The sequence below is a fragment of the Bacillus sp. 105MF genome (genome assembly GCF_000374885.1).
Classification (GTDB): domain Bacteria; phylum Bacillota; class Bacilli; order Bacillales; family Bacillaceae_G; genus Bacillus_A; species Bacillus_A pseudomycoides.
In genome coordinates this window covers 115,344-346,029 of sequence record NZ_KB895565.1, presented here as the reverse complement: position 1 = coordinate 346,029, position 230,686 = coordinate 115,344, and the positions used below count along the sequence as shown (strand labels likewise).

Sequence of the window (230,686 nt, the reverse complement as noted above, 5' to 3'; positions counted from 1 at the left end):
TGATGCATTTTCGCATCATGTCACCTTTATTGACAATAAAGGCATCATTACATTATGTAATCAATCTGCAGTAGATGATTTGGGAATATCACGGAGCGATATCATCGGCAAACCGATTCAACAGTTATTAAACCTACCTGAAGAAAAAATTAAGGCATTAGAAACATTAAGAAGCGGAAAAGAAATTTATAACGAAGAAGTGTTAGATACAAATTATGGAATTTCTAATAACCGAATTATTCGTGACTATAATGGAGAGATCTTCCGTGTGATTAGTGTCTTTCATTATTTAAATACCGAACGTGATGCTGAAAAACTTGCATTAGCGGGTCGAATTGCAGCTGGAATTGCACATGAAGTTCGTAATCCACTTACAACAGTACGCGGTTATTTACAATTTTTACAAGAAAGTGTTTCACCTTCTAATAAAGAGCTTTTTCAAAATTTACTCATTCCTGAATTAGATCGTGCCAATAGTATCATCACGAAATTTTTATCTATTTCAAAAGCACACGAATTTAAAAGAGAACCATTTCCCATCAATACTTTTTTACGTGAATATATCCAACAGCTACTAGCTAGTGAAGTATTTTTGCATAACATTTCTATTGAATATAATTTATCCTCCGATTTAGAAGACATATTAGTGAATATTGATCGACATGAGCTCGTTCAAGTTTTCCTAAACTTATTTCAAAATGCTGTGGATGCAAAAAGCGATAAACCTTTGTCCATTCAAATCACTAGTCATCGTTTGGATAATTTTGCTCGCATTACTTTCCAAGACAATGGAACTGGTATTCCTCCAGCGATTCAAGACTATATATTTGATCCATTCTTCTCTACAAAAGATGCAGGAACTGGACTCGGATTATCAGTAACAAGAAAAATCATTCAAAATCACAATGGAACTTTAAAAGTTTCTAGTAATGAAAACGGAACAACATTTATCATCTCAATTCCATTAGCACAAAAAGGGGCTGGCTTATAGCATCTCCCTAAAAATAATCAGTGGGGATGAAGCCCCACTGATATAATCAAATAAATATATTCAAAATATGCGATTTGTAAACTTTCAGCACACGTCATTAGCTCTCCGCCAATCCATTCCCCTAATCAATATGTATTATCTATTCCTCTTTCATGAGAAATGCCACAAAGCTTAATTCGTTCGATGTCTATTCCTGTTTCTTTTTTCACTTTTCTAACTGCTGTCTCTTCCTCCATTCCAAATCTAACATACATACACAATAAGGAATAACTAGATGCTATTCATCTCATCTTAAATATTTGATTTCCTTCTTTACGTTTCTTTACTTCAAATTTACTCTAGCTTAACGCTTATTTTGTATGATAGATAAAGAAGACAATGATATGAAAGAGGGATGAAAATGAACGTCTTATTGTCAATACGCTTTTGGATTTCCCTTATGTCATGTATATTTTTATGCTCAGCATTCTTTTTAACTTTAGAATATACGGCTACATCAAAAGCAGCAGAAAACAGCAATATAGCTCCATATGAGCTACTATATGCAAAACAAAATACAGTCCCTCTATCTTCTTCCTCATCTAAAGAAAAAAAAGTTATCAAAGGAATGATTATTACAAAAGCTGCTTCCCATCATGACCTGAATCAGATTGCTAAAAAAATTAAAGAACAATATAAAAATCAGAAAATCGATGAAATCACATTATCCATTCACAATAAAAATATTGGAAAATACGAAGAAGACCTACCTTATGAGCCAATTAGCAAAGGAACAATTTCCATTATTTACACTTCACAATCCCATTCCAACGTAATCATTCGTCTCAATGAACAATAATACACTTGCTAAAAATTTTTTTCCCTTCATAAAAAAAGAGACGAATATAATCATTCGCCTCTTTTTATTTTTACAAAAATGGAATCCACTCTTTTACTTTATCAATCCATTCTTTTTGTTGTTCTCTTCTCTGTTTTTCTTCTTCTTGACGCTTTTTCTCTTCTTCTTTTCTTCTCTTTTCTTCTTCAATTGTCTTTAATTGTTTCGAATAGTCAGCCTCTGATATAAGTGATAATTGAAATGCTTTTTGACTAGGGTTTTCATCAGCTTTTTTCATAATATCTCGAAACATTGTCGTTGTAATTTGACTACCACCTGGCACATAATGCTCACTGTCTGTTTTATCATATCCTATCCAAATAGCTCCCACTAAATCCGGTGTATAGCCAACAAACCAAGAATCTTTCGCTCCGCTGCTTGGACCATCCACAAGCTGAGTGGTTCCCGTTTTTCCAGCAGTATCAATATTTTTCACCTTTGCTTTTTCACCCGTTCCTTTTTCAACAACACCCTTTAATAAGTACGTCATTTTTTGAGCAACTTTCTCACTCGTTACACGGGTTTCTTTTTTATACCATTTCCCAACTGTTTCTCCCTCAGCATTCTGTATTTCCCGGATTGCATGCCCTTCAACTTGTACACCATCGTTAGCAAAAGTAGCATAAGCTTGAGCCATTACAAATGGAGAAGTTCCAGTATGCATTCCCCCTAAAGCAATAGGAAGAGTACGGTCTTCTGCTTGTAGTGGGATACCAAAACGCTCTAATGACTTCAAACCTTTTTCCAATCCAATTTGTTCTAACAACCAAACAGCTGGTACATTATAGGACTTAGCAATCGCTTCATACATTGTAACATCACCATGAAAAGCATGATCACTATTTTGGGGCGCATAATCTTTTATATTAAGCGGCTCATCTTTTAAAACATCATACACTTCATATCCTTGTTCTAATGCTGGTACATATACGGCAAAAGGTTTTAGGGTTGAACCAGGTTGCCTTTTTAATTGCGTTGCATGGTTAAATTGCAAAAATTGATACGTCCCCCTCCCGCCGACTAGTGCGGGTACACCACCAGTTTTCGGGTCCATCAAAACAACGCCCGTTTGCATAAGCTGATCAGCGTTACTCCCTTGGAAATAATTATCATTATTCACAACATCTTCTACTGCTTGTTGTTTTTTCGGATCAAGCTCTGTATAAATACGATATCCACCAGCTAAAATTTCATTTTGCGTCAATTCATATTTCTCCATTGCCTCACGTACAATATAATCCACATACTGCGAATATTTTCCTTTATACTTATCATCAACACCTCGTCGTAATGCAAGACCTGTCTCTTGCTCTTTCTTGTATTGATTTTCTGTAATATACCCTTGCTCTTTCATTAGTGCTAAAACAACATTCCGTCTTTCAATTGACTTATTAAAATTTTTATATGGTGAATAGGTTGATGGTGCCTTAATTAATCCTGCTATTGTCGCAGCTTCTGCTATTGTTAAATCTTTTACTTCTTTATTGAAATATGATTTCGCTGCTTTTTTTATCCCCCAAGCTCCTTCACCAAAATAAATTTGATTCATATACATTTCAATAATTTCATCTTTTGTATACGTACGCTCTATCTTCTTCGTCAAAAAATACTCTTTAAACTTACGTGAAAATGTACGTTCTTGTGTTAAAAATACATTTTTCGCAAGCTGTTGTGTAATTGTACTGCCACCAGCAACTACTTCTCCCGCCGTAATATTTTTTAATAGGGCACTCATAATCCCACTATAGTCAATACCATGATGGCTAAAAAACTCTTTGTCCTCTACTGCTACAACCGCTTGAATCATAATATCGGGAATATCTTTTCTTTTAATACCTTCCGCCTTGGAAGAAGATAGCTTTGCTGCCACTTCTTTATTTGCATCATAAATAAGTGTTGGCTGCGGAACAGCCTGTTTTAATGCAGATATGTCTTGAATGGAGATCATTATATTTACCGCAATAAATAGGGTAACGAAAAAACCGCCAAAAATTAATAATATATTGCGCAATTTCTTCCTCTTGTTGAACCACTCAAGCATTTTCTTGAAATGAGTGTTGTTCAATTTCATTTATTCACTTCCTTCATTTATTTACACTTTCATCAGAAAAAGGAAGAAACTCCCTCCTTTTGAATTTATTATAATAACGTAATAGTTCTTCAAGTGTAAAGTATTTCTTTCTCATTCATACTTTTTGCAAGAAAAGGACATTCTACAAGTAAGATATTCATTAGTCGTTATTAATATTATTAATGCATCAATATGTATTATGTTAAGTTTTTGTAAACTTTTCGATAAAATGTTTTAAAAACCGACAGTTTTTTGTTAGAATTGACTAGCCAATATATTTTACATATATTACTTTTCGTGGGGGTAACAATAATGGTATTTAAATCTAAAAAAGATAAATTTTCTGAAATGTTAATGAATGTTTCTGAAAATTTAAAAGAAGGCGCGCAATTTTTCGTGGAGTATAAAATTAAAAATGCTAGCGATTTAAAAGAATTTTCTATGCGCATGAAAGAATATGAGTCAAAAGGTGATTCATTTATTCATGAAATCATTATGGAGCTAAACAAAGCGTTTATTACTCCTATTGAACGTGAAGACATCCTGCAACTTGCAATGAGCATGGATGATGTACTAGACGGATTAGACCACAGTGCAGGTTTATTCGAAATGTATTCTATTACAGAGGCAGATGAATACATGATTAAATTTGTGGAGGCAATTAATCAATGTGCGATTGAAATTGCAAATTCCGTTGAACTTATGTCGAATAAGAAATTAGTGGACATTCGCACAAATGCAATTAAAATTAAGGATTACGAATCACAGTGTGATGATATTCGTCGTCACGCCATTAAACATTTATTCTCTCGTGAAAAAGATCCGATCAAGATCATTCAATTCAAAGAGATTTATGAAGAGCTAGAAGAAGTTGCTGATAGCTGTCAAAGCGTTGCAAACGTATTAGAAACAATTATTATGAAGAACGCGTAAGGAGTTTGATCATGGATACAGTCTTGATTTTAACTGTTTTAATAGTCATTTGTGCTTTAGCTTTCGACTTTATTAATGGATTCCATGACACAGCGAACGCCATTGCGACAGCTGTTTCTACCAAAGCTTTGAAGCCACGACAAGCCATTATCATGGCAGCTATTATGAACTTTTTAGGTGCAATGACATTTACAGGTGTAGCAAAAACAATTACAAAAGACATTGTTGATCCTTTTGCTTTAGAACATGGATCATATGTTATTTTAGCCGCTCTGCTTGCTGCAATTGTTTGGAACTTAATTACTTGGTACTATGGAATCCCAAGTAGTTCTTCGCATGCAATTATTGGTGCAATCGCAGGTGCTGCAATTGCTGCTGCTGGTCTAAGTGCAATTAATTTCAAAGGATTTATTAAAATTATTGAAGCTTTAATTATTTCACCAATCGTTGCATTTGTTATTGGTTTTATCGTGTATAGTATTTTTAAAGTTGTCTTTAAAAACTTTAATTTAACGAAAACGAATCAAAACTTCCGTTTATTCCAAGTGTTTACCGCAGCACTACAAGCTTATACACATGGTACAAACGATGCTCAAAAAGCAATGGGTATTATTACAATGGCATTAATGACAAATGGCCTTCATAATTCTGGAGATATTCCTTTATGGGTTCAATTCTCATGTGCTCTTGCAATGGGTCTTGGTACTTCTGTCGGTGGATGGAAAATTATTAAAACTGTTGGGGGACAAATTATGAAAATTCGTCCTGTAAACGGTGTAGCTGCTGATTTATCATCATCTCTTGTCATTTTCGGAGCAACATTTATTCATTTACCAGTTAGTACAACGCACGTTATCTCTTCTTCTATTTTAGGGGTAGGTGCTTCACATCGTGTAAAAGGTGTAAAATGGGGAACTGCAAAGCGTATGTTAATTACATGGGTGATTACACTTCCAATTTCAGCTTCATTAGCTGCTCTATTCTATTATCTATTACATTTAATTTTCTAATCAAAAGTCGTCTTCCTTATTTTTCTAGGAAGACGACTTTTTTGTGAACAATCTTATTTCTTTTCAAAAAGTGTGTATAATGAATGTTGGATTAGTTATACAGAGGAGTTGGCAATTTTGGAATATATCATGTTACTTTTCATTGGATTAATCGCAGGAACAGTCGGAAGCCTAGTAGGACTTGGCGGAGGAATTATCATCGTCCCTTTACTAATTGGACTGCATAGTTTATCACCACAACTCGCAGTTGGAACATCAATTGTGACCGTAGTTTTCACTGGTCTCTCCTCTACTCTTACTTATATGAAACATAAGCGAGTAGATTATAAAAGTGGACTTATTTTATTTATAGGGAGCGGTCCTGGAGGGATTATTGGATCGTGGGCAAATAAATTTTTGAATCAGGATTCTTTCTCTTTATATTTTGGAATTTTCCTTATTTTTGTATCTATCCTTCTCTTGTTACGTGATAAATTGAAACCTCTTTCCCTCTCAAATGCAACTGTTATTAAACGATCTTTCACGGATTCTGAAGGTAAAACCGTTTATTATCAATTCCCACCGTTTCTTTCGATTATTATCGCATTTGTAGTTGGTTTCATATCTGGATTATTTGGAATTGGTGGCGGTGTATTGCTCGTTCCAGCAATGATGCTTCTTTTTGCATTCCCTGCACAAATTGCTGTTGCAACTTCAATGTTTATTGTCTTTTTATCAGCAATTGTAAGTTCTTTGACTCATATTTCTCTTGGCAATGTAAGCTGGATTTATGCATTGATTCTTATTCCAGGCGCTTGGATTGGCGGAAAAATCGGAGCTTACATTAATACAAAATTAAGCGGTAATGCGATTATCAATTTATTGCGTATCACATTAATTATTCTTGGAACCAAACTGATTATCAGTTCTTTCCTCTAACGCGTTCTTTTTAGAATGCGTTTTTTCATACGCAGGAATACAAAAACATCCCTAAAATAAAACATAATACTGTACACACACACAACAACATCAAATTTGAAACATGTAATTTGTCCATGTTGATCACACTCCTATAGCTGGGCTGTTACCCCTATGATAGCGAAAAAAAAGACACTTTGCCTTTACAATATGCTAACAATGCAAAATCAATTATTACAAACTTTATCTATTTATTACATAAATTCGTATAATCAATCGATTCAACAAAAAAAAGATGTCATATTGACATCTTTTAGTGAAGAAGTGACCACCCCATAAAATCTTCATGGACTTGACGTGCTCGTTTATCATTTCTATCATACAATTCAGCGTAGCTATCCGTTTCTTCGTCATAAGCCATTGTATAAATAATTTGACCATCTATTTCAACTGATAGAACGACTCCACCTTTCATCTCTTCCACATGTATGACAGCATTAGCTGGAATTTTCATATCAGTCATTTTCGCATCTAACAATATACTAAACCCCCTACAGCGTATTCATTGCTAGTACTATTACACACTAAATAGTATACTACTGTAATAGCATACGTTTCGTCAATAAAATTGCTGTTTATAACAATATAAATACAAATTGAAAAACTGACATAAAACCTTTCTTTGTAAGTGAGAGAGATCATCCGACTATGCATAGAAGCAATCAGCCCCTCTTCTTGCCCCATACCAAGTGAAAGCAAAGAGAAAAACGAGTGCGGTCACATTTTGTTCTTCATAGCAACGATTTATATATTGGAAAATCAAAATGGATATATACATCACCTTTTGTATTTGTATTTGAATTTATATGTATATCACTTACAATAAACTAATAGAACTAAATAATGGGGTGCTAACATTGATTCTACATAAAGGGGATATACTATTTCGTCAAGGTGAAGAAGGACCTTTATATTTTATTAAAACTGGTCTATTAAAGGTCGTTCGGTTACAAGAAGACGGAACACCATTTTTATTTAATATTATCGTTCCTGGTGAGACAATTCCTCACCATTCTTTAATTTCACCGAAAGAATATCATGGTACAGCCATCGCTTTAATTAAGACAGAGGTCCAGCCCATTGTATGTAATACATGGTACGAAAAACTACAGGAGAATCCAGAATTATATGCTGACATCGCCATGCAACTACAAACGAAATTGCGAATGATGCAGCAACGAATCGATCAATTAACAACTGTTTCTCCAAAAGAACGTCTCCACCGTCTACAAGAGTGGTTCGCACTCTATTTAGGAGGAATTCCCATTTATGAAATATTAACACAAACAGAAATTGGACAACTTATCGGTGTACGTCGTGAAACAGTAAATCGCTTGTTACGAGAACAAACAAAAAACGAGGTAAACTAATACCTCGTTTTTTTGTTTGCCTTATGATAAGCTTGCTGCCGGTCCGAAAAATTCATAATGAATGTGTTCAGGTGAAACTCCCCATTCTACTAAAGCCGCATTAATATGCTTCATAAATGGTACCGGGCCACAGAAGTAAAATTCTGCTTCAGACGTAGGAATGATAGATTGCAGCCAATCTAAATCAATGAAACCTTCTTTATCAAAGTTTTTCATTTGTAGGTCTTGTTCTGTTGGCGAAGAGTAACAAGTGTATGCTTCTACTTGTTCATAGTCGCTCTCTACTTGCTGTACATACTCTTTCATCGCATGCACATTGCTATTTAATGCTGCGTGAATAAAATATACCTTACGATTTGAAGCTTGCTCAATTAATGTATTTAACATACTCATCATCGGCGTAATACCAACACCGCCACTGATTAACACAACCGGTAAGTTTGAATCCATATTTAATACGAAATCTCCTGCTGGTGCACTTAATGGAAGAATATCTCCTTCTTGGATGTGATCATGTAAATAATTAGATATCTTTCCATCCGGTGTCTCTGTAGCTGTTTCTCGTTTTACACTAATACGATAATAGTCTTTGCCAGAAGCATCTGATAAGCTGTATTGACGATTATGTGTATATGTTTCACCCTCTATATTTAATTGGATCGTTACATATTGACCAGGTAAGAATGAAGATAGCTTCCCTCCATCTTCTGGTTTTAAATAAAATGATGTGATTACGTCGCTCTCTATCTCTTTTTTTACAACGATAAAGTTACGGAAATCTTTCCATCCACCTTCTTTTTCCGCTGCCTCTTCATACATTCCTGCTTCGACACTAATAAATGCATCAGCAATTACACCATACGCTTCTCCCCAAGCATCTAACACTTCTTGTGGTGCTTCTGCAACCTCTTTAATTGCTTGTAGTAAACATTTCCCTACAATTGGATAGTGTTCAGCTTTAATTCCTAAACTTCTATGTTTATGAGCAATTTGTTTTACAACAGGAATAATAACTTCTAAATTATCAATATACGTTGCTGCTGCATACACTGCGCTTGCTAAAGCCTGTTGCTGTCTTCCTTTTTTCTGATTTGTATGGTTAAAAATATTTAATAATTCTGGATGTTCCGAGAACATAATTTGATAAAAGCGTGTCGTAATTTCAACACCTTTTTCTTGTAATAATGGTACTGTTGATTTTACAATTTCCATTGTTTTTTCACTTAACATTGTATCCCACTCCTCTATTTCCTTGTCTATTGTTATTGTAAACGAAGCCAAAATGGAAGGTTGTGATTTTAATCACTATAAACATGGTGTTTTTGTGAAAAATATATGAACGATTTAGATTTATCCCGCTATTTGTTACTAAACTAACGAATTAAATATACACCTTTATATTTTTCCAAAAAAGAAATAAGCTAACCAAAATTTTGGATAGCTTATTTCTTTTTTTGTAGAGCGTGTTCAATTATTAAAAATGACGTTTATTTCATCCAATTTTAGCCAAAACTAATAACGAAAGGAGGTAGATAAAAATGAGATTACAATCTTTCATGATTAGTGCCCTTTCTTTTTTAGCTTCGGCATTAATCTTTTATACAGTTGGCTATGTCTTACTATTAGATTTGTTACCAAAGCATCTCTTTATTATTCTTATTATTCTTTCTGCTCTTATGATTTCCTATCTTATTACACGAAAATCGTTAAATGAGCCGTCTACCAAAACAAAATAATAGAGTGAACCTTTTAGGTTCACTCTATTATCATTTCCTAGGAAAGTTTTTGACTATCTTTGCAAATTCATTTTTTCACCATACTCTTTTACAATTTGAATAATATTTTGAAACGTACCTACTTTTTCTTTTTTATGATTCAATACTTGTAAATCATAATGATCATAATAAGTTTCTAATGCTTTTAACTGGGAAGTTGATGCCCCCTCTATAGGTACAGTAAGATTCACTTCATATTGTTTATATCCTTCTCTAACTTTTTCTCCTACAATAGTTTCACTCATTTTCTTTCCGACTACCTGTTGCATTTTTTCAGGAAAGATCAATTGAAAATAATACTCCCCTTCTTTTTCTAAAGTTTTATATAAAGAATCCGAGATTGTATAAAATACTGTGTATTTTATTTTTTTCTCATCTGTTTTAATATGAAAAGCAGTAATTTGCATGTCCTTTTTTGTCACTTCTATTAAAGCGTTCACTTTTGTATCATCATTTTGTTGCTCAGTAGCACCTGGAAGTATAGATAAAAGTTGCTCTGTATCAGATTTTGTAAGCATATACGTCTCTTTTTCATCCTGCAGCCACCCTTGGCGAGATTCCCCTCTTAGCCATGCACGATATATTTTCTTCTTTCCGTTTTTCTCAATTTGGATTTCGTACTCTGGTTCTCCAAAACCCCCTGTTATTTGTTGTTTCTCAGCTTTATTAATAATATCTACCACTTTCTTTGCTTCTTCTTGCTTTAAAACCTTTTCAAGCTTTCCTTTTTGTATAATTGTTACTTGTATACTTTCCTGCATAGGATTCACCGTCTCTTCTACTTGTTTTTTCTCCTTTTTTTGTTCAACTTGACTACACGATGCTAATAAAAAAAATAGTAAGAAAAACATCCATTTTCTTTTCAACTTTTTCCCTCCTATCTAGAACAATAAGAAAAGCTTATTGTTCTTGAAAATGAAACAAAAACGTTATGTATGATGAAATAAGATATACTAAATACGAAGGGAGGTTTTCACATGTCCATTAATTTTCATGATGCTCATAATAAGTACACCTACGCCACGCGAAAAGCAGATTCCTCTTGGTGTGAAATGATTCAAAATATAATTGATGTAAGTGGTAAAAACATAATTGATATCGGCTGCGGTGGTGGTATTTATACGAAAGAACTGGCTCTTATGAGAGCTAGCAAAGTCATCGGCTTCGATTTCTCAAAAAAAATGTTGCAAGCGGCAACAGAAAATTGCGCTTCCGTCCCAAACATCTCATTTATTCATGGTGATGCCCACCATATGCCATTTGCTAATGAAACTTTTGATATTGTGATTTCTCGTGCTGTTATCCATCATTTACAAGACATCCCGAAATTTTTACAAGAGGCCTCACGTATCTTAAAGAAAAATGGAATGCTCATTCTTCAAGATCGTACCATTGAAGATTGTACAATTCCAGGAAGCCCAGAACATATTCGTGGGTATTTCTTCTCCATCTATCCTAAACTCATTCAAATAGAGGAAAAGCGAAGACCAAAAGCAATGCACATACAACAACTAATCGCACAAAACGGCATGTATCCACTTCCCCTTCAAACAATGTGGGAAGTGCGAAAAATCCATGATTCTATTGAAACATTATTACAAGATTTATCACCACGCACAGGCCGATCCATTTTATACGAATTAACAGACAATGAACTTTCTCAATTACTCCATCACATTCACTCTAAACTAAACAATATAGCTCCGATTATTGAACAAGATCGTTGGACTATTTGGAGTGCCACAAAATTTTAAGAAAGCCTCACATAATTTTGTGAGGCTTTCTCCTTTCATAACCTAATTTTGCAACATTCTTGATACCCTCCACTTCTAGCCTGTGCACTTCCACACTTTGGACATACTAAGTATCTGGATTGACTTGTCAACAAACTTCCTTTTTGAAAAAGTAACACTTCTGCTTGTTTAAATGACCGCGAATAATATAACCATATGAAACCACAAATTACTATAATTCCGAACAATACACCCATCGCAAGCATTTCCGTCACCTCTTTTTGGTTTGTTCTTTCCAGCAAGTGGATTGTAGTATTATTCTCTATTAATAAAAAAGATTCCTGCCTTCCTGTTCTAATTGTCATATTTCTCAAAAAATTTTTACATAACCTCTATACTTTTACGTACTTTTTACAAAAGATTCCCTTCCACTTCTCATACAATAAAGTGAAACGTCCATCAGTAAGGCTTTTCTTCATCCCTCACTGATTATCAACTCTCACCAATCGGGTCTTTTCGGGCAGTAAGTAAAAATCCACACCCTAAAATAATTTTAATTGAGGAGTGTCAATATGAACTATTTCTTATTACTCCCTTTTCTTATCAAACTAATTTTTTCTTTTCTATCCCCTTCTTCTCCACCTACCGACGTATCCGTGCAAATTCTCGGCCTCAATGATTTCCACGGCCAATTAAATACGACTTCAGCGTTGCACGATAAAGCTGTAGGGCGTGCTGATTACATATCTGCTTACATTCAATCCTACCGCGATAAAAACCCTAACACCTTACTTGTTCATACAGGAGATATGATTGGTGGGAGTCCTCCGATTTCAGCACTTTTTCATGATGAACCAACGATGGAGTTTTTAAATAATCTTCAATTTGATGTTGGTACAATAGGAAACCATGAGTTCGATAGGGGGCCCATTGCTCTGCAACAACTAATTAATGGCGAATCCGTTACACAAACAAGTTCATTTTCAGGTAGCTCCTTTCCTTATATATCCGCAAATATTGTATACAGTGAAACGAATCAACCACTCTTCCCCCCCTATATAATTAAATGGATTGATGGGATTCCAATCGCCTTCATCGGCGTTTCTACAAACGATACTCCTTTTTTAACAATGTACAACGATATGTCTTCTATTCGTTTTTTAGATGAAGCTTCTTCGATTAATCTTTATGTGTATCAACTACAAAAGAAAGGCATTCATGCATTTGTTATTCTTGCCCACCTAGGTGGTAATACGACAGAAAGTAATACAAATGGACCTTTAGCTGATTTAGCTAATCAAATAGATCCTGATGTTGATATCATTTTTGGTGGTCATACCCACTCCTATATAAATGGAAATGTGAACGGCAAATTGCTTGTTCAAGCCTACTCATACGGAAAAGCATTTTCAAACGTCACCTTTACATTAAATCGTAAAACGAAAGATATTACGAAAAAAGCTGCAACAATTGTCCCTGTCTATCAAAATGCAATTTCTCCTGATTTACACACAAGAAACTGGATAGATTCTTACGCCTCAAAAATCCAATCTAAAGTAGAGGAACAACTCGGAATAACGGACCATGAGTTAACTCGTAATCAAAATGAACACGGCCAATCAAATTTAGGAACAGTTCTCGCAATAGCCCAGCGCCAAACTATGCAGGCGGATATTGCTTTTGTAAATCCTGGGAGCATCCGGCATAATTTAAAAAAAGGAACAATTACATGGGAAGATACCTTCCTCATACAACCATTCGGCAACAAATTAATTAAAATGTATTTGTCTGGAAAAGAAATTCGAAACGTCTTGCAAGAGCAATGGAAAGAAGAAACTCGCATGCTACAAATTTCAGGGATTCGTTATAGTTGGAAAAATAACATCGTCCAAACAATTTCATTAGATGACGGAACACCATTACGCGATGATCAAATATACTCTGTAGTAGTCAATTCTTTCTTAGCAAATGGAGGAGATAAATTTTTGACATTTAAAGAGGGCAGAAATCGCTCCGAAGGCCCGACAGATCAGGAAGCTTTTGCAAATTTTATTCGTTCTATTTCTCATATAGATACACTCCCTCAAAATTTTTTACAGAAAATCTATTGACTTTATGAAAAAAACATGTAAAAATACTGTCAGAATACTTGAACAAAATTCATTGACGAGAACGAGTACGTTATATAAAGCTGTTCCCCAGAGAGTTGGCATCTTGCTGAAAGCCAACGTTCAGCTCGTAACCGAAAATCATCTCCGAGAAGTAGAACCGAAGGATGTAGTAAGTTCTTACCGGTCGTCCCCCGTTACAAGGAACACGTATCATGTTGTACGTTGCAAAGCCGCATACATATAGATGTATTTCTACGTGTATGAACTAGGGTGGTATCGCGGGTAAATATAACTCGTCCCTTTTTAAGGGGCGAGTTTTTTGTGTTCTTACGAATGAATTTTTATAAAAGGAGGAAACACAATGAACACTGTATCAAAAAAACATGTTTTTTTCACAGGTCTTATGCTATTTTCTTTATTTTTTGGAGCAGGTAATTTAATTTTCCCTCCAATGCTTGGACAAAACGCTGGTGAAAACTTCTGGCCAGCAATGCTCGGGTTTTTACTAACAGGAGTTGGCTTACCGTTATTAACTGTTATTGCAATCTCTCTTTCAGGAAATGGAATGCAACAACTTGCAAGTCATGTTCACCCTTTATTTGGAATTTCATTTACAGTAGTTGTATATATTGCAATTGGCCCTTCCATGGGAATTCCACGTGTCGCTAACGTCGCTTACGAAATGGGTGTTAGTTCTTTCTTACCAGAAACAATTCGTACTAGTAGCTTATCCTTATTTATATATACGGTCATTTTTTTCACTATCGTATTTTGGCTTAGCTTAAATCCTTCTAAACTCGTTGATCGTATCGGAAATGTGCTAACACCTATTTTACTATTCTCTATTTTCTTATTGTTTGTAAAAAGTGTTTTCACACCACTCGGAAATTCAGGTCCAGCGATGCAAGAGTATCAAGCTTCTCCTATTTTCAAAGGATTTATGGAAGGATATTTAACAATGGATACGATCTCGGCACTTGCATTTGGGATTATCGTCGTGAATGCAATTCGCTCAAAAGGTGTAGAAGATCGTAAAGCTGTTGCAATTGCAACGACAAAAGCAGGACTTATTGCAGCTACAGGGCTCGTACTCGTATATGGAGCACTTGGCTGGCTAGGTGTAACTAGTGTTTCACTTGGATATGCAAAAAATGGCGGTCAATTACTTACTGTTATTGTACAACAGTTATTCGGCCCATATGGCCTTGCCTTATTAGCGGTTATCGTTACACTGGCTTGTTTAACAACATGCGTTGGACTTGTATCAGCATGTAGCCAATATTTCTCAACATTATTTACAAAATTTTCTTACAAAGAGATAGCAGGTATCATTTGTGTATTAGGACTTCTAGTAGCAAACCTAGGCTTAACAAAAATCATTGCAATCTCTGTTCCAATTTTACTAGTTGTATATCCAATTGCTATCGTACTCGTACTATTATCATTACTCCATAAGTACTTTGGTGGTTACCGTTCTGTTTATGTTGGTGCTTTAATCGGGGCTGCAGTAATAAGTATGTTTGATGGGCTAAAGCAAGGAAATATATCTGTTACATTCATTACCTCTTACTTTGAATTCATTCCATTTTATAATGAAGGAATTGGTTGGTTATTACCAGCGATTGCTGGAGCAACAATCGGGCTTGTAGTCGCAAAATTAAAGAGCACAAAACCAATACCACTAACTGAAACTCCTTCTGAACCTAAAGTGTCTTAGTAAAAAACTCCCGATTAAGGGAGTTTTTTACACTTGATAGGAAGTATGATTGAAACTACTTATTTTATACGCTTTCGTATAATACTCAAGGTTTGTATCAACTGTTTCTACTTTCACAACATCATAGCAATCTGTTTGTTTTACTAGAAATAAATAATATTCTTCTGTCGCTTCAATTATCGCAATACAACCTGTTTCAATATCGTATTGCACCTTAAGTGCTTGCAATGCATTCACGTAGTTTCCTAACTTTTTATTTTTACCCATTTCAAATACTGTTTGAACTAACATACACAATCTCCCCCTTTATATGTACTATTTCCAATCGAATGATAACGCTTACAAACGAATGCGTCAATAACGTAAAACTTTAATCAGTGGGATTTTCTTCATCCCCCACTGATTATTAACCCTCACCAATCGGGCTTTTACGGGCAGTTTCTCCACCCCTAGCCTCTTTGCTTTCACTGAATTTTGAGGTGGAGATCTTACTGCCCGTAAATAGCGGAATAAAGGCAACTTCCACCAATGAAACAAGTCATATACAGTGGAAGCCACATTTTATTTCGTTAATTGATGTCGAAATGCATAAATAACAGCCTGTGTACGATCGCTTACATTCAACTTGTTTAATATATTACTTACATGTGTCTTTACGGTTTTTAATGCAATAAATAACTCATCCGCAATTTCTTGATTACTCTTTCCCTCTGCAATTAATAATAAGATTTCAAACTCTCGTTCTGTTAAATCTTCATGAAGTGGCTGTTCTTTCTTTTGACGCATACGGGACATCATTTTCCCAGTAACTTTCGGCTCAAGTACTGTTTCCCCATCATAAGTCGCTCGTACTGCATCTGCGATATCGCTCGCTCTTGATGTTTTTAATAAATAGCTCGTTGCACCTGCTTCAATAACAGGATATAGTTTTTCATCGTCTAAAAAACTTGTCACGACAACTATTTTTGCTTCCGGCCATTCTTGAATAATGGCACGCGTTGCCTCAACACCATCCATTTCATCCATAACAAGATCCATTAAAATAATATCTGGCTTTAATGCTAATGCTAATTCTGAACCTTTTCTTCCATTTTCAGCTTCGCCAACCACTTCGATATCCGGCTGAGTTGATAAATACGCTGATACACCCATCCGCACCATTTCATGATCATCTACAAGCAGTACTTTAATCATGCTACTCCCCCTCTCTCTCTATTATAATTGGTACTTTCACTTCAATTTGTGTACCTTTATTCGGAAAACTTAGTACCTTTAGTGTTCCACCAATTTCATGAACACGCTCTTGAATAGACCTCAGACCATATGATCCAGCTTTATTGACACCTACTTCAAACCCAACACCATCATCAATGATTTTTAAAATTGCATATTGATCGATTTGACGAAGACGAACTTCTGTTTTCTTTGCCTTCGCATGCCGTAACGTATTGGATAAAGCTTCTTGCACAATACGGAATAAATGATCTTCCACACCTTTTTTCAATTGAATTGGCTCAATCAACCATTCAATTTTCATATGCTGTTTTCTTGAAAGCTCTGTTAGTAACTCTTCTATACCTTCTGTTAATTTTTTACCTTCAAGTTGTACAGGACGTAAATGAAGCAGCAATGCTCTCATTTCTGATTGTGCATTTACAACCATATTTTCCACAAGCTGCAATTGCTTTTTTGTTGTTTCTGGAATTTGAGCTACCTGTTCATTAATAGCTGACATCATCATAGACATTGCAAAAAGCTGCTGACTCACTGAATCATGCAGTTCTCTAGCTAATCGATGCCTTTCTTGAGAAATAGCTTCTTGTCTCATCTCTTCATTCCAATGAGCTCGTTCATTCGTTACTTTTTGAAATAATCCGGCTTGTTCCTCTAATCGCTTAGCAAGCGCAATTACCTTTCTCTCTACTTCATGAAATTCATCCTCTGCAGTAAACGAAACGTCTTTTGGAAAATTACCTCGCTCTACTTCAAATAAAAAAGTATTTAAACCTTGAATACGCTGCTGCATATAGTAACCAATTGCATATCCAACAATTCCCCCAATAAGAAGACTTGTGCTCATAATGAACAAGCTAATTGGAACAGAAGCAATGGATTCTTTCCACAATAAATCGTATACATCTTCTCTACTTTTCCATACATATACAATCGTACAAATAATTGCAATACTAACAGAAGATAACATAGAGTAACGAATATACATCCATGAAATATTCTTTTGCTTTTTCATTATACTTTCCTCACTTCCGTATCGCCTACGACAAGCGAAGAAATTATTTTAATACGCCGAGGAGCTTCCCTATACTGTTCTGTTTTGAATGTAACATTTCGATTAAATCCTGTCTCTTCATGTCCTGGAAGTAATACTCTACCAACAATAACAGAATGATTTAAAGATAATTCAATATCGTACGGAACATACAAACGAATGTTACCAATAACGCCACGAATAACGATAACCGTTTCTCCTTCAGGAATCATCGCCGTCGTCAAGTCAATTTCAACATCACCGACTCCGTACTGGACATTAATATCCTCTAATTCATAAATATGATCCATCATTCTTACGTTACCTACCATCATATTTTTAAGATATGGTTCTGTACGATAGATTTGTTTTTCTTCATCTATATATCCTTTTTCCTTAATTTCTACCTGCACAGTTTTTGGCTTCTGCTGTCCTTGTATAAGCTGATAACCGATGAAAGCTAAGCAAGTAACTACAACAAGCACGAAGGCTGCTGATGAAAACAGGAAGAATAAAAAAATAAGTCCTCCGACAAATAAAAACACATTACCTCTCACATAGCGATTCTTTTTCCGATAATGTCTTCCGAACATAATCATAATAAATGCAAAAATAAGAGCACCCGGTTCAAAATGTCCGAGAATCATATCAAGAAAAAGACCAAATCCAAATATGATGAGGAGCATCCCCACTAGTTGTGATTTTGAAAATTGTTTCTTCATTTCAGCTCCCCTCCTTCTTGTCACATATAAATAGAAGAAAAAGGTATTGCTTTCCAACACCTTTTCTTCTATCACTATATCATAAGCTCGTTTTATAATGTACTACAATTATTTTGTTACTTCTTTTGTTAAGGATACTTCATCCTTTTCTTTCATTTCACGCTCAAGTTTTGCAATTTTCATATCAAATGTATCACGCTCATGATCTTCATTCATGCGAAGTTCTAAATCACGAATGTGATCTTCAATTTCTTCAAATCGTAAGAATGGGTTGTTCTCATCCATTTTATGAAGAGCTGTATTCATGCGACGGTTCGCATGAGCCATGTTTTCACGTGCCATTAATTCCATACGCTTTGCATTCATTTCTTTTAGTTTATTTTTCATTTCAGAAAGACGTCGTTCTAACTCATCGATTTGCTCCACTACACCTGCATACATTTCTTCTAGTCGAGCTACTTGCCCTTCATAATATGCTACTTCTTCTAATGCACGTTCATGCAATTGCATTTCCCCTGCTTCTTGTGCAATTATCGCCTGTTTTGATCGCTTATTTACGAAATAACGAGCCTGCTCAAGTTCACGAGCAAAATTAGATTTTAGTGTTTTATGACGCTGAATTAACTTTTCAATTTTTGTTACTTCACGCTCGCTATCGCGTAAATATTGATTTAACATAGCGATTGGATTTTTTCTTTCTTTCTCATCTAAAACATTATGAAAATCTGCTAAAATTGCATCGCGTACACGTCCGAATAAAGATTGTTTCATTATAATCTTCCTCTCTTCTACTTTATGATTTAAATTGTTTTATATTAGTTTTTCATTAACTTGTTCCACTCATCTTCAAAGTTGCTATATCGTTTAGAGCCTTCTGAAGCAGAATCAACTACTACATCTTTTTCTTTTTTCCACTCACGGTATCCATAGTATAGAACTACTAATGCTACGATACCGATTAATGCTGGGGAATGGGAAAGGGCAATTGACAAGCCGATTAAACCGACAATACCCCAAGCTAACTTTCCAAAAAATGATTGTGCTCGCACAAATGATTTATAGCTCCAGTACACAATCCCTGCTCCAATTGCGAATCCTACAATACCAGCAAGACTACCAAGAGCAATCAAAGCCAAAATACCGGCCGCGATAAACGCTAAAAATTGTTTCATCTTGTGCTTGCCTCCCTTCGATTTGATACTCTTATCTTAACTATTTTTTTGACTTTCCATAACGAGCTTAAGAACCGTTTTCGAATCAGACTTAAGACCTATCCCGGGTCAGCCCTACATTAAGATGCATATAAAGTTAAACAAAGCGTATATACGCTTCATAAAGAAAAGAGGATGCCTTATATAAGACATCCTCTTCTTTACGCTGTTTTATGATATTCTTTTTTTTCCGCTACCTTCGAAAACCGCGGAAAACCAATTAAAATGGAGACTATACCACATACTCCAACTAAAATTGGATAAAACGCATATGGTAACAGTTCAATTGGAGATAATGCGGCAAATCCTGCTGCTGTTAACATTTGTGCACCGTACGGAATTAATCCTTGTATGCAGCAAGAGAAAAGATCTAACACACTCGCTGATTTTCGTGGATCAATTTCATATTGATCGGCAATATTTTTTGCAAGCGGTCCTGTGAAAATAATAGAAATTGTGTTATTCGCTGTACACATATTCGTCATACTCACTAAACCGGCGATTCCAAACTCCGCGCCTTTTTTCGAACGAATATTACGTGTTAATATATCCATTAAATATTGAATACCACCATTATATTGAATGAGTTCAACCATTCCACCGATTAAAATTGCTAGTAATACCAACTCCATCATACCGCCAATGCCAGTCGTTACACTTTTAAAGAAACTCGCTAATGTATAACTTCCATCTATTAGGCCGATAATGCCAGATAATACAGTTCCACCTGTTAATACGATGAGCACATTCCATCCAAGCAACGCTGTAACAAGTACACCTGCGTATGGTAAAATTTTCACCCAATCAAACATATGAGCTTTAATTTCTGTATGATTCCCTAATGTAATAACTACTAATAGTACAATCGTTATAATTGCAGCTGGCAGTACAATTAAAAAGTTCGTTTTAAACTTATCTTTCATTTCTGTTCCTTGCGAACGAACAGCTGCAATTGTCGTGTCAGAAATAAATGATAGATTATCACCAAACATTGCCCCACCGACAACTGTTGCCATCGTTAACGCAATAGAAATATCTGTTTGCTGGCTAATCCCTACAGCAATTGGTGCTAACGCTGCAATAGTCCCCATCGAAGTTCCCATCGCTAGTGAAATAAAGGCCCCTATAACAAAAATCCCAGCAACGATAAACCCTTGCGGTAAAATAGATAGTGCTAAATTAACTGTAGAGTCAACTCCACCCATTCCTTTTGCTGTTTCAGAAAACGCACCAGCAAGTACAAAAATCAACACCATAATCATAATATCCGGATTACCAGCCCCTTTGGCAAACCGTTCAACTTTCACTGTAAAGCTTTCCTTACGATTCATCACTAACGCTGTTCCTACAGCTATTAAAATCGCAACAAGTATCGGCAATTTATAGAAATCACCTGTAATAATGCCAGAACCAATAAATAGCCCCAAAAATATTCCAAGCGGTAATAACGCCAAACCATTCCCTCTCGTTTGTTTCAAAATAACATCTCTCCCTATTTCTAAACCTTTTCTATTCAATAACAAAAGACCTCTTCCGAAAAGAAGAGGTCTTATAATTCTATAAGAAACACTCTCCTCATCTTTCAAGCACATGCTTGCTGGATTTGGCACAGCACTCCATCGTGAGTCCGCTGCCGAGGCATCGTAGGGCCAGTCCCTCCGCCTCTCTTTATAAGAAGGTTTCATATTTTATTTTTAATAATAATTTCTTTCCTAACTTTACTCGCTTACAAATCAAAAGTCAATTATTATTTGTATAAAAACAGTTGGTATTTTTTGATATTTATACAAAAACACGAATAAATCAGCATAAAGAAAGGAAAATAGTCATTTTAATTTTCGAATTTCTTTTTCTAAAATTGCAATCCAAGGAAGCTTTTCTTTTTCAATTTCCTCCATAAGCCATTTGGCCGTATCCCACGCTACATTATGTTCTTCTTCAGAAATATCTCCAGCTATATACGCTGCTTCTAATTCATCTTCATCCAGTAAATATACCTCACCATTAGGTAATAACACTACATCCAAATATAAATCGTCGAAATAGGGCATACCTCGCCCATCTATTCTAAATTTTTTTGCCACATCAATATAATACTGCACTAAGTTCTTCTTTTCATCGAGCATAGCTGTAATCGCGAAGTTCTTATCATTTATAAAATACTGCACCCATGTGTATCCATCATTTACAATGCAAAGTTCTTGATTATTATATTGCTTGTAACTAGGCTCTGTCACTTTGGGCGTATGCAGTATCCCTAACATTCCTTGCTCTATGATCTTCACTTCATATGTTTTCTCTATTAGCCGTTCCCAGGACGATCCATCTCCGTATTTCCGTTTCATTATTCTCTCTCCTTTACTATGCAAAAAAGCCCCCACATCTTATGTGAGGGCTTTTACGACAATTATTACGCTGCTTGTTTCTCTGAAATCTCTTTTAAATAGGCTTGTCCTTTTGCATCGTCATATTGACCTTCCCACTTAGACATAACAACAGCTGCTAAAGAGTTACCTACAACGTTAACTGCTGTACGAGCCATATCTAAAATACGGTCAATACCTGCGATAAATGCTAAACCTTCTGCTGGAATACCTACTGTACCAAGTGTCGCTAATAGTACAACGAATGATACTCCTGGTACACCGGCAATCCCTTTAGATGTAACCATTAATACAAGTAATAATGTAATTTGTTGTGTAATGGATAAATCAATACCGTACATTTGCGCTAAGAAAATTGCCGCAATCGCTTGGTATAGCGTCGATCCATCTAAGTTAAACGAGTAACCAGTTGGAATAACGAAAGATGTAATTGCTTTCGGACAACCGAATTTCTCCATTTTCTCCATCAGTTTCGGTAAAACCGTTTCTGAGCTCGCAGTAGAATACGCTAAAATCAGCTCATCTTTTAAAATTTTGAAGAATTGGAAAATATTAATCCCGAATAATTTTGCCGTAAGTCCTAATACAACTACGACGAAGAAAATCATGGATCCATAAACGACGATTACTAATTTCCCTAACGGAATTAATGAAGCTAAACCAAATGTAGAAACTGTAACACCGATTAATGCGAATACACCAAATGGTGCGAACTTCATAACTTGGTTTGTTACGTAAAACATTGCATCTGCTACGCCTTGGAAAAATTGAAGAACCGGTCGTCCTCTTTCACCAACCGCCGCAACTCCTAAACCAAATAGTACAGAGAAGAAAATAATGGCAAGCATATCGCCATCAACCAATGATTTCATAATATTCGTCGGAACGATATTTACAAATGTATCTGCAAACGAATGACTTTGCACTTGAGCTGTCGTTTCTGCATATTTAGAAATATCAGTCTTTGTTAATTGATCCATATTCACGCCTTTTCCTGGTTGAAAAATATTCGCTACCAGTAGGCCAACAACAATCGCAATCGTTGTAATAATTTCGAAGTAAATAATTGTCTTTCCGCCTAATCGACCTAGCTTTTTAACATCACCAACTCCTGCAACCCCAACAACGATGCTCGCTACGACGATTGGTACAACAATCATTTTAATTAATCGGATGAAAATATCACCAATTGGTTTTAAGTATCCTACAACTGTGCTATCGCCATAAAAAATTGCCCCAACTGCAATACCAAGCGCAAGACCTATTAAAATTTGCCATGCAAGTCCTATCCTTTTCATACTTGCTGCAACCCCCTTCTTAGATGCATTAACTCTCCCCTTCTCTCGTTCTATGAAACTAAGAAATTAAGAGTATTACATATTATTCGACAATTCACTACATTTTGTCCCTGTTAAAAATCATAAATCAAAAAATGAAATCTGACAACAAAATAAATTTGTGTGAATACAAATAATTTTCTTGACAAAAATAAAACTCATGTCAGAAAACCTAACATGAGAACGATTCCTCACTATTCACTTATAGATTTTAAAACAAAGCTTTATTGTGTAAAATGAAATCATTTTTATTCATTTTACGTGCTTCTAAAATTAAAAAATTCGATTCTTAATACTAATTTCAACTTTACAATTAGACGACAAACTCTCCTAAAATATTCTTAATTCCGACAATACTTAGCAATTTTATAAAATTTTCTTTACAGTATGATTACAACAATAGACACCCTTCTTCTTCTTATGATATATACATTCATAGGGAAAGGAGCTAGACAACAATGAAAAAATTTGCAACTTTCAGCGTTTTAGCAGCAGGAACTATTTTTGTTTCTCCGTTACTTTCACCAGTACACGCGGAAACAAATCAAGATAAATTATCTACAATTGAATCAGAATTAGAAGGACAACAAAGCGACTTACAAAATAAATCAGCAGAGAAAGAACAAATTGAAAAAGAAATACAAGAATTACAAAAAAAGATTGATGAACTAACTATTTCTATTAATAAAAATGAAGCTGATTTAAATGATACAAAGAAAGAAATTAGCAAGACTCAACAAGTCATTGCTGAGAAAAAGAAACATATTGAGCAATTACAAATCAACATAGATACACGTCAAGATGTCATTAAACAACGACTGCAATCTATGCAAGAAAAACCTCGCACAAATATCATTACGGAAGTGTTAACAAATTCAAATAACATCGCAGATCTTGTTGACAATATATATTCCGTAAGTTTGATTTTAAATAATGATACCGATATTGTAAAAAAACAAACTAGTGATCAAGAGGCTGTAACAGCAGAAAAAGAGGCTGTTGAGAAAAAGGAACAGCAATTAGAGGAATCCAAACAAAAATTAGAACATAAGCAACAAGAATTGCAAGCGAATCAACAGCAGCAACAAGCGCTCATTAACGATTTACATACGAAAGTATCCAAAGTAGATTCTGAGATTGAGGGATTAGAAGAATCGAAAAGCATTTTAGAAAATCAACGACAAGCGGTTCAAAAAGCAATTGAAGAAGAAAAACGAGCGGAAGAAGCTCGTAAAGCTGAAGAGGCACGCAAGGCAGAGGACGCAAAAAAACAATCTGCACCAACACCGCAAGATACGAACAAAGGTGGATTTATTAAGCCAGCCGCTGGTTCAAAAACTTCTGGATTCGGCGCTCGTTCCCTAGATAATCATAAAGGCATTGATATCGCAGCCGCTGGAACAGTTCCAATTATCGCCGCTGCAGACGGTGTTGTTATTCGTTCCGAATTATCATCCAGTTATGGAAATGTCGTTTACTTATCACATCGTATAAACGGAAAAACTTATACAACAGTATATGCTCATATGAGCAGCCGTTCTGTATCTAATGGACAAACTGTAAAACAAGGTCAACAATTAGGATTTATGGGAAACACCGGTCAATCTTTCGGACAACATTTACATTTTGAACTTCATATTGGCGAATGGAATGTGGGTAAAACAAATGCAGTTGATCCTTCTAGTTATATCGGATTATAAAGTGAAACTTTAATCATTATTTTTTCCTCCGCATGTGGAAATTTTGAGGCATGGGTTTTACTGGCGGATAAATAGAAGACTCGGTACATACCGAGTCTTCTATTTATCCCGAAAGCAATGGTTTTGTCCCCAAAATTATTTTTAACACTTTGTAGGCATTTTACATAAACTAAAACAAAATGCCTATTCATCTAGGGGGGATACACATGAATACAGAACAACAAGCAGAACTACAAGAAGCCCAAGAAACATATGTTGGCCGATTATTTACGCTTGGTAGTGCAATCCTATTTTTAATTGGTTCCGTTATATCAATTGCTACAGCTTATAAAACATATACTCGTTTATTAAAAACATCTGCATTACAATAAATTGAAACTTTAATCAGCGAGAGTATTACTGTCCGTGAATAGCGGGATAAAATAAAAAAGGCAGGGAATCTCCCCTCGCCTTTTTATTTTGCAAACATCTTAAATATACCAATTGCATTTAAAAATACGATTACTACTGTAATTGGAATTATATAACGTAGTAAGAAAAACCAAATGTTAAATAATGTTTTTCCCTTTGTTTCTGTAACTTCTAATTCTTTCATTAGTAAATCTTTACTCATTTTATTCGGTACAAACAATGAAATTGCTAGTACCCCTAACGGCAGCAATACATTACTTACCGTAAAGTCCACTAAGTCAAAAAATGTTTTTCCGAAAACTTTTACATCACTCATAATTCCAAATGATAGTGCAGATGGAATTCCAACCGCAAAAATTAGTAATCCAATAACAAATGATGCCGAAGGACGTTTTTTCTCATTATCTTTCGCTACAGATGCAACAACAATTTCAAGCATCGAGATTGCAGAAGTTAAGGTTGCAAAGAAGAATAAAATTAAAAACATAATAAAGAAAAATTGTCCGAATGGTATTTTCGCAAATACAGCTGGAAGAATAATGAACAATAAACCTGGTCCTTCTGTCGGTTTAACCCCTAATGCGAAAATCGCCGGGAAAATTGCTAGTCCCGCAAGCACTGTAATAAAAATCGTTAAGCTTACAATTGATGTTGCTGATTTCGCTAAATGCTCCTCTTTCTTTAAGTATGAGCTGTATGTTACCATTACCGAAGCACCTACTGTTAGTGAAAAGAAAGATTGTCCCATCGCATATAAAATCGTATCGGCTGTTAGCTTTGAAAAATCCGGTTTTAAAAAAAACTCTACACCAGCCCATGCACCATCAAGTGTAAGAGCACGAATAATAATAGCAATAAACAAAATAAATAATAGCGGCATCATATACTTACTTGCCTTTTCGATTCCTTTTTCTACACCTTTACTTACAACAAAAATAGTACAAAGCATAAAGATTAACTGAGCACCTACTGCGCTAGCAGGATTCGAAATTGTTTGTTCAAACAATTTTCCATATTCAACTGCCCCACTCCAAAAGCTTCCTGTCACACTATAATATAAATATAATAAAATCCATCCACCTACGACGCTATAAAAGGATAGTACACTAAAACAAGTGACAACACCCATACGACCAATCCATGGATATAATTTACTATTTGGTACTAACAATTTATATGCAGTAACCGCTTCTTTTTGTGTACTACGACCAATAACAAACTCTGCTAAAAGAAGAGGCATACCAATAAATAAAGTTAATAATAAGAAGACTAGAAAAAACGCTCCCCCTCCGCCATTACCTGCAACGTACGGAAACTTCCATATCGCTCCAAGTCCTACTGCGGCTCCGGCTGCTGCGAGTACAAAACCTATTTTCGATGTCCATTGCTGTGTTTCTTTCATTGTAAATTCTCCTTTTCTGAATATTTCCACTTTTCTTAATTATACACTTTCATTTCATACTCGCACACCTCCTTTAGAAAATAAAAAAGCCCCCTACACGCTACTATGCATGTAGAGGACGATATATGTAATAATACCGTGGTACCACCTCGATTGGATTAAACAATCCCACTTGTTCAGGTACAGGAAAAATTCCGATACCCTATCCTTGTAACGGCGGAACCCGGGGTGCCTACTAAATAGTTCAGCATACCTCTCGCAAGCCCATTCTGTATATTTTATCGTACCAGGCTCACACCTTATCCCAGCTCTCTGAACGCATCAAATATACGTACTCTTCTTGCTCATCGATTTCATCTATTGAAGTTACTTGTGATTATAGAGTAGATTGCTATATTTGTAAAGAGGAATTTAATTTGTTCGGCTATATAAAAGGATCTGACCGCTTCTACGCATGGCCGGATGCTCTCTTCCACCTAAAAAGAAAGGTTTATCTCAGTTTTTCAATTTATATTTTAAGCAATACGTGTATTCTATTCTACACATACTCTTTCAGCTAACTCTTGTAAAAACCATTCTCTTTTCTGCTGGTTTTGAATATACTCAAGCTTCAACACTTCTTGCAATAAAATATTCTGTTGTCTTTTTTCTAGTCGTAATTGTTTCACCTTCATCCTTACTTCATATAAGAAATCAAGATAGTCTTCATATGTCTCATCATATTTCATCGCAATATCATCCCGAATTTTTTTCGCAAGTTTTGGACTTGCACCTCCAGTAGAAACGGCAACATTGAGCATTCCTCTATGCATAGTTGCTGGAAAATGAACATTTCCACTTTCAGGATTAGTAATCACATTCACAAGCTGGTTTAATGATGCATCTTGTGCAATATGCTCATTTAATATTGCATCACTTGTAGCTGCTACTACTAAAAATGCATCTTCTAGATCACTTTTTTCATAGTCTTTTTGAAACCAGCGAATTTTCTTTGATTCTACAAGCTTCATTAAACTCTTATCTAAACCACGACTCACTACTACTATATTCGCTCCTTCTTTTAGTAAAGGCGCGATTTTATATGATGCCACTCGGCCACCACCAATGACAACAACTCGTTTATTTCTAATTCGAACTGTAAGTGGGTACACGCTCATCTCCCCTTAAAATTTCTTCCGTTTTCTGAATCAACATTTCTTGAAATACATGATTCCCCCCCAAATAAGGACATACATGTATACTCGAATAACTATAATTGCGAACCTCTCGTTCAATATGTTTCATTAACAATCCTGTAAATAGTAGGTAAGGAAGAACAACGATGTTCTCATTAGCTCGGTTTACAACTACTTTTAACTTTTCCTCAAATCGCGGCTCCGCTGCAACTAAATAACATACTTCTACCTTTCCAACTTTCTCTTCTTGTTCAAACAAAGAAGCAATATGCTTAATATCTTGTAACGTCTCAGGATCACTACTCCCCCTTGCAACAAGCAATAGGGTCACTTCATTTTCATACTCTTTAATGCCACTTCCCTTATACGCAGCCGATACGAGTGATTCCGAAACACCAAACGGATTCCCGTAAGTCATTACAATGTGAGGATATTTATTTTTCATTTTTTTTAACTCATTTGGGATATCTTCTTTCACATGCCCTGCTGCTAATAAAAAGACCGGAACAACAACAATTTCTGTTGCGCCTCTTCTTACGCAAGCAGCAAAGCCTTCTGAAATAAAAGGCTTTGCTAACTCTAAAAAACACAGCTCTTGAATAGGAGCTGATACACGATTCATACAAGAAGAAACAAAGTCTATCGCTTCCTCTTTCGCCTCTCGCAACCTACTTCCATGGCATATATATAACACAGCTTTCATTTTATAACACTCCGCTTACTGGATACGTAATGTCAGCCTGGCGTTCAAACCAATGAATTTTTTCACGAAAACGAACAACTTCTCCAATCACAATCATACTCGGATTTTGAATCCGCTCTTTTCCAGCAATCGTTACAATTGTTCCTAACGTTCCTGTAATGGTTCGCTGAGATGATGTAGTTCCCCACTCCACAATAGCAACTGGCGTATCTTCTCCTTTTCCATGTTTCAAAAGCTGTTCACATATATAAGGAAGATTGCTTACTCCCATATAAACAGCAAGCGTGTCAACACCTTTCGCTAAGTTTTCCCACTTCACTTCTTCTTCAGCCCCCTCTTTCCGATGCCCTGTCACAACAGCGAAACTTGCGCTCGCGTCCCGATGTGTAACAGGAATACCAGCATATGCTGAAGCAGCAATCCCAGCTGTAATACCAGGTACAATTTCAAACGGAATACCATGCTTTGCTAACGCTTCCGCTTCTTCACCACCTCTTCCGAATACAAATGGATCTCCACCTTTTAAACGGGTTACAATTTTTCCTTTTTTCGCATATTTAACAAGAAAAGCATGAATCGTTTCTTGTTTCATGGTGTGATAGTTTGGTAGCTTCCCACAATATATTAAGTCTGCATCTGGCTTTGCATAAGAAAGTAATTCCTTATTTACAAGACGATCATATAAAATGACATCCGCTCGTTCGATACACTTTACCCCTTTTACAGAAATTAGCTCTGGATCTCCCGGCCCCGCACCAACGATATATACTTTTCCCATCATCTCTCCTCATTTCTACTATAAGGTGAAACTTCCATCCCTATTACAAATAGAAGTTACTATATAAATCCATTTTGATTTTCCAACATATAAATCACTGCTATAAAGAACAAAAGGTGACCCGCACTCGTTTTCTCTCTTTGTTTTCACTCGACATGAGGCAAGAGGAGGAGCTGACCGCTGCTATGCATGGTCGAATGCTCTCTCCCACCTAAAAAGAAAGGTTTGATATCGGTTTTTCAATTTGTATTACACTGTCTCCTGCTCATGAATGACAAATGCTGCACCTTTTCGAATCTTCTTCTTTTCATATAGAGAGATTTCCTTCACTTCTGGAAGCGGTAAAAAATACTTCTCTAATTCTACTTCCACAAGTTTAAACGCCTGTTCTTCACTTTGCGCAACAACCACTACAGGAACAACACCATTTGCCAATACTGCTTCAAAACGATACAAATCCATATTGCTCCCTCCTAAGATGCAATCACTTCTTCTAAAATATGATTTAAGGCCCCTTGTAAATCTTCTATACCAACGCGTCCTACAAACTCATAAAATGTTTCAGCTGGCAGTTTATGTTCTTTAAAATATGTTAAAAACGATACAAGAACATTGGGAAGGTCTTCTCCATCAATCTTTCCTTTTAATTTTTGGTTATAGACACCACCATCTAATAACGTACCACCTATATAAATTTCAAATGCTTCAACAATTCCTTTTTCTTTCGTTTTCAATTTCACCCCTTGCAAACCAATGTCCGCAATTTGTCTTTGTCCACATGAATTTGGACATCCTACCATATGAATACGAACCGGAACATCTAAAGCAAGCTGTGTATCTAAATAATCTGCAATATTACGTAGTCTTTCTTTCGTTTCTACTAATGCAAGGTTACAATACTCAATACCTGTGCATGATACCGCATATCCGATGAAAGATTTTGGACTTGCAGAAATAGATTCAAATAAAGGTTCTTTTAACAGTCCTTCTATATTACCTTTCGGAACATTCGGAATAATGAAGTTTTGTGAGTTACATGTACGAATTTCACCATTTCCGTACTGTTTCGCAATTCTAGCAATTTCAAAGAACTCCTCAGAGTGTAAGCGACCAACCGGTACGTTAAAACCAACGTATGATAAATCCCCTTGTTTTTGCTTATGAACACCGTAGAAATATCCAGCATTCCATCCTTTTAAAGCATCCTTCCCCTTATCATGTAAATGTCCTGTATATTCTAATAATTTTTCTTTGAATTTTTCCGGTCCCCAATCCGCAACTAAGAATTTCAAACGTGCTAAATGTCGTTTTTCACGATATCCAAAATCACGGAAAACAGTAGCAATTGCAATCGCAACTGTTTTCACTTGCCCAGGAAGTATGAATAAATCTAGTTCTTGTGCTAAATACGGACGGGCAGATAACCCCCCGCCTACTCGTAAATGAAATCCCTCCACCGTTTTTCCATCAATCTCTTTTGTAGCCGGAATGAAGGCAGCACAGTTAATTTCAGCATTTGCTGCATTATATACGTTTGTACTGATCGACATTTTAAACTTTCGAGGTAAGTTTGAAAATTCTTCATTATGTTGAAAGAAATCATATACCTCTTTTACAATTGGTGCTGTATCAAATAGTTCATCACCATCAATACCAGCAAGGGGGTTCCCAATAATATTTCTTGTAATATCACCACAAGCTCCCGCTGATGATAATCCTACTTTTTCTAAGCGGTTAAAAACATCTGGTATTTGACCAATTTCAAGCCAATGGAATTGAATCGCCTGTCTTGTAGTAATATCAAGAACATCACGACCATACTCTTCCGCAATTGAAGCCAATACCTCCACTTGTTCATTCGTTAAAATACCAGAAGGAATATTAACGCGCATCATAAAATACCCTGCCTCTTTTGGACGTTGTAAATATAACCCCGCCCACTTAAATGAATCCCACTCTTCTTTCGGAATAGAATCAAATCCATTTTCAGCATAATACGGAATAGCTTTAAAGATTTCTAAGCCATCTTTTTCTAATTTCTTTTTCTCTGTAGCATTTAACTTTTCATTGTTTGCCCACACTTTGTCATAACTCATTTTTATTCCCCCTATATAAAGCTACGCTCTTGTAAGTAACCGATGATTTGTTCTGCACATTGTTCAATCGAATAAAGATGCGTTTCTACAACCACTTCTGCTCCAAACGGCTCTTCATATGGCGAATCAATGCCGGTAAATTGCTTAATATCGCCTTGTCTCGCTTTTTTATAGAGCCCTTTCGGATCACGTTTCTCACATTCTTCTATTGGACACTTTACAAACACTTCGAGAAATTCTTCCTTTTCAAGAATATCCCTTACTTGCTGGCGATCCACTCGAAATGGAGAAATAAATGCTGTTAATACAATTGTCCCTTGATCTACAAATAACTTCGCCACTTCACCAATACGACGAATATTTTCTGTCCGATCACTTTCGGAAAATCCTAAATCTTTATTTAAACCATGACGAATATTATCGCCATCGAGTACATAATTACCAATATTTTTTTCAAATAATTTTCGGGCAACCGCATTTGCTACTGTTGATTTTCCAGAAGCTGATAAGCCTGTGAACCAAAGGACAAAACTGTGGTGACCACTTTTCTTTCGTCTTTCCTCTTTTAAAACAGATGCTGTATGCCAAGTGATATTTGTTTCCATCCTACTCTCTCCTTATTTTGTAACGACTTCTTTTTGTAAACCACGAATTAATATTTCTATAACTTCTTTACGGCTAAATTCACTTGGTGGAATTTCTCCATTTCGCAACATTTCTCTTACTTTCGTCCCTGATAAAATAACATGTTCTTCTTTACTGTGCGGACATGTTTTTGTAGAGGCCATCGCCTCACATTTTGTACAGTAAAAACTATGTTCAAAGAAGAGTGGTGCAATCCCTAACTCCTCTACTGTAAAATTCGTAAAAATCTCTTGCGCTTCGTACGTACCGTAATAATTCCCTACCCCAGCATGATCACGTCCCACAATGAAGTGTGTACAACCAAAGTTTTTTCTAACCAGTGCGTGAAATATCGCTTCACGTGGTCCCGCATAGCGCATTGCTGCTGGAAAAACACTTAAAAAGACACGGTCACTCGGATAATAATTTTTCAAAAGCACTTCATAACTTTCCATACGTACATCAGCTGGAATATCATCTGATTTCGTTTCACCAACGAGCGGATTTAAAAATAAGCCATCTACAATTTCCAGTGCAGACTTTTGAATATATTCATGTGCACGATGAACAGGATTTCTCGTTTGAAAACCTACCACTGTTTTCCAGCCACGTTTTGCAAACTCTGCACGTGTTTCACTTGGATCTAAATGATAAGAAGCAAACGTATCATTTCCAAACCGCTTCACAAGCGTAATTGTTCCTCCAACATAAACATTTGGTCGATCATATAACTTTTTCACACCTGGATGGACAGTATCAGTCGTTTTATAAACAAGCAATGCTTCCTTGTCTTTATCCGGTGTAAAAATATCTTCTATTTGAATCACACCATATGTGGTCCTTTCTTTGACAAGACGAACCTCTTCACCAATTTTTAATTGCTTCGCCTTCTCTTCTGTTATTGGTAGTGTAATAGGTATACTCCATACATCACCACTTACTAAACGCATGTTTTCTATAACAGATTGATAATCTTTCTTCCCTAAAAATCCAGTAAGCGGGCTATAACCACCTATTGCAATAAGCTCTAAATCACTTAAAGCAATTTTGTCCAATTCAATTTCTTTTGTAATCCCCTTTATTTCATATGTTTCATCAATACGATTTACTAATATTTTGGTTTTACTCATTCCCCTGTCCGCCTCTTTCACATATATTTAAAATCAACCATGTCCTTATTGATCATGAAGGCCACATTCCGTTTTCATCTTTCCAGCCCATCGTCCATTCCTTGAATCTCCCCCCTCTCCCACAGGCAACGTACATTTTTCACACCCTATACTTGGGTAACCCATGTCGTGCAATGGATTATAAGGCAAATCATGCTTATATACGTAACGCCACACTTCCTTCCACGTCCAATGAATAAGCGGACAAATTTTAATAGATTGGAAGCGGTGATCCTGATTTATAAACCTTGTATGTTTACGCGTTTCAGATTGTTCCCTTCTTAGCCCTGATATCCACGCTCTTCCATTCGATAAAGATTCTTCAAGTGATAAAATTTTCCTTAATTTACAACAAAGATTCGGATTATGTTCCCACAAACGATCCCCATGCTTTTTTGCTTGCTCCTCAAGTGTTAGCAAGGGTTGCTTTTCAATAATTTCAAGATCCGGAAACCTTTCGCGCACCCGCTTAATTAAATCGTATGTTTCTTGAAAATGAACGTTTGTATCTAAAAATACAACTTTTGCAGATGGATTTACTTGGTTTATAAGATGTAACAACACCATCCCCTCTACACCAAAGCTACATGCGTATACAATTTCATTTTCATAATGTTTATAGGCCCACTCTAATACTTGTAACGCTCCTTTTGTTTCATCTTTCTCAAAAAAAGAAACGAAATCCTCTTTCCACGTTTCATACGTCAGCATGGTCTCCCCCCCCCTGTAACGCAAAAAGACGGTTTTAACCTAATAAAATAGATTAAAACCGCCTCTAGTTTTTCTAGTCAGCGCTTTTTACTTTAAGCGTACCTTTTCACTTTTTTCAAGCTGAATCACTTTTCCATCTTGCACAACAATTGTAATAGAACCATATTTCATATCCGCAAGCATCGTTTGAATTTTCTCAGCTACTTCGTCAAAATGTCCACGCACTCCCACGAACAGCCCCCCTTTTTATTCATAAAAAAAATCTTTTCCATTTCGAAAAGACTGTTCGGTAATATATTTACCTTATCTTTCAAAATGGATGCCATTTTGCTGGACTTAGCACCTTGCTTCTTATAAGCAGGTTGCTGAGCTTCGTAGGGCCAGTTCCCTCCGCTTCTCTTGATAAGCTTTGTATTTGTATTTTATCATAATTCTGATTTTTTTCAATCCTAGTTTTCCGATATATTTTATATTTTTAAAAAGGGGTTGCTCTATTTGAACAACTCCTTTTATCATTACACAAGCTCTTTTATACGTATGCGATCGTTCCCAATTATATTTTCATATGTTTCACGTTCAACAACAATTTGTGATGCCCCACCTTTTGCAAATACTACAGCCGGTCTGCGAATACGATTATAATTATTAGCCATAGAATATCCATATGCTCCTGTACAAGAGATCGCTAACAAATCTGCTGTAGCAACTTGCGGCAGTTCTATATCCCAAATAAGCATATCTCCACTCTCACAACACTTTCCAGCAATTGAAACAACTTCTTCAGCCTCTTCTTTCCCTCGATTTGCTAGCATCGCCTCATAACGAGCTCCATATAAAGCTGGTCTTAAATTATCTGTCATTCCCCCATCGACTGACACATATTTACGAATGCCAGGGATATCTTTTACAGCTCCTACTGTATAAATTGTTGTTCCTGCATCCCCAACAATACTACGACCTGGTTCAATCCATATTTCAGGAAGTGGATAATTATTTCTTGTAAATTGTTCTCTCACTGCATCTGTTACAGCATGCACATATGTTTCAAGGGTAAGTGGTCTATCAGCTTCCGTATAACGAATACCAAAACCTCCACCAACATTTAACACCGTTACAACATAACCAGTCTGCTCCCTTATCTCTTCTAAAAAATTATGCAATACTTCAACCGCTCGAACAAATCCTGCTGTTTCAAAAATTTGTGACCCAATATGTGAATGAATACCTAACACATTATAATTTGATTTCTCTAGCGCTATTCGAATCGCCTGCATTGCCTGACCAGCCGAAACTCCAAAACCAAATTTCGAATCATCTTGCCCTGTTGTAATATATTCATGTGTATGCGCCTCTACTCCAGGTGTAACTCGAATTAATATATTTACAATTTTTCCATACTGCTGTGCTAAGTCATGTAATATTTCCATTTCAAAGAAATTATCTACCACAAAGCAGCCAACATCTGCTTGCAGCGCCATGACAATCTCTTCTTCGGTCTTATTATTACCATGAAAATGAATGCGTGATGCAGGAAAACCAGCTTGCAAAGCAGTATACAATTCGCCCCCAGAAACAACATCTAAAGACATATTTTCTTCACGAGCTACTCGGCACATCTCCATGCACAAGAACGCTTTACTTGCATACGCTACTTGGTAAGAGAATCCACTTTCCTGGAAAGCACGATGAAACGCGCGGCATTTTTCCCGAATAGAAGCCTCATCGTATACATAAAGTGGGGTCCCATACTGTTTAGCTAGCTGCGTTGTATCGCATCCTCCAATTTCTAAGTGTCCTTGCTCATTGATTCGGCTTGTGCCGTGTAAATACATTTGAATTCCTCCCTTATTTCCTCTAAAACTCATAACCCCAATCTTCTTCTATTCATTGCAGCGCGTTTTTAGATAAAGTGAAACTTTATTCAGTGGGAGTTTCATCCCCAATGATTATTAGCCTTCACCAATCGGGCTTTTACGGGCAGTTGATCCTCCACCTAACTTCTTTGTTTTCTCAGAATGTTAAGATATGAGATCCTACTGCCCGTTAAAGCGGGGTAAACAAAAAACGCGCGGAACAATGTTCACACGCGTTTCTTATTAGGAATAATGTATCATGAAAAAATAAACGAGTTGTTATCTTCTCAAATAAGAAACCGCATCAACATCTCCAAATAGCTCTCCATAAAATAAAATCTTATGACAGTACTACATTTATTCAATGCAGTCCCAATATATGAATGACGTGGTCACTCTTATATTTCGGCAATAGTCCCTTTCAATCTATGATCACAGATTCCACTAAATCTCCCATAGCTTACTCTTTCCTATCGCGGCCTCTACCTTTGAGAGTAGATGAGGTAAGTCTATTTAATTTTCAAACATCTTATATTGGTATTAACAATACCAAACGAATAAATTATTTGTCAAACAATTTTTCACATTGTTTTTTTACAATTTAATTTCGTATCATCTGGTAAGCGCTTTATATCTATTTTTTTCACAGTCCATTCTCCCTCATCATTATTAAACGTAATTCTTATTTTTTCGAATGGCGGAAGTACTTTCCCACCTATGGCTTCATATTTCGTCACTTCAATTACCGCTTGAAATAAATATGTACCACTATACATTTTTTTCAAACTAACAATCTTCGGGCATTCATACGGTTTTTGTTTCCCATAATGCTTCTCAATCGCTACATTTATTTGCGGAAACAAAACGGAATAAAGAGCATCTTCTAATAATGGCGCATCATATTGTGCAGCAAAAACTGTAGGGGTAGAAAAGAATAAAAAACCACTACATATGAAACAAAATAACTTTTTCATCATAACCTCCGTATCAAAATGCGATATGGTTATTGTCTCCGTTTTCTCTTTTTCTAACCAATTCTTATAAAAATTATCCACAATTCTGCTTTGTTTTCGTATAATAGTACATAAAGATATACGACTGTTCGTATATTTAAAGTGAAACTTCTATCATTAGAACTACAATCACTAGAACCGTCACTTACAGTAGGAGAGGAGTATGTTATGCTACAACATTTGTTTCCAAAATTACGATTTGCACTTGTTGCAGTCGTTTTATTATGGATAAAAACATATATAGTGTACAAGCTAGCCTTCGATATTAAAATTGATAGCTTCTTTGAAGAAATGATGCTTTTGTTTAATCCAATTGCTTCATTGCTTTTATTTTTTGGTCTAGCTTTATTAGCATCAAAGTATCGAAATCGAATTATTATTGGAATCAGCTTTTTGCTGTCATTTATTTTATTTGGAAACGCGATGTTCTACGGTTTTTATAATGACTTTGTCACATTCCCTGTTTTATTCCAAACAAATAACATGGCTGATTTAGGAACCAGTATTAAAGAACTATTTACGTACAAGACATTACTTCTATTTGCGGATGCAATTATTCTAATGTTTATTTTACGTAAGTTCCCGAAATTTTGTGATAATACGCCACTATCTCGCTCTGAAAAACAAAGCTTTTTTAGTGGTATAACAGCTCTGTTAGCATTGCAAGTTATTGTTTCTGTCGTTCATAAACCGCAGTTATTTTCACACTCTTTTGATCGTCAAACCGTTGTGAAAAATCTTGGTTTATACACATATCATCTATTTGACATTACACTTCAGTCTAAATCTTCTGCAGAGCGTGTATTTGCAAGTGGAGACGGTTTTTCTGAGATTAAAAACTACGTGAATTCAAAAGATAAACAAGCTGATAAAAGTTTATTTGGAGTTGCAAAAGGAAAAAATGTCATTTTAATTTCAATGGAATCCACACAAAATTTTGTTATCAACAAAAAAATAAATGGAAAAGAAATTACTCCATTTTTAAATCAATTTATAAAAGATAGTTATTACTTCGATAACTTTTATCATCAAACTGGACAAGGAAAAACATCCGATGCCGAATTTATTGTAGAAAATTCATTATATCCATTAGACCGTGGCTCTGTATTCTTTACACATGCAAACAATGAGTACACAGCAACTCCTGAGCAGTTAAAAAAATATGGATATTATTCCGCAGTCTTCCATTCGAATGATAAAACTTTCTGGAATCGTGATGTAATGTATCCAGCACTCGGATACGATCGTTATTTTAACCTAAATGATTATACAGGAACAGAACAAATGTCTGTTGGGTGGGGACTAAAAGATAAAGAGTTCTTTGAACAATCGATCTCCAAGCTTAAATCTTTACCACAACCGTTTTATACAAAATTTATTACATTAACAAATCATTTCCCATTTCTTTTAAATCCAGAAGATCAATATATTAATGAGTATAATTCTGAGAGTGGTGTACTAAATCGTTATTTCCCAACCGTTCGCTATACAGATGAATCTCTGAAACTATTTATCAATCGATTAAAAGAAGAAGGGTTATACGATAACTCAGTTATTGTTATTTACGGAGATCATTACGGTATTTCTGAAAATCATAATGCTGCTATGGCACAATTTCTCGGTAAAGAATCCATAACTCCATTTGATTCGATGCAATTGCAACGTGTACCACTTATTATTCATGTACCTGGTCAAGAAGGAAAAGTTATTTCTAAAGTATCTGGACAAATCGATATAAAACCAACATTGCTCCATTTACTTGGTGTCAAAACAAACCAATCCATTGAGTTTGGTACCGATTTATTTGCAAAAAATGAGCATCCACTTATGATTATGCGTGATGGTAGTTTCGTAACAAACGATTATGTTTATACAAAAAATATGTGCTATAAAAAAAGCACAGGTGAATCTATTGATTTAGCAATTTGCCAGCCATATATTGAAAAATCAAAAACAGAATTAAGTTATTCTGATAAACTTATCTATGGCGATTTATTACGATTTGATCCTAACAATAAATACAAAACGGGAACAATGATAACTAAATTTGAATAACCCTAAAAGCAACCTTAAATGATAACAATTTGAGGTTGCTTATTTCTTAATTAAATTTTTACCCTTTCATAAACATGATGATCTTATCTAACAAAATCTCTCCCCAACTCAAAGCTCAGTAGAATTGAACCCCCCCCACCTTCACTTCGTTTAGAGGAGGGGGTCTTCTCGGTTAAAATGATAAAAAAGTTAGACAAGGGATAAACTACTCATGAAAGCCTGCCTTAATGAACCACATCACTGAATACGATTTCACTTGATGAAATCTTTCACAAAATGGGAATTTTTTCGTACGTGGAAAGAAATTTATGTTATGATAAAACAAGTAAACTTTCATACACTAATTAAGAATTTATTACAGAAAGCAAGGGATCAGATTTTGTATAGAGCAGCAATTCCAAACTTATTTACGCTCGGAAATTTATACAGTGGATTTTTATCAATCGGCTATGCATCTTTAGGGTATTATAAACCAGCTGCTATTTTAGTACTAATCGGGATGATGTTAGATAGTCTTGATGGTCGGGTTGCTCGTTTATTGCGTGTTGATTCACAAATGGGAAAAGAACTTGATTCACTCGCAGATGTTGTAACATTCGGTGCTGCGCCTGCAGTTCTAATGTACTACACTTCCTTTTCCAATTACGGAATTATCGGACTATACATAGCAGGCCTATTCCCTCTGTTCGGAGCATATCGCTTAGCAAGATTCAATGTAACGCCTTCCTCTACTTCTATGAAATATTTCACTGGCGTTCCTATTACTGCAGCAGGAGGACTTGTTGCCTTCTTAACATTGTTTTCACATACCATTCCAAAAATTGTCCTCATTACAGTATTTGTAACGTTTGCATTTTTAATGGTAAGCCGTATTCGCATCCCAAGTTTAAAAGATGTGCCAATTCCACGATACAGTATCATTGTTACACTATTTTTAATTGGCAGTATTTATACAATGTATAAAACAAGTTTTGGCAACATTTCAGTATTTCTATTCATTGCTATTCCACTTTATATTTTGTTTATGTTATCTCAATTTATTAGGCAAAGACCTTCTCATAAAAAACGAGCAAATAAAGAAAAATAGAAAGAACCCTTCCAGTTGGAAGGGTTCTTTCTATTTTGTAACAAATTCCTTTTGGTTTACAGGTGTTAATGGTTCTTCTCCTTCTAATACAGCTAAAATGTTACGCACTGCCATTTCAGCCATAGCGTCACGAGTTTCAAATGTTGCGTTTCCAACATGCGGAGTAAGGACAACATTTTTCAGTCCCTTTAATCTCTCTGTAATTTTCGGTTCAAACTCAAATACATCAAGAGCTGCCCCTTCAATTTCATTTGTCTCTAACGCATGAGCAAGCGCTAGTTCATTCATAATTGGACCACGTGCTGCATTTATAATATATGCTGTTTTCTTCATCATTTTAAATTGTTCTTCATTAATCATATGATGAAGACTTGGATTATACGCACAATTAATCGTAATAAAGTCTGCTGTTTGTAATAGTTCTTCTAATGTTACATATGTTGCTTCTATTTCACTTTCTGTCTCATACTTACGGTTTGGACCTGTATACATCACATTCATTCCAAATGCTTTTGCACGTTTCGCAACTGCTTTTCCAATTTCACCAAGACCGATGATTCCAATTGTTTTCCCATATACTTCTCGGCCGAGGAAAAAGAGTGGTGCCCAGCCATTAAATCCCACTGTACGACATAGTGTATCTCCTTCTGGAATTCGTCTTGCAGCCGCTAAAAGAATAGCAAATGTTAACTCTGCTGTTGCTTCTGTTGAAACTTTCGGTGTATTTGTAACTACAACTCCTTTTTCTGCTGCATACTTGTAAACAATATTATCGTAACCTGCACCATAGTTGGCAATAATTTTCAAATTTGATGCTGCATCAATCACTTCTTTTGTTACCTTTGTAGAAAGTAAACTTAACAGTGCATCTTTATCCTTAACTCGCTTTGCTAATTCTTCGGTACTGATTAACTCTTCTTTGTCATACATTTCTATTTCATGATTTTGTAATAACTGTAATCCGATTTCTGGAATATTTCCTGCTACTAATATTTTCGCCATTACTAAGCACCTCTTCTATTTAAAAATGAGAACTTCCTTACATTTTATTGTAAGAAATCTATGTCAAAAAAGCCAAGAAATTTGATTACAGTTTTGAAAATCGGCACTTTTTCTCATAAGAAAAGGGGAGATGGATATCTCCCCTTTTACTTATTGTTCTTCACTAGATTGTTTTCCCAGCTTTGCATCAATCGTTCCCTCTGCTACCGTATCACTAATTTGTTCTTGTACTACAGAATCAACTTCCTCGTTCGTTTGGGAAGTATAACTTTGATTCGTCACTTTCATACTCTGTTTATTATTTTGTTTTACCATTTAAAACCCTCCTTTATCATTCTTTCTTATTTTGAGCAAAAAGAAAGGTTTTCATCACGAAATCATGTTTTACTTTGAAACAATTACCGATTCTTCTTCAAGCAGTTGCATCTTCCTCACCCGTTTTTCAAATGTAGCAACATGAGAAATACCATGATTACGTAATGTTTTCACATTTTCTTGGACATAATTTCCTAAATCATTTGGGTAATGAGCATCTGATGAAAGAGTAATTGGCACTTTATATTTTGCCAACACTTGTAAATAAAGTGGACTTGGACACATCTCTCGAACAGGATAACGATAATATAATCCAGCATTTACTTCCGTTGCTGTATTTGTTTCTATTAATACCTTAGCAATTCTTTCGTAATGTGGAATCTGTACATTTTCATCTAATCGATAATTAAATACTTTTATATTATCAAGATGCGCTACAATATCAAACACTCTCGAACGAACGGCCTTTTCAACTGTTGTGAAAAATACATCATACAATGTACTTAGCTGATGGTTTTCGAAATATTCTTTCGTATCTGGGTTATCAAATCCCCATCCATCAATAAAATGCACAGAACCAATTACGTAATCCCAATCTCCTAATGCCAATAATTTTTGTAATTCATCTTCCCCACCCATAAAATAATCAGCTTCAATCCCTAGACGCAGTACTACTCCTCTTTTTCTCCAGCGCTCCTTTGCCTCTTGGATTGCTTTTGTAAAATCAGAAATCGATGCTACTCGCACTTGATCTAGCCATTCTTTCTGCAGACGACCGAGCTTTGACTCACTAATGTCTACATATTTCTCATAATATTCCTTCGCCTCATAAAAACGATATAAGTGATCAACAATACCAACTTCTTTTATTCCTTTTCGCAGTGCTTCTTCTAAATAGAAATCAATCCACTCTATGGTAAATGGACCCTCTTGTACTCTTTTTTGCAAGCGTTCTTGTGTTTTCATAAGCCATTCAATCGAATGCCGCTCTTCTTCTAACGGTTGATAATATTCTATTGATTGATTTATTCTCGCCAACCACCCTAGCGAATACGGCCCCTCTTCTAAATGAAGGTGATAATCCACTTTCATAGTTTCCCCCCCTTATAACGTATCAATTTCTTTACGCTCTCCTGTTTTTGAGAGCTTTCCTTGTCTCTCTTTCACTTCTTCTAACACATCTTCTAATGGAATATTTTTTGCGGCTAGTAAAACAAAGCAATGATAAATCACATCGACCATTTCTTTTATAAGTTCTTCTTTATCATCATTTTTTGCAGCGATTACCACTTCTGTACACTCTTCCCCTATTTTTTTTAAAATCTTATCTTCACCTTTTGTAAATAGATAATTTGTATATGATTCCAAAATTGGACTTTCTTTACGCTGCTCGATGGTTTCATATAAAGACTTCAGTACGTCTTCCATCCTCAGGTCCCCCTATATGATTTTATAATGAAAGCATGTTTTCTCTCCTGTATGACAAGCTGGTCCTACTTGCTTAACAATAATTACAATCGAATCTTGATCACAATCTAAATAAAGAGACTGAACATACTGCATGTGCCCAGACGTTTCTCCTTTGTTCCATAACGCTTGCCGCGAACGTGAATAAAACCATGTTTTCTTCGTTTCTAACGTTTTTTTATATGCTTCTTCATTCATATATGCTAGCATCAAAACTTCTTTTGTTTCTTCTTCTACCACAACAGCTGGCAACAATCCCTTGGAGAAATCAGGTGTCATATTCTCACCTCAATTTTCGCTTCTTGTAATTTTCGCTTCACCTCTTGCACTGTTGCCTCACCATAGTGAAAAATAGAGGCTGCTAATGCTGCATTTACCGATGTTTTTTGAAACACCTTTACAATATGCTCTGCGCTTCCACATCCTCCTGACGCAATAACTGGAATCGAAACAGCTTCTGAAATTGTTTCTGTTAAACGAATATCATAGCCATCCTTCGTCCCATCTGCATCCATACTCGTAAGTAAAATTTCACCAGCTCCTAACTGTTCTATCTGTTTTGCCCATTGTACAGCATCGATTCCCGTATCAATCCGTCCACCGTTTACATATACATTCCATTTATTTTCTTTTACTTCCCTTGCATCAATTGCGACCACAATACATTGAGAACCGAAATGTTCGGCACCTTCCTCAATTAAATTTGGATTTCGTACTGCCGCTGAGTTAAGTGAAATTTTGTCCGCGCCTGCTCTTAGCAAGGCATACATATCTTGAACAGTTGCAATCCCGCCACCTACTGTAAGCGGAATAAACACTTTCGACGCCGCTCTCTCTACAACATCTATAATTGTTTTTCTCCCCTCATGCGTCGCCGTAATATCTAAAAAAACAATTTCATCTGCACCTGCTTTATTATACAAAGCAGCTATTTCAACAGGATCACCAACATCTTGTAATCCTACAAAATTCACACCCTTTACAACGCGGCCGCCTTTCACATCTAAACATGGAATAATTCGCTTCGTTAACATATCTTTGTCACCTGCAATGCCTCTTCTAAATCAATTGTTTTTTTATATAGCGCTTTTCCAATAATAACGCCATATACATTCCTATCGTTTAACTTCTGTACATCTTGCAATGAGCATACGCCGCCCGATGCAACAATACGGATTGCCACCGCCTTCTGTAGTAATTGCAATTGCTCAAAGTTCGGACCCTCTAACGTACCGTCTTTTGCAATATCTGTAAAAATGATTGTTTGTACGCCGACACTTTCCATTTTCTTCGCAAGGTCGATATAAGAAATTTCAGATACATCTAACCAGCCTCTCGTTGCAACGTAACCGTTTTTCGCATCAATACCAACAATAATGTTTTCTCCATATAAACGAACTGCTTCTTCTAAAAAAGGACGATCATACAATGCTGCCGTTCCTAAAATGACTTTTTTCACTCCTACTGACAGTAACATTTCAACCGTTTCGAGAGAACGTATTCCTCCGCCTACTTGAACCGGAATTCGAACTGCTTTACATATATCCTCAATTACGGAAAGATTCATTGATTGACCTGCAACCGCTCCATCTAGATCAACAATGTGCAATGTTCTTGCTCCTAATTTTTCAAACAATAATGCTTGAGCAACTGGATTTTCATTCATAACTGTTTCTTTATTAAATTCTCCTTGATAAAGTCTAACACACCGTCCTTGTTTTAAATCGATAGCTGGGAAGATTTCCATGATTCTACCACTCCTTTAAAATTTCTTAACATTTGTATTCCGATATCACCGCTTTTTTCAGGGTGAAACTGTGCCCCAAATATATTTCCTTTCGCAACAATCCCTGGAATATCAATCTTATAGTCACTACTGCCACATACAATCTCACTTGGACAATCTGCATAGTAGGAATGAACGTAATACACAAATGAACCATCTTCTACTTCATTCCACAACTTAATTTCTCGTTTCTTCTTTAATCGATTCCAGCCCATATGCGGGATTTTATAAGGAACTTCCAGCTTTCGAATTAGTCCTGGCAACAAACCTAACCCTTTTGTTCTCTCCATTTCTTCACTTTCTTCAAATAAAAGCTGCATCCCTAAACAAATGCCAAGGAGTGGTTTTCCTTGCACTCCAATCTCTTGAATCGCTGAAACAAGATCTTTTTCCTGCAAAGCGATCATCGCTTTTGGAAAAGCCCCAACTCCTGGTAAGATCACACCGTCACTTTGTAATATCCTCTCTTTATCATCTGTTACAATATGCTCAGCCCCAATACGTGTTAACGCTTGTTCAACACTGCGAATATTCCCCATTCCATAATCTACAATTGCAATCAATTACAACAGTCCTTTCGTAGAGTTTACACCAACAATTTTGTCATTTTTGTCTACCGCTTCACGCAGTGCACGTCCAAACGCTTTAAATAACGCTTCAATTTTGTGGTGGGTATTACTGCCATATAAAATGCGAGCATGTAGTGTTATATTCGCTGCATGAGCAACCGCTCTGAAAAATTCTTCTGTCAGTTCTGTATCAAAATCTCCTAACTTAGGGTTTTTCAATTCACCTTGAAAGACAAGATAAGATCGTCCACTTATATCAATCGCTACAAAACCTAATGTTTCATCCATTGGTACATATGCTGCTCCATAGCGGTTAATACCTTCTTTATTTTGCAATGCTTCTTTCAAACAGTTTCCAAGCACAATCCCAACATCTTCAACAGTATGATGAGCGTCAACAAACACATCACCTTCTGCTTCAATTTGCAAACCAAATCTGCCATGCTTCGCAAACAAAGTTAGCATATGATCAAAGAATCCAACCCCTGTTTGAATTGAAACGTCTGTACTTTCATCTAAGTGTAAACTCAGTTTAATTTTTGTTTCTGTCGTTCCCCGTACTTGACTTGCCTCACGCATTATTTCTCCTCCTCAAATCGAATTTGAATTGCTCTCGCGTGCGCGTGTAATCCCTCTTTATCGGCGAGCGTTGTAATATGGTGTTGAACGTTTTGTAACGCTTCTTTTGTATATGATACAAAGCTCGATTTTTTCACAAAATCATCAACTGATAACGGCGAAAAGAAACGCGCTGTTCCGCTTGTTGGCAGTACATGATTCGGTCCTGCAAAATAGTCTCCAAGAGGCTCTGGGGCATACGGTCCAATAAAAATCGAACCCGCATGCTGAATATATGCCAAGGCATTCATCGGCTCATTTATATGCAACTCTAAATGCTCCGGTGCTATTTCATTCGACAATTGAAACGCGTGATTTAGCGAAGGAACAACGAGAATTGCTCCGTTTCTTTCTATCGACTCACGAGCTATTTCACTTCTTGGTAATACTCGAAGTTGCTGCTTTATTTCTCTTTCTATCTCTTTAGCAAGTTCTACACAAGTTGTAATACAAATCGCTGTTGCCCTCACATCATGCTCAGCTTGAGATAATAAGTCTGCTGCGATAAAAGACGCATTTCCAGTTTTGTCAGCAATTACAACGATTTCAGATGGTCCAGCAATCATATCGATATGAACAGCTCCAAATACCTCACGTTTTGCAAAAGCCACATATATATTCCCTGGACCGACAATTTTATCGACTTTCGGAATCGATTCCGTCCCATATGCTAATGCCGCTATAGCTTGTGCACCACCTACGGTATAAATTTCATCTACACCGGCAATTTCAGCAGCTGCTAAAATATGTGGATCTATTCCCTCTTTCCCTGGTGGTGTTACCATTACAACTTTCTGAACACCGGCAATTTTAGCAGGTAATACATTCATGAGTACCGATGACGGATAAGATGCCGTTCCTCCTGGTACATATACACCAACTGTTTGCAATGGTCTAATCAGTTGCCCACGAATCACACCTTCGTTTTCACAATCTAAAAAGGATTGCCTTTTTTGTTTTTCATGGTATGAGATGATGTTTTTCTTTGCGCATTGCAATGCTTCTAGAAATGAAGATTCTACATATTCACTCGCTTTTTCAATTTCTTCTTTTGCAACACGTAACTTTTGTAATTCAATTCCATCAAAAGTTTTTGTATAAGAAAATAGCGCCTCATCTTTCCTTTCTCTCACCCGCTCAACAATTTTTCTTACGCGTATCTGTACAGTTTCTTCTATTATATTAGCCTGTTCTCTTAACTGTTTTATTCTCTTCAGCGCTTCCGTGTAGTTTTCAGATATTACCTCCACCCAGGGTCCCTCCTTTATTTATCTGCAGTGATTACACACTCCATATTATTGATAATATCGAATATTTCGTCTTTTTTTGTTTTTAAAGCAGCTTTATTTACAATCATGCGAGCTGATATTGAATACATTTCTTCAAATACAATCAATCCATTTTCTTGTAATGTTTTTCCTGTCTCTACAATATCAACAATCGCATCTGCTAATCCAAGAAGTGGAGCGATTTCTACCGAACCTTCTATTTTAATAATTTCTACATCTTCTCCCTTATCACGAAAATAAGTGGAAGTAATATGCGGATATTTTGTAGCAATTCTCTTTTTCCGATAGCCTTTCGGATTATATGTTGGGATAGAAGCGACACAAAACTTACAACATCCTACTTCTAAATCCACCATTTCATATATATCTTTCTCATATTCCATTAAAATATCTTTTCCAACAATACCAATGTCTGCAACACCATGTTCCACATAAGTTGCAACATCTACTGCTTTCACTAGAATGAATGAAACATTCCTACTAGCGCTTTGGAATACAAGCTTTCTTCCTTTATCCATCAGTTCCGAACAATCAATCCCAATCTTTTCAAACAGTGGAATGACATGTTTTTCAAGCCTCCCCTTTGTTAACGCAATTTGAATGTTACGCATGAGGTTTCCCCTTCTTTCTGTATCACCCATTTTTCTTTCCACACATATTCCACTAATGCTTTTCCAGTCGCTTCGATCACTTTTATAATCCCTTTCTTCTTCGCAAACTGAAATGTATCTTGCAAATTCTCAAACATAGATAATTCCACTTTCCACCCATCTTTCTGAAGTAAACCACATAGTCTTTCTGCTTCTGCTATCCTATCCAAAGAATAATGAATGATCATATCTAATTTTTTTCGTTTGAATTGTTTTTGCTGTTCTTGTAATGTCCGGACAATTTGATTTACTTGTACAGCTAAGCCGACTGCTGACATCGGTTCTCCAAAATTACCAAGTAATTCATCATATCTTCCGCCACTAACAATTTCTCCCCCAACATCATATATATAACCTCTAAAAATAACTCCTGTATAATAATGCAAATGTTGAATCATCCCAAGATCAATTGATATATACGAACCATATCCTAATTTTTCAATCGTTTTATAGATTTCTTTTATCCGCGCGATTGCTTGCTTCATCTCATAGTTTGAAGCAAGCTTTTCCGCTTCTTCAATTACTTCGAGTTTTCCGAATAATCTTGGTAATTTTTCAAGTAACTGTACAGTTTCATCACGTCGATCTAAATTCTTTTCTTGTAAAAAACGGGATAACTCTGCATAATTTTTACTTTCAATATACGTACGTAAGAGCGACTCCTCTTCTTCTCCAAATGACAGCTTTTTAACAATACATTTGTATAACTGAACTTGCCCTAATTCTATTGTAAAAGCCTGAATCCCTACAGCTTGAAGAGCATGAATTGCACTTACGATACATTCAATTTCAGCACGTATATTATCAATCCCAATTATTTCAATACCTGTTTGAATGATTTCATTGTATTTTCCAGATAGTGATTCATTCGCTCGAAACACGTTCCCGCTGTATGTTAATTTTACAGGCGCTTCCTCACCGTGGGTTCCTATTACTCTTGCAAGTGGAATTGTCATATCAGGCCTTAACACGATAATGCGTCCCTGTTGGTCAAAAAACTTATACATTTTCTCTTCATCTATCGGCCGATTCCGAAAAGAAAAGACATCATAAAATTCAATCGTAGGCGTTCGTATTTCCTCATAGCCTCTTTCTAAAAAAGTACGTCGTAATTTTTGTTCAACTTCTTCTATTAATGTACACTCTTCAAATACATAATCTCTTGTTCCATCTGGATTTGCTCGTTTCCATTTTGTCATACTGCTTTACACTCCTTTTAATTCTGTTCACCAAACTTTCCCCTTCTAGTGTATGCACACTAGAACAATCACGAACAAAATAAAAAGAGCCTTGTAGAAAAAATACCTACAAGGCCCCTTCATAGGATGTAGGTACAACGGGAATAACCCTTGTACCTACACGTTGTTCACGCTAGGTTCAAGGGTTTATGTATGATGATGTAGTTGTGTAAGCATATTGATAGATTGTAATGTAAACATTATCCTTACTCCCTTTCTCCTCTTATTTTCACATAGTATATAACACGGAATTCAGAATGTAAACAAAATTCAAACTTTTTTTGTGTTTTTTATTACAGCTCACTAAACAAATTAGCGAGCTGTTTCTCGTTCATATTCTTCAATGTTTTGTTCATATTGAAGCGTGATTCCGATTTCATCTAAACCACTTAATAGCTTTTCTTTCCACATCTTTTCGATTGTAAAATGAAAACGATGTAGCGGAGTTGTAATCACTTCATTCTCTAAATCAACTTCTATCACATCTCTTGGATCCACAGCTGCTAGCTTTTCACGCATTTCCTTTTCCATAATAATAGGAAGCATACCATTTTTCGTACAATTCATATAAAAAATGTCTGCAAATCCCCCCGCGATAATAACACGAAATCCATAGTCAGCAAGTGCCCATGGCGCATGCTCCCTTGATGAACCACAGCCGAAATTTTCACCTGTAATTAATATGCTTGCTCCTTTTCGCTCAGGTGCATTTAGTGGGAAATCTGGATTCTCTTTCCTGTCGTCCTCATAACGCCATTCATCAAATAAAAATTTCCCAAAACCAGTTCGTTCAATCCTCTTTAAATACTGTTTTGGAATGATTTGATCTGTATCAATGTTATCGTTCATTAGTACAGCAACAGTGCCTTTATGAATATGAAATGGCTCCATCATAACTCTCCTTTCTCACATCAACGAAATGACCATAAAGCGCTGCTGCGGCCGCCATCGCAGGGCTGACTAAATGTGTTCTCGCACCCTTCCCTTGTCGTCCTTCAAAATTTCGATTGGAAGTAGATGCACAATGCTCTCCCTCAGGCACTTGATCTGGATTCATCCCCAGACACATAGAACACCCAGGCTCTCTCCATTCAAATCCAGCTTCTTCAAATATACGATGCAGTCCTTTTTCCATCGCTGCTTTTCGTACTCGTTTGGATCCTGGTACAACAAGTGCTCGCACTCCTTCTTTTACCTTCTTTCCTTTTACAACAGCTGCGGCAATTTCTAAATCTGATAAACGGGAATTTGTACAGGAACCAATAAATACATGCTGAACTGGAATTTCAAATGCACTTTGTCCTGACTGAAGCCCCATATATGCAAAAGCTCGTTCATCATTTTTATCACGTGTTTCTGGTAACTGTTCATCAATACGCATACCCATACTCGGGTTTGTTCCCCATGTTACATATGGCGCTAGTTCAGCAACATCTACCAAAATATAAGTATCATATATTGCATCTGGCTCAGTATAGAATTCCCTCCAATTCGCCACTGCCAAGTCAAACTCTTCCGGCGCATACTCACGCCCTTTTACATAAGCAAATGTTTTCTCATCCGGCGCAATAATCCCTGCTTTTGCTCCACCTTCAATCGCCATATTACAAAGTGTCATACGCTCTTCCATTTCCATATTTGTAATTGCTTCTCCGTAAAACTCCATCACATATCCAGTTCCAACTGCTACCCCATATGTAGCCAGAAGGTGTAAAATTATATCTTTTGCATATACTCCTTTAGGTAATTTCCCTTTTAATTCAATCCCCATCGCTTTCGGCTTGCTCTGCCATAATGTTTGAGTTGCTAATACATGCTCGACTTCACTTGTACCAATCCCAAACGCCAACGCTCCAAAGGCTCCATGTGTTGCCGTATGACTATCGCCACATACAATGGTCTTTCCCGGTTGTGTAAGTCCTAGCTCTGGACCAATAACATGAACAATCCCTTGATTTTCATCATCAATATCCGCCAACGGAATATTAAATTGCTTACAATTTTCACGAAGCGTATCTAATTGTTGCTTAGCAATACGATCTGTAATGTTCCAAACATCTTTTGTTGGAATATTATGATCCATCGTTGCAAATGTTAAATCTGGTCTCCGAACATTCCGATTTGCAAGCCGCAAGCCCTCAAAGGCTTGCGGTGATGTTACTTCATGCACGAGATGAAGGTCAATATATAATAAATCTAACCCATTTTCATTTGTTGTAACAACGTGTCTCTCCCACAGTTTATCTAGTAACCTTTTTTCCATTATCTCCCTCTCCCTACTAGCGCTTGTTCTTCCATTTCTTGTAGTACATATTTTGTAAAAGACGATGTTGTTTCATTTCCACCTATATCAGCTGTACATTTCCCCAATCGGAGAACAACAGAAATTGCTTCTTCAATCGCTTCTCCTTCTCTTCTTAAATCAAAAGATTGCCCAAGCATCATTGCAACTGAACGCATCATTGCAATTGGATTCACTTTATTTTTCCCTGCAATATCTGGTGCTGATCCGTGAATTGGTTCATATAGCGAAGGTCCATTCTCTGCATGACTCGCCGATGGAAGCATCCCTAAAGACCCTGCTAATACAGAGGCTTCATCACTTAAAATATCCCCAAATAAATTCTCAGTTACTATGACATCAAACCGGCCCGGATTACGAATCAACTCCATAGCAGCTGCGTCTACTAAAATATGTTCAAGTTCAATATTCGGATAGCGAAGTGCTACTTCTTCTGTTACTTCCCTCCAAAGTTTACTCGACTCTAAAACATTTGCTTTATCAATGGAAGTAACTTTTTTACGACGTTTACTTGCCAATTGAAAAGCGTAAGAAACAATGCGCTCAATTTCATGACGATGATAAGTAAGTGTATCTGTTGCTACCTCTTCTGTTTTTTCTTTTGGAAAGGAGAAATAAATCCCTCCCGTTAACTCACGAACGACAACAAAATCCACCTCATCAGCCGCCTTCAATGGGGATAAATGAGCAGTTGCTGCATCTACAGTGACAGGACGAACATTAGCAAATACACCAAGCCCTTTTCGAAGCGCCAGCAATCCTTTTTCCGGTCTTTCTTTCGCTTCATCCCAGCGAGGTCCACCAACCGCACCTAGTAATACAGCGTCACTCGCTAAACATGCTGCTAATGTTCTTGACGGCAATGGTTGCCCAAAGGAATCAATCGCAGCGCCTCCAAATTGTTCATCTTGTAAATAAAAACGGTGACCATATAACCTTTCTACCATGTGTAAAACTTCCTTGGCACTCTCCATAATTTCTGGTCCAACACCATCACCCGCTAAACAAACAATACGTTTTTCCAATGACCAGCACCCCTTTTTTATAATTTTACTGATTATTCAGAATTCACTTTCGATAAGTAGGGGTATCCCCCCCACTTATCGAAACATTACTTTGCAAGGAATAACAAAGCCTTTAGTTTTCCCGCTGCATGTACATAGGCTCTAGCTGATGCTTCTAACACGTCTTGCGCAACACCAAAACCTGCAACTTGATGTGTTCCTTCTTTCAATTCAACATGAACATGAGCAAGTGCATCCTGTCCCTGTGTAATGGATTGAATGCGATAATCGGCTAACCCACACTCAAGTCCTAGAATTCTTTGAATTGCATTATAAATCGCTTCAATACTACCTGCTCCTGTTGCTGCATCTTCGTACACATTACCTGCCTCATCCTCCAGTGCAACTGTTGCACATTGTGTACTGTTGGATACAAAATGCACTTGTAATTGTTTAATGTTATACTGCTGTGTTGAAAATGCTGTTTCTCCTAGTACTAATGCACGTAAATCTTCTTCTGTAACCTCTTTTTTACGATCTGCTAATCTCTTAAATGCACTAAATGCTATATCTCGCTCTTCTTCCGTAAACTCATAACCGAGTTCTTTCATTTTTTCAGTAAAAGCGTGGCGACCAGAATGTTTTCCAAGTACAAATAAATTTTGTGCTTCTCCAATTAGTTCTGGCTCAATAATTTCATATGTCGTTACTTCTTTTAATACACCATCTTGATGAATACCTGATTCATGCGCAAATGCATTCGCTCCAACAATCGCCTTATTTTTTGGAACTACCATACCCGTTAACCGACTTACTAATGTACTTGTTGCTTTAATCTCTTTTAGTGTTATAGAAGACTCGGCTTCATAATAGTCTTTTCTAATGTGCAAAGCAACTGCTACTTCTTCTAAAGCAGCATTACCTGCACGCTCTCCAATCCCATTCATCGTCCCTTCTATTTGCAGTGCCCCACCTTCAATGGCTGCCAATGAATTTGCTACTGCCATACCAAGATCATCATGACAATGACAAGAGAAAATAGTTTTTTCATAAGAAGGAACATATTCTTGTAAATATTTAAAAAGAGAATAATATTCTTCTGGATTTGTATAACCTACTGTATCCGGAATATTAACAACATCCGCTCCAGCTCGAATCGCAACTTCCACAGCTTCTGCTAAAAAAGGGCGAGCCGTTCTCGTTGCATCTTCTGCCGAAAATTGCACTGTAGGAAATAAGGATTTCCCTAAAGTTACAGAGCGATGAATACTATCTAATACATCCTCCTTTGACATACAAAGCTTATATTTCATATGAATATCACTCGTTGCCAAAAAGACGTGTAACCGCGGAGATGCTGCACCTTTCAATGCTTCATACGCTCTCTGAATATCACTTTCCTTCGCCCTTGCTAGACTCATAACGGAAGCATTTCGAATCGTTTCCGCAATTCGTTTTACTGAGCGAAAATCACCTTCAGAAGCTGCTGCAAATCCTGCTTCCATCACATTAATCCGGAGTTTTTCTAACTGCCTGGCAATCTGTAACTTTTCTTGTTCATTTAAATTGACTCCGGGTGATTGTTCGCCATCACGAAGCGTCGTATCCATGAACAAAATCTGTTTCATATTATTTAACCCCCGCCTTTACTTTCGGTTGTACAAACGGCATCATTTCACGTAATTTACGCCCAACAACTTCAATTTGATGTTCATTTTCCTTAGCATTCGTTGCATGGAAATGCGGTCTTCCTGCTTTATGCTCTGCAATCCACCCTCTTGCAAATGTGCCATCTTGAATTTCTTTTAACACTTCATCCATCGCTTTCTTCGTATGTTCTGTTACAACGCGTGGTCCTGATACAAAATCTCCCCACTGTGCTGTATCAGAAACGGAATATCTCATATTTTCAAGTCCGCCTTCATACATAAGATCAACAATGAGCTTTAGTTCATGTAAGCATTCAAAATAGGCAAGTTCCGGCTGATAACCAGCATCTACTAATGTTTCAAATCCCGCCTTTACAAGTGCAGTAACACCTCCGCAAAGTACAGCTTGTTCTCCAAATAGATCCGTTTCTGTTTCTTCTTTAAATGTAGTTTCTAATACTCCAGCCCTTGTTGCTCCAATTCCATCTGCATAGGATAATGCTTTTTCAGTGGCTGTTCCTGTTGCGTCTTGATATACAGCAAATAACGCTGGAACCGCTCCGCCTTCAGCAAAAGTCCGACGTACTAAATGTCCAGGTCCTTTTGGTGCTACTAGAAATACGTCTACATCTTCTGGTGGTGTAACTTGATTAAAATGAACGTTAAATCCATGAGCAAACACAAGTGCATTTCCAGCTTGTAAATTCGGTTCAATTTCTGTTTCATACACTTCTGGCTGTAGTTCATCAGGCAAAAGAATCATTACTACATCCGCAGATTTTGCAGCTTCTGCCACTGAATATACAGAAAAACCATCCTCTTTCGCCTTTTCCCATGACTTTCCTTTCCGAAGTCCAACTACTACTTCAAAACCATTATCACGTAAGTTTTGTGCATGAGCGTGACCTTGTGATCCATATCCAACAATCGCTATTTTCTTGCCCTTTAATAAATTTACCGCTATATCTTTCTCATAATAAACTTTTGCCATATTCTTTCTCCCCCTATATTAAAATGATTAATGAATTAACATAATTTGTTTATCTTGTTTTTTCATACTCCGCGTAAATGCAGTAACACCTGTTCTTGCAATTTCTTTTAAACCATATGGACGCATTAGCTCTATAAGAGCTTCTACTTTTTCTTGTGTACCCGTTACTTGTACGACGATGGAATCCTTCCCAACGTCTATTACAGCGGCTCGGAATGGTTCAATTAAACTATATAATTCTGCTCTCGATACACTTGTTGTCGCTACTTTAATAAGAGCCAACTCTCTTGCAATCATTGCTTCTTCTGTTATATCAGATACTTTTAACACATCAATTTGTTTATGAAGTTGCTTGATCAGTTGCTCCACTTGTTGCTCGTTTTCAACATGAACAACAAATGTCATCCTTGAAATATCAGACGACTCTGTATGTCCAACCGAAATACTTTCAATATTAAAATGCCTCCTGGTCATAACACCCGTAATCCGATTCAGAACCCCACTTTGATTTCGAACTGTCGCCGTAACAACCCTTTTCACTGTCCCTTCACCCCCTCCATTTGATGAACTCCTTTTCCAGGAGCAACCATCGGCATAACTTTTTCAGACTGTAGTACCCTGCAATCAATTACAACAGGCTCTTGCAAATCAATCGCTTCTTGCAACTGTCCCTTCGCAAGTAACGGATTTTCAATTCGCACCCCTTTTATGCCGTATGCATGGGCAAGCGCTACGAAATCCGGTTGACAAGAGAGCAACGAGTGAGAATATCTTTGATTATAAAATTCGTCTTGCCACTGTCTTACCATCCCTAAAGCTTCATTATTTAAAATCAAAACTTTAACCGGTAAGGAATGTTCTTTCAATACACTAAGTTCTTGTAATGTCATTTGAAAACCCGCATCACCAACAATCGCTACAACTAATTCTTTTGGTCTGGCAATTTGTGCACCAATGGCAGCTGGAAATCCAAATCCCATTGTGCCAAGCCCTCCTGATGTTACCCACTTATCTGGATCTTCAAGTGGATAATATTGAGCAGCCCACATTTGATGCTGACCAACATCCGTCGTGACAATTGCTTTTCCTTTTGTAATTTCATACAACATATCAATTGCTGATTGTGGTTTAATCACTTCAGAATCTTGATCATAGAAAAATGGATATTGTTCTTTTCTGCTTTTTAAAAGCGATAGCCATACACTATGATTTTCTTTTCCTCTTTTACAGGAGAGCAGTGCCTCCAAAGCATGTTTCGCGCTAGCCACAATCGGAATTTCTGTAGGAACGTTTTTTCCAATCTCTGCTGGATCAATATCGATATGTGCAACTGTAGCCTCTTTAGCAAAGTACTCTAAATTTCCTGTAAGACGATCGTCGAATCTTGCTCCGATATTTATGAGTAAATCACACTCATACAAAGCCATATTCGCTGTATAAGAACCATGCATTCCTCCCATTCCAAGAAATAATTTATCATTTGGCGGAAATCCACCTAGTCCAAGAAGTGTATGAACAACAGGTATACGATACATTCGTGCAAAATCTGTTAATTCTTTTGCAGCTTTCGCATGAAGTACACCTGCTCCGGCTAAAATCAACGGTTTTTCAGCAGTATCAATCGCTTGTAATAATTTGTTGATTTGCAATGGATTCGCCTCATAATTTGGTTGATATCCCGGTAAATCCATTTGCACGTTACTACATCGCTCACCTTTTTCTACTACCATATTTTTAGGAAGATCGATAACGACCGGTCCTGGTCGACCCGTTTTCGCAATATGAAATGCCTCTTTAATAATTCTTGGTAAATCTGATGCCTTGCGCACTTGATAATTATGTTTTGTTACCGGCATCGTAAGTCCCATAATGTCCGCTTCTTGAAAAGCGTCACTTCCAATCAACGTTGTAGCTACTTGACCTGTAAAAACAACAAGCGGTAAAGAATCAATCATTGCATCTGCAAGACCAGTAATCACATTTGTCGCACCTGGACCACTTGTTGCAATGACAACGCCAGGTTTTCCTGTAATTCGCGCGTACCCTTCTGCTGCATGAATCGCTCCTTGCTCATGTCTTGTTAAAATATGAGGAATTTCGCAATCATAAATTGCATCATAGAGCGGCAATACAGCACCTCCTGGATAACCAAAAATAACTTCTACATCTTCCTTTCCTAACGCTTCTAACAACAGCTGTGCACCAGTTGCCATCTTTTCTTCCGTTTTTGAAGACATTGCTCTTACGAACCTCCTTTAAAATTGTTTTTTTACAATAAAAAAATCCTACGTCCACACTCCAGCTATGTGCTGAAGGGACGAAAGATTTCGCGGTACCACCCTTCTTCGCAAGAATACTTCTTGCCTCAGTGACTCGGGGATGAGTCTAGCTAATAACGGAGCTACCGTCTAAACCTAGGCAAATGCTTCAGTTTAGCACTCAAGGGCGATGTTCGTCAACGTGAACCATCGGTTTCCAGCAACCACCGACTCTCTGTGAGGCTTCACAATCAACTACTCCTCCCTATCAACGCTTTACAACTTTATAATGAGTTATCATCCAACTTTATTTTCTTCGTAAATTTTCTCTCCATCTTCTACAACTAATTTACGAAACTCTTCTAATAAACGATTTGTATGTGGACCCGTTTTCCCAAGCCCAATCGTTCTTCCATCAACTGTCGTAACTGCAATAACTTCAGCTGCAGTTCCTGTTAAAAATACCTCATCAGCTACATATACATCGTGTCTTGTAAATAATTCTTCTCTTACGTCATATCCAAGCTTTTCTCCAATTTCCAAAATAGCGTTTCTTGTAATGCCTTCTAATGCCCCTGCAGAACTTGGTGGTGTAATTAATTTATTTCCTTTTACAATGAACACATTATCGCCAGACCCTTCTGCAACATAACCTTGTTCATTTAACATAAGTGCTTCTTGCACACCAGCAAGCTTCGCTTCAATTCGAACTAAAATATTATTTAAATAGTTTAAAGACTTTACTTGTGGTGTTAATACGTCTGGGCGATTACGACGTGTGGCAACTGTCACAACCGGTATACCTTTTTCGTAATATTCCGACGGAAATAAAGATAACTGTTCCGCAATTACAACTACATTAGGTTTCGAACAAGAATCAGGATCTAGCCCAAGATTCCCAGCACCTCGTGATACAACTAAACGAATGTATCCGTTAGATAACTTATTTTGACGAATCGTTTCAACAACAATATCTGTCACTTCTTCTAACGTATATGGAATTTCCAACATAATGGATTTTGCTGACTCGTATAAACGAATAAGATGTTCTTTGAGCCTGAAGACATTGCCACTGTAGACACGAATCCCTTCAAACACTCCATCGCCATATAAATAACCATGATCATATACTGAAACTTTTGCTTCGTCTTTTGGAACAAATTCTCCATTTAAGAAAATCCATTGCTCATTCACTTAAAAGCGCCCCCTATGTTCTATGAATTTTTTATTGTTTCCTAGTTTACTCTCCTTTTTAAATAAATCAAGACAATTTTTAGAAAATTTATAATTTTTAATTTATATATATATCCTTGTTTATATTGATTTATCAACATTGTTAACGTTTACAAAATGTCAAAAATTTTTTTCGCCATTTTTCATCCTAAAAAATATTTGCTTAAAAGAAGGAGTTTTGTCAAATGATGCGAATCTATTGTATTCAATAAACGAACGTCCGATTTCATATATTCGGGAATAAAAACGACTTTTGATTGAAAAGGAGGAAAATAAGCAAAATAACATTGTATAAAAATAACAATCATATTTTTCATGCAGCTTTCATAATCCTATTTTAAAAAACAAATTGTCAAATGAAGGAGGAAAATAATATGGCATGTGTACAAATTAAAGGAACGAGACAAGAGGTAGTAGAAATGTTACAACTATTTGATTTAATGGATACGAAAGGTTTGTGCAAATTTAACAATTACGTAGAGGTATCTCCAAATGAAGAACAGAATAACAACTTCACTGCCTCAATTGACATTCAATCAAATGATGAATCTGCTCAAGATCAATTAAATGATCAGTTTGTAAGTCAAATGCTCACAGGTGTATATAACGACTAATACATTACATATTTTTTCTTCCCCTCTCTAATCGGGCTTTTCTGAGCAGCTATCCCCCACCTCTTTGTTTTAGGAGGGGGATTTCCCTGTTCGTAAATATTAAATACATCAACATTTCTACCATATTTTCCTTAAAAACATAAATATTTCCTAAAAAATGGAGCATATTACTAGATGGTAGGAGGTGAAGAGTATGGCGAAAATTGGTGTTGAAAATTCTTTAACCGATGTTCAACAAGCTTTAGAACAACAAGGACATGAAGTAATTTCACTACGTTCTGAAAATGACGTGCAAGGGTGCGATTGTTGCGTCGTAACTGGACAAGATTCTAATGTAATGGGAATTAGTAATGCAGTAATAAAAGGGCCCGTTATTGAAGCAAGTGGCTTAACAACCGATGAAATTTGTCAACGAATTGAAAGTAGTTTATAAAAAAAAGAAGCCTCCTTATAACAAGGAGACTTCTTTTTTTATATTCACCTAAACGGGAAAGTAACATATACTGGATGAAAGCCCTACCTCTCTCTCATCAACACGGTTCCTCTGACCGCTCCTGATACACTAGCATGTGTATAAGCTTACAAATACAACTTTTTGGGTCTATTCACAAAAGTTGTTGGTAAAATTACCCGATCTTTCGCAAATTTTTCATATTGCATTTACAAGAAATATCCAATATATACTAGCTGTAACCGAGACACGAAATATAATCATAACACTTAAAAATAAATTCGTCAATATTTATTTTAACAAATTAAAAACAGACATCACAATCTGTCTGTTTTAGAATGGAGCCTTTTCTTTTACTACATACACAACAAATCCGCTTACTAACATACATAAGCCGACAGCAAAATTCTTGATGTTAATCATAACTACCTCTCCCTTATTTCATAAATCATATATATTTACATTCCAATTATATTTGTCGTTTCTGAACACACTTTTTCTAATATATCATAATTCCTAAAAAATGCAAGTTTACTTTTTAACGACCGTTTACAAACTTATCTATAGTACTTGGAACTGTACTCAAAGCCTTTTCAATCAAGTGTGTGCCACTATGTAAATGTAACACTTGTACACCACTAGATCCTACTACTAAAAACGCAACAGGATCAATTGAAACTCCTGCACCACTTCCACCTCCAAACGGATGCCCTTGTTTCGCCTCTTTTTGTTGTCCTTGTCCTGCCAAACTTTTCCCTACAGACGTTTCCCCTTTAAAATCGCTTCCCCCTGCGCCAAAACCAAAGGCAACTTTTGAAACAGTTAAAACAACCTTTCCGTCCGCTGTTGAAACAGGGCTTCCGACAATTGTATTTACATCGACCATCTCTTTTAAATTTGTCATTGCCGTTTTCATTAAGTTTTCAATTGGATGTTCCATCATTTAAACCACCTTTTTCCTCTTAATTCTTTTTTATACTTTCCAAAATAGAGGAACCCATACCAAGTTTTACAATTCATGAAAAAACACTGTTCCATTATCAGCTTTCTTCAGCTTAGAATCTAAAAACAATATACATATCCTTCACTTTAGTCTGATAAAGTGAAAATTTAATCAGCCCTCACTAATCAGACTTTTACGGGCAGTTTATCTCTCACCTAACTCCTGTGCTTTCACTGAATTTTGAGGTGGGAGTGTTACCTCCTGCAAATAGCGAAATCAAGTAATGATATGCCTATCTATTTCTTGCCGGATAAAAAAGAAAAAGATATACATACTACTAATGAACCTTGCTATGAAAGGAGACATTACGTTGACTGATAAAATTAATGAACAACATAGAACCGAAGAAGGGGACTATAAAGAAGAGTACGCAGCAGAGGTTGCTCCTCAGCGTATCAACCATAACGATAAAGACGATGTAAAATCAAAAACAGCAGGATCCACAGCAGGGTTTATCGCTCTTGCTCTTGCTGTATTATCACTCTTTACATTTCCTACACTCTTCGGACTTGTTTCTGTTTTACTAGGTATTTATGCCTATAATCGTGGAGCTACTGTAACCGGTGGCATCGCTGCTATTGTGGGCGGCATTGCTGCAATTGTTGCTCTGTTATTCCGCGCCGCAATCATCGGTTTATTGTTCTCACTTTTTTAAAGAAAAAAGGTATCTCGCGCTTTGCGAGATACCTTATCCTGTGAAAACATCTTCTGATGGGTATCGAATTTTTTGTTTAGCTGGTCGCGCTAGAGAAAATACAAGCGTTAACGGACCAATTAACCCACAAAACATAACAAACATAATGATACATTTTCCAATTACAGATAACTTAGCCGTAATTCCCATTGATAACCCCACTGTACCAAACGCTGAAATTGTTTCGAATAAAAGTTGAATAAAACTAAAGTTTTCTGTAAGCATTAATAAAAATACTGCTGTAAAAATAAGAATTTGACTGGCAACTACAATCGCTAACGCTCTCGTTACCGTTGACATTTTGATTGTACGATGAAATAAAACAAAGTCTTCCTTCTTTCTAAAAAAGGAAATAACCGATGTAATTAAAATAACAAATGTTGTTAACTTAATTCCGCCACCTGTCGACACACTTCCTGCACCGATAAACATTAAAATCATCGTAAACAATATTGATGATTCTTCCATTCCTCCATAATCAACCGTATTAAATCCTGCTGTACGCGGTGTAATCCCCTGGAAAAATGAAGCCCATATCTTTTCACCTAAAGATAGTGATCCTAATGTTTTCACATTATTATACTCCAATATAAAAATCACAATCATCGCAATAACATTAAGCGCTACTGTTCCAACAATCATAATTTTCGAATGAAGTGATAGTTTCTGAAAACTACGGCTATACCATATATCAATTAACACCGTAAAACCTAAACCACCTATAACAATTAAAGAACAAATTCCAATATTAATAATAGGATCTCCTACATATCTTGTTAAATTATCTGGCCATAGTGCAAATCCCGCATTATTATAAGAGGCGATAACATGAAAAATACTATAATATAAACCTTTGCCGAAACCAAATTCCGGGATAAATCGAATGGATAAAAAAACAACTCCTACTAACTCAATACAAATAGAAAAAATAAAGACACGCTTCACTAATTTTACAAGACCACCAATATTCGTTTGGTTAAACGCTTCTCCAATTAATAATCGATGACGTAAACCAATTTTTTTCCCTAACACCCATACAATTAAAATTGCGATTGTCATTAATCCAAGACCACCTGTCTGAATTAACAACATAATGATAATTTGACCAAACATTGTAAAAGTACTAGCAGTATCTACAACTCCTAAACCGGTTACTGTCGCTGCCGAGGTTGCTGTAAAAAACGCATCTACCCAACTAATTGATTCTTTTGTCGCGAATGGTAATTTCAATAACATTCCCCCGACAACAATTAAACAAAAAAAGCCCATTGCTAAAATTTGCGGCGGACTTAATCGTATAAAACGATTATAAAATCCTTGTTTTTTTGTTGCTTCCATATCACTAACTCCCTTAATAAAGTAAAACCTCTTTCCATACGCTAATCGTTCGTTTTGACCAGACCAAATCTTACGGAAAGTAATTTTCCACCTAACTTTTTTCAATTCCTCATACTTTTAGAGCAAACTCATTATTTTGGATAAATCTTTATACTCTCATAATATAGTTGAGCATAATCCTTTTTTCCATAGATTTCAACTGAAAAATTCCCATACCTTTCACTTCGAATTCACATTCAAGTCACACCTATCTTTTATATTATATCTATCGAAGCTGTTCCTCCCTAATAATGAGACATTCCCCAGTGTCTCGAACAGCTTTCCATCCCTAATTAAAATTGACATAAATTATTCCCTTCCATGGCCATCTTGTATTAACGAGATGGTCTATTTTTTATCCACTATTCATTAGACTATGGGACCTCTAACTATGTTCTACCTTCCCTCTATTATTTAAAAAGAGGGAAATTTTTAAAATCCCCATACCTTTCACTTCAAGTTCACATTGAGGTCACATCTATCTTTTATATTATATCTATCGAAGCTGTTCCTCCCTAATAATGAGACATTCCCCAGTGTCTCGAACAGCTTTCCATCCCTAATTAAAATTGACATAAATTGTCCCCTTCCATGACCATCTTGTATTAACAAGATGGTCTATTTTTTTATCTTAAAATACAATTCAAATTTCCTAACAAAAAAGGAGTGAATCTATTCACTCCTTTTTTGACTTACTTCCTTTGTTCGAACGATATTCTTTTCCCTTATTATCATTACCAGTTATAAACTCCGAACTAAACTCTTGTTGAAACTGCCCCGTTTTTGGTGAACCTTGATTTCCACTTCCTTGACTCCCGTTGCGATTCGTCATCTTTCTTCCTCCTTTCATCTTCCATCATTGTTAGTATGTCTTTCCTATCCCAATCATACACATCGCATTCTTCTATGTAACAAATTTCAATTTTTCATTTTAGTATGAATAAAAAAACCTCCCTAAAACAAGGAAGGATTCTCGATTAGCCATAGTTCATCTGGCTTTTTTTCTATATAAGTTTTTTCGAAATAGATATCATTAGATGCATTTCTTCTTCAGATAGGGCCGAAAACCTTTCTTTTAAATACTGTTTTTTTGCCAATTCCATTTTTGCAACTAACTCTTTTCCTCGTTCCGTAATTTCCAAATATACAACACGACGATCAGATGTAGAACGTGAACGCGTTACAAAACCTTTATTAATTAGCTTTTCTGTAACAGCTGTAATATGACTGTTTGATACATGTAGTTCATTTGCTACGCGAGAAACCATCTCTTTTTCATTACGATTTAATATACGGAGCACGAGAAATTCATTCCATGGTATGTAATCTCCAAAAATTTTCCCCATATCATTCCGCAATGAACGAAACATAGCAAAAACATTTGCAGATAGATCCTCCACTAATTGTTCGCGATTATGAGACACCGTTTACATCTCCCTTTTATTTCATATAGTTAAATAAAAACATTATGAATTATATTACCTTATATTTTACATTTTGTCATCTTTTTTTCCCATACAATCACTCATAATGTATTCACTTATTTGATAGATACACTCCCAAAACAAAACCCAATAGTAAAAAATCTCCGTTATTCACTAGAGCACGTATCATTTATTATCTATTTGGAAATAAATGATACAGGTTGCTTTTCTAACATGCTGAAACTCAAATCAGCCACAAAAAGGGTGCGATTCGTCGCACCTTTTTTGTTTTCACTTCCCATCAAGTATTCATGATATAATAAAATATGAATTTTTTTCCTTTTATCCCGCATTAACGGGCAGTCAGACCCCCACCTCAAAATTCAGCGAGAGCAAAGAAGTTAGGTGGGGGCAAAACTCGATTGATGAGGGCTAATAATCAGTGGGGGATGAAGCCCCCTACTGATTAAAGTTTCACTTTATAAGATGAACTTTTTGGGGGTATATCATGAATCCAGACGAAGAAAAGTTTTCAGATCTAAGTGGAAAAGATAAAACGATTGTTATTAGTAGTATTACCCTTCTTATAATTATTGCTTTTGCACTCATTTTCTTTATGTATGTCGGAGTTTTTCGCCTCATTGGTGTAGAATATACATCACGAACTGCACTGCTTCTCTTTTTTTTATTAGCCCTTATACTAGATGGAATTAGTAGTTTCTTGATTTTATTTTTCAAAGTACTTTTAACCCCTCTGCTCACGCACATGTCAAAATGGCTATCCTTTTTACTGCTTTCCCTCATAGAAATCTCGCTTGATTGGCTCGTTATTCATACTGCAGATGATTGGATAGAAAGTATAACGATCTCCAATAAAGCTGAATTACTTATTGTCCTTTTCTTTTTTATCTTGGATAAATTATGGTCTACTGATAACAAAAAGAAAGAGTAAGATTACAAGCATTTCACGATAAAAATTGATACAATAAAAACAAAAATATACTAAAGAGGTGTTACATATGACATTACAACAATGGGCTGATAAAGGTATGTCCTTTGATACATACGTAAATAACATGACTGTGAACCAGTATGAATTACTACATATTTATAATAACTTTTTAATTCCGAACGAATTGCTTCCTGTTTTAGAAGAACGTCAAAACGACGGTTGGCGTGTTATTGTACTATCCGCTGATTGGTGCGGAGACGCTCTTCTTTGCGTACCTGTTATGAAACGTATTTGCGAAGTTTCCAATATTGAAATGAGATTACTCATCCGTGATGAAAATTTAGAGTTAATGGATCAATATTTAACAAATGGAACAGCCCGTGCCATTCCAATCTTTATTTTTATTGATAAGGATGGAAAAGAACAGGCGGTTTGGGGACCACGTGCTCCAAAAGTGCAAGAATTAGTAACTTCTATGCGTGCTACATTACCTGAAAAAGATGATCCACAATTTGAAGAAAAACAGAAAGACATGTATGCTAATTTCCGTGCTACATTAGCTGACGACACTTCACTTTGGGAACATGCGATGGAAAATATGATTGAAAAAATAGTAAAATAAAAAAAACTGCCAAATGGCAGTTTTTTTATTACATAATGAAGAAATAATAGAACACCGCAGCTAAAATAAAACGATAATAAGCAAATGGTGTTAACTTTACACGAGCTAATAATTTTAAGAATGAAACAATCGCAAGCATTGCTACAAGGAAAGCCGTAATAAAACCAGTTGCAAATAATGTGATATCTGCTGAACTTAATACGTCCCAGCTTTTAATTAAATCTAACCCTGATGCTGCAACCATCATTGGTACCGCTAAAATAAATGTATATTCAGCAGCGGCTGTATGAGATACACGAGCTAATAATCCACCACTGATTGTAGATCCAGAACGTGAAAATCCTGGCCACAGTGCTAAACATTGGAACATTCCAATTGTGAATGCTTGTTTATACGTAATCTCGTCCAATGTTTTCGCTGTACTTGGTCTTGAAAATTTCTCAGCAACAATCATTAAAATACCACCAACGATTAAACTGATAACAACGGGGCCTGGTCCAAATAAAACTTCTTTAATTTTACTATGGAATAAAACACCAAGTACTCCTGCTGGAATCATACCGATAATGATATGTAATAAATTTAAAGATGGTCCTTGTGTTACCTTGCCAATCCCAACTAATGACCATAAACGTTTCCAAAATACAACGACAACCGCTAAAATCGATCCCAATTGGATGACAACTTCAAATACTTTTGCTCTATCATCATCAAATCCAATTAAATGCCCTGTTAAAATCATATGTCCCGTTGATGAAACCGGTAAAAATTCCGTTAATCCTTCAACAGCTCCCATGATTAAACCAATTAACCAATCAGCCACGAGTAGTGCCTCCTTAATACCTTATATATACTTTTTTCACACCTTATCATAATACCTTATCCAATTTCAAAGTGCATCTCTTTTTTCATTCTTTCAAAATATAACAATACATTCACATATGTGTATTTCTTTTCTATTTTCTTATTAAATTGTATGATAGAAAGAGTTTGGTCCTACATAGAAAGGAGCTTTTATGAAAGAAACCAATTCATTTTCACAAAAAATAAAACAATTTGTATTACTATTTTTCCCGATTTTTGTAACGCAAATGTCTTTATTTGCAATGAGTTTTTTTGATACAACAATGTCAGGGCATGCAAGTGCTACTGACTTAGCAGGGGTCGCAATTGGAACAAGTATATGGATTCCGATTAGTACGGGATTAACAGGAATCTTAATGGCTACCACGCCTATTATCGCTCAACTTGTTGGCTCAAAACAAAAAGAGGATGTTCCTCATATCGTGATACAAGCCGTGTATTTGGCAATCGGAGTTAGTTTACTTGTTATTCTCATTGGTTTCTTTGCCGTTTCACCAATTCTAAAAGGCATGCATTTAGAAGAACAGGTCGAACACATTGCTTCTCAATTTTTAAGCATTATTGCAATTGGTATCATTCCTTTATTTGTCTATACTGTATTACGTGGGTTTATTGATGCATTAGGAAAAACACGTACAACAATGATTATTACATTACTTTCCTTACCTATTAACGTCATTTTAAACTATGTATTTATTTTCGGTCATTTCGGCTTTCCGAAACTAGGAGGCGTTGGTGCAGCAATTGCTTCTACCGCAACATATTGGTGCATTTTATTTATTACGATTATTATTATCCGTACGAAAGAACCGTTTACATCTTTTGGTATCTTCAGGCGCTTATACCGACTTTCTATTTCAAGCTGGAAAGAATTATTAAAACTTGGAGTACCTATCGGATTTGCCATCTTTTTTGAAACGAGTATTTTCGCTGCCGTAACACTCATGATGAGTAATTTTAGCACAACAACAATCGCTGCACATCAAGCAGCAATGAACTTTGCTTCCCTTTTATATATGACACCTTTAAGTTTAGCAATGGCTATGACAATTGCAGTTGGTTTTGAAGTTGGAGCAAATCGCTGTGAAAACGCAAAACAATACAGTTTTATTGGAATTGGTTTGGCACTTGCTTTTGCCTTGTTATATTCTATCTTACTCTTTTTCTTTGACGATCAAATTGCATCTATTTATACAACAGATATTGCTGTTCATGATTTAGCAAAAGAGTTTCTCATTTTTGCGATTTTATTTCAAATTTCCGATGCAATTGCTACTCCAGTGCAAGGTGCACTCCGTGGTTATAAAGATGTGAATGTTACCTTGATTATGACACTTATTGCCTACTGGATCATTGGTCTACCTCTAGGTTATATATTAGCAACCTATACTTCTTGGGCAGCTAAAGGTTATTGGATTGGTCTTATTATAGGGCTAGCATTTGGAGCTACCTTTCTGCTCGTTCGTCTCTTGCAAGTACAACGTAAATATACATCACAAAAGAGTCGCTAATCATAGCGGCTTTTTTCATCATGCATAGTTCCTCTTTAAACGTGTAACATAATAAAAAAGAAAGGTGTAAATCTATGGATGAAAAGAAAAAACAGCAGCCCTACGATGAAGAGTTTGCTCCTGAAATCTCACCTGGATACAGGCAAGATATTCATAAACCGACTCAATATAAAAATACTTCCTTTTTAGTTGGGATTGGTATTTTCGGGACAATATTACTTGTACTCATCATTTTCGTCTACTTTTAATGGGAAGGGAACTATATTATGACTAAACAATCCTCACTCTTTTCTAAAAGAGTTGTAAAAACACAAAAAGGTTATGCTGGTGATTCTATAAATGTGCATAAACAAGTCGAACAAGGCAATCTAGAAATTGCAAAAAAAGAAATTGGGCAACAAAACGAGAACCTGTGAATACAAAAAATGTCCCCACTTTTCGGGGACATTTTTATTCTACACGTTGCCGTTGCTTCGCAATTTTAAACGTATTATCTTCTTTTATAATCTTCATTCTATAACTTAACTGCATTTCATTTAAACATTATGTCCCTCTCTTTTTTCGATATATTTATTCCATTTTATCACAGAGTTTAAAAATTCTGATAATATTAATGCATATATCCACAAAAAAGGAGAGAATCATATGACATCTTATATGCGAGATATCCAGCAATCACTACCCAATATTCCTATACACTCTTATGAACAAAACGATAATGGCTGGGATAATGTAGCCATTATCATTAACAATGAATGGCTCTTCCGTTTTCCACGTAAATCCCAGTATGCAAAACGAATACCTCGCGAAAAAGAACTATGCGAAATACTTTCTCAATCGTCACAAGAGATAAAGGTCCCAAAATACCACATCTTATATAAAAATGAATTAGATTTAATTCCATTTTGTAGTTATTATAAACTCATTCATGGGGAACCATTAACAGTACAAACAATAGAAAGATTAACTGTAAAAGAACGTGAAACAGTTATCTCGCAGCTTGCTATCTTTCTCGCTTCTTTACATACCATCCCAATAGAACATGCTGTAAAATGGGGATTTGATACTGCGAAACCTATCTCATATTGGCGACAGATTCAAACGAAATTACACGTTCATCTTGCTTGCACACTTACATTGTTAGAAAAAAAAGCTTTTGATTGTTTATTCGAGGATTTTTTTGAACATATGTATGCATCTGATTTCCAAAAAACAATGATCCACGCTGACTTTACACATCATCACATTTTATTTGATGGGGAGAAAAGAAGCATTGCTGGTATTATCGATTTTGGTGATGCTCAAATTGGAGATCCTGCCTTTGACTTCGCTGGATTATATAACATTTTTGGTAGTGAATTTACAAATGCCATATATAAACGGTACTGTACTCTCACTCCCCATCATGATTTATCTTTCTTTAAGCGTGTCATTCAATTTTATCAGTATAGTCCATTACTCCATAACCTTGTTTATAACTTTGAAACAACTAACGAACAGGAGATACAGAAGAATCGAAAACATTTACAAACTATACTTCAGGGAAGGAGTTAACTTCTTTCCCTATTCTTCTTTTCCTCGTATATCATTAATTTTTTATCCATTTCTACAATTAATTTATACATTTGAAACGCCTGCAAAATTTGCAATTGGACCCAAAAAGGAGCCTGTTGTTCTTTTAACCATTGAAATACTTTCACTCCATTTCCCATTAGGTATTCCTCCCATCATAAGTTCCCCTACGTATATACCGTAAATGATGAAAAGCTTTTCATGTCAATACCAAAAAGAGATGCAAATTTGCACCCCTTAATGTAGTATAGTATTCTTCGCTATCAATGCATCTTGCATCTCGTCTACTTTGCATTCATTACGAAAAGCACATCCAATACATTCAGAACAAAATGTACGTTCTTTGTAATATTCTGGTTGCTGTAACATTTCTTTCATTCTATATAAATCGTTCATTCCATCCATAATATCTTGCTCTTTTGGAACAGATTCATACCTAGTTCCTTCTATTAAATTAACAACTTCAATTCTTTCGGGAAGAATCCCAAAAACTTTGTAGCTAAACACTGCCGTAAGCTTTTGAAAAAGAGCAAGCATTTCTTCATTTGCATCAACAACATACTTTTTAATTACAAACGATTGTGTAGACCATTCACCCACTTCAAACGTTAATGAAATGTGCACACCTAACTCGTCCATATATGTTTGTAACTTCTCATATAAAAATAAAGGTGGTGTTTTACCCGCATCATTTTTCACAAACTGTATTAGATGGTCCGTTAACTTTGCAAGAACAATATAATATTCTGCTTTAGACGCGAACATTCCAATACGCACTTTATCCCAATGTTTCTCTAATCGTTTTAACAACAGCATTGTTGTTTGTTTTTCTACAGGTGATGTGTAATAGTCAATAATAATTTGATTTACAATCGATTGAACCATTTGTTGCCATTCAAACGAAGAAGGTTCTCTTCTTTTTATATGGCGAAAATAAAACTTATGTGGACAACGCATAAAATCATATAAATGATAATCTGTCATCGTTTTAATTGATATTTTCCCCTGCACCCATCTTCATCTCCCTCTCACCATTAAGAAAGGTGTTTTACAAATTCAGCACCAAACTGAAGACATTTCTCTACATCTTCATCTTCTGGCGTTAGTTCTACTTTTAGCCCTTCCATTACAACTTCAGCACCGCGCTCTTGTAACTTTTCTATTAAGATATCAACAGCTGCCCCGTATTTCGGATAAGCAGAATCACAAGATCCAAATACTGCTGCTTTTTTACCTGCTAAATGAATTTCTTCCATTTCGTCATAAAAATCTAAGAAATCATCAGGAAGCTCACCATCTCCCCACGTATACGCTCCTAAAATAATCCCATCATATTCTTCTAATATAGAAGCTTCTGGCGTCGTCATAATGTCAATCACTTCAATATCATTTCCTGTTTCACGAATCGCTCCAGCTATATGATCAGCCATCTCCTCTGTATTTCCACTCATACTTGCAAAAATCATTACAAATTTATTCAACTGAATCTCTCCCTTGATTATGTATCGCTTCTTCTTCCTTGTTTCCTTTCTTCTCCTCTACATATTCAGCACGAATTTCACGCCGTTGCCATTTTATATCTTTATTTTTAATTTCCCTTTGCCCAAGGCGAAATATCTTTTTCATCTCTCCCTCATCCATTCTGCACTTGTGAATATATTGATAACAATTATCAATTTCAACTATACTTTCAGATTAAATGAAAATGATTATCAAAGTCAATAACTATTTTTTAAAAAATAATGAAAAGGTACAAGCTTGTCCGCCAGCTATTCATATACTATAAATGAGCATAGTTCTTTCTCAGCCCTCTCTAACGGAAAGAAATAGAAGCAACTGCGATAAGCGCAGTTGCCTTTTTTTGTACTCTTTTAAGCTTTTAGTAAATTCATTGTCGCCTGTAAAAATAACTCTGCCCCATTAATTAAAGCTGATTCATCCACATCAAACTTTGGATGATGATGAGGATAACAAGTTTTGATTTTCTCATTTCCAGTTCCTAATTTAATAAAACAGCCTGGCGCTTTTCTTAAATATGCCGAGAAATCTTCCCCTCCCATCGAAGGAGCTAGCTTTACAATTCGCTCCTTTCCAAACAACTCTACCGCACTTTCTTCTACTATTTTTGTAATAAACGTATCATTGATAACCGGGTCATATCCATAGCGATATGTATACGTATACGCTGCACCATGTGCCTCTGCAATCCCCTTAGCAATTTGTTCAATCATCTCTTCCGATTCTTTCCTTAGTTTTTGATCAAAGGACCGGACTGTTCCCATTAAATATGCTGTATCAGGAATAATATTATCTGCTGTTCCCCCGTGAAATTGTGTTATGGAAACAACTCTTTGCATAAAAGCGCCTGTATTTCTAGATACAATATGTTGTAAGTTCGTAATGATTTGCGCACCAACTGCTATCGGATCTACAGTTTCTTCCGGCCTAGCAGCATGGCCACCTCTTCCTTTTACTTCAATCGTAAATACATCGGGAGCAGCCATCATAGGCCCATATACAACTCCAACCTTCCCCGTTTCTAATCCAGACATTACATGTAGGCCGATAATATAATCCACACCATCCATCACACCAGCTCTCACCATTTCCTGTCCACCACCAGGATACACTTCTTCAGCATGTTGAAATAAAAGGCGAATTTCTCCTTCCCAATCCTCATTCTTATTTGCTATCGCTTCTGCTGTACCTAATAAAATAGCGGTATGTGCATCATGCCCACATGCATGCATAACCCCTGAAATAACTGATGCATATGGTTTAGACGTTTCTTCCTGAATTGGCAGGGCATCCATATCTGCACGAATTGCTATTACTTTGCCTGCCTTCTTTCCTTTTTTCTTTGCCATCACACTATACCGCGTCGGTCTTGTCACCTCAAAAGCTGAAAATGAACATAATGTATCATATATAAATTGTGAAGTTTTTTCCTCGTGGAATGATAGTTCAGGAAATTGGTGAAAATGTCTCCGCCACTTTATAATATTTTCCTCTGACACATATGTCTGCCATACCTTTTTCAAACCCTCCATTCCTGACAACCTCCTTTTCATTCTTCACATTTCTTATTTCACTGTGATTATTTAATTTCCTTGTAAGATTTTCATTTTCAAAAAATCGATTTATACACTCACAACTCATTAAAAAAAGACAAATCCATTACAAATTCATATAGAATGTAATATAATTGCTAAGTTAGGGATTTTCTTTTTTTGTATTTAGTGCTACTATCAAAAAAGAGCCTTTTTGTCTAAATTTTACCTAAAATGTGGAATTTCGTTTTTTTCACAATGATGTAGGACATGATACCTACATATAGTTACTATTTCATAAGAGAGGGAAAGACATGGAAAGATTAAAAGAGATATGGTCTCGACCACTCACACAATGGTTTGCAAAAACTTTTTATTACCTTGCAATTTTATTTGCTTTGCTTTGGTTGTATGGTTTCCATGATACAAACACAAGCACATTTATTTACAATGAATTTTAGGGTGGGAGCGTTATGAAGTTATTAGAACAAATCGAAAAGTGGGCAGTTGAAACTCCTGATCAAACCGCTTTCGTTTGGCGAGATGCGAAAATTACGTACAAACAATTAAAGGAAGATTCTGATGCATTGGCGCACTGGATTTCTTCTGAGTATCCAGATGATCGTTCACCAATTATGGTTTATGGCCATATGCAACCTGAAATGATCATCAACTTTTTAGGGTGTGTGAAAGCTGGACATGCTTACATTCCTGTAGATTTATCTATTCCAGCTGATCGTGTACTACGTATTGCTGAAAGTTCTGGTGCGAAGTTACTTCTATCTCCGGTAGAAGTTGCTGTAACTGGCTTACCAGTTCGCATCGTATGTGAAGACAACTTAAAAGACATTTTCTTTACTCATAAAGGGCAAACGCCAAACCCTGAGCATGCGGTAAAAGATGATGAGAACTTCTACATTATTTACACATCAGGGAGCACAGGTAACCCGAAAGGTGTGCAGATTACTTATAATTGTCTTGTTAGCTTTACAAAATGGGCTGCCCAAGATTTCAACTTACAAACAGGACAAGTATTCTTAAACCAAGCACCGTTCTCATTCGATTTATCTGTAATGGACATTTACCCATCGTTAGTAACAGGTGGTACACTTTGGGCAATCGATAAAGATATGATTGCACGTCCAAAAGACTTGTTTGCTTCTTTAGAGCAATCGGATATTCAAGTATGGACTTCCACACCATCTTTCGCAGAAATGTGTTTAATGGAAGCTTCTTTCTCTGAAAGTATGCTACCAAACTTGAAAACATTCTTATTCTGCGGTGAAGTATTACCAAATGAAGTAGCTAGAAAATTAATTGAGCGCTTCCCGAAAGCAGCAATTATGAATACGTACGGTCCTACAGAAGCTACTGTTGCTGTAACAGGCATTCACGTTACACAAGAGGTTGTTGATAAATATAAATCTCTTCCTGTTGGCTACTGTAAATCAGACTGTCGCCTTCTTATTATGAAAGAAGATGGCACGATTGCACCAGATGGTGAAAAAGGTGAAATCGTAATTGTTGGTCCAAGCGTAAGCGTTGGTTATTTAGGAAGCCCTGAATTAACAGAAAAAGTATTCACAATGATTGATGGTGAGCGCGCCTACAAAACAGGTGATGCTGGCTATGTAGAAAATGGTCTTCTATTCTATAATGGTCGTCTTGATTTCCAAATTAAGCTTCATGGTTATCGAATGGAATTAGAAGAAATCGAACATCACCTTCGCGCATGTTCTTACGTAGAAGGAGCAGTTGTTGTTCCAATTAAAAAAGGTGAAAAATACGATTATTTATTAGCGGTTGTTGTTCCTGGAGAGCATTCATTTGAAAAAGAATTCAAATTGACATCTGCAATCAAAAAAGAACTCAATGAGCGATTACCAAACTACATGATTCCACGTAAATTCATGTATCAATCTTCTATTCCAATGACACCAAATGGAAAGGTAGATCGCAAAAAATTATTGAGTGAGGTTACAGCATGACCGCATATGGATCATTTTATTTTTTCGCTATAGTGGGCATTTTATTAATACCTACTATCATAGCTGGATTAAAAGGTAAAATGTTGCGTAAATATAATGCCGTTCTAACGTTAGTAATGCTTGCACTTATTTTCTCTGACAAACCGAAGCAAGCAATGATGTTAGCAGCATTTATCATTTGGCAATACATCCTTATTAAAGGCTATTTATTATTAAGAAAACAAAATAATAATACGTCCATGTTTTACATGGCTGTTATTTTATCGATTTTGCCACTAATTCTGGCAAAAATCGCACCATTTGTACATGAATTAAAATTCATTGTATTTGCTGGTATGTCTTATGTAACATTCAGAGCAGTACAAATGGTATTTGAGATTCGTGACGGTTTAATTAAAGAATTCTCATTCTTTAATTTCTGGGAATTTGTTCTGTTCTTCCCAGCTATCTCGACTGGACCTATTGATCGTTATCGTAGGTTCCAAAAAGATATTCAAAAGCCACCAAGTGCTGAAGAATATCAAAAGTTACTCTATACAGGTATTAATCGTATTTTCCAAGGTTTCCTGTATAAGTTTATTATCGCTTATTTATTGCAGAAGCATTTTGTTGATGCAGTATTTGCAAATCAAGATACCATTTTCTCTAATGCGATTTATATGTATAGTTACAGTTTATACCTATTCTTCGACTTCGCAGGTTATAGTGCATTCGTAATTGGTGTCAGTTATATGATGGGTATTAAAACACCAGAAAACTTTAATAAACCATTTATTAGTCGTAACATTAAAGATTTCTGGAACCGTTGGCACATGACCTTATCATTCTGGTTCCGTGATTTTATTTATATGCGCTTTGTCTTTTTCGCAACAAAGAAAAAGCTACTTAAAAATCGCTACACGATTTCATATATCGGTGCATTTTTAAACTTTTTCATTATGGGCGTTTGGCATATTCTAGGTGAACATGTTTACCAGTACATTATTTACGGCCTTTACCATACTGTTTTGTTTATTGCGTTTGATATTTTCGAACGAAAAAACAAGAAACATAAATTTTGGCCAAACAATAAATTCATGCATGTTCTTGCAGTAGTGATTACGTTCCATTTCGTATGTTTCGGTTTCCTAATCTTCTCTGGTCACCTTAACAGATACTTTTAATGAATAGCTTCTTTTCTTACAGCTAAGAAGTTACACATAATATATTTCGGATATAAAGGAGATTTTAAAAATGGCAGAATTTAAAGATCAAGTATTAGATATTTTAGAAGAAGTTTGTGAAAATGATATTGTAAAAGAAAATCCAGATGTACAATTATTTGAAGAAGGTATCCTTGATTCTTTCGGTACAGTATCTTTATTAGTAGAATTCCAAGAACGTCTAGATATCGAAGTATCTATTTCTGATTTTGATCGTGATGAGTGGGCAACACCAAACATGATTATTAAAAAGTTGGAAGAAATCCGATGAAAAAAGCAACTTTTGGACCGATGCTCTTAGCATTGGCCCTTTTTGCTGTATTCTTACTTATTCCAACGCGCTTTCTACTTCCGCTTGTCAGTGATAAGAAAGTAGAAGAGGCGGCAACTTCTCTAAAATCAGAGAAAATACAAAGTATGATTTTACAGCAAAAAATGTTAGAAGATCCGAAATACCTTCCGATGTATGGTTCATCGGAATTTGCAAGAATGGATGCTTTTCATCCATCCAATTACTTTAAAGTAAAACCTGAAGGATTCACACCATTTCTTCTTGGTCGTGGTGGAACGCAAGACCTTATCCATGTGCTAAACTTTGCATCTACAATGGATCAATTAAAAGATAAAAAAATGGTCTTTGTTCTTTCACCACAATGGTTTGTACCACAAGGCATTGATGAAACACACTTTGCACCTAACTTTTCAAAACAACAAGGCTACCATTTCATTTTTAACAATGATTTAAAGCCTGAAATGAAAAAACAAATTGCAAAACGTTTATTGAACTTTGAAATTGTAAAAAAAGAGACGTTATTAAAAATATCTTTAGAAGGCATTGTCTATGATGATACTAAACATAAGATAAAAGCAATTGCAGCGAAACCATTTGCTTATCTTTACCGTAATATTTTAGATCGCAAAGACATATTTACAGTGATGTTCGATATTAAACCGCATAAAGAACAACTTGATCCAGCATTGAAACAAATGAACTGGAATGAAGCACGTAAACACGCGGATCAAACTGGTGAATTAGAATCAAAATCAAATCAGTATGGTATCGAAGATGATTACTTCAATAGCAAAATTAAAAAGAAATTGAAGCAACGCAAAGATTACTTAAAAAATGACGCTTATGATCACTCTCCAGAATATGAAGATTTACAAATTGCGCTCGATTTATTAAAACAATCTGGTGCAAAACCACTCTTCATTTCTGTTCCTGTAAAAGGTCCTTGGTATGATTATGCTGGATTCCCGAAAGAACGACGCGAATTATACTATAAGAAAGTTCATGAGCAAATTAAACAAGCTGGCTATCCAATTGCTGACTTTTCAAACCATGAGTATGACAAATACTTCTTAAAAGATCATATGCACTTAGGCTGGAAAGGCTGGGTATACATCGACGAAGCGATCCAGCAATTTTATAAAACAAACTAATAAAAAGACCGCTTGAATTATTCAAGTGGTCTTTTTGTATATAGGCTTTGTAAATTTTCTACGGTTACCTTTACTTCTCCCAACACTCGTTCAACAATTTGCTGAGCTGATTCTTTTCTTGCTAATGAAGAAGCTTGTCCAGCCCAGAGTGACATATATTCCCCTTTGTTTTGTTTTGCAGCTTCTTGACGTATTTTAGCGGTTAATACATTTTGAACCGGATACATTGGGAGCATTTCTTCTTTTTCTTCATGTTGTTCTATAAATGTATTTCGAACCCCCCTTGCATATTTTCCAGAAAATGATCTCGTTACAGTTGTACTCGTATCTGTACTGTGCAGTACCGCTTTTTTATGTACATTATGTGTAATACTTTCTTCACTTGTTAAAAATGCTGTTCCCATTTGAATGCCTTCTGCACCTAGTGCCATTGCTGCAACAAGACCTTGTCCATTCATAATGCCTCCTGCCGCTACAATTGGGATATTTGATACTGCGGCTACCATTTGTGGAATTAATGCAAATGTACCGATCATAGAATCTTGTTCTTTCCCAATAAAAGTCCCGCGGTGTCCTCCAGCCTCGCTACCTTGTCCAACAATTACATCTACCTCTAATTCAGCAAGCACCTTCGCTTCTGCCACATTTGTAGCTGTTCCAATTATCTTTATGCCCTCTTTCTTCAACGATACAATTTCCTCTTGTTCTAACGTGTGAAATGCAAAGCTTATAACCGGAACTTTTTCTTCCTTTAACACGTGCAATTGTTCTTTATAACTTTTCGGAAGTTGTAATGATTGATTATACTCATCTATACCTAATTCTTTTCGTATCGGCTCTAATAAATTTCTTGCTACTTGTACTTTTTCTTCCTCAATTTGTATTTCTTTCGTAAGTAACAAATTTACTGCAAACGGCCTATCTGTTAACTCTCTTATTTTATAAATAGATTGACGAATTTGTTCCGGACTCATATAACCAGCCCCGAGCGTTCCTAAGCCGCCGCTATTACACACAGCCGCAACAAGCTCTGGTGTCGTAATTGCACCTGCCATACCAGCCTGAATAATTGGATACTTTATTTGTAATACATCATTTACTCTGCTTGTAAACATCCTTCTTCCCCTCCCTATGCCCTCTTATATCTTCTCGACTCAACAAACTTTTCCCTTCTTTTAAAAGGATCGAACTGCTTATAAACGAATATACTGAAAACGAAGGAGGAGATTTAAATGATTCAGCCAAATGTCTTACAACAAGGTGATACGGTAATGATTATTGCTCCAGCAGGCCCTCCAGTAATAGAACACGTCCTTGCAGGAAAAAAAGTATTAGAAACAATGGGCCTATCCGTAATAATTGGTCAAAGTGTTTACGAGAAATACGGCTATCTAGCTGGAAATGATGCAATCCGCCTTCAGGATTTACATGAATCTTTTTCCAATCCTGAAGTGCAAGCCGTTTTTTGCGCAAGAGGTGGATACGGAAGTGGTCGTCTCCTTCCTCATATTCAATATGAACTCATTCGAAACAACCCGAAGATTTTTTGGGGATATAGTGATATTACTGCTTTACATATTGCCTTTTCACAATATGCAGGACTCATTACATTCCATGGACCTATGATTGAAGAATTAGGAAAAGGAGTGAATTCTCTTTCTTTATCTTCTTTCAATCAACTATTCTATCCGTATTCAACTATTTTACCAGCAGCAGAATGCATTACCACTACATCTACTTGTACAGTTTCCGCACCATTAGTTGGAGGTAATTTAACCGTTTTAGTAAGTACACTGGGTACCCCCTATGAAATCTATACAGCGAATAAAATTGTATTACTTGAAGATATTGAAGAAGAACCGTATCGTATTGATCGCATGTTCAATCAATTACATTTAGCAGGAAAATTGAATGAATGTGCAGGAGTTGTATTCACAAGCTGCCATGATTGTATAGCCTCAAAGCAGTCTCTATCATTACAAACCATATTGTATAACTATCTCGCTCCATACAATATTCCTGTATTATTCGGCCTTCCTATCGGGCATATACAGCCAAATGTCGGAATACCACTCGGTGTTACTGCCACAATAGACACGGAAAGAAATACACTTTCTATCCCTTCAGGTGTGAAATTTTAATCATCCTCACTGATTAAGATTTCACTTTATATTAGGTTAGAAGGAAATACTCTATATAATTTTTCATTCACAGCAAAAAAAGGAAGAGCGTGTATCGCTTTTCCTTTTTACTATATATCCATTTTGATTTTTCAACATATAAGTCGCTGTTATGAAGAAAAAAGGTGACCCGTACTTACTTTCTCTCTTTGTTTTCACTTAGCATGGGGCAGGAAGAGGGTCTGACCGCTTTTATGCATGGTCGGATGCTCTCTTCCACCTACATATTAGGTTTTATGTCGATTTTTCAATTTGTATTTATATATATTTCCTTATACCGAGTTGACTATAAGGAGTGCTGACAACAATTTTTTTACTGATAATAATTAAATATACGCCCAGATGCTATATCCGCAACCTCTTCTGGAATAAACGTTTTGCTAAGCTCTGTACCAACATTCAATACCGCCGTCGCTTCTTGATCTAGATTTTCAAATAATTCTTTTCCACGTATCGTAATAAGGGGCGTTTCTTCCGGCAACACATCTTTCACAAATTCCAATTGTGTAAAGAACGGTACGATCCATCTACCCTCTCCTTGGAAATAACGCAAACGAAGTGTTCCTTCTGATGCAGAATCATCCGCCTCTATAGATCCAGCAACATAAAAATGAGTTGTTAGCAACAATTCATAAAATTCCTTTTGTTTTTGTTTATCCTCTTCTGCTAAAACGAGTACTGTTTCTATTTTCTTTACTGGAATTTGCTCCATATGCTGCCACCCCTATTTTCAAAATAATTATACTTTAATTATACGAAATATTCTTATTTTTTTCTACATAATTATTCAAATATTTTATTGAAATAGTATCAATCATTCATCGTTACAACTGAACCAATCTTACCTTCTCTAATATTTCCGATGTTGTAACGATGGTAGCCGAATTCCTCATGAAGATTTACGAGGGTCATATTATGAATTTCTTCTGCACAATATTGTAAACCATCCGGCCCTTTTCGATTAAATGTAGCTGTTGCATCACTTACTAAATACGTTGAAAAGCCTAAATTTCCAGCCATCCGTGTTGTTGTTTCCACACAGTGATTCGTCGTTAACCCAACAATAATAATCGAATTACAATTCTTCTCTTTTAATTGCTTTTCTAAATTTGTTCCCATGAATGCACTGTTCACACACTTTTGAATAACTATCTCCCCTTGTAATGGCTGTACTTCCTCTTTAAACTGACTTGTTTCTGCATTTGGATGAAACATCGATTCTATATTTTCTTTATTTACATGTTGTATATGAAAAAGCGGCAAATCTCTTCGTCTCCACTCTTCTAATAAACTTTTCATATTCTCTTCTGCAAAAGGATTATTTCGCTCGCCCCAATAAGGTAGATTAAACGCTTTTTGTACATCAATAATAACAAGTGCTGACTGTTTCAGCATTATTCCTTCTCCTCTCCTGGCTGTAATTGAAATAAAAATCCAAGTTGTTGTGAAGCAGTAATAAAGCAAATATATACACAGAGCTCTACAATCTCTGCCTCACTCCAATACTGTTTCAACACATCAAACATCTTATCATCTATCGCTGAACGATTATGTACAAATACATGTGCAAAGGTTACAGCAGTACTAATCTCTTCTACCTTTTGCACATCATCTGGCTTTCCTTTTGCCATGCAATACAAACACTCATTTCCAAAAGCAAGTGTTCTACGTACTTGTTCTTTTAATTCTGCAGAAAGTGCCCCTTTTTCATATAATGTATTTTCTAATACACTCCAAGTATGTAGTATATCTGGACAATGCCCTAATAATTTTTGAAACTTTGTTTCTCCTACATCTGATAATGAAATTCTCTCCATCATTTCTCCTCCTATTCCTTTCTGTTTTATTGTAAAATAAAGTATAGCCTTTTCACATTTCATATGAATCTTTATTTATATATTTTCTTTACAAAAATTATTATTTTACTGGAGGTATAGTTACATATGCAATTAGATCGTGTAGATCGTAAAATTTTAAATGAATTATATAATGATAGTCGCCTCTCTATGCGAGAATTATCAAAACGCGTAAACTTATCCGCGCCTTCTACTGCAGAACGTGTTCGTAAGTTAGAAAATGAAGGAGTCATTCAAAAATATACAATTGATATTGATTATAAAAAAGCCGGGCTCGTCTTAGATTGTATTTTAGAAATCACCTTAAAAAATGGTGATACAACGCGCATGCAACAATTTATTCAATCGTATCCATCGGCAAGCTTTTGCTATCGCGTAACTGGAAGTCTTTGTTATATCGTTAAAATTTCTGTTCCTTCATTAGTTGAACTTGAAGAGTTTATTAATGATGTTTCTTCATATGCAACAACTGTTTCTCATATCGTATTATCGGAAGTATCCCTTACTCCTGATATCGAACATATTTTTCCAGAAGAACAAAATTAATTTTTATTCAAAATATAATAAAAAACCCCTTACAAAAAGAATAAAAATGTTTTATTATGTATTAAAATACATAAAGTTCGAGAAAGGGGCATTACATTGAAAATTTGGTTTTACGAAAAAACGATACAAGAAGATGATTTACTTGGCATTTGGGATAATGTTCCCACCATCCCTCGAATTGGGGAAAAGGTGGAAATTTTAAAAATGGTTCGTACAGTCACAGATATTAAATATGTAAAAAACGGAAACAACTTCCACGTTGAAATTGTTATCCATTAAAATAGCAGCTCTCCTCATTTATATTGGAGAGCTGCTATTTTTCATTTCCTATACTCTTATCAGTGTTCTGCCTTTGTTATAATAATTTTTTCATTCTGTACTACAACCGTTACATAATCATTCTCTTCTAATCTCAACTGATTCACAGCCTCATCTGGCAACTCTACAGCCATAAGTTGATCCGTTAAAATGACTTGACTATACATTTTATTTTGTTGTAATGGTACAACTGCCTTATCTTCATTGATAAAACGAAGAGGTGGTACCCCCACTTCTTTTACAGTTCGCCAATTTTTACGAATAAAAGGTGCCAACCATAATAAACTGATCAGAATTACAACGAGTCCAATCCATAAATTACTTTGTCCTTGTAATTCAGCAATCGAAATGACATCATCTGTTCCTTCACCACTCGTTAATTGGATGGTAGTTGCTATACAATTATTCAACGCATGAACAGCAATATTCGTCCATATATTTTTCGTTTTTATGTAAAGAAGACACATGACAACACCAAATACAAAAGCACCGACTACATCAAAATGTCCTAAACCAAAAATAAGAGAGGACACAATTACAGCACGTTTTATCCCCCACTTAAACGTCATACGCTGTAAAAAGAAACCTCGAAAGATAACTTCCTCCATAATAGGTGCAAAAATACATGCTGAAATAAAGCTAAAGATTTTTGTATATGTGCTACTCATATCAATTACACTATCATCACTTAATACACCCATTAAGAAATCTGGAACAAGATGTGCTAATATGTAAAATTGAATAAAAGATACACCGAATGCAAAAATCATTCCCATTGCGGTTGCAACTATGATTATCTTCCAGTTTAACCGTGATGGTTTATCAAAGAAGCTAGTAAATATAACATTATTTTTTCGTGTTTTTAAATATAACCATAGTAGTGGAAATACAAAAAACACCGAAATTTGCACTGCAACATCCATGACATTTTCTGAAGCGCCCGCAAAGGATAGCGGTAGCACCATTACTACTATACCCAAAATCATCCATGCCAAAAAATTACGAAGTCGTATACGTGAAAATGCGTATTGAATAAAAAACACCCCCAAGATGATATATTTATATTTTAATATGAATATCATTAAAATTCTTCCTATTTTTCTCAGTTCGCTTTTAAATACTATACCTATTAAAATATATAATAAGGAATCTATTTTGTAATTTCCTCTTTGCAAGATTTTCTGTTATAATGTTAAACGTCGCTTTTTATACCTGTTTTTTCAAAACACATTATCATGATAGGAATAAGGAGGATTACGCACATGGATTTTTTTGAAAATGTCATTACTCCGATTCATAAGTTTATTACAACAACAAACGAATATTTATGGGGTTATATTTTAATTACATTGTTAATCACTGTAGGTTGTTATTTTACAATAAGAGCTGGATTTGTTCAATTCCGTCACATTCGTGAAATGATCCGTTTGCTAGGCGATGGCGCAAGCCCTTCTACACGTAAAGCACAAAAAGAAAAGCATGGTGTTTCTTCATTCCAAGCGTTTTGCATGAGTACAGCATCACGTGTTGGAACAGGTAACTTAGCTGGTGTAGCAATTGCTATTTCTACGGGTGGACCAGGTGCCGTCTTTTGGATGTGGCTTATCGCTATGATTGGCGGCGCATCTGCTTTCGTTGAAAGTACACTTGCACAAATTTATAAAATTAAAGACGGTAAAACATTCCGTGGTGGACCAGCATACTACATGGAAAAAGGTTTAAACAAACGCTGGATGGGTATGATTTTCTCCGTTTTAATCACAGTTAGTTTCGGTTTAGTCTTTAACGCTGTACAAGCAAATACCGTAACATCTGCATTCGATGGTGCTTTTCATATCGATCCAAAAATAGTTGGAGTTTCATTAGCTGCCCTATTATCTGTTATTATTTTTGGTGGCGTAAAGCGAATCGCACGTGTTGTAGAAATGATTGTACCAGTTATGGCAATCATTTATGTTGCAGTTGCACTATTTGTTGTCGTGACAAATATTACATTGATTCCAGAAATGATAAAAGAAATTTTAGCACACGCATTTGGCATAAAAGAAATCGCGGGCGGTAGCTTTGGTGCAACTGTTTTACTTGGTGTCAAACGTGGTTTATTCTCCAATGAAGCTGGTATGGGTAGTGCACCAAACGCAGCTGCGACTGCTAACGTAACACACCCTGTTAAACAAGGTTTTATTCAAACACTTGGTGTCTTTACAGATACATTATTAATATGCAGTTGTACTGCTTTTATTATCCTTTTATCAGACGTTCATACTGGAACAGATTTAAACGGTATTCAGTTAACACAAGAAGCGTTAAAAGCGCATATTGGTCCTTGGGCTCCAATCTTTGTCGCTGTAGCAATCTTCTTGTTTGCTTTCAGTTCTCTAATCGGAAATTACTATTATGGTGAGACAAATATCGAGTTCTTAAAAGGAAGCAAAACAACACTTATGATTTACCGCATCGCTGTAATTGGTATGGTATTCCTAGGTTCTGTTGCAACCATTCAAGTTGTATGGGATTTAGCTGACCTATTCATGGGCGTTATGGCAATCTTCAACTTAGTTACAATTATTTTCTTAAGCAAATATGCATTTGCAGCATTGAAAGACTATATGAAGCAAAAAGAGGCTGGGCAAGACCCAGTCTTCTACGCTGACAGCATTCCTGGTTTAGAAAATACAGAATGTTGGGATCGTGAAAAAACAGAAGAAAAAGTTGGTTAAGAAAAATCCCCGCGAGCGGGGATTTTTCTATTATAGTACATCACGCTTTTGGAATAATGCACTTGATGCAACAAGTAATACTACAAAATAAGCAAGTACTAGCAGTAAAGATGTTGTGAAATTAAATTCTGTAAATGGTGGTTCAACACCGCCACTAATTAATTTGTTGCTGTCGTACATACTTAAGTTCAAATGGAAAAACACAACAAATTTAGCAATACCTTTTGCAAACATCATAAGAGCTATATTAATTGCCCCTTGCAAGAAGAATAAGAACAATGTAATGATTAATGGTAATACTGATTTTCTAAAAACATTTGCCAAGAAAAAGGCAAGTGTTGCAAAGAAGAACGGTGCAAGAAGTTGATATAAGATTGACTTAAGCAATATGCTTAACGTTAAATCTGTTTTCCCTCCGTCCATTGCAATTGCACCGATAATCATTGCAATTAACATACCAGCAAAGACAACAAATAACATTGTTAGTAATACAGAAATGTATTTAGAAAATAAAATCATAATTCTTTTTCTAGGACGAATTAATAATTGCTTAATCGTTCCTTTTTGAAACTCCTCTGTAATCGTACGAGAAGCAATCGTAATACCAAAAATTGTTGCAAATAAAATAACTAAACTAATATCTGACTTCGTAAAATCTAAATATGTTCCATTGAAATCTTTAGCTTCACCCCATTTTAATATTGCGAGGACACCTAAAACTTCCAATGCAGCAATTACACCTATCAATATATACATACCTTTTTTCGCATGTAACTTTAGCAATTCATTTTGAATTAATTTAAACATTACGCTTTCACTCCCCCAGTAATCGCTAAGAACTCATCCTCTAACGTTTTATTTTGCACTGTCACACCATATACAAGTACATCAGCATGTACAAGTTGTTTTACAATTTGCGGAATCTTTTCTTTCGCTACAGATGTCTCAACTACGCTCCCTTGTGCCTTACCTTTAATAATTTCATTCGCTTTCTGAATTTGATCTACCTCAAATGCCACTACAACCGTTTCACCATGCTTTGCTTGCTCATGTAAGTTATACTCTTGCACAAACTGACCTTGCTTAATAATAACTACACGATCACACATAAGTTCAATTTCGCTTAATAAATGACTTGATACGATAACCGCAATGTATTCTTCTTTCGCTAATCGTTGTAAATAATCACGAATTTGGCGAATACCCGCTGGATCTAATCCGTTTGTCGGTTCATCTAATATTAAAATTTTCGGATTATGTAAAAGTGCTTGCGCAATACCAAGACGTTGTTTCATTCCAAGTGAATATGTTTTCACTTTTTTATGAATGGCATGCTCTAATTCAACAAGCTTTACAATTTCAACGATACGCTCTTTACTAATTGGTGTAATTGCCATATTTGCAAAATGCCTTAAATTTTGCATTCCTGTCATATAGTCATAGAGTTCAGGATTCTCGACAATCGCTCCAATTTGTTCTAACGCCTTCTCACGTTCTGTACGAATGTTATGACCACAAATTGTGATATCGCCTTTTGTCATTGAAATCAGACCAGTCATCATCCGAATTGTCGTCGTTTTCCCGCTTCCATTCGGTCCAAGAAATCCATATACCTCCCCTTCACGAACTTCAAATGAAAGACCACGAATAATTTCATTTTTTCCTATTTTTTTATGGACGTTTTCTAATTTCACTACTACGTTTCCCAATGATTGTTCCTCCTTTAGACTTCTAGTTTTTTGTCGATGATATGACTTGTTATTACCATCAATAAAAAAGTTAATAATAAACTAAAAATTAAATAAGAAATATTTGAAGCATCATTAAAATAAAAAGATGTTTCGAAAAAACCATTTTTATCTATAACTCCAACATTTTTTATCGAAAATACATATATATTTATTTTGTCTAGCATATTAGTTATAACAAACTGGATTCCACCGAAAACAACAAAGAAAATTATAAATAACATTTTATTTAATGAGGATTTCACATTAAATAGTTTTACAACTATGATTATGAAATACAGAGAAACTAATGTACTCACTAAATCTATAATCCATAAGAAGATAGAGAACAAATGGTGTAAAAGCCCATAATTGTATAACCTATTAATGGCTTGTTGTACCCCTCCATTTGCTTTATTCTCATATATATTGATAGAAAGAAGATGTAAAAAAGCAATTCCTATTAACGACAATAGAGTAAACATTATTATAAAAAATAATAAATTCGCATATATATATTTCTTTGATGGGATGGCAACATATTGAATCATAGACCCTCTTACTATTTTTCTGAAAGAAGAGATCGCCAATAAGAAGATAGAAAATGCAGTCATACAAAATAACAATATAAATATGATTAATGCTATATCTTGTCTATTTGAAACCCTTATCCCTGAGGACCCCTTCATATTAAATAATAAAATTAATGAAATAGTAATAAATCCAAAATAAATTATCCATACCTTCTTTTTATTACAATTATATAAATATCGAAGAAGTGAACTCATTTCCTGAACACCTCCTTAAACAACTCATTTACAGCTTTTCCCCTCTGAAAACGAAGCTCTTCTACATTCTCATGCAGTACAATCTCACCATCCTTCAAAAAGATAACCTCATCAAAAATGTTTTCAATTTCGCCAATTAAATGGGTCGAAATGATGATAGTACAATCTTCACGATAAAATTGTAATATAAGTTCTAGCACATGCTCCCGTGAAACAGGGTCGATTCCGCCAAGTGGTTCATCTAATATATAAAGTTTTGCTTTTCTCGAAAATGTTAAAATCAGCTGTAGCTTTTCAACCATTCCTTTTGACAGTACTGTAATTTTTTCTTCTAGCGGTATTTTAAATTCAGCTATCGTATCAACCGCCTTTTGAATATCAAAATCTTGATAAAAGTCTCTATAGAAAAATAAAGCCTCTTTTACAGTCATCCATTCATCAAATACTGGTCTATCAGGCATAAATGAAACAATCTTTTTTGTTTCTAAACCTACTTTCTCACCTGCTATTGTGATATTTCCTTCCGAAGGGTGCTGCAAACCTGAGATCATTTTCAATAATGTTGTTTTTCCACTACCGTTATCTCCAACAAGACCAACGATTTTTCCTTCTGTAATCTCTATGTTTAGCTCACGAATCACTGCTTTTAAACCATATCGCTTCCATAAGTTCTCTATTTTTAATAGCTCTGTCATCAGCTCTCCTCCCTTTTCTCTTCCAATGAGGAACGAAGGATTGAGAGAATTTCCTCTTCTGTAAAACCTAAATTGTCCATTCCGTTTATAAAAGAATGAAGCAACTCTTTTGCCATATCTTTGCGCAGCTGCATAATTTTCTCCCCTTCGCTCGTTACATATCTCCCCATCCCTCTGCGTGTTACAACGATACCTTCTCTCTCTAGTTCTTGAAATGTACGCTGAATTGTATTTGGATTGACTTGTAACTCACTCGCTAATTCACGTACAGAGGGAATTTTGTCACCAGGTAATAAATGACCTGTTACAATTTCCTTTTTTATGTATTCCATCATCTGAATATAAATCGGAATGTTAGGAGAAAACTCAATTTTCATTTCCCCCCTCCTTTTGTCTTAGTGTACTAGTTAAATAGTACACTAAGACAAAAGGGATGTAAATACTTGTAAGTTAAAAATATAACAAAAAAAGGTAGTGCAACCTTCGTTGCACTACCTTCCTATTTTATTTCGTTACCATTTCTGCTTCACTTTCTTCAAAAGGCCACTTCGGTAACATATTACGGAGTTCCTTATCAGAGCGATAACCCAGTGCGTATTCTGCCTGCATAATAGTATGAATCTCACGTGTTCCTTCGTAAATAACTGGAGCTTTTGCATTTCGCAAATATCGTTCTACTGGAAATTCATTTGAATATCCATATGCCCCGTGCACCTGCACTGCATCATTTGCCGCTTCAAATGCAGCGTCACAAGCGATCCATTTTGCTAAAGAAGTTTCACGTGTATTACGTTTCCCTTCATTTTTTAACCACCCAGCTTTATAAACCAATAAACGTGATATTTCAAGGTTTGCAGACATTTTCGCAATCATTTGCTGCACAAGCTGATGTTTCCCAATTTCTTTCCCAAATGTTTTTCTCTCTTCACAATACTTTACACTTGCCTCCAAACTTGCTTGAATCAGTCCGCACGCACCTGCTGCTACTGTGAAACGTCCATTATCTAATGAAGCCATTGCAATTTTAAACCCTTCACCTTCTTCTCCAAGAAGGTTTTCTGCTGGTACTTTTACTTCATCTAAAAATACTTCACCTGTGTTGCCAGCTCGAATGCCAAGCTTTCCTTTTATCGCTTTTGTCGATACTCCAGGAAATGTTCGTTCTACGATAAAACAAGAAATACCGCGGTGCTTTAATTCCGAATTTGTTTTCGCGAATATTAAAAAGTGATCTGCCACATCACATAACGAAATCCACGTTTTTGATCCATTTAAGACGTAATAATCGCCTTGTTTTACCGCAGTCGTTTGCATCGCAACAACATCTGATCCTGCATTTGGTTCTGTTAAACCGAAAGCCCCAATTTTTTTACCTTTCGCTTGTGAAACAAGGTACTTTTGTTTTTGTTCTTCTGTTCCCCATTGCAGAAGTGTCATACTATTTAGACCTGTATGTACAGATACAGCTGTACGGAAAGCTGTGTCACCGCGTTCTAATTCTTCACAAACAATAGCCAGCGTATTATAATCCATACCCACGCCGCCATATTGTTCTGGGATACAAACGCCCATAAATTGCAGTTCTGCTAAACGCTTCAAGATTTTTTGTTCAAAATGTCCTTTTTCATCCCATTCTTTAATATATGGAATAATTTCATTATCTACAAAGGACCTCACTACTTTTCTAACACTTTGTTGTTCTTCTGTTAACGAAAAATTCATTTGTACTGCCTCCTTATATCCATTGATTTTTTGTCATTCTCGTAATGATTTCCTGAGAATACCCTAATTTTCGCAAAATCTTTTCTGTATGTTCCCCGTGGAGTGGTGGATATTTTTGCATCTGTACTGGTGTCCTTGAAAGCTTTAATGGTGAACCTACAAGTTTAAGATTTTCAATTGTTGGATGTTTCATATGGACCGTCATATCTCTTGCCACGGCTTGCTCTGTTTCTAGCGCTTCTTTCACATTAAGAATTGGTCCATTTGGAATTCCTGCTTCATCCAAAAGTTGTTTCCATTCCTCTTTCTTTTTCTTCTTCATTTCAATAGCAATCATATTGACGAGCTCATCTTTATGCTGAAGGCGACTTGCATTTGTTTTATAACGTTCTAAGCTGGATAAATCTTGTCTACCTAGCAACAAACAAAACTTATGAAACTGCTCATCGTTTCCGACCGCAACAACAAGATCACCATCCTCCGCTTCAAATACTTGATATGGAACAATATTCGGATGCTGATTGCCAAGTCTCTCTGGTAATTCACCTGTACATAAATAATTGCTCGCTACATTTACTAATGCTGCTAATTGGGAATCAAATAAAGAAATATCAATTTCTTGCCCTTCTCCCGTTCTATTTCGGTGCTGCAGAGCCGCTAAAATCCCGATACACGTAAAAAGACCTGTGAGTACATCTGAAATGGCAACCCCTACTTTTGCAGGCTCTTCATCCTTTCCTCCTGTTATACTCATAAGCCCACTCATTGCTTGAATCATATAATCATAGCCAGGAAGATGTGAAGCAGGACCCTTTTGACCAAACCCACTAATAGAAGCTAGAATAATGTCTCCCTTCACTTCTTGTAACACATCATAACCAAGTCCCATTCTTTCAAGTGTCCCAGGCTTGAAATTTTGCACAACGATATCAGCATGAGAAACAAGTTTTTTCAAAATATCCTTTCCCATTTCTGATTTTAAATTTAATGTAAGCGACTCTTTATTGCGATTCGCACAAAGAAAATAAGCACTTTCTCCTTCTACAAAAGGCGGTCCCCATCCTCTTGTATCATCACCATTTCCTATATTCTCAACTTTAATTACCTCAGCTCCTAAATCACCGAGAATCATTGTACAAAAAGGACCGGCAAGAACCCGAGATAAATCAATAATTGTAATCCCTTGTAGTGCTCCCTCCAACTCCTTCTCCTCCTATAGTAAAAACCAGCAAAACCAATGAGAAAAAAAGGAGACATGTTGGTTTTACTGGTTTGTATTTACAAGCTATTGTGTAAAAAATTATTGTACTTTTACTTGTGCCAACACTGATTTAAATGCATTGATTACTGTATCTACTTCTTCATAACTAATTGTAAGCGATGGCTCAATACGAATTGTTTTCGAATTAATTAACGTTCCTGCAACAAGAATTCCTTGATCAAACATCGCCTTCGATACTTCATAACCAATTTCATCCTTATGGAATTCAATCCCAATCATTAAACCTTGGCCACGGATTTCAAATACTTTGTCTTCATGTCCTTCCGCTGCCTTTTTCAACCCTTTTAAGAAATACTCCCCAACTTCCGCAGCTCGTTCTGGTAATTTATCTTCCAATAATACATGGATTGTTGCAATTGCAGCAGCACATGCAAGTGGATTTCCACCAAACGTTGTTGTATGCATGAATGGATTTTCAAACCAGCTTTTGAATACTTTTTCTTTAGCAACAATTGCACCCGCTGGCATTACGCCCCCGCCAAATGCCTTTGCAAGACAAATAATATCCGGTACAACATCATATAATTCTGCAGCAAACATTTTCCCAGTGCGTCCCATTCCTGTTTGTACTTCATCAAAAATAAGTAGTGATCCGAATTCATCACAAAGCTCTCTCACTTGTTTCAAATAATTTTCTGGAGGTAAAATAATACCGCCCTCTCCCTGGATTGGTTCTAAAATAACAGCTGCAACATCTTCTCCAACTAACGCGCATGTTTCAAATGTTTTTCTCATCATATCAATATCACCAAATGGGACGTGACGGAAGCCTGGAATTAATGGTAAGAATGGTTTACGGAACATTCCTTTTGCTGTTCCAGATAAAGAACCAAGACTCTTACCGTGGAAAGCACGTGTTGTGGAAATAAAAGTTGTTCGTTCACTGTACATTTTTGCTAGTTTTAATGCTGCCTCCACACTTTCCGTCCCACTATTTGTAAAGAAAGCATATTTCAAATCACCAGGTGTAATATCCGCTAAAATTTTTGCAAGAATCGCACGAAGTGGATCTAGTAAATCCTGACTATGCAATGCTTGACGCTTTAATTGATCCGTTACAGCTTTTACAACTTTCGGATTACGGTGTCCAACATTATAAATCCCGAATCCACCTAAACAATCAATATATTTTTTCCCATTGATATCCATGAAGCAAGATCCTTCATCAGACCATTCTACTGCTGCAAATTGCCCATCTTTTGTTACTGTTTTTCTATATGCGAGGAAGCCAGGATTTACGTGTTCTCTAAATCCATCTACTGTTTCTTTTTGGATCCAGTTCGCCTCTTCTGCAGAAACTTTCTCTTTTTCAATTAGTTGCAGTACTTTTGTAATATAATCATTTACACTCGTATTCTTCACATCTTGTTCATTAGATTTACTTTTCACATTCGTTTCCATCTATTTCACCTCTACAGTCTTTTTATTTGCAAACCAACCAATTGGTTCTACTTCTAGATTTATATTAATCTGCTTAATTTCTTGGAATTCCTCTAAACCAAACGTTCCTAAGCTACGACCGATACCACTTTGTTTATATCCGCCCCAAGGCGCCTCGTTGTATGTTGGGTGGTAACTATTAATCCACGTAATTCCTGCACGAAGCTTGCGGATTACACGCATCGCTTTAGCACCATCAACTGTAAATACACCTCCAGCTAAGCCGTAATCTGTACCATTTGCTAGTTCAATTGCTTCCTGTTCATCCTTAAATTTTTGGATAACTACAACAGGACCAAAAATTTCTTCCTGCACAATACGCATATCAGGTTTTACATTGACAAAGACCGTTGGTTCAATAAAGAAACCATCACCTTTCCCATCCGCCAGTATACGCTTTCCTCCGCAAACAATTTCTGCTCCTTCATCTTTTCCAATCTCTATATAGCGTAATACTTTTTCCATATGCTCCTGACTTACAAGTGGCCCCATCTCTGATTCTGGGTTATCACCAGGTCCAACATTAATTTGCTTTGCTCGTTCTACGAAACGATTAACAAATCTATCGTAAACGCTTTCTTCTACAAGAATTCTTGATCCTGCTGAACATACTTGTCCAGCACCTGCATAAATACCAAACAGAGCATAATCAACAGCTGTTTCAAAATCTGCATCTGCAAAAATAATATTTGGAGATTTCCCGCCAAGTTCTAGCGAAATCTTTTTCATATTATCTGCCGCGGTTCTCATAATGTGCTTTCCTGTTTTTGTTCCGCCCGTAAAGGAGATCATATCAACTTTATTACTTGCTGCAATCTCATTTCCTACTATTGGTCCGGCACCCATTACCATATTGGCAACACCTTTTGGTAATTCTACTTTTTCCATTATTTCGAATAATTTTATTGCAGTGATTGGTGTAACCTCAGAAGGCTTAAATACAATTGTGTTTCCAGCTGCTAAAGCAGGTGCAATTTTCCAAACACTCATTAGTAACGGATAATTCCAAGGAACTATTAAACCACAAACACCAACTGGCTCTCTCACTACCATAGCTTGCATCGGATCAGCTACATGATACGTTTGTCCGTCTGGCTTTGTAATCAACCCAGCATAATAGCGGAAACAAGCTGCCGCATCTCCAATATCTCCTTCTGCCTCTCGATATGTCTTTCCATTATCCATTGTTTCAAGACGCGCAAGTTCTTTTAAATTTTTATCAATTTCATCTGCTATTTTAAATAAATAAGATGCTCTTTCCGCAGCAGAAGTTTCTGACCAAATTCCGCTATCAAAAGTAGCTCTTGCCACTTCAATCGCGTATTTCGCATCCTCGATTGTTCCTTCAGATGCATATGCGATAACCTTGCCATTCGCAGGGTTAATAATCGGTTTTTTCTCTTGATTACTAGAATCTCTCCATTCACCGTTTAGATACATTTTTAAATCTAGCACTGTATATAGCCCCCCTTTGTCAATCATTCATATATTATATAAGCAATAATTGTGCCAACATTTGAAATACGAAGCAATCATAAAAAAACTGACGATTTCCTTAAATAACCTATACAAAGTTATGCGTTTTTGCATAGATTATTACATTTCGCATAATTACAACAAAGAGAAGGGGCAGTCTATGTAGACTCCCCCCTTTCTCCTTTAAAAATACGAAATTGTATCAATTGCTATTTCCTTTTCATTCATGATTTTTTGATATTTACGACTAACAGAAGACTGGCTTATCCCAAGAGCCTTTGCTGCCTTTGTTGTCGTTTTATACTGCTTCATTGCAAGTAAAATTAATTGTTCTTCTACAGAATGCAATGCTTCTTGTAGTGGCAAAACTCTTGTAATCACTGGCTTTGATTTTTTAAAATCATATCCAGGATTAAGGAATTTACTAACAAATTCAGCATCAATGACTGAATCATCTGCCGATACTACTAAACGTTCAATCATATTCTGTAATTCTCTTACATTTCCTGGCCATGAATAAAACTCTAGTAAATTTAGTGCATCAGGAGTTAAATGATAGTTTTTATTATATTTTTCATTTAACTCTTGTAAAAAATGAAACGCGAGTAGTGGAACATCTTCCATTCGTTCTCTAAGCGGTGGAACTTGCAGTGGGATGACATTTAAGCGATAAAATAAATCTTCCCGGAACGTGCCCGCTTCCACCATTTTTTCAAGACGTTTATTCGTCGCGGCAATAATTTGAACATTGATTTTCGTAGGTATTGTGCTTCCAATTGGAATTACCTCTTGTTCTTGCAATACTCTGAGTAATTTTACTTGCAGATGTAAAGGCATTTCTCCAATCTCATCCAAAAATAAAATTCCTTGATCCGCCCGCTTAAAATACCCTTCTTTTCCATTTTTATCAGCACCAGTAAAAGCACCTTTCGTATAGCCGAACAGTTCACTTTCTAACAATGTCTCTGGAATCGCACCGCAATTTAATTTTAAAAATGGCTTTGAAGATCTGTTTCCAAGTTGATGAATCGCTTGTGCAATCACTTCTTTCCCAACACCTGATTCTCCAGAAATAAGAACATTTGAAGAAAAATCAGCTATTTTTTTTGCTTGAGTAATAATTTGCTCCATTTTCGGACTACAATAAATAAGTTTCTTAAGAAAGCGATCTTTATTTTTAAAGCTGTCCAACTCTTTCTTATATTGTTCGGATATCTTTTTTATCTCATGCAATTCCGTCTTTAATCGCGTTGCTTCTGTAATATCCCTTGAGGCAATAATAATACGATGAAGCTCTCCATTTTCATTAAACACAGGATTTCCAACGGCTAAAATCTTTCTACCTTTTTTTGTCTCTTGTACAATCGATACCTTTTTTTGTTGTTCCAACACTAATCGTGTAACTGATGGACTAAATAGCCCTTTTTTCTCTAAGTCTAACAAATTTTTTCCTAAAAGATCCTTCAAATCTCTTCCCCAAAAATCATTGATAACGGTTTCACTATAACGGATTAATTCCCCTTTATGATTAACTACTAATATTTCATCATAAATGCTAGATAAAATTGCATGTAAGTCTTTATTTAAATCCTTTATATATTCAATTTCCATAGCCATATCCTCAACCATCGGTAAATCTTGCACAATAATAACCATTCCTTCGATTCTTTGATCAAAGCTTGGTATAGGACTGTAGTCAACTAATACTCCCATCTCATTTGTTATTTGTAATTGATTTAAGATCGTTTTTCCTGTTGCAAATACATTGTTAATATGTTCCCCATTAAAAATCTGTTCTGCTGGTGCATTCATTACTTTTTCAGGAGTAGATTTAATCATCTTCAAACCAGATTCATTACAATTTACAATTTTCTTTTCACGGTCTACTACAAAAATCCCCATTGGAATAGAAGTTAAAATAATTTTCAGTAGATCCACACTTTTATTTTCTTGTTTAAATAGTTCTGCAAAAACATCTTCTCTTCTTATGTATCCCGTTAACTCTCCTCTTTCATTTTTCACTATGGCAATAGGTGCCCCAATAATTTGAAAGAGAGCTGTTAAGGAAATATTTTTGCTAAGATGACATATTGTATCTAATGAAACAGCATTTGAAAGTAACATTTTAGTCGTTAAGCGCTCACTTCTTGATAGCAGCTCCTTAACATGGACGTATGCAGATAATTGATCTTCTCTTTTAAAAAACAGAAAAGATTCTTTCATATTTTCAGCGTCTATATTCCATTCCTGTTCAGATTGATCGATCGATATGGAAACAATAGGTCTAATTTTATCATGAGCAATGGAAAACATTTTGTTACTCCTCCTTTAAACTGCTTAACTTGTATTGTATCATTAAAATTGGATTTTTTTAATTAATCTGACAATATATACTTTTTACTTACTTTAATAAAAAAAGAAGATGGATAGTTCCATCTTCCTCCCTAAAATTAATCACTACCACTAATTAAAATATCTTCTTGAATATACGCTAATACCATCCCTGGGATTACTTTATCTCCTGTCTCTACTTCTAAAGATTGTACTTCTCCACTACATCCCATTTTAATTACTTCCAACTTACCATTCATATTTTTAATCGCAAACAGTGGTTCCCATTCATAAATTCGAGAGTCCTTATCAATAGCAACTTTTTCAACTGTTCCATAGCATGGGCTCGTAACTATTTCATAATACAAAATAAATCATTCCCTTCCTTTATTCTATTAATATTGCTCTGCCAACATTTGTGACTGGAGAATCATATGAAAAAAGCTTTGAAAATCTTCTACATCTTCTATTTCAATTCCTAGCTTAGGTGCCCAGTATTGCTCTTCTTCGATATCTTCCTGACTTAATAAAAGCATTCTTCCATTTTGAATAGATGTGACCATTGCTTTTCCAAAAAATTGCTGTGAATACGTGACTGCTATATCATAGCGATGATGATTCGACATAATACAGTAATAACCAATTGGTTGCTTTTCAATTTGTTCTAATAAAATGTCCAGTTTCATTTGATTCCTCCCTTTAGCTTAAAAATGCAACCATCCTCTTAGACGCGACGCTTCTACAATTTTACGAACCCCTTCTATATAAGCAGCAATTTTCATATTTACCCCAAACCGTTTTGAAGTGTTAAATACATCAGAAAAGCTAGATGTAATTTTTTCTTTTAAACATTGGTCTACATATTGCTCTGTCCAATAATATCCTTGGTTATTTTGGCACCACTCAAAATAAGAAACAATAACACCTCCAGAGTTCGCTAAAATATCCGGAACAACTAAAACATCTTTCTCTTCTAATATTGTTATCGCCTCTTTCGTTGTCGGACCATTTGCAGCCTCAATGATAATCTTACACCCAAGTCTTTCTGCATTATGTTTCGTAATTACTCCTCCAATTGCTGCTGGAATGAGTACATCACATTCTTTTTCTAGCAACTCTTGGTTAGAGATTGTTTTACTAAAGAGGTTCGATACAACACCAAAAGAATCTCGATTCTCTAATAAATAAGGAACATCTAGACCGTCTGAGTTATAAATGCCACCTAAAGCATCAGATACTCCTACTACTTTCACACCAATATCATATAAATATTTTGCCAAATGACTTCCAACGTTTCCAAACCCTTGAATGATTACCCGCATATTTTGAATTGGAATATGTTTTAATTCACTCACTAATTGGAGCGTGTATAATACCCCTTTAGAAGTAGCTGTTTCTCGTCCTTGTGATCCTCCTAGCATTAACGGCTTTCCAGTAATAAAACCAGGAGAATCAAATTCCCTAATATGATCATACTCATCCAGCATCCAAGCCATAATCTGAGCATTTGTATACATATCAGGAGCTGGAATATCTTTAGTAGGTCCAACAATTTGGCTCACTGCTCTTACATAGCCACGGCTAAGTGACTCTAATTCTCTAAAGCTCATCTTCTGCGGATCACAAATAATTCCGCCCTTTGCTCCTCCATATGGAAGTCCTGTAACTCCGCATTTTAAGCTCATCCATCCGGCCAACGCTTTTACTTCCTCTGCTGTAACATCTGGATGAAACCTGATACCACCTTTTGTTGGCCCTGCTGCATCATTATGCTGAGCACGATATCCTTGAAATACCTTTGTTGTTCCATCATCCATTCGAACAGGAATACTTACTTCTAAAAAACGCATCGGCTTCTTAAGAAACTCGAATACTTCCTCTGGATAATGCAAAACATGGAGTGCTTCTTTTAATATGGCTTGAAATTCCTCTAAAGCATTTTCCGACTCAACTTTTTCTTGAATAGATTGTATTACATCCTCTTTTTCTGATTGAATTGCCACGATAACACCTCATTTATTTATTTATTTTTACTAGTTTTATAAAGCAATAATCGTGCCAACTGGAAATATAATGTTTATATTATCGTTTCAACCTCAACTCTTTCTCTTATTTACAAAATGTCTCACGTTCTTTATGAATAGTTGAATGATTTATGTATTATTGCATACTTGTAGCCTCTACAAAATAAAAAACACCGGATAAATCCCGATGTTTTTTATTATTTTACATTTCCTGCACTTCTTCAAAGTGCATTTGCGGAGGTGCTGAACGAAACATGTTCGTAATATATAAAAGATAACCGATTCCAATGGCAGCCCAGCTAAGTCCAAGAATAAGCGAATGAATATTGAGGTTAAACCATAATACAGCCACTGTACCTGCACCTAAAATAGGCATAACTAAGAAATTTAAAAAATCTTTTGTTGTTTTATATCTTTTTTGCTTTATAACATAGTAGGCAATTACAGATAAATTAACAAATGTAAATGCAATAAGCGCTCCGAAGTTAATAAGAGATGCTGCTGTTTCTAAATCAATAAACATAGCAGAGAGCGCAATAATTCCCACAAAAATAATGTTATATACTGGAGTTCGCAAGCGAGGATGAATGTATCCAAATATCTTCTGCGGAATTACATTATCTCGCCCCATTACGTATAATAATCGCGATACACTTGTATGAGAAGCTAAGCCTGATGCTATTGTTCCCATAAATGTTCCTACTAAAAAGAAAGTTTGAAATAATTTTCCTCCGACGTATAATGCAATTTCTGGAGCTGCTGATTCTTGATCTTTAAATACGGATGCATCTGGAAAAAAGGATTGTGTAAAGTACGTAGTGACAATGAATAAAATTCCGCCAATTAAAGCAGTAAGAAAAATAGCTCGAGGAATCGTCTTCTTTGCGTTTGGTGTTTCTTCTGAAAATGTAGTTACTGCATCAAAACCTAAAAATGAAAAACAAAGAATTGTTGCCCCTGCAACTAACGGTGATATTTGTATATCTGATTGAAAAAACGGCTGAATGGAAAAGACTTCTCCAGTTCCTTCTCCTGCTATCAATCCTTTTATAACGAGAACTACAAACACAACCATTACTAGCACTTGAAATGTTACTAAGAACGTGTTGAAATTGGCAGTAACATTTACACTAATAATATTGATAAGTGTAATAAGTAGAACAAAACCAATGACCCATGCCCAATCTGGAACACTTGGAAAAAGTGCCGACATATAAATTCTTGTTAATAGTGCATTCACCATTGGTAAAAACAAATAATCCAATAATGCTGACCATCCAACAAGAAACCCAAGCCTTGCACTAATTGTCTTTTGTGTATAAGTGTAAGCAGATCCCGCAGTAGGAAAAACCTTTACCATTTTTCCGTAGCTTGCAGCTGTAAATAACATCCCTGCTAATGCAATAAGATAAGCTCCAGGAACATGCCCACCCGTTTTTTCAGAAACGATTCCAAATGTATCAAATCCTACCATTGGTGTCATATACCCAATGCCTAGCATAACAATTGACCAAAGTCCTAATGAACGTTTTAAACCAACTACTTTTCCCACCTATCATTCCTCCTACTTTCTCTATCTAATTTCCATGTAAAGATTGATAACTAATTGGAAAACGCTTTCAATGAACCGTATATGTTATATAATGCATTACAAAACCCCTTTCTTTATTTTTTAAATATTCATGCAATTTTTGAGCCAAAATTGTCTTTGTTAAAAAATTTACTAAACAGCCATATTTTTTTATGCTCCAATGAAATTACAGGTGGGATTATTTTTCTAATTGCTTCGTTAATTTTCTATTCATTTTGACATAACTTATTCAATCTCTCATACCAATAAATACAAATGAAGTGAAACTTTAATCCGTCGGCGAATAAAAACTTATCATGAGATAATAACATTATGTAAACTATTCATAACAAAAAAGCTGCCTTTATATGAAAGACAGCTTTTTCAATCTTATCTATTAAAAATCGAATACGAAATCATCGTCTGATAACTTTTCAACATTTGTTGCTTTTACATAACCATTCCCTTTTACAGAGAAGAAATCATGGTTTTTCGTATCTGTACGTAAACCGTTTAATACGATTGGGTTAATTTCTTCTTCCTCAAAGCGTGGTTCTAATCCTAAGTTCATAAGCCCTTTATTCGCATTGTAACGAACAAAACGATTTACATCTTCAACAAGACCAATGGATGTATAAATTTCTTCTGTATATGCCATTTCAATTTCATACAGTTCCATCAATAACTCTTGTGTTTCTTTTTGCACCTCTTGTTGTTCTTCTGCAGAAAATTCCGCGAAGATTTGCTGTGCTAAAATACCAACGAATACGCCGTGAATTGACTCGTCACGAATTATTAAGTTAATAATTTCACCACTCGCTGTTAATTTTCCTTGTCCTGCTAAGTAAAGCGGATAGAAAAATCCGCTATAGAACAAGTAACTTTCTAAGAATACACTTGCTACCATAGCCATGTATAATTCTTTTTTCGTTACTTGTGGCTTCAATAAACGACGATAGTAACCTGTAATAATACCTGCTTTTTTCTCAAGCAATGGATGGCTATCTACCCATTCAAAGATCTCATCAATTTCTTCTTCCGTTGCGAGTGTCGTAAAGATATGACTGTAACTCTTCGCATGTACTTCTTCCATAGCACCCATAAAAGCTAATACACTTTTTGCTTGCAAATTCTCAAGATGAACAAGTACAAGTGGCATCCCTTCGCCGCCTTGCTTTGTATCTAAAAGTGTTAAACCACCTAATACACGCTTATACACAATTTGCTCTTCTTTTGATAATTGCACCCAAGTATTTTTGTCAGAAGATACCGCAATTTCTTCTTCTGTCCAAAACTGAGCGATGTTTTGCTTCCAAAACATTAAACTAAAATCGTCTTCTTTTTTGTTCCAGTTTACCGCGCGCATTGAATCGCCCCTTCTCTATCAATAAGCTTTTCTAACATGCGGTAAAGCTTTCAGTTTGTAATGAAAACTTAACCGCATGTTAGACGTCTTAAATTTTATAACTAAGCATGAGCAGGGTCAGAAAAACCCTGCTCATGATGTCTTACTCTTTATTTTGTATATCAATCAATTATAGTTTGCATCAAACTGTACAAGCAACGCACTCTTCCACGCTTAACTTACGTGTTCTTGTATAATACAAACTCTTTAGACCTTTTTTATGTGCATAGATGTAATAACGTGCTAATTCACGCGTAGAAATATCGCTATTTACATAAAGAATTGTACTAATTCCTTGGTCAATATGCTCTTGAATTTCTGCGATTAAATCAATTAGTTTAAACTGATTCATATCGTAAGAAGATTTATAATACCAGAACGTATCTTTTGATAAATACGGCATTGGGTAATATGTTGTCGCATTTGCATACGTTCTTGACTCAATTTGACTTACGATCGGCATTACGCTTGAAGTTGCATTTTGCACGTAACTGATCGATTGTGTCGGAGCGATAGCCAATCTATATGAGTTGTATAAACCGTGCTTCTGTACTTCCTCTTTTAGACTTGTCCAATCTTCTTTTGTTGGAATATAGATTCCTTCAAATAACTGCTGTACTTTATCAGTTACAGGACTATAGTCTGTTGTTTCATACTTTTCAAAGTATGAGCCATTTGCATAATCCGACTTATCGAAGTCTTTAAATGTTTCGCCCTTTTCTTTCGCAATACCCATACTCTTTTCAATGGAGTAGTAATTTAACATCATAAAGAATGTACGAACAAATTCTTTCGCTTCTGCACTTTCATAAGCAATTTTATTTTTCGCTAAATATCCATGTAAGTTCATAGCACCAAGTCCAACTGAATGAAGCTCATCATTTGCTTTTTTCACAGTCGGCGCGTTTGGAATAACAGTCATATCAGAAACAGCTGTTAATGCTTCCATTCCTGCATGAACTGCTTCACGAATTTCTTTATTCTCCATTACGTTTACAATGTTTAATGATCCTAAGTTACAGTTAATATCACGGCGGATAATGTCATCTGTACCATAGTCATTAATTTCAGATGTTTCTTGTAACTGGAAGATTTCCGTACAAAGGTTTGACATCTTCACAGTTCCAATATCCTTTAACGGATGTTGTTTGTTCGCATTTGATTTAAACATTAAGTATGGATAACCAGACTCAAGCTGAATCATAGCAATTTTAATGAGCATATCACGTGCACTAATATCAAGTGGCTTCTTCTTCACATTCGGATTACTCATCAGTTCATCATACATTTCATCAATATCTATATCATCTAAATGTTTTCCGTACTCTTTATATACTGTATAAGGTGCGAAAACATGGAATGGTTCGTTTTTCTCTGCAAGCTCAAAGAACTTACTCGGAACGATAATACCGATTGATAGGGACTGAATACGGCTCTTCTCGTCGGCATTTATTTTTTTTGTATCGAGGAATTCTATAATATCCCAATGGAAAATGTTTAAATATACTGCTCCGGCACCTTTTCTTTGCATATTGTTACTCCATACCTTTAAAACGTATGGGGGATAGTCATTTCTGCTATCCTCTCTATATCGCTATAGAGTTCAGACCATATCTTCTTCTCACCAAATTCTTTGTTTAACCACTCATCGTATGTTTGATGTACATGAATATGACATAAATCACAAAGTGGCAATAAATTCATCATAAGGTTTGCTTGATCAAAGCTTTCAAAAAACGGAATGGAATAATGTGATGTAATCTTAGTGTATTTATATCATATTTTTCTAAACACCTTTGACCACGAAAATCATAAAACTCAAACATATACTCTCGCATCCTGGACCAGTTTTTCCCATACTTGTTCGTTGTGCCGTAATTCAGCTCCACAAAAAATTTATTATTACAACTTTTTGAACAAAAAACTTTTGAATCTCTAACAGTATATGCTGGCCTAGAAAAAGGGGTTTCACAGTAAGAACATATTAAATTTACAAGCTGACTTCTATTCAATGTCCACCTACACTCATGCGAACATGTTTTTGTTACACTTTTATCAGAATAAAATTCACTCGCACATATAACACAAACTAATTTATATCTTTTAGTTTGACATTTCTTACTACAAAACTTTTGATTTATCCTTTTTCCTACAAATGATTTTCCACATCCAAAACATATTAAATTATAGTTTGTATTAATAAGTGCAAGCTTCTTCCGACACTCTAATATTCCACACGTTTTGGATCGTTCCATCTCTCTTTTATTATTCTGATTAACCTCATATTTACTTTTACAAATAGGACATATTTTTGTTATAAAGCTCTTTTTTCTCCCCATAACTGGATACACCCTTTGAATTTGGTTGGTTTGAGAAGCCAGGTTCGAGCTATATAGTCACCTACATAGCCACTTGGTCGTTGAACCTTCTCCCTATCTAATAGACTTAGGAGCTCGGCTGCTGATTTCCTGCAATCTTGGATTTTTAGGGGGCGCTACGTAATTTCTTCGTAGTATCCTACCTAGATATACTCAGGCGTTCCAGCAATTGACCCGGTTTTATAGTTGAGCCATAAGTTAACCCAACTGATTCGCATATGAAAACGAATCTTCAAGCAATTTCATAACTGGTACAACACCGCTTGCTGCGTTATCAATACCTTTAATTTGCTCACCGCGTGCGCGTAGCTTAGAAAGGTTTAAAGCGACTCCGCCACCAATTTTTGATAGCTGCATCGCCGTATTAATATTAAATCCAATCGAATTTAAGCTATCATCCATCTCTAACAAGAAACAAGACACCATTTCTCCTCTTCTGCTTCTTCCTGCATTCAAAAAGGTTGGTGTCGCTGGTTGGTAGTTTTGTTTTACAATCATGCTTGCAAATTGTTTTGCTTTATTAACATCACCGCGTCCTAAGTATAATGACACAATTGATACACGATCTTCGTAGCTTTCTAAGTATTGTTTTTGATTATTTGTTTTTAATGCATAATCCTTATAAAACTTAGATGCCGCCATATAAGATTGGAACTCGAAGTTTTCACCGTATGCAACGTTGTATACTTCCTCTACTTCCTCCAACTTATACTCGTCCAGAACGTTGTAATAGTAATCGTGCTTGTTCATATACTCGATTCGCTCTGCCACGCTATCAAAATGAACGGTATTCGCTCTCGCTTCTTCCATAAAGACTTCTAATGCTTCTTTATCTTTATGAAGCTGGTAGAAACCGTCTTGCATTTGCGTGATTTCATTATTCAGTTCAATGTGTCGCAATCTCCCGCACCCTTTCTTTAAAATATTCTACATCTTTATTTGTTCCAGATAACTCAAATTTTGATACAATAGGTACTTCGTATCTGGATGAGATTTTATCTGCACTTGCTCCGAACATATCTCCCCAGTTGCGATTGCCACTTGCAGATACGCCTTTTAAATTTGCATTATTGCGTTCTAAAAATTCTAAAACACGTTCCGGCACATTTCCAAAACCTGTTGTATACGTAATAAGAACAAAATCTTCGTCTAATACTAGATCGTCATTAATTTGAACGGCCGGCATATTTAATTTGTGGATGAAACGCTTCACGTTTCCTGTCATAGAATCATATGCAACTAACATTTCCGACCCTCCCCTTCTTTCTTTAATATCTAGATGTCGTTTCGTGATTTCTCTATATATTGTAGTACGTTTCAAAACAAGACACAAGATATATGTATAAATTCTTTCTTTTTTTAACTTTTACTTTTCGACATGACAAGTCCTTTTTTTCAATACAAAGACTATGAAACAACATTCTAAAACTCATGTCAATAAAGTGCTTTTCGAAAAAGTTGTCAACGAATTTAATCATATTTACAAAAATGTTATCAATATGTTTTGTCAAAAAACAGTAAATGCTGGAGAAATATATTTCTCCAGCATCACATAAAAAAGAACAGAATTCACGAGATAATCTGTTCGAAACCGGTTACACATTATTCAGATCACACAAGTAAGGAATTCTCTCTCTTGTGGATTAAACATTTATTAAATCGAGTACATATACTTTCTTTTTTGTTACACAATAAAACATATTATTGTAATGAAAAGGACAATTATTATGGCACACCAATTTATTCGTTAGTGTGATGAGAATTTTAAAAAGACTGTACACAAAGCACCGCTCATTCGCAATGTTCAATACGTAAAATATCCTTTATAAATAAATGATGAAAATTTTCGTCTTTATCTTGCATTGTAAATACTGGCGCTTCTTCATCAAAATATACAACCATTCCCTCTACATATTGATTCATATGCTGAAATTTCACAGTTGCTCGAATGTGAATTTCTTGCTCATATGCTACTTTCAATTTTTCTATAACTTCTTCTGTACGTTTCTCAGGAAACATAACCATTCCTACGAATCGTTTTCCTGTACCATCTTTCCACATGTAGTCCCAGTGCGGTAAAATACCTTGTTTAAATTCTCCCATAATTCTCCTCTCCTTTTCCTTCTATTAAGAACGCGGTGTTTCTATATATGTATAAATAATTTTCCCGCCGTGCTGTGCATTCCCACTGAAATGTTTAAAATCTTCTCGATTTACTACAACCTCACGAAACGTATAAAATACATCCTTAGTTACAATATACTCTTCTATCTCTCCATTTTTCAGTTGATCTAAAATTGTATTTGCTAATTGTTTATCCATGTATTTCACCTCTCTGCAATATTTTATCCTATCTTTCACAAGTCGACAATGTTAAATTTCTTACATTCACAGCAAGTATCATATACTACCATAACGGTTCATCTATACTGAATCAATTCGATATTCAAGCTTATCCTATAAAATTCAAGAAATTGATGAATAACTGGTTGAAACTTTATTTTATGTTACAATAAGAATGACAACTAGGAGGGATAATATGATTCGGAAAGCAAAAAAGACAGATGCGAAGGCAATATCTCCTTTATTGTATAACGCTCTGCATGAAATTGCTGAAAAAATCACAGGTGGGAGAACAGGAACAGAAGTCTTGACAGGGCTTGAAACTTGGTTTTCAAAAAAAGAAAATCGACTTAGCTACGAGAACTGTTTCGTTGAAGAACAAGATGGACAAGCAATTGGAATCATCGTAGCCTATCATGGCAGCCATGCAAAACAACTAGATACTCCCATTGTAAAACATTTACGAAAAATCCATCAAGATTCATCTATTACGCTAGAAAAAGAAGCTGAGCTCGATGAATATTATATTGACACATTGTCCGTTTCAAACACATATGGCGGACGAGGGATCGGCTCAAAATTGATTAAAGCAGCAGAAAATGATGCCTATGAAAAAGGCTATGAGAAAATCGCATTACTTGTAAATTTAGAAAACAAGCGAGCTTTCTCTTTATATAAAAAACTTGGCTACCAAGAGGATAAAACGGTTATGCTTGTTGGAGAGCCATATGCTCATTTAGTGAAACCACTATATAAAAAAGCTTTCGTTTCTTAAAAAAAAGCACACGATTCTTTATTGTAATCGTGTGCCTTTATGTTAAATTGGTATTCAATATATTTCCATTCATTGCTTCATGAAATGTATATTCTGTACAACTCCATGGCTTCCCATGAAAAATAGGCGGACCAGACCATCCTCTAGCACGTAGCTCAGCCCCAATCATCGTATTAAAATAACTATGCCCTATGAGCGCAATTTGCCCATGTACTAACGCATATCCGACTAATGTATCAGCTGCTTGCTTCGCTCTTCCTTGTACTTCACGATAAGACTCAACACCTTTAGAATATCCAATCATCCATAATGTACGCCCAATAAATGTCCATACTTCCGGTTTGCACTTCACCCATTTCGGAACAAAGAAACTAGATGGTACTTCTGCCTCTCGAAAAAGGGAGCTTTGTATAAAAGAAAGAGAATTTGTTAATTCTGCTGCTGACTGTACCGTACGTTTTTGATCACTCGTTACAATAAGCTTCGCAGATTCGATTACTTCAACCGTCTCAATTGGTATGTCCATACTTTTTTCCATACCGTCTAAATCGTACCGCTCCATCCATTTGTGGAACGATGATACTGTCATTGATTCTGTAACATTGTTCAAGCGACCGTGACGAATAAAAGAAATTCGCATCTTCTCCACTCTCCATTCACCGCTCATCACCTATATTATTATGCACTTTTTCTTATTATCATCATACCATGGAGAAAGAGAAAGTCATACTTCCTTACATATCCGCACCGCTCTCATGAGTGACAGAAGCATGCATACCATCTAATCCATCAAAATATGTATCTGTTTCATGGATACGAATTATTTTTAATTGTTTATATGAAAATAAGAATAAAAGGATCATTATAAAACTTCCAACAATTTTAAACAACATTTTTACCGCCCCCAGTTTATTATACCCCTATATACTGATATAAGCACTTTTTTATCAATTCCCTCTCCTAAAATAGAAAAATACTTTATACATTTCTTATGAAAAATGACTATTTTTTGAAATTTTATCATGGAAACATTTACAAACAGGGGAATATAGTTCAAAATAAAGGGAAATAAAAAAGAACAACATTGTTCTTTTTTTGGTAAAACTGTAACAAGGAGAGTTGCTTATGAAAACCGCAGAAACTGGAGATATTATCGAATTTAAAGGTGGAATGCAAGGCCGTGTTCAAAAAGTAAATAAAAACTCCGTTATTGTCGATATAACAATCATGGAGAATTTTAGAGAACTAGATATGGAACCTCTTACAGTTGTAAATCACAAAAACTATACAGTTATCAATCAACATGCGTAATATAATAGAAAAAAAGGATCTGCATGTATCATACAGATCCTTTTTCATTAACGATTATCGATTGTTTCAGGATATAAATCGTGATTCATCATGCGATATTCTGCCATTTTTTCATATTTTGTACCAGGACGACCATAGTTACAATATGGATCAATCGAGATACCACCACGTGGTGTGAATTTCCCCCACACTTCAATATAACGTGGATCCATTAATTTGATTAAATCATTCATAATGACATTCATACAATCTTCATGAAAATCTCCATGGTTACGGAAACTAAATAAATACAATTTTAATGATTTACTCTCCACCATTTTTTGCTCTGGAATATAACTAATATAGATCGTTGCAAAATCTGGTTGTCCTGTTTTTGGACATAAGCTTGTAAATTCAGGACAGTTGAACTTTACAAAATAATCACGGTTTGGATGATTATTTTCAAATGTCTCTAAAATTTTTGGGCTATATTCAAATAAATATTTTGTATTTTGGTTTCCAAGTAACGTTACATCTTTTAAATCTTCATCTAATCTTCCTGCCATTTTTCATACATCCCTTCAATTCCATTCCTTATACGCCCCGTTTATTTCCCCACACTAACGCGTGAAGCTGAGGTAATACTTTTGCGTCATTCATTTCTTTGCAATGAACAGCTTTTTCAATGAGCCATTCATATTTTTGTAGTAAATTCCTAATAAGAATTGCATCATCCACTGTTTTCGTATCATCATTTCCAACTTGTAAGAAAAACGGTACATGCGGATAACGCTCATGCACTTTTATCGCATATTCAAAATCGTGATCATCAAATACAACGACTTTTAAGCTAAAATCTTTTCCTGCTAATCTTTCAATAACAGAATCCAGCATAATAAAATCAGTTTTCATCTGTGAGCTTGGGGGCTTTGGCGAAATTGTTATTTCGTCAATATGAAGCAACCATTCCTGCCATTTACTTCCTTGCGTCTCAATGGCGGTGCGAATTTGTTTTTCTTGTAATAAAGACAGAAAATCATCTATATTTTTCAACAACACTGGATTCCCACCTGAAATCGTTACATGTGAAAAATTTTCTCCACCAATTTCTACAAGCTCACTCCATATCTCTTCGGGAGTCATTTGCCGAATTTGTTCTTTCGCTGATCCATCCCATGTAAAGGACGAATCGCACCACGCGCAACTATAGTCACAACCTGCTGTACGAATGAACATCGTCTTTTGTCCAACAACCATTCCTTCACCTTGAATGGTCGGCCCAAAAATTTCCAGAACAGGAATTTTACTCACCGATCATCCACTCCCGTCTTACTTCTGCATAACTTGTTGGTGTTTCAAATAGACGAACAAATTCAACCCGTGCTCCTTTATATTCATTTGCACGGTCTTCTTTTGTAAGTGCCTCTGCCATCTTCTCATATATCCAAACGACCATATTTTCAGCTGTCGTATTCATCGCTGGTAATGTTTCATTTAAATAACGATGATCCAAATAAATTTCTATTTCATTTTTCCAAATTTCTTTTATATCTCCAAAGTCAATAGCAAGTCCAATCTCATTTACATATCCACTAATTCCAAAAACAACTTTGTATGTGTGACCATGTAAATTTTTACATTTCCCCTCATAACAGTGCAAATGATGCGCTGCATCAAATGTAAATTCCTTACTTACCATCACTCGTTTATTATGATATTTCAGTTGTTCACGTTGAATGTCCTTGTCCACTTTTTGTAAATTTTCTACAATGCGAAATCCAAAAAAATTCTGTTCCATTATGCGTTCGCTCCTTCGCGTTCTTGTAAATACGTATCTAAACCTGCTTTACGAAGTTTACAAGCTGGACATTCACCGCAGCCATCACCGATTATTCCGTTATAACATGTTAATGTTTTTTCTCTAACAAACTCAAATGCGCCAAGTTCGTCTGACAATTTCCATGTTTCTGCTTTATCAATCCACATAAGTGGTGTATGAATAACAAATGGATAATCCATAGATAAATTTAAAGTAACGTTTAACGATTTCACAAATACATCACGACAATCAGGGTAACCGCTAAAATCTGTTTCACATACGCCCGTTACAATATGACGTGCTCCAACTTGTTTTGCTAGCACAGCTGCAAATGATAAGAATAGTAAATTTCGTCCATCTACAAATGTTGATGGCAATTCACCTTCTTCATGTGTAATCTCCATATCCGTTCTCGTTAACGCATTTGGAGCAAGTTGATTTAATAGGCTCATGTCAAGTACTGTATGTTTAATTCCTAACTCTTTCGCAATATCAGCTGCACAGTCGATTTCTAACTTATGACGTTGATTATAATTAAATGTCACAGCTTCAACTTCTGCGAACTGCTGCATTGCCCAAAATAAACATGTTGTACTATCCTGGCCACCACTAAAAACGACAACTGCTTTTTCTTTTTTCATCTCACTCATTCTCCTTCTCTACTACGAATAAGAAGAAAGAACGTTCTTGAACTGTCACAATAAAAAAACAAAACAATACCTAAGGATATTGTTGTTTCCATAGTTTTTTATAGAGGGAGTTCGCGAACCTCTCCCATGTTATACATGGAATTTCTTCTTTCATTAACAACACATATTGTAACATACTGCACATATCCAGAAAAACATCTGATTTTTCTGTCTTTTTTGTAAGTTTAAGATTCATTTTCTTGTATTTTAATAGTATGATTATACTTATATAAATCCATTTTGATTTCCCAACATATAAGTCGCTGCTATAAAGAACAAAAGGTGACCGCTACTTATTTTCTCTCTTTGTTTTCACTTTGCATGGGGCAGAAAGAGGCGCTGACTGCTTCTATGCATGGCCGGATGCTCTCTCACCTAAAAAGAAAGGTTTTATGTCGGTTTTTCAATTTGTACTTATATAACACCATACATATGAGAATAGGGAGGAGATAAACCTGAAACTCTTTATTATTTATCTCTTTTTAAACATATTATCCATCCTCGTTATGATGCTAATGTATCACTCATTTTGGAATCAAAAAGGGAAACATTCACCTAAGTTAAATTCAACCGTATTTATATTATTTTGCAGTGCTGCAACAATTCTTTGTATTTCTTTTGCAGCAAGGATGGATAATGGATTTCAATTTGATATGCGTCATATTGTATTAATTGTCGGTACGTTAACAGGAGGTCCTATTGCGGGTGGATCGATTTTAGCTGTATTAAACATATACCGTTTTTTGTTAGGAGGCATAGGAGTTTTTCCATCTATTATAGCTTCCATTTGCTTATATATTATTCTCCTTGCCACATACAGACTCTTTCAAAGAGGGAGCAATCATATAAAAGTAGTACTTGCTATTTTATATAGTTTTGTATACGTATTTAGCTGGATTCCTTTTTTCCTTGCTGAAGTTCCTAGCACTGAATATTACCTCCCTCATATTATTGTGTATGAATTATGTACCATCATTGGTACCATTCTTATTCTTTATTTACTAAACGTACTACAATTACAAATACGCCTACAAGAAGAACTAATTAACGCTGAAAAATTTCACCTAATCGGAGAAATGGCTGCCTCTATCTCTCATGAAGTTCGTAATCCTTTAACTTCAACGAAAGGTTTTTTACAACTCCTACAATCCGAAGAATGCTCTGAAGAAGATCGAAAATTATATACAGAAATTGCTATACGTGGTATTGAACAAGCAAATCACGTACTCACAGATTATCTAACATTTGCAAAACCAAGTATAGAAAAAGAACAAGTATTACAAATCGAAGATGAATTACTTCGTGCTGTATCTCTCATTACTCCACTAGCTAATTTGACAAATGTTCGTATAACTTACACAAAGCAAAGCAACATCTTTTGTATTTCTGGAGAAAAACAAAAATTTAACCAATGCTTATTAAACATTTTAAAAAATTGTATTGAAGCCATGCCAAAAGGGGGAGATCTTATTCTCACATTAATACCGAGTCATACACAGATACAGTTAGCCATAAAAGATACTGGTATTGGCATGGATCTAGAACAACTGAAACGTCTTGGTTCTCCCTTCTATTCAACGAAAGAAAAAGGCACTGGACTTGGGATGATGGTCGTATTCAGCATCGTAAAAGCAATGGGTGGAAAAATCGATATTTCAAGTGAAAAAGACATTGGTACAACCTTTCTATTAACTTTCCCACTCATACAAAAAACGTGATGGAATCATCACGTTTTTTCCGTTTCATCAACAAGTTCCGCAAAAGTCTTTACTTTCCCATGCGGTTTTTGATTTTCTTTTCGTGCCTTCCAACTACGCTCTTGCTCTTTCTTTTTGTGTGACATGCTTTCAACTCCTTCTATGTTCTCTTTATGTATTATTCCAAAATAAAAGATAAAAATATGCATCAATCCAGTTTCTTCATCCTCCACTAATAATTAGTCCTCATTAAATAGGATTTTATAAGTGGTTTATCCCCTACCCATCTTCTTTTTCTGCATCTTAAGGAGTGGATATTACTACCCTCGAAAAGCAGGGATAAATAAGAAGAAGCGAGATAATTACTACCTCGCTTCTTCTTATTTATTCAATATAGTTCCCATGTAAATGGGAATTTTTCTTTACCTTTGCAAAATCGCATATTTTGCTTCTTTTAACTGTGTAAGATGGCGTTGTTCATGTAAATCAAGGAATTGAATCCATTGATATAGATTAAGCTCCTGAAACACAGGATGTTTTAACGAATTTTCGAACAATTCTTTTTCGTCTATAATACTATGCAGCGTATGCAATAATTCTGCGCGTGAATGTTCGAGTAATTGAATTCCTTGTTGTCTTTTCATTAATGTTTCTGTTGGTTGCATTTGTTGAGGTGCTTCTCGTTTATATGTTCGATCAAGAGTAAGTTGGAGATCTTTGAGTGGAACTACTTTTTTGTCTTTTTTCTGTAAAGCATACACAAGGGATGAAGTGACAGATTGTTCAATTAGGTGTAGATGATGCATAATTTGAATGATACTCCATTTATCACGGCGCGGTTTTACATTCACTTCCGTATCATTTAACATCTCAATTTCTGATAATAGTGTGTTTCTTGTAGATTGTAACGATTGCAGCAAAGTTTCCAAACTAACATTCATATTAGATTGAAGCATAATTCTCCCCCCTCTTTTTTGGTGAAAAAAGGTGTTTCCAACTTAGAAACACCTTTGAATAAATCTGAATTTTCTTATATTATCTCATTGTTTTATGAATGTGTCGATTACAAAATGTGAAAAAAACAAGGTTGATTTTTACAATTTTGTGTCATCCACTGCATGTAACCACGTTTGAATCTCAGTGATTACGCCTTGCACACACCCATCTGTAAATGGAGATGTCAAATTCGCAATTTCTACTAATTGTAAGAAGGATTGACTTCCACCCTTTTGACAAAGGTTCACATAGTCTTCCCACGCTTCTTGTCTATTGTCTCTTGCTCGCTTCCAAAATTGCAGTGCGCAAATTTGAGCCAATGTATAATCAATATAGTAGAAAGGTGAGCTATAAATATGCCCTTGACGCTGCCAGAAACCACCACGTTCTAAATAATCATTGTCTTCATAGTCTCGATGTGGTAAGTACTTTCTCTCAATATTACGCCATGCCGCTTTGCGATCCTCTGGAGATGCTTCCGGATTTTCATATACATAATGTTGATATTCATCAACAGATACACCGTATGGTAAAAATAGAAGTGCTGAACTTAAATGAGAGAAATAATATTTATCCGTATCTTCCTCAAAGAATAATTTCATCCATGGCCACGTGAAAAATTCCATACTCATAGAATGAATTTCACACGCTTCGTACGTTGGCCAATTGTACTCTGGAATTTCAAACTTCCGACTCTCATATACTTGAAACGCATGACCTGCCTCGTGTGTTAACACATCAATATCACCTGATGTTCCATTAAAGTTCGAGAAAATAAACGGAGCTTTATAATTTTCAATGTATGTACAATAACCGCCACCAGCTTTTCCTTTTTTCGCAACTAAATCTAATAATTCATTATCTAACATAAAGTTGAAGAACTCATCTGTTTCTTTTGATAATTCTTTATACATTGTCTTCCCATGATTAATAATCCACTCTGCATCTCCCTTTGGAGTCGGATTACCTGTTGCATATTCAAAATTCTCATCATAGTAAGCAAGCTTTTCTACACCAATGCGTGCTTGCTGCCTTTTTCGTAATTCTGTCGCAACTGGAACGATGTAATCTAGTACTTGTTTACGATAATTGGCAACCATTTCCGCATTATAATCTGTGCGATACATTCTTGCATATCCAAGTTCAACAAAGTTTTTAAAACCAAGTGTTTTCGCAATCTTCGTTCTTACTTTTACAAGTTCATCATAAATACTGTCTAACTCTTCTTCATGCTCTTCTAAAAAACCATAATAAGCTTCACTTGCTCTTTTACGCATATCTCTATCCGTATGTTGCATAAAAGGTCCAAGTTGTGATAATGTTCTCTCTTCTCCTTCAAAATCAATTTTTGCAGCCGCTAAAAGTTGTGTATATTGCGAAGATAATTTATTTTCTAATTGTAAATCTTTCACAACCTCATCTGAATATGTTTTTGAATTACATTCTGCTAAAGCAAATAATTGTTTCCCATAATAAGCCTCCAGTTCATCACGAAACGGAGAATTCATCAATGCTTTATAATATTTCGTTACATAGCCTTGTACAATCGGAGAATACTCATCAAAAAAATCTTGTTCTTCCTTATAAAAGGGATCCGTTGTATCAACAGAATGGCGGATATAACAAATATTTCCCATTGTACCAAAATCATTGCGAATCTCATTAATTACACCAATTACTTGCTTTTGCTCTTCTATCGTCTTTACATTCTCAAACTGTTCTAAAGCTACAGTGAATTTTTCTTGCAACTCTTCCGTATTTGGGCGTGTATATTCATAGTTCTTAAATGACATGAATATGCCTCCTCTCAATTATATGTACCCTTACTATAATTCCATTTCCTTTTCTGAATCTCCTTTTATTCTTCAACAGAATCCATTAGAAACTGTAACATTCCATCCATACTTCTTGTAGAACGGTGAATGAAATTACTACCTATATAAAATGAAACTTCCATCCGTGAGTTTTTTCTTTATCCTTCAAACCCTCACCTATCTTTCTCGCTTCTCTCTGAATCTTGAGGAAGAGGTTTTTCTGCCCGTAAATAGCGGGATAATCAAAAAAGCCTTTGACCATTTTACATCGAAAGCTTTTTTAACATGTTATATAAAACCATTTTGATTTTTCGACATATAAATCGCTACTATGAATAACAAAAGATGACCTGCACTCTTTTCCTCTCTTTGTTTCCACTTGACATGGAGCAGGTAAAGGATCTGGCCGCTTCTACGCATGGCCAGTCGCTCTCTCTCATCAAAAAAAGAAAGATTTTCTGCCGTTTTTTCAATTTGTACTTATATAAATTGAAATTCCCATCACTACTCGGGACTTTGCGAGATAACCCTTTGTTAACTTCCAACACATAAAGTCATGGCTATGAACAACAAAAGGAAATTACTACTCATTTTCTCCTTTTGTTTTCACTTGGCATGGGGCTGAAAAAGGATCTGGCCGCTTCTACGCATGGCCGGTCGCTCTCTCCCATCAAAAAAGAAAGGTTTTCTATCACTTTTCATATTTCCCAACTTTTTTAAGCAAAGATAACAGCTCATTTTTCTCATCTTTTGTTAACATTCCAAAGGAATCCTGTATAACTTTTTCATGCTTTGGAAAAATAGAAGCGATGAAGGTCTCTCCTTCTCCTGTTAACTGTGCATATATAACACGGCGATCATTCGGGCATGGAATTCGTTTCACAAGCCCCTTTTTTTCTAACTTATCAACAACATACGTAATACTTCCACTTGCAATTAAAATACGCTCTCCAATTTGTTGAAGCGGCTGACTACCTTTATGATATATCAATTCTAATACAGCAAACTCAGTTGGATTTAGTCCGTTACTTTGTATTGATTTATTTGTAGCATCCATAACAAAGCGGTGCACACGCGATAATGCAATAAACAATTTTAAAGATTGAGAAATCTCTTCCCTCTCATCATTCAACTTCATACGATTTCAACCCTTCACTTAAATTCACAAAAATTCGAGACAATCTACCAAATAAAAATTTTTCCATAAAGCAAAATAGCTATCAATGGTTTATCTTTGTCTCCGAATGATCGCTCAATCATTTCTCATTTTTACTCTTTCCCACATGCTAAGTACTAACTTTCACACATGAAATAAAAACATGACAATTTTAACACAGTTTATATATAATGATAATAAAAAAAAGGAGTAGCAATCTTGAATGGAAAATTACGAAGCATAACTTTTTATATACTGCTTGTTATATTACCGACACTGGGAATCGGTGCAACTTTCTATTCTTATCACACCTACCAAATGCAACAGGAAAACAAACAAGCTGCTCATACTGTTTTATTTTTATATAAGGACTACTTAGATCACCGTATTGGCGAAGCAATTTCCGCCTTAGAGATGCTTGCTATGGTCGTAAATACAGAAACAGAAAATACAAACGGAATTCAGCAAATATTACACGATACCGATGAAAAAGACGAGCGTTTTTCTGGATTATATTATACAAATAAAAACGGCCTAATTACTGTAGCATCAAAAGGTTTAACAACACCAATTCAGGTTGCAGATCGGTATTATATAGCAGAAGCTTTTAAATCAAAAAAAACAACTGTATCATCTGTCATTACAGATCGGGTTCTTGGACACCAAGCTATTATGATTGCCACACCCATTTTTACAAAACACAAACAAATTTCTGGTTTATTGTTGGCTAGTTTACGCTTTGATTATATATCGTCTGCTTTAAATGCTATTAAACCACAATATCATTTTGAAGTAACCGATGAGCATGATGTAGTCTTTTTAACAGATGATAATAACGAACCAACTGGGCAACATACAAACAAAATTTCTACTCCACTACCAAAATTAAAATGGAAAGTTGCTGTTTCTCCATTACCTATTCATAAAACAACTTTATACAAAACCGTTGCGGTAGAATGTATGGTTACTTTATTTTTAATGACAATTTTATTTTTACTCGTTCAATATATTTTGCTGAAACGACAAACAAGATTGGAGAGACAACAAAATGAAATACAAAAAATTGAATTAGTTGGTACTTTTGCAGCTAGTACAGCTCATGAAATCCGTAATCCACTTACTGGAATTAAAGGTCTTGTAGCACTCTTAAAGGAAAAACATATACAAGAACAAGACCAATTTTATTTTTCTGTTATCGAACAAGAAATAAAACGTATCAATGAAATTGTTAGCGAATTTCTTATTCTTGGTAAACCAACAGCGATTATCGAAAAAAAGTATGATGTAAGGGATATTATCAAAGAGGTCTCATTAATTATTCGATCCGAAGCAAATTTGCATAATATTATATTCACCTTGCAGTTACCAGACCATCCTGTTCATATCCGTTGTTCAAAAGATCATATGAAACAAGTGGTTTTAAATATTACAAAAAATGCAATTGAAGCTATGTCATCTGGTGATGTATTAACAATTCAGGTAACCAGTAATAAAGAGCACGCACAATTACACATTATTGACACAGGAAAGGGTATTCCAAAGCATATTCAAAAACACCTCTTTCATCCGTTCTTTACCAGTAAAGATACCGGAACAGGTCTTGGTCTTGTCATATGCAAACGAATTATAGAAATGTATGATGGACAAATTGTGATTGATAGCACAAAAAATAAAGGAACCACAGTTCATATAAAGCTTCCATTAGATTCAGCATAATTATCCTTCTCTGCGGAGGGTAATTATGTTTATTTCATAAAAGCAGTCACAAACATTTTCCAAAAAGCACTTGATTTTCCTTCATATTCTATTTGAAAAAAGGGTACCTTCATAAATGCGAACCATCTTGGTGTTTTTTGTTCTTTATATCGTTGATACTGTACAATAAGCTTGTCCAATTCTTGACTCACTTGAATTGTTTCAGTACTGTTTAATCCGTTTGTTAAACCTAAATGAATCATTTCTTCACGCTTCATATGAATATCACGCGAAAGTTTTTCCATTGTGTACTCCCGTTTTGCTGTAAACATCCATATCCCCCTCATTATTCTTCCATACTCTCTACTTCATTTTCACTCCATACATTCAGACTACAAATGTATATTGTAACCGAATTAGAATACTCAGAAATTCTAACATTTTCTCCCTGTAATTTACAAATCTTTATCCTCACTTTGAGAATTATTACAAATTATTCTATCTTTGTAAATACATTCGCAATAATAGACATTTTTTTCATGGTATTTTTTCCAAACGACAAATAAACTCTACTTTTACATTTTTGATTTCCAGTACTTCGACATTTTTCTCGTTTAATTTATGTAAAAAACGCAAATCATAATTATAGATTTGCGTTTCCATCTTCACAAATACAGTACCTTATTTTATTAAAAAAGATAAATTTTCTATAAAGGTAAACCTTAATCAGTACGAACTTTCTTCATCCCCACTGATTATTAGCACTTACCAATCAGGATTTTAGTGCAGTTCATGCAAATTACATATCTAATTTGTTTCACTAACTAGAAATTTGATAAAGCTTTATTTATAACAAATCACCCATTCAGAAAGGAATTTTTTATATGCGTAAACATATCATTATTTTTTTCATTTTATTATCTACTGTCATTTTTCCTTTTCAAACGTATGCCCATACAAATAAAGTTGCCATTGTAATCGACGACTTTGGAAATAATATGAAGGGAACTGAAAGGATGTTATCACTTCCCATTCCACTTACTGTAGCTGTTATGCCCTTTCTTCCATCTACAAAACAAGATGCAGTAGCTGCACATCAAAAAGGGCATGAAGTTATTATTCATATGCCAATGGAGCCTATTAAAGGAAAAAAAGAATGGCTTGGTCCTAAAGCCATTACAACTGATTTAAGTGATCATGAAATTGAAAGTCGGGTCGAACAAGCGATTCAAGAAGTACCACATGCAATTGGGATGAATAATCATATGGGTTCTAAAGTAACAGCTGATGAAAGAATTATGCGAATCATACTATCAGTATGTAAAAAACATGGCCTATTTTATTTAGATAGTAAAACAAATCCCAATAGCGTAGTACCAAAAATCGGAAAGGAATTAGGGGTTCCTATTGTAGAAAATCAATTATTCTTTGATGATGTTTATACATCATCTCATATTACAAAGCAAGCACAGTTACTTCTACAAAAAATTAAAGAAAAACCTGTCGTAGTAGCAATTGGTCATGTCGGCCCTCCTGGGGAAATTACTTCTCGTGTTATTGAGTCCACCATTCCTAAAGTACGTGAACATGCAGACTTTATTTTCTTATCCGACCTTGTCCTCTCACCACCACCTGTCTCCAAACAAAAATAGAGAGCAGCTATATGCTGCTCTCTATTTTTCATACTACTACCTTATATATAATCTACATGACTCACGCGAAATCCTTTTTTCTCTATTTTTGCAATTAATGATTCTAATGCTTTTTCACTTAAGTCATCTGTAATGTTCACAATAACACGACGAATATATTGATCACCATTGTCCAATGTAAATAATCCACCAATATGATAAGACCTGAGCAACGTTCCTAACTCCTTAATTGTCCCCTTACAATCTTGCGTTGCGATTGTTATTATATAACCACCCGTTTGCATCCCAAATGAATCTTCAATGACATCAAATATATTAGAATGTGTTAAAATGCCAACAAATTCATTGTACTCATTCAATACAGCTAAAAATGGAAGACGCCTAATTACATAAAAGGCTCGAAAAAAAGAATCCTTTTCAAAAATAAATGCAGATTTATCTTCCATAATATCTTTCACACATACATCTTCTAAACCCTCATTACATTTACGTTCTAAAATATCTACTTTATAAATGATCCCTTTAAATCTCTTCTCATCTTCTGCAAGTACAGGGATTGCTCTATATCCCTTCACGTCCATAATTTTTAACGCCTGTTCCCCCGAATCATTATCCTTACAAAATGTCACCTGTTGTTTCGGCAGAAAATGATATTTAACTCGCAAAATACGTTCCTCCTCACATGACGACATGTAATCTATATATAATAAGGAGACCCATATTTTATGAGTGAAATTATTTTTTAAAACGCTTTCATTTATTAGTTTGCACGTGACGAATTATTCTCTTTATATAACTGAACTCTTAGTTCCTTTAATCATCAATAATTTCACGTGATAATTCATTAAATACTCTAACCCTTCTAGCCATTTTTTCGTCTCTTCTGGCGAGTTTCCCCATACAATCATTCCGTAATTATGAACAAGTATAGCACCGCCGCCTTCTATAAAATTAGGAACATGATTCTCTAATAAATCAGCAAACTTCTTTTCATTTTCTACAATCGGAATCGTAATCTCTGTAATTCCTTCTTTTCCAAAAACACGTTCTACAGTGCGTTTTTCAAATGTAACTGCTCCTTCTTTTCCATATAACTCTGATATTAAATGACTATCTACAGTTTGAACTTGCAAAATACACTCCGCATTACCTTTTTTATAAATATCTGCATGCATAAACGATTCAACTGCTGGTTTTTCATCATTTGCAAATACAGGCTCACACATACTATTTACTACAATAAAATCCTCTTCTGCAAATAACCCTTTGTCTCTTCCTTCAATATTTACTAAAAATGTTAATGGTTCTTGTGATGTCCGCATAGATAAACTAATTTTTGTACCATAAAACCAATCACGGAGAGCCAATTCCATTTTTACATCTCTTAACTCTTTCCACTTCTTTAAAAAAAATAACATTTCGTCACCCCCATGAGAATATTACTGTAATGGTTTAGCCATTTCTATGTAAAAGAAGTATTTTTTGATTATTCCAAAAATTTAATTGAATTATCACATGAGAATCTCTTTTTGTCAATACAATTTCTTCATCTACCTGAAAATTAGGCACGTGTTACACAACAAAAAAAGCTCTTTCACAGAGCCTTTTTGTTCATCATTTGAAGCATCTCACTCTTCTCTTGCTCATTAATAATGCCGATCTTTTGTAACATATTTGTATACAATATAAGTTTATTATACAAGCGTTCCGACACCTTTTCCCCTTCTTTCCTCTAGTCAACTTTTTTTCTGTTGGTAAATTATATGAAGGAAGCCGAAAAATGTGTCCATTTTTTTTGCACTGATACAAAACTTTTCAAAGTACCTCTCTCATCTATGTATAAAACAATAAAACAGTAGGCCCTACAACTTTCGGATTGGAAACCTATATTTAACTAATCGTCCAGCGAATATTATTTTTTGTAATAAATTCTTCAAAACTATGAGGCATTTTTTTATCGCAAATTACGTGCCCAATATCAGAAAAACCGGCGATTCGATAATTTCCTTTTACCCCCAGTTTTGTATGATCACATAAAATAAACGCCTTTTCCGCTAATTGAATCATCGCTTCTGATAACTTAGCTTTTTCCAATTCAAAACTCGAGATTCCAAAACTAGGTAACAATCCATCAATTGAAATAAATGCCTTATGAAAATGAAACTGACGAATGACTTGCTGTGAAATAGATCCTGATACACGACAGTGTTTTGGAGATACCTTTCCTCCAATAAATAATACTTCACCATCAAACATTTTTTTATTTATAGAAGAAATGAATTGGGTTGCAACAGGAAATGAACTCGTCACAACAGTTAAGTTTTTCCGATGAACGAGATACGGGACCATTTGCAGGGGCGTGCTTCCATCATCAATAACAATGACATCTCCATCTTCTACAAAAGTTGCTGCTTTATAGCCAATTCTTTTCTTTTCCTCAATATATAGCATTTCTCTTTCTAGCATAGGGGGCTCTATCCCTGCTCCCGGAAGTTGAACCGCTCCCCCGTATACTTTCTTCAACTTCTTTTCCCGATCAAGCTCTTCTAAATATCTGCGAATGGTTTCTGTTGATACTGAAAATTCACTTGCTAGCTCTGAAACTTTCACTTTTCCCTTAAACTCTACTTTTTCAAGAATGCTACGCTTTCTCTCTTCTCCAACAATAGACATAACTTCACCTCATTTTTCTCTCTCCCACTTACTTTTTCGGTTCTGCTTTTTGCCCAAATTCTTTTTCCAAACGTTCTAAAGTTTTATCGCGATTATCAGCCGCCCATTTAAAATCGTTATTTTTATATAACTTATCTGTTACATCTTTTGGGAAACCATCCGGAAGTTTATAATCATTTTTAATCGTCGCGAATCCATTTTTCTGGCTTTTTATCATCTTTAAATTGCGAAAGTACACGATCTACACCTTTTGGAGAGTATTCTTTCAACATTTCTTTCTTTTCTAGAGCTAAAAGACTAGAAGCTGCTGTTCCCCATACAACATCTGCTTGTGTATTTTTCCCTTCTGCTAACAATTTCGCTGTAATAACCCCTGTTGAATCACGAACAATATTTAATTTCACATCTGGGTATTTCTTTTTAAAGGAATCAAGATAACTAGGTACAAGTTCTTCTTCAATTGCTGTGTAAACTGCTAATGATCCAGACAGTTTGTCATCTTTCACTTTCGCCCCAGCAGTTTCTTCTTTCTTAGCACCACATCCCATTAATAAAGAAAATATTCCCCCGGTTACTACAGCTTTAAAGAGTGTTTTTTCACTTTTTCTCTCTCCTTTTATTTTTCTTATGTACAACTCCAATATAAACGCCGAGTGTAAAAACAGTATTAAACTAACATTAATCTTTTGTTTGTTGTTTGTTTTTGTGTAATACGTTGCTACTTCAATGTTTTTTCATATTTTTTCACAACAAAAAAACAGAAAATTTACAATTAATTAAGAAAAGATTAAAAATTCCACAAAAAAATGAGGCGTTTGTAAAAAACGCCTCATTTTTGCTTACCCTTTTTTGAATTGCGATTTGCATATTTCGCTGGATTTTCATTTTCATACTCTACCGCAAATTCCGCATCCGGTAGGCTTTCTTTTGGAGTTTTATTATGATTCATTGCCGCATGTTGTTTTACTTTTTGTTTTACCACTTACAATACCTTCCTTCACTGTAATGACATCTTACTTTCTATATTAGTTTGAGAAAACTTTCAAAAATTATTGATGGGAAGTGTTAACAAGTACAAAGCAACGTATATATGGAAACACTATATCTGAACAGGAAATTCATATTTCCTACTATAATAAAGAAGGAACGATTACTTTGAAGAAAAAACAACAAATTCATTCACCCATTTTAGATGAAACCTTGCCGCATCAAATGAATTTCCCCTCCTTTAAAGGAACAGGAAAACAAATGCAACAACCCTTTATTAATCAATACGATGTTGTAATTGGAGATAGTAAATACAATTCTAAAAATAGCCCACTTAACAATTGGAGTGATGAAGTTGATCCGGCCATTATGGCTGGCGAAGAATGGATCCATCCAACAAATGATATCGGATGGATTTCAGAAGAAAATCAAGAAGTGTTACGAAACAAAACAGACGGGGTTGAAGATTCATTTATGCACCCTCAATTTGGTATTAACGATTAAAAAACCATTCTACCTTTATAGGTAGAATGGTTTCATGTTATCCAATAATAATTCTCTCTTTGGGATATTTATAGCGAGGTGGTTGTTCCCTTCCACCACTTGCTAAAATAAATGTTAAAATACCAACACGACCAATAAACATGAGAACAATTAATACAAGTTTTCCAGCAGTTGTTAAATCAGAAGTGATACCTGTTGATAACCCAGTCGTTCCAAATGCAGAACATACTTCAACAATTAAACTCATAAATGGTGCATTTTCAGTCATCGATAAAATAAATAAAGCAAAAGCACATAATAAAATCCCCATAGTCATAACAACGGACGCTTTTAAAACGTCTTCCTCATGCAATTGCCGTTTAAAAACACGTACCGTTCTGTCACCTTTTGCAAACGTATATAGGGAAAGAATATTCACAGCAAACGTCGTTGTACGTATTCCCCCTCCAACTGAACTTGGAGAAGCACCAATAAACATTAAAACACTCATAAATAAAAGCGTCGGCTGTGACAAGTCACGTATATCCATTGTCGCTAATCCACCACTTCTCGTTGTAACGGATTGAAACAACGTATAAAATACCGTTTCATGCCAGGATTTCCCTAATAAAAACTGATTTCGCTCCAATAAAAAAATAACGATTGTTCCCACAATAATAAGCGAGAAAAATGTCGTTGTTGTCAATTTTGTAAATAGTGAAAAACGAAATAATTGATGTTTTTCCTTACTCAAATACTGTTTTACTTCCATTAGCACAGGAAAGCCAATTGCTCCTAAAATAATAAGAAGCATATGAATTATTTGTACAATATAGTCTTTCTGATATGGAATAAGCGACTGACCAGTTAAATCAAATCCACCATTCGTTGTTGCACTAATAGAGGCAAAAAAACCATGAAAATACGCTTCTTTCCAACTTGGGAAATAGAGTAAAAATCTTGTTCCTAATAGAAGCGCCCCAACCACTTCTATCGAAATAATCAAAATTAAAATAGACCGCATCAACTCAACAAGCCCTGATAAATTTCCTTGGTTATGATCTGCCATAATTAATCGTCTTCGCTGCAATCCTATTTTCTTACCTGTTATCATCCAAACAAATGTACCAAGTGCCATAATTCCTAAACCGCCTAATTGTAATACGAGCGCTAAAATCATAATACCTGCCGTATTAAACGTATCTGGAATAGAAACCACTGAAAGCCCCGTAACACTAACAGCGCTAACAGATATAAATAACGCATCTATAAAAGTCCATTTTACACCTGGCTTAATGACAAATGGTAAACTTAATAAAATTACAGAAACAATTACTGCTATGAAATAAAATAAAACAATAAGCTGTACCGGACGCAATTTTTGCAAAAATTTCTTTATATCTCTCATCCCATCACTTCGCTACCTTTTTTCTATCGATTAAACAAAGAAAAATCATCATTTTCTTTATTTGTAAATAACTGCTGAAATAGTTTTGCAAATACCATTCCATATACAGTTCCATTTCCTCCATACGGTAATGCATAATACAAATTAGAGACTTTATCATCTTCTTTACAAATAGGAAGACCATCATGACTTCCGCCAAATGCAGCAGCCCAATAATATTCAGCTCTTATATTTGAAAGATTTGGAAACATCTCTTGTATAATTTTAGTTAGCAACTCTCGTTTATGCAATAACTTTGTATCACCAAATTTCTGAAGTTGCATCGCTTCATCTAATCCGCCTACAATAATTCTATTTTTGTACGTACGAAAATACAAATACGGCCGAGCAGTTTCCCAAATTAATGATTGTTCGTGCCACCCATTAAAATGCTCTTGCTCATTTGTAACAATAGCATAAGAGGTTTCTACCGTTGTATTTGCTTCTTTTTTCCCAAATAGTGTTTCATATCCTGTAGCCATAATCACTGCTTTCGCTACAATTTTCTTACCTATTTTTGTGTAAGAAACCAAATCTTTTTGAACAGGCTTAATATGCACAACCTCTGTATTTTCAAAAATAGAAGCACCTAGCTGGTTTGCTTTATGTATAAGACCATGAGCTAACATATACGGGTTCACTTCTGCATCCCCCCCTGTATATAATGCTGCCGGTTTTGTAAATGAATATCGTTTCTTAATATCAGATTCTGTAAAATACTCAACAGGAAATCCGTAACGTTGTAATGTACGATACTCTTCTTGAAGGAATGAAATATCTTCATTTTGACTTGCATAATATAAGCTTCTTCTCGGAATAAAACAAGGATCAATATCTAACATTGGAACAACCTGTTCCAATGTTCGCAGTGCCTCGTAACAAAGCTGATAAGCTCGCACCCCTTTTGCTTCCCCAAATGTATGAATCAAAGATGTCAATGACTTATCATGAACAAATTGTAGTAATCCTGTATTAGCAACTGTGCTTCCGTGTGCAATTTTTCGTTTATCAATCAACGTGACACTCATTCCTAATTTTGTTAAAAAATATGCAATTTGAGCGCCTGATTCTCCGCTTCCAACAATAAGCACATCACATATCATATCATTTTCTAATATCGGATAACAAGGCATACAAGCTTCTTCATTCCAGTATAACTTCCCTAATGCTAATTTCATAACTATTCTCCTACAATTGAATTTCCTCCCTTTTATTTTTTGTTACTTTACATAAAAAAATCCAGCTAGCCTATGCTAGCTGGATTTTCCATTTCATTCGTATGAACAAAAAAGATATGTGTTCAAGCCATAATAATCACTTTTTCACTTCAATTAGAGCGTTCCTCAAGCCAATTTCCAACTGTAGGATACGTTTGTTTTACAGCCGTTCCACCATATACAACTGACATATGTCCTGTCGGCAAGCACACATACTGTTTGTCTGTACTAGAAATATGGTCCAAGAGCGCCTCTACTTGGCATGGCAATGCAATATGATCACGTTTTGCAGAAATATTTAAGACATTTGCCTTAATGTTTTCAAGTTTTACTTTTTGACCTCGAATCACGAGCTCACCTTTAACCAATTTATTATTTTGATAAAAATCGCGAATCCATTGTCGATACGATTCACCTGGGAATGGGATACCATCTCCAACCCATTTTTGAATTAGCTTCCAGCTTTCAACAAAGCGCTCATTTTCTGAGCGATCAAGTAAAGCAACATACGGACCAACAAAGTTTGTAATTGGCTTTAACATTTTATTTCCGAAATCAATCATTTCCGGCGGTATATTTCCAAATGTATCAACTGCTTTGTCTAAGTTAAAATACTTTTCATCTAATAATGGACCATATAATCCGGTTTCAGAGAAATCAAATGGACTTGTCATAAAAATTAAATTTCGAATCGGCATATGTGGGTGAAGTGCCGCATAAATGGATGTTAGCGTACCACCCATACAATATCCGAGTAGAGATACCTCGTCCGCTTTTGCAGTTCGCATTACTTTTTTAACTGCTTTTGCAATATAGTCGAACACAAAATCATCAAACTTTAAATGACTATCTTCTAAACCGAATGTGCCCCAATCAAGCATATACACATCAAAACCACGATCTACTAAATATTCCACCAAACTATTTCCTGGTGTCAAATCCATAATATATGGTTTATTAATTAGCGCATAGATCAATAAAATGGGAACTGAATGTGTTTTTTCCTGCTTTGGAATGTAACGATACAGCTTCGTTTTATTTTTCGTCCAAATGACCTCTTTTGGAGTTAAAGCAACTTGTGGCTCTGGTTCACGCAGTAAAACTTCACTCGCTCTTTTAAAACGACGATATGCTTTTCGATATTCTTCTGGGTATAGTTCCAATTGCTTTTCCCATTCTGTTACGAATGTAGTCATTTTCCTATCTCCTTTTTAACTGATTTCCTTCTTCAAGAAAGAAGTGCACTCCTGCTATGGATATGCACTTTCTCCTTGCTTCATTACATATATAATCCGCCGTTAATATTTAACTGTTGACCAGTGATATACGCTCCATCACGGCACAAGTATACAACACCTTTTGCAATTTCATCCGCTTGTCCGAAACGTTTCTTTGGAATCTTAGAAACGATTTTTTGACGAACATCTTCCGGCACTTCTGCTACCATTTCTGTATCAATGAATCCTGGGCAAATCGCATTCACTGTTACATTTGTTTTCGCAAGTTCTAGCGCTAATGACTTTGTAAATCCTAACATACCAGCTTTTGCTGCTGAATAGTTTGTTTGTCCAAATCCACCAGCTTGTCCAATAATAGAAGAAATGCTAATGATTCTACCCTCTTCTGATTCTGTTATGTAAGGAAGTGCCGCACTCGTTGTATTAAATACACTACTTAAGTTTACATCGATTACACGATCCCAATCTTCACGGTTTAATTTTTTGAAAGTACGGTCTCTTGTAATACCAGCATTATTTACAAGAATATCTACCTTACCAAAATGATTCACAGCTTCATCTACAAGGCGCTTCGCATCTTCTAGCTTAGAAACATCTGCCTGAACTGCATATACATCATGACCTTCTGTTCCTAATTCATTCACTAGATTTTCAGCCGCTTCTTTACTGCTATTATAGTTAATAACAACCTTTGCTCCCTCTTTTGCTAATGCTACTGTAATCGCTTTACCAATTCCTTTTGCCCCACCTGTTACGATTGCTACTTTACCATTTAATTGAACCATTTCTATTCCCCCTTTATTGAATTTGTTAGATATAAGAATGCATCACCTTGATACATATTTTAAAACGATATTCTACATACAAACTATTTTCAGCTGTTCATACCATTCGTAAAAGAGGTTCTCCCTTTCCCTTTTTGAACGTATAAACAACACTTCTTAACTACTTTTTATTCTCTGGTTTCAGAGGCGCTTTCGCCACTTCTTTCCCTGGTTCCTGTAATTTTGCTAACACTTCATTTTGTTTTTCAAGTAATCCTAAAATCTTATCCACTTTATCTTCTAATGTACGAATATCTTGTTTCACTTTTGTTACATCACGTTTTAGCGTAGGAGATTGTCCTAAAGAATCTGCTTTTTCTTCCAAAAACTCTTCGATGTTATCAACTTTATTTTCTAAGTTAATAACAAGCGTAGCTACTCTTGCGATATCGTCTTGGGTTGGCATGTTCACTTTTTCTAAATAGCCTTTTGTTGCATCATTCAACATCTTCTGATAAAACAAATTCAAATCTAGAACGCTTCCCATCCAAGCAGAATACTCTTCTGTTTTGATTGTTTCATTGAGCGTTTTTCCCCAAAATGTTTCGGTCTGTTCATAAGCTTCTTTCCATGCTTGTAGTGGATCGAATTTTTGATCAATCACTTCTCCTACACTCCTTTATTCGTTTTTGAAACAATTCAACCTATTCACTATTTTCCAATATTCTGAATAAAACTTCAAGTCTGTATTTTGTTTTTTTCTATATTCCAACAAATGTATTGACATAGAAAACAGATAGGTGTAAATTGCACTTATAAGCAAAAAATTCCATTTAACTGATTCATGAGGTGATGCACAATCATGCTACATAATGAACCAGAACAACAAGAAAGTTTGGAAACAAACCAAGCGAAACAACCAAACTCCATGCCAAAAAACTTCTTAGTTCCCTTCTTACTTCTCTGTCTAAAAGACTGGAGTCTTCACGGTTACAAACTGATTCAAATGCTAATGGATATTGGCTTTTCTTCCGTTGACCAAGGTAATGTTTATAGAACCTTGCGCAAGTTAGAAAAAGAAAACCTCATATCTTCCACTTGGGATACAAGTGAAGGAGGGCCAGCAAAGCGAATTTATTCTTTAACAGAATATGGAGAGCAATATTTAGCAACATGCGCGACCTCTTTTGAACATTACCAAAATATGTTGCGAACATTCTTCACGTTATACACCAATGCATTCTTTCCATTTTCTACTTCTCCAGAAAAGGATGAAAAAAAATCTTCATCTTCACCTGGTGGTACAGCAGAATAATCTGCGTTCACAATATGCAAAAAAATATTTGGAGGTCAAACCATGGAAACTAAACCATACGAACTGGTCGATGCATTTTGGAAAAATTGGTCACATTCTCTTTCCCTTTTCTCTTCAGCAGGGAAACAATTGGAGCAACTTACTTTAGAAACTTTAAAACAACAGCAGGATGCTTTGCATAAATTAACAGCAGGAGTAGATGAACTCGAAAAAGAACTACAACAATTCACTACTCAATTTAATAGTCAATATACAGAATACGTGAAGCAATTCACAGGCAACTCCTTAAATGAACAAATTAACGAATGGCAAGAAAAATGGAACGAACTTTCTAATCATATTCATCAACTTACTGTGTCTCCAACAAAAACATCTTTATCGATTCTTACTCAAACGAACGGCAAGTTTGAAGAAACAACAAAACAATTCATTGAACAACAACAACTTCAACGTGACGAGGGTCAAAAACAATTAGAAGGTTTTTTGGAAGAATTCAAATCTACACAACTGGAACTCGTAAAAAAGTTCGAGGAAAACTCAAAAAATCTATTTACTTCCATCAAGTAAGGAAAATGTGGCAGCTTACCGCAGAACAAACTAAACTCTTTCTTCCTCCCATTGCATCAAGATGGCTTACATTTTTCGATATGGAAAAGAAGGAGGAAAAAATGAATCCATTTCAAGAAGCGCAGTCTGTTCCAGAGCTTCATTATGATGAGATTCAAGTTGGCGATCAAGCATCCTTAACAAAAACGATTACCAATGAAGACATTATCACTTTTGCAAAACTGACCGGGGATGTAAATCCAATTCATATTCTGGACTCTTTTGCAAAAACAACAATGTTTAAAGAAAGAATTGCACATGGTATGCTTGTTTCAGGATTTATTTCGACCATTCTCGGAACAAAATTACCAGGAAAAAACACAATTTATTTATCACAAAATGTATCATTTCGTGCACCTGTAAAAATTGGTGATACCTTACGCGTAGTCGCAGAAGTTATCAAAAAACGTGATGATAAAAAAATTATTACGTTGCAAACAAATGTATATAATCAATGGAATGATATAGTTGTCGAAGGTACAGCAACAATAATGAAAAAAGAGTAGCATGTGTGCTACTCTTTTTTCGTATCCAATAACTTCTAATCTCACCGATTACTTCCGTGTATGACCAAACATATAACACATACACTAACGATACCAGTTTATACAGTGAGCTAGCTTGTATCAGCAAAACATTCCTTTACTGCTCATTAAAAACAAATAAACTGGAATATAAATTAGGATGTGTTATCAATGGTAAAAACAAATAAATTACTTGTTCCTGGTGCTGAGCAGGCGCTAGAACAATTTAAATATGAAATTGCACAAGAGTTTGGTGTAAGCTTAGGTTCGAATACAGCATCTCGTTCTAACGGATCTGTCGGTGGCGAAGTAACAAAACGTCTCGTTTCCTTAGCACAACAACAATTACGTGGATAATTCTATAAATAATTGATTCAGGGGCAGATATATTCTGCCTCTTTTCCTTTTCAACATACATTGTAATTCTTTTTGACATACTACAAAGAGCAAGCCGAAAGGAAAGGTATATAATATGAAACGGATTAATATTAAAATGAGTCCTCCTCGTGTACTTACGTTATCTTTTATTGCACTATCCATTATCGGAACATGCCTATTAAAACTGCCTATCTCCACTACAACTTCAATTTCTTGGCTAGATGCATTATTTACAACTGTTTCTGCATTTACAGTTACAGGACTCGGCGTTGTTGACACCGGAAAAGTGTTCACCCTATTTGGGCAACTTGTCATTTTAACACTCATACAAGTTGGCGGTCTCGGCATTATGAGCTTTGCTATATTAATCGCGATTATGCTCGGGAGAAAAATCGGTCTCCAAAATCGAATTTTACTACAGCAAGCATTAAATCAAACAAATATCGGCGGAGTGATTCGTCTCGCAAAATCATTATTTCTATTTTCTTTTACCATTGAATGTTTCGCTACTCTTCTTCTTGCTTTTGAATGGGTTCCAAAATACGGTGTTTTTAACGGACTATATTATAGTTTTTTTCATGCCATTTCAGCATTTAACAACGCCGGATTTTCCATTTGGACTGATAATTTAATGTCACAATCTCATAGTATACTCGTCAACATAGTCATTTCCTCTCTCATTATTTTAGGCGGAATTGGTTTCACAGTCATAGTGGATATAAAAAGAAAACGCAACTTTAAGAACCTTACATTACACTCTAAACTTATGCTCTCATCTACTCTTATTGTAAATATTGCTGCTACAATTTTAATTTTTATATTTGAATTCCATAATCCAATTTCTATGAAAGGATTTACACCGTTTGAAGAAGGACTAGCAGCCTATTTCCAAGCTGTTTCCACACGTACAGCTGGCTTTAATACTGTAGACATGGCACAATTAACAAAACCATCTCTTTTACTAATGATGTTGCTCATGTTCATTGGAGCTGGTAGTGCTTCAACAGGTGGCGGCATTAAATTAACAACCTTTTTAATTATGCTACTCGGGGTTCTTAAATTTTTACAAGAGCAAGATGACATTGTCATCTTTAAAAAATCAATAAAAGATGGTTTGATTGTAAAATCACTTGCCATTGTAGTCATTTCAATCTCATTTATTTTTTTCGCCATATTAATTTTAAGTATCACCGAACAAGTTCCCCTCTTAATGAGTGCCTTTGAAGTATTTTCGGCATTTGGGACTGTTGGTCTCAGTATGGGACTTACCTCGAAATTGACAATAATCGGAAAGATAACCATTATCTTTATGATGTTTTTTGGAAAAATGGGTCCTTTAACATTAGCATTTTCTTTTGCACATAAAAAACAAAGAAAGATAAAATATCCAAACGAAGACATTTTAACAGGTTGACAAACATTTACATTATCCATATAATGAAAATACAATAGCATATTTCCAAAGGGGAGTAGCGTCCAAGAATATATTCTTGGAAACAAAGTCGTCATTACGTAGAACTCAGTTCTTCCGGCTTTGTTGGCATTTTTATTACATATGTCTAGCAAGACCTTTGCCTATCAACGGCAGAGGTCTTTTTTGTATTCTTTTCCAATTCCTTCCGTCGTTGATAGGTTGGAGTATGGGGAAACTAAACAGTGGGGAAACCTCTTCACTTGTTTAGGATTTATACAATTGAGAGGAGAATGTACATGGATGTATCATTATTATTGGAGTATGGTTGGGTATTGCTTATCTTAATTGCACTAGAAGGAATTTTAGCAGCAGATAACGCTCTAGTCCTTGCCATTATGGTAAAACATTTACCAGAAGACAAACGAAAAAAAGCATTATTTTACGGATTAGCAGGAGCTTTCGTGTTCCGTTTTGGATCATTGTTTATGATCTCTTTCTTAGTCGACGTATGGCAAGTGCAAGCACTGGGGGCAATTTACTTAATGTTTATCGCTGGTAACCATTTATTCAAAACATATGTTAAAAAGAATACACATGAAGAAACTGAAGAGAACGAAATAAAGAAAAAACAAGAAAACTTTTGGTGGACAGTATTTAAAGTTGAAGTTGCCGACATTGCGTTTGCCGTTGATTCTATTTTAGCAGCTGTTGCATTAGCGATGACTTTACCAAAAACAGGCCTTGGTACAATTGGTAGTCTTGATACAGGACAATTTCTTGTTATTTTTACAGGCGGGCTCATTGGTTTAATCATTATGCGATTTGCTGCATCTGCTTTCGTACAAATATTAAAACGTAAACCAGGATTAGAAACTGCTGCATTCTTAATTGTTGGTTGGGTTGGTGTGAAACTAGCAGTTTATACGTTAGCACACCCTGCTTTAAATGTTATTCCACACAGTTTCCCAGAATCAGCACCATGGAAAATTGGATTTTGGATTGTACTAATTGGAATTGCAATGGGTGGTTGGTTCTTATCTAAAGATACAAGTGTCCAAAATACACAAAAGAATTTGGATGAAAAAGCGCTGTAACAACAGCGTTTTTTCATTTACCTCATACTAAATAGTCCCCCCTTCAAAAATAGATAGATAGATGGAGGATAACTAATCCATTTGCCATCCTTGAAAGATAACGCCCCAATGATAGAAGTTTCATTTTATTACATAAAAAGTTGCCATTTCCCTATATTTTTACAAACATATGATATCATACCACAATTTGTTAACGCTTTCATTTAGAAGGTATGTCCTTTTTGTGAAATATTGCACAATCTTATTGAAACTAGGAGTAAATACGTGTACCTTATTCATATGAAGAGTACTTACAGACAATGTACTAAAGGAGCGTATTAATTATGCTAGAACAAGGATTAGCTTACGTTGTACAACTTGCGCAGAAAAAGAAACAAATGTTGGATGCAAATCCAATGCAATATTTCATTCGCGCTGCACTAGCTGGCATCTATATTGGTTTTACTATTGTACTATGTTTTAAATTAGGGAATTTCTTCAATGTTGTAAATTCACCCGCAACATATTTAGCATCTTCTATGTTTTTTGGAATTGCACTTATATTAATTATATATGGCGGAGCTGAATTATTTACAGGAAATACAATGTATTTTACAGTCGCAACTCTGCGAAAAGAAACAACAATTGGCGATACACTTCGTAATTGGGTCGCTTGTTATGCAGGTAACTTAGCAGGTGCAGTATTTTTTGCATTGTTATTTTACGCAACTGGTATTTTCCAATCAATCAATCATGGTCATTTAATGAGTACAGTCGTTGCAGTAAAAATGGGAACACCTACAATGCAATTATTTTTCAAAGCGATTTTATGTAACTGGCTCGTGTGCCTTGCATGTTTCCTACCTTCTCAAGTAAAAGGAGATACAGCAAAAATACTTATTATGATGTTTCTTGTCTTTACTTTCTTCTTATCCGGTTATGAACATAGTATTGCAAACTTATCATTATTTGCACTATCTTTAGTATCACCACATCCTGATACAATTTCTTTCGCTGGTGCTATCCATAACTTAATCCCGGTTACAATTGGCAACATTATCGGCGGATCCGTATTCGTTGGGATGGTATATCATTATTTAACTCAAAAAAATCCAGAACCTAAAGCGGCAGAAGATAACCTAGAAGCAGTTCAACAAGAAGAAATCATCCCTTTACAAGCACAGATGAAACACTAAAAAAGTTCCAAGGATCCCCTTGGAGCTTTTTAACTTCCAGTACATTTCACCTGTATATTTGAGGAAATCTCTCTCGTTTCTTTTCCTTTATTTATCCGCTCTAACATGTACTGCATACCAATTGAATCATTTGTATGTAAATGAATTTCCTGTACATAAAGGCCTTCCGTACAAAAAACTTCTAAAAAATCCAAACCATTTTTCTGACGCCATCCCATATTATAATCGAGCGATATAATATCTACATCAGAATTGCGCAAAAAATTTAAAGCAGTTTCGACTGTTGTCGCTAAGACATAACCAAAGGGGCAAGGTCTTTGATCATCCATATACACTTTCATTTTCTACTTCTCCTTTATCCCGCTATTTGCGGACAGTAATACCTCCACTGGTTACAGTTTTACTTTATTCCAGATATATCATAGCCAAATAACATATTGTTCCAAGTGCAATAAACGGTCCGAATGGCAATGGTTGTCTTGATGTAATACGCTTGAGTAACATACCAATTCCAAAGAAACAAAGACTCAAACTAGAAGCACAACAAAGCACAATAAAAATTGCTTTCGCCCCTATTATAAATCCAAGTAGCGAAAGTAATTTCACATCACCTCCTCCAAGTCCATTCGGAAATAGAATTTGAACGAGATATAACACAATAAATATCGTTCCTCCACCAATCAAGCCCTCCCACCAAGGAACGAGTGAAATAAAAATATGTTCTATTACAAATAAACAAGCAAAAGAGAATAAAATTACATCCGGGATTAACATATAGAACAAATCTGTCATTGTAATGATAATGAGTAAAGAAAGTAACGTCCATATAAGAATTAGTTCTTTATCCATTCCAATCACATACGTAAAAAAAAGAAATGCTCCCCCTGTTATCACCTCAAACAATGTATAAATAAAGGGTACTTTCATTTTACAATGAATGCAGCGACCTCTTTGTAAACAAAAAGAAATAATTGGAATAAGCTCTTTCGGCCTTAGCGTATGACGACAATAATCACAATAAGAACGAGGAGCAATAATAGATTGTCCAATAGGAATGCGTACTGCTACAACCGTATAAAAAGAACCTAGCACCGTCCCTATTAAAAAAGCATATAAATAAAATATCACACCATCCTCTCCTTCCCCAAAAAAATATAGCAAAAAGAGAGCGACACTTCCATTTCGCATTATCTTTGTTCTAATAAAAAAGCAGGCCATTTCTTAGCCTGCTTTTCCCCATTTTACACTACAAAATAATATGCTTTTAATGGTCCATGTACACCTACAACAAGATTCATTTCAATATCAGCTGAGTTACTTGGACCTGTAATAAAGTTAATACAAGATGCAACTTCTTCTCCATTCTCTACACGCGTATTCATATCATGAACCGCTTGTGTAATACGTGGTACAATTGTTTCACGTGGAATGATTGCAAAATAAATCGTAGGCAAGAAGTGTAAAGAACGACCTTGTCCTTTATGACTTTGCACGACAATTGTACCGGATTCTGCTAATGTGTAATCACTAAAAGCAATACCGATATTTGCTTTTTCAGCCAAGCGAATATTTTCTTCTTTTTTCTCTGGATTCCAAGTGTTTACTTCAACATTTTCGTTCGGAAGTTCTGTAGAAAATAGAGCATTCAAACCGTACGTATCAAAACGTTCGTCCCCCGATAATAAAATAGGTCCGCCGCCGTTTTCAGTAATTACTTTTCGAACTACTGCACTCAGTTCATCCCTTGTTGTTTCAATTACAGTCGTATGAATGTTGGTACATTGTTTTTTGAATACCGCTAACAATTCTTCCTCTGAATAATCTTTCAACGTTTCTACGTTTACATTATTCTTCCATACTGGACGCTGTACTCCTTCTGTTTTACGCGCACGCCCAAGTTCTTTCGCAATGTTGTCTAAAAAGGAATCACGGTTTTGAATTGTCCCTGTCATCAGTCATTCCCGCCTTTCTTATGATCTTTATACCAATCACGGAATCTTTCTTTACTTGGAGCTGGGAACTCGCGAATATCCGTCCAGTTTTTCAGCGGCCCTACACCTTTCGTTACACGATTACCAGACGTAAATGGACTCATAGCAGCCGGAGCAATTTTAGATCCCATTTTGTATAAAGATGCGGAAGACGCACCCATACTAAACATCTTCATTGCTAATTTTTCTGCAAGTGGCGCTCGCCCTTCTTTCTCAACAATGACTTGGCGATGTTTTAATAACAAGTCATGCAATGGAATTTTTACCGGACAAGCTTCTGTACACGCTCCGCATAAACTAGAAGCATACGGAAGCTCTTTATAATCATCATATCCACCTAAAAGTGGTGTTAATACTGCCCCAATTGGACCAGAATAGATGGATCCATAAGAGTGACCCCCAACATGACGATATACAGGACATACGTTTACACAAGCTGCACAGCGAATACATTGCAACACTTGACGGAATTCAGAACCTAAAATTGTAGAACGTCCATTATCAACAACAACTAAATGAAATTCTTCTGGTCCGTCTACTTCCTCTTCCTGAATCGGTCCTGCTACCGTTACATAACTTGTTAATTTTTGACCAACCGCACTGCGGCACAGTAAACCAACAAGAACATCTAGTTCTTCCATAGTTGGAACCATACGTTCCATACCCATTACCGCGATTTGTGTTTTGGGAATAGACATAACAAGGTCAGCATTTCCTTCGTTTGTTACTAGACAAAGAGAGCCTGTATTTGCAACTGCAAAGTTACATCCCGTTACCCCAATTTCAGCATCCATAAATTTTTCACGAAGTTGTTTACGAACAAACTTTGTCATTTCATATGGATCATCAGAATTTTCATACCCAAGCTTTTCTTTAAACACATCACGAATTTGCGTTCTGTTTTTATGAAGTGCTGGTGCAATGATATGAGATGGTGGATCGTTATCTACTTGTAAAATGTACTCACCTAAGTCACTCTCTAATACTTCACAGCCAATTTCTTCAAGTGCATGGTTCATGCTAATTTCTTCCGTTACCATCGACTTTGATTTTACAACTTTTTTTGCTTGCTTCTTCTTTGCTACCTCTTGAATATACTGTGCTGCTTCTTCTTTCGTTTTTGCAAAGAAAACATGCCCGCCTCTTTTAGATACATTTTCACTCAGTTGCATTAAATAGTAGTCTAAGTTTTCTAACGTATGCTGACGAATTTGTTCACCAAGTTCACGCCATTCCTCCCAGTTTCCTAATTCATCGGCTGCTTTTAAGCGATTTGTATATAAACGCGTTTGTGCAGAAGATACTGCCCCGCGCATAAATGAATCTTGAATTCCATCGCCAACGCGATCATTAAATTTTTTCTCACTGATTTTCATAGACATAGCTTATGTTCCCCCTTCATGAGCGACTATTCAATACCTCAGCAATATGCATTACTTTTACTTCTTTACCTAAGCGCTCAATACGTCCGCCAATGTTTAACAAACACCCACAGTCAGCACCAATTAAATAATCAGCACCTGTTTCCATCACACTATCCACTTTCTCATCTACCATTTGTTCAGAGATTGGTGTCATTTTAACTGAAAACGTTCCCCCAAAACCACAACAATTTTGTACGTTTGGTAGTTCTTTTACAGTTAGCCCTTTTACATTTGATAGTAAAATCCCTGGAGCTTCTTTTACTCCTAGTAAACGTGTCATATGACAAGATTTGTGAACAGTCGCTGTTCCTTCTAAGTGCGCACCAACATCTGTAACTTTTAACACATCAACAATAAATTGTGTTAATTCATATGTTTTATCTGCTACTTTTTGTGCACGAGGTGCCCATTTCGGATCATCTTTAAAAACGTGTGGATACTCATGAAACATTGTCGCACAAGAACCAGATGGTGTAACGATATATTCTGCATCTTCGAAAGTTTCAATCATATGCTTCATCGCTTCTTTTGCTGCTTCTACATGACCGCTGTTATATGCTGGTTGTCCACAGCAAACTTGAGCTTCTGGAAATTCAATTTCACACCCTAAATGCTCCAACAATTCAACCGTTGCTTTACCAACATTTGTTTCAAACATATCAACTAAGCAAGTAACAAACAAAGTAACTTTCATAATTATAATTCCCCCTCATTACAACTTCGCCAACAATCATATGGTCATCAGATGACTTAACAGAAAGAAGAAGCTAGGCATAATTGACCTACCTAAACCTCTCCCTAAAAGAAAACGCTTACTCAATCTTTCTCTATTCTATCAGAAAAATGAAACTTTGAAAGAGTAAATCACGAATTTATATCTTGTCTACCTGTGACAATATGCTCTACATTTGTTAAATGATTTAGCATTGCTTGCTGTGCAGATTCCACATCTTGTTTCAATACCGCATCATAAATAACTTGATGCTCTTCTAAAAGTCGTTCTGCTGTTGTTTGTTCACCATATAAAATAATGCGTCTCGACTCACCAATCGTCTCAGCAATCATTTCCGAAACATGATTCATAAGTTCGAGTAAGATGTTGTTATGTGAAGATTCTGCAATTCCCATATGAAAATGAAAGTCTGCTTTTTCACCAGCCCTTTCATTCCCCATGCTTTTTTCCATTTCATCTAACCAATGCTTCATATTTTTCAAATTATCTTCTGTACGTTTTACTGCTGCTGCCCGAACTGCCCCGACTTCAAGCACTTTTCGTACTTCCAATAAATCTAAAATATCTTCCTTCTTCATTAACAACATGTTATTTAAAGGTTTTGTCAATGCTGAAGAATCGAAGTTCTTCACATATGTTCCTTCCCCTTGTTTCATTTCAATTAACCCCATAGCTCGCAAGGCACTAAGCGCTTCACGAACTGCAGATCTGCCAACTTGGAACTGCTCGGCTAATTGATGAACAGGAAGAAGTTTGTCACCAGGTTTTAATGTACCATTTTTTATCATCGTTAAAATGGCTTCAGATACTTCTTCGTAAATTTTTTTCGGCTTAATAGATTTGTACTCCAGTTAAATCACCTCAGTATCATCCAAACAACAATTCAAACGATTTATAAGAACATAGCATCCATAACCATTTTAGAACGAATTAGTAAGAAGTACAAATGTTTTGTTCATAAAATAGCCATTTTTTTGTTATATAGAGGAAATTGATGGTTATTATACCCAGTAGCGGGTTGTAACTGGTATTTAATCTGGTATTATTCGCCTTCATTTCCTATTTCCCCCTCTATTCACGAATAGTAAGACCCCCCACTTCAAAACGTGTTACGTTTAAGTGGGGAATTGACAACTAAAACATACTTCCTTCTTCATTCGCAGGTAATTTTATAATAACCGTTGTTCCCTTTCCTTTTTCACTTTCGACTCGCCATTCTCCGTCATGGATATGCACGATTTGTTTGACAATCGCAAGACCAAGACCTGTTCCACCATGCCTGCGACTTCGCCCTTTATCAACCCGATAGAAACGTTCGCCAAGCTGCTCTAAATGCTCAGCATCAATACCAATTCCCGTATCCTTTATTTTCAATTCACACTGCCTATCTTTTTTCTTCAATTGTATAGAAATGTTTCCATTTTGATTTGTATAACGAATAGCGTTGTCTAGCAAGTTATGAAGCACCTGTTGCATCCGATCCTCATCAATCGTTACAATAATATCTGGATCAAGATCCGTTGAAATATACAGCTCTTTTTCCATACATTTCAATTCGTACGTTTCTAATACATCTTCAATAAGCTGCGCAAATACAATCGGTTGTTTTTTTAATGGAAAATGGTCTCCTTCAAGTTGCGCCAAATCTAATAAATCATGAACAAGCCGTTGCATACGACCAGCTTCTCTATGAATGAGCTGTGTAAATTTTGATTGTTGCTGTCCCTTTGCAACTCCATCTAATATCGCTTCACTATACCCCTTAATATAACTTAGTGGCGTCCGCAGTTCATGAGAAACATTTGCTGAAAATTCCTTACGTTTGACATCTTCCATTTCTAATGAATTTGCCATTTTATTAAACGCTTTCCCTAAACGTCCTATTTCATCTTCCGACGAAATCGTAATACGCTCAGAAAAATCTCCTGTTGCCATATGATTTGCAACTCGTTCCATTTGTGAGAGCGGTTTTGTAATCGCAATAATAATTTTTCTACCAATCCATATTGTAAGTAAAATCATAACGAAAGCTAATGGAGCTAAAATAAGTCCCATATCATAGATTAAATCTTTAATACTCTTTAATGGAATATATGAGTACACAATCCCAACTAATTTCTTTTCTTCTAAAACAGGAATAACAACTCCCATAATATTACGCTCGAAATGTTCTTCATATCCAACCTTCGTAACGGTCTTTCCATCTAACAATGTTTGTCTATCACTCTCACTAATAAGGGAATGATGATGTACATCAAAAGGTATACAAGCACTTAAATCACGAGGATTACTAACGAAAAGTACATCCGCACTCGAGATACGATCAAATGCCTGAACTTTCTCTCCAAACGCTAACGTACCCTCGTCCTTTTTATATTGAGATACGAGCCTTTTCCCTTCCATTACTAACGAATCTTCAATGTTTTGAACATATAACTTTTCATATGAATATAAGGACACGAAATAAAGAAAAGAAACTGTTACACATACTGCACATACCACCGTAAGCCAAAGCTTTTGTACCATCGTAAACATGTTACACCTCAAATTTATAACCTACACCCCAAACTGTTTGAATGTAGTTTCCACTTTCTCCAAGTTTTAAACGCATCGTTTTCACATGTGTATCTACCGTTCTCGTACTTCCTGCGTAATCATATCCCCATACTTTTTCAAGTAATTGCTCACGACTAAACACTTGTCCATTATGCCCGCAAAGAAAATAAAGTAGATCAAACTCTTTTACAGTAAGAGAAATAGGCTCTCCGTCTATTTCAATTCGACGACTTTTTTCGTTAATTACGATTGGACCAAATTGAAGTTCTTCTTCTTGTTGTTCTTGCTTCGTATATCTTCTTAATACAGCTTCCATACGAGCAATGAGCTCACCTGGACTAAATGGCTTTACAATATAATCGTCCGCTCCCATCCGTAAACCATTAACGCGGTTCCATTCTTCTCCTTTTGCTGTTAAAAAAATAATTGGTACATCCGATGTTTTTCGAATTTCTTTACAGACTGAAATTCCATCCATCTGTGGCATCATAATATCTAAAATAACAAAATCGTAATGATCTGTATCAAGCATATGAAGCGCATCTTTTCCGTTCTCTGCTTCTCCCCATTCATATCCAAAATTATCTAAATACATGCCAACAAGCTGTCTCATATCACTTTCATCATCTACAAGTAATACTTTATGTTTGTTCATCTCTCTCTCCCTTCTCGCTGCGTAAGTTGAAACGGTCCCTTTCCAACCGCAATCGTTTGTTTCACTTTCATTTTCTGAATATCAATTACATACACTTCATTACTATCATAGCTAGCTACATAACCTTCTTTCCCACTTTTCAAAAAAGCAAATGGATTAGATCCTACCTCAAGAGCTCCTACTTCTTGATATGTTCGCGCATCAAATTTTCTTAATGTATTTGATCCATGACTTAATGCATACACGAATTTTTCATCTCCCGCAAGACTAACTGGCATAAATGGTGCATGTAAAGAGCGAACCATCTGTCCATCTGCTAAAGAATAAACCAATACTTTCTCATTCACTTGCTTCCCATCTCCATGTCCACCAATCCATATTTCCTTTCCATCAGCGCTGACCATTGCCCCTGTTGATGCTGGTGGTACCATAAATGAATGCACAACTTTCTTTTGGTCTAAGTCAATTGTTGATAACTGTGTATCATAAAAATTTAATACATGTAATTGTTTATCATTCTGCACCATTGTTAGCGGGCCTTTTCCTACCGAAACACTCTCTGTCTCTTTTCCATTTATTGTAAAGAATCGTATTTTTTGTTCATTTTGATCAGCCATAAATAATTGTTTTCCATCATTTGATACGATGACATTCGTAATTCCTTTTCCCGTTTTCCATTTGTTCACTTCGTTTCCTTCTGTTAACGAGTATATATATGCATATTCTAACTGCTTACCATATACAAGCATGTCTTCCCCACTTGGCAGCAGCACGATTCCTGTAATAGGTTCTTTTAATTCCCATGTTGTTAATGTCTTTTTCGACTTTTCGTCAATAAAGCTAACGCTACCCTCTTTAATATTTGTTGTTATGATGATACTTTTATTTTTAGCAATCGGTGTATATGAATTCCCCTGACATCCTGCTAACAGAAACAAAAAACATAGCAGAAAAAAGTATTTCTTCAAAAGATTCCCTCCATCTTTAGATGATTTCGTTATAATTGTAAAATAGCAAATATTTGTGAGGAAAGTGTGAAATCTTCCTAGTCTTAATACAACTACATATATAATGTACAACAAATAGAAATAGAGGTGTGCAAATTATGCTTTTTCCCGATTTAGCAAACAAAATTGTCCGTGAAGTTCGAAGGCTAATTACTGAAAATATTATAATTATTGATATACAAGGCACAATTATCGCTAGCACAAATCCAGCACGAATTGGACAATTTCATGAAGGCGCCCTTCGCTGTGCGAAAGAAAAGAAAACTGTCATCATTACAAAAGAAGATGAACGATATTTACAAGGGGTAAAAGCAGGAATGAATCTGCCTCTCCTTTTCCATGATGAAGTAATTGGCGTTATTGGCATTACAGGTGAACCCGAAAACATTTCACAATACGGGGAAATATTACGAAAAATGACCGAATTATTAATTCATGAAAATTATTTTTTAGAACAACTAGAACTCTAGCAACGTTCCTATGAAGCTTTTGTTTTTGATTGGTTGCAAAGCAATGATTGGTCTCCTAGTTTTCTCGACCGTGCCAAAACACTCGGTATCGATTTACATAAGAAAAAACAACTTATTTTATTTTCATTTGATCAAGATGATACAATGCTACAACGGAAAATTTGGCAGCATATTCGTAACTTGTTAGCTAAAGAGGAACTATTTGTACGCTGGGGAAATGACCGTTTTATATTATTTACAACAATGGAAGCAAAGAAAAGAACTTTTCAATTTTTAAAGAGATTGAAACACGATTGTGAATCTTTATTTCCGATTATACTATATATTGGTATTGGACAAACAGTAATGCCAAATGAAATGCATGTATCATACGAACAAGCATTGCATGCGCTTTCGGTTGCCTTTAAAACAAAAGGCATTATATTTAATGAAGATTTACGTTTAGAAATGTGTTTACAAGATATTACCGCTAACACTCGTGAAGAATTTCTTCAACGCACCATTTATCACTTGCTACCTGCAACTGAACTCATGCAAACACTACGCTTATTTATCGATCATAATCAATCCTATAAACAAACAGCAGAACTGTTACACATTCATATTAATACATTACATTACAGACTTAAAAAAATAGAAGATTATACAGGACTTGACCCAAAACAATTTAAAGATTTAATTATTTTATACTTTGCACTTCTTTTATTAGATAATCATACAAAAAAAGACAGCAAAAACAATTAATCTTCAGTTGATTATACATAGAAAGAAATCCCCTACTTTTTTATGATTATAATGAAAATACTGTTACAACGTGTATATTCTTATTTTCATCATTCAGTAAATAGTCACTGAATGATGAAATGAGTCAAACTCCTATGAATAGGATAAACAAGTTAACAGTTTGAGGGGGATTTTCTAATGTTAGAACAACATATTATTGATTCATTCGTATCCATTGTTGGCAAAGATAATGTAGATACGTCCAACATGGGACGTTTAACGTATAGCTACGATGCAACTCCAAATTTCCAAGCGATGCCCGATGCGGTTGTCGCACCACGCAACACGAACGAAGTAGCTGAAATATTAAAAGTATGTAACGATCATAAAGTTCCAGTTTACGTACGAGGCTCTGGAACAAACCTTTGCGCAGGAACATGTCCACTTGAAGGCGGAGTTGTTCTTATCTTCCGCCATATGAATCATATTTTAGAAATAGATGAAGAAAACTTAACAATTACCGTGCAAGCTGGTGTCATTACACTTGATATTATTAAAGCAGTGGAAGAAAAAGGGCTATTTTATCCACCAGATCCAAGCTCTATGAAGATTTCTACAATCGGTGGGAATATCAATGAAAATTCCGGTGGCTTACGCGGTTTAAAATACGGTGTAACACGAGATTATGTTATGGGCCTTGAGATTGTCTTGCCAAATGGTGATATCATTCACACCGGTGGTAAATTAGCAAAAGATGTAGCTGGCTATGATTTAACTCGCCTATTCATCGGCTCTGAAGGCACACTTGGTGTTGTAACAGAAGCCATTTTAAAACTTGTTCCAATGCCTGAAACAAAGAAAACAATGCTTGCATTATATCAAGACATCAATGAAGCCGCTCGTGCTGTATCAGCAATTATTGCCAATAAAATTATTCCAGCAACACTTGAATTTTTAGATCAACCAACAATTGAAGTGGTAGAAGAATTTGCACAGATTGGTTTACCAACAGATGTAAAAGCAATTCTCCTAATCGAACAAGATGGCTCTCCTGAAGTTGTGAACCGCGATATTGAAAAAATGGCTGAAGTTTGCCGTTCTATGCATGCAGTTGATGTTCGTGTTGCAAAGGATGAAACAGAAGCAGATGCACTCCGTACAGCGCGTCGCAGTGCGCTCTCTGCTCTAGCAAGACTGAAACCTACCACAATTTTAGAAGATGCTACTGTACCACGTTCTCAAATTGCTCCTATGGTTGAAGCAATTAATGCCATCGCTAAAAAATATGATATTTCTATTTGTACATTTGGGCATGCTGGTGATGGAAACTTACATCCAACATGTATGACCGATGCTCGTAATGCTGAAGAAATGCACCGTGCTGAACAAGCCTTTGCAGAAATTTTCGAAAAGGCAATTGAACTTGGTGGTACCATTACAGGTGAACATGGCGTTGGTGCCATGAAAGCTCCTTATTTAGAGTTGAAATTAGGAAAAGAAGGCATCGCTGCTATGAAAGGTATTAAGCAAGCTTTCGATCCACATAACATTATGAATCCTGGAAAAATGTTTGCCAAGGACTCTCGTAAAAGAGTGGTGGTAGAAAGATGACAACATTAAATAAGGGACAGATTCAAAAAGCATTTAAAGCACGCCTGAATGAAGATGAATTATTAAACTGTATGCGATGTGGATTTTGTTTACCAACTTGTCCTACCTATATTCAATCTGGATATAAAGAGTCTCATTCCCCGCGCGGTCGTATCGCTTTAATGAAGGGCATTGTCGATGGATTAATTGAGCCGGATGAAGATGTTGAAAATACATTAAATGTTTGCCTTGGGTGCCGCGCTTGTGAACCTGCTTGCCCATCTGGCGTAAATTACGGACATTTATTAGAAGAAGCACGCGATATTATGAATCAAAATAAAAAGTTCTCTATGCCCGTCAAAGCTGTTCGCAAAATTGTATTCGAAGGCTTATTCCCTCACCAAAATCGCATGCGAGCATTAACAGGACTAATCGGTTTTTATCAACGCTCTGGCTTACAAACGTTAACACATAAAACAGGCATTATGAAGTTGTTCCCAGAAACACTCGCAACAATGGATCTCGTCTTACCAAAAGTACCTAAGATGAAAGAAATGAAAAATCGCCCTGAATTTTTACCAGCTGAAACAACAAAGAAAAAACGTGTTGCTTTCTTTACTGGCTGTTTAATGGATACAATGTTTTTGGAAACAAACAACGCTACGATGAAACTTCTTCAACTTGCTGGCTGTGATGTTGTGATTCCAAAAGAACAAAGTTGCTGCGGAGCACTACATGGTCATACCGGAGAAAAAAGTGGCGCAAAAGAGCTTGCAAAACGAAACATCCAAGCCTTTGAAGATTTAAAAATTGATTATATTATTACAAACGCCGGTGGTTGTGGCGCGTATCTCGTAGATTATGACTACTTATTAAAAGATGATCCAAAATGGGCAGAACGCGCAAAACAATTTGTTACGAAAATAAAAGATATCACTGCTATTTTAGTAGAATTAGATTTTCATAAACGAATTGATTTACGCCTTCCTCCGCAAATTATTACGTATCAAGACTCTTGTCACTTGCGTAATGTCATGCGAACATCTTCTCAACCTCGTATGCTCTTACAAGCAATTCAAGGTGTGACATATCGTGAAATGAAAGAAGCGGATCGTTGCTGTGGTTCTGCTGGTATTTATAATATTGTACATTCGGAATTATCCATGGAATTTTTAGATTACAAAATGGAACGTGTTCATGAAACCGATGCAACAACAATTGTCACTGCAAATCCAGGGTGCTTACTACAAATGAAACTCGGCATTGAACGTGAAAAGCTTTCTCATAAAATGAGAGGTATTCATATTGTAGATTTATTATTAGAAGCAATTGAATCAAACTCGTAATATATGTAACAATGTGAAAACGGCTATCTCTTTCTTCTATGTAAAGAGATAGCCGCTTTTTTATTCGCTACAAGATTAAAAATATGTTACCGTCTATAAAAAAAGAACAACAAAAAGATTACAACTTCGTAAAAAAGCATCCATTATATTCCTCAAAAAAGTGGTAAAACCCTTGATGTGAATGGTTTTCATCTTTCCTAAATAGGTAATTTAATCCAAAATATCACCTTTATAAGCAAGGCAGAAAATGCTGAAATTTCCTTTTACAATCTAGTTTTCTCGCATTTCATCTCTTATTTAAATCTAGGATAAAATAGGTAATTTTATAGTCTATGTATTTTTTTCCATCTTTTTTCCGGCAATTTGTATGCTACGATGAATTTGTCAGTCGGACAGGCTGTCAAAAATAAATCTGTGTGAGAACAGTTAAAAAACTTTTACATAGGGGGACACATATCATGAAAAAGCGTGTTTTATTATCTGTAGCAGCAGCAACTGCATTTACATTCGGAGCATCTACTCTTAGTGCCGAGGCAGCAACGGTACAACCATCCACAATAAAGGTTCAGAATATTCAGCATTCTGAAGTCTTTATGCAACATATGAATCAACAAGAATTACAAAAATACTTACAATCTATGGGAATTAACTCTCTAGCACAATGGAATCAAGTAAAATTCCAACAAGGGAACTGCTTCATTCCTGGTCAGCAACCAAACGTACCTACTACACCAGAGGTTACTAAACCAGAAACTACTAAACCGGTAGAACAAAAACCGGCTGAAGAAACAGCAAAACCAGAGGCTCAAAAGCCAGCTGAAAACAACAACAACAACAATACTAATAACAATGAAGCACAAAAACCGGCTGAAAATAAGCCAGCTGAAGAAGCAAAAGGCTCTTTAAGCGAATTTGAACAACGCGTTGTTGAATTAACAAATGCTGAGCGTGCAAAACAAGGCTTACCAGCATTAAAAATTGACGCTGGATTAAGTAAAGTTGCACGTGCTAAATCTGAAGATATGCAAAAAAATAACTACTTCGATCATAATAGCCCAACATACGGATCTCCATTCGATATGATGAAGAAGTTCGGTATTTCTTATAAATCTGCAGGTGAAAACATCGCACAAGGCCAACGTACACCAGAAGAAGTTGTACAAGCTTGGATGAATAGTGAAGGTCACCGTGCAAATATTTTAAATAGCGGTTACACTCACATCGGTGTTGGTTATGTTGAAAGTGGAAACTACTGGACACAACAATTTATTACGAAGTAAGTATATGAATTAAAACCTTTCTTTTTAGAGGGGGAGAGAGGATCTGGCCACACATAGAAGCGGTCAGATCCTTTTTCTGTCCCATGCCATGTGAAACCAAAAGGAGACAATGAGTGCAGGTCTCCTTTTGGTCTTCATAGCCGCGACTTATATATTGGAAAATCAAAATGGACTTATATATATAAGGAGTCTCCTATTATAGAAGACTCCTTTTTTCCCTCTATTCGCGAGCAGTAAGACCCCCACCTCAAAATTCAGCGAAAACAAGACGTTAGGTTTTGGGATCAACTGCCCGGAAAAGCTCGATTGGTGAGGGCCGATAATCAGCGGGGGGAGATAAAGAAGCCCCCACTGATTAAAGTTTTACTTTATGTTTCATAATTTTCTAGTATATATGAATACAAAATACAACACATAAAAGCAATAGACCCACAGCTAATCACACCGATTAGTAGATACAATCCCCATTGTAGTTTCAAAAACAAACAAATTAATATGATAAGCGACATGTATTGAAAAATACGCTGACTAAACAAACGTATTTTCTGTAACACAATCGGCTCCTCTTCTTTTTTTCTTCCTTTTTTAAATCCTTTACTAACCATAAAAAGAAACGCGCTAATCCCTATTATAAGACCCGTTTGAAATGGTATATCTATTCCAGTGCCAATAGCAAGAATAAACATATGAATAAATAATAAAAATAGCGATACATTCTCTTTAAATCTCATCACAATATAGTGGTCATTCTCATTAAACTTATATACGTAACGTGAGATTATATACAACAGACCATGAAAAAAAACAATAAGATAAGGAATAAATAATACCACCACTTGCTTCCTCGCATATTCATTTGGTTCACCATTCTGATTCCAGTGCACCGCTAGATAATTCGGTAAATTTGGATATAGAAACAACGTAAATAGAAGGCCAGCAAAAAATATACCCATAATATATTTATATCTTACCAAGTAATCTTCACCTCTCTTTTCTATTTACGGCTTCGATTTTCACAAAAAATTTCCTGCAAAAAATATCTTTCTCAACTAAACAGAAAAACTTTACTTGTTCGACGTTTGGAAAGACTTCATGATGTTATTTAAATAGCTAGGAAGTGGAACCTCTACTGTTATCTCTTCTTTTGTAATTGGATGTAAAAATGCAATCCGCATAGCATGTAAGGCTTGACTTGACATATATGTGGATTGTCCACCATATAACGTATCACCAATTAGTGGATGACCACTATGACTCATATGAACGCGAATTTGATGTGTTTTTCCTGTCTCTAATTGTAACGTTACAAGCGTTACATCTTGATGCTTAAAATATTTCTCTACCCGATAATGCGTTACCGCTTGATCGCCTTTTAAAGAAACTCGGCGTCTTGTTGCATGATGTCGATCTCTTCCAATCGCTGCGTCAATTATCCCTTGCTTCTTTTTTACTTTCCCTTCCACCAATGCCAAATACGTTCTTTTAATGTTACGCTCCATTAATAACCGATCCATAATAGCACCAGCTATCCCATGTTTTGCAAATACAACGCCACCCGTTGTATCTTTATCTAATCGATGAATATGCCGTACTTTCGTCTCCACACCTTGCATTTGTAAATGAAAAGCAACAAGGTTTGCAAGTGTTCCTGTTCCACCTTTGCTAGAAGGATGCGTATCCATATGCGCAGGTTTATTTACAATTAATACGTGATCGTCTTCAAATATCACTTCTAAATCACCGAACTCCGGCTGGACACCATATTCTTCCTGGATAAACATATGAACTTGCAATTTATCTCCTTCTGCTAAAGGTTCACTCCATCGTTTTCGTTCTCCATTGACGATGATACCTTTTTCCATACGAAGTTGATGTAATAGTTTTTTGGGGACGCCCCATTCTTCTTTTAACAAAGAATCAATGCTGATACCGCTCCATTTAGCAGGAACCGTAATTTCACACCATTCTCCCTTTCTTTTCATTTCCATGCTTTATCCACCTTATTTCTATTGATTCTACTATTGTAACGGAAAATGATTCATTATGCATTGTTTAAAGCAAAAGACAGTCTATTGCATAGACTGCCCTCTAAGCACGTAATTTCTTCATTTCTCGTAACATTTGTTCTGCTTTTTGCTCATAAGATAAATCTTTAAAAAAATCTGCTAATCGCTTGTAGTCATTGTAAGCATCTAATAAATCATCTATCGTTTCTTCCTGAGAAACTTTTGGCTTCGATTTCATTTTCACCGGGTACCGATAACCGGACACCTCATGTATTTTATAATATTCTTCCTCCACTTGAATTACTTTCACAAGTTCCTCTTCTTCAGCATCCATTGTGTACCCATCAAATTCCCTCAGTAATTCATAAATAATATGAGTCCATTCATCTTTTGGGTAAAACCCTTTTTCTAGTCTATAGCCGACAATGCGATACATGTGCCCATCATTTTCTGCAAACTGTACAGTATCATTTAACTTAAATTTAAAATAGCGAAACATTGTCTTCACCTGCTTTTATATGTATTGTTCTTACCACATACTATTTGCAAAAAGAGGGTGATGCTATTCATAAAAAAAGCGCTCATCCTATAAGAGAAACTGCTAAAAAACGTTTCTTTTTGGGTGAGAGAGGAAATGAGAGAAGATCCACTTTTGTGTTCATATCTGCGATTGATATGTCAGTAAATCAAAATGAATATATATGGAAAGAATGGCGGATCAAAAAAGACCACTGAAAAACTTCCGTTTTTCAGTGGTCTCTCTACAAGATGAGCGCTTTTTTAATCCGATGATTTTACTTTTTTCTTTCGAAACGGCAGCCACCAGTTCCAATCTCCGAACATTTTCATTAAACTTGGTACAAGCATAAGTCGAATTATTGTTGCATCAAGAAAAATAGCAAGTGCCACACCGAGTCCCATTTGCTTTACTGGTAAAATATCAGTAAATGCGAATGCACCTGTTACAACAATCATAATGAGAGCAGCTGATGTAATGATACGACTCGTTGATACAAGCCCTTCTAACGTTGCCGTATCATTATCTCCTGTCTCTTCATACAATTCATGAATACGAGAAATAAGAAATACTTCATAATCCATACTTAAGCCGAACACAAGGCCGAATATAAAGATTGGTAACACGAATAAAACTGAACTTTCTTCCAATCCGAAATGTCCACCTTCAAATAGCCAAATCACAATACCAATGGTTGCACTTAAACTAAGCACATTCATCACAATGGCCTTAATTGGAATAAGTATAGATCGGAATGCAAAGAGCAAAATAAAGAAAGTGGAACCGAAAATGACAGACATCCCAACCACAACTTTATCTTTAATTTCATCCTCTAACTCTTGTTGAAATGTTGTCATACCACCTAAATAATACGTAATACTGTCATCTTTATACGTGTCTTTAAAATCACGAACCCATTGCTTCGCAGTTTCCGTCCTCGGCTTTGTATCCAAGGAAATTTGAAGAGTTGTTTTATTTCCTTTTGTATATGCTTCCAGTACAGGTTCCACTTGCGTACGCTGTGGGGATTGTAACAATGTAGCAAGCTGTTCAGGTTTCATACCGTTTAGTTCATCATATAGACTTTTTACTTTATATACATGCTTATCTTTTTTCAGTTTTTGAATAATATCTTCTAACTTCTGTAAATTTTCTTTCTCTATGACATTACTTTTCATCTCTAGTACTAGTGTAACATCAGCATGTGTTTTTACAATTTTGTTAAATGACTCTTCATACCTTTCATATGCAATTCGTGTATCACTTTTCTCTGGCAATGCTTCTACACCAGGAAATTGCAGATTAGCAGTGCGAAGCGGCAACAAACAGACAATAATAAACAATGTAACAACGATAATCATCATAATAGGATGCTTCATAACAAATTGAGCGAACTTACGCCACATATTTGAAGTGCGAGGTGCAGTTTGATCCCTTTTCAAGATTCGCTTCCCTATTAACGATAACAATGCCGGAAGAAGTGTAAGTGAAAATAACATACTCATTATAACAACAATCATCCCGCTAATCGCAACAGACTGAATATAATCAATTTCAAAGAAAAACAAACCGGATAAACCAACAAAAACACATAACCCTGAAAATACAATAGCACGCCCCGCTGTTTGATATGTGACAGCTATCGCCTCTTTTACTGTCCGATATGCCACTTCCTCTCGAAACCGATTCACAAACAGCAATGCAAAGTCAATTGATAGCGCAAGCCCAATCATAGGTGCAACATTTAATACAAAAATAGATAACTCTTTATCTACACCAATAAAATATAAAATGCCCATTGTACTAATAACACTCAGCGCCCCATTTAAAATCGGCAAGATGGAAGCAAGCAAGCTACCGAATGAAAATAGTAGTACAAGAAAGGCAATTGGCAATCCAATCATTTCTGCTACTTTCAAATCATTTTGTGTCCGCTCATTAATTTCTTCATTAATCTTTGGAAAACCTGTTGGTGATACTTTCAAAGTATCGTTACTTTCCTTTTCTATTTCTTTTGCAAATTGTAATGTCTTTTCATTCCGTTCTTTACTTGTTTTCCCGGAAAATAAAATTGTCGCATACGCAATATCGTCTTGTAACATTTCTTTATTTTCTAATGGATGATGGAATGAATCATACGTTTCTTTCGTTTGAATTCTTGTTGTAATGTCTTCGATTCTTTTTTGAAAATCCTCTTTTGAAATTCCTTTATTCTTCTGGAAAACAAGAAGGAGCGTATCTTGAGACTGTTTAAAATCTTTATCTAAAATTGCTTTTGTCGTTTGATAGTCTCCTTTTGTTTGGAAACCATCGCCCCCTAATACCCCTGGAAGTTTTGGTGCGAAAATGCCGAGTGCTATCGCTAACACAACTAATGTAATTATGACTGTATAGCGAAGTTGATAAAGAAAACTACCGAATTTCCCCCATTTATCTATTTTATGTACATTTGTCTTCACACATCTTCACCTACTTTATATAATTAGTGAATCTTTCTATATAAATCCATTTTAATTTTTCGACATATAAGTTGCTGCGACGAAGAACAAAAAGTGACCGCTACTTGTTTTCTCTTTCTGTTTTCATTTGGCATGGGGCTGAAAAAGGATCTGACCGCTTCTATCCACGGACGGATCTTCTCTTCCACCTAAAAAATGGTTTATGTCGTTTTTTTCATTTGGATTTATATATATTTTAGCACATATTACCATAATCAATTAGAGAATTTGGTATGAAAAAAAAACGTCCGAAAAACCCGGTAATCTGAGCCTTTTCGGAAGTGTCTCATCTCTCTTGATTCATTCCAAATCGCTCTGAAAATAAGCGATGAAAATACATAGCGATAATTAATGCAATACCACTTAAACAATAGCCAGCTAAAATATCAGTCGGATAATGTACAGATAAAATAATCCTACTTAATCCAATCCATATGATTAGCAATGCCATCGCAATCGTAATAACAACTTTCCCAGCCACATTTTTTACGTTTGCAGCAATGATATAAGCAAGAAATCCATACGTAATCATTGATAGCATAGCATGGCCGCTTGGAAAACTATATCCAAGGGCATCAAGCGCTTCATTTAAGCTCGGACGATCTCTTTTCATCATTTCTTTTATTCCTTTATTCACAAGATGTGTCATTAACACGGCCGTAGGATACACAATCATCGCGGCATAGTAACGTTTCTTCCAAAACACGAACAGACTAAGAATAAGCGTGCTTATAATCCCAATTGCAGATCCCATTTTTGTAAAATATGTAAAAAACGCAAGTGAACTTTCTGTTTGTAATCCTCTTACAAGATCTTTCACATATATATCAAGTGTTGTTATACCATCTGCTTGTACTCTCCAAGCAATGAGAGCAAATGCAGCAAACAACAAGAGAATACAAGCGAGCTCATATCGATGTAATTTTCGTTTCAAATTTTTCCTCCTATTATGAAAAAATGCGGTTCCTATTTAGAAACCGCATTTTATTATATATCCAGTTTGTTTTTCCAACACATAAATCGCGGCTATGAAAATAAAAAGGAATCTCCACTCATTTTCTCCCTTTGTTTTCACGCCGCATGGGGCGAAAAAAGGATCCGACCGCTTCTATGCCCGGCCGGACCCTCTCTCCCACCTAAAAGATTCAGTTCTCTGTTTCTATTTTCCTTTTGTTTTTAACTCTGTCCAGTAACGATCATACTCTTTTAATTTATTGTCTACATCAACAAGCCACTCTGTACGAGCTAATTCGTCTTTCGATAAGAAAATCATATGATTATCACGATACTCTTTACTGTGAAGTTCCCATGCTTTTTCATTTGGATTACTATATCCAATGGATTCATAGTTTTTCACACTTACTTTTTCATCCATTAAGTAGTTCATAAACTTCTCGGCAAGATCTTTATGTTTCGCACCTTTTGGAATTGCTAATGTATCCGCCCAAATTGTACCGCCTTCTTTTGGAACAACATACTCTACATCTTTATTATCTTTTGCAATGAACGCTGCATCTCCAGACCAGACTGTTCCAATCCAAGCATCCTCTGTAATAAACTTTTGTTTAATATTATCTGTATCAAATGCAAGTAAGTTAGGAAGTAATTTTTGCAAGTCAGCAGCTGCTGTCTTTAACTCTGCATCATTTTGCGTGCTGTTTGAAAATCCGTTCTTTTTCAGACCCACTCCTAACACTTCACGAGAATCATTTAATAAAGTAACATGTCCTTTATATTTCTCATTCCATAAGTCGCTCCAACTTGTTGGCGCTTCTTTTACATACTTTTTATTGTAAGCAATTCCTGTTACACCCCAAGTGTATACAAGCGAGTATTTATTCTCTGGATCAAATGAAGGTGTTTTAAAATTTGAAACAAGATTTTTTACATTTGGAATGTTCTTCTTGTCCAATGGCTCTAATAAATCCATTTTTGCCATCGTTTTAACCATGTAATCTGACGGTTGAATTAAATCATATTTTGCACCACCAGCTTGTAATTTCGCAAGCATTTCTTCGTTACTTGCGTATTTATCATAGTTAATTTTCACGTTATATTTTTTTTCAAAATCCTTTAACACTTGCTCATCAAAGTTATCAGCCCAGCTATAAATATTTAGCTCCTCTTTCTTTTCACCACAGCCAGCAAGTACACCGGCAACAAGGCTAAAGCTAATTGCTGCACCAGCTATTGTTTTCATCCATTTCATCGATTCATTGCCTCCTCGTTCTTTGTAATTCTCTCTTATAATGGAAGATGTCCTCCAGAGTTTTCTTCACCATCTGCACCTTTATTACGGAATATTTCCGATGCAACCATTAATCCAACAATAACAACAATTAATATTGTAGAAAGAGCATTAATTTCAGGTGTTACTCCGCGTTTCACCATACTGTAAATATATAATGGCAATGTTGTTGATCCTGGTCCAGACACGAAGAAACTAATCACAAAATCATCGATTGATAATGTAAATGTTAATAATGCCGCTGAAATAACCCCAGGTGCAATTCCTGGAAACGTTACATAACGAAACGTTTGCCATGGGGTTGCACCTAAATCATTCGCCGCTTCTTCTAAATCACGTCCCATACCAGAAAGACGTGCTGCTAAAATCACAACAACAAACGAAATACTAAATGTAATATGTGCAATAATAATGGTAACTTGTCCAAGTTCCATCCCAATTTGACTAAATAAAATGAGTAATGATAATCCCATTAAAATATCCGGAATTAGAATCGGTAAATATACAAGACCATTAATTGCTCCTTCAAAACGATATTTATAACGATGTAATGCAACAGCAAAAATCACGCCAAGAACCGTTGTCACAACTGTCGTCACGATTGCAATTGTAATACTATTTACAAATGCATCAATGACATCTTGCTTTTGAAACAAATCTGTATACCAATGGAAGGTAAATCCTTCCCATTCTGCGTTAATACGCGAATCGTTAAAAGAATATACCATTAGAACCATCATTGGAAAATACAAGAACAATAAAATCAACCAAGAATAAGATACTAAAAACTTCTTCATCTTTGTCTATTCCCCTCCGTTTCCGTATTTATATACTTTCGTCGCACGATAATATAAGTAAATTAACAGAACAGAGAACAGAACAACAATAATTGATAATGCAGATCCAAATGGCCAGTCACGCGCACCTAAGAATTGGTTTTGAATCACGTTTCCGATCAATGCTACTTTTGATCCACCCATGACGTCTGATACAACAAACATTCCGATAGATGAAACAAATACTAGAATCGAACCAGTAGCGACCCCTGACATCGTCATTGGCAATGTCACATTCCAAAATGCCTTCATTGGTGTTGCCCCTAGATCATATGCTGCTTCTAACTTACGTTTATCAAGCTGCTCAATCGCTGCATACACTGGTAAAATCATAAATGGAAGTAAAGAATATACCATTCCTAATATTACAGATGGTGTATTATATAATAAATTTAAAGGTTCATTAATAATGCCTAACTTCAGCAATAATGTATTTACAAGACCTTGTGAACGTAAAATAACAATCCATGCATATGAGCGCACAAGAAAGTTAATCCAAAACGGAATCGTTGCTAATAATAGAAGAATAGAACGATATTTACGATCAACAATTGTAATTGTATATGCAAATGGATAACCAATGAGTAAGCAAAGTACTGTTGTAATAACTGCAATTTTCACTGTTTCCCATAATGTATTCATATACAACGGATCAAACACGCGCGATATATTATCTAATGTAAATTGCATTTCCACTGTCCCGTATGCTCCGCGCTGTAAGAACGCAAATGCTAATACGAATACAAGCGGAAATAAAAAGAAGATTAGCAACCATGTAACTGTAGGTAATGCGAGTAGTTTCCCTTTTTTCAATTTAAGGTCACCTCATCCTCTTGCTCCCAGCCTACATATACATTATCACCGATACTCCACTGCGCTGCTTCTTCGGCAGTTTGATATGCCATTAATAGTTCTGATGTTTTTTCATCGCGTACATAAAGCTTTTCCATATTTCCAACAAATTCAACATCTTCAATATGCCCAAGATGGTATTCTTTTAAAATCGGTTGCTCAACCGAACGTATTTTTACATTTTCAGGGCGCACTGCTACGTAGCTTTCCCCATTTTTTATAATATTATTTTCACCAATGAACGTCGCAACAAACAATGTTTTCGGTTCTTTATAAATTTCCTTTGGCGTTCCGATTTGCTCAATATGTCCTTTATTCATAACAACAATTCGATCACTCATACTCATTGCTTCTTCTTGATCGTGTGTTACATAAATGAACGTAATTCCTAAATTACGCTGCAAATTTTTCAATTCACGCTGCAAATCTTTTCTCAACTTAAAATCAAGCGCTCCAAGTGGTTCATCCAGTAATAACACACGCGGATTATTTACGATTGCTCTTGCAATTGCAACACGCTGTTGTTGTCCACCAGAAAGTTTTGCAGGCTTACGATTACGGAATTCAAGGAGCTGCGTTAAGCGCATCGCTTCTTCTGCACGTTCTTTTTGTTCTGCCGCTGATACTTTTTGCATCTTCATACCAAAACAAATATTTTTCTCCACCGTCATATGTGGAAATAATGCATAATGCTGGAACACTAGGTTCATATGACGCTTATAAGGTGGTAAATCGTTAATTCTATCCTCGTCAAGTAAGAGATTCCCTTTTGTAGGAGTTTCAAAACCTGCAATCATACGAAGTAACGTTGTTTTCCCACACCCACTCGGTCCAAGAATTGTTAAAAATTCTCCTTCTTTAATATCTAAAGAAAGAGGTGGTATAATCACTTGATCTCCAAAATGTTTTTCTACTGCTTCAACTTTAATAATCTTTTTCATTTTCCCGTCCTATCTACCTCAAATTTTTAATCTTTATATTCATGAATAAATATTAGTTTTCTATCAATTCTTTTGTTTCGATCCAAACAAAAACGATTGTTTAACAGCGTCCTTATCTATTCTTTATGTAGTATGTTTGATTCATTTTCGCATGATACATATGTCGAACAGAAAAACCCCTTCAGGCGAGAAGGGGTTTTTATCATACGGCTACGCCTACTGATAAACACCATCATCATTTTAACAACTTTCGTATGAATTTTAAAGCACTTTTTGTAGAAGAATAACGAATTTTCATATCAAATACTGTAGATTGGGATAAAATGCTTTTATAGTGTGAAAATGTGCGAAAACTTTGTTTTCCATGATAACTTCCTAATCCACTGCTCCCAACACCACCAAAGGGTAGATATGGCGTAGCAAGATGATATACAACGTCATTTATACACCCACCGCCATATGAGACATTACGTGTAATTTGTCTTTGAATTTCTTTACTCTCTGAAAATACATATAAAGCTAATGATTTAGGTTGTCGCTGAATTCTTTCCATGATGTCTTCTATTTTCTCATACTCTATAATCGGCAAAATTGGACCGAAAATTTCATCTTCCATAACGGAATCCTGCCATGTAATATTCGTTATAATACTAGGCTCAATATGCAGAGTTTCCTCATTATATTTCCCACCAATTTCAACCCTACCATCTTGTAAGAAAGAACATAATCTTTCAAAATGACGTTTACTGACAATCCGAACGTAATTTTCATTTTGCAGTGGTTTTTCGCCATATTGATTTTTAATTTCAATTCGTAGTGCTTCAATAAATTGTTCTTTTACAGAAGAATGAACATATATGTAATCAGGTGCAACACATGTTTGTCCCGCATTCAAGAATTTCCCCCAAACTATGCGCCTTGCTGCTATTTCTAACTTTGCATCATTATGCACAATACATGGGCTCTTTCCACCAAGCTCTAACGTAAGGGGAATCAAACTTTTAGCTGCCGCCTCCATAACAATTTTCCCCACTCCAACGCTACCGGTGAAAAAAATATAATCAAACGGCTCTTTTAACAGTGCTGTGCTCTCTTTGGTACCGCCTTCAACAACCGCAACAAGTTCGGCCGGAAATAACTCTTGTAACATATTTGCAAGAAGACTAGAAACATTAGGTGTCAATTCTGACGGCTTTAATACAACCGTGTTTCCAGCGGCTATTGCCCCTACAAGGGGTGCAACCGCAAGTTGAAAGGGATAATTCCACGGAGCCATTACAAGGGTAACACCATAAGGCTCTGGAACCACTTTTCCTTTCGAACCAACATGTGTAAGTGCGGTACGAACGCGCTTCGGCTTACTCCATGAAGAAAGATGTTTCACTAAAAATGAAATTTCCTTTAATACGTATCCAACCTCTGTCGTAAATGATTCATGATCTGATTTATTTAGATCCAATTTTAACGCTTGAAAAATATCAGACTCAAAACGCTGAATCCCTTCATATAATCTTTTTAAATGTTGCTTTCTTTCTTCTATATTTCTTGTGTGACCTTTATAAAAATATGACTTTTGCTCGTTCACAATAGAAGTGATATCCATCTGCTATCTCCTCCTTCTATATTTGCATTGCTATTTCAACATATAAATCACTGCTATGAAAACAAAAAGTGACCTACACTTATTTTCTCTCTTTGTTTCACTTGGCATGGGGCAGGAAAAAGATCTGACCGCTTCTATGCTTGGACGGATCCTCTCTACCACCTTAAAAAAAGGTTTTATATTGGTTCTTCAATATATTCCACCTTTTACTTAACATTTTCCTATTCTTAAAGTTTAATTATATACGAGTTTGCATTTCATATAAAATACATTTGCTCATAAAAAAAGCTGTTGAAAGGAAAACCTTCAACAGCTTCTTCATAATTAACGATATAAGCGAACTGCACCTGCAGACTTATCATCCGATTGGCCAACTACTTCAAATTTCAGGCCAAGTTTTGGTAAAATGCGTCCTGCATCTGGAATTTGCTTATTAATATAAGCTTTAGAATCGTCGAACTTCGCAACACCTGGTAGTCCACTGTATTCAAATGTTCCACGAGGTTGTGATACAACTTTCCATGCCGGTGTTTGATCGAAAGAGAACGCTGCATCAGCAATTTGATAACGTGTGCTATCTTTAAATGTTGGCTTACCATTTAAAGTTCCTGCAATTGCTTCAGGATGAGAATCAACTACACCAAGGAATCCGTATCCTGGATGCACGCCAACCCAGTTATCTGTATAGCTTGAGTCTGCATACCATACAACCATACCTGTGTTATATACTGGACCGCGAGCATATTTTAACGCTTCGTCAGCACCAGCATAGTTTCTCCACTCTACATAGTAGTTGTGCTTTTTCTTTTCAATTCCAGTAGAAGCAACGAAGCCATCTAGTTTGAATTTTGGTGTACCTTCTGCATCATCAGAGAATACAACATTACCATCTACTGTTAATGTTGCATTATCAAGAGTAAATCCATCTAATGCTAAACCACCATCAGTACTATATTCAAATACAAGCTTCACTTTCTTACCTTTAAATTGGCTTAAATCATAAGATTTGTCTACCCATTTTCCAAGAGTGGTATCTGCACCACCTTTTACATTTTTATTACCAATTGTATCGATTAATGTTTTCGATCCATCTTCTGCTACTGCATGTACTTCTAAGAGATCATAGTCTGTTTCAATTTCATATAATGATTTGTAATCAAACTTTGCATTTGTTGCATTTGTTGCATTTGTTAAATCAAATAAAGGTGTTTCTAATGTTGTATGAAGATCATCACCTTTTGTACTATAGTAGTACTTCTTACCAAACGCAGGCTGAATTCCTTTTACATCTTTATCCGGTAAATTGACACGGATCAGACCTGGGCGAGCCGTTTTTGTTACACTTTGATCTAAGTATGTTGCATAACCAATTCCTCGGTTTAACTTATCATAATCTAATTCCACAATATTCGCCCAGTTTCCACCAATTGTTTTTTGGAAGAACTCTTTGTTTTGCGGAGAGAAACTTGTTGGCGTTGTTCCAGCAATGTTACCTGCCCAGCTACCGCCACTCATAATAGACCATGACTGAACTGGTTCACCACCGCCAGAATATTTTGTATCATACTCATCTGGAAGACCTAAGTCATGACCATATTCATGCGCGAATACACCAACTGCTCCATCTTCTGGTTCAATTGTGTAGTCAAACGCTGCCATTTTGCCATTCCAGTATGGTACTTTTGATTTTGTACCTTCTATTTCATATGGTTTTTGACCAACTGTCCAACGATGTGACCAAATTGCATCATCACCCAATTTACCGCCACCAGCTTCTTGTCCAACACCAGCATGGATAACCATTAAGTGGTCAATCAAGCCATCTGGTTGATTTTGATTGCCATCTTTATTTACATCATATTGATCAAATTGATCGAATTCTGATAAATCAAGACCGCTATCTACCGCTGCTTTTAATGCATCTTTGATCAGGTCACGAGGTCCTAGTGGTCCTTTATTATCATGACCATCTCCAGCATCTGCGCCGTAATCAGCAGCTTTTCCTGGAACTGTTAACCACTTTGTAACTGTTCCATCTACTGTATAGCTACCGCCAGATTGTTCCTCATAATACTTCTTAAATGTTTCAATTTTGCTTCCATCATCTAATGCAAATGGTTCGTCACCAAATAACATTTTTTGATAATGTTCTTGGTTAAAATCACTAGAATACATATAACCAGGTTCTTTATCAATATTGTTATGTTTGAAGTCAGCATACTCTACAAGTAAAACAAGCACTTTGTCTTTACGAACGTTTCCATTATACTCTTTTGCCTTTGCAGAAGTAGTTGGCACTTTACCATTTAATGCGCCTTTAGCGGGAACTGCTCCAGCTCCATTACCATTTGCTGGTGTTTCTAATTTTTCTTTTGTATCTGCCTTTGCATCTTTAACCTTCTTCAGGAAATCAGACGCTTCTTTTGTAACAGAATCCCCAGTTGTTTCTTCTTTTCCAGGTTTGTCACCCTTCTTTTTCTCTACATACTTTTCGACAGCTTTCTTTGTTTCTTCATTTGAAGCTGATGAATCAATCACTCCTCGGTTTTTAAGAGCATTAGCTAAGCGCTCTTCTGGAATTAAATGATCATCAATTGGACTTGTAGGTACTGCTTTTGCAGGTGTTTCCGCATAAACAGACTGGCTACCAGCCCCAAACGAGCAACTAAGAACAGCTGCTACAGCAAGTGTTGATAACACTTTAAACGGTTTCTTTTTCATCCCTTTTTTCCTCCCCCAATAAAATATGTACCAATATTTAGATAATAATAAAAATTCAGTAATTTTTCAATATTTTGTTTGATTTTGTGCTATTTTGTAACTTTCGTAACATTTTTGTAAAAATTACATATTTTCCACAAAAATATTTCTCCATATATCAGTTATTTCTGAAGATATTGATAATTTTTGATAAAACTATTACAATTTCTTTATAGAATGACAAAACAATAACTTTTTATTGATTTTACCTACAAAATATATAATAAATTAACATTATTTTTACCAAATTAACTTTTCGAAATATTATAATGTGTTTAAAAGATTGTTTATTTTGTACGATTCATTACATATTAGGGAGGAATACACTTTGTACAAAGAAAAGGCAGATACGCTAGATCAGGATTGGATTGATTTAATGCTTGAAGCTTTAGATGCTGGGATTGCTATTCAAGATATCGAACACTTTTTCCAACGTATGAACCAGCCTACCAGAAACTAGCAGAGTCGTTCTTTTTAACGAAATTTGTGTTATAATAATGACATCATAAGCCGACTACATACTTACAGAAAGGTGCACAAAGATGATAGGAGAACGTATAAAACGCCTTCGGTTGCAAAGAGGGATTTCTTTAACAGAACTTGCTGAAAAAGCAGGTGTTGCAAAGTCTTATATTAGTTCCATTGAACGTAATTTACAAAAGAACCCTTCCATTCAATTTCTTGAAAAAATTGCTAATGTTCTGCAAATTCCCGTGGATACGCTCCTTCATGACGAAATACCATCCGAAAATCAATTGGATTCGGAATGGACACATCTCGTCAAAGAAGCCATGAACTCCGGTGTATCAAAAGAACAATTTCGTGAATTTTTAGAGTTTACAAAATGGAAGAGAAATCAGAAATAATATATACGAAAAGAAGTGCATACTGGGGGGCACTCTTTTTTTAGTTACAAAAAAAGCGGGGAATCCCCGCTTTTTTGTCTGTTATTTCCTTATTGATTATCTCTCTTCGCCTTCAGTTTGGTTTGCATTGAATGTCCATTCTAAGTTTAATTTATCGCCTTGGAATTTATTTTGATCTTGACCATTTTCTTCAAATACAAATTGTACCCATAGGTAGTCTTCTGTTCCAGCTTCTAAGCCACCCTTTTCACCCCACTCTGGAGCAAAGATGTCTTTTGCTAGAAGATCTGGATCAGCATTTTGTAAATCTGCTAATGTTGTTTCATATACAGGCTCGCTTTGTTTATCCCAGTTCCAAATAAATTTCACTTTAATATGCTTACCGAAATCTTCCCCAGCGTTATCGCCTTTCGCATCTGTAACTGAATATTTCGTTGCTAATTTAACATCTTTAATTGCTAACGTGCCGCTGTTCTTTAATAAGAATTCTTTCTTAACAGAATCGCCTGGTTTAAGGTCCTTAATATCTACAATTGTTTGAGGGTCCAAAGTAAGATCTAATGTACCCGCTGCAAACGTATTGTTCGATACTTCTTTGTCACTAAAGTAAGCGAATGTTCCTCCACCGATTAAAGATAATCCCAATGCCGCTGAAGCGACTCCCATACCTAATTTTTTCTTTAAACTCACTGTAAATTCCCCCTAGCTATTTTTTTTATTGTTATCTCTTAATGTAGGATAAGAGGTATAACCAATAGAACGCCTGTTATTTTTCTACGGCCAATGTATGTACAATACCCCTTGAATTTATCTGTTCTTTAAAAGCTACCTTATGTTCATTATAAAGAACGTAGAGGTGTAATTGCAACTATAAAATAATATTAATTTTGAAACTATTCTCTATTCATCCTTAAAAAGACTTAATCCTTCCGATACTTCATTTGAATATACTTTTTATAAAAATATAATCCACACCATACTAAGCCAAACCCTATTAAAATCATACTGCTTTGCTGCGTACCTGTACGTGGTAGCTGCCAGTTACTATTAGAATTTATGGATGCAGGAGGTTGCATTTGATTGCTTCCCATTTCATTTTCGGTACCCTCACCATTGCCGGTTGATCCCTCTGCATAAAAAATAAATTTTACTATTGTTTGTAATCCTTGATACTCATTTCCTAACTCTTTAGGAACATGTATCGTATAGATAAGCTCGTCAGTTCTATCAACTGCTAATGTACGCTTTTCCATACTTTGAAGTTCTTTTAGACTTCCCTCGTACAGCACTCCTTGTTTATCTTTTACAGTGACCGTAAGAGCTTCATATAATTTCGTAGACCCCTCTGAAGCCTCGCTCTTTATACTATATGATAATTTCTTTGTTCCTTCATTACTAATACGTATACTTCGATTTGCCCAGTCTCCTGGCTTCATATTTGAAACATGAAATAGTACTTCTTTGGGCTCAAGACTTATATCTATTTCTCGCCGCTCCTCTGCATACACTTGGTCAATATTTTTTGTAATACCAATGAAAACTACTAGAATCAGACATATACTCATGATAAATAACCACTTCTTATTCATGTGCATCCCTCATATAACAAGAATTGGTATGAAAAAAAGGCAGGAAAAACCTACCTTTTTTCTATCAATCCTATTATTTTTCTGACCCTTCTGTTTGTTCTGCTTCAAATGTCCATTTCAACTCAAGTTTATCACCTTGGAATTGATTTTGATCTTGCTTATTATCTACAAATTCATATTGTACCCAAAGATAATCGGAATCACCATGCTTCAAACCACCCTTTTCAGCAAACCAACCTGCAAAAATACTTTCTTCCACTGCATCTGGAGACATAACCTTTAAATCAGCCAATGTCGTTGAGAAAATAGGCTCACTTAATTTATCCCAATTCCAGAAGAAATTCACACGGATATGCTTACCAAAGTCTTCTGAATTATCTCCTTTTGAATCTATTACATTATAATTAGTTAATAATTTCACAGTTTTTATATCTAATGAACCATTATTGACAAGCTTAAAGTCACGTGTCATTTTATCCCCTGGCTTAATATTATCAACATCAATAATCGTAGTTGGATCTACAGAAAGATCTAATGTACCTGCTGCAAATGTATTATTTGATACTTCCTTATCACTAAAGTATGCAAATGTTCCTCCACCAATTAAAGATAGTCCTAACGCAGCTGATGCAACACCCATTCCTAATTTTTTCTTAATTCCCATTCCATATTCCCCCTGAACTTCATTTTTTTATGTTAACCTCTACATTTGTAGAAGGTATAACCCAAAAATCAGTGGTTTTCATGTACAGCGCTTGAATCTTGTTTCTGCACTTCTTCTTTATTCTCTTCAGGCTGTTGTAATACTGGATTGGTCTTTTTCGCTTATTGAGCTTGATTGACTTGTTCTTGTTTAGGGTTTGACGGTTGCTTTATTTCTTCTTGTTTGTTTGATTTTTTTTGCTCAGAAGAAGGTACGACTTGTTCTTGTGTAGGGTTTGATGGTTGCTTTGTTTCTTCTTGGCTGTTTGACTCTTTTTGCCCAGAAGAAGGTACGACTTGTTCTTGCGTAGGGTTTGATGGTTGCTTTATTTCTTCCTGGCTGTTTGACTCTTTTTGCTCAGAAGAAGGTACGACTTGTTCTTGCTCTGTTTTTCCAGACGTGTTATTAACCTGTTGCGCTTTTTTCTCTTCTATTTTCTTTTGTAGGGTTAGAATAAATTCTTCCATTTTTTGTACTGATATTTGCTTATCAACATTATCCTTAATACTCCCTACTTTAGTAAAACCCGCTTGTACATATTGAAGCACTTGCTTACTTGAATCGCTATTATTTACTCTTACATTTTCTACTGATTGCTTATAATAATCTTCTATTTCTGTATATATGTGTTGCAAGGCTTCACGTTCCACTTTCACTTTTTCAAACTGTTCTCTCCATTGCTGCGCTTTTTGTTCGAGTACTTCTACAGAATCAGCTTGCGTTTCCTTATTCATTCCTTCAGTTCCATTTAAAATCAAATTCTCATGCTGTTGCGTTTCTTTCACCAAAGTATCAATCGTTTTTGGAAATACAATTGCAGTTGAAACAGTAGAATGTATTTTTGCCTCATTTACAAAAGCAGCCTCTGTATACGTAACTACTTGTGATCCCATATAGAAAGCTATTGAACACATACATGGTAACATGAGTATTGTTTTTATTTTTTTTGATGATTTCATCATTCCAACCTCTCCCATTACTCGCATTCAATTCTCTATAAAGAACATAATTTCATTATATAGAATAAAATCCGAAAATCAAATAAAAAATATAGAATTTTTTTACATTTTTGTGGCATATGACCTTTTTGCATGGTAAAAAACCTAATTCTATCAATCTAATCTCTCATATACATATCTCCGTATAATAGTTCGAAAATAATATATATAAATAGACTATCAATTTGATAGCCTATTTATATAATTATTTCTCGCTACCAACTGTTTGCTGTGCATCAAATGTCCATTTCAGCTCAAGCGTATCTCCTTGGAATCGATTTTAATTTTTTTCCATTATCTACAAACTCAAATTTCACTTTAAATGTATTCTTGTTTCCCGCCTTAATTCCCTTCTCCTTTAATAACTCCAAAAGTGCATCATTATTAACTGGTATTGAAGGTTTCCCCAATAATATCTTTATATTTATAATCTCTAAAATGAAGAAAATAACGGAATTATACAGATTGTCCTACATCTGCAGATTTCTTTTTCTTTTCGCTATCAATGCTACGGATTGCACTAAAAATAGAAATTGCAGAGTACCCAAGTAAACATATGCCTGGAATAATTAAAAGTAAGGCTGCTCCTGCTTTTGAATTCGCATAATTCAACAAATATCCCACATATGGAACTGTAATATTTCCATATTTCCCAATAACATTTTCTGCTAAGACTGGTTTTAAATCCGGCCCATTATTATTGTCACCTTTCGTTTCATACATTACTTTCCCATTTACGTTTTTCACATCAATAATACGGTGAGTTACAATTTTTTTATCGCTTTCTTTAAAAGTAATTACATCGTCTTTTTTATATTTAGATCCATCTTTCGTTGGTTCGATTGCAATAATTGACCCTGTTAAAAATGTTGGTTCCATCGATCCAGATAGTACTGTTTTAAATTGATATCCCATTACAGTCGGATCCCCGCCGCTTGCTTTTGATGAGATGACAATAAACGCTAAAAAAACCATTAACGCAAATAAAACAAATGAGATGACGTTACTCATAATCTTCCAAACTAGTTTCATCATTATCTCCTCCTCTTTATTATGTATATGCACGTAACAACTAGGATATCCAAAGTTGTTCTTAAAAAAGAACTCAAGTCAATACTATAATGAACGAATGAAAAACGCAATAAAAAATAGGCAATTGATCATTGCCTATTCCACTTCTGAAACCGCATTCTTTTTAGCTCGTCTTACCACATATAAACCGATTATTATTAAAGCAATAATTCCAACTCCAATACTTACCATCAACCCAAAAGGATACGTAGGTTCAGCTGGCTTTATATTTTTTTTCGGCATTGCAAATGTAACATCTTCCTTAGAAAGAACATTAATACTTTCAATCTTTTGATTGTTTTTCGTCACGTCTACTATTCCAATTACATCCCCGCGATGAATCCCCTTTTGATATAGTTTTTCTTTATCAACCGGAGCCGTTCTAAAGACTGTTTTTACATTCTTACCTTCATCTTTCTTCAACATCAATTCTGCACTTTTTTCAAGTTCACAATCTATATTTTTATCTAAATATGTTGCTTTCTGATGCCAATTATTTTTATCTAAAACCATTTGCTTAGCAAATTGTGAGAAAGAATGATCTGCAATTTGACGCATATCTTCGTAAATCTCTGGTCTTTGTGACGCCATCACAACATTGACAATACGATTACCATCTTTCTCATTTAATAATACAAGTGTATTGCGTGCTTCATTTGTAAAACCTGTTTTTCCACCAATACTATATGGATTTTCGAAATAAGTAGCCTTATTAAAAATAGAAACCGTTTGTCTAGATGTTGTAACCGTTGTTCGTTTCGTATTCATAGCTTGTAAAATCTCAGGGTATTGTTGAACCCCTCTCGTGATCATTGCCATATCATATGCCGTCGTATAATGATTCGGATCATGTAAACCATTCGGCGTTACAAAATGACTATCCTTTGCCCCTAACTGCTTCGCTTTCTCGTTCATCATATTCACAAAGTTTTCTATACTTCCACCAATACGTTCACCAATTGCATACGCAACATCATTTGCACTTAATACCATTAAAATTGTTAGTGCTGTATTACGATTGATTGTTTCACCTACCTGAAATTCAAGTTGATAATTACTCTTTTCCTGATCTAATGCAGGTTGTGAAAACGTAAATTGCTCCTCTGGCTTCGTATGCTCCATTAATAAAATAGCAGTCAATACTTTCGTCATACTTGCCGGAAATGCATGCTGATGTGCATTTTTGTCATACAAAACATCCCCTGTTTTTGCATCAATTGAAACTGCAAACTGCCCAAACACATTTGGACCCGGACCAGGTGCCGGCACTGGTTCAGTTCCAGTTTCAGCGTACAATGTCATAGGCGTTAAAAAGAATAAACAAATCACCATAATAAAAACCGAAATTTTCTTACAATTTACCATATGACTCTCCCTTTTCTATTTTCTTTTGCCTTATATACTAATTCTACCAATCCGACATTAAATTGGTATTTAAATGGAAAATTAATTGCCGTTTTTCACTATATCATAATTTTACAAGAAAAGACATAATCATACGCATAAAAATAAGAAGGACTCATTCTTACTTGTCCTTCTCATCAGCCAATAAATCTATTAAATTATTCCCTGCTTCCTCTTCTGTAATCTCATCGGTCATTCCCATGAAGGACCAACCCTTTGAATCTACCCTTTCAATAAACTCATCTAAAAACTCATCATGAGAGACATCAACATCAAGAATCGCACCATTTATTGAGATCGTTCTATTTCTAGATACACGTATCTTGAAAGATTTTCTTACCATTTGTATATACCTCTTTAATCTATAAAGTATTTATAAAGCTATTTTCTGTTTCTGTTATACCCTATTTCCACGAAATTGTAAAAAGAAGATCCTACCAAAACAAATATAAATTTAATATTTATTTGCTATGTTGCTTAATATAATCCTCATAAGTAGGTATTGCACTAGCATCACCAGCACCAGCTTTTGCACTGTTAAACACATCTCTCGCTTCCAATCTGTTTTGTCCGATATCAAGATCATGTAAAATACGGTGAACATATACTAAAGCTGTTGTATCATGATTTTGAATTGAAGTATGAAGCAATTTTCTAGCTCGGTCTAAATCTTCCTTTAAATTGCCTTTAGTCAACGAAGCAGCTTCTTTTAAAGTAATATCAATCAACTTGAATCCCCATTCGTTCACTTCCCAATCTGGAGCATCGGTTTTCTCTAGATTTTCATACCTTTCCCAACCAGTAATCGTATTTAAATCACTATGCGTTTCTCTTATCTTCATTCCAATATCTTTTGATTTATCTACCTCTTCGATTTGCTCAGTCTTTTCAGCATTCATTTCTTTCTTATCTGTTTTATAAAACAACATAATGCCACCGAATATTAATCCAAATAAAACAAGATACCCAACAAGAATAATTCCTTTTCCGCTCCTTCTAAACAAAGTGACACGCCCCTTCAAATTATGTCCTATTTTAAATTATATCAATTTTAAATTGTATTATAGGATATAAATTAATATTCAACTTGATGAAACGCAAAAAATCACTTCAGCTTCATGAATGAGTAATTCTCTTACTATTTACTATTAAACTACATGAAAATGTGCTCCCAACAAAATATAAATGTGTTATTCTACCAGGTTCCATTTTAAACATTGTAGTTAAAAACTATTGTAAGGTGCCACTTAATTTTGTATAATCAAACCAACAGAATTATCAGATATATATAAATTATCACTTTTATCATGATCCCGTAGCTCAGCAGGGAGAGCGCCACCTTGACAGGGTGGAGGTCGCTGGTTCGAACCCAGTCGGGATCATACGAAAGACTTTGATATAATGCGGTTTCTCTGAGATGAGAAGCTGCATTATTTTGTTTTAAATCCTAATTGACCACATTTTGACCACATCCACTTTAATTTAAAGAAAAACACTAATCAACAATTAGTGTTTGAACAAACTTCTCTATTATATTTAAATAATAAAATAATTTATGATCACGTATAATCTATAGAGGGTATCTCATTTTCCACTAGACTTTATCCTGTTTACTTTTCATTACCTTCTATTAAATAGATAATATATAAAACGAACGATTATATTTGGTATAAGGATATATGCTGTTAAATAATTCAAGTCGTTGATATAGCAATAAATATTGTTTTTTTATATTTTATTAGTACAGATAAAAACTGATATAAAAAGAAATACATGTGGGGAAAACACTTAAATTAAACCCTAAGTGTTTTTCTCTTTGTAACTCTATTAGAAAACGCAAAAAAAGCAACCTCATAAGAGGCGGCTTTTCATTTCACTTCCACATATGTGTAGTATAGAGTATACAACATCACTTAGTGATGTTTATGTTACTCTACCGCATTCTATCGCAATAAAAAATAATAGTATTGTCTTTTAAACTTATATGGTGTATTTATTTTATTTTAATTGTGTGGTCTTTTTTGTGGTCGGTGGTCAAAAAGAGTTGAGTTTATACTCAGCTCTTTTCTTTGAAAGTGTCACTTCTCATGCGCTCTATTAATTGGTATGATTTACCTATTAAGGAGGGAGAATTTTGAGTTTAAATATGTATCTAGGGGAAGTACATACCCAAACGCAAAGTATGAATGCTTTCTGTACCACTACCATTCAAGGCATGGAACAAGCTATTCAGTCGATTGATGCTTTTACCAGTGATACCGTTCTACAAGGGCAAACTTACGATAGTGCAAAAGCGTTTTTCGCAGAAACTTTTCGCCCTTTAGCGCAAGGAATCATTTACTTATGTGAAGAATTAACCCGTCAGAACGATGCCTTTCCAAGTCAATTTCAATCAAAGGTAGCTTCAACGGATGTAATCGAACAAGAAATATTAGAACAAATTCAAGAAATTGACCGAATGAAAACAAGTATGGAAGCCGTCAGTCAAGCTATGCCAATCCCGGGTATGGATGCTATGGCGAATCTTTTTACTGTCATGAGGAAAAAACTGCAAGAAAAGTTAGATCATCTATATGAATTTAATCAAACGTCTAGCAATAACTATGGTACAGCACTTCAATTAGCTGCTAGTATTGCTACGGGTCTTGCTGAAGTCCAAAGTGGGAAAGGTTTTAGTCCTGCTAGTGGTACATTTAGTACACAGGGATTGAATATGGAGTGGACAACTTCTATTCAATTGATTGAAGAAGAGAGGGCACGTCGGGCTGAAAACCTTCTAAAGAGTAGTTCAATTGAAGAAGGGAAAATGTGTGGTAAGCTACCTGAAAAATCCACTTTCGAAAAAATTCGGGACGGTATTGTAGAAGGTGCAGGAGAAGCGGTTGAAGATACCATAGAAGGATTTAAGGCGCTTGGTAAATGGGAAACGTGGGAAAACATGGGGAATGCTGCGTTACATCCTATTGATACACTTAGTACCATGTATAATGTATTGTCAGATTCATTTATTAATGATGTAATAAATGGAGATGCTGAAAGTCGTGCTAAATGGGGAAGTTATGCTTTAACACAAGTCGCATTAGGAGTCATTGGTGATAAAGGATTAGGTAAAGCAAGTAAATTAGGTCAAGTGGGTAAAGTAACTAAACTAGCAAAAGATAAGATTCCACAAGGGTTTTCGTATATTACAAGCAATTTACAATTAAGGGATCGCTTTGCATTCGCAGGTGCTAGTGGATTTGGAAGCACTCAGATAAAAACTTTTGAAACTTTACGAGAAGCCCGTGATACATTTCTGTTTTCCAAAACTAGTGGACGAAGTAGAGTTAAAGATGTACAAGAAGTAATAGAAGATTATGCAAATAAAGTTCTTGATAGAGTTGAAGTAAAAGGTGAGTATAGTTCCTCTACTAGAGAATCTAAAGTATTGCGTGAAGAACTTAAAGAAGCAGGAATTGAACCACCACCATACCCTAATGCGGCACATCATATTGTACCTTGGAATGACGGTAGGGCTGTGGAAGTACAAGAACTATTAAAAGAGTTTGAAATACATCATAACTCTGCTGCTAATGGAGTGTTTCTACCAGGGTATGGGGCAGAGGGGCATAAATATGTAACTACTGAAGTACTACATATAGGTAGCCATTCTAAAGAGTATATAAGAGAAGTAACAGAACGACTAAATAGTGTTATGGAAATGGGTGGTACTCAAGCTGATGTAGCTGAAGTTTTGCACAAAATAAGACAAGATTTATTAGAAGGTAAGGTAAGATTAAATGAACCAAAGAAATAATTATATATCAGTTAACAAATTGTAAAGGAGAATATACATATGAAAATTTGGCAATTAAAAAGTTCAACCGATGATTATCAAACTTTTCAATTATTAAATTATGAAGAGGACAAGAAATATTTTAAAAACGATTTTAATTCAAAATTAAGTTTGTCAGATTCATGGACAGTTAAATTTATTGAGATTATAGATGAAGGGTATCAAAGTGATTGTCCTATTTTTTGGGGGAAATCTGGTGTACAAATAATTAGTAAGAAAGCTAAGCAAATATTAAAACCTTTAGTAGGAAATAGTGTTGAATTTCTACCCCTAATTCATAATACAACAAACGAAAAATACTATGCTATTCACGTTTTACGTGTGTTAGATGCACTTGACATTGATAATACAATATTTGAAAAATTAAGTTCAGGTTTAATAATAGGCTGTGAAAAATTTGCATTTATTCCTAGTGTTGTTCAAAATGAAATGATTTTTAAATTGTATATAAATGAAAAAATTCACCCAAACTATATTTTGGTGTCTGACGAATTTAGAAATGCAGTGTTAGAAAGTGATTTAAAGGGTTTCGAATTTACTGAAGTGTGGGATTCAGAATCGAACATGTAAAACAAAGTCCTAAAACAGAAGGATGATAAAAAAGAAGAACGCCTTTTAGTGAGGGTAAACGTTCTTCTTTTACTGTAAATTCACTTAAATTTCTTGTGCTACAACTATACCAGTATCTCCATGTGCATTAGACGGTGCACCACCACCATCACCAATACTGATATAATCAGGTCTTGCAGGTGCTCCACCAGTATCACCACGGGTTGAATATTGATTCGATTCATTTAAACTATTTAAGCTAATTGCTAGAACACCAGCAACTACTAATCCTGTTACTACTCCACTAATTTTTTTCATTATTTCAAAGCCCCTTTTTCTAAATGTTTTTTACTTGCGTTATTACTCATATAGAAATATTGACTTGCCTTTAAATAGTTACCTTCTTCATGGAATTTGATGGCTAATTTTTGACTGTATTCTATTATACATTCTAGTAAATTTACACTTTCAAAATATGAAATTCCTTCTAATACAGCTTTTTCTAATTCAATTGTATTCGAATCTTTATTTAATTCTTTCAATATCATAAAACGATGTAGAAATTCCTTATTTTTTAATTCATTACAAATTTTAATTCCCGATGCGATATAGCTTTCTGCTAGTTCGATTTTACCTAATTTATAACACTCCTCAGCCATAGTAAAAACAGCTTTATAATGTTCAGGTAATTTTTCGACAACTTCAGAAACATGACGAATGGCTAATTCAGATAAATTTTGACTTCCATATAACCATCCAAAGTTACTTCTAATCATTAAAATATATTTTTCGTGCTTTACTTTCTGAAATATATTTAAAGCAATATTGAAACTTTCTTCTGCTAATTCAAAGTGTTTTAATTCAATGCAACATAAGCCATATACATTTTCACATAATGCAACATTAATTTCATATTCGGAGTGTTTTATAAATTCTTCTTTTGCTTTTTGAAGGTATTCAATGGATTTTACTTGTTGGTATGTGTGATAGTAAAATTCACCTAAACGATAATTAAATTCAGCTTTTTCAAGAGGGTTTTGAATATATTTTAGTAGTGTTTCTGCTTTTTCAAACTGTTTTTTTGCTTCTGTATAGTTTTCGGTGATTCTAAAATAGAATGCTTTGAAGAAATGATAGTAATATGCTAAAAATCCCTCTTCAGCAACTTCAAAAGATTCTACACTATCAAAGCTATCTTTTTTAATATTTAACCAATCTGTAAGCACCTTGTATCGAAAATCTAATAGTGCATAATACAATAATATGTCTTGATCTGTTTCTACATGATTGATTTTATTATCAACTTCTTCTTTAAATCGTGTCGCTTTCCCCACTTGTTGTTGCAACATTGATTGATACCAAGTATCTAATGAATGCTTGATCTTTTCTTTGGTTACTACATTTGTGCTCATAACAAGCCATCCTCCTTATTCTATCTGTAATTATCTAAATATTAACACATTTCCATGGAATTAAGTGGTAATCATTATTGAAATACATATTGATAAATATTTTTTGAAGCATTGGTTTAGGGAAATAAAAAAAGCTGACTCCTAAGAGCCAGCTTTTTATTTTTATCGAATATCAAAATGTTTTTCTTCCACATAGTTCTTATTGTCGATAGCAAGCCATCCATCTTTTCTATAATAGATGTCGTAAGGTGCAGAACCATCAACCCTACCAAGAAACGGACCATTAGGCGCTTCATACGTATTAATTCCATATCCAGTAGGATATTTAGAATAAGCATGAAACCATTGCACCTCAAAATATTCTTGCTTCGCCCATTGATTCGGACCAAAACAAAGCATGTTTTCATTTCCACCATACCAAACACCTTCAAGAATTACATGTGGTGTTTTGTCATTAAAACGTTCTCCAGTAAAGTTACCATCTGGTGCATCATAAAGATTAATTCCATATCCAACAGGATATTTAGAAACAGCAATTCCGATGCCTACATTTCGAGATGAAGCGATTGTGTTTATATCATCACCAATATACCAATCTAATGTTTTATCTCCCCGTAATAAATTAATATCTACTCTTCCAATACCATTGATATATCCGTTATCAGTGTATTGCCAAATATCACATGGATATGCTGGTTTGACTTGTGGTTGTCCATCATTTGTTCCGTAACGTGGTAACCAAATAAAATCCGCTTTTACATTTTGTAAATTATATTGATTATACATATGATGCGATACATATAAACCGACTTTCCAACCTGCAGCCTTACAAGTATCAATAAATGCTTGTGATGCCTTTGCTAAGTCTCCCAAGTTACCCTTACTTTCCATAGATGCTACAGTATCATCTTCCACATCTAAAACAAGAAACTTAGCATTCTTATTAACTCGATTCAAGAAGTCTTTTGCTTCCACAATTGCATCATTTACACTAACATAGCAGCCATACGCATATGCTGCATGTGGGATACCTCTAGCCTCTAAATTTTTCACGTGTTGATTATATAATTCATCTACTTTATTTGAACCATATTGCACACGGCAAATTGCTAATCCCAATTGTGGCGCTGCTACATACCAATTAATTTTATCGTTAAATTTTGAAATATCTACAATGTATTTTTCTGTCATTATTCAACATCTCCTTGTTCATTTTCTTCATGATCTGACCAAATTCCTAATGCAATACCAACGGATAATACATAAGGTGCTAATTCATCTAAAAAGCTTTTTGCTTCTGGTAAGCCGAATTTAGTGAATAGAAATCCGACCAACGAAAAAACCGCAACCCATGTTTTCCAGTTGCGGAATCGTTTCTTAATATCTTGTTTGCCCATTATTTCCCCCTACTTCCCTGCAAATTTAAAAAGCAATGTAATGGCACCAGCAATAATTGAACCAATTACGGTTGTTCCTATCCAAAATACAAGCCTATCTAAACGATCTACACGTAAGTGAGCGCTTTTTGCTGATTGCTGTGCTTCTATTGCAAGTTCCCTCACGTTGCCAAGACCATCAATTTTTGTTTCTACTCTTGTTAATCCAATAATTACTTTAGTGAAATCATCATGATTTTCTTGTTCCGGCAATTTTTTCATCCCCTTTTTGGCAATAAAAAAGAAGCATCGTTTATGCTCCCTTTTTATTGCTATTTAACTGATCATCTCCTTTACTGCTTACTATTACTTAATCGGATATGATAAAGAAAATGATACATAGCGAGTTTGTGCTTGTGGAAGATAAGTAGAAACCCTTCCATCTTTATGAACAATCACATCGGCTGCAACTGGACGATTTGGATCGTTATCTAAGTAAGCTGTAGCAGCGAAGGAAGAATCTTGGTGTGGTGCAATATCTGGTGTGATTCTTGTAAATACTTGTTGGTTTTTAACCAATCTAATCGCACCTGTCATGTGAACCCAGTTTCCGTGTCTACGTAGCATTGGAGGTGTATCCGTGTCGGCTACTGCATTTGTAATAATAAGCTCTTCCCAAGGTACATCGTCCTCATAAAAGAGTCCTTCACCATCCATCCAAATGCTACTTTCATAATTGCCTTTATTTAAGAAGATAGCACCTGCTTCCTTATCCTCACTGAAGAATCCTGGAATTAAGCCAAAACGTTTTTGAACCTCTTTAATTACCTCTTCAACTACTACTTGATTTACCTCATTAGAATTATTAGTCATTATTGAACATCTCCCTCGAATTTTTTTGTTTGATTTTTTGATTCTCTTAAATTGATTCTTACTTTTACCGCATTTTGTCTTATCTTTTCTACATCGTTATCACCTCCTTTCAAGCAAAATAAAAAAGACCAGCTATTGCTGCTCTTGATTTCGATATATCATATTGGTGCAGTTACAGACACAACTCCACTGCCATCTACTGTCAACTTTCTAAGACCACCGTTTGCATCAGTAATGTAGATACCTGCGAAGTTGCCATTCGCTGAGCTGATAGAAGCTCTTGCAGTTTTACCTTCTAGGTAATTATCATAAGATTGAACATTAATACAAGAACCTGTCACTTCTAAACCGTACTTATTCTGGTTTCCTGTAGTGGCTTTGTATACTTTGTTTCCTCTAACCAATCCATTCCTTGTAGTACTTGCGACAGAAATAGCACTCCGAGTAGCATCTGTTTCAATACAAGGGTTATAGACTGTGTTGTTTTCTACTAGTAACCCATGAGTGTATTGGATATTAATAGTAGATCTACCTGACTTGTTTATTGTGTTGTTTATAATATTTGTATCCTTAGAGATACCCAGACTTTGATTACCTTCACCTTCGTTAAGAAATATAAACTCTGTAGTACATTCCTCAGCTACATTGTTTATTATATTTATATTAGAGTTGTAAGATGAATGGATGCCCCTATATACCTTCTTGAAGATATTGTTAGACACAGTACAGTTTTCTACTAAATATAACGTTATAGCACTCTTAGAGTTAGTGAATGCTTCGCTATGCTGGCTCTCAAAGATGTTTCCATCTATCAAGATATTCTTACACTTGTCATAGTAAGCATCTTTAAACCAAGCTCTAGCGTAAACAAACTCCTCTTTAATCCCTCTGAAGGTGTTGTTTCTAACAATAAAGTTATTACCCGATTGAGGAAGACCTATAACGTTCCCGAATCTGTCTTTACCTGACTCGCTAGTTCCATCTATATTAGAGAAGACAATGCCCCTTTGACAGTTATTGAAAATACAATTCTCAACACGAGTATCTATAAACTTCATAGCTCTAACTCCTGCATAGGTCATATCATCGAATACACAGTTAACTACATAGATACCAGAATTGTATAAGTCGTACACCGATCCATGGTTACCTACACCAGTCGCTACTGGTCCCATTCCTACTGTACCACTGCTTCCAAAGTAACAATCTTTTACAGTTATATTCTTACTAGGTTCTCCATCCCAGGCACCAAACTCATTGTAGCCTAGCTCAGTGTGATTGGCTATCTGAATAGCTTCTGAAAACGACCTGCTTTGGTCGGTTGTAATATCTTTATAGCCTAAGAATCTACAATTCTCAATGAGTACGCCATCACAAGCATTGATATCCATAAAGTGTGCGTTAATGACATCTTTAAATGTGATATCCCTAAAGGTTAAACTTCTACCTCGTGCCCACCCTGTATGATTAAACCCATGATTGTAATTTAATATGTTGCCGTCAAGAGTGCCGCCCTCGATAGTTATATTGCCGTTTCCATCGTAACCAGTAAACAGGTCTCCTTTATTACCATTCTTGAAGAATCCTCCACCGTGACCTCGAAGTAAAGTTGTTTTCTTCTGCATTTTGATGTTTGTATTTTTATAAACAATTAAGTACTTAGTTATAAGATAAGTTCCATTAGGAATAATAACTTCAACACTCCCTAATGTTTTGGCTAAATCTAAAGCTTTTTGGATAGCATTTGTATCATCAGTTACACCATCACCTTTGGCTCCAAAACTTAATACACTAACCATGTTCTTTTGTAAAACACTCACATCTCTTTTCGCTTCTTCTGCTGTATCTTTTGCAGCAATAATTGCAGGAACATCCATTTTATATACTTCCTCTAAAATAGTGTCAGCAGTATCACTAGTATCATTTATCTTATTTTTTAACATATCGAATTCGCTAACATAGTTTTCGATATTAAAATTCCCTTCTCTGAAATCGCTTCTTAAAGAAATTTTTATATCTGGTGTACTAAAACGTTCTGTAGCTCCTTTTTCTATAACAAAATAAGCGATCCACTCGCTAGGAGCTGAAACCGCTTCAGCAGATAATGTATATTCAATAATTCCATTTCGGGCATCAACAATAGTTGCATCTTGCCGTATACATCCACCTCTCAAATTTGCGGCTTCGTATTTCGCAGTACACCCTGTTAAATTGACAATCCTCCCATTCTCTTTTAAATACGCGGTAATTTTCAAACCATTTTTATCATTTTGGCGTGAACGAATTGTTTTCGTAAATACTGGATCAGATAAATCAATTGTAATTACTTCATTTCTCATTTCGTTACGCTCCTTTCTATCGCACCTCTTTTAAGACGTCTAAGCGGTCTTCTTGTACGTTTTGGTCTTCCTCTATGCTTTATATTTCCTTTAGGTTGCGTTAGCTCCAATTCTTTGATTCTAGCATCTGTTTTGGTTACGTATTCTTGAAAGCCTTTTGTTAATTGTGAGAGCATACCATATAGATCAACACCCGTTTCTTCTTCTTCATTTGGAATAACAAGTCCATAACGTGTTGGAATATCTTTTGTTGTTAAAATAGGCTCGTCTTCTTGGCGATTCATACGCATTTCATAAAGTTTTTCCATATCTGTTTTAAGGTTGTATTGTTTAACATCCCAATCCATTACTTTGTCTAATGCACTAAACGCAATATCACGAATGTTTGTTTTGTATTTTTTCTTTGATGATACTTTAAAATCAGCAGCTAAAATCCCACCGTAAAATGAACCAGTTCCTGACATAACTTGAAGATATCCATTTGCATAATCAGAATTTCGTAACAAAGAATACTGAAGCACTAAGTCTGTATCCCCACCAGAAGAAGTTTTTACCGAAAAGATTCTTTTTCCATTTTGATGAAAAGAAAAGGCTTTTCCTGATGTAAAATACATATTCTCTTCAGTCGCTTCAAGCATGAGATTCTTTTTACCTTTCACTCCGAAATCTGTTGCAGCAGTTAAATTCATGTATGAGTATAATGAATCTATATTCAAAGAATCTTCCGCTTTTATAAGCATCTTTCCGTTTTGGTCAAAGAAAATACTTGCCGGAAAGTACAAATCTGTTTTACTTCCACTTTGATATCCCCTTGTGATACCAATGCCGCCAGCTTTGGGATATGAGTCAGATTGTTGATATACTGCTACTGCCCCTTGTGAAGCGGTTATATCATCGTTTCCCCCTAAAAAGATAGTGGGCTGCATTTCTTTTCTTGAGTTTATATAATATCCTAAAAACATACGGGTAATGTCTGACTCAAACAAACGTATAAATTGTTTTGATATACTTACGTAGTTTTTTGTATCAGACGTTCTTAAAGTAGCACCGTTTATTTCTCCACCTTTAATTAAATTACCATTCATTGTTCCAGCAGTAATAAAGTCAGCTACAATACGTCCATCCATAGTTATAGCAGTTCCGTACGGTCCATTAATCCCTGTGGAAGAATATCCAAAACCATTAAGGTTCCATTGCCAAACTCTTAAAGCAGTCATTTCATCTTTTGTATCCATAATCAAAATTCTGTCTGGATAAATTCGAACATGCCCACCAAAACCACTATTAATAAGATTGGTTGCGTGTTCTTTTGCTGCATCTAAAATATCATATGGCATGTTTTCTAAGTTATTTTGCATCTGATCCAGCTTATTTGCCATGCTTGTAAAAGATTCTTTGAAATTACCAATCGTTAAGTCTATATATTCTTTTTTAATTGGATCATATTTATAAGCAATTACTTTTGCTTGAATATGAAGGTTGTCTTCTTCGTGATTAACAGTAACAATATCCCCCATATAAACACGCTGTAAAATGGCAAAATTCTTATATTCTTCAGTTCGTGATAACTCTTGAAATTCTACCTTATACGTTGCTTTTGGTTGATCTACTTTTTGAACTTCATACATTTCTTTTGCAGCTTTACGCAATAATTTATATGCTTCTTCCAACGGGACTGCATCTTCATCTTTTGCATGATCTCCAATTTTAGCTTTTATGTCTTTAAATTCCACCACTCTAATTTTAGGATGAGGATATTTATTAATAAGGGGACTATCAACATATTTTTCTGGTAAAAGTAGATTATCAAACCCTTGCGGCATGATTCGAGTAACTGGGCTTTTCCAATCAACATTTCCTTCATATCCTAATAAATCTTTTTTGTGTTGAATGACAACTCCTCTATCCATACCACGATTTTTTAACATTTTCACATCAAAATTATCTCGTTTTAATTCGCCACCCCAACGATTGATAAAAGAGTTATCTTGACTATTATCTAAAACCGCTTCTACTGGATTTTTCCTTACAATACGTGTGCTTGCAATAGTTGGGATATCAGAATAAAAGGTAAACAGATGCTTATATTGACACCCTGCTGATAAACGGTTCATTGCTCCATTTCCATTTGTTGTTTGAATAAATATATCTTCAATTAAATTTTCAGTTAGATCATAGAAAATGTGATAGCATTGTACAGTTAATTCCCCCATACTTGGTTTAGGAGTCACAACACGAAATAACTGATCTCCATCTGGGGTTGGTGCTTTAATAATGCTCATTCCATCAATTTTTGTTCCATAAGGAGCAAACAATGGATAACTAAATTTAAATATAAATAAACCGTTGAGTTCTTCCTCAACAGTTGCATCATAAATATTGTTGTCTAAAACCCCTATTCCATTATGTGTAAAATCTGTTTCATTTGCTTCATATAGTGTAATCATATGTATCGCCACCGTGGTTCAATTAAAATTTTAATTACATTTCCAGACCATGCAATTGTATTTTCTCCAACTTGGAAAATAGGGAAACTCCCTACTGTTTTTATTGGCTTTGTTCCCTCATAAGCAATGAGAAGCTCTGAATCAACTATAACAGAATTGGTTACTCCCTTTATTTGAAAGGAAACATCATTTATCATGATTCGCACATCACCATTCCCGAAAATCTCGAATTTAGGAGCAGATTCATATGTTCCAATATTCATAAACGTTTCTGATTTCGTTATGACAAATGGAACGGATTCAACATATTCAAAAGGATCAAGTGTAAATTCCACTTCAAACTCTCCAAATTCTTCAATTTCATTTGCAATGTCACCAATTTCTACATGTTTGATTTTTCGATATACCTCATCATCTGTAAAATAGAGGGTTTTTCCATTCATAAGCCAAACTTTTATGTCACGTACTAAAGGTTTTATATTTTCTTCTTCTAGCAAATTAAATTTAATTTTATAAGGGACATCCTCAAACGCCCCTTTTTTTGTGAGTGATCCGTGTCTTCCCGGTACTTCTATGTGCTCTACTTTTTGTTTTGCAGTAGGAATAACAGGACGATCTACCATACATAAACCGTAGTCACTCGCTAATTCTTTATTGATACCAATGTCTAGCAAATCAATTCCTCCCTATGCCAATATTTAAGTTACGTCCTTTTTGCGCAAACCAATCATCCGCTTTTTCAAACATACGATCAATGTCACGTTCATTTCGAACAGTATTATAAAAATTAACTTCAATTGGTTGTTGATTACTGCCTTCCCCTGTTGCTGTTCCTGCCATATTAGGAAGACCATTTAAAAGTGCATCTCCTAATGCATTAGGTACGTCAAATGCAACAATTTGTGCCAATTGTGCAGCTGCATTTTGTATCGTTTCTGCGACATTTTTTGTAAGTAAATTCAATTGTCCACCAATACCAGCTGCTTTTTCTGAAGAACTTAAAGGTGTAACCGATACTTTATTTCCTTTTTTACTGAATAATTCGGGCCCAGCTTCACCAGCAATGAATTGTCCATCTCCAAGAACATGACCACCTTTTGCAAGCATTGGTACATGTGGAATAGTTGGTGCATCTACACCGGGAATTTTATTTAATAGGTTGGCAGGTGTATTAAATCCATCAATGAATTTATTAATCATACTAATAATGCCATTAATGACTGTTCTGATACCGCTTTTGATACCATCCCAAACACCTAATACAGCAGATTTCATTCCATTAAAAGCACCCTCTACCGCACTGGTAACCCAACGGACAGGTGTCATAATTGCTTCTTTTAATCCATTCCAAACACCAGAAGCTGTTGATTTAATACCTTCCCATATACTTGAAAGAGTAGATTTTATGCCGTTCCAAATACTGCTACTTGTACTACTAATTGCATTCCAAACAGTAGATATTGCTGATTTAATGTTATTAAAAATTGGAGTTACCACAGAAACAATAGAATTCCAAATGCTTGATAAAACATTTTTTATTGTGTTCCATATCGTGCTTGTAGTAGAACTAATTGTATTCCATACAGAAACAATAAAATCTTTAATACGATTAAAAATAGGCGTGACAAAAGATACTAGTCCATTCCAACAAGTAGATAAGAAGTTTTTAATTGCTTCCCAAACCGCACTTGTAGTAGAACTAATTGTATTCCATACACCTGTAATAAAAGTTTTAATCCTTTCAAATATTGGCGTAGCAAAGTAAGAAATAGCAGTCCAAATCGCTTGTAAATATTGACTAATAAAATTCCATATGGTTTGAATTACAGTAGAAATACCATTCCAAATCAATGAAAAGAAATCTGCAATCCCTTGTAAGACAGGTGTTAAAAAGGCTACAATTCCATTCCAAATTTCCATAAAGAAAGTTGAAATAGCAGTCCAAGTTGTTGTAAAAAATGTAGCAATCCCCTGTAAAACTGTAGTAATAAACAGTACAATACCATTCCAAATCATTGTGAAGAATTCTGAAATAGCAGTCCAAACTGTTGTTGTAGTTGTACTAATCATATTCCAAGTATTAGTTAATATTAGAAGTAAACCATCCCAAATACCTACTAAAAACTCCTTAATAGCATTCCAAGTATTTATGGTCCATTCTTTAATAGAATCCCAATTTTGAACGATTGCAACAACTAACCCTACAACAGCCGCTATAATAATCGGGATAATGGCTATCCACCCAAGCATTGCCCCTGCAGTAATTCCAAATGCACCAGCTAATGCACCAGCTAGTGGTGCAAGTGAGGATAGAATGATTAGCAAGGGACCAATGGCGGCAACAATGCCACCAACTATTATGATAATCTTTTGAGCAGTAGGAGATAAATTATTGAATCCATCGGATACGGTTTTTACTGCACTTGAAATAGAAGGCATGATATCTTTTGCTATAGATAATAAAACTTTTCCTAAAGGTTCAAGAGCAGCCGCTAATTCCCGCAACATACTTTTAAATTGTTGCCCAAACGCTTCCTCTTGAATCTTTTTCATTTCTTCCATGCGTCCTTTTGTGTCACCAAGTCCGCCATTCACATCATTTAAACTTAGTACAGCATCCGCACCCATGTCTTCCCATTTCGTTCCAAATAGAGCTACACCAATTTGATTTGCTTTTACTTTATCATCCATACCACGCAAATCACCTAGTACAGCATTAAATACATCAGCAGCAGTTGCTTTTCCTTCGTTAAACGATGCCCAAACACCTTGTGTTTCTTTAGATAATTCACCAAAGCCTTCTGTTACACCTTTAGAACCATCCTGCACTCTTATTCCGAACTCTTTTACAAGATCATTAATGTAATCAAGATTATAACTGCCATTTGCAGTACCATTTGCTAAAATAGTAAACATTTCATCCGCTGTGAATCCAGCTTGCTTAAACAGTGGTGCATATTCACTTAAGTTATCAAATAACTCATCCGAATAGTTTAAACCACTTTGAGCACCTGCAGCTAACAGATCAAATGTTTCTTGTGTAGATAATCCGAACTGACTCATTAATTGACCTGCACCACGAGTTGCTTCATTTAGATCAACATCATATGTTTGAGCAAGTGTTAATACATTTTCAGTTGCATCTTGTAATTCCTCATGTGGAACATCACGCATATTTTGAAATACTTTTACTAATGCTGTATCAACTTCTCCGAGATTTTCACCAAATCCATTTTTCCAAGTACTTTCTGCTATCTTTTCAAGATTTTGAGCACCTTCAGATGTTAAACCTAAACTTGCTTGGATTTTTCTTTGTGAAGCATCCATATCAGAAGCTACTTTCATTGCTCCTGCACCTAAACCTAAAATAGCTGGTGTTGCTGTCGTAGACATAGCTTCCCCAGCACTTCGCATCTTTTCACCAGCAGCATTAATTTTCTCTGATGCTTGGCTTGCAGTGTTTGCTTGTTCAGATAGTGCTGTATTTGTTTGTTGAACTTCATTTTGCAATTGTTGTTCTGCGGCTCTTAATTGTAATAATTTTGTTTCAAGCTTATTTACTTCAGCAGAATTTTCACCATACTGTGATTTAGCAGCTTCTAATTTCTGTACACAATTTTGTGTTTGTTGAGCAGCATTTTGCTGTGCTTGTTCCAAGTAATGAATCTTTGCCGTTAATTTTTCAGATTCAGTTGCATTATTACCAAGTGCTGCACGTTGCAAATCATATTCAGCACGAAATTTTGCTGATTTATTTGCAAGACTAGTTTCTTCTGCACTTAATTTATTTAATTCTTGTGCAGCAACACTATTTTGTTGTCCTAATCTTTGAAGTGCTGATTCTGTTTCTTTAACTTGATTTGAAAACTTTTGTTCAGCTATTTGAGCATTCGCTAATTGACGTGCAAGTTTTTCAACTTCTACAGAGTTTTCACCATATATAGCTTTTGCTTTACTTAATTGTTGTTCAGTTGCTGCAACTTTTTGCGCTGCTAATTGTTGTTGCTGCTGTAGGTATCCTAACTTTGCAGTTAGTTTTTCTGTTTCTGTACTGCTTAATTTAAGTTGTTCTTGTTGCAAGGTGAATTCTTGACGTAACTTTGTACTTTCATTCTTCATTTCACCCATTGCTTTATTAAATTCTTGATTGAAAACTTTAAATGTTATTTTTGATTCTGGACCATTTGCCATATTTTCACCTGCCTTTCTTTAACGTGGATTGGCTTTCCAACCATCAAAAGCAAGTTTTCCTTCAGCTATTCGCTCCACCGATGCAACAGGAAAGTGCCAAAATGTATCTGGATCAATCCCATAAATTAAAACATAGAGAACATATTTGTCCTCTATGCATTCAATGTTTATTTTCGGTGGTTGAATTTCTTTTTTCCCGTTTTTGTACTTTTGTCTAATCCTTGTGCAAATCCGTTTTGTTGTCCCGTTGTTACACCAGAAATTAATTGTGCATATAATTTTACTGTTGCATCAAAGGAATAATGAAATCGCTCTAAAAATGCATCAAAATCATAAGGGAAATTTTTATTTGCACCTAAGCACCCTAAATAAATGATCTTTTGTAATTCAACTTCGTCAATTCCTTGTAAAGCAGTACTATCTATACTATCAAGTTGATTTGGATCAACGTTCACTAAACCTTTTAATTTAAATAACCCTTGCAAAAGGGATTCTTCTAGTAATCCTAAATCTTTTCCCTTCTTCACTGCATAATTTGTAATATAACAAGGGACAGTTTGTTGATTTTTAGTTATTCTTTGGAATTGTCCGTTGTCTAACTGTACAGTTTCTACTTCTTGTAATTTTACAATTTCTACTTTCACCAATTTGTTGCCCCCCTATTACTGTTGTGGTGTTTGAGTTGTCGCTTTTACTAGTTCTGGTGTGAATTTTGTATGCCATTGATCTTTTACTGTTTGATCTTCTAATTCATCTACTAATGCTTCATAGTACATTTCACCATTACTATCCTTCATTGCTGTAAATTCTAACTCTGTTTCTGCAACTTCATCAGCGCCATTTTCAATTTTAAATTTGAATCCTGTTGAAGAAGCACAGTTAGAAAAGGCAACTAGTTTTTGTAAATCCTCAAATTCATCAACTACATCAGCAGTTAGGACGAATGGTTTACCTTTAGATTTAGCACCATATGACCATACGCCAGGTTTTAAGCCATCTGTTTTTATTCCGAAAATCTTTCTAAGAACGTCTACACGTAAATGTCCCGAAAGAGTCAAAGTTATTTTGGATGGTCTAGAAATCTTTTTTACTTCTAATCCCTCGCACTTTTTAACGATTTCAAGCATTTCCGTTTCACCTTCGATAGTTCCCACACAACCGAACTTTGTTCCTGTTTGTTGTACTCCACCTTCGATAAATTGAATCCCTACATTGGTAAATGTCATTGGATCAAATTCTTCTACAATTGTTTTTGCCATATTATGAACCTCCTAATGTTTGTTGAATAGCTTTATCTAACTCCGTATTTAAACGTTCAGATATTTTGGGTGTAGCTGTTTGCAATCCTCGCTCCAATATTTTTTGAGGAGTATTTTTTGCTGATCTCCCAATACCTAAATCGGGATATTTTAAATAATTAAACCTTGGTGTTGGACGAATCGTAAAACCAAGGTTCATTTTGCTATTTGTTAGTGCTTTTTCATTTCTTGCATGTCGTTTATTTCTAACTCTCCCTTTCCATGTAGAGATAGGGATTTGAGGTTGAATAGATTCTAATGCTAAATTTACACCGTCATTATGTAGCACTTTATTTAGTGCTTGCTCTGACTTGTTCGGAATCTGTTTCAGTTTGTTTTCTAATTTCTCAATATCTCCAAACTCTAAACTCCATGAACTAGCAGCCATATTTTACAAGCCTTGTTACATAAATCTCAATTTCATCAATGTATTCATCTAGTTCGCCTTTTTGAATAGACGTTTTATTAGAATGTTGAAATGAATGTCCTGCAGATTCAAGTGCTGCAATAATATCTAACATTCTTTCATCTAGATCATCACGATTTTCAGAATAATAACGAATTAAAACATTTTGTTTTAGTGTGAACTTGTTATCTGTTTTTTCAAAACCGCCTGTTTCAAAAATGAAATAATGATAATTTTCTTCTTCATCTTCACTCACTTGATCTTGATAAACCCCTACCTCAAAATGTTCTTTCAACTTTGAAATTAGCAAGCTATTCATTTTTTGCAGTCGTTTCTTCGATTGTTCGTTGCTCATCATATCCACCTACTTCCTGCAAATAAAAATATAAATATTGCTTGTCTGAATCGACTTTAATCACATCGTATTGCAAACCATCTATAACTACTTTTAAATTGTTCTTATTAACGGAACGAAAAGAAGGAGGAAACAGTGTTTTTACTTTCTTATCTAGCTTTGCATTTAATAGTCCACAAGATTGATAATCACTATCCCGTGCAGATAATTCCCTAAAAGCAAGTTTACCTTCTTCAGAAAAAATCCCCTTAATCCGTTTTCCATTTTCACTACGTTTTGTTTCTGTCCGTCCGTATTTTAGAAAACCGTCATTAAATGTTTCGTTATATGGCTTCATCTTTTGCCCTCTCTTTTAAGGCGGCATCTATAATTAACCGTTGTAATTCCCCTCGAAAATTCTTTTCAAAATCTTCTAGAGCATTGTTGTATTCATATCTGCAACGCTCAATCAATAATTGCTTTACTTGATTTTCTTCATCAAATGAAAAAGACGTACCACAAAGATTTTGTAAATACGCCTTTCCACGTTCAATTGTTTTATTTATTTGTTCATCTTCATCATTCCAAGTGATACGCAAACGGCTTTTTACATCTTCAAGTAATGTTTCATCTAATGTTTTCCCCATTTTAATCACCATTTGTAACTGATTCCTCTATAATTTTACGAATATCCTCTTTTAAGGTTGCAGAAGAAATATCTATATTATGTTGATTTGCGTAAGCAATTAATTCTGGTTTTAACATGCTACTAAAATCAATTCCCTCCACTCTTAATGTAGAGGATTGATTAGGGTGTAGGTGTTTGACTACCACCAGCTTTTAAGCTGCTAATATCAAATACTAAGAACGATTCATTATCTTTTGGACGACCATTTGCATATTGCTTAGATAAATAAACTGTTTCATCTTCTAAGAATTTATATTCTGTTGATACTTCAATTTTTTGAGTCGAACCAACACCCATAAAGTAATCACTTGCAATCCCTGCAACCATCTTTCCTTTTGGAACAGCTAAAGACTGAATAACTGTAGCTGGAATTGGAAGCACACCAGATACATATGCACCATTTTGTGTTAAGAATGTAGTTGCTGGGAAGATTTTTTCCCAATAATCAAGAGGATTCACAACCATAAGTGCATTATTTACGGCACGTCGTCCACCTTTTGTTAGTGGTGCCATAACTTCTCTTCCTAATGATTCTGGTGATAAACTAGTAAGCACAATTGCTTTTTTATCACTATAAACTCCTGCTGTTACCGCTGCATTAAGATCTTTCATCATCCCAATTGGTTGGTCTTTCCCTGTTCCATTTACAATTGCTTCTTCTAACGCAATTGCCATTGATTCCGTTAAAATTTCACGAACATAACGATCTAACCAAACTGGGCCCAAATCTAACATTGCGTTACAAACTGGAACATATGCACTTAATTTATATAAGTTTGTTGGGATAGCTTCAAAACCATCATCTAATAATTCTTTAATTTCTTCACAAAGTTTTCCCCACCAAGCAGATTGTACATTTCCTTTTTTCACAATCCATTCTGTTACACCAGTCGTATTTACAAATTCAATATAGTTTAACAATGCGTGATTCGTACGTAAATACTCAAATACACGTTCAAAAACTGTTGCAGGTACTAACTTTTCAACTCCTGCAAAACCTTTATTTGCGATTACTTCGTTATAATATGACTGTTCCTCTTTTGTTAAAACTTGCAGTCCACGGCTTGCCATAACTTGTTGATCTGTTAAATCTTCATTTACTGCTCTACGTGCTTCATTGATAATATTTTCTTGGATAGAATTTGCAAACTCTACCATAGCTGCAGCTGCAGCTTCTTCATTTCCGCTATTCATTGCATTTAATAATTTTTCTTTCATTTCGTTTTGTTTCTGTGCTTCACGATCTAAATTTTTAATTGCCATTTTTCATTTCCTCCTATTTTATGCAAAATAAAAAACACTACCTTTTGGAAGTGTTCAATGCCGTTAGTAATGTAAATAAAGCATTTTTAGTATTGTTCGTATTTTCTTGGTTTTCTTCTTTTGTACTAGCTGATACTGATGATATATATTTGTTTAATAGTTTTTCTTTTGCTGTTTCATCATCTTCATCTTCTTCATTATCTTCTTTTGGTATTTCAATCTCATCTACAATTTCATCACAGAAGCCAAATGTTTTACATTCTTCAGCAGTCAACCAAGTTTCTTCTGCTAACAATTCCTCTAATTCGTTTCTTTCTCCTACAAATCGGGAAGTATAGCTTTCTGTTACTGCAGTATCAATTTTATCAAGGCGATCAGCTACTTTTCGTAAACCTTCAGCATTACCAGCTGCATATGTCCACGCTCTATGAATCATCATCATTGTATTCTTCGGCATAATAATTTTATCGGCTGCCATTGCAATAACAGATGCTCCACTTGCTGCCAAACCATCAATGTGAATAACGATTTGGGCAGAATGATTTTTTAATAAATTAGAGATGGCAATTGATTCAAATACATCTCCACCACCACTATTGACGTGAACGTTAATTGTTTTGGCTGTAATATTCTTTAACTGTTCTCGCACTATACTACTTGAGATACCGTCATACCAAGAATACGCTGAAATAGTTCCATACATATATAAGTCTGCTTCTTCAGTATTAGCGCTATTAAGTACCTCAAATCTATTTTTGATTTTCGGAATTTCCGTTACTGTCATTCTCATCACCTCCCCCTAATGCTGCTGCATTTTCAACTGATTCATAGTTTTTCGTAACATACCGCTTATTTGCCCATTCCTCATTAATTGGTTCGCGTCCTAACATCCGTAAAATATCATTAATTGAATTTGCACCAATTCTAAAGAACACATCACAAGCACTTGCTAGTTGTGTAATATCTACATATTTAATACGACTCGTATCTACTTTTAAATATGTTCGTTCTAAGTACTCTTCCTTCTTATAAAACTTACGATTTATTTCATCTGCAATAAGTTCTATAAGCGGATTAATACAGAACATAAGGAAATTATCTGTTTGCTTGGAGACATCGACAACATCACCTTTTAACATTCCTTTTGGTACATGAAAAGCCATTGAAACAAAATCAATAATGTCATCAACAAGTGCTTTAATATCTCGACTATCTAATTTGTTTCCTTTGGAAGTGTTACTAAAATTCTCTAATGTATATCCATCTTGTAATTGGAACACAGCACCTGCATTATCTGCTTCAAAAAACGCTTTAAACTGTTCATTGAACATTGCATCCATTTGTTGTTGCATTTCTGGTGTTTGTGCTCTTAAAAATTCACCTTGCACAACAACACGCATTGCATTAGAACGTTTATAAATACTTGTAGCAGAAGTAATTAATTTGCCCCAGCTGCTGTATAAACCATCAATTACACTCATGATATTTTCATCATTTAATTGAAAATAAAAAACCTCACTCTCTTTAAATACCTTTTCGGTAAAAGTGAAGTTTTTAACAGTAACGCCTTTATATATATTTTCTTTTAATGCAAATTCTTCTTTGCTAAAACTGTCTGCAATATATAGTTGATCGTTATGCATAATTACTAAACATTCATTATCATAAATTAAATGTGAGACTAAACTATGCATAAATTGTGAAGCGTTTTGGTTTTGGTTGGGCTGCACATTAAATAAATAGTGATTTCCCTTTCGAACTTCTTTTCCTTTTTCAAAGGTTTGAAATTCACAACGAACAAGCGTATTTGCAATTAAATCTACACAAGTATTAACAGCTAGTTTTTTAAAGAAGTAATCAATGGAAGCTTCATAAAAACAGCTTTTTAAATCTGCCCTGCTCCTTTTTCCAAACCAACTGCCTATCCAATCAATTAAACCCATTCCCTCACCTGCCTTTCTAGTAAATTCTTACTTTAAATGCACCAACAGAAAATGGTTTTGCTTCTGTTAATTCACTATCTTGTGTTAAAGCATGAGTAAAAGCAAAGAAACCATCTGTTTTCCGTTTCTCTTTATCAATCTTGCAATACTCTTTGTTACCATTTCCTTTTTCATCTACATAAACATTCCCTACATACCAACGCATTAGCGGATCATCACCAAATACAATTAACTGTTTAATAAACATCTCATCAATTAATGGTGCTAATTTTGCATGTGTAATCGGACCTCTTCTTACAATTTCTAAAGGAATACCCGTTTCTTTGAATTTCTCCTCTAAGATAGAAGCACGGAAACTATCACAAGCGACTTTCTTGATATTAAATATTTTTGCTTGTTCTAAATACCAATTCACAACACGATCTGCATCAATGGATTTATCATAAACAATCGTACATAATCCTTTTTCTTTTGCAATTTCAATAATATCGGGGTTGATATCTTGCAATTTTAAAGCCATATGATGAATGAAAGTGTGCTGCATCCAATATCTTTTCCCATCATGTTTAAATAACAAACCAACAGAACAAAAGTCTCGAACATCTGCAAAATCAATACCGCCTACTGCATCAATACCTTTTAGATTCTCTGGAAAAGGTTGATCTGTTGCTAATCTATCTTCATAGGTTGCAACCTCTTTTCTAGAATCTTCAACTGGTGAATTCATTCGTTTTGTCATAAATTCAATACGTAATGAACTGTTTTTCTGCATATCGTAGTATTCTTGACGCATTTTTTGTTGTAAAGATGGATTATATCGGTATGATGGATTTGCTTTTTCCCACATTTCTTCATTATCTACTTCTGATGGATTATCTAATTTACAAATGAACGGAAATAATGTGGAATCTGGCAACTCTTTATTTAATACTGCTCTTGCTTCTTCTTTTAAATCATCAAGAACACCACCACGAACATAACCATCTGTAGAAATATAGAAAATGCGTGGATCTTTCTTTTTACCAAGACCAGAAGTAAATACCTTTATATTCTTGTAATTGTCATATTCATGTATCTCATCGAAAATAACAATACCAGAACGCTTACCATCTTTTGTTCTAGCATTCGATGTATTGTAGTTCATTTTTGATTTTGTACGCTTATGTTGAATCAATGTTTGAGATTTATAAAAATTCTTCTTCATTTTTTTCTTATGTTTTGGATCATCTAAAACATTGTAAACATCTTCGAATGAAGTTTTTGCTTGATCTTCTGATGTTGCAACAATATCAATATCGTAGTTTGGTATTCCATGATGAGATGTCAGCATAAAAAAACTATCGTAGCCCATCCAACCATTCTTACCAGCACCACGCCCTAATAAATTAAAAAAGCGATCAAACATCAATCGACCATCATCATAACGAACGCCAAATATAAATGCATTGCAAAACTTCTGCCAAGGGAATAATTGAAAAGGAAAATAAGGTGCTGAAACACTCACTGATTTTTCAATTGCTTCTGCATCTATTACAACGTTTGGTTGATCTAATTTCCATCGTAGAAATTCCATAAGCTGTTTTTGTTCTTTACAAGCTTGAATTTCTCCATTTTCAACCATTCTCATGTAATCATCAATGTAGGGGTGATAATTATACGTCTTCGTCATCATCATCATCCTTATCTACTTCTGTTGCTTTCAATCCTAGTTCTGCTAAAAGTTTAAGCATTTGAGCATTCGTTTTATTTAGTTCACTAATACTTTCATTTTTCTTTTTGCCCCTTTGCTTTCCATTCGACCAATCAACAACAACACCCCTTTCTTCTATATCAAGAATGAGATTGTTTTTAATATCCCAAAGTGCCATATAGTCAGATACTAAATCTACATAATGTGCACCGAATGTTCCGTTTTCCTGCAATTGATTCATCAAATCTTGTTTAATGGTCTCTTTTAGCTGATTAATTTTCGGTTTTAGTTTTGTGTGCACCCTTTTCTTTCTTGGTGCAACCTTTTGTGTTTTGTGTGCACCCTCTCTTTGCCAGTTATATCTTTTTTTCCAGGACTTGACGGTATTCATAGAAACAGAATATTTTTCTGCTATATCCTTATACTTCATACCGCTTAAATAGTCACTGTGAGCGGCTTCTTGAGGTGTCGCATTATTATTCATCCATATTCACCACCTCTTTCCATGCATCGTATTTGAGGCGGTTTTAAACGAATTTAAAAAGGATGCACCCTGTATTTTGTGTGCACCCCTCCCCCTCACGTGAGAAAATCAAAAAATATTTTTTCCGACGTCCCCCTCCCGTTGCACGTTCCCCCGAAAAAAATTTGATTTTATTTTAAGGGGGGGACTTATTTAATCGTGATATTTTGTTCAACAAAAGAAATAATATAATGTATTTCTTCTTCTGTTATTGGCAAGAACATCTGAATTCTATTAATATCTAAAAGCTTTTTAACTTTATCAATCGTTAAATTATTACATCTATTACGATTAACAATATCTCTAATCTGTGTGTATCTATAATAAATAAAGCGAGCGCCAGCATTAAAGATGTCTCGCTCTACACTCGTTCGTTCTTCTGGTTCTTTCAGTACTACTCTTTCAAGATAGTCTGTATCATACTCACGACCGTTATCATTGATAATCATCTATTACCATCTCTCTTCATTAACAAACTCTGGTGGCTTATCCTGCACTCTTAAACGATCATGTACTTCATTATGACATGTATTGCAAAGAGACATAAGATTATCAAAGGTTAATGCAAACTCTGGATATTCCTTCACTTCTTTAATGTGATGAACACAATCGGCTCTACGATACTTTCCTTTATCTCTGCACATACAACATTCATTGTTATCACGTTGTAATGCTTTAAGTCTCAGTTGTCGCCACTCTTTAGACTTATAAAACTTCATAAGCTTGTTATCTCTTATTAACTGAATAAGTTCATGTGTTTCCACAACTATCACCTTACCCTTTATATCCTCTAGCCGCTTTCAACTGTTTCATCTCTTTTAACACTGCTTTGTCTATATCGTCTATCTCATGTACTTCTTTAGCTTCAATAAGACTTTTCACGATTAACAATGTCAGTGTCACGCCAATGCTGTAACCAATAAATAAGATTAACCACATTATCTAATCACCTCCAAAATAAAAAGCACCCGAATGGATGCTTTTTCATTAAGTATTAATTTGTACTTTAATTACGGTAAATGAAGTTTTATTCTTCTTTCAGCTAACAACCACGACAGACACTCTTGGTCAACTTATCAGGTCGCCCTCATTCCATCTACCTAGGATGTTGTTAGCTCAAGGAAGAGCAAAAGCTCTCCCTAATAACGGTATCATTCAATCACTACCATCTGCTGGTTACGGATTTTATGTGCCATCATTATGAATCGTTTAGACAAAATATAAAGGAATCTTTATGAGTTGTGTTTTCCGCCACTTCTCACAATACAAATATAACACGAAAATTTCAAAACGACCGGCACGTTTCCTGCCAAAAAGCGGTCACGACTCTGCCACAATTAAATTCCTTGAAACACCGCTAATGTGATTTTATTTAAGTCTGGTACTACTAAATATAAAAATCCGTTTATTAATATAAAAGCAATTAATAACATACATATAATCGCAATAACATAATTAGTAAATTTTCCAATGAACAACCTTCTATACATCCACATAATAAAGCTATTTGCAATCCCTTTATTCTTTACATTGACAATCCAATTTAATACAAAGAACAACTGGAATCTAATAATCCAAATCAAACTTATATAAAGTAATCCAATCCCAAAAAACTTAAACATGATTGTTATAAACTCCTGATGATAAGTACTTGAAACATTAAGGAATCTTCCTAACAATCCATTCCATCCTCCATTTTTAATAAACTGCTCCGCGTTATTAATATTAGAATTGCTTATTATTGGAGAACTCAAACTCATATTAACTATAAGAAACATACACCAATAAACAATCGGAAAGAACAGCCCCACCTTATCTTTCGTAGATAACTCTTGCAATATTGCTACTTTATGTACCCCGTAAATTATTAATATCGAAATGATAAGACCAAAAGAGAATGTTATATACCCAAAATCTATTATCTCAGTTCTGTAAACTAAAGATAAATAAATTAAAATAAGAGAAGCTATTATATGGATAATTAACCATTCTCTTGATATGTCACTATTTACTTTTCTTGCTTCCATAATTTTGGGTGGAAGATTAATAATTTGAATATGTTTAATTGAATTATTTATAGTGGTGGCAGCTACTTCATTTTTTTTATTTGGTGTTCTAAAAATCCAAATCACAATAATCCCCAACAAAGTATAAATCGCACTTGCAATAAGATTCCCCATAATTCCGTTAAAATCCAATCCAATCACTCCTTTATTTTTCATATTTTACCTCTTTATACATTAATGTTGTAATTCCTACATTTTTTGTTGAAAAACATTTTTCTAAAGACTTATAATCTTTTAATTTTCCTCCTTTATTCTTTATAGAACAAATAACAATTTTACATTTAATTGACTTACCCATATCTTATATTTTGTGTAACTGCCCCGAATGCTGAATCCCTTGTCACACTTAACTTTATCAATCCTTTCATTTTGAGTTACACAACACATAAAAAATGGTTAACTGTAAAAAACAAAAAAGAAAAAATGGATGTCTGCTATATTTTGAACTTCGTCATCGCCTTATCCATTGCATCTTGATTTACTCCAATGTATCGTAATGTGACTCTTTCAGATGAATGATTGAATATCTCCATTAGCAACGCTATATTCTTTGTCTGCATGTACATATGGTATCCGAATGTCTTACGTAATGTATGTGTACCAATCTCATCTAAACCAAACTCAGCTGTCGCTGCTCGAAGTATCTTATATGCCATGCTCCTACCTATTGGCCTGTTACTGCCTTGTCTGCTTTTAATTAGGTATTCATGGTCTTCTCTTTCATCAATGAACCATTTCAATTCTCTTCTTAATGCTGCAGTAATTTGAATACGCTTCTGCTTACCTGTTTTCATTTCACGCATTGAAATATGACTCCCTTTTAAGTCACCGACCTTTAGCTTCAAAATATCACTAATACGTAAGCCTGTATTAATTCCCATTACAAACAAGATATAATTACGTTCGCTCTTTTCTTTTAAATACTCTTTTATTTGCTGTATCTGCTCTAGATCACGAATAGGTTGAACAAAATTCATTCTTATTCACCGCCCTGTTGTTCGTAAACTTCTAATCTAAGAGCAAATGCAAGTTTATAAAAAGCATTGGCTTTATTACGTCTATACGTCCGCTCACTCATACCAATCTCGTTATAAACCATATAATCAAATACATCCTCATCCTCCAGATATCGCTTTACAATTATATCCCTTTGACTCTTACTAAAACGACTTAAAACTTTATCAACTTGAAAAGATAAGCGATTTAACCTCAATTCTCGTTCACTCAATTCAACATTTGCCAAAGCAACTTCTTCAGCAGGTTTACCTACTAAATTTGTCGGACCGTGATATCTTGGCTCACAAGAAGCTGTGACCTTCATTTCATTTCTAATCATCCCAAATTGTCTATAAATACGAATATTCTCAAGAACCTCTTCTAAACGCGCTTGTGTTGCTTTACGATCAATTTTAGGTAAGAAAGTTAATTGCATCATGTTTACAGCACTCCTTGTCTCTTTTTATAAAATGCAAAAAGCGGACATCAAACCACAGAGCAATATTGCTACTACCCTTAATAGTTTAATGTCCGCTGGTTCTTCCAGTAGGATTAATTATTTAATTTCTATCTATTATACCACTTTCTTTCGATCTGCTAATTTTTAAAAGGATTATTTTATTTAAAAATTAGTACTTTAATACCCCTTAAATATCTATGGTAATTAGTTTGGTTTAAAACATTTCCGAAAAACTACTTCTTTTCCTTATTGTTTCCTCTTCTTCCTTTTCTCTATCTGAAATATAAACATTAGTAATTTCCTTCATTAATCTAATACGATTTTTAGGCACAGCTCGTATTATTAAAATTACAATTCCAATAATTAGCCATGCAACAAAAAATAATTAATGTATATTTTCTAAAATACGGAATTTTTTTCATTTGTTCATATTTATCCCCTAGAAAAAAACCAACCAAAACTCTATACGTACTATCCTCAGTTATAATTTTTATAAACACAGCTGAAAAAAATCCAATTAAAAATCCCCGCCTCTTGTATAACTGTTTTTTCAAGTGATTAGCAGTTTCACTAAACTTTTTTTGTAATATCCTTATATTCCATTCTTGTGCGTTACTTTATCCACTCTAACCTATTTTTACCGTAAAATAAAAAAAGCACTTCCTCTGATAAAAGTTAGTGCTTCGTTACTAGCCTCATAATAGTAGAATAGTCGCTTAAATTTCAAATTATTAATGCCTCTTATTTCAATTTAAAAAATTTATTAGTTTGAGACAGCTCAATAATCGTAGATTTTTTAATTAAAGATGCATCAATTTCATTAATTCTTTCTCGTAAAATAGGCAATACAAGCTGCCCATCAATTTCCTGTGATAAATTTACTATTGTTTTTAATTGATTGATATGTGTATTCTCCAACTTATCATAAATTAAAAATTTTGGAGCTGCTATCCCTTTCTTTTCAGAAAATGTTAAATAAGCTAAATCAAAAGCAATTATAAGTCCTCTTTGCTTCCCTGTTCCCATATTCCCCATTAAATTTCCAATACTAAACGGTCTACCGCTTTTCTTGTCTCTCCACTCGCTATCATAATAGAGTAAATATTTTTCGCCATATAATTTTTCTGAATAACTTTTAAAAACGCTATTAAATTCATTTATAGGTATTAAATGCCCGTTATCTTCAGCCAAAGAATTAATACGCTTTAATTCTTCATTAACAAGATCTAACTCAGCTTTCAAGCTTTCTTGTATTTCTTTAGCCTTTAAAAATTCACCTTTTTTTACATTTAAATTTTCAATTTCTCTATTTATATCATTTAACTCTGTTAGCAATCCTTCGTCTAACAGCTCAATACTTTGCTGCTTTTTTATTTCAAGTAATTCGTCTTGTTTTGACTTTAATTCCATTAATTTCACTTCAACTTTTGCTAATTGTTTTCCAACAAATGCACTACGATTTTCCACCATTTTATTGTGAAACATCAATACTTCTTCAAATTTTTTATTTAGGGTATTATTAAAAGCCTTCGCATCTTCATATATTTCTTTAATTACATTTACATCAATATTTGATTTACTTTCTTCAATCATTGCTAAACTTTGATTTATAGTATTTTTTTCAAACTCAAGTAACTCAATTTCACTTTTTAAGAAGTCTAATTGATTATTTACATCACTATTTTTTTTAAGTTCATTCTTATATATATCAAGATAATCCACTTTTTTTCTTCTATCAATCAATTCGTCAATTTCTGATTCAATAAATAATAACCCCTGCTCAACTTGATCTATGGAAGGAATATTAGGATCCTTTTGATATATGGAAAACTTATTCTCCAATTTAGATAATTTTTCTTCCAATACTTGTCTTTCACTAACAACACTTTCTCCATTAATTTTTAATAAAAAGAAATAAATTGCCTCATATACAGCATAACTGGTTGAAATTAAATAATATATTACATTTCCCAATTGTGTATCATCATTTCTAACAAACTTTGATATAAGTTGTCTAAATGTAGGTTTATCTTCTTTAGAATTAAATATTATATCCTTAAGGTGAGTCCCATATTGTTTTTCTGTTACTTTTTCATTATTAAAAAAACGGGGCCCTCTACTATATAGACTTCTTGTGAAACTATACACTCTATTGTTATCAATGAGTTCTAAAGTCGCCTGTACTTTGTTTTCATGCAAGAGTTTTTTTAATTCAGTATTTTCTCCCTGAGCTTCTCTACTTTTATAAAGTTTTGTCAGACTACTAGAATTTAAACAAATATCAATTATATGTATTACTGTAGATTTCCCTACACTATTTCCTGAATCTTCTTTAATATTGGAAGTGTTGTCTACAATTAAATTTAAACCCCTGGAATTGAATTCTATAGATCTAATTATCTCTTTACTCGGGACAGTTTTATAAACTTCTAATTTTTTTAATCGCATTTTATTATCAATCCTTCGTCAAATAAATCTATTTTATCCAAAATATACAACCAATCTAATGTATATAAAATTTGATTTATAGAAATTGAAGGGAATTTACTATTTATTATATAAAAGAAATCCTCTATACTGATATGTTCATCTCGTTGAATATATTTTAAAAACATTGCCCCTAAATAATATATATTACTTTCAGGTCGAACATCGTTCCTAATTATCAACATTACCTTCCGGCCTTTCTAATATTTTGCATTCTCCCAAAGCATAACAAACAAAAATATCTAAACACATATTAAGTTCTTGTTCATTAAACTGTTCTCCATCATAAGAATCCTTTATACGATTCTTAATTTCTTTTTTTACCTTATTAATTATGCTATCTGAATTTCTTTTAATCATCTTTTTAAGTTCTTCAACTGGATTTTCAACTGAATTACACTCTTCCCAAAAACCTATTTTGATTTCCCTGTAAATTTCATGTATGTCTTCAAGAATATTCATTTTTGAATTTTCATCAATATGACGTAGCGATTCTAAAGATTTTTCACAAATATAATAATAAATATAGTTCTCTTCAATTGTCTTCCTATATAACATTATATAGTTATAACTAATTTTTTCCTCGATTCCATACGGTTGATTATTAACAATTCTCTTACTTGTATTACCTGACGTATACTGTCTAGCTAATACTTCAATAAACTTTGGTAACAATGATGGAATTTTTCTCTTCATAGCCTGCGTTATGTATATATCACCATTTATAGTATCAGCTATAACACCGCTATTCTCACCAGAATTACTTACCAACATGTACTCCTCCTTCTACCTTTTGAGCCACGACTCCCGAGTTTGGTCCTGAGTTAGTAATTGTTGTTTCTGATTTGTCTGAGTTTTTAACCATATTATAAGTTTCTGATTTGATATTAATTATTTCTTTTTTAATTTCATTACACTTTTTTGTCTGAACTACAGCAATTACAGTAGAAATAACTGTTGCAATCATAGCAATAAGACTAATAATATCATTGATTTGCATAATATCACCTCCTACTCCGATAAAATATACCATACCTTATCAAAAATGGCACAAAAAAATTACTCACATCAAAATTAGTTGATATGAGTAATCTCATTCTGTAAATAACAAATTTAATAAAAATTAGTTGAAATATTCACTGAAGGTTCTACGATTACTGGAACTAACTTTCGGTAGTATTTTTCTCCATCGATCACAATTGATGTTTTTCTAGCCCCTTTATACATCGTTCTCAAACGTTTAACTTCACTTTCAACAACCAACTTCCATACATTCACATTTTCCATCGACCTTTCTACATTTTTAATCTCATATCGTCCCCATTCCCAAAACATTTTAGATAACCATTCATCTAAATTAGAGTGATTTGTAAAAATATAGGATTCATTACCACATGTATCTTCTTTATAAACAAAATAGTAAGTGGTTAATACACTATTATTCTTTCCTTCTTTTTGAAGGAACTCTATAAAAGCTTTCCAATTGCTTTTCAAACCACCTAAATCTAACTCTCTCATTTTCGTTCCCTCCTGTTTTCTACAAAATTCAAAATTGGTATCAAAGTAATTGTGTTTTCCGCTCATCAACACGAGTTACTTTTCCATGTTTATATACAAATGATTGTTCACCATGGCCACTGTTTGGTGGATCTACCTCATGAACTTTTCCATCTTTCACAACGTAAATCATATTTTGATCTAATGAAATTTCAGCTGTCATTTCCGCAATGTTTTCTTTAATAATCCCCACCGAAACCACTCCCACTTGTGTTATAATTACTTTGTCGAAGTAAGTCGAGAGTAGTCTCGGCTTTTTTTATTTCCCTATAAATATTGCATAACATTTTCTGGAGCGAATGATTGTTCAAGTGATAAATGGAGCCGTATTGGAATTGGTTCTTTTTCATCTCTTGCTCGTTTACATATTTGTTCCGCTTCTTCCCAATCAAACTGTTTATCCTCCGCTCGTTTATATCGCCAAATCCCAATCGCATATTCCTCAAATAATTCGTATCGATCATCAGGTGCTGCCGTTGGTTTCAATTCATCAATCGCTTTTGCTTGCTGTGGTATTTGGACAACAATATCTGCATAACGTAGTTTGGAATTCAGCCGATGAATATGAGCTTTCTTTGGATCGAATGAAAAAACGGGCTCGACATCAAAAATTGTTAACTGCTTCGACATGTTCTTCACTCTTTTCTCTTCTCATCATCACAACATAACAAGTATCAGCATTCGTTTGTGTGAAGCTATAATTAGCGGTACTAATCTTTCCATTCGTTCGTTTATGAATGAACTCTCTTTGACTTTTCACTAATGATCTAATCGGTTGAACGCATGAATATCCTCGTTTTTCTAAATCCTGTACAGCACGTAAAATATCTTTAAACCTTTTACGTTTAAGATGAATCGTATCACCATTACGCCAGTCTCTTGTTAGAATCATTTTTCGTTCCCTCCAACACTTGCAAACTTGCTATTAAAATCCCTTCAAGCTGTGTTAACGTTAATTGATCTAATGTTTGTCCGTTAACTTCTGCTATTCCTAAACCTAATAATTTACGAATGATAAACAATTTTCTACGCTCTACTTCTTGACGTAACAGCATTATTGAACCCCCTGTTGTCCATTGAATCTGCGCTCTAAGTTAACAAATTTACTAAACTCCTTAACAAATGCTAATTCAACAACTCCCACAGGACCATTTCTCTGTTTAGCTAAAATAATTTCTGTAATATTTTTATTTTTTGTTGCTGCATCGTAGTAATCTTCGCGGTATAAGAATGCAATCAAGTCCGCATCTTGCTCAATTTGACCATTCTCACGTAAGTCCGATAACAACGGTCGTTTATCTTGTCTACTTTCAACAGCACGGCTTAACTGTGATAATGCAATGACACATACATTTAACTCCCTAGCCATCAGTTTCAACTTACGGCTAATCTCACCGATTTCTTGCATGCGATTCCCTCTATGCATCGGATTACCGACAATAAGCTGCAAGTAATCAATTGCTATCAGCACTTTTTTATCTGGGTATTTACGCTTTAGCTTTCTGGTCTTTGCATAAATTTCTTGCATTGTCACATTTGCTTTATCGTATATTTCTAAAGGCAAATCATTTATCAATCCCATTGCCTGACTAATCTTTTCCCAATCTTTAAGATTGCACAACTTTTTAGGGTTCTTTAATTTTGTAGCATCTACATTTCCCGTACTTGAAATCATACGCTTAAGCAATTGTTCCTCGCCCATTTCCAGTGAGAAAACTCCTGTTGTCGCACCTGAGCTTGCTGCATGATAAGCGATATTTAATACAAATGCTGTTTTCCCCATCGAGGGACGTGCACCAACTATGATTAAATCTCCTTCCTGAAACCCAGCTGTCATTCTATTCAAATCTTCATAGCCAGTGTTTATACCAGTTAAATCCCCAACATCAATTTGCATCTTTTTATATAAATCCACGAGTGTTTCTTTTAGGTTAAAATCAGCTGAATAACCCGTTTCTTCAATTGCGCTTAATTCATCAATTGATTTGCTAATCGCACTCATATCTTTTTCTTGTTGAAGACTGTTATATAAAGTACCAGCAACCTCTTGAGCATGTCGCATCTTCCATGCTTCTATCACTAGATTTTCATGATAAGCAAAGTTTTTTGTTGTTGAAACGCCCTCGGCTAAATTAACTAAAAACTGAATGCCGCCAATTTGGTGTACAAAACTATCTAATTTTTCAACGACAGTCACAAGATCTATAGGGCTTTCAGCATCATCAAGCTCCTTCATCGCTTTAAAAATGACTTGATGCGTTGGAAGAGAAAATTGATTTGGATTTAGCTGACAATCTTTAATCAAATCTCCTTCAACGATAATGCTACCTAAAACGCTTTGTTCCGCTTCTACATTACGAATAATGTCGTTACTCATTATTGCATCCATCCATTCTGTTGATTAAGTGCTGCAAGTTCCTCATCCGTAGGGATGTTTTGTTGCCATGAGTCTTGTTGCTGCAATACGTTTTTTGTAGATTCAGATAGGCCCTTCTGCTGGTAAGGAGATTGTTTCTGTGCTTGTACAGTTCGCTGAGCACGGAATGCTTTATCAGCTGCCTCGACATCAGCTACTGTTTTTAAGCCTTTAAGATGCCAATCTCTTAAAATCGTATTTACATAAGACATGTTTCTCGTATTTTTTTCTAAAGCAATCTCCATCGCCTTAATAACTAACTCTGCATTTAAATCATCAATCCATGCATGAATACCGTCTGCAATAAAAGGTGTAATGAATCCAAAATTTTGTTCATAAAAAGAAATTGGATTAACTTCAACAACATCCTCGTGCGCTTCTTCTTGTTGTTGTTCTTTTTCTTTTTCTTCTTCTTTTTCTTTTTCTTCTTCTTTTTCTTCTTCCTTGCTAGGGTCTTCTAGGCCCCTTACAAGCCCCTTCAAACGGACTGATAAATACTCCTTAATACGAGGAATTTTAAAGTCTTGCTCTTCCTCTAATTGCAAACAAGTTTCATAGAAATCTACTAAGAAATCCTGGTCTTTTATAGATTGAATCTCTTTTAAAACACACTTTTCAATGTTTACATTTTTGATAGGATTGAACTTTAACCAGTTGATTAAGAACAACTCTTTTGTTTTCTGGTTGTAATTAATTTTTCCGTACTCAGCAAAACGTTCTAATAGCTTCATAACTGTTTCTCGATTGTATCCTGTATCAGTTTCGATAATACGAAGTGGAAGCTCGTAGATGCCCGATTGAGACGTTTTACTGTTCGTCATCAGGTACAAGTAAAAATACTTCTCCTCTGGTGTAAGATCTAAAACAAATGAATCCTGCCAAAATGAAACGTGTACTGGTCTATAAACTGCCATATTATTCATCCTCCCGTTTACATATCGCAAATCCGTCCTCTACACGTAATAAGCGATAATTCTTATATCCTCTTTTTAAATATTGTTCTACTAAATAAATAAGGTGCTGTTCTGATGTCGATTGCTGAAGTAATTTCGGATTCAGCAACACTTTATGTAATGATTTGTCCAAAAGCATGTAGCACCCTCCGTTGTTATACCAATATCAGTTTGGTATAATTAACCTAAGTTAAATTTGAAAAGTAACTTTCTTCTATCGCTCGGCAAAGCGATAGATTTTTTTATTTTCTGCGAGTTACTAAGGAGACATTAACTCCCTTTGCTTGAAGACCTTTGATTATTACTCGATAGCTTTTCGATACCTCATGTTCTTCTTTTGCATCACGAAGCATTTTAAATTCTTCGGCGCATCGATTAAGTTCATCTTCCCAACGATTTGATTCTTCAACTGATTTCGCATTAAACATGTTATTAATGCATGCAATCATACAGTCGTGAAGTTTATTCGCAAATGAAAAATCCCCTGGAAGAACAAGATCATGAAGGCGATTGTATTTCGCTGTCATAGATTACACCTTATTTCTTTTTAAACTGATGCTGTACGCATCGTTACAACCAGAAAGGAGAATCATTTTTAAGGGGATGGGGGTAACAATCCCTTTCTAGTCATAACGACAAGCACAGTGCTTGTCCAAACAAATAATAAAATGTTATAATTGCTTCATCGAATTTATTGCGAGCTACTGTTGTCTAGGCGGTAGCTTTTTCTTTTGCCCATTTATGCTTTAAAGTGAATGACGCTTCGATAATTTTGATACGAATACCCACTAACTTCTTCTCTTGATTTAACTCTTCAAACTTTCTATTATCAGCAAATGTTTTAGCAATTTTTATCTCACCAGTTAGCTTTGCATCATAACGAATAAGTTCCTTGTACTCTTTTAAACTTGGATTCTTGTAATTTACTGTCATTTGTATTCTCCTTTCGCCTCAGTCCTTCTATACAAAAATCACTCAATTAATTTTCTGTATACCGCCTTGCCCTTAAGGACAACCTCCAATATTTAAAAACCTCTTTCATTGAAAAATCATGCCGCTCACAAAGAACAGCTACTAAATTTGTCATCGATGCCGCCGCATCTAAAATTTCATGCATAACTTTATTCATTTCTTGTTTTTCTAAATCTGATAAAGCTTGAGGAGGTTTAAACCAACAAACTGTTTCTAGTTGTTCAAGAGCCTCCGCCGTTTCTTTTTGAACCATGTACTTCATGCTAGTAGGATGCTGATCTATATATTCTCCGTCTAAATATGGAATACTAACTGTTCCAGCCGCTTCTCCCCACACTTGAAAAAAGAATTGTGGATCATCGAGTGCTTCTGAAAGATGCTTTTGCATATCTTTCGGTAAAATGCGATTTTCTGTTTCATATTTCGCTAGTGACTCACGACTAGCTGGAATACTAGATGAAAGTTCTTCCTGCGTATAACCTTTTCGTTTTCGTGCCGACGCTATTTCTTTTCCTATAGACATTTCCCTCACCCTTTTTGTACCTAAATCGGTATTTGTTTGTTACAAATATATCCATTACAATATTTATATAGCTTGCTGAGAACGTGATTCTAACCAATTGAAAAACGCATCACGTCCTACCCTTTTTTGACGCCCAACACGAACCAGTGGAAAATCCTTGTATTCCATAATTTCGTACGCAACACGTTTAGAAATCCCAAGAATTTCTGAAACATGAACTGCTGTAAGAACTAATGGATAATCATTGATTGTTTTGTTTTGCATTATCTCGCACCTCTTTTTGCCATTTTGGCAATTTATTCTTCAAAAAAAAGATCTGATATGGATAAATTAAAAATATCGGCAACCCTTGCCAACGTCTCAGCGGAAAATTTATTCCGTCCTGTTTCTAAGTAATAGTAACCATTCATACTTCTATATCCAATAGACTCAGACATATCTTCGACTGATAAATTCAAATTCTTTCTGATTCGTTTAATTTTTTCTAAATCAACTTTTTTAGCCATTTATAAATCTTTGCACCTCCACGTTTTTGCCAATTTGGTAACTTATAAACTCATTTTACATTACCAATTCGGTAAAATCAATATAGTTTTATCCTTTTCGGCAACTTTTTTCGAAAAACTTACCAATATGGTAAAATATATTACAAATATGAAAGTATAGGGGATGAACATGAGCACATTAGCAAAAAGAATGCGCCACTTGCGTGAAATGAAGGATTACACTCAAACTAGAGTTGCAAAAGCCTTGGGAATTTCAAATGTGCAATTATCTCGTTACGAATCAGGCGAACGTAAACCAGACCCTGATTTTATAAAAGTTGTAGCAGATTTTTATGAAGTTTCCACAGATTACCTTTTAGGAATAATTGATACGTACACTCATCAAGACAATACTGAAATAGACAAATCTCTTAACGATCCAGAGCTCGGTCTTTGGTTCAAAGACATCAAAGACGCTTCTCCTGAAAAACGAGAAGAACTTAAACAATTTTGGGAGTTTATTAAGGCTAAGGAGAAAAAACGTAAGCCTGGGGATAAACAACGTTAATTAAATAGGGTATATATAAACGCACTTTTCAATGCATATTTTTTTAGGTCTACTCATTGACTATAGTTGATGAATTTCACCCTAGTTTTAAATTATTAATCGTAATACTGCATTTGCAGATGAAACAGCTGGGAAGATTAGCTAAATATATAGGATGTTTTTACAAAAAAGTCACTTCGTGGCTTTTCTTTTTTGTTATAATAGGAACATACGTTTGTATAATTAGTAATGGAGTGAAACAATATGCATAAAACACAATCCTACTACACAACACAAATCGAAGACTATATTGAAAAATTGTACCACTCACTATCTATCTTTGTTCCTGAACAAATTGATATGATAACGATTGCTCAAAAATTAAATATTTGGTTGCATTTCGCACCATTCGGAAGTCGTGCTATTTGTAGAGATGATTTACCTAGTATTGTTATCGATAGTCGAAAGGATATTTTCCATCGTTGGGAAGATTTTAGCCACGAACTATGTCATGTTCTATTTCATGTAGGAAATCAGTTACATGTGCCGAAAATGTTTTTAGACTATCAAGAAGCTAAAGCTAAAAGTTTCATGTTACATTTCTGTATTCCTACTTTTATGTTGAGAAAACTGGATTTTCCTGAAACACAAATAGAGACGATATGTCTAATCGCACAAACTTTTAATGTTTCATTTAAAATTGCAAAGCAACGTTTCTTACATTATGAAAATCAATTATTAGCTAGTCGCCTGCAGGATATATTTTCAAAAACGTGTTTAGTTGCACAGTGAAACTTAGGAGGCGTTAGAAATGAAAGGATATTTTCGAAAACGCGGTACCAAATGGTCTTTTACTGTTGATTTAGGAAAAGATCCTACCGGGAAACGTAAACAAAAAACGATGTCAGGTTTCAAAACAAAAAAAGAGGCTGAAAAATCTTGTAATGAATTAATTAACCAACTCAATAAAGGGACTTACATTGAACCTACTGAAAAAACAGTGGCTGATCTTCTCATGGATTGGCTTGACCTTATCGCTAGCCAATCCCACCGCCCTTCTACTTTTCATAATCGAAAAGATTTAATTAAAAAACGTATTATTCCAGCTATAGGACATTACAAACTGAACAAAATAACCCCTGAGATTATACAAAAGTTCTATAAGGATATGGTACAAGGTGAGGGACTAAGCCCTGATTATGTACGAACAATGCACGGTGTATTACGAAAAGTTTTTAAACAAGCTGTCATTTGGAAACTGATCAGTCAAAACACCATGGAGCTTGTGCAACCTCCTCGTATCGAAACAAAAGATATTCAAACTTGGTCATTAGAAGAAGCCAATCAATTTCTTCAACATACCGAGAATGAGCGTCTTCATATCGCTTATGTTTTAGCTATTTATACTGGAATGCGTCGCGGTGAGATTCTAGGGCTACGTTGGAGGGATTGTGACTTGGAACAAGCCAAAGTAAGTATTCGACAAACATTAGCGCGAGTGGATGGAAAACTAGTTTTCCAAGAGCCAAAAACAAAAGGATCTAAGCGGCGAATTACAATTACTGAAGAAGTCATTTCAGCGTTAAAAAAGCACCGCTCTGAACAAAATAAATACAAACTATTACTTGGCCCTGGTTATATCGATAATGGCCTCATAATTTGTACAGAGGATGGGAAACCCATTGATCCACGAAATCTTTTGCGACATTTTGCAAGGATGAAAAAAGAGACCAATGTTCCAGAGCTTCGCTTTCATGATTTAAGACATACCCATGCAACGATTTTATTATTACTTGGTGAAAATCCTAAAGTCGTTTCTGAGCGTCTTGGACATAGTCGTGTTGATATTACATTGGACATTTATAGTCATGTGCTACCTGATATGCAAGAGAACGCGGCGAATAACTTCGAACAGGCAATGAAACAAAAGAAAAACGATGCCACGCATTGACCACAATGACCACATTTTTGACCACACACTTATATAAAATAGAGTAAATTAGAGTGAAAACAGATGTTTGGGAAGAGAAGTAAAACCTTGATTTCATGCACTTCTCTCCCATTCCATCACATAGAATTAATACCAAACGCTATTTTGACAGGGTGGAGGTCGTGAGTTCGAACCTCTCCGGGGTCATAAAATACGGTAAAATAGCGTTCTACCAATTGGTAGAACGCTATTTTTATACGATGATTTAGCCAACATGGCTGCTGATTCAAGCTATGCAAAAGAATTCAATGCGCTATTTAATAAACATCAATGTCACTTTCCCTTTATTTATAATCAATCATGGGAAATATTTTTCAACTATATATACACAAAGAGAGGGCATATATTTATCCCTCTCTTCTGTCCCACCAATATTAATCTTGCTCATCCATCATTTCCTCAAACGCAGCAGACACTTTTTCAAACTCCTTGTCACTCTCAATGTATGACAATTCACCCTCATCTTCTACTTTTAAAAAGAAGATGTCAATATCTTCATCTGTTTCCTTTTGAAGGTCCTCTACAAAGCCGACAGCAATGTATTCTGCTCCTTCGACATTCATCGTTCCCAGCACTTCAACTTCCTGCTCCTGATCACTCTCATCGCTAAGGGTAAAAATTTCGCCTACTTCAATTTCCACCATATTCATACTCCTCCTTTCATACTCTAAAAAATAGAGCGTTCAAATCACATACCTACTAACATATCTTTCCATAAAAAATCAAATCAATGCGCAAAAAACAACATATTCTTGCTGCTTCAGCGTAAATACCCATCCAAAAAGATATCATTCGTGAATATAAACTAACATATTTCGTATTAGATAATTGGATCAACTAAAGTAATTAAAGTCCCAACGGTTTCAAAAAATTAGAAATATCCTATTTTAGATTTTCGAAAGACCTCCTTGATCCATAATTATTTCTTTTATATAGGAAGCAGGGAAGCCATCTTGTAACAGCTGTTTCATCATTTTCATGTAAGGGTTAATATGCTTAAAATATTTCTTATAGGATGCACATAGATAATTTAATCCTGGTTCATTTTGATTTGAAACTAGAAATCTATTTTTAGGACATTCGCCATGACAAGCGAATCGAACCTCGCAATTTCTACACACTGAGGGTAGTGTATCTCGCTTCTTCTTACCAAAGGCAAGCTGTGATGGGGAATTTATCATATTTACTAATCCGTCTGTAATATTTCCTAATCGATATTCAGGATAAACGTAATGATCACAAGAAAACAGATCACCATTATGTTCCATAGCGACCGCTCTACCACACTCTTCCGAAAAAATACAGACTGGTGACGGAATTCCGATCCAGGAAGCTAATGCCCATTCAAAATTCATAACATAAACCGACCCTACATCATGCTGCACCCACTCAGTGAATTACCCCTCCTTAACACTCTTACGAGTCGTTTGAAGAAGGGGCTTCCTGTTTCATAGAGCGTTGCCGCTTGGGAATCCAAGCAGTCTTACATACTCTCCACAGGCGTCGTTTATACTGTTCGGACACAACCTTGCCCTACAGTTTCATTCTTCAGTCGTTCTCACAAGTAATTGCTCTAATCCTTTTCGCAAAATGTTGAGACTTGCATTATAATCTCTATCTAACACCGTTCCACACTTTGTACAAATATGTGTCCGAATCGAAAGTGATTTTTCCACACGATTCCCACAGCTAGAACAATCTTGTGATGTGTACGCTGGGTCTACTTTCACAAGTAAACCTCCAAATTTCTCGCACTTATACAAAAGCATCTTACGAAAAGCGCCCCAGCCTGCATCAGAGATCGACTTCGACACTTTTCGATTCCGAACCATCTTTCGAATATCCAGATTTTCTATACAAATCACTGAATACATTTGCGTGAGATGATAACTTAATTTGTGTAAAAAATCTTTTCTTTGATTCGCTACCTTTTCATGAAGGCTCCGAATCCGTTCTACTTGCTTCTTATAGTTCGTAGAGTCCTTCTTTTTCTTCGAAAGGTTATGCTGTGCTTTCCTCAATTGCTTTTCTTTTTGTAGAAGAAATCTTGGATTTTCAAATACCATTCCATTTGAAAGAACAACGTATTGATTCAGTCCTACATCTATACCAATTGCATTTTCCATATCAATAGAGGGAGGTACATCCTGTCTTTCGACACTAAAAATAGTGTACCATCTCTTCGATTGGCGTTTCAGAATCAACTGTTTGATTGTTCCTTCTATCGGCCGATGCAGATGAATCTCTATTTCTCCTAATTGTTTGTTATATAAATTTCCGTTATCTGCAAATGACATCGCAAAGCGGTGTTTCCCATTCGATTTGAATCCAAATTGAGGGAAAGTGAGACTATTATAGTCTTTATACGTTTTCAATTTGGGATAGTTCGTATCCCCACTCAAAAAGCCATCATATGCCTTTTTGAGTCGTAAAAATACTTCTTGTAAGGGCTGTGATGGCACTGCTTTTAGAAAAGGATATCTCTTCTTATCGATTACTTGTTGCTTTTGCATGTCAGAACGTGTATACAGCTGTTGATGTTCTTTATATTTTCTCTGTTTATCTAAAAGAGCAGAGTTATAGGTTTGACGACAATATTGTAGCCAACGTTCTAACATTTCTTTCTGTTCTTTCGTTGGGAAAATTTCATATTTTTGGCTCAGCAACATTGTCATCACCTTCCTCTTTTTTCATTGTAGTGTTTCAGATTCCTAAAAACAAAGAAACGAATGTACGTTCCCATACTACTAGTATACATGGAGTTACAGAAAAAGGAAATGAAAACTTCACGCTGTGCACGATCAACATTCATCCCCTCCCTACCACTGGACTATGTCCTGCACGCGCTTGAGGAAGGGGACTTCTGTTGGGGTACTGTTAAATTTATTAAGGGGACGATTTCATAATGAGTAACTACTAAAAAAAGAAGCTTTTTTTACATGACGATTCCTTCGACTATCCTTTTTTATTCTGATAATCATCGTGTACTTTTAAATATATCCCCGTTAAACCTCACTTATTTATGGTACGGCTCACCGCATCAATGAGGATGATTATTTATATAGGTTGAACAATAGTTTTTGCATAATTCGAAAAACGAATACCCAAATAAGCCAGATGTCGAAAAACATCTGACTTATTTAGGTTAAATTGATAGCTATAAATATAAGTGGCGTTTTATTTTGTCTAGAACATAGAAAAGAGGTAAAGTCACATTACGTAGGATTTATATCGTTCAGTGTAAGCTATTGGTAGCCACGAGACTACTCTCCTGATCACAATTATTGAATCGCTTGAAATGTAGTACCGCCGCGAGTATCGATAATATCTCCATCGACTATAGCAACCACATAACTTTCTAGTCCAAAATCTCCTCCACCTAAAATCACATTCACCTTTGTACCTCCAGATGAACTGTATACAAAGAGGTTGCTCTTACCAGTTATCTTATATCTACCTGCAGGAATATCTTTTCCTACAGACCAATAGCCTGCACCAAGTTTCTTAGGCTCTTGCTGTTTCAATACAACACCTTCCGTAAGCTTCTGCAGCTCAGCTTTCTTAACGTTGATATCACCATCTAGTTTGCTTATCTCTGACTTTTTACCATCCAGTTCAGATTGTTTGTTCTTAATTTCATTCTCAATGTTTGTCTTGTTCTCTAATAATTTTTTAGCCCCTTCGAATTCCGCAGAGCGAAGCTTTAACTCTGCATTCACCTTGTCCAAACCTTCTTTTGTAGTCTTTAATTCTTTTTCTGTCTTATCCAGTAAATTCTCTTTCTGTTCGATATTACTAACTAGACTCTTATATGTAGTAACCTTACCATTTACTTCTGCATCACCAGGAATAGTCCCTACATTGTAAGCTATAGTGGAAACAACAACAATCGCTCCAACCGCTCCCCATAATGCTTTTGATTTCAATAGTTTCATAAGGTATCCTCTCTTTTTTCATCTTTTATATTAATATTTTATTAATTTTCAGAGATAAACGAGATGTTAATTTTATGAATATTCTTAATCTTCAAAATATATTCATCGGATTTTGAAGGAAAAAGATTGTAACTACAAAATGCACATATTTCGAAGAAGCCTGATTTTCCTATGACTTTACAAATAGAGAATTTGGTGCGTCAACACTAAACAAAACAGCTTCTTCAAGTCTTCGCTTGAAAAAGCTGTTTCTAATAAAAACATATTACTATAGTAATAATGATTTTTTACAATATGTACATTAACTACAATGACTTTAAGGTAATACATATACCTTTACTGTTCTAACTCCCCAGTTCCAAACTCCCTGCTTTGAAGGTATAAATACGTCTATTTTATTCCCTTTAATAGCTCCACCAGTATCCCTAGCTCCAGCTGGTCCATATCCCTCTACATATACATTCGAGCCAAGTGGAATAACTGAAGTATCCACAGCAATCACTTTTAAATTTGGATTAGCAGTTAAATCATCCCCCATACTCGTATAAACATGTTCACCGGGCTTTGCACCATTTTCTGCTGGGTCGTTTGAGTATGCTGTTGATCTAACCGTTAGCTCACGCGTATTCCCTATCCATTTTCCACTATCTTTGAAATAATTCATTTTTTCGTCAATCTTATTCCAACCTGTTTTCATCGTTCCACCGGCTGCTTCATCTAAGTAATACCAACTACTCCATTCTTTCAACCAGCCTGTTTTCATCGCTCCACCAGCTACCGCATCCAAGTAATACCAATTCACTCCGTATTTCAACCAACCTGTTTTCATTGCTCCGCTGGCTGCCGCATCCAAGTAGTACCAACTACCACCTGTTTTCAACCAACCTGTCTTCATTGCCCCGCTAACTGCTTCATCCAAGTAATACCAATTTTCTCCGTATTTCAACCAGCCTGTCTTCATTGCCCCGCTAGCTATTTCATCCAAGTAATACCAATTTTCTCCGTATTTCAACCAACCTGTTTTCATCGCTCCGCTGGCTGCCGCATCCAAGTAGTACCAACTACCACCTGTTTTCAACCAGCCTGTCTTCATTGCCCCGCTAGCTACTTCATCCAAGTAATACCAATTTTCTCCGTATTTCAACCAATCTGTTTTCATCGCTCCGCCAGCTGCCGCATCTAAGTAATACCAATTCACTCCGTATTTCAACCAACCTGTTTTCATCACTCCGCCAGCTGCTTCATCTAAGTAATACCAATTAGTTCCTTCTTTCAACCAACCTGTTTTCATCGCTCCGCTGGTTGCTTCATCTAAGTAATACCAATCAGTTCCTTCTTTCAACCAACCTGTTTTCATCGCTCCGCTGGCTGCTTCATCTAGGTAATACCAATTAGTTCCTTCTTTCAACCAACCTGTTTTCATCGCTCCGCCAGCTGCTTCATCTAAGTAATACCAATTAGTTCCTTCTTTTAACCAACCTGTTTTTTTACTACCATTTTCATAATAAAACCATTCACCATTTTCTAATTTCCATCCAGCTTGTTGAGTAGAATCTTGCGTTATGTTATTTGATGTTTCTGCTAAACTAGCAATCGGTTGGAAACCGAAGCCCAGAACCATAGCTAAAGAAAGTGCTGTAATTTGTTTTTTCATAAATTCATTCCTTTTTCCTAAATTTGACCATTGACTAAATTGTCATACTATGTATAAGTATAATTGTTTCTAAGATAAGAATAAGAGTAGTAACAAAAATGTAATAAAAATAAAACAGAATGAAATCCAGATGCAAACTTATTGCATACTGGACTTGATTCTGTTTTATTCCTGCTATCTTCTACCTTTTTTACTAGCTTATAAAACAGGGTTTTTCTATTTATAATTTCTTACTCATCAATACCACCAACACAATAATCCCCACAAACATCGCCACTAAACATCCAATCAGTTTATAAAAACCTCTCTTTGTCAGCGTATTATCTTTCGTAATATCTTTGCGAACGAAGAAATACATGAATAGCATTAAAATAATACTTATACCAAACGCATAAAGAAATTGCATTTTTTCTCCTTCCTATATGTAAGACCTATAATTCATTATTTTCCACTTAATATCTTTTAGATAAAACAACAAACGAAATAAAAACCGTACTAATTGTTAAAGCAGCTAACATATTAAGTAATTCTCCAGCTGTTAATATAATGATTTCTAAATGTAACCCAATTGAAAAAATAATGAAATATATCAATAATGCAAAGAAAGAATAAAACATCCCTTTTTGACGGATTAACTTCATCCTTTCGTCTTTCTCTTTAAATTGTGGGTGAAGATAACTTAAACAAAAGCACATAATCATCATCGATGCTAATGTATAAGTCGGAGTTGGCGGCGCAGAATGTGTCATAAACCCTGCCAATACCATGAATCCACTCATAATTAAAAAAAACATTCCAATAATCAAAAAGTACTTCTGTGAATAATTCATTAATATTCCCCCTTCTCTATCATTCCCGTTCTTTCCCTTCATAAATAAATACATTCTCAATGGTTGTCTGAAATGCTTTCGCAATTTCGAATGCTAAAGGAAGTGATGGATCATATTTTCCTTTTTCAATTGAAATAATCGTCTGTCTAGAAACACCAAGTTTTTCGGCTAACTTCTCTTGAGACAGTCCCAATTTTTTTCTGTATTCTACCATTTTGTTTTCCAAGGAAAATCCCCCTCCTCCTTGAACAGAGTATAAATGTAAAGCAACCTTTACGTCAAGTATCCTTTACATTATTTACATAACTTTTCCAATCCTTCTTACTCCCGCCTTTTCTTTTTGATCACGACTATTGTCATAACTAAAATGGAATCCTATAGAGAGCGAACATCACGATATGTTCCATCTCTAACATATAGTTAACTTTATTTGTATAGATGGTTTTCGTTATATTTATCCCTCTGTAATGAGAAAAATTAATATTGTTATCTGCACTTTATCTTTTTAAAATATTACATTTTTTCTCCTATACGAATGAAGCTGGCTACCCTTTTTAAGCTATTTTCTGCTATATTTGCAAAAACTAACGATTTATGAACCATTTTCAAATCATAATCATCACTTACAAGCAAATTTTTCTTTTTTCCTTTCAATATTTAACACTATTGAAATAAAGTTAACGATAAATTCATAATTTTTCATTTTTTATACTATATCCTGTTATATTGTTGTATAATATTCTTGAAAGCGCTTATTATTTTAATATACATAAATCAAACCATATTTTAACGAAACATTCTTACAATTCATTTTATATTTTCATATGGAAGATTTCGTTCCAAGTGCGGATGTACCAGATGAAATCACCTATTTTTTCCTTAAAATTACTTTATAACATGAAAGATTAACTTGGGTGATAAGTAATTGTGAATGTTTTTTTACAAAACGGATAAGTAATAATGTTTGGTATTATGTAAATTATCGTAATAACATAAGAGTAAAGATAACATTTACATTCATTACTGGTTGATCAATTATGAAAAGAGCAAAATGCATTCTTTCGCATTATGAAAGAAGGATTACATGCATTGGGAGGTTTAAACAAATGACGAGGAAGAATACAACGACAAACCCTTGGGCCAAATTCCATGGTCCGAACCTTGGCTATGTTATTGAACAGTATGATCGTTACGTGACAGGAGAAGGTTCTGTTGATCCGGAATTACAAGAGCTTTTTGAAACTTTTGGAGCTCCTCCATTCCAAGCAGATGTCGTAACAGGGGACAACAAGGAAACAAATTTTTCTCCTCAAAACACAGGAAACATTGAAAAAATTCTTAAAGTCGTTCAACTTGTTGAGCATATCCGTTCATTCGGTCATACATCGGCTCATATTAATCCAATGGAAGAGCCTGCTGATGGACAATCTCTCATCGAGAAAGCAATGAATGAATTGAGCGATGCAGATTTGAAAGCGATTCCAGCTAAAACAGTATGGGCAGATGCACCAAATGATGTTCACACAGCTTTTGATGTAATTAATAGATTAAAAGATGTTTACACAAAATCTTTAGCCTATGAATTCTCGCATATACAAGATAGTGAAGAACGCACGTGGTTGCATCAAATGGTGGAATCAAATTCCCTGCGTCAACCATTAACAAATAAAAAACGAACTGCTCTCTTAAAACGCTTAACAGCTGTTGAAGGTTTCGAGCAATTTTTGCATAAAACATTCGTTGGCCAAAAACGTTTCTCCATCGAAGGCGTTGATATGCTTGTACCTGTACTAGATGAAATTATTTTAGAAGGTGCTAAAGGCGGCGTAAACGATGTCATGATTGGTATGGCTCACCGCGGTCGTCTAAGCGTACTCGCTCATGTATTAGAAAAACCATATAGTCACATGTTCGCAGAATTCAAACATGCAACTATTGAGTCTGATAAATCACAAGATGTAATAAATAGTAGTGTCGGCTGGACTGGCGATGTGAAATACCATTTAGGTAGAGAACAAGTTGTCGGATCTGAAGAAGCTAGCACACGCGTTACATTAGCAAATAACCCAAGTCACCTTGAGTTTGTTAACCCAGTTGTTGAAGGTTATGCACGTGCTGCTCAAGAAGATCGTAAACAAGCTGGTTATCCTGAACAAGACGTTTCAAAATCATTCGTAATTTTAGTTCATGGTGATGCTGCATTCCCTGGGCAAGGTATTGTATCTGAAACATTGAACTTAAGCAGATTGAATGCATACCAAACTGGTGGAACAATTCATGTTATCGCGAATAACGCAATCGGCTTTACGACTGATAGCTATGATTCTCGTTCTACGAAATATTCAAGTGATCTTGCGAAAGGATTCGATATTCCAATCGTTCACGTGAATGCTGATGATCCTGAAGCTTGTCTTGCTGCTGCTAACCTTGCAATTCAATATCGTATGCTGTTCAAAAAAGACTTCTTAATCGATTTAATCGGTTACCGTCGTTACGGTCATAACGAAATGGATGATCCAGCAGTTACGCAACCACAAGTTTATAAAAAAATTAAAAACCATCCAACTGTAAGAGCTTTATATGCAAGCCAATTAGAAGCTGCAGGCGTTCTAAATGCAGATGAGGTTGAAACAATTACTCAGTTTATACAAGAAGAGTTGAAAGCTGAATATGCACAAGTACCACCAGCAGATACAAGTGACGCAGCAATTCATGTTAAAGTTCCAGACGTTGTTGCGAAAGGAATTCAGCCGATTGATACTGGTCTTCCACTTGAAACACTTCGCGCAATTAACGAAGGGCTTTTAACTTGGCCAGAAGGCTTTAACGTATATCCGAAAGTGAAGAAGATTCTTGAGCGCCGTAAAGATGCTCTTGAAGAGAACGGTAAAATTGAATGGGCACTTGCTGAATCTTTAGCATTCGCTTCTATTTTACAAGAAGGTACGCCAATTCGTTTAACTGGTCAAGACTCACAGCGTGGTACGTTCGCACACCGTCATATCGTACTGCATGATACAGAAACAAACGAAACATATTCACCATTACATCGCCTGCCGAATATACGCGCATCGTTCTCTGTTCATAACAGTCCGTTATCAGAAGCTGCTGTTGTCGGCTATGAATACGGTTATAATGTATTCGCTCCAGAAACTTTAGTTATGTGGGAAGCGCAATACGGTGATTTCTCAAATACTGCGCAAGCATTATTTGATCAATATGTTTCATCAGGAAGAGCAAAATGGGGACAAAAATCAGGTCTAGTTCTTCTTTTACCTCATGGTTATGAAGGTCAAGGACCAGAGCACTCTAGTGCACGTCCAGAGCGCTTCTTACAACTAGCTGCAGAAAATAACTGGACTGTTGCAAACTTAACAAGCGCGGCACAATACTTCCATATCTTGCGCCGTCAAGCATCAATCCTTGGTACAGAAGCTGTTCGTCCATTAGTAATCATGACACCAAAAAGCTTATTGCGTCACCCACTTACAGCTTCATCAGGTAGCCAGTTAAGTGAAGGACGTTTCCAACCTGCGTTAGAGCAAGAAAACCTTGGCATAAAACCAAACAAAGTAAAACGTCTTGTCTTAACAACTGGTAAAATGGCAATTGATTTAGCGGCAGAGATTGAATCCGGGAAACATGAGTGCAATTTAGATGAAGTTCATATTGTTCGTATTGAGCAATTGTACCCATTCCCTGCTGAAAAAGTTCAATCTATTATGAAACGCTTTAAAAACTTAGAAGAAATTATTTGGGTACAAGAAGAACCAAGAAACATGGGTGCATGGCATTACATGGCTCCAATTCTGTTTGAACTTGCTGGCGATAAATTAAAAACAGGCTACATTGGACGCCCAGACCGTTCAAGTCCTTCAGGTGGCGATCCACATGCACACCGAGCAGAACAAGAACTTATCGTTGCACACGCATTAGATACAAAGTATAACTTTCGTCAAGATAAACAAGAAATAGAAGTTTATAGCAACTAAAAACGAAATTGATTTGCTCTAGCTCATGCGGGCAGAGTTCCTTACACCCGAGAACGTAAAGAATTTCTGCCCAATCAAGCTGGAAACTTTGAGATTACCGAAGAAAAAAAAGACAAAACACACACCGTTAGGCAAATAAGGGGAGGACATTTAAAATGATCGAAATTAAAGTACCTGAGCTTGCAGAATCTATTTCAGAAGGAACTATCTCACAATGGCTTATCAATGTAGGCGACAAAGTTGAGAAAGGTGGCAGCGTTGTTGAGCTTGAAACGGATAAAGTCAATGTTGAAATCATTGCAGAAGATTCAGGTATTGTATCACAACTACTAGGAGAGCCTGGAGATACAGTTGAAGTTGGCGACATCATTGCAATTTTAGATGCAAACGGCGCTGCAGTAAGTACACCTGCTCCAGCAGCAGCTCCAGAACAACCAAAACAAGAAGTTACTGAAGCACCTAAAGCTGAGGCTCCAAAAACAGCTTTACAAGGTCTTCCAAATACAGATCGCCCTATCGCATCACCTGCTGCTAGAAAAATGGCACGTGAATTAGGAATCGACTTAAATGAAGTACGCAGCACTGATCCACTTGGCCGTGTAAGACCACACGATGTACAAGCACATGCTGCTGCACCAAAAGCAGAGCCAAAACAAGAAAAAACAAGTCCAAAACCAGCTGCAAAAACTGAATTTGAAAAACCAGTTGAGCGCGTAAAAATGTCCCGCCGCCGTCAAACAATTGCAAAACGTCTTGTAGAAGTTCAGCAAACATCTGCAATGTTAACAACATTTAACGAAGTTGATATGACTGCAATCATGGAATTACGTAAAGAACGTAAAGATTCATTCGAGAAAAAACATGATGTTCGTCTTGGCTTTATGTCATTCTTCACAAAAGCAGTTGTTGCAGCGTTAAAACAATTCCCATTGTTAAATGCTGAAATCCAAGGTGACGAGCTTATCATTAAAAAATTCTATGATATCGGAATCGCTGTAGCAGCTCCAGATGGATTAGTTGTTCCAGTTGTACGCGATGCAAACCAATTGAACTTTGCTGAAATCGAAAGCGAAATTCGTGAACTAGGTAAAAAAGCACGCGATAACAAACTTACATTAAAAGAACTACAAGGTGGTACATTTACAATTACAAACGGTGGTGTGTTCGGCTCCCTTATGTCAACACCAATCCTAAACAGCCCACAAGTAGGTATTCTTGGAATGCATAAAATTCAAGTAAGACCAGTTGCAATCGATGCAGAACGTATGGAAAACCGTCCGATGATGTACATTGCTCTATCTTACGACCACCGCATCGTCGATGGTAAAGAAGCAGTTAGCTTCCTTGTTGCTGTTAAAGAGATGCTTGAAGATCCAAAATCATTATTATTAGAAGGTTGATAGACTTTCTAAATCATACTGGCTACATGAAAGAATCGATTGATTCTTTCATGTAGCTTTTTTTATATAAATTAAAAACCGGACATAAACCCTTTCTTTTTAGGGGGAAGAGAGCATCCGGCCATGCATAGAAGCGATCAGATCCCCTTCCTGCCCAATGTCAACAAATGAAAACAAGTAGCGGTCCCCTTTTCTTCTTCGTAGCAGCGACTTATATATCGAAAAATCAAAATGAGTTTATATATTACACGGATACGCTAAAATACTAATAATCTTTTAGAACTCATAAAGGACAACTCACAATACATACACTGATAACGTATGTCTAGAACAAATTTACTGATAAGGAGGAACACAATGAGTACTCTCACAGCTTCCACAAAGCTAAAAATGAACAAGGATACCTTTTTCCTCCCCGACTCAAACGGGGGTGTCTATTTTCGAAACAACTCCAGTTCATTCCGAATGCAAGGTAATGGTATCTATGAATGGATTGAAAAATTAATGCCTATGTTTAATGGAGAACATACTTTGGAAGAACTAACAAGCGGACTCCCCCTCTCTTATCAAAATAGAGTTTTTGAACTTGGAGAACTTTTGCACGAAAATGGTTTTGTACGTGATGTAAGTCAAGATTCCCCTCACCAGTTAGAGGATGCCTTACTTGAGAGATACGCATCGCAAATCGATTTTTTAGAGACTTCCTCTCATTCAGGTGCCTTGAAATTTCAAATGTATCGACAAGCGAAGGTCTTAGCAATTGGATCTGGCTCTATTTTCACTTCATTAGTTTATTCTTTACTTGAATCTGGTTTACCTGAGTTTCACTGTCTTATTACCGACTCTACCGCAACAAATCGCTCTCGATTAATTGAGATTGTACAAAAAGCCCATGATGCTGATCAAAATGTACTTGTTCAAGAAATAGATACAACGATAGATCGTTCCTTGCAGGAAATTTTCCAACATTTTGATTGGATTCTATATGTATCTCAAAATGGAAATATTGAAAAATTAAGAGCGATCCACGCGATTTGTAGAGAAGAAAAGAAAAACTTTCTTCCTGCTTTATGTTTGGAGCAAGTAGGCTTAGCTGGTCCTGTCATTACTACAGAATCTGAAGAATGCTGGGAATCTGCATGGCGACGCGTACATGAGACTGCCCTTCAAAAAGATCAACTATTAGAGCCTTTCTCTCCAATCGCTGGGGCTATGTTAGCAAACATTATCGTTTTTGAGTTATTCAAAAATATTACAGGCGCTTCAAATAGAGAGCAAAATAAACAATTCTTTTTACTAAATTTTGAAACGCTAGAAGGCAGCTGGCACACTTTCATCAAACACCCACTTATAACAACAAAAAACTTTACAATAGAAACGATACAAGACATTGATGAAACTCTCAAAAGACATTCAAACCAAAGCCCTTCGAATGAACTTTTTCGCTTTTTTGACCAATTAACCTCAAACAAATCTGGAATTTTTCACATATGGGATGAACAAGACCTAAAACAATTACCGTTATCTCAGTGCTATGCTCAAGTTCCGAATCCATTATCAGAAGGACCTACTACGCTCCTGCCTACCATAATTTGCGGCGGATTGACTCATGATGAAGCACGCCGCGAAGCAGGTCTAACCGGAATTGAAACATATGTAACTCAAATGGTTCATTTCCTTATTCCTGAACAAGATGAATTCATTGGAATTGGGGCTGGGGAAACAATGTTAGAGGGCGTGTACCGTGCACTACAAAATCATTTAACACACACATTACAAACGAGGCAGTTGACCAAAACAGAAGAAATTACACAACTACAATTAACAGAGATTCACGACAAACACTGCCAATTTTATTTACGTGCACTCTCCGCGATACATGGGGAACCAATGGTAGGAATTGGTGAAGAGGTGCTAGGTTTTCCTGTGGTTTGGATCGGTGTACACAACCAGTGGTACGGTAGTACTGACTTAAATATAACATTAGCACTAAGAAATGCATTACAACAAGCACTACTTCATGTCCAAAATCAAGAAGTTCCCTATAAATCCAATATATTATTGGACTCCTCTATCCTTTTACACAGTGCAGAATCGTTTAGGGTTGAAATACAAAAAGAAGAAGAAATGCCACAATTAGAATCCTTGCAATTAGCCTTACAAAATTTAAAAGAGCATAAACTTCATCCCTTCGTCCTCGACCTAGCAATTGAACCCTTTTTAAAAGAAGGATTAGGCGGTGTAGTTGGTGTGGTAATCAAAGAGGAGGTAGAATGATGAATCGAAAAATATTAATCATAGGAGATGGCATACTAGCAGACTATGTAAATCAACAATTATCCGCTCACTATCCAATTATTCATCAACATACACTTGAAGAAAAACTCCCAGAAAATATCTATCTTGCTCTCGTATTACACGATGGTTCTCCTCCCTCTATACATCATGAAGCTGAAGAAATATTTCGCTCCGCTAACATTCCATGGCTTCGGGGCTTTACTTCATTTGGTGAGGGTATCATTGGTCCTTATGTTAGACCCGATAAGGCAGGGTGCTCCCATTGTGCTGATGCACGGCGTTTCATAGCTGGCTTTGACCAAAAAGAAATGTGGGAGCTACAGCGGAAATATTCCTTAAAAACAGATGATGCCATACAGCGAGATGTATGTGCAACGCAAACTGGGTTACTACAAATGTGTCAGCTTATTCATGCTGAAACAGAGAAGATAGTAACAAAAGGGCATACCTCTTTAGCTGAAGAACTAGTTTTACTTAACATGCAAACCTTTCAATGTTCACGTCATTCATTTCTTCCTGATCCTCTATGCCCAATGTGTAGCACATTACCTGATGACACTGCAACGGATGCCTACATTTCACTCCAGTCAAGTTTTAAAACTGGCAATGAAAGTTATCGTTGTCGTTCTATTGAAGATTTAAATACATTTTTGACTAAAGATTATTTAGATTATCGGACTGGACTTTTAAATGGGAAAATGCAGCATTCCTTATTACCATTTGCTGATGTTATTGTAAATATGCCGTTACTTTTAGGAAATGAAGGAGTTGCAGGCCGAACACATTCATTCAGGGCGAGCGAAGCAACTGCTATTTTAGAAGGGTTAGAGAGATATTGTGGAATGACCCCTCGCGGGAAACGGACAAATGTTCATGGTAGCTACCGAGAGTTAGAAGATACAGCCATCAATCCTCTCACAATCGGTGTACATACAGATGAACATTATAAAAAAACAGATTTCCCATTTAAACCGTTTGATCCTGATTATCCTCAAGACTGGGTATGGGGGTATTCTTTATCACAAAATCGTCCCATCTTAGTTCCAGAATCGATTGCATATTATAGCCTAGGACACAGGGACGCTTTTGTTTATGAAACTTCAAACGGCTGTGCAATTGGAGGTAGTTTAGAAGAAGCGATTTTCCATGGCATTTTAGAAATAGTCGAACGCGATGCTTTCTTGCTAACTTGGTATGCACAATTACCACTTCCCCGCCTTGATCTAGCTTCTGCGGACGATGTGGAATTACAATTGATGATTGAACGAATGCGCACGATCACAGGCTATGATTTACATGTTTTTGATGCAACGATGGAGCATGGTATTCCAAGTATATGGGCAATTGCAAAAAATACAAAACAAGATGGAATGAATCTCGTCTGTGCAGGTGGTGCCCACATGGAACCAATGCGAGCTGTTAAAAATGCTATCCATGAATTAGCAGGTATGTTACTTACAATGGATGAAAAATTTGAAGCAAGTAAACAAAAATACGAACAATGTTTACGGGATCCCTATCTTGTCATCCAAATGGATGATCATAGTATGGTATATGGTTTACCAGAAGCCGAAGAACGCCTTCAATTTTTATTGAATGACAATCGGTCTGTACAAACATTTCAACAAATGAATCAGTTAAGATCTATCGATAGGGATCTAACTTCGGATCTTCGCCATCTTTTAGATCGACTACATCACTCAGGCCTTGAAGTCATCGTCATTGACCAAACTGTTCCTCTCATACGAAAGAACGGATTATATTGTGTGAAAGTACTAATTCCTGGTATGTTGCCAATGACATTTGGACATCAACTTACTCGCACAACAGGACTACAAAGAGTACTTACCGTACCACTGGAACTTGGATATACCAATGAGCCACTTACATTTGAACAACTTAATCCACATCCTCATCCGTTTCCATAAGTCACAATAAGGAGGTAGATTGATGCAACTAGAAACATTTCTACACAATTTGCATTTTTCCATTTATGAAATCATGCCCCAAGACAAGGAAATTAACTGGGCTGATGCCCCCCTTCCCTATAAACTATACCGTAATCTACCTGTCATTCCTCTTTCTCTAGAGGTACCGCTAACATTGCGAAATCAAAATTTGTCTAAAGAACCTACTCTCGAGCAAATCGGACATTGTCTCTGGTATACATTTGGCCTAACTCAATTGTGCCAGCCTTCCCTCGGCTTAGAAGAACAAAATACAACAAATATATACCGAAGATTTATTCCTTCTGGAGGAGCTCTATATCCAAATGAATTATATTTGTATTTAAAAATGAATCATTGTCCACAGGGAATCTATCATTATGACGCAGCACATCATCGTCTCGTATTACTACGTGAAGGAAATTTTGACTCTTATCTCACGGAGGCACTTGGAAATCGCTGCAATCTATCTGCTTGTTTTGGCACCGCCTTTGTATCAACAATGTTTTGGAAAAATTTCTTTAAATATAATAACTTTTCCTACCGTCTCCAAGGTCTAGATACTGGCGTCCTCATCGGCCAATTATTAGAAGTCTCTAAACAATTCGGCTATACATCTGGTGTATATTTTCAATTTCTTGATAGAGCCATTAATCATTTACTCGGACTATCGGAGCAAGAAGAAAGCGTGTATGCAGTTATCCCATTATCTAACCAACCTGCAGAAGAATGGTTTCATCCAAATAATACAGACGCAAACGTTACTTCTTATGAACTCTCACAGCAGCTTCCTATTTTAGAGCATGAACATTTTGTTCGCTCAAAGAACTTTACTGATCACCCTCTAATAACAACAATGAATGCAGCATCTATGCTAGATTCAACTAAACAATTTCGAACTGTGACAGAAGAGGCAACTGTTCCACATCACACACAAACTTTGACACTCCCCAGAGTAGAGCGATTATCATACGATTTCGCAACAGCTTGTCAAAAACGTTATTCACCTGATTTAGATTTTGTCTTAAGGAAAATAAGCGATGCGCAACTAGCTACTTTACTTCAAGAAGCAACTCTTTCCTTTCCTTATCAAAATGATTTAGATGGAACACATATAAAGACAAAATCACGCGTCTCACTATACGGATGCTTTTATAACGTAGACGGTTTGCCAAATGGTGCCTATTCCTACGACAGTAATGCTCATACATTAGAAAAAATTCAATTAGGAGATCTCCGCTATCCTTTACAATCCGGTATGACAATGGACAATGTAAATCTCTTTCAAGTACCACTCTGTTTACATGTAATAGGAAATAAAGATTATTTAAAAAACGATTTAGGTTATAGAGGATATCGAATTCAACAAATGGAAGCTGGAATGCTCGTCCAAAAACTCGTCTTAGCAGCCTCAGCTATGGATATGGGAGGTCACCCGCTCTTAGGATTTGATGCAAACTTATGTGATAAACTGTATGAAACTGATACAAAAAGAAAAACGACCCTTATTCAAATTCCAGTTGGTCCCTATCGCCATCGCACTTGGTTAAAAGGATATTTGCATAGCTAAAAACACGCCCTGCGCTCAGTACACTGTGCTAGCAAAGGGCGTGTTTTTGAAGGGATTTTATATACATCCATTTTGATTTTTCAACATGTAAATTGCTGCTACGAAGAACAAAAGGTACCTTATACTCGCTTTCTCCCTCTGTTTTCACTTGGCATCTTCTATGCATGGCTGGATGCTCTCTCCTACCTAAAAAGAAGGGTTTTGTCGTTTTTAATTTAGATTTATATAAGACCTGCTTTCACTACTAAATTACTTTAAAGATACTCTTAATCTGTCTTGCAAACAACCAATTCTTCGTTCCGCAGTTATCATTTAAACTATCTAGCATAATAGAATTCCCATTAGAGAACTTCAACTCTAATGTTGTATTTTTATCATTTGTTTTTAGGCTTATATCTGTAATATTCTCATACTTTAATTTTTCAACTCTAATATACTCTTCTTGCACCTGACCAATGACAACATGATCTTGGAAAAAGAAGAACACTTCCGCTTTTTTTCCAAAGCAAAATACATTTTTCGGGTAAATTAATGTAGCGTTATCAATCGCAATGCATAGTTCCTTTATTTCTTGGACAATTTCTCCAAAGTCCTCCTCATGTCTTGCGTTTGACTCTGCAATCCACTCTTCTACTGTTCTCATATTTATTGCCATTTCTTATCCTCCATCATCATTCATTACTAGCTTGTTTCTATCATATTTTTATGTATGTAAAAAATAAATACTATATGAAAATATAATAGATACGTACTACATTTTTCAAGGACAAATATGATTTTATATATCTTTTTTATAATTCGGTGTTTTCGAAATAAAAAAATAGCACTTCTATAAGAAGTACTATTCCGCTCGCCGCGCTGCTTGTTGAACTGGATCCCAAACACTGTTATATGGCGGTGCATAACTTAAATCGACATCTTCTAAATCATGAATGCTCATTTTATGAAAGAGCGCCATTGCAATAACATCGATTCGTTTATCCACGCCTTCTTCTCCGATCACTTGTCCGCCTAATAGTTGTTTTGTATCAGAACGATACACTAATTTCACATAAAGCGGCGTTGCATTTGGATAATATCCAGCCATACTTGTTGTATCTACTTTCACCGTTTTATATGGTATTTTCAATCCGCTTGCTTCTTTTTCACTTAAACCCGTTCTCGCTAAAATGAGTCTCATAAATTTAATAATGCTCGTACCGAGAGTGCCTTTAAATGCTCTTCGTTTATCAATCATATTCAATCCTGCAAGACGCCCTTGCTTATTTGCAGTTGTACCGATTGGAATATGATCATGCGTTTCTTTTATGATGTGATAATGCGTTGCACAATCTCCTGCTGCATAGATATCTTCCACATTCGTTTGCATATAAGCATTTACTTCTATAGCCCCTTTTTTGTTCGTGCGAATCGCTGTTCCGTTAACAAACTCTGTGTTTGGCTGCACGCCAACTGATACTAGAACGAGATCCGTTTTATACGTTCCTTTATCTGTTTCAACAAATTCAACTTTCTCTTTCCCCTTAAATGCTTTTACATTTTCATTTGTTAAAATTTCAATATTATATTTTGCTGCTTCTTCATGTATATATGCTGCCATATCGGCATCATATATTGTGCCAATATGTTCATTTCGCTCAATCATTCGCACCTTTTTCCCAAGCTCTACAAATGTTTCAGCCATTTCAAGACCAATTGCCCCGCCGCCAATAATGGTTACTTGCTCAACATTCTGTTCCTGTAACGTCTCCAATATTCTATGGGCATCCGGAATTGTTTTTAAAAGATGAACACCTTGCAGGTTGTTTCCTTCCCAGTCCGGCATAACAGGTCTAACTCCTGTCGCAATTAGTAAGCGATCATATTTATATTGAAATGCCTCGTTTTCACTTGTATGTATACCATGCACAATTTTGTTTTCAGTATCAATTTTCGTTACTTCATGGTGTGTTTTCGCATCAATTCCATACTTATCACGAAATGTGCTAATGTCTCGTGCAATTAATTTTTCAGTAGAAGCAATCACACCGCTAATAACGTACGGAAGTCCACACTGCGCATATGAATATATTTCACCTTTTTCTAACGTTACAACTTTTGCTTCTTTATCATTTCTAATAATTTGCATAGCCGCACTCATGCCAGCTGCATCTCCGCCAATGATTACATAGTTCACCAAATCACTCCTTTGTACAGTCTCTATCGTTTACATTCTCCAGATTCACTGTAAATAAATCCTTTTTTCTATAAGTAGCTTATACAAAGTATATGTTTTCTCCCTTTTGTTTATAAATGAAACCACTTCGTCCAAATATAATAACGCATACCTTTGTATATACATTTTGATTTTCCAACATATAAGTCGCGGCTATACATACAAAAAGAGCCTTGCACTCATTTTCTCCCTTTGTTTTCATATAGCATGGGGCTCAAAAAGGCTCTGACCGCTTCTTTGCTTGGCCGGATCCTCTCTCACACCTAAAAAGAATGGTTTTCTATCAGTTTTTCAATTTATATTCATATATTTTTAAACATCCTTTGAGCACTATAGGTAAAGCGTCGTGTCCCATAAACCTAATTATTAATATGCTATAACAATCGCAATGGAAAGTAGGTGAAAAGAATCAATGTGCAGTAATTTTCTTATCTCTACTCCTGCTGAACCCAAAGTTGTCCAACCGCTGGAACAGGAATTC

The 230,686-nt window shown here is 35.4% G+C and carries 246 protein-coding genes, 1 tRNA gene, 4 pseudogenes, 5 riboswitches and 3 other annotated features (2 of these 259 only partly in view); of the genes and pseudogenes, 63 read left to right on the top strand and 188 right to left on the bottom strand.

What is annotated here, in order from left to right; genetic code table 11:
• Both C564_RS0101875 and C564_RS0101865 read left to right on the top strand, forming a co-directional pair.
• Positions 1-991 carry the 3' portion of an ATP-binding protein gene (locus C564_RS0101875; protein ID WP_006094211.1) on the top strand. Its footprint begins 263 nt before the window's first position, so 991 of the gene's 1,254 nt are visible here — the last part of the coding sequence; the start codon falls outside the window, past its left edge; its stop codon occupies positions 989-991.
• 400 nt (positions 992-1,391) lie between these two features.
• A complete protein-coding gene (locus tag C564_RS0101865; RefSeq protein WP_018764239.1) occupies positions 1,392-1,829 on the top strand; it encodes a hypothetical protein in 438 nt (145 codons plus the stop codon).
• Positions 1,830-1,899: 70 nt separating this feature from the next.
• Here C564_RS0101865 and C564_RS0101860 read toward each other — a convergent pair whose 3' ends face one another.
• Positions 1,900-3,939: a transglycosylase domain-containing protein gene (locus C564_RS0101860; protein ID WP_026008426.1), complete on the bottom strand. Its 2,040-nt coding sequence runs from the start codon at positions 3,937-3,939 to the stop codon at positions 1,900-1,902.
• Positions 3,940-4,251: 312 nt separating this feature from the next.
• Between C564_RS0101860 and C564_RS0101855 the strand changes: the two genes are divergently transcribed.
• From C564_RS0101855 to C564_RS0101845, 3 genes are all read left to right on the top strand, one after another.
• Positions 4,252-4,872 carry a DUF47 domain-containing protein gene (locus C564_RS0101855; protein ID WP_000231447.1) on the top strand — a complete coding sequence of 207 codons (621 nt, stop codon included), beginning with the start codon at positions 4,252-4,254 and terminating at the stop codon, positions 4,870-4,872.
• A gap of 11 nt (positions 4,873-4,883) precedes the next feature.
• A complete protein-coding gene (locus C564_RS0101850) occupies positions 4,884-5,882 on the top strand; it encodes an inorganic phosphate transporter (RefSeq protein ID WP_006094199.1) in 999 nt (332 codons plus the stop codon).
• Between the two features lie 117 nt (positions 5,883-5,999).
• The gene (locus C564_RS0101845) at positions 6,000-6,800 is read left to right on the top strand and encodes a sulfite exporter TauE/SafE family protein (protein ID WP_018764237.1); all 801 of its coding nucleotides are present in this window, start codon (positions 6,000-6,002) and stop codon (positions 6,798-6,800) included.
• Between the two features lie 292 nt (positions 6,801-7,092).
• Here the strand turns inward: C564_RS0101845 and C564_RS0101840 are convergent, their stop codons facing one another.
• Complete coding sequence (locus tag C564_RS0101840) at positions 7,093-7,317, bottom strand: hypothetical protein (protein ID WP_003196257.1); 225 nt, start codon at positions 7,315-7,317, stop codon at positions 7,093-7,095.
• A 379-nt stretch (positions 7,318-7,696) separates the two neighbouring features.
• Between C564_RS0101840 and C564_RS0101835 the strand changes: the two genes are divergently transcribed.
• Positions 7,697-8,209, top strand: a complete 513-nt coding sequence (locus C564_RS0101835; RefSeq protein WP_018764236.1) for a Crp/Fnr family transcriptional regulator — start codon at positions 7,697-7,699, stop codon at positions 8,207-8,209.
• Positions 8,210-8,230: 21 nt separating this feature from the next.
• On the opposite strand, the gene hmpA is transcribed toward C564_RS0101835, so the two are convergent.
• A complete protein-coding gene (hmpA, locus tag C564_RS0101830; RefSeq protein ID WP_018764235.1) occupies positions 8,231-9,439 on the bottom strand; it encodes an NO-inducible flavohemoprotein in 1,209 nt (402 codons plus the stop codon).
• Between the two features lie 308 nt (positions 9,440-9,747).
• Here hmpA and C564_RS0101825 point away from each other — a divergent pair, with 308 nt between their 5' ends.
• Positions 9,748-9,945: a hypothetical protein gene (locus tag C564_RS0101825; RefSeq protein WP_016131282.1), complete on the top strand. Its 198-nt coding sequence runs from the start codon at positions 9,748-9,750 to the stop codon at positions 9,943-9,945.
• Positions 9,946-9,998: 53 nt separating this feature from the next.
• Here C564_RS0101825 and C564_RS0101820 read toward each other — a convergent pair whose 3' ends face one another.
• Positions 9,999-10,835, bottom strand: a complete 837-nt coding sequence (locus C564_RS0101820; RefSeq protein WP_371410359.1) for a hypothetical protein — start codon at positions 10,833-10,835, stop codon at positions 9,999-10,001.
• 126 nt (positions 10,836-10,961) lie between these two features.
• Between C564_RS0101820 and C564_RS0101815 the strand changes: the two genes are divergently transcribed.
• The gene (locus C564_RS0101815; protein ID WP_018764233.1) at positions 10,962-11,738 is read left to right on the top strand and encodes a class I SAM-dependent methyltransferase; all 777 of its coding nucleotides are present in this window, start codon (positions 10,962-10,964) and stop codon (positions 11,736-11,738) included.
• Between the two features lie 35 nt (positions 11,739-11,773).
• Here the strand turns inward: C564_RS0101815 and C564_RS0101810 are convergent, their stop codons facing one another.
• Positions 11,774-11,983 (bottom strand): hypothetical protein, encoded by a 210-nt coding sequence (locus C564_RS0101810; protein WP_016114037.1) that lies wholly within the window; start codon positions 11,981-11,983, stop codon positions 11,774-11,776.
• Positions 11,984-12,289: 306 nt separating this feature from the next.
• Between C564_RS0101810 and C564_RS0101805 the strand changes: the two genes are divergently transcribed.
• Both C564_RS0101805 and brnQ3 read left to right on the top strand, forming a co-directional pair.
• Positions 12,290-13,828, top strand: a complete 1,539-nt coding sequence (locus tag C564_RS0101805; RefSeq protein ID WP_018764232.1) for a bifunctional metallophosphatase/5'-nucleotidase — start codon at positions 12,290-12,292, stop codon at positions 13,826-13,828.
• A 43-nt stretch (positions 13,829-13,871) separates the two neighbouring features.
• Positions 13,872-14,132, top strand: a binding site (T-box leader).
• 57 nt (positions 14,133-14,189) lie between these two features.
• Entirely contained in the window at positions 14,190-15,545 is a 1,356-nt protein-coding gene (brnQ3, locus tag C564_RS0101800) for a branched-chain amino acid transport system II carrier protein BrnQ3 (RefSeq protein ID WP_018764231.1), read from the top strand.
• Between the two features lie 27 nt (positions 15,546-15,572).
• On the opposite strand, the gene C564_RS0101795 is transcribed toward brnQ3, so the two are convergent.
• The 9 genes from C564_RS0101795 to gltP all read right to left on the bottom strand — a co-directional run bounded on the left by C564_RS0101795 (position 15,573) and on the right by gltP (position 23,426).
• Positions 15,573-15,836, bottom strand: a complete 264-nt coding sequence (locus tag C564_RS0101795; RefSeq protein WP_003196240.1) for a DUF3992 domain-containing protein — start codon at positions 15,834-15,836, stop codon at positions 15,573-15,575.
• A 270-nt stretch (positions 15,837-16,106) separates the two neighbouring features.
• Complete coding sequence (locus C564_RS0101790; RefSeq protein ID WP_003196238.1) at positions 16,107-16,739, bottom strand: response regulator; 633 nt, start codon at positions 16,737-16,739, stop codon at positions 16,107-16,109.
• Position 16,740: 1 nt separating this feature from the next.
• Entirely contained in the window at positions 16,741-17,793 is a 1,053-nt protein-coding gene (locus C564_RS0101785) for a sensor histidine kinase (RefSeq protein WP_003196236.1), read from the bottom strand.
• Complete coding sequence (gene liaF / locus C564_RS0101780; RefSeq protein WP_016114031.1) at positions 17,793-18,533, bottom strand: cell wall-active antibiotics response protein LiaF; 741 nt, start codon at positions 18,531-18,533, stop codon at positions 17,793-17,795. The genes C564_RS0101785 and liaF overlap by 1 nt, the downstream gene beginning before the upstream one ends.
• A gap of 108 nt (positions 18,534-18,641) precedes the next feature.
• The gene (locus C564_RS0101775) at positions 18,642-19,304 is read right to left on the bottom strand and encodes a PspA/IM30 family protein (protein WP_003196232.1); all 663 of its coding nucleotides are present in this window, start codon (positions 19,302-19,304) and stop codon (positions 18,642-18,644) included.
• A gap of 44 nt (positions 19,305-19,348) precedes the next feature.
• Entirely contained in the window at positions 19,349-19,705 is a 357-nt protein-coding gene (locus tag C564_RS0101770) for a lmo0954 family membrane protein (protein WP_003196230.1), read from the bottom strand.
• Between the two features lie 200 nt (positions 19,706-19,905).
• The gene (locus tag C564_RS0101765; RefSeq protein ID WP_006094179.1) at positions 19,906-21,222 is read right to left on the bottom strand and encodes a Na+/H+ antiporter NhaC family protein; all 1,317 of its coding nucleotides are present in this window, start codon (positions 21,220-21,222) and stop codon (positions 19,906-19,908) included.
• 94 nt (positions 21,223-21,316) lie between these two features.
• Positions 21,317-21,421: riboswitch (SAM riboswitch) on the bottom strand.
• Between the two features lie 149 nt (positions 21,422-21,570).
• Positions 21,571-22,089, bottom strand: coding sequence for a DUF402 domain-containing protein (locus C564_RS0101760; protein ID WP_018764229.1), 519 nt, complete (start codon positions 22,087-22,089; stop codon positions 21,571-21,573).
• A gap of 65 nt (positions 22,090-22,154) precedes the next feature.
• The gene (gene gltP / locus C564_RS0101755) at positions 22,155-23,426 is read right to left on the bottom strand and encodes a glutamate/aspartate:proton symporter GltP (protein WP_018764228.1); all 1,272 of its coding nucleotides are present in this window, start codon (positions 23,424-23,426) and stop codon (positions 22,155-22,157) included.
• A 497-nt stretch (positions 23,427-23,923) separates the two neighbouring features.
• Here gltP and C564_RS0101750 point away from each other — a divergent pair, with 497 nt between their 5' ends.
• Together C564_RS0101750 and C564_RS36635 are read left to right on the top strand one after the other, a co-directional pair.
• A complete protein-coding gene (locus tag C564_RS0101750; protein ID WP_018764227.1) occupies positions 23,924-25,165 on the top strand; it encodes a murein hydrolase activator EnvC family protein in 1,242 nt (413 codons plus the stop codon).
• 206 nt (positions 25,166-25,371) lie between these two features.
• Entirely contained in the window at positions 25,372-25,536 is a 165-nt protein-coding gene (locus C564_RS36635; protein ID WP_018764226.1) for a hypothetical protein, read from the top strand.
• An 83-nt stretch (positions 25,537-25,619) separates the two neighbouring features.
• Here C564_RS36635 and C564_RS0101740 read toward each other — a convergent pair whose 3' ends face one another.
• From C564_RS0101740 to C564_RS0101680, 12 genes are all read right to left on the bottom strand, one after another.
• Entirely contained in the window at positions 25,620-26,978 is a 1,359-nt protein-coding gene (locus C564_RS0101740; RefSeq protein WP_018764225.1) for a sodium-dependent transporter, read from the bottom strand.
• Positions 26,979-27,089: 111 nt separating this feature from the next.
• Positions 27,090-27,335 (bottom strand) — a binding site (T-box leader).
• A gap of 176 nt (positions 27,336-27,511) precedes the next feature.
• Positions 27,512-28,129 (bottom strand): NAD(P)-binding protein, encoded by a 618-nt coding sequence (locus C564_RS0101735; protein ID WP_018764224.1) that lies wholly within the window; start codon positions 28,127-28,129, stop codon positions 27,512-27,514.
• Positions 28,104-28,856, bottom strand: coding sequence for a sirohydrochlorin chelatase (locus C564_RS0101730; protein ID WP_018764223.1), 753 nt, complete (start codon positions 28,854-28,856; stop codon positions 28,104-28,106). The genes C564_RS0101735 and C564_RS0101730 overlap by 26 nt, the downstream gene beginning before the upstream one ends.
• Before the next feature lies 1 nt (position 28,857).
• Positions 28,858-29,634 (bottom strand): uroporphyrinogen-III C-methyltransferase, encoded by a 777-nt coding sequence (gene cobA / locus C564_RS0101725; RefSeq protein WP_003196214.1) that lies wholly within the window; start codon positions 29,632-29,634, stop codon positions 28,858-28,860.
• 249 nt (positions 29,635-29,883) lie between these two features.
• The gene (locus C564_RS0101720; protein WP_006094165.1) at positions 29,884-30,096 is read right to left on the bottom strand and encodes a DUF3906 family protein; all 213 of its coding nucleotides are present in this window, start codon (positions 30,094-30,096) and stop codon (positions 29,884-29,886) included.
• An 11-nt stretch (positions 30,097-30,107) separates the two neighbouring features.
• A complete protein-coding gene (locus C564_RS0101715) occupies positions 30,108-31,730 on the bottom strand; it encodes a nitrite/sulfite reductase (RefSeq protein ID WP_018764222.1) in 1,623 nt (540 codons plus the stop codon).
• A gap of 11 nt (positions 31,731-31,741) precedes the next feature.
• Complete coding sequence (gene cysC / locus C564_RS0101710) at positions 31,742-32,335, bottom strand: adenylyl-sulfate kinase (RefSeq protein ID WP_018764221.1); 594 nt, start codon at positions 32,333-32,335, stop codon at positions 31,742-31,744.
• 12 nt (positions 32,336-32,347) lie between these two features.
• Entirely contained in the window at positions 32,348-33,484 is a 1,137-nt protein-coding gene (sat, locus tag C564_RS0101705; protein WP_018764220.1) for a sulfate adenylyltransferase, read from the bottom strand.
• A gap of 45 nt (positions 33,485-33,529) precedes the next feature.
• Entirely contained in the window at positions 33,530-34,234 is a 705-nt protein-coding gene (locus C564_RS0101700; protein WP_018764219.1) for a phosphoadenylyl-sulfate reductase, read from the bottom strand.
• 87 nt (positions 34,235-34,321) lie between these two features.
• Positions 34,322-34,465, bottom strand: a complete 144-nt coding sequence (locus C564_RS34255) for a YezD family protein (RefSeq protein ID WP_003196202.1) — start codon at positions 34,463-34,465, stop codon at positions 34,322-34,324.
• 69 nt (positions 34,466-34,534) lie between these two features.
• Positions 34,535-34,643: riboswitch (SAM riboswitch) on the bottom strand.
• A gap of 106 nt (positions 34,644-34,749) precedes the next feature.
• Entirely contained in the window at positions 34,750-36,066 is a 1,317-nt protein-coding gene (gene lysA / locus C564_RS0101685) for a diaminopimelate decarboxylase (RefSeq protein WP_018764217.1), read from the bottom strand.
• A 331-nt stretch (positions 36,067-36,397) separates the two neighbouring features.
• A riboswitch (Lysine riboswitch) is annotated at positions 36,398-36,580 on the bottom strand.
• An 88-nt stretch (positions 36,581-36,668) separates the two neighbouring features.
• Positions 36,669-37,061, bottom strand: coding sequence for a DUF3888 domain-containing protein (locus C564_RS0101680; protein ID WP_018764216.1), 393 nt, complete (start codon positions 37,059-37,061; stop codon positions 36,669-36,671).
• A 207-nt stretch (positions 37,062-37,268) separates the two neighbouring features.
• Here C564_RS0101680 and C564_RS0101675 point away from each other — a divergent pair, with 207 nt between their 5' ends.
• The gene (locus C564_RS0101675; protein WP_018764215.1) at positions 37,269-39,155 is read left to right on the top strand and encodes an LTA synthase family protein; all 1,887 of its coding nucleotides are present in this window, start codon (positions 37,269-37,271) and stop codon (positions 39,153-39,155) included.
• A gap of 379 nt (positions 39,156-39,534) precedes the next feature.
• Entirely contained in the window at positions 39,535-40,242 is a 708-nt protein-coding gene (gene pssA, locus C564_RS0101670; protein WP_026008425.1) for a CDP-diacylglycerol--serine O-phosphatidyltransferase, read from the top strand.
• A 30-nt stretch (positions 40,243-40,272) separates the two neighbouring features.
• Here pssA and C564_RS0101665 read toward each other — a convergent pair whose 3' ends face one another.
• From C564_RS0101665 to ilvE, 20 genes are all read right to left on the bottom strand, one after another.
• Positions 40,273-41,244 (bottom strand): 2-hydroxyacid dehydrogenase family protein, encoded by a 972-nt coding sequence (locus C564_RS0101665; protein WP_018764214.1) that lies wholly within the window; start codon positions 41,242-41,244, stop codon positions 40,273-40,275.
• Positions 41,245-41,394: 150 nt separating this feature from the next.
• Positions 41,395-41,559 (bottom strand): DUF4025 domain-containing protein, encoded by a 165-nt coding sequence (locus tag C564_RS34250; RefSeq protein WP_003196190.1) that lies wholly within the window; start codon positions 41,557-41,559, stop codon positions 41,395-41,397.
• Between the two features lie 69 nt (positions 41,560-41,628).
• Positions 41,629-42,651 (bottom strand): histidinol phosphate phosphatase domain-containing protein, encoded by a 1,023-nt coding sequence (locus tag C564_RS0101655; protein WP_018764213.1) that lies wholly within the window; start codon positions 42,649-42,651, stop codon positions 41,629-41,631.
• Between the two features lie 12 nt (positions 42,652-42,663).
• A complete protein-coding gene (hisE, locus tag C564_RS0101650; RefSeq protein WP_018764212.1) occupies positions 42,664-42,987 on the bottom strand; it encodes a phosphoribosyl-ATP diphosphatase in 324 nt (107 codons plus the stop codon).
• Between the two features lie 12 nt (positions 42,988-42,999).
• Positions 43,000-43,305 carry a phosphoribosyl-AMP cyclohydrolase gene (gene hisI, locus C564_RS0101645; RefSeq protein WP_016114006.1) on the bottom strand — a complete coding sequence of 102 codons (306 nt, stop codon included), beginning with the start codon at positions 43,303-43,305 and terminating at the stop codon, positions 43,000-43,002.
• Entirely contained in the window at positions 43,302-44,060 is a 759-nt protein-coding gene (gene hisF, locus C564_RS0101640) for an imidazole glycerol phosphate synthase subunit HisF (RefSeq protein WP_018764211.1), read from the bottom strand. Before hisF ends, hisI begins: the two co-directional genes overlap by 4 nt.
• Complete coding sequence (gene hisA / locus C564_RS0101635; RefSeq protein WP_018764210.1) at positions 44,054-44,773, bottom strand: 1-(5-phosphoribosyl)-5-[(5-phosphoribosylamino)methylideneamino]imidazole-4-carboxamide isomerase; 720 nt, start codon at positions 44,771-44,773, stop codon at positions 44,054-44,056. Before hisA ends, hisF begins: the two co-directional genes overlap by 7 nt.
• Complete coding sequence (gene hisH / locus C564_RS0101630; protein ID WP_018764209.1) at positions 44,746-45,375, bottom strand: imidazole glycerol phosphate synthase subunit HisH; 630 nt, start codon at positions 45,373-45,375, stop codon at positions 44,746-44,748. The genes hisA and hisH overlap by 28 nt, the downstream gene beginning before the upstream one ends.
• Positions 45,376-45,960, bottom strand: a complete 585-nt coding sequence (hisB, locus tag C564_RS0101625) for an imidazoleglycerol-phosphate dehydratase HisB (RefSeq protein ID WP_018764208.1) — start codon at positions 45,958-45,960, stop codon at positions 45,376-45,378. It abuts the gene before it with no gap.
• On the bottom strand, positions 45,960-47,249 hold the full coding sequence (gene hisD / locus C564_RS0101620) for a histidinol dehydrogenase (RefSeq protein ID WP_018764207.1): 1,290 nt from the start codon (positions 47,247-47,249) through the stop codon (positions 45,960-45,962). Before hisD ends, hisB begins: the two co-directional genes overlap by 1 nt.
• Positions 47,250-47,263: 14 nt before the next feature.
• Positions 47,264-47,899, bottom strand: coding sequence for an ATP phosphoribosyltransferase (gene hisG / locus C564_RS0101615; protein WP_018764206.1), 636 nt, complete (start codon positions 47,897-47,899; stop codon positions 47,264-47,266).
• Positions 47,875-49,137: an ATP phosphoribosyltransferase regulatory subunit gene (gene hisZ, locus C564_RS0101610; protein ID WP_006094148.1), complete on the bottom strand. Its 1,263-nt coding sequence runs from the start codon at positions 49,135-49,137 to the stop codon at positions 47,875-47,877. The genes hisG and hisZ overlap by 25 nt, the downstream gene beginning before the upstream one ends.
• A gap of 351 nt (positions 49,138-49,488) precedes the next feature.
• Positions 49,489-50,067 carry a 3-isopropylmalate dehydratase small subunit gene (gene leuD, locus C564_RS0101605; RefSeq protein WP_018764205.1) on the bottom strand — a complete coding sequence of 193 codons (579 nt, stop codon included), beginning with the start codon at positions 50,065-50,067 and terminating at the stop codon, positions 49,489-49,491.
• The gene (leuC, locus tag C564_RS0101600) at positions 50,045-51,439 is read right to left on the bottom strand and encodes a 3-isopropylmalate dehydratase large subunit (protein WP_018764204.1); all 1,395 of its coding nucleotides are present in this window, start codon (positions 51,437-51,439) and stop codon (positions 50,045-50,047) included. The genes leuD and leuC overlap by 23 nt, the downstream gene beginning before the upstream one ends.
• On the bottom strand, positions 51,439-52,503 hold the full coding sequence (gene leuB, locus C564_RS0101595; RefSeq protein WP_018764203.1) for a 3-isopropylmalate dehydrogenase: 1,065 nt from the start codon (positions 52,501-52,503) through the stop codon (positions 51,439-51,441). Before leuB ends, leuC begins: the two co-directional genes overlap by 1 nt.
• 86 nt (positions 52,504-52,589) lie before the next feature.
• On the bottom strand, positions 52,590-54,110 hold the full coding sequence (locus C564_RS0101590; protein ID WP_018764202.1) for a 2-isopropylmalate synthase: 1,521 nt from the start codon (positions 54,108-54,110) through the stop codon (positions 52,590-52,592).
• A gap of 1 nt (position 54,111) precedes the next feature.
• Positions 54,112-55,122, bottom strand: coding sequence for a ketol-acid reductoisomerase (gene ilvC / locus C564_RS0101585; protein WP_018764201.1), 1,011 nt, complete (start codon positions 55,120-55,122; stop codon positions 54,112-54,114).
• Between the two features lie 27 nt (positions 55,123-55,149).
• The gene (gene ilvN / locus C564_RS0101580) at positions 55,150-55,662 is read right to left on the bottom strand and encodes an acetolactate synthase small subunit (protein ID WP_018764200.1); all 513 of its coding nucleotides are present in this window, start codon (positions 55,660-55,662) and stop codon (positions 55,150-55,152) included.
• Positions 55,659-57,359, bottom strand: a complete 1,701-nt coding sequence (gene ilvB / locus C564_RS0101575) for an acetolactate synthase large subunit (protein WP_018764199.1) — start codon at positions 57,357-57,359, stop codon at positions 55,659-55,661. The genes ilvN and ilvB overlap by 4 nt, the downstream gene beginning before the upstream one ends.
• Positions 57,360-57,432: 73 nt before the next feature.
• Positions 57,433-57,661, bottom strand: a binding site (T-box leader).
• Positions 57,662-57,677: 16 nt separating this feature from the next.
• Entirely contained in the window at positions 57,678-58,574 is an 897-nt protein-coding gene (gene ilvE, locus C564_RS0101570; protein WP_003196156.1) for a branched-chain-amino-acid transaminase, read from the bottom strand.
• Between the two features lie 413 nt (positions 58,575-58,987).
• Here ilvE and C564_RS0101565 point away from each other — a divergent pair, with 413 nt between their 5' ends.
• Both C564_RS0101565 and C564_RS0101560 read left to right on the top strand, forming a co-directional pair.
• Positions 58,988-59,227 (top strand): DUF3911 family protein, encoded by a 240-nt coding sequence (locus tag C564_RS0101565; protein WP_016113990.1) that lies wholly within the window; start codon positions 58,988-58,990, stop codon positions 59,225-59,227.
• A gap of 193 nt (positions 59,228-59,420) precedes the next feature.
• Positions 59,421-59,660 (top strand): YkuS family protein, encoded by a 240-nt coding sequence (locus C564_RS0101560; RefSeq protein WP_003196153.1) that lies wholly within the window; start codon positions 59,421-59,423, stop codon positions 59,658-59,660.
• A 351-nt stretch (positions 59,661-60,011) separates the two neighbouring features.
• Here the strand turns inward: C564_RS0101560 and C564_RS31660 are convergent, their stop codons facing one another.
• Both C564_RS31660 and ytfJ read right to left on the bottom strand, forming a co-directional pair.
• The gene (locus C564_RS31660; protein ID WP_016113989.1) at positions 60,012-60,101 is read right to left on the bottom strand and encodes a hypothetical protein; all 90 of its coding nucleotides are present in this window, start codon (positions 60,099-60,101) and stop codon (positions 60,012-60,014) included.
• A gap of 115 nt (positions 60,102-60,216) precedes the next feature.
• Positions 60,217-60,618: a GerW family sporulation protein gene (gene ytfJ / locus C564_RS0101550; protein ID WP_018764198.1), complete on the bottom strand. Its 402-nt coding sequence runs from the start codon at positions 60,616-60,618 to the stop codon at positions 60,217-60,219.
• Between the two features lie 355 nt (positions 60,619-60,973).
• On the opposite strand from ytfJ, the gene C564_RS0101545 reads away from it, so the two are divergent.
• On the top strand, positions 60,974-61,336 hold the full coding sequence (locus C564_RS0101545) for an imidazole glycerol phosphate synthase (protein ID WP_081621439.1): 363 nt from the start codon (positions 60,974-60,976) through the stop codon (positions 61,334-61,336).
• Positions 61,337-61,369: 33 nt separating this feature from the next.
• Here the strand turns inward: C564_RS0101545 and C564_RS0101540 are convergent, their stop codons facing one another.
• The 3 genes from C564_RS0101540 to C564_RS0101530 form a co-directional block, all read right to left on the bottom strand.
• Entirely contained in the window at positions 61,370-62,713 is a 1,344-nt protein-coding gene (locus C564_RS0101540; RefSeq protein ID WP_006094139.1) for a TrkH family potassium uptake protein, read from the bottom strand.
• Positions 62,714-63,428: 715 nt separating this feature from the next.
• Entirely contained in the window at positions 63,429-63,584 is a 156-nt protein-coding gene (locus C564_RS0101535) for a hypothetical protein (RefSeq protein WP_016113985.1), read from the bottom strand.
• Between the two features lie 172 nt (positions 63,585-63,756).
• Positions 63,757-64,176, bottom strand: coding sequence for a MarR family winged helix-turn-helix transcriptional regulator (locus tag C564_RS0101530; protein ID WP_018764196.1), 420 nt, complete (start codon positions 64,174-64,176; stop codon positions 63,757-63,759).
• Positions 64,177-64,684: 508 nt separating this feature from the next.
• Between C564_RS0101530 and C564_RS0101520 the strand changes: the two genes are divergently transcribed.
• Positions 64,685-65,128 carry a YrvL family regulatory protein gene (locus C564_RS0101520; RefSeq protein WP_006094138.1) on the top strand — a complete coding sequence of 148 codons (444 nt, stop codon included), beginning with the start codon at positions 64,685-64,687 and terminating at the stop codon, positions 65,126-65,128.
• Positions 65,129-65,195: 67 nt separating this feature from the next.
• Complete coding sequence (locus C564_RS0101515; RefSeq protein WP_006094137.1) at positions 65,196-65,750, top strand: thioredoxin family protein; 555 nt, start codon at positions 65,196-65,198, stop codon at positions 65,748-65,750.
• 28 nt (positions 65,751-65,778) lie between these two features.
• Here the strand turns inward: C564_RS0101515 and bacA are convergent, their stop codons facing one another.
• A complete protein-coding gene (gene bacA / locus C564_RS0101510) occupies positions 65,779-66,573 on the bottom strand; it encodes an undecaprenyl-diphosphate phosphatase (protein ID WP_003196138.1) in 795 nt (264 codons plus the stop codon).
• A gap of 193 nt (positions 66,574-66,766) precedes the next feature.
• On the opposite strand from bacA, the gene C564_RS0101505 reads away from it, so the two are divergent.
• The 4 genes from C564_RS0101505 to C564_RS0101490 all read left to right on the top strand — a co-directional run bounded on the left by C564_RS0101505 (position 66,767) and on the right by C564_RS0101490 (position 69,679).
• Positions 66,767-68,125, top strand: a complete 1,359-nt coding sequence (locus C564_RS0101505) for an MATE family efflux transporter (protein WP_018764194.1) — start codon at positions 66,767-66,769, stop codon at positions 68,123-68,125.
• Positions 68,126-68,199: 74 nt separating this feature from the next.
• Positions 68,200-68,373 carry a hypothetical protein gene (locus C564_RS0101500; protein ID WP_003196136.1) on the top strand — a complete coding sequence of 58 codons (174 nt, stop codon included), beginning with the start codon at positions 68,200-68,202 and terminating at the stop codon, positions 68,371-68,373.
• Positions 68,374-68,391: 18 nt separating this feature from the next.
• Complete coding sequence (locus tag C564_RS36630) at positions 68,392-68,541, top strand: hypothetical protein (RefSeq protein WP_003196135.1); 150 nt, start codon at positions 68,392-68,394, stop codon at positions 68,539-68,541.
• A gap of 229 nt (positions 68,542-68,770) precedes the next feature.
• Positions 68,771-69,679: an aminoglycoside phosphotransferase family protein gene (locus tag C564_RS0101490; RefSeq protein ID WP_018764193.1), complete on the top strand. Its 909-nt coding sequence runs from the start codon at positions 68,771-68,773 to the stop codon at positions 69,677-69,679.
• On the opposite strand, the gene C564_RS36625 is transcribed toward C564_RS0101490, so the two are convergent.
• From C564_RS36625 to C564_RS0101465, 5 genes are all read right to left on the bottom strand, one after another.
• Positions 69,676-69,837, bottom strand: a complete 162-nt coding sequence (locus C564_RS36625; protein ID WP_016113979.1) for a hypothetical protein — start codon at positions 69,835-69,837, stop codon at positions 69,676-69,678. The two genes, C564_RS0101490 and C564_RS36625, sit on opposite strands and share 4 nt — an antisense overlap.
• A 97-nt stretch (positions 69,838-69,934) precedes the next feature.
• Entirely contained in the window at positions 69,935-70,708 is a 774-nt protein-coding gene (locus C564_RS0101480) for a hypothetical protein (RefSeq protein WP_018764192.1), read from the bottom strand.
• Between the two features lie 23 nt (positions 70,709-70,731).
• Positions 70,732-71,178 (bottom strand): flavodoxin, encoded by a 447-nt coding sequence (locus C564_RS0101475; protein WP_016113977.1) that lies wholly within the window; start codon positions 71,176-71,178, stop codon positions 70,732-70,734.
• Positions 71,171-71,323, bottom strand: a complete 153-nt coding sequence (locus C564_RS36620; RefSeq protein ID WP_018764191.1) for a hypothetical protein — start codon at positions 71,321-71,323, stop codon at positions 71,171-71,173. Before C564_RS36620 ends, C564_RS0101475 begins: the two co-directional genes overlap by 8 nt.
• Positions 71,324-71,568: 245 nt before the next feature.
• On the bottom strand, positions 71,569-72,747 hold the full coding sequence (locus C564_RS0101465) for a M20 metallopeptidase family protein (protein ID WP_018764190.1): 1,179 nt from the start codon (positions 72,745-72,747) through the stop codon (positions 71,569-71,571).
• A gap of 314 nt (positions 72,748-73,061) precedes the next feature.
• On the opposite strand from C564_RS0101465, the gene C564_RS0101460 reads away from it, so the two are divergent.
• The 5 genes from C564_RS0101460 to dltD all read left to right on the top strand — a co-directional run bounded on the left by C564_RS0101460 (position 73,062) and on the right by dltD (position 77,380).
• On the top strand, positions 73,062-73,208 hold the full coding sequence (locus tag C564_RS0101460; RefSeq protein WP_003206349.1) for a teichoic acid D-Ala incorporation-associated protein DltX: 147 nt from the start codon (positions 73,062-73,064) through the stop codon (positions 73,206-73,208).
• Between the two features lie 12 nt (positions 73,209-73,220).
• A complete protein-coding gene (dltA, locus tag C564_RS0101455) occupies positions 73,221-74,735 on the top strand; it encodes a D-alanine--poly(phosphoribitol) ligase subunit DltA (RefSeq protein ID WP_003196128.1) in 1,515 nt (504 codons plus the stop codon).
• Positions 74,732-75,898 carry a D-alanyl-lipoteichoic acid biosynthesis protein DltB gene (gene dltB, locus C564_RS0101450; RefSeq protein ID WP_018764189.1) on the top strand — a complete coding sequence of 389 codons (1,167 nt, stop codon included), beginning with the start codon at positions 74,732-74,734 and terminating at the stop codon, positions 75,896-75,898. The genes dltA and dltB overlap by 4 nt, the downstream gene beginning before the upstream one ends.
• 70 nt (positions 75,899-75,968) lie before the next feature.
• Entirely contained in the window at positions 75,969-76,208 is a 240-nt protein-coding gene (dltC, locus tag C564_RS0101445; protein WP_003196126.1) for a D-alanine--poly(phosphoribitol) ligase subunit DltC, read from the top strand.
• On the top strand, positions 76,205-77,380 hold the full coding sequence (gene dltD, locus C564_RS0101440) for a D-alanyl-lipoteichoic acid biosynthesis protein DltD (protein WP_018764188.1): 1,176 nt from the start codon (positions 76,205-76,207) through the stop codon (positions 77,378-77,380). Before dltC ends, dltD begins: the two co-directional genes overlap by 4 nt.
• A 17-nt stretch (positions 77,381-77,397) precedes the next feature.
• Here the strand turns inward: dltD and C564_RS0101435 are convergent, their stop codons facing one another.
• Positions 77,398-78,495 (bottom strand): NAD(P)H-dependent flavin oxidoreductase, encoded by a 1,098-nt coding sequence (locus C564_RS0101435; RefSeq protein WP_003196123.1) that lies wholly within the window; start codon positions 78,493-78,495, stop codon positions 77,398-77,400.
• A gap of 117 nt (positions 78,496-78,612) precedes the next feature.
• Between C564_RS0101435 and C564_RS0101430 the strand changes: the two genes are divergently transcribed.
• Positions 78,613-79,521 carry a S66 peptidase family protein gene (locus tag C564_RS0101430; RefSeq protein ID WP_018764187.1) on the top strand — a complete coding sequence of 303 codons (909 nt, stop codon included), beginning with the start codon at positions 78,613-78,615 and terminating at the stop codon, positions 79,519-79,521.
• A gap of 352 nt (positions 79,522-79,873) precedes the next feature.
• Here C564_RS0101430 and C564_RS0101425 read toward each other — a convergent pair whose 3' ends face one another.
• The 3 genes and pseudogenes from C564_RS0101425 to C564_RS0101415 all read right to left on the bottom strand — a co-directional run bounded on the left by C564_RS0101425 (position 79,874) and on the right by C564_RS0101415 (position 81,377).
• Positions 79,874-80,272, bottom strand: coding sequence for an SseB family protein (locus C564_RS0101425; RefSeq protein WP_003196121.1), 399 nt, complete (start codon positions 80,270-80,272; stop codon positions 79,874-79,876).
• A 112-nt stretch (positions 80,273-80,384) separates the two neighbouring features.
• A pseudogene (locus tag C564_RS33270) lies at positions 80,385-80,955 on the bottom strand (cysteine hydrolase family protein).
• Positions 80,955-81,377 (bottom strand): carboxymuconolactone decarboxylase family protein, encoded by a 423-nt coding sequence (locus tag C564_RS0101415; RefSeq protein ID WP_018764186.1) that lies wholly within the window; start codon positions 81,375-81,377, stop codon positions 80,955-80,957. The pseudogene C564_RS33270 and the gene C564_RS0101415 overlap by 1 nt, the downstream one beginning before the upstream one ends.
• Before the next feature lie 126 nt (positions 81,378-81,503).
• Here C564_RS0101415 and C564_RS0101410 point away from each other — a divergent pair, with 126 nt between their 5' ends.
• Complete coding sequence (locus C564_RS0101410; protein ID WP_003196118.1) at positions 81,504-81,962, top strand: Lrp/AsnC family transcriptional regulator; 459 nt, start codon at positions 81,504-81,506, stop codon at positions 81,960-81,962.
• A gap of 96 nt (positions 81,963-82,058) precedes the next feature.
• On the top strand, positions 82,059-82,241 hold the full coding sequence (locus C564_RS0101405) for a DUF3913 family protein (protein ID WP_003196117.1): 183 nt from the start codon (positions 82,059-82,061) through the stop codon (positions 82,239-82,241).
• Between the two features lie 59 nt (positions 82,242-82,300).
• On the opposite strand, the gene C564_RS0101400 is transcribed toward C564_RS0101405, so the two are convergent.
• Positions 82,301-83,314: a CPBP family intramembrane glutamic endopeptidase gene (locus tag C564_RS0101400; RefSeq protein WP_026008423.1), complete on the bottom strand. Its 1,014-nt coding sequence runs from the start codon at positions 83,312-83,314 to the stop codon at positions 82,301-82,303.
• Between the two features lie 228 nt (positions 83,315-83,542).
• On the opposite strand from C564_RS0101400, the gene C564_RS0101395 reads away from it, so the two are divergent.
• The gene (locus tag C564_RS0101395; RefSeq protein WP_018764184.1) at positions 83,543-85,000 is read left to right on the top strand and encodes an alanine/glycine:cation symporter family protein; all 1,458 of its coding nucleotides are present in this window, start codon (positions 83,543-83,545) and stop codon (positions 84,998-85,000) included.
• A 30-nt stretch (positions 85,001-85,030) separates the two neighbouring features.
• Here C564_RS0101395 and C564_RS0101390 read toward each other — a convergent pair whose 3' ends face one another.
• The 21 genes and pseudogenes from C564_RS0101390 to C564_RS0101290 form a co-directional block, all read right to left on the bottom strand.
• Positions 85,031-85,807 (bottom strand): ABC transporter permease, encoded by a 777-nt coding sequence (locus tag C564_RS0101390; protein ID WP_018764183.1) that lies wholly within the window; start codon positions 85,805-85,807, stop codon positions 85,031-85,033.
• Positions 85,807-86,709 carry an ABC transporter ATP-binding protein gene (locus C564_RS0101385; protein ID WP_018764182.1) on the bottom strand — a complete coding sequence of 301 codons (903 nt, stop codon included), beginning with the start codon at positions 86,707-86,709 and terminating at the stop codon, positions 85,807-85,809. The genes C564_RS0101390 and C564_RS0101385 overlap by 1 nt, the downstream gene beginning before the upstream one ends.
• 14 nt (positions 86,710-86,723) lie before the next feature.
• Entirely contained in the window at positions 86,724-87,515 is a 792-nt protein-coding gene (locus tag C564_RS0101380) for a hypothetical protein (protein WP_018764181.1), read from the bottom strand.
• On the bottom strand, positions 87,512-88,210 hold the full coding sequence (locus C564_RS0101375) for an ABC transporter ATP-binding protein (protein WP_003206361.1): 699 nt from the start codon (positions 88,208-88,210) through the stop codon (positions 87,512-87,514). Before C564_RS0101375 ends, C564_RS0101380 begins: the two co-directional genes overlap by 4 nt.
• Complete coding sequence (locus C564_RS0101370) at positions 88,210-88,587, bottom strand: GntR family transcriptional regulator (protein ID WP_018764180.1); 378 nt, start codon at positions 88,585-88,587, stop codon at positions 88,210-88,212. Before C564_RS0101370 ends, C564_RS0101375 begins: the two co-directional genes overlap by 1 nt.
• 127 nt (positions 88,588-88,714) lie before the next feature.
• Positions 88,715-89,932 carry an acyl-CoA dehydrogenase family protein gene (locus C564_RS0101365; protein ID WP_018764179.1) on the bottom strand — a complete coding sequence of 406 codons (1,218 nt, stop codon included), beginning with the start codon at positions 89,930-89,932 and terminating at the stop codon, positions 88,715-88,717.
• Between the two features lie 13 nt (positions 89,933-89,945).
• Positions 89,946-91,133, bottom strand: coding sequence for a CaiB/BaiF CoA transferase family protein (locus C564_RS0101360; protein WP_006094115.1), 1,188 nt, complete (start codon positions 91,131-91,133; stop codon positions 89,946-89,948).
• A 99-nt stretch (positions 91,134-91,232) separates the two neighbouring features.
• Positions 91,233-92,615, bottom strand: coding sequence for a putrescine aminotransferase (locus C564_RS0101355; protein ID WP_003196107.1), 1,383 nt, complete (start codon positions 92,613-92,615; stop codon positions 91,233-91,235).
• Positions 92,616-94,109, bottom strand: a complete 1,494-nt coding sequence (locus C564_RS0101350) for an aldehyde dehydrogenase family protein (RefSeq protein WP_018764178.1) — start codon at positions 94,107-94,109, stop codon at positions 92,616-92,618.
• Positions 94,110-94,313: 204 nt separating this feature from the next.
• Entirely contained in the window at positions 94,314-96,443 is a 2,130-nt protein-coding gene (locus tag C564_RS0101345) for a sigma 54-interacting transcriptional regulator (protein ID WP_018764177.1), read from the bottom strand.
• 137 nt (positions 96,444-96,580) lie between these two features.
• Positions 96,581-96,829: a hypothetical protein gene (locus C564_RS0101340; RefSeq protein WP_018764176.1), complete on the bottom strand. Its 249-nt coding sequence runs from the start codon at positions 96,827-96,829 to the stop codon at positions 96,581-96,583.
• Positions 96,830-96,856: 27 nt separating this feature from the next.
• Entirely contained in the window at positions 96,857-97,147 is a 291-nt protein-coding gene (locus C564_RS0101335) for an SAV0927 family protein (protein WP_018764175.1), read from the bottom strand.
• A gap of 18 nt (positions 97,148-97,165) precedes the next feature.
• The gene (locus C564_RS0101330) at positions 97,166-98,464 is read right to left on the bottom strand and encodes a Glu/Leu/Phe/Val family dehydrogenase (RefSeq protein ID WP_018764174.1); all 1,299 of its coding nucleotides are present in this window, start codon (positions 98,462-98,464) and stop codon (positions 97,166-97,168) included.
• Between the two features lie 223 nt (positions 98,465-98,687).
• Entirely contained in the window at positions 98,688-100,037 is a 1,350-nt protein-coding gene (locus C564_RS0101325; RefSeq protein WP_018764173.1) for an APC family permease, read from the bottom strand.
• A gap of 415 nt (positions 100,038-100,452) precedes the next feature.
• Positions 100,453-101,421 (bottom strand): class 1b ribonucleoside-diphosphate reductase subunit beta, encoded by a 969-nt coding sequence (gene nrdF, locus C564_RS0101320; RefSeq protein ID WP_003196100.1) that lies wholly within the window; start codon positions 101,419-101,421, stop codon positions 100,453-100,455.
• A 181-nt stretch (positions 101,422-101,602) separates the two neighbouring features.
• Positions 101,603-102,991 (bottom strand): ribonucleoside-diphosphate reductase subunit alpha, encoded by a 1,389-nt coding sequence (locus C564_RS33265; RefSeq protein ID WP_003196099.1) that lies wholly within the window; start codon positions 102,989-102,991, stop codon positions 101,603-101,605.
• Between the two features lie 172 nt (positions 102,992-103,163).
• On the bottom strand, positions 103,164-103,799 hold the full coding sequence (locus tag C564_RS0101310) for a hypothetical protein (RefSeq protein WP_018764172.1): 636 nt from the start codon (positions 103,797-103,799) through the stop codon (positions 103,164-103,166).
• A gap of 240 nt (positions 103,800-104,039) precedes the next feature.
• Positions 104,040-104,738: pseudogene (locus C564_RS0101305) on the bottom strand (ribonucleotide reductase N-terminal alpha domain-containing protein); the annotation flags it as partial.
• Complete coding sequence (nrdI, locus tag C564_RS0101300; RefSeq protein ID WP_006094109.1) at positions 104,725-105,084, bottom strand: class Ib ribonucleoside-diphosphate reductase assembly flavoprotein NrdI; 360 nt, start codon at positions 105,082-105,084, stop codon at positions 104,725-104,727. The pseudogene C564_RS0101305 and the gene nrdI, both read right to left, overlap by 14 nt.
• Before the next feature lie 545 nt (positions 105,085-105,629).
• Positions 105,630-105,941 (bottom strand): hypothetical protein, encoded by a 312-nt coding sequence (locus C564_RS0101295; protein WP_003196094.1) that lies wholly within the window; start codon positions 105,939-105,941, stop codon positions 105,630-105,632.
• Between the two features lie 24 nt (positions 105,942-105,965).
• Positions 105,966-106,160 carry a hypothetical protein gene (locus C564_RS0101290; RefSeq protein WP_003196093.1) on the bottom strand — a complete coding sequence of 65 codons (195 nt, stop codon included), beginning with the start codon at positions 106,158-106,160 and terminating at the stop codon, positions 105,966-105,968.
• A 217-nt stretch (positions 106,161-106,377) separates the two neighbouring features.
• Here C564_RS0101290 and C564_RS0101285 point away from each other — a divergent pair, with 217 nt between their 5' ends.
• Positions 106,378-106,956, top strand: a complete 579-nt coding sequence (locus C564_RS0101285; protein WP_003196092.1) for a GNAT family N-acetyltransferase — start codon at positions 106,378-106,380, stop codon at positions 106,954-106,956.
• 37 nt (positions 106,957-106,993) lie between these two features.
• Here C564_RS0101285 and C564_RS0101280 read toward each other — a convergent pair whose 3' ends face one another.
• Both C564_RS0101280 and C564_RS36615 read right to left on the bottom strand, forming a co-directional pair.
• Positions 106,994-107,596 (bottom strand): histidine phosphatase family protein, encoded by a 603-nt coding sequence (locus tag C564_RS0101280; protein ID WP_018764170.1) that lies wholly within the window; start codon positions 107,594-107,596, stop codon positions 106,994-106,996.
• A gap of 94 nt (positions 107,597-107,690) precedes the next feature.
• Positions 107,691-107,849 carry a hypothetical protein gene (locus C564_RS36615; protein WP_003196090.1) on the bottom strand — a complete coding sequence of 53 codons (159 nt, stop codon included), beginning with the start codon at positions 107,847-107,849 and terminating at the stop codon, positions 107,691-107,693.
• 232 nt (positions 107,850-108,081) lie between these two features.
• Between C564_RS36615 and C564_RS0101270 the strand changes: the two genes are divergently transcribed.
• Positions 108,082-108,267 carry a YkvS family protein gene (locus C564_RS0101270; protein ID WP_003196089.1) on the top strand — a complete coding sequence of 62 codons (186 nt, stop codon included), beginning with the start codon at positions 108,082-108,084 and terminating at the stop codon, positions 108,265-108,267.
• Positions 108,268-108,314: 47 nt separating this feature from the next.
• Here C564_RS0101270 and queF read toward each other — a convergent pair whose 3' ends face one another.
• From queF to queC, 4 genes are read right to left on the bottom strand one after another with little or no spacing between them, the layout of a single operon-like run.
• Positions 108,315-108,812, bottom strand: coding sequence for a preQ(1) synthase (queF, locus tag C564_RS0101265; protein ID WP_018764169.1), 498 nt, complete (start codon positions 108,810-108,812; stop codon positions 108,315-108,317).
• Between the two features lie 28 nt (positions 108,813-108,840).
• A complete protein-coding gene (gene queE / locus C564_RS0101260) occupies positions 108,841-109,557 on the bottom strand; it encodes a 7-carboxy-7-deazaguanine synthase QueE (protein ID WP_018764168.1) in 717 nt (238 codons plus the stop codon).
• Entirely contained in the window at positions 109,550-110,044 is a 495-nt protein-coding gene (queD, locus tag C564_RS0101255) for a 6-carboxytetrahydropterin synthase QueD (RefSeq protein WP_003196086.1), read from the bottom strand. The genes queE and queD overlap by 8 nt, the downstream gene beginning before the upstream one ends.
• Entirely contained in the window at positions 110,044-110,706 is a 663-nt protein-coding gene (queC, locus tag C564_RS0101250) for a 7-cyano-7-deazaguanine synthase QueC (RefSeq protein ID WP_018764167.1), read from the bottom strand. The genes queD and queC overlap by 1 nt, the downstream gene beginning before the upstream one ends.
• A gap of 93 nt (positions 110,707-110,799) precedes the next feature.
• Positions 110,800-110,843: riboswitch (PreQ1 riboswitch) on the bottom strand.
• Between the two features lie 420 nt (positions 110,844-111,263).
• On the opposite strand from queC, the gene C564_RS0101245 reads away from it, so the two are divergent.
• Entirely contained in the window at positions 111,264-112,472 is a 1,209-nt protein-coding gene (locus tag C564_RS0101245) for an ATP-binding protein (protein WP_026008420.1), read from the top strand.
• Positions 112,473-112,480: 8 nt separating this feature from the next.
• On the opposite strand, the gene C564_RS37265 is transcribed toward C564_RS0101245, so the two are convergent.
• From C564_RS37265 to C564_RS0101220, 4 genes are all read right to left on the bottom strand, one after another.
• Positions 112,481-112,597 (bottom strand): DUF6254 family protein, encoded by a 117-nt coding sequence (locus C564_RS37265; protein ID WP_000018497.1) that lies wholly within the window; start codon positions 112,595-112,597, stop codon positions 112,481-112,483.
• A gap of 276 nt (positions 112,598-112,873) precedes the next feature.
• Positions 112,874-113,407 carry a DinB family protein gene (locus tag C564_RS0101235; RefSeq protein ID WP_018764166.1) on the bottom strand — a complete coding sequence of 178 codons (534 nt, stop codon included), beginning with the start codon at positions 113,405-113,407 and terminating at the stop codon, positions 112,874-112,876.
• Between the two features lie 138 nt (positions 113,408-113,545).
• On the bottom strand, positions 113,546-115,240 hold the full coding sequence (locus tag C564_RS0101230) for a M3 family oligoendopeptidase (protein ID WP_003196081.1): 1,695 nt from the start codon (positions 115,238-115,240) through the stop codon (positions 113,546-113,548).
• Positions 115,241-115,952: 712 nt separating this feature from the next.
• Positions 115,953-116,399 (bottom strand): MarR family winged helix-turn-helix transcriptional regulator, encoded by a 447-nt coding sequence (locus C564_RS0101220; RefSeq protein ID WP_003206377.1) that lies wholly within the window; start codon positions 116,397-116,399, stop codon positions 115,953-115,955.
• Between the two features lie 237 nt (positions 116,400-116,636).
• Between C564_RS0101220 and C564_RS0101215 the strand changes: the two genes are divergently transcribed.
• Positions 116,637-118,133 (top strand): DUF3149 domain-containing protein, encoded by a 1,497-nt coding sequence (locus tag C564_RS0101215; protein WP_018764165.1) that lies wholly within the window; start codon positions 116,637-116,639, stop codon positions 118,131-118,133.
• Between the two features lie 29 nt (positions 118,134-118,162).
• Here the strand turns inward: C564_RS0101215 and C564_RS0101210 are convergent, their stop codons facing one another.
• A complete protein-coding gene (locus tag C564_RS0101210; RefSeq protein WP_006094100.1) occupies positions 118,163-118,444 on the bottom strand; it encodes an aspartyl-phosphate phosphatase Spo0E family protein in 282 nt (93 codons plus the stop codon).
• Positions 118,445-118,996: 552 nt separating this feature from the next.
• Here C564_RS0101210 and C564_RS0101205 point away from each other — a divergent pair.
• Complete coding sequence (locus C564_RS0101205) at positions 118,997-119,764, top strand: divergent polysaccharide deacetylase family protein (protein WP_006094099.1); 768 nt, start codon at positions 118,997-118,999, stop codon at positions 119,762-119,764.
• 41 nt (positions 119,765-119,805) lie between these two features.
• Here C564_RS0101205 and cbpA read toward each other — a convergent pair whose 3' ends face one another.
• The 5 genes and pseudogenes from cbpA to C564_RS36610 form a co-directional block, all read right to left on the bottom strand.
• Positions 119,806-120,429: a cyclic di-AMP binding protein CbpA gene (cbpA, locus tag C564_RS0101200; protein WP_018764164.1), complete on the bottom strand. Its 624-nt coding sequence runs from the start codon at positions 120,427-120,429 to the stop codon at positions 119,806-119,808.
• Positions 120,430-120,552: 123 nt separating this feature from the next.
• Entirely contained in the window at positions 120,553-121,182 is a 630-nt protein-coding gene (locus tag C564_RS0101195; RefSeq protein WP_003196074.1) for a class II aldolase/adducin family protein, read from the bottom strand.
• A 472-nt stretch (positions 121,183-121,654) separates the two neighbouring features.
• Positions 121,655-122,437, bottom strand: a complete 783-nt coding sequence (locus C564_RS0101185; protein WP_003196072.1) for a DeoR/GlpR family DNA-binding transcription regulator — start codon at positions 122,435-122,437, stop codon at positions 121,655-121,657.
• A gap of 28 nt (positions 122,438-122,465) precedes the next feature.
• Positions 122,466-122,985, bottom strand: a pseudogene (locus tag C564_RS34225) (2-aminoethylphosphonate-binding protein).
• 281 nt (positions 122,986-123,266) lie between these two features.
• On the bottom strand, positions 123,267-123,419 hold the full coding sequence (locus C564_RS36610) for a hypothetical protein (RefSeq protein WP_018764161.1): 153 nt from the start codon (positions 123,417-123,419) through the stop codon (positions 123,267-123,269).
• A gap of 173 nt (positions 123,420-123,592) precedes the next feature.
• Between C564_RS36610 and C564_RS0101165 the strand changes: the two genes are divergently transcribed.
• A complete protein-coding gene (locus tag C564_RS0101165) occupies positions 123,593-123,928 on the top strand; it encodes a DUF3905 domain-containing protein (RefSeq protein WP_016113926.1) in 336 nt (111 codons plus the stop codon).
• Positions 123,929-123,965: 37 nt separating this feature from the next.
• Here the strand turns inward: C564_RS0101165 and C564_RS0101160 are convergent, their stop codons facing one another.
• The 5 genes from C564_RS0101160 to phaR all read right to left on the bottom strand — a co-directional run bounded on the left by C564_RS0101160 (position 123,966) and on the right by phaR (position 129,237).
• Positions 123,966-125,315: a TrkH family potassium uptake protein gene (locus C564_RS0101160; RefSeq protein WP_006094095.1), complete on the bottom strand. Its 1,350-nt coding sequence runs from the start codon at positions 125,313-125,315 to the stop codon at positions 123,966-123,968.
• A gap of 23 nt (positions 125,316-125,338) precedes the next feature.
• On the bottom strand, positions 125,339-126,532 hold the full coding sequence (locus C564_RS0101155; protein WP_018764160.1) for an NAD(P)/FAD-dependent oxidoreductase: 1,194 nt from the start codon (positions 126,530-126,532) through the stop codon (positions 125,339-125,341).
• 149 nt (positions 126,533-126,681) lie between these two features.
• Positions 126,682-127,767 (bottom strand): class III poly(R)-hydroxyalkanoic acid synthase subunit PhaC, encoded by a 1,086-nt coding sequence (gene phaC, locus C564_RS0101150; protein WP_003196066.1) that lies wholly within the window; start codon positions 127,765-127,767, stop codon positions 126,682-126,684.
• Between the two features lie 83 nt (positions 127,768-127,850).
• Positions 127,851-128,594 carry an acetoacetyl-CoA reductase gene (locus tag C564_RS0101145; protein WP_003196065.1) on the bottom strand — a complete coding sequence of 248 codons (744 nt, stop codon included), beginning with the start codon at positions 128,592-128,594 and terminating at the stop codon, positions 127,851-127,853.
• Positions 128,595-128,754: 160 nt separating this feature from the next.
• The gene (gene phaR, locus C564_RS0101140; protein WP_018764159.1) at positions 128,755-129,237 is read right to left on the bottom strand and encodes a polyhydroxyalkanoic acid synthase subunit PhaR; all 483 of its coding nucleotides are present in this window, start codon (positions 129,235-129,237) and stop codon (positions 128,755-128,757) included.
• A 198-nt stretch (positions 129,238-129,435) separates the two neighbouring features.
• On the opposite strand from phaR, the gene phaQ reads away from it, so the two are divergent.
• The 7 genes from phaQ (at position 129,436) to C564_RS0101105 (ending at position 135,079) form a co-directional block, all read left to right on the top strand.
• Positions 129,436-129,888, top strand: coding sequence for a poly-beta-hydroxybutyrate-responsive repressor (gene phaQ, locus C564_RS0101135; RefSeq protein WP_003196063.1), 453 nt, complete (start codon positions 129,436-129,438; stop codon positions 129,886-129,888).
• A gap of 42 nt (positions 129,889-129,930) precedes the next feature.
• Positions 129,931-130,455 (top strand): polyhydroxyalkanoic acid inclusion protein PhaP, encoded by a 525-nt coding sequence (phaP, locus tag C564_RS0101130; protein WP_003196062.1) that lies wholly within the window; start codon positions 129,931-129,933, stop codon positions 130,453-130,455.
• Between the two features lie 101 nt (positions 130,456-130,556).
• Entirely contained in the window at positions 130,557-131,000 is a 444-nt protein-coding gene (locus C564_RS0101125; RefSeq protein ID WP_018764158.1) for a MaoC family dehydratase, read from the top strand.
• 189 nt (positions 131,001-131,189) lie between these two features.
• Positions 131,190-131,375, top strand: a complete 186-nt coding sequence (locus C564_RS0101120) for an alpha/beta-type small acid-soluble spore protein (protein ID WP_000241213.1) — start codon at positions 131,190-131,192, stop codon at positions 131,373-131,375.
• Between the two features lie 115 nt (positions 131,376-131,490).
• On the top strand, positions 131,491-132,810 hold the full coding sequence (locus tag C564_RS0101115; protein WP_006094090.1) for a TrkH family potassium uptake protein: 1,320 nt from the start codon (positions 131,491-131,493) through the stop codon (positions 132,808-132,810).
• A gap of 38 nt (positions 132,811-132,848) precedes the next feature.
• Positions 132,849-133,015, top strand: a riboswitch (yybP-ykoY riboswitch).
• Between the two features lie 91 nt (positions 133,016-133,106).
• Positions 133,107-133,904, top strand: a complete 798-nt coding sequence (locus C564_RS0101110; RefSeq protein WP_018764157.1) for a TerC family protein — start codon at positions 133,107-133,109, stop codon at positions 133,902-133,904.
• A 323-nt stretch (positions 133,905-134,227) separates the two neighbouring features.
• Positions 134,228-135,079 carry a formate/nitrite transporter family protein gene (locus tag C564_RS0101105; RefSeq protein ID WP_003196057.1) on the top strand — a complete coding sequence of 284 codons (852 nt, stop codon included), beginning with the start codon at positions 134,228-134,230 and terminating at the stop codon, positions 135,077-135,079.
• Between the two features lie 29 nt (positions 135,080-135,108).
• On the opposite strand, the gene C564_RS0101100 is transcribed toward C564_RS0101105, so the two are convergent.
• The 9 genes from C564_RS0101100 to C564_RS0101060 all read right to left on the bottom strand — a co-directional run bounded on the left by C564_RS0101100 (position 135,109) and on the right by C564_RS0101060 (position 143,406).
• Complete coding sequence (locus tag C564_RS0101100; RefSeq protein WP_016113915.1) at positions 135,109-135,420, bottom strand: cyclic-phosphate processing receiver domain-containing protein; 312 nt, start codon at positions 135,418-135,420, stop codon at positions 135,109-135,111.
• 64 nt (positions 135,421-135,484) lie between these two features.
• The gene (locus C564_RS0101095) at positions 135,485-136,267 is read right to left on the bottom strand and encodes a prepilin peptidase (protein ID WP_051107051.1); all 783 of its coding nucleotides are present in this window, start codon (positions 136,265-136,267) and stop codon (positions 135,485-135,487) included.
• Between the two features lie 53 nt (positions 136,268-136,320).
• Positions 136,321-137,031: a LutC/YkgG family protein gene (locus C564_RS0101090; RefSeq protein ID WP_018764155.1), complete on the bottom strand. Its 711-nt coding sequence runs from the start codon at positions 137,029-137,031 to the stop codon at positions 136,321-136,323.
• On the bottom strand, positions 137,031-138,452 hold the full coding sequence (locus C564_RS0101085; protein ID WP_006094085.1) for a LutB/LldF family L-lactate oxidation iron-sulfur protein: 1,422 nt from the start codon (positions 138,450-138,452) through the stop codon (positions 137,031-137,033). Before C564_RS0101085 ends, C564_RS0101090 begins: the two co-directional genes overlap by 1 nt.
• Before the next feature lie 16 nt (positions 138,453-138,468).
• On the bottom strand, positions 138,469-139,188 hold the full coding sequence (locus C564_RS0101080; protein WP_003206400.1) for a (Fe-S)-binding protein: 720 nt from the start codon (positions 139,186-139,188) through the stop codon (positions 138,469-138,471).
• A gap of 170 nt (positions 139,189-139,358) precedes the next feature.
• Positions 139,359-140,048 (bottom strand): FadR/GntR family transcriptional regulator, encoded by a 690-nt coding sequence (locus C564_RS0101075; protein ID WP_255258758.1) that lies wholly within the window; start codon positions 140,046-140,048, stop codon positions 139,359-139,361.
• A 313-nt stretch (positions 140,049-140,361) separates the two neighbouring features.
• Positions 140,362-141,762, bottom strand: a complete 1,401-nt coding sequence (locus C564_RS0101070) for a sensor histidine kinase (protein WP_003206404.1) — start codon at positions 141,760-141,762, stop codon at positions 140,362-140,364.
• Position 141,763: 1 nt separating this feature from the next.
• Positions 141,764-142,438, bottom strand: a complete 675-nt coding sequence (locus C564_RS0101065) for a response regulator transcription factor (RefSeq protein ID WP_018764154.1) — start codon at positions 142,436-142,438, stop codon at positions 141,764-141,766.
• On the bottom strand, positions 142,435-143,406 hold the full coding sequence (locus tag C564_RS0101060; RefSeq protein WP_018764153.1) for a YncE family protein: 972 nt from the start codon (positions 143,404-143,406) through the stop codon (positions 142,435-142,437). The genes C564_RS0101065 and C564_RS0101060 overlap by 4 nt, the downstream gene beginning before the upstream one ends.
• 137 nt (positions 143,407-143,543) lie before the next feature.
• Here C564_RS0101060 and C564_RS33260 point away from each other — a divergent pair.
• From C564_RS33260 to C564_RS0101040, 4 genes and pseudogenes are all read left to right on the top strand, one after another.
• Positions 143,544-144,659: pseudogene (locus C564_RS33260) on the top strand (CdaR family transcriptional regulator).
• A gap of 177 nt (positions 144,660-144,836) precedes the next feature.
• Positions 144,837-146,249, top strand: coding sequence for a glycolate oxidase subunit GlcD (glcD, locus tag C564_RS0101050; RefSeq protein WP_018764150.1), 1,413 nt, complete (start codon positions 144,837-144,839; stop codon positions 146,247-146,249).
• Positions 146,246-147,574 carry a (Fe-S)-binding protein gene (locus C564_RS0101045; protein ID WP_018764149.1) on the top strand — a complete coding sequence of 443 codons (1,329 nt, stop codon included), beginning with the start codon at positions 146,246-146,248 and terminating at the stop codon, positions 147,572-147,574. Before glcD ends, C564_RS0101045 begins: the two co-directional genes overlap by 4 nt.
• A 458-nt stretch (positions 147,575-148,032) precedes the next feature.
• Positions 148,033-148,854 carry a CAP domain-containing protein gene (locus tag C564_RS0101040; RefSeq protein WP_018764148.1) on the top strand — a complete coding sequence of 274 codons (822 nt, stop codon included), beginning with the start codon at positions 148,033-148,035 and terminating at the stop codon, positions 148,852-148,854.
• Positions 148,855-149,222: 368 nt separating this feature from the next.
• Here C564_RS0101040 and C564_RS0101035 read toward each other — a convergent pair whose 3' ends face one another.
• The 11 genes from C564_RS0101035 to C564_RS0100980 all read right to left on the bottom strand — a co-directional run bounded on the left by C564_RS0101035 (position 149,223) and on the right by C564_RS0100980 (position 163,076).
• A complete protein-coding gene (locus tag C564_RS0101035; RefSeq protein ID WP_018764147.1) occupies positions 149,223-149,828 on the bottom strand; it encodes a DUF1648 domain-containing protein in 606 nt (201 codons plus the stop codon).
• Between the two features lie 90 nt (positions 149,829-149,918).
• Entirely contained in the window at positions 149,919-150,842 is a 924-nt protein-coding gene (locus C564_RS0101030; RefSeq protein WP_003196042.1) for an RluA family pseudouridine synthase, read from the bottom strand.
• A 100-nt stretch (positions 150,843-150,942) separates the two neighbouring features.
• Positions 150,943-151,359, bottom strand: a complete 417-nt coding sequence (locus tag C564_RS0101025) for a hypothetical protein (protein ID WP_003196041.1) — start codon at positions 151,357-151,359, stop codon at positions 150,943-150,945.
• A 281-nt stretch (positions 151,360-151,640) separates the two neighbouring features.
• Positions 151,641-153,836: an MMPL family transporter gene (locus C564_RS0101015; protein ID WP_018764145.1), complete on the bottom strand. Its 2,196-nt coding sequence runs from the start codon at positions 153,834-153,836 to the stop codon at positions 151,641-151,643.
• A gap of 325 nt (positions 153,837-154,161) precedes the next feature.
• On the bottom strand, positions 154,162-154,809 hold the full coding sequence (locus C564_RS0101010) for a phosphatase PAP2 family protein (RefSeq protein WP_018764144.1): 648 nt from the start codon (positions 154,807-154,809) through the stop codon (positions 154,162-154,164).
• A gap of 225 nt (positions 154,810-155,034) precedes the next feature.
• Positions 155,035-156,084: a polyamine ABC transporter substrate-binding protein gene (locus tag C564_RS0101005; RefSeq protein WP_003196038.1), complete on the bottom strand. Its 1,050-nt coding sequence runs from the start codon at positions 156,082-156,084 to the stop codon at positions 155,035-155,037.
• A 35-nt stretch (positions 156,085-156,119) separates the two neighbouring features.
• A complete protein-coding gene (gene potC, locus C564_RS0101000) occupies positions 156,120-156,920 on the bottom strand; it encodes a spermidine/putrescine ABC transporter permease PotC (RefSeq protein ID WP_003206425.1) in 801 nt (266 codons plus the stop codon).
• A gap of 6 nt (positions 156,921-156,926) precedes the next feature.
• A complete protein-coding gene (potB, locus tag C564_RS0100995; RefSeq protein ID WP_018764143.1) occupies positions 156,927-157,772 on the bottom strand; it encodes a spermidine/putrescine ABC transporter permease PotB in 846 nt (281 codons plus the stop codon).
• Positions 157,769-158,752, bottom strand: a complete 984-nt coding sequence (gene potA, locus C564_RS0100990; protein WP_006094076.1) for a spermidine/putrescine ABC transporter ATP-binding protein PotA — start codon at positions 158,750-158,752, stop codon at positions 157,769-157,771. Before potA ends, potB begins: the two co-directional genes overlap by 4 nt.
• Before the next feature lie 235 nt (positions 158,753-158,987).
• Positions 158,988-160,355: an aldehyde dehydrogenase gene (locus tag C564_RS0100985; RefSeq protein WP_018764142.1), complete on the bottom strand. Its 1,368-nt coding sequence runs from the start codon at positions 160,353-160,355 to the stop codon at positions 158,988-158,990.
• A 324-nt stretch (positions 160,356-160,679) separates the two neighbouring features.
• Entirely contained in the window at positions 160,680-163,076 is a 2,397-nt protein-coding gene (locus C564_RS0100980) for an immune inhibitor A domain-containing protein (RefSeq protein ID WP_018764141.1), read from the bottom strand.
• 367 nt (positions 163,077-163,443) lie between these two features.
• Here C564_RS0100980 and C564_RS0100975 point away from each other — a divergent pair, with 367 nt between their 5' ends.
• Positions 163,444-163,575 carry an anti-repressor SinI family protein gene (locus tag C564_RS0100975; protein WP_003196032.1) on the top strand — a complete coding sequence of 44 codons (132 nt, stop codon included), beginning with the start codon at positions 163,444-163,446 and terminating at the stop codon, positions 163,573-163,575.
• Positions 163,576-163,657: 82 nt separating this feature from the next.
• Positions 163,658-163,981 (top strand): helix-turn-helix domain-containing protein, encoded by a 324-nt coding sequence (locus C564_RS0100970; RefSeq protein ID WP_003196031.1) that lies wholly within the window; start codon positions 163,658-163,660, stop codon positions 163,979-163,981.
• 96 nt (positions 163,982-164,077) lie between these two features.
• Here C564_RS0100970 and calY read toward each other — a convergent pair whose 3' ends face one another.
• The 9 genes from calY to C564_RS0100925 form a co-directional block, all read right to left on the bottom strand.
• Positions 164,078-164,671, bottom strand: a complete 594-nt coding sequence (calY, locus tag C564_RS0100965; protein ID WP_003196030.1) for a biofilm matrix protein CalY — start codon at positions 164,669-164,671, stop codon at positions 164,078-164,080.
• 230 nt (positions 164,672-164,901) lie between these two features.
• Complete coding sequence (locus tag C564_RS0100960) at positions 164,902-165,570, bottom strand: TasA family protein (RefSeq protein WP_018764140.1); 669 nt, start codon at positions 165,568-165,570, stop codon at positions 164,902-164,904.
• Between the two features lie 73 nt (positions 165,571-165,643).
• Positions 165,644-166,234 (bottom strand): CalY family protein, encoded by a 591-nt coding sequence (locus C564_RS0100955; RefSeq protein WP_018764139.1) that lies wholly within the window; start codon positions 166,232-166,234, stop codon positions 165,644-165,646.
• 161 nt (positions 166,235-166,395) lie between these two features.
• A complete protein-coding gene (locus C564_RS0100950) occupies positions 166,396-167,235 on the bottom strand; it encodes a DUF4047 domain-containing protein (RefSeq protein ID WP_018764138.1) in 840 nt (279 codons plus the stop codon).
• A gap of 241 nt (positions 167,236-167,476) precedes the next feature.
• A complete protein-coding gene (locus tag C564_RS38365; RefSeq protein ID WP_371388584.1) occupies positions 167,477-167,524 on the bottom strand; it encodes a hypothetical protein in 48 nt (15 codons plus the stop codon).
• A gap of 203 nt (positions 167,525-167,727) precedes the next feature.
• Entirely contained in the window at positions 167,728-168,303 is a 576-nt protein-coding gene (gene sipW / locus C564_RS0100940) for a signal peptidase I SipW (protein ID WP_016113886.1), read from the bottom strand.
• Positions 168,304-168,438: 135 nt separating this feature from the next.
• Positions 168,439-169,707: a D-alanyl-D-alanine carboxypeptidase family protein gene (locus C564_RS0100935; protein WP_018764137.1), complete on the bottom strand. Its 1,269-nt coding sequence runs from the start codon at positions 169,705-169,707 to the stop codon at positions 168,439-168,441.
• A gap of 160 nt (positions 169,708-169,867) precedes the next feature.
• On the bottom strand, positions 169,868-170,089 hold the full coding sequence (locus tag C564_RS0100930) for a hypothetical protein (protein WP_018764136.1): 222 nt from the start codon (positions 170,087-170,089) through the stop codon (positions 169,868-169,870).
• Between the two features lie 118 nt (positions 170,090-170,207).
• Positions 170,208-170,750 carry a hypothetical protein gene (locus C564_RS0100925; protein WP_018764135.1) on the bottom strand — a complete coding sequence of 181 codons (543 nt, stop codon included), beginning with the start codon at positions 170,748-170,750 and terminating at the stop codon, positions 170,208-170,210.
• Positions 170,751-171,055: 305 nt separating this feature from the next.
• On the opposite strand from C564_RS0100925, the gene C564_RS0100920 reads away from it, so the two are divergent.
• The 3 genes from C564_RS0100920 to C564_RS0100910 all read left to right on the top strand — a co-directional run bounded on the left by C564_RS0100920 (position 171,056) and on the right by C564_RS0100910 (position 174,151).
• A tRNA-Val gene (locus tag C564_RS0100920) sits at positions 171,056-171,128 on the top strand.
• A gap of 752 nt (positions 171,129-171,880) precedes the next feature.
• On the top strand, positions 171,881-173,542 hold the full coding sequence (locus C564_RS0100915; RefSeq protein ID WP_018764134.1) for an AHH domain-containing protein: 1,662 nt from the start codon (positions 171,881-171,883) through the stop codon (positions 173,540-173,542).
• 39 nt (positions 173,543-173,581) lie between these two features.
• Positions 173,582-174,151: an imm11 family protein gene (locus C564_RS0100910; RefSeq protein WP_018764133.1), complete on the top strand. Its 570-nt coding sequence runs from the start codon at positions 173,582-173,584 to the stop codon at positions 174,149-174,151.
• 84 nt (positions 174,152-174,235) lie between these two features.
• Here the strand turns inward: C564_RS0100910 and C564_RS0100905 are convergent, their stop codons facing one another.
• From C564_RS0100905 to C564_RS0100675, 45 genes are all read right to left on the bottom strand, one after another.
• Complete coding sequence (locus tag C564_RS0100905; RefSeq protein ID WP_018764132.1) at positions 174,236-174,448, bottom strand: Phr family secreted Rap phosphatase inhibitor; 213 nt, start codon at positions 174,446-174,448, stop codon at positions 174,236-174,238.
• Positions 174,448-175,542 (bottom strand): response regulator aspartate phosphatase, encoded by a 1,095-nt coding sequence (locus C564_RS0100900; RefSeq protein ID WP_018764131.1) that lies wholly within the window; start codon positions 175,540-175,542, stop codon positions 174,448-174,450. Before C564_RS0100900 ends, C564_RS0100905 begins: the two co-directional genes overlap by 1 nt.
• Positions 175,543-175,704: 162 nt before the next feature.
• Positions 175,705-176,733: a GH25 family lysozyme gene (locus C564_RS0100895; protein WP_018764130.1), complete on the bottom strand. Its 1,029-nt coding sequence runs from the start codon at positions 176,731-176,733 to the stop codon at positions 175,705-175,707.
• Entirely contained in the window at positions 176,733-176,939 is a 207-nt protein-coding gene (locus tag C564_RS0100890) for a hypothetical protein (protein ID WP_018764129.1), read from the bottom strand. Before C564_RS0100890 ends, C564_RS0100895 begins: the two co-directional genes overlap by 1 nt.
• Before the next feature lie 9 nt (positions 176,940-176,948).
• A complete protein-coding gene (locus C564_RS0100885) occupies positions 176,949-177,200 on the bottom strand; it encodes a hemolysin XhlA family protein (RefSeq protein ID WP_033794758.1) in 252 nt (83 codons plus the stop codon).
• Between the two features lie 84 nt (positions 177,201-177,284).
• A complete protein-coding gene (locus C564_RS0100880) occupies positions 177,285-177,791 on the bottom strand; it encodes a hypothetical protein (RefSeq protein ID WP_018764127.1) in 507 nt (168 codons plus the stop codon).
• Positions 177,792-177,949: 158 nt separating this feature from the next.
• A complete protein-coding gene (locus C564_RS0100870) occupies positions 177,950-180,130 on the bottom strand; it encodes a BppU family phage baseplate upper protein (RefSeq protein WP_018764125.1) in 2,181 nt (726 codons plus the stop codon).
• Positions 180,127-182,577, bottom strand: coding sequence for a phage tail spike protein (locus C564_RS0100865; protein WP_018764124.1), 2,451 nt, complete (start codon positions 182,575-182,577; stop codon positions 180,127-180,129). Before C564_RS0100865 ends, C564_RS0100870 begins: the two co-directional genes overlap by 4 nt.
• Positions 182,574-183,251: a phage tail family protein gene (locus C564_RS0100860; protein ID WP_018764123.1), complete on the bottom strand. Its 678-nt coding sequence runs from the start codon at positions 183,249-183,251 to the stop codon at positions 182,574-182,576. Before C564_RS0100860 ends, C564_RS0100865 begins: the two co-directional genes overlap by 4 nt.
• Position 183,252: 1 nt before the next feature.
• The gene (locus C564_RS34075) at positions 183,253-186,768 is read right to left on the bottom strand and encodes a phage tail tape measure protein (RefSeq protein WP_018764122.1); all 3,516 of its coding nucleotides are present in this window, start codon (positions 186,766-186,768) and stop codon (positions 183,253-183,255) included.
• A gap of 167 nt (positions 186,769-186,935) precedes the next feature.
• Positions 186,936-187,412: a hypothetical protein gene (locus C564_RS0100850; protein WP_026008418.1), complete on the bottom strand. Its 477-nt coding sequence runs from the start codon at positions 187,410-187,412 to the stop codon at positions 186,936-186,938.
• A gap of 18 nt (positions 187,413-187,430) precedes the next feature.
• Complete coding sequence (locus tag C564_RS0100845) at positions 187,431-188,027, bottom strand: hypothetical protein (protein ID WP_018764120.1); 597 nt, start codon at positions 188,025-188,027, stop codon at positions 187,431-187,433.
• 1 nt (position 188,028) lies between these two features.
• The gene (locus tag C564_RS0100840) at positions 188,029-188,454 is read right to left on the bottom strand and encodes a hypothetical protein (protein ID WP_018764119.1); all 426 of its coding nucleotides are present in this window, start codon (positions 188,452-188,454) and stop codon (positions 188,029-188,031) included.
• Positions 188,444-188,830, bottom strand: coding sequence for a hypothetical protein (locus C564_RS0100835; protein ID WP_026008417.1), 387 nt, complete (start codon positions 188,828-188,830; stop codon positions 188,444-188,446). Before C564_RS0100835 ends, C564_RS0100840 begins: the two co-directional genes overlap by 11 nt.
• Positions 188,784-189,164 (bottom strand): hypothetical protein, encoded by a 381-nt coding sequence (locus C564_RS0100830; protein WP_018764117.1) that lies wholly within the window; start codon positions 189,162-189,164, stop codon positions 188,784-188,786. The genes C564_RS0100835 and C564_RS0100830 overlap by 47 nt, the downstream gene beginning before the upstream one ends.
• Positions 189,151-189,453 (bottom strand): head-tail connector protein, encoded by a 303-nt coding sequence (locus C564_RS0100825; RefSeq protein WP_026008416.1) that lies wholly within the window; start codon positions 189,451-189,453, stop codon positions 189,151-189,153. The genes C564_RS0100830 and C564_RS0100825 overlap by 14 nt, the downstream gene beginning before the upstream one ends.
• 1 nt (position 189,454) lies before the next feature.
• Positions 189,455-189,640 (bottom strand): hypothetical protein, encoded by a 186-nt coding sequence (locus C564_RS36050; RefSeq protein WP_142316084.1) that lies wholly within the window; start codon positions 189,638-189,640, stop codon positions 189,455-189,457.
• The gene (locus tag C564_RS0100815; protein ID WP_018764114.1) at positions 189,615-190,757 is read right to left on the bottom strand and encodes a phage major capsid protein; all 1,143 of its coding nucleotides are present in this window, start codon (positions 190,755-190,757) and stop codon (positions 189,615-189,617) included. The genes C564_RS36050 and C564_RS0100815 overlap by 26 nt, the downstream gene beginning before the upstream one ends.
• Before the next feature lie 37 nt (positions 190,758-190,794).
• Positions 190,795-191,541, bottom strand: a complete 747-nt coding sequence (locus C564_RS0100810) for a head maturation protease, ClpP-related (RefSeq protein WP_018764113.1) — start codon at positions 191,539-191,541, stop codon at positions 190,795-190,797.
• A complete protein-coding gene (locus tag C564_RS0100805) occupies positions 191,507-192,700 on the bottom strand; it encodes a phage portal protein (protein WP_018764112.1) in 1,194 nt (397 codons plus the stop codon). Before C564_RS0100805 ends, C564_RS0100810 begins: the two co-directional genes overlap by 35 nt.
• A 16-nt stretch (positions 192,701-192,716) precedes the next feature.
• Positions 192,717-194,369, bottom strand: a complete 1,653-nt coding sequence (locus tag C564_RS0100800; protein WP_018764111.1) for a terminase large subunit domain-containing protein — start codon at positions 194,367-194,369, stop codon at positions 192,717-192,719.
• Entirely contained in the window at positions 194,353-194,874 is a 522-nt protein-coding gene (locus C564_RS0100795; RefSeq protein ID WP_018764110.1) for a P27 family phage terminase small subunit, read from the bottom strand. Before C564_RS0100795 ends, C564_RS0100800 begins: the two co-directional genes overlap by 17 nt.
• Before the next feature lie 188 nt (positions 194,875-195,062).
• Entirely contained in the window at positions 195,063-195,362 is a 300-nt protein-coding gene (locus C564_RS0100790; protein WP_018764109.1) for a hypothetical protein, read from the bottom strand.
• A gap of 3 nt (positions 195,363-195,365) precedes the next feature.
• Positions 195,366-195,677: an HNH endonuclease gene (locus tag C564_RS0100785; RefSeq protein ID WP_018764108.1), complete on the bottom strand. Its 312-nt coding sequence runs from the start codon at positions 195,675-195,677 to the stop codon at positions 195,366-195,368.
• Between the two features lie 10 nt (positions 195,678-195,687).
• On the bottom strand, positions 195,688-195,852 hold the full coding sequence (locus C564_RS36605) for a hypothetical protein (RefSeq protein ID WP_018764107.1): 165 nt from the start codon (positions 195,850-195,852) through the stop codon (positions 195,688-195,690).
• 398 nt (positions 195,853-196,250) lie between these two features.
• Positions 196,251-197,135, bottom strand: a complete 885-nt coding sequence (locus tag C564_RS0100775; protein ID WP_018764106.1) for a hypothetical protein — start codon at positions 197,133-197,135, stop codon at positions 196,251-196,253.
• Positions 197,136-197,413: 278 nt separating this feature from the next.
• Positions 197,414-197,956: a site-specific integrase gene (locus tag C564_RS0100765; RefSeq protein WP_018764104.1), complete on the bottom strand. Its 543-nt coding sequence runs from the start codon at positions 197,954-197,956 to the stop codon at positions 197,414-197,416.
• A 2-nt stretch (positions 197,957-197,958) separates the two neighbouring features.
• Positions 197,959-198,414: an ArpU family phage packaging/lysis transcriptional regulator gene (locus C564_RS0100760; RefSeq protein WP_018764103.1), complete on the bottom strand. Its 456-nt coding sequence runs from the start codon at positions 198,412-198,414 to the stop codon at positions 197,959-197,961.
• Between the two features lie 762 nt (positions 198,415-199,176).
• Entirely contained in the window at positions 199,177-200,883 is a 1,707-nt protein-coding gene (locus C564_RS0100755; RefSeq protein ID WP_018764102.1) for a DUF2326 domain-containing protein, read from the bottom strand.
• The gene (locus C564_RS38155) at positions 200,874-201,050 is read right to left on the bottom strand and encodes an ABC-three component system middle component 6 (RefSeq protein ID WP_331273732.1); all 177 of its coding nucleotides are present in this window, start codon (positions 201,048-201,050) and stop codon (positions 200,874-200,876) included. The genes C564_RS0100755 and C564_RS38155 overlap by 10 nt, the downstream gene beginning before the upstream one ends.
• A 43-nt stretch (positions 201,051-201,093) precedes the next feature.
• A complete protein-coding gene (locus C564_RS0100745) occupies positions 201,094-201,696 on the bottom strand; it encodes a hypothetical protein (protein WP_018764100.1) in 603 nt (200 codons plus the stop codon).
• Complete coding sequence (locus tag C564_RS0100740; RefSeq protein WP_018764099.1) at positions 201,683-201,922, bottom strand: hypothetical protein; 240 nt, start codon at positions 201,920-201,922, stop codon at positions 201,683-201,685. Before C564_RS0100740 ends, C564_RS0100745 begins: the two co-directional genes overlap by 14 nt.
• A 113-nt stretch (positions 201,923-202,035) precedes the next feature.
• Positions 202,036-202,440, bottom strand: coding sequence for a hypothetical protein (locus C564_RS0100735; protein WP_018764098.1), 405 nt, complete (start codon positions 202,438-202,440; stop codon positions 202,036-202,038).
• 40 nt (positions 202,441-202,480) lie between these two features.
• Complete coding sequence (locus C564_RS0100730; protein WP_018764097.1) at positions 202,481-202,672, bottom strand: DUF3954 domain-containing protein; 192 nt, start codon at positions 202,670-202,672, stop codon at positions 202,481-202,483.
• Positions 202,673-202,746: 74 nt separating this feature from the next.
• Entirely contained in the window at positions 202,747-203,109 is a 363-nt protein-coding gene (locus tag C564_RS0100725) for a hypothetical protein (protein ID WP_018764096.1), read from the bottom strand.
• Positions 203,084-203,371: a hypothetical protein gene (locus C564_RS0100720; protein WP_018764095.1), complete on the bottom strand. Its 288-nt coding sequence runs from the start codon at positions 203,369-203,371 to the stop codon at positions 203,084-203,086. Before C564_RS0100720 ends, C564_RS0100725 begins: the two co-directional genes overlap by 26 nt.
• Positions 203,346-203,534, bottom strand: a complete 189-nt coding sequence (locus C564_RS0100715) for a Fur-regulated basic protein FbpA (protein ID WP_018764094.1) — start codon at positions 203,532-203,534, stop codon at positions 203,346-203,348. The genes C564_RS0100720 and C564_RS0100715 overlap by 26 nt, the downstream gene beginning before the upstream one ends.
• Positions 203,534-204,856, bottom strand: a complete 1,323-nt coding sequence (gene dnaB, locus C564_RS0100710; protein ID WP_018764093.1) for a replicative DNA helicase — start codon at positions 204,854-204,856, stop codon at positions 203,534-203,536. The genes C564_RS0100715 and dnaB overlap by 1 nt, the downstream gene beginning before the upstream one ends.
• A complete protein-coding gene (locus C564_RS0100705; RefSeq protein ID WP_018764092.1) occupies positions 204,856-205,809 on the bottom strand; it encodes a DnaD domain-containing protein in 954 nt (317 codons plus the stop codon). Before C564_RS0100705 ends, dnaB begins: the two co-directional genes overlap by 1 nt.
• Position 205,810: 1 nt before the next feature.
• Positions 205,811-205,987: a hypothetical protein gene (locus C564_RS36600; protein ID WP_018764091.1), complete on the bottom strand. Its 177-nt coding sequence runs from the start codon at positions 205,985-205,987 to the stop codon at positions 205,811-205,813.
• Positions 205,988-206,090: 103 nt separating this feature from the next.
• A complete protein-coding gene (locus tag C564_RS0100695) occupies positions 206,091-206,375 on the bottom strand; it encodes a hypothetical protein (RefSeq protein ID WP_018764090.1) in 285 nt (94 codons plus the stop codon).
• Positions 206,376-206,559: 184 nt separating this feature from the next.
• Positions 206,560-206,781, bottom strand: coding sequence for a hypothetical protein (locus C564_RS0100690; RefSeq protein ID WP_018764089.1), 222 nt, complete (start codon positions 206,779-206,781; stop codon positions 206,560-206,562).
• A 46-nt stretch (positions 206,782-206,827) separates the two neighbouring features.
• A complete protein-coding gene (locus C564_RS0100685) occupies positions 206,828-207,343 on the bottom strand; it encodes a helix-turn-helix domain-containing protein (RefSeq protein ID WP_018764088.1) in 516 nt (171 codons plus the stop codon).
• A gap of 63 nt (positions 207,344-207,406) precedes the next feature.
• Positions 207,407-207,607 (bottom strand): helix-turn-helix domain-containing protein, encoded by a 201-nt coding sequence (locus tag C564_RS31635; RefSeq protein WP_018764087.1) that lies wholly within the window; start codon positions 207,605-207,607, stop codon positions 207,407-207,409.
• Positions 207,608-207,639: 32 nt separating this feature from the next.
• Positions 207,640-207,849, bottom strand: a complete 210-nt coding sequence (locus tag C564_RS0100675; RefSeq protein ID WP_018764086.1) for a helix-turn-helix transcriptional regulator — start codon at positions 207,847-207,849, stop codon at positions 207,640-207,642.
• Positions 207,850-208,018: 169 nt separating this feature from the next.
• Between C564_RS0100675 and C564_RS0100670 the strand changes: the two genes are divergently transcribed.
• The 3 genes from C564_RS0100670 (at position 208,019) to C564_RS0100660 (ending at position 210,326) form a co-directional block, all read left to right on the top strand.
• Positions 208,019-208,396 carry a helix-turn-helix domain-containing protein gene (locus tag C564_RS0100670; RefSeq protein WP_018764085.1) on the top strand — a complete coding sequence of 126 codons (378 nt, stop codon included), beginning with the start codon at positions 208,019-208,021 and terminating at the stop codon, positions 208,394-208,396.
• Between the two features lie 243 nt (positions 208,397-208,639).
• Positions 208,640-209,167 carry an ImmA/IrrE family metallo-endopeptidase gene (locus C564_RS0100665; RefSeq protein WP_018764084.1) on the top strand — a complete coding sequence of 176 codons (528 nt, stop codon included), beginning with the start codon at positions 208,640-208,642 and terminating at the stop codon, positions 209,165-209,167.
• Positions 209,168-209,186: 19 nt separating this feature from the next.
• A complete protein-coding gene (locus C564_RS0100660) occupies positions 209,187-210,326 on the top strand; it encodes a site-specific integrase (RefSeq protein ID WP_018764083.1) in 1,140 nt (379 codons plus the stop codon).
• Positions 210,327-210,739: 413 nt separating this feature from the next.
• Here C564_RS0100660 and C564_RS0100655 read toward each other — a convergent pair whose 3' ends face one another.
• The 8 genes from C564_RS0100655 to C564_RS0100620 all read right to left on the bottom strand — a co-directional run bounded on the left by C564_RS0100655 (position 210,740) and on the right by C564_RS0100620 (position 217,010).
• Positions 210,740-211,015: a DUF1292 domain-containing protein gene (locus tag C564_RS0100655; protein ID WP_196811498.1), complete on the bottom strand. Its 276-nt coding sequence runs from the start codon at positions 211,013-211,015 to the stop codon at positions 210,740-210,742.
• A 237-nt stretch (positions 211,016-211,252) separates the two neighbouring features.
• On the bottom strand, positions 211,253-211,720 hold the full coding sequence (locus C564_RS31630; protein WP_231382296.1) for an SPASM domain-containing protein: 468 nt from the start codon (positions 211,718-211,720) through the stop codon (positions 211,253-211,255).
• A gap of 186 nt (positions 211,721-211,906) precedes the next feature.
• Positions 211,907-213,040, bottom strand: coding sequence for an RNA-guided endonuclease InsQ/TnpB family protein (locus C564_RS0100645; RefSeq protein ID WP_018764080.1), 1,134 nt, complete (start codon positions 213,038-213,040; stop codon positions 211,907-211,909).
• A 606-nt stretch (positions 213,041-213,646) separates the two neighbouring features.
• Positions 213,647-214,300 carry a hypothetical protein gene (locus C564_RS0100640; RefSeq protein WP_018764079.1) on the bottom strand — a complete coding sequence of 218 codons (654 nt, stop codon included), beginning with the start codon at positions 214,298-214,300 and terminating at the stop codon, positions 213,647-213,649.
• Between the two features lie 316 nt (positions 214,301-214,616).
• Positions 214,617-215,954 carry a 3D domain-containing protein gene (locus C564_RS38005; RefSeq protein WP_018764078.1) on the bottom strand — a complete coding sequence of 446 codons (1,338 nt, stop codon included), beginning with the start codon at positions 215,952-215,954 and terminating at the stop codon, positions 214,617-214,619.
• Between the two features lie 220 nt (positions 215,955-216,174).
• Entirely contained in the window at positions 216,175-216,360 is a 186-nt protein-coding gene (locus tag C564_RS0100630; protein WP_018764077.1) for a DUF3976 domain-containing protein, read from the bottom strand.
• Positions 216,361-216,406: 46 nt separating this feature from the next.
• Positions 216,407-216,784, bottom strand: a complete 378-nt coding sequence (locus C564_RS0100625; protein WP_018764076.1) for a hypothetical protein — start codon at positions 216,782-216,784, stop codon at positions 216,407-216,409.
• A 19-nt stretch (positions 216,785-216,803) separates the two neighbouring features.
• Complete coding sequence (locus C564_RS0100620; RefSeq protein ID WP_018764075.1) at positions 216,804-217,010, bottom strand: helix-turn-helix transcriptional regulator; 207 nt, start codon at positions 217,008-217,010, stop codon at positions 216,804-216,806.
• 880 nt (positions 217,011-217,890) lie between these two features.
• On the opposite strand from C564_RS0100620, the gene C564_RS0100610 reads away from it, so the two are divergent.
• The 5 genes from C564_RS0100610 (at position 217,891) to C564_RS0100590 (ending at position 227,990) form a co-directional block, all read left to right on the top strand.
• Positions 217,891-220,776 carry a 2-oxoglutarate dehydrogenase E1 component gene (locus C564_RS0100610; protein ID WP_018764074.1) on the top strand — a complete coding sequence of 962 codons (2,886 nt, stop codon included), beginning with the start codon at positions 217,891-217,893 and terminating at the stop codon, positions 220,774-220,776.
• Between the two features lie 155 nt (positions 220,777-220,931).
• Positions 220,932-222,176, top strand: coding sequence for a 2-oxoglutarate dehydrogenase complex dihydrolipoyllysine-residue succinyltransferase (odhB, locus tag C564_RS0100605; protein WP_006094002.1), 1,245 nt, complete (start codon positions 220,932-220,934; stop codon positions 222,174-222,176).
• Positions 222,177-222,533: 357 nt separating this feature from the next.
• Positions 222,534-224,453, top strand: coding sequence for a putative thiazole-containing bacteriocin maturation protein (locus tag C564_RS0100600; RefSeq protein ID WP_018764073.1), 1,920 nt, complete (start codon positions 222,534-222,536; stop codon positions 224,451-224,453).
• Complete coding sequence (locus C564_RS0100595; RefSeq protein ID WP_018764072.1) at positions 224,453-226,402, top strand: TOMM precursor leader peptide-binding protein; 1,950 nt, start codon at positions 224,453-224,455, stop codon at positions 226,400-226,402. Before C564_RS0100600 ends, C564_RS0100595 begins: the two co-directional genes overlap by 1 nt.
• Before the next feature lie 22 nt (positions 226,403-226,424).
• A complete protein-coding gene (locus tag C564_RS0100590) occupies positions 226,425-227,990 on the top strand; it encodes a SagB family peptide dehydrogenase (RefSeq protein ID WP_018764071.1) in 1,566 nt (521 codons plus the stop codon).
• 244 nt (positions 227,991-228,234) lie between these two features.
• Here the strand turns inward: C564_RS0100590 and C564_RS0100585 are convergent, their stop codons facing one another.
• Together C564_RS0100585 and C564_RS0100580 are read right to left on the bottom strand one after the other, a co-directional pair.
• Complete coding sequence (locus C564_RS0100585) at positions 228,235-228,645, bottom strand: DUF3908 family protein (protein WP_018764070.1); 411 nt, start codon at positions 228,643-228,645, stop codon at positions 228,235-228,237.
• A gap of 186 nt (positions 228,646-228,831) precedes the next feature.
• Positions 228,832-230,166, bottom strand: a complete 1,335-nt coding sequence (locus C564_RS0100580; RefSeq protein WP_018764069.1) for an FAD-dependent oxidoreductase — start codon at positions 230,164-230,166, stop codon at positions 228,832-228,834.
• Positions 230,167-230,617: 451 nt separating this feature from the next.
• Between C564_RS0100580 and C564_RS0100575 the strand changes: the two genes are divergently transcribed.
• A protein-coding gene (locus C564_RS0100575) for a hypothetical protein (RefSeq protein ID WP_018764068.1) crosses the window boundary here: on the top strand, positions 230,618-230,686 show its 5' end (the start). It continues 363 nt past the right edge of the window; only the first 69 of its 432 coding nucleotides appear in the window; the start codon lies at positions 230,618-230,620; its stop codon lies beyond the right edge, outside the window.

Coding starts and splice junctions, on each gene's coding strand:
- C564_RS0101865 (WP_018764239.1), top strand. CDS start 1,392: ATGAACGTCTTATTGTCAATACGCTTTTGGATTTCCCTTATGTCATGT.
- C564_RS0101860 (WP_026008426.1), bottom strand. CDS start 3,939: ATGAAATTGAACAACACTCATTTCAAGAAAATGCTTGAGTGGTTCAAC.
- C564_RS0101855 (WP_000231447.1), top strand. CDS start 4,252: ATGGTATTTAAATCTAAAAAAGATAAATTTTCTGAAATGTTAATGAAT.
- C564_RS0101850 (WP_006094199.1), top strand. CDS start 4,884: ATGGATACAGTCTTGATTTTAACTGTTTTAATAGTCATTTGTGCTTTA.
- hmpA (WP_018764235.1), bottom strand. CDS start 9,439: ATGTTAAGTGAAAAAACAATGGAAATTGTAAAATCAACAGTACCATTA.
- C564_RS0101825 (WP_016131282.1), top strand. CDS start 9,748: ATGAGATTACAATCTTTCATGATTAGTGCCCTTTCTTTTTTAGCTTCG.
- C564_RS0101820 (WP_371410359.1), bottom strand. CDS start 10,835: ATGTTTTTCTTACTATTTTTTTTATTAGCATCGTGTAGTCAAGTTGAA.
- C564_RS0101815 (WP_018764233.1), top strand. CDS start 10,962: ATGTCCATTAATTTTCATGATGCTCATAATAAGTACACCTACGCCACG.
- C564_RS0101810 (WP_016114037.1), bottom strand. CDS start 11,983: ATGCTTGCGATGGGTGTATTGTTCGGAATTATAGTAATTTGTGGTTTC.
- C564_RS0101805 (WP_018764232.1), top strand. CDS start 12,290: ATGAACTATTTCTTATTACTCCCTTTTCTTATCAAACTAATTTTTTCT.
- brnQ3 (WP_018764231.1), top strand. CDS start 14,190: ATGAACACTGTATCAAAAAAACATGTTTTTTTCACAGGTCTTATGCTA.
- C564_RS0101795 (WP_003196240.1), bottom strand. CDS start 15,836: ATGTTAGTTCAAACAGTATTTGAAATGGGTAAAAATAAAAAGTTAGGA.
- C564_RS0101790 (WP_003196238.1), bottom strand. CDS start 16,739: ATGATTAAAGTACTGCTTGTAGATGATCATGAAATGGTGCGGATGGGT.
- C564_RS0101785 (WP_003196236.1), bottom strand. CDS start 17,793: ATGAAAAAGCAAAAGAATATTTCATGGATGTATATTCGTTACTCTATG.
- liaF (WP_016114031.1), bottom strand. CDS start 18,533: ATGAAGAAACAATTTTCAAAATCACAACTAGTGGGGATGCTCCTCATC.
- C564_RS0101775 (WP_003196232.1), bottom strand. CDS start 19,304: ATGAAACAATCTTTATTCGGACGTGTACGCGATGCAATTTTAGCAGAT.
- C564_RS0101770 (WP_003196230.1), bottom strand. CDS start 19,705: ATGAAACAATTTTTAGCGTTTATCGCGGCCGGTATTTTGGCTTTGATT.
- C564_RS0101760 (WP_018764229.1), bottom strand. CDS start 22,089: ATGAAACGGAAATACGGAGATGGATCGTCCTGGGAACGGCTAATAGAG.
- gltP (WP_018764228.1), bottom strand. CDS start 23,426: ATGAAAAGGATAGGACTTGCATGGCAAATTTTAATAGGTCTTGCGCTT.
- C564_RS0101750 (WP_018764227.1), top strand. CDS start 23,924: ATGAAAAAATTTGCAACTTTCAGCGTTTTAGCAGCAGGAACTATTTTT.
- C564_RS36635 (WP_018764226.1), top strand. CDS start 25,372: ATGAATACAGAACAACAAGCAGAACTACAAGAAGCCCAAGAAACATAT.
- C564_RS0101740 (WP_018764225.1), bottom strand. CDS start 26,978: ATGAAAGAAACACAGCAATGGACATCGAAAATAGGTTTTGTACTCGCA.
- C564_RS0101730 (WP_018764223.1), bottom strand. CDS start 28,856: ATGAAAGCTGTGTTATATATATGCCATGGAAGTAGGTTGCGAGAGGCG.
- cobA (WP_003196214.1), bottom strand. CDS start 29,634: ATGGGAAAAGTATATATCGTTGGTGCGGGGCCGGGAGATCCAGAGCTA.
- C564_RS0101720 (WP_006094165.1), bottom strand. CDS start 30,096: ATGGATTTGTATCGTTTTGAAGCAGTATTGGCAAATGGTGTTGTTCCT.
- C564_RS0101715 (WP_018764222.1), bottom strand. CDS start 31,730: ATGAGTTATGACAAAGTGTGGGCAAACAATGAAAAGTTAAATGCTACA.
- cysC (WP_018764221.1), bottom strand. CDS start 32,335: ATGGAAACAAATATCACTTGGCATACAGCATCTGTTTTAAAAGAGGAA.
- sat (WP_018764220.1), bottom strand. CDS start 33,484: ATGAGTAAAACCAAAATATTAGTAAATCGTATTGATGAAACATATGAA.
- C564_RS0101700 (WP_018764219.1), bottom strand. CDS start 34,234: ATGCTGACGTATGAAACGTGGAAAGAGGATTTCGTTTCTTTTTTTGAG.
- lysA (WP_018764217.1), bottom strand. CDS start 36,066: ATGTATTTACACGGCACAAGCCGAATCAATGAGCAAGGACACTTAGAA.
- C564_RS0101680 (WP_018764216.1), bottom strand. CDS start 37,061: ATGAAAAAGTTATTTTGTTTCATATGTAGTGGTTTTTTATTCTTTTCT.
- C564_RS0101675 (WP_018764215.1), top strand. CDS start 37,269: ATGCTACAACATTTGTTTCCAAAATTACGATTTGCACTTGTTGCAGTC.
- C564_RS0101665 (WP_018764214.1), bottom strand. CDS start 41,244: ATGGCGAAAATATTAGTAGCAGGAAATATTCCAGAAATCGGATTACAG.
- C564_RS34250 (WP_003196190.1), bottom strand. CDS start 41,559: ATGGTAAAACAAAATAATAAACAGAGTATGAAAGTGACGAATCAAAGT.
- C564_RS0101655 (WP_018764213.1), bottom strand. CDS start 42,651: ATGAAAGTGGATTATCACCTTCATTTAGAAGAGGGGCCGTATTCGCTA.
- hisE (WP_018764212.1), bottom strand. CDS start 42,987: ATGGAAGACGTACTGAAGTCTTTATATGAAACCATCGAGCAGCGTAAA.
- hisI (WP_016114006.1), bottom strand. CDS start 43,305: ATGACACCTGATTTCTCCAAGGGATTGTTGCCAGCTGTTGTGGTAGAA.
- hisF (WP_018764211.1), bottom strand. CDS start 44,060: ATGTTAACGAAGCGAATTATTCCATGTTTAGATGTGAAAGGCGGCCGC.
- hisA (WP_018764210.1), bottom strand. CDS start 44,773: ATGGAAATCTTCCCAGCTATCGATTTAAAACAAGGACGGTGTGTTAGA.
- hisB (WP_018764208.1), bottom strand. CDS start 45,960: ATGCGTGAGGCAAGTCAAGTACGGGGAACGACAGAAACAAAAATTAAA.
- hisG (WP_018764206.1), bottom strand. CDS start 47,899: ATGCGTAACATTCAAATTGCGTTAACAAAGGGGAGGCTTGAAAAACAT.
- hisZ (WP_006094148.1), bottom strand. CDS start 49,137: ATGACAAAATGGAAACGAGCAAATCCAGATGGAACAAGAGATTATGTA.
- leuD (WP_018764205.1), bottom strand. CDS start 50,067: ATGGAGCCATTTCATATTCATAAAGGCACTGTTGCTGTACTAATGAAC.
- leuC (WP_018764204.1), bottom strand. CDS start 51,439: ATGGAAAAAAGGTTACTAGATAAACTGTGGGAGAGACACGTTGTTACA.
- C564_RS0101590 (WP_018764202.1), bottom strand. CDS start 54,110: ATGAAACAGATTTTGTTCATGGATACGACGCTTCGTGATGGCGAACAA.
- ilvC (WP_018764201.1), bottom strand. CDS start 55,122: ATGGCAAAAGTTTATTATGAGAAAGATATAGCGGTAAATTTATTAAAG.
- ilvB (WP_018764199.1), bottom strand. CDS start 57,359: ATGTCTTCAAAAACGGAAGAAAAGATGGCAACTGGTGCACAGCTGTTG.
- C564_RS0101565 (WP_016113990.1), top strand. CDS start 58,988: ATGGCATGTGTACAAATTAAAGGAACGAGACAAGAGGTAGTAGAAATG.
- C564_RS0101560 (WP_003196153.1), top strand. CDS start 59,421: ATGGCGAAAATTGGTGTTGAAAATTCTTTAACCGATGTTCAACAAGCT.
- C564_RS31660 (WP_016113989.1), bottom strand. CDS start 60,101: ATGATTAACATCAAGAATTTTGCTGTCGGCTTATGTATGTTAGTAAGC.
- ytfJ (WP_018764198.1), bottom strand. CDS start 60,618: ATGGAACATCCAATTGAAAACTTAATGAAAACGGCAATGACAAATTTA.
- C564_RS0101545 (WP_081621439.1), top strand. CDS start 60,974: ATGAAAGGAGACATTACGTTGACTGATAAAATTAATGAACAACATAGA.
- C564_RS0101540 (WP_006094139.1), bottom strand. CDS start 62,713: ATGGAAGCAACAAAAAAACAAGGATTTTATAATCGTTTTATACGATTA.
- C564_RS0101535 (WP_016113985.1), bottom strand. CDS start 63,584: ATGACGAATCGCAACGGGAGTCAAGGAAGTGGAAATCAAGGTTCACCA.
- C564_RS0101520 (WP_006094138.1), top strand. CDS start 64,685: ATGAATCCAGACGAAGAAAAGTTTTCAGATCTAAGTGGAAAAGATAAA.
- C564_RS0101515 (WP_006094137.1), top strand. CDS start 65,196: ATGACATTACAACAATGGGCTGATAAAGGTATGTCCTTTGATACATAC.
- C564_RS0101505 (WP_018764194.1), top strand. CDS start 66,767: ATGAAAGAAACCAATTCATTTTCACAAAAAATAAAACAATTTGTATTA.
- C564_RS0101500 (WP_003196136.1), top strand. CDS start 68,200: ATGGATGAAAAGAAAAAACAGCAGCCCTACGATGAAGAGTTTGCTCCT.
- C564_RS36630 (WP_003196135.1), top strand. CDS start 68,392: ATGACTAAACAATCCTCACTCTTTTCTAAAAGAGTTGTAAAAACACAA.
- C564_RS0101490 (WP_018764193.1), top strand. CDS start 68,771: ATGACATCTTATATGCGAGATATCCAGCAATCACTACCCAATATTCCT.
- C564_RS36625 (WP_016113979.1), bottom strand. CDS start 69,837: ATGGGAAATGGAGTGAAAGTATTTCAATGGTTAAAAGAACAACAGGCT.
- C564_RS36620 (WP_018764191.1), bottom strand. CDS start 71,323: ATGAAAAAGATATTTCGCCTTGGGCAAAGGGAAATTAAAAATAAAGAT.
- C564_RS0101465 (WP_018764190.1), bottom strand. CDS start 72,747: ATGGAGGGTTTGAAAAAGGTATGGCAGACATATGTGTCAGAGGAAAAT.
- C564_RS0101460 (WP_003206349.1), top strand. CDS start 73,062: ATGGAAAGATTAAAAGAGATATGGTCTCGACCACTCACACAATGGTTT.
- dltA (WP_003196128.1), top strand. CDS start 73,221: ATGAAGTTATTAGAACAAATCGAAAAGTGGGCAGTTGAAACTCCTGAT.
- dltB (WP_018764189.1), top strand. CDS start 74,732: ATGACCGCATATGGATCATTTTATTTTTTCGCTATAGTGGGCATTTTA.
- dltC (WP_003196126.1), top strand. CDS start 75,969: ATGGCAGAATTTAAAGATCAAGTATTAGATATTTTAGAAGAAGTTTGT.
- dltD (WP_018764188.1), top strand. CDS start 76,205: ATGAAAAAAGCAACTTTTGGACCGATGCTCTTAGCATTGGCCCTTTTT.
- C564_RS0101435 (WP_003196123.1), bottom strand. CDS start 78,495: ATGTTTACAAGCAGAGTAAATGATGTATTACAAATAAAGTATCCAATT.
- C564_RS0101430 (WP_018764187.1), top strand. CDS start 78,613: ATGATTCAGCCAAATGTCTTACAACAAGGTGATACGGTAATGATTATT.
- C564_RS0101425 (WP_003196121.1), bottom strand. CDS start 80,272: ATGGAGCAAATTCCAGTAAAGAAAATAGAAACAGTACTCGTTTTAGCA.
- C564_RS0101415 (WP_018764186.1), bottom strand. CDS start 81,377: ATGGAGAGAATTTCATTATCAGATGTAGGAGAAACAAAGTTTCAAAAA.
- C564_RS0101410 (WP_003196118.1), top strand. CDS start 81,504: ATGCAATTAGATCGTGTAGATCGTAAAATTTTAAATGAATTATATAAT.
- C564_RS0101395 (WP_018764184.1), top strand. CDS start 83,543: ATGGATTTTTTTGAAAATGTCATTACTCCGATTCATAAGTTTATTACA.
- C564_RS0101390 (WP_018764183.1), bottom strand. CDS start 85,807: ATGTTTAAATTAATTCAAAATGAATTGCTAAAGTTACATGCGAAAAAA.
- C564_RS0101380 (WP_018764181.1), bottom strand. CDS start 87,515: ATGAGTTCACTTCTTCGATATTTATATAATTGTAATAAAAAGAAGGTA.
- C564_RS0101375 (WP_003206361.1), bottom strand. CDS start 88,210: ATGACAGAGCTATTAAAAATAGAGAACTTATGGAAGCGATATGGTTTA.
- C564_RS0101370 (WP_018764180.1), bottom strand. CDS start 88,587: ATGAAAATTGAGTTTTCTCCTAACATTCCGATTTATATTCAGATGATG.
- C564_RS0101365 (WP_018764179.1), bottom strand. CDS start 89,932: ATGAATTTTTCGTTAACAGAAGAACAACAAAGTGTTAGAAAAGTAGTG.
- C564_RS0101355 (WP_003196107.1), bottom strand. CDS start 92,615: ATGGAAACGAATGTGAAAAGTAAATCTAATGAACAAGATGTGAAGAAT.
- C564_RS0101345 (WP_018764177.1), bottom strand. CDS start 96,443: ATGTTTTCCATTGCTCATGATAAAATTAGACCTATTGTTTCCATATCG.
- C564_RS0101335 (WP_018764175.1), bottom strand. CDS start 97,147: ATGAAACTGGACATTTTATTAGAACAAATTGAAAAGCAACCAATTGGT.
- nrdF (WP_003196100.1), bottom strand. CDS start 101,421: ATGCGCGCGGTAAACTGGAACAAAAAAGAAGACGATTTTAGTTTAATG.
- C564_RS33265 (WP_003196099.1), bottom strand. CDS start 102,991: ATGCAAAGAAAAGGTGCCGGAGCAGTATATTTAAACATTTTCCATTGG.
- C564_RS0101310 (WP_018764172.1), bottom strand. CDS start 103,799: ATGGGGAGAAAAAAGAGCTTTATAACAAAAATATGTCCTATTTGTAAA.
- nrdI (WP_006094109.1), bottom strand. CDS start 105,084: ATGTTAGTTGCATATGATTCTATGACAGGAAACGTGAAGCGTTTCATC.
- C564_RS0101295 (WP_003196094.1), bottom strand. CDS start 105,941: ATGGGAGAATTTAAACAAGGTATTTTACCGCACTGGGACTACATGTGG.
- C564_RS0101290 (WP_003196093.1), bottom strand. CDS start 106,160: ATGGATAAACAATTAGCAAATACAATTTTAGATCAACTGAAAAATGGA.
- C564_RS0101285 (WP_003196092.1), top strand. CDS start 106,378: ATGATTCGGAAAGCAAAAAAGACAGATGCGAAGGCAATATCTCCTTTA.
- C564_RS0101280 (WP_018764170.1), bottom strand. CDS start 107,596: ATGCGAATTTCTTTTATTCGTCACGGTCGCTTGAACAATGTTACAGAA.
- C564_RS36615 (WP_003196090.1), bottom strand. CDS start 107,849: ATGTTGTTTAAAATTGTTGGAAGTTTTATAATGATCCTTTTATTCTTA.
- C564_RS0101270 (WP_003196089.1), top strand. CDS start 108,082: ATGAAAACCGCAGAAACTGGAGATATTATCGAATTTAAAGGTGGAATG.
- queF (WP_018764169.1), bottom strand. CDS start 108,812: ATGGCAGGAAGATTAGATGAAGATTTAAAAGATGTAACGTTACTTGGA.
- queD (WP_003196086.1), bottom strand. CDS start 110,044: ATGGAACAGAATTTTTTTGGATTTCGCATTGTAGAAAATTTACAAAAA.
- queC (WP_018764167.1), bottom strand. CDS start 110,706: ATGAAAAAAGAAAAAGCAGTTGTCGTTTTTAGTGGTGGCCAGGATAGT.
- C564_RS0101245 (WP_026008420.1), top strand. CDS start 111,264: ATGCTAATGTATCACTCATTTTGGAATCAAAAAGGGAAACATTCACCT.
- C564_RS37265 (WP_000018497.1), bottom strand. CDS start 112,597: ATGTCACACAAAAAGAAAGAGCAAGAGCGTAGTTGGAAGGCACGAAAA.
- C564_RS0101235 (WP_018764166.1), bottom strand. CDS start 113,407: ATGCTTCAATCTAATATGAATGTTAGTTTGGAAACTTTGCTGCAATCG.
- C564_RS0101230 (WP_003196081.1), bottom strand. CDS start 115,240: ATGTCATTTAAGAACTATGAATATACACGCCCAAATACGGAAGAGTTG.
- C564_RS0101220 (WP_003206377.1), bottom strand. CDS start 116,399: ATGAAGTTGAATGATGAGAGGGAAGAGATTTCTCAATCTTTAAAATTG.
- C564_RS0101210 (WP_006094100.1), bottom strand. CDS start 118,444: ATGTTTACAGCAAAACGGGAGTACACAATGGAAAAACTTTCGCGTGAT.
- C564_RS0101205 (WP_006094099.1), top strand. CDS start 118,997: ATGCGTAAACATATCATTATTTTTTTCATTTTATTATCTACTGTCATT.
- C564_RS0101195 (WP_003196074.1), bottom strand. CDS start 121,182: ATGTTATTTTTTTTAAAGAAGTGGAAAGAGTTAAGAGATGTAAAAATG.
- C564_RS0101185 (WP_003196072.1), bottom strand. CDS start 122,437: ATGTCTATTGTTGGAGAAGAGAGAAAGCGTAGCATTCTTGAAAAAGTA.
- C564_RS0101160 (WP_006094095.1), bottom strand. CDS start 125,315: ATGAGAGATATAAAGAAATTTTTGCAAAAATTGCGTCCGGTACAGCTT.
- C564_RS0101155 (WP_018764160.1), bottom strand. CDS start 126,532: ATGAAATTAGCATTAGGGAAGTTATACTGGAATGAAGAAGCTTGTATG.
- phaC (WP_003196066.1), bottom strand. CDS start 127,767: ATGACTACATTCGTAACAGAATGGGAAAAGCAATTGGAACTATACCCA.
- C564_RS0101145 (WP_003196065.1), bottom strand. CDS start 128,594: ATGGTTCAATTAAATGGTAAAGTAGCAATCGTAACAGGTGGGGCAAAA.
- phaQ (WP_003196063.1), top strand. CDS start 129,436: ATGCTACATAATGAACCAGAACAACAAGAAAGTTTGGAAACAAACCAA.
- phaP (WP_003196062.1), top strand. CDS start 129,931: ATGGAAACTAAACCATACGAACTGGTCGATGCATTTTGGAAAAATTGG.
- C564_RS0101125 (WP_018764158.1), top strand. CDS start 130,557: ATGAATCCATTTCAAGAAGCGCAGTCTGTTCCAGAGCTTCATTATGAT.
- C564_RS0101120 (WP_000241213.1), top strand. CDS start 131,190: ATGGTAAAAACAAATAAATTACTTGTTCCTGGTGCTGAGCAGGCGCTA.
- C564_RS0101115 (WP_006094090.1), top strand. CDS start 131,491: ATGAAACGGATTAATATTAAAATGAGTCCTCCTCGTGTACTTACGTTA.
- C564_RS0101110 (WP_018764157.1), top strand. CDS start 133,107: ATGGATGTATCATTATTATTGGAGTATGGTTGGGTATTGCTTATCTTA.
- C564_RS0101105 (WP_003196057.1), top strand. CDS start 134,228: ATGCTAGAACAAGGATTAGCTTACGTTGTACAACTTGCGCAGAAAAAG.
- C564_RS0101100 (WP_016113915.1), bottom strand. CDS start 135,420: ATGAAAGTGTATATGGATGATCAAAGACCTTGCCCCTTTGGTTATGTC.
- C564_RS0101095 (WP_051107051.1), bottom strand. CDS start 136,267: ATGCGAAATGGAAGTGTCGCTCTCTTTTTGCTATATTTTTTTGGGGAA.
- C564_RS0101090 (WP_018764155.1), bottom strand. CDS start 137,031: ATGACAGGGACAATTCAAAACCGTGATTCCTTTTTAGACAACATTGCG.
- C564_RS0101085 (WP_006094085.1), bottom strand. CDS start 138,452: ATGTCTATGAAAATCAGTGAGAAAAAATTTAATGATCGCGTTGGCGAT.
- C564_RS0101080 (WP_003206400.1), bottom strand. CDS start 139,188: ATGAAAGTTACTTTGTTTGTTACTTGCTTAGTTGATATGTTTGAAACA.
- C564_RS0101070 (WP_003206404.1), bottom strand. CDS start 141,762: ATGTTTACGATGGTACAAAAGCTTTGGCTTACGGTGGTATGTGCAGTA.
- C564_RS0101065 (WP_018764154.1), bottom strand. CDS start 142,438: ATGAACAAACATAAAGTATTACTTGTAGATGATGAAAGTGATATGAGA.
- glcD (WP_018764150.1), top strand. CDS start 144,837: ATGTTAGAACAACATATTATTGATTCATTCGTATCCATTGTTGGCAAA.
- C564_RS0101045 (WP_018764149.1), top strand. CDS start 146,246: ATGACAACATTAAATAAGGGACAGATTCAAAAAGCATTTAAAGCACGC.
- C564_RS0101040 (WP_018764148.1), top strand. CDS start 148,033: ATGAAAAAGCGTGTTTTATTATCTGTAGCAGCAGCAACTGCATTTACA.
- C564_RS0101030 (WP_003196042.1), bottom strand. CDS start 150,842: ATGGAAATGAAAAGAAAGGGAGAATGGTGTGAAATTACGGTTCCTGCT.
- C564_RS0101025 (WP_003196041.1), bottom strand. CDS start 151,359: ATGTTTCGCTATTTTAAATTTAAGTTAAATGATACTGTACAGTTTGCA.
- C564_RS0101005 (WP_003196038.1), bottom strand. CDS start 156,084: ATGAAATGGATGAAAACAATAGCTGGTGCAGCAATTAGCTTTAGCCTT.
- potC (WP_003206425.1), bottom strand. CDS start 156,920: ATGAAGAAGTTTTTAGTATCTTATTCTTGGTTGATTTTATTGTTCTTG.
- potA (WP_006094076.1), bottom strand. CDS start 158,752: ATGAAAAAGATTATTAAAGTTGAAGCAGTAGAAAAACATTTTGGAGAT.
- C564_RS0100985 (WP_018764142.1), bottom strand. CDS start 160,355: ATGGATATCACTTCTATTGTGAACGAGCAAAAGTCATATTTTTATAAA.
- C564_RS0100980 (WP_018764141.1), bottom strand. CDS start 163,076: ATGAAAAAGAAACCGTTTAAAGTGTTATCAACACTTGCTGTAGCAGCT.
- C564_RS0100970 (WP_003196031.1), top strand. CDS start 163,658: ATGATAGGAGAACGTATAAAACGCCTTCGGTTGCAAAGAGGGATTTCT.
- C564_RS0100960 (WP_018764140.1), bottom strand. CDS start 165,570: ATGAATAAGAAGTGGTTATTTATCATGAGTATATGTCTGATTCTAGTA.
- C564_RS0100955 (WP_018764139.1), bottom strand. CDS start 166,234: ATGGGAATTAAGAAAAAATTAGGAATGGGTGTTGCATCAGCTGCGTTA.
- C564_RS0100950 (WP_018764138.1), bottom strand. CDS start 167,235: ATGATGAAATCATCAAAAAAAATAAAAACAATACTCATGTTACCATGT.
- sipW (WP_016113886.1), bottom strand. CDS start 168,303: ATGAAACTAGTTTGGAAGATTATGAGTAACGTCATCTCATTTGTTTTA.
- C564_RS0100935 (WP_018764137.1), bottom strand. CDS start 169,707: ATGGTAAATTGTAAGAAAATTTCGGTTTTTATTATGGTGATTTGTTTA.
- C564_RS0100930 (WP_018764136.1), bottom strand. CDS start 170,089: ATGGTAAGAAAATCTTTCAAGATACGTGTATCTAGAAATAGAACGATC.
- C564_RS0100910 (WP_018764133.1), top strand. CDS start 173,582: ATGAAAATTTGGCAATTAAAAAGTTCAACCGATGATTATCAAACTTTT.
- C564_RS0100905 (WP_018764132.1), bottom strand. CDS start 174,448: ATGAAAAAAATTAGTGGAGTAGTAACAGGATTAGTAGTTGCTGGTGTT.
- C564_RS0100900 (WP_018764131.1), bottom strand. CDS start 175,542: ATGAGCACAAATGTAGTAACCAAAGAAAAGATCAAGCATTCATTAGAT.
- C564_RS0100895 (WP_018764130.1), bottom strand. CDS start 176,733: ATGACAGAAAAATACATTGTAGATATTTCAAAATTTAACGATAAAATT.
- C564_RS0100890 (WP_018764129.1), bottom strand. CDS start 176,939: ATGGGCAAACAAGATATTAAGAAACGATTCCGCAACTGGAAAACATGG.
- C564_RS0100885 (WP_033794758.1), bottom strand. CDS start 177,200: ATGAAAAAATTGCCGGAACAAGAAAATCATGATGATTTCACTAAAGTA.
- C564_RS0100880 (WP_018764127.1), bottom strand. CDS start 177,791: ATGACTAATAATTCTAATGAGGTAAATCAAGTAGTAGTTGAAGAGGTA.
- C564_RS0100870 (WP_018764125.1), bottom strand. CDS start 180,130: ATGAGAAATGAAGTAATTACAATTGATTTATCTGATCCAGTATTTACG.
- C564_RS0100865 (WP_018764124.1), bottom strand. CDS start 182,577: ATGATTACACTATATGAAGCAAATGAAACAGATTTTACACATAATGGA.
- C564_RS34075 (WP_018764122.1), bottom strand. CDS start 186,768: ATGGCAAATGGTCCAGAATCAAAAATAACATTTAAAGTTTTCAATCAA.
- C564_RS0100845 (WP_018764120.1), bottom strand. CDS start 188,027: ATGGCAAAAACAATTGTAGAAGAATTTGATCCAATGACATTTACCAAT.
- C564_RS0100840 (WP_018764119.1), bottom strand. CDS start 188,454: ATGGCTGCTAGTTCATGGAGTTTAGAGTTTGGAGATATTGAGAAATTA.
- C564_RS0100835 (WP_026008417.1), bottom strand. CDS start 188,830: ATGATGAGCAACGAACAATCGAAGAAACGACTGCAAAAAATGAATAGC.
- C564_RS0100830 (WP_018764117.1), bottom strand. CDS start 189,164: ATGAAGCCATATAACGAAACATTTAATGACGGTTTTCTAAAATACGGA.
- C564_RS0100825 (WP_026008416.1), bottom strand. CDS start 189,453: ATGGGGAAAACATTAGATGAAACATTACTTGAAGATGTAAAAAGCCGT.
- C564_RS0100815 (WP_018764114.1), bottom strand. CDS start 190,757: ATGGCAATTAAAAATTTAGATCGTGAAGCACAGAAACAAAACGAAATG.
- C564_RS0100810 (WP_018764113.1), bottom strand. CDS start 191,541: ATGACAGTAACGGAAATTCCGAAAATCAAAAATAGATTTGAGGTACTT.
- C564_RS0100805 (WP_018764112.1), bottom strand. CDS start 192,700: ATGGGTTTAATTGATTGGATAGGCAGTTGGTTTGGAAAAAGGAGCAGG.
- C564_RS0100800 (WP_018764111.1), bottom strand. CDS start 194,369: ATGACGAAGACGTATAATTATCACCCCTACATTGATGATTACATGAGA.
- C564_RS0100795 (WP_018764110.1), bottom strand. CDS start 194,874: ATGAATAATAATGCGACACCTCAAGAAGCCGCTCACAGTGACTATTTA.
- C564_RS0100790 (WP_018764109.1), bottom strand. CDS start 195,362: ATGATTATCAATGATAACGGTCGTGAGTATGATACAGACTATCTTGAA.
- C564_RS36605 (WP_018764107.1), bottom strand. CDS start 195,852: ATGTGGTTAATCTTATTTATTGGTTACAGCATTGGCGTGACACTGACA.
- C564_RS0100775 (WP_018764106.1), bottom strand. CDS start 197,135: ATGAAAAATAAAGGAGTGATTGGATTGGATTTTAACGGAATTATGGGG.
- C564_RS0100765 (WP_018764104.1), bottom strand. CDS start 197,956: ATGAATTTTGTTCAACCTATTCGTGATCTAGAGCAGATACAGCAAATA.
- C564_RS0100760 (WP_018764103.1), bottom strand. CDS start 198,414: ATGATGCAATTAACTTTCTTACCTAAAATTGATCGTAAAGCAACACAA.
- C564_RS0100755 (WP_018764102.1), bottom strand. CDS start 200,883: ATGCGATTAAAAAAATTAGAAGTTTATAAAACTGTCCCGAGTAAAGAG.
- C564_RS38155 (WP_331273732.1), bottom strand. CDS start 201,050: ATGTTTTTAAAATATATTCAACGAGATGAACATATCAGTATAGAGGAT.
- C564_RS0100745 (WP_018764100.1), bottom strand. CDS start 201,696: ATGTTGGTAAGTAATTCTGGTGAGAATAGCGGTGTTATAGCTGATACT.
- C564_RS0100740 (WP_018764099.1), bottom strand. CDS start 201,922: ATGCAAATCAATGATATTATTAGTCTTATTGCTATGATTGCAACAGTT.
- C564_RS0100735 (WP_018764098.1), bottom strand. CDS start 202,440: ATGAGAGAGTTAGATTTAGGTGGTTTGAAAAGCAATTGGAAAGCTTTT.
- C564_RS0100725 (WP_018764096.1), bottom strand. CDS start 203,109: ATGTCGAAGCAGTTAACAATTTTTGATGTCGAGCCCGTTTTTTCATTC.
- C564_RS0100720 (WP_018764095.1), bottom strand. CDS start 203,371: ATGATTCTAACAAGAGACTGGCGTAATGGTGATACGATTCATCTTAAA.
- C564_RS0100715 (WP_018764094.1), bottom strand. CDS start 203,534: ATGCTGTTACGTCAAGAAGTAGAGCGTAGAAAATTGTTTATCATTCGT.
- dnaB (WP_018764093.1), bottom strand. CDS start 204,856: ATGAGTAACGACATTATTCGTAATGTAGAAGCGGAACAAAGCGTTTTA.
- C564_RS0100705 (WP_018764092.1), bottom strand. CDS start 205,809: ATGGCAGTTTATAGACCAGTACACGTTTCATTTTGGCAGGATTCATTT.
- C564_RS36600 (WP_018764091.1), bottom strand. CDS start 205,987: ATGCTTTTGGACAAATCATTACATAAAGTGTTGCTGAATCCGAAATTA.
- C564_RS0100695 (WP_018764090.1), bottom strand. CDS start 206,375: ATGACAGCGAAATACAATCGCCTTCATGATCTTGTTCTTCCAGGGGAT.
- C564_RS0100690 (WP_018764089.1), bottom strand. CDS start 206,781: ATGACAGTAAATTACAAGAATCCAAGTTTAAAAGAGTACAAGGAACTT.
- C564_RS0100685 (WP_018764088.1), bottom strand. CDS start 207,343: ATGTCTATAGGAAAAGAAATAGCGTCGGCACGAAAACGAAAAGGTTAT.
- C564_RS31635 (WP_018764087.1), bottom strand. CDS start 207,607: ATGCAAAACAAAACAATCAATGATTATCCATTAGTTCTTACAGCAGTT.
- C564_RS0100675 (WP_018764086.1), bottom strand. CDS start 207,849: ATGGCTAAAAAAGTTGATTTAGAAAAAATTAAACGAATCAGAAAGAAT.
- C564_RS0100670 (WP_018764085.1), top strand. CDS start 208,019: ATGAGCACATTAGCAAAAAGAATGCGCCACTTGCGTGAAATGAAGGAT.
- C564_RS0100665 (WP_018764084.1), top strand. CDS start 208,640: ATGCATAAAACACAATCCTACTACACAACACAAATCGAAGACTATATT.
- C564_RS0100660 (WP_018764083.1), top strand. CDS start 209,187: ATGAAAGGATATTTTCGAAAACGCGGTACCAAATGGTCTTTTACTGTT.
- C564_RS0100655 (WP_196811498.1), bottom strand. CDS start 211,015: ATGAATATGGTGGAAATTGAAGTAGGCGAAATTTTTACCCTTAGCGAT.
- C564_RS31630 (WP_231382296.1), bottom strand. CDS start 211,720: ATGAATTTTGAATGGGCATTAGCTTCCTGGATCGGAATTCCGTCACCA.
- C564_RS0100645 (WP_018764080.1), bottom strand. CDS start 213,040: ATGACAATGTTGCTGAGCCAAAAATATGAAATTTTCCCAACGAAAGAA.
- C564_RS0100640 (WP_018764079.1), bottom strand. CDS start 214,300: ATGAAACTATTGAAATCAAAAGCATTATGGGGAGCGGTTGGAGCGATT.
- C564_RS38005 (WP_018764078.1), bottom strand. CDS start 215,954: ATGAAAAAACAAATTACAGCACTTTCTTTAGCTATGGTTCTGGGCTTC.
- C564_RS0100630 (WP_018764077.1), bottom strand. CDS start 216,360: ATGCAATTTCTTTATGCGTTTGGTATAAGTATTATTTTAATGCTATTC.
- C564_RS0100625 (WP_018764076.1), bottom strand. CDS start 216,784: ATGAATTATTCACAGAAGTACTTTTTGATTATTGGAATGTTTTTTTTA.
- C564_RS0100610 (WP_018764074.1), top strand. CDS start 217,891: ATGACGAGGAAGAATACAACGACAAACCCTTGGGCCAAATTCCATGGT.
- odhB (WP_006094002.1), top strand. CDS start 220,932: ATGATCGAAATTAAAGTACCTGAGCTTGCAGAATCTATTTCAGAAGGA.
- C564_RS0100600 (WP_018764073.1), top strand. CDS start 222,534: ATGAGTACTCTCACAGCTTCCACAAAGCTAAAAATGAACAAGGATACC.
- C564_RS0100595 (WP_018764072.1), top strand. CDS start 224,453: ATGAATCGAAAAATATTAATCATAGGAGATGGCATACTAGCAGACTAT.
- C564_RS0100590 (WP_018764071.1), top strand. CDS start 226,425: ATGCAACTAGAAACATTTCTACACAATTTGCATTTTTCCATTTATGAA.
- C564_RS0100585 (WP_018764070.1), bottom strand. CDS start 228,645: ATGGCAATAAATATGAGAACAGTAGAAGAGTGGATTGCAGAGTCAAAC.